Origin of the sequence: Asticcacaulis sp. DW145 (genome assembly GCF_037101385.1) — a bacterium.
Lineage (GTDB): Bacteria > Pseudomonadota > Alphaproteobacteria > Caulobacterales > Caulobacteraceae > Asticcacaulis > Asticcacaulis currens.
This window is the reverse complement of sequence record NZ_AP029024.1, coordinates 2,013,499-2,244,184: the sequence shown is the minus strand read 5'-3', so window position 1 is coordinate 2,244,184 and position 230,686 is coordinate 2,013,499. Positions and strand designations below refer to the sequence as shown.

The window sequence follows — 230,686 nt, the reverse complement described above, 5'->3', positions numbered from 1 at the left end:
TTTGACGATGTCGCAAACTGTTGCAAACGGCTGAAATGTGCCGTGCAAAAAGGTCGTAATCTGGGGTTAAGCGTCCGGTCTCGCGGTAAGGCGCTCAACGAGCGCCGTGATCTGCGCATCTCCTGCCCAAAGCCTCAAAATGCGTCCGGTACGCGCCGCATCCCCCCACGACTCTTTTCGGCGCGTCGCCTCCCTTAAAAGGCTCACCGTCTGGGCGCGGTCTTGCGCGACAGAGGCGAGAAACACGGCCCAGACGTGCTTTCGCCTGTCCCCGCCTTTAAGCTCACCCATGGCCGCGGCCATCATTTCCGACTGAACGGCCTGAATGCCGCTCTTTGAGGCGGCGCGCAGGCGTTGCGCATGGCGCATCAGGGCCTGATCCTCTGTCAGTCGGGCAAATTCAGTCAGATCATTGACGTAACCCAAGTAGTCGCCATCAGCGAGTTTGACCTCGCTCGTGCAGTCATAGATCAAGGCAAAGGTCGCATTTTCTTCTAACAGCTTCCCGAGGTCCTGGCGGGCCTGGGTGTCATTGCCGGCCGCCCACTGGGCCCATGCCATCTCCGTTTGAATGGCGCGCGAACCGGGCTCTAAAAGACGGGCTTTTTTCAGTTCGCGGATCGCTTCCACATGTTGTCCATTGTCGGAAAGCAATGTCCCGAACCAGAAATGCGTTTGCGGATCATCTGGTGACAACCGCAGCGCCTCACGGAACGATTTTCCGGCGGAAGCCGGATCATCGTGCCACCAGTACTGAACAAATCCGATCGCGCGATGTGCCGCCGCCAGTGACGCGTCAAGGCGTCTGGCCTCAAGGGCTGCGATTTCAGCCTTTTCAAAAGCACTTTTTTCGTCAAGCCCGCCAAACTCATGCCGCAACAGATAAACATCGGCCAGCGCCGACCAGGCCGGAGCAAAGCTCGGTTCTTTTTGCGTGAGGGTCTGCAGAAGCGTCTGGGCCCGCTCAAGAGATTGCGGTGTGCGTTGTGCCCACGAATCCCTCGCATCCAGATAGGTTTGGGCGAGTGCCGGGTCAGCGGGCAGCTTGAGTGCCGCTGAGGTCTTATCCGAGCTGAAACTCAGGACGCCGTAGGTGAGTGCCGCGAGGATAACGAGCAAAGCCAGTGCCCCCACTAGGGCCCATTTCAGGGAGAACGCGGGCGCAGACTTCTTTTCCGACACGAGCCCCTCGGGGGAGCTCGTTTGAGGGTCATCTTCAAGTCTTCCCTGGCTTGCCGCCCACGCATCAAGCTCCTCAGCCAGGGCGTAGACGGTGCCGACCTTGCCGCCGGGTATTCGCTTAACGGGTAACCCACGCTGTTGCGCCCAGCGCATGACGGTCGTCCGATCACGCCCAAAGTGGGCGGCAATAGACTTCCAGCCGTCAAGACGCCCCGAACGCCTCATAAGTCCCACCCCAAATCATTTCTGGTCTCGGCGTATAGCTAACCTTTCAAAGGGCCGGGCACAATCGAAATGTAACGCAGTTTTCAGAGGCGGGCGATACTGGCTTCTGTACCTTCAGGTCGCAAAGAAACAAGCCTCCACGGCTTTATGGGCGGCGGTGATTTCCGTTTTTGATGCCCTTGTCACGCCGGCTTGCGCTGCATGAAGTGGCCAGTCGGCTATAGCGCATCTCACCTCATCAATGAGGCGGGAGACAGCGGTAGTTGACAAGCCATGGCGTTTGGCAAGCGCCATCACGTGGCTGCGAGCCGGGTTGCGGCCTTCGCCTTCGACATCAAGATAGTGTTCGCCGCCGGGCCCCGTGGAAAACGTAAGGTCATAGGCAGAGGATAGGCGCCACTGCCCATGTCTGTCCATGAGGAAGCTGTGCTGACGAACGTGGTCGTCGCGATTGCAGGCCAGAATGTTGAAGACCATGCGGCGAAAGGCGCTTTCGACATCGCTGGCATGACGGGTAATGGCAAGAGTGGCGCGCAGAAGGGTGTCATAGCTCGAAGGGGTGCGCCAGGGAATTTCGAGCGCCCCGCCAAGAGATATCATATGAAGTCGCTGTCCGGCCTCCGGCCGGTCAAAACGGCGGGTAGCGAAATAACCCGGTCCTTGCCGTGCCGGCAACAGGCGGTGCGCGCTCATTGTGAGACCTGCCTGAATGGCCATGTCGGCATAGGCGGCTTCAATGGGGCCGATATCGACAGGGTCCTGTGGCGCGCGAAACTTGACGATCCAGGCCTCATGTCCCGCGGCGGTCTCACTGTCAGAAACCGAAATTCGACCCTCCGCGCCAAAGCCCACGTGTACCTTGGGTCTTGCCCCGCCGGAGCCTCCCGCAAGTGCGGCCAGCGTGTCTATAAGGTCCGTGTCCTCTCCGAGGATCACGGCGGTGGCTTCCGCCTGTAGCCGGTCAAGATCAAGATCTTTATCTTCGGCCGGTGGCGTGGTTGCGGGCCGGTAGGTCAGAGCGCCCCGACCACTGTCTCCGACCAGGGAAAGGCGATCAGGACTGCTTAGGGTTTCGAAACGGACGCCAAGACGCGCCAGACGTCGTCGCAACACAAGCTGACCCCAGGCTTCGGGCAGGCTTTCGGCAAGAAAACCGTGCAGCCCCTCAAACTCACGGCTTCGGGCGGCATGTAAACCGGGCTCGGGAGGGTAAAGCAAAGGAGAGGGCGCAAGACCACTTACGAGCAGCGCCTGTGCCCATTCAAGCTGTGCGCGGCCATCTTCCATCGCGAGGCGGGCGACTGGCAAAGCTTCGCTCTCTTCATCAAAGCGGAATCTGACATCCAGAGGCGTGCCCGGCGAAAGGGTCATGGCGCCTTCTTCCGATTGGGGGCGCGGCGGCGCTTAGCGGGCTCTGCTTTGGCCTGTTGAGCGAGAAGGGCGTCCATGGAGGTTGCTGCAGGGATAGGGAAGAGGCGCTCCAGTTCGTCTTCACAGCGCAACGCAATGGCAGCCCTGACGAGATCCGAAATCGAGGCGTTTCCCTCCGTTTCGAGCCGTCGCCAGGTCATGTAGGCGATGCCAGAACGTGTAGCGGTATCTTTCTGTGTCCAGCCAAGGGCCAGCCGCCGGTCCCTGATCCGGTGAGCGAGCTCGATCCTCAATTCTTCTGCTGTCTTTAGCATTGTTCATATATGAGCTATAGATCGGGAAATTGCAATTATAATGATCTTATTTGATCATTAAACTTTGAGGGAAACCTGCAGATTTTATCAATGCCGATCATTCTCCCTTTTGGTCAGGGCCCTTTATCTTTATCCGACATTCAGCGGTGCGTTTGTTCTGGATTTAAGTGGTTCCGCTCCGGTTCACCGTCTTTTGTCTGCATTGGGTGGCCGTCAGGACGTGTGAGATGAGCGTGAGATTTTCAGATGTCTTCGAGACCCTGTGCGCCGAAGATCTTGCGAGGGAGGTTGGGCAGCATGGCCCGAAGCGCGTAGACGTGTCGTCTTCTGGGTATTGATTGTATGCTTTGTCGTGACCACCGTAATGATACCTATGGTGGCCAACGCGTTTGCCCTCAAGCCAGATCTTTTGGTTTCACCCATGTAAATCCTTTATGACTTCGAAGACTTACATGGGTGAGGAATGCCTAAGCTTCAGGTCAGGCCATATAGAAGACGGGCTTAAGATCCTTTGCCACCGGCGAATTGTCGGCGTTTGTCTCCATGATGTCGGCCATAAAGGCCCACCATTTCTGCATCACCGGGTGCTTTGGCAGGTCGTCCATTTTATGAGTGTCTGTGCGACGCAGAACCCCGAACAGGGTCAGCGTCTCTGTGTCAAGGAAGATGGAGTAATCGGATACGCCCGCCTCATGCAGAAGGTCAGACAGTTCCGGCCAGATCTCGTCGTGTCGCTTTTGATATTCGGCTTCAAACCCGGGTTTTAGCTGCATCTTGAAGGCATGTATCTGCGTCATGGTGTTTCCTTAATTGCCTGAAATCTTTGCCGGGGCTTCGCGCATGATCGGCCAGTCGGCAGGGGTGAGGTCGTAGGCTCTGGGGTCGGGCGGATGAGACGGATCAAACGCTTTAAAGTCGGCGGCGGGCCTAAGTCCGAGACCTGATTGCGGGTCCGTCAGAACTTGCGCCACATAGTTTGCGATCTGATAGGCGCCGTAGGCATTGTGATGCGTTTTATCCTGTCCGCTGTTACCGAAGGCGAGCGGACTAAGATCAGGGCCCAGGGCCTCATAAAGCGTCCTTGTCCGCGCCGTGAGATCTATGAAGGGAACACCAAGTTCGCCCGCCACCTTACGCACCGCGTCATCATAGCCGGCGAGCGTGTTCGTAATCTTGCCCCCCTCAAAAGAGCGGCGAGAGACCGGGGAGATAAGGACGACCTTTGCGCCTTTTGCCTCCACATCGGCCGCAAAAGCCTTAAGCCAGGCCGGATAGGCTTTCTCGGCATCCACATAGGTGCGCGGCCATTGCTTTTTCTGGTCGTTATGACCAAACTGCATCAGAACGACGTCGCCCGCGCGCAGGTCGCTTAAGAGCTTATCCCAGCGCAGGCTGGTCACAAACGACTTCATGGTCTCACCGGAACGGGCGTGGTTGGCGACCGATATGTCATTTGATAAAAAGCGCGGCAGCATCTGTCCCCACGAAGCGTAGTCGGTGCCGGCCTGATCCGTAACGGTGGAATCCCCCGCTATCAGAACGCGCCGCGCTGAGACCTTTGTGACCTCAACGCTTTGCACGGAAGGGGCGGGACCGGAAAAGGCAATCGTCAGACGGTCATCCCACGTGCGTCCAATGTCTTCGTCGCCTCTTAATCCCACTTTCGGGGCCTTACCCTTGGCATCCTGTTCCGACGTAACCACCGAGGCGTCGCGGACGTTTACGGTAAACTCAACCGTCCTAATCTCGCCCTTTTTGAGGACCACGGGCGCCAGCATCAGGCGGCGGTCCTCCGCCCACAGGCTCGTGCGGCTTACCGCAAGCTTTGAACCAAGCGTCACGCGTACTCGATAATCCCCCGGCCCCGCCCTGACCGCGAGCGCCGTCTCATTGCCGTTTGGTGTGTTAGTGAAGCCATAGCCGCGGCTCGCCTCATAAGTCATGTCAGGCGTTACAGCGACACTGCCCTCGCTGAGCTGAAGACCAGGGGTCAGGAGAAAGCGATGGGGCAGAGGGCTCAATATCGTCTCCGGGGCCGGGCTTTGGGCGTAAACGGGAAAGGTCACGAGCAGAAGGGTGACCCCGGCAGCCAGCGCGCTCAAGCGGGCGCGAGTCTCATTTCCCTGATCGGTTTTGATCATAATGGCGTTTTTCCTGATCATAACTGGCCCTTATGTGCTCGTTTGTGATATTTTTTCATTGATATGGCCCCCCGTCAATGTCATCTTAACGCACCAGCTGAGGCTGGCCGTCGTTGCGCGGGCGTTTAAGACCTGCCGATCCGAAGATCGCGGCCGCCTTACTGTTACAGAGGAACCCCAACAGAGGACCCCATATGCCCAACCAGAAACCGCTGCGCCGGAACCCCATCCGCATGGCAGCCCTTTCGCGTGTTTCGCACATCGGTCTTTTCGCCGCTGCCTCGCTCGTTTTCGCGGCGGGCGCCTCGGCGCAGGAGCTGGGTATACCTCAGGGCTCGGATGCGCAGCGTCAGGCTCAGGCGGCCAGTGAAGCGGCAAAATCTCAGAACGTTTTCCTCATGTCGGCCTTTATGGCCACGTCGCAAAATACGCTCAGCCTCTTTACCTCGTCGGATGGGGTCACCTTTAAAACCCTGGGCTCGGAGGTCTACACCCCCTCAAAAGGCTTGTTGCGCGACCCCTCCATCATTCGCCACAGTGATGGCTACTACTACGTTGTCTATACGACCAACTGGGACGGAGACACGTTTGGTATTACCCGCTCAAAGGACCTGAAAAGCTGGGAGCTGGTGTCTGAGGTTAAAGTCTCTCTTGAGGGTGTCACCAATACCTGGGCGCCGGAGTGGTTCCGCGACAAGGATGGGAGCCTTAAGATTGTCGTCTCCTTGTCAAAAGGCGGCACCAAAGGCCCGTTTGGCGCCTATATCCTGGAGCCCAACGCGGATTTCTCGCAATGGTCTGCGCCGAAACCTTTGCAGGGACTGCAGGGTAATTTCATCGATACCTTTATTGTGTCGACCGCGCGCGGATACAGTGCCTTCGTCAAGAACGAGACGACGAAGTTTATTGAACTGGCGACATCAAAGTCCCTTTACGGGCCCTGGAAGATTGAAAAGAAGGGCGATTGGGCGGGCTGGGGGAACTGGCGCGAGGGCCAGGCGCTTGTAAAGCTGCCGGATGGGGGCTGGCGCATCTATTTCGACGACTACATAACCAAGCGCTACTGGTATTCCGACAGCCACGACGCCTTCAAAACCTGGACGCCAAAGAAGGAAGTGGGCGGCGTCTCCGGTGTCGTTCGTCACTTCACTGTCCTCTCAGAAGACCCAAAGGCTTTCGCGCAAGCGACAAAGCCCAAGGCATCGCCTAAGTCTGTGACCTGGGACGAACACTCCCTGATGGTAGACGGCAAGCGTATCATGGTCTGGTCAGGCGAAGTCCACCCCTTCCGTTTGCCAAATCCCTCCCTGTGGCGCGATGTGCTCCAGAAGATGAAGGCCGCGGGCTTTAATGGCGTCGCCTTCTACTTTGACTGGGGATACCACTCGCCCGCACCTGGCGTTTACGATTTTACCGGCGTGCGCAATATCGAACGCGCCCTTGAGATCGCCGAAGAAGAGGGCATGTACGTCATTGCCCGAACCGGGCCCTATGTGAATGCGGAACTGACCGGGGGAGGGTTCCCTGGCTGGCTGTTGCGTCAGCGCGCCGAGGCTCGTACGGACGACCCGCTGTTTCTGGCGGCCACAGATGAGTGGATGACCCAGATTAATGCCATCATCGCTCGCCATCAGATTACCAATGGCACGGGCACGGTCATCGCCTATCAGCTTGAAAACGAGCTCGGTAAGGTCGAGCCCAAGCACGTGCGTCAGATGGAGCATCTGGCCAGAAAAGCGCGCGCAGACGGTATCAGCGTGCCCTTCTTCCACAATGCGGCGGGTCGCCTTCCCGACTGGACCCCAAAGGATTCGACAGCGCCGTGGGCGAATCCCGGACCGACAGACCTCTATGCCTTTGATGGCTATCCTGGCGGCACATGTAATGTTCATGCCGACCCCTCAGGTCCCAATAAGGCGCCGGACTGGGGCATATATGGAACGACGCCGCCCAAGATCGGGTCATTGTCTTCGCCCAAAACGCCCGGCTTTGCCGCAGAGCTCGGCGGTGGCTGGTTTGACTACTGGGGATCGAACGGCACCTACGAATGCACGGCTAAGCGTCAGGGGAAGGGGTATCAGCGCGTCTTTTACGGCACGAACCTGATTAACCGCATCACGATCCACAATATCTATATGACCTTTGGGGGTACGTCGTGGGGCTGGCTGGCGGGGCCTGTGGTCTATACGTCCTACGACTACGGAGCGGCTATTTCCGAAGACCGGGGCCTTCGTGAGAAAGCCTATGCGCTGAAGCAGCAGGGTATGTTTGTCCAGGCGGCCGAAGCGGTGCTCGCAGAAATGGACAAGGGCGATCCCCTCAAAAGCTCGAACGACAAGATCAAGATTTATCACAACGTCAATCCGACGCTGAAAACCCATATTCTGTTCGCTGTCCACAATCCCTCAGATGCGTTAAGCGATGACAGTGCCACCTTTGAACTGACGACGAAAGACGGCACCTATAAGATCCCCGTTCGCGTCAACGGCCAGGATGCCAAGATGCTTCTGGCCGCCTATGACATGGAGCGCCAGCACCTCGTCTATTCCAGTTCAGAGCTTCAGACGCACCTTCGCAATGAAGCCGAAGACATTGCGCTGCTGCAGGGCCGCGTGGGGGAAGCCGCAGAGACGGTGCTGCGCTTTTCGAAAGCGCCAAAGGTCGAGGTTCTTTCCGGCCAGGTCTCCTCGACCTTTGATGCGAAAACCGGCGACCTGAAACTCAGCTACACCCATAGTGGCCTCATTCGCCTGCGTATCAGCGAAGGCGGTCGTGCGCCCCTTTTGCTCCTGATCGCAGACGAGCCCACGAGCTTTAACTTCTGGCGTCAGGAGACCTCCGAGGGGCCGGTCCTGCAAATGACGGCGGCCCTCGTGCGCGAGGCAAGGATTGCTGCAGGTGAGCTTAATCTGACCGGCGATACCCAGACGGAATCAGCGCTCACCATCTGGGGACCCAAATCCATTAAGTCCGTCAGGTTCAACGGAGAGGTCGTCGCCGTGAGCCCGCAAAGTGACGGCAGCCTGTTCAGCGATCAGCCCCTGCCGCGCCCAGAAAAGGTCACCCTGCCCGATCTGGCGTCCCTGCAGTGGACGCGCCGTGCAGACAGTGTTGAAGCCAACCCCGGCTTTGATGACAGCCAGTGGATCAAGGCCGATAATCGCCCCACAGCCGCCCAGACCTGGACGACAACCGAGCGCGGCCAGCCCACGCTCAGCATGAGCGACTACGGGTTCCATCACGGTGATGTCTGGTATCGTGGGCGCGTTCAGATCACCGATCAGACCGCAGATCAGCTTGAACTCTTCTATGGAGCCGGTGGCGCCGGAATGATTCAGGTCTGGGTCGATGGCAAATACATCGGTCAGCACGAGCACGATACCGGCCGTCAGTTTCCTGAAACGACGGACAGCGTCAAATTCAAGCTCGATAAGCTCACCCCTGGTGAGCACGTGATCTCGGTCATGGTCCGCAACAACTCCCATAACTGGGATCTGATGGCCGATGACGCCCATCGCGAAGCCAGGGGCCTGATCTCGGCCTCCCTGACCACGCGCGCCGGTCGACGCTTTGCTGTGCCGATCGAATGGCGCCTACAGGGCAACAAGGGGGGCGAACAGATCGCCGACCTCGTGCGCGGCCCCATGAACAATGGCGGCCTTTATGGTGAGCGCGAAGGCTGGTATCTGCCCGGGAAGCTGGACGGCTGGCAAGATGCGCGCCAGACGGATGCGCCACCGGCACCTGGGACCTACTGGCTTCGCACGCAGTTCAGGCTTGATCTGCCGAAGGGACATGATGTTCAGTTAGGCCTTGCCTTCGGCGATACAACCACCCCCCGCTCTGACCGTGAAAACCGCGCCCTGATCTTCGTCAATGGCTGGAACATGGGCCAGTTTATCGCGCACATTGGTCCGCAGAGAACCTTCGTTATCCCGCCGGGGATCCTCAACCCTAACGGTGAAAACACCATCGCGCTCGCGGTGACGACCGATGGGAAGCCGGAAAATGCGCTGGAGCCCGTCCAGCTTGTCAACCTGCGTACAAGCCGTGGCGGCGTTCCATTGGAAATCATGCCCGCTCCCAATAAACTCCAACGCTAAGTATCCTCTCAGAGTTACGCCCTATGACCGCTCAGATCTTCAAAAAGCCCGTTAATACGAATAATCAAATTCTAAAGCCGACCGATCCGTTCAATATCGATCCGCTTTTGCAGCATCAGTCGGCCGCACTTGACGCCGACCGTGATGACTATCGCCGGGCCATCGATCTTTTGATCGATAATCTTATCCATATTGAAGACACCTCGGGCGAGTTTTTGCTGCGTCTCACCGATGGCCGCGTCATCGATACCAAGGCCTGGCACGGCTTTGAATGGACCCAGGGCATCGGTCTTTACGGCATGTATAAGGTCTGGGAGATGACGGGCGATAAAAAAGCCTGGGACATCATGATCAACTGGTTCGAGGACCGGTTTAAAGAAGGCTCGCCGTCGCGCAATATCAATACGGTCGCGCCCTTCCTTACGCTCGCCTATCTTTTTGAGAGAACCGGCGATCGTCGCTATCTGCCCTATCTCGATGTCTGGGCCGAGTGGGTTTATAACGATCTTCCGCGTACGGAAGAAGGCGGCTTCCAGCACATCGTTTATAACAGCGTCAATAACCAGCAGCTGTGGGATGACACCCTCATGATGTCGGTCGTGCCGCTGGCCAAGATCGGACTTCTTCTCAACCGTCCTCATTATGTCGAAGAAGCCAAACGTCAGTTTCTCATCCACATCAAGTATCTGACCGATCGAAAGACCGGCCTGTGGTTCCACGGCTGGACCTTTGACGGGCGACATAACTTCGCAAACGCGCTTTGGGGGCGCGGTAACTCCTGGGTGACGATCGTTATTCCGGAATTTATCGAACTTCTGAACCTGCCCAAAGATGATGCGTTTCGCATGTTCCTCATTGAAACGCTGGAAGCGCAGGTCAAGGCGCTCGCTAAGCTGCAGGCGCCGTCGGGTCTTTGGCGCACCATTCTCGATGACGAGACCTCCTACGAAGAAGCAGCCGCCTCCGCCGGTTTCGCCTATGGCATCTTAAAGGCCGTGCGCAAGGGCTATATTTCGCGCGAATACGAGGCTGTGGGGATCGCCGGTGCCAAGGCGGTGCGCGCTCACATCAATAGCGCGGGCGAGCTTACCCAGGTCTCGTTTGGAACGCCGGTCTTCAACACCATTCAGGAATATAAAGATATTCCGCTCACCTCTATGCCGTTTGGCCAGGCAATGGCGCTGTTGACCATGGGTGAGTTCCTCTACCGCTTTATCTGAGACGTCTTTCGCGCGCCGCTTCAGGCGAAGCGCGAAAGACGCTCCGCTTTAATCCGTAAGATCAGGCGCCAGGGCCGCCTTTAAGCCCTGCATTCCCACGCGGTGAACCCCTGGGAGAGAGATTTTGGGAGTGAACAAAATGGCGCAAACGGCAATGGTGCGTAAGCCAGGCTGGCTGAACTACTGGGGCTGGGGATCGGGCGATATGCTGGGCGCCGGGGCGCAGGCCGTCATCACGGGGTGGCTGTTCTACTTCTTTACGACCTTCTGCAGTCTGACGGCCGTTGAAGCCGGTCTGATCCTCGGCCTCCCGCGCTTGCTTGAGGCCATTACCTGCCCCTTAATCGGCTATATCTCTGACAATTTGCGTCACACCTGGGTTGGTCGCAAAATTGGCCGCCGAAAGATATTTCTGCTGATCACCATCCCGCTATTGCCGTCGTTTGCGCTGATCTTTGTCACAGGGCAAACCTTCTGGTACTACCTTATCACCTTCATCTTCTTTGAGTTTCTATACACGATGTTTCTCATACCCTGGGAGACGCTGGCTGCGGAGATGACCAAGGATTATAAGGAAAAGGCCAAGTTTGCCGGCGCGCGCATGATTATCGCGCAGTCTTCAGCCATCCTCGCCTCCTACCTCCCGAAATTCATCATCGATAATTTTGGCGGGGCAAACTCGGCCAATACCTTCCTCATCATGGCCGCCATATTCGGCGTTTTGTTTTCTCTCGTCGTCATCCTGGTCGTTATCTTCTCCTGGGAGCGCCCCTACACTGAGGAAGAAAAGCGCGTGAAGCCGCAGCCGCTGGATGCGACTACCGCACTGATGATCCCCTTCAACATGTTCCGGGATCTCTTCTCGACGCTTAAACTGCGCGCGTTTCGTCAGCATCTGTCGATCTACCTGGGCGGCTACCTGTCGCAGGACATCTTCAACACCGCGTTTCCGATCTTTGTGGCCACCGTCCTGGCCGCGGGGACCGTCTTTACAAAGTCTGAAACGACCACCCTGATCTCAGGGATGATGACGCTGATGTATATCGCGCAGCTCGTTTCCGTGATGATCGCCATACAGGTTGTGATCAAAACCGGCCCGACGCTCGCTTACCGGATCGCGATCAGTTTTGTGGCCGCCTCCCTTATTTTGTTCCTGACCTTTTATCTGACGAGCCCGGCAGGCTTTGCCTCAGGGTTAAACGGCATAAATGGCGACCTCTTCTCCGCCTTTAGTCAGTCGAACCTCGGGGTGATTTTCTGGTTGTTTGTCCCGATCATTCTTGCGGGTCTCGGCCGCGGTACCCTCAATTTTGTTCCATGGTCGGTCTATAACTACCTTCCGGATATTGATGAGGCGGTGACCGGCCAGCGCCGTGAAGGTATTTTCGCAGGCGTCATGACCCTTGTGCGCAAGGTGGCGCAATCGGGCGCCATCGTCGTCACCGGCTGGATCATCAATCAGGGCGGCTATGTACCTCAGCCAAAAGATCAGGCGCAGCTTGTTCAACAATCGCCCGAAGCGATACATACGATTGTACTGCTTTTGATCGGCGGCCCCATTTTGGTTATGGTGCTCGGTATGCTCATATCCTGGCGTTTCGGGCTCAATGTGCGATCGCACACTGTTCTCGTACATGAAGTGGAGCGTCTGCGTGCCGGGGAGACCGAGCCAGAGAGCCCCGAAAACAAGGCCATTGTCGAAGACCTTACGGGCTTTAAGTATGAGCACCTCTGGGGGCGTAAGCCAACCAAACGGTAAGTGCAGGCTATCGTCTGAGACTCCCCCGCTGGAAAAGGCGGGGGTTTTTTTGACTAAAGCGCTGGCGCTGACGGATTAGAGGCAAGTTATTGGGGGATAGGCAGCCATGCTGCCCCCTGACGGTGACGCAAGTATCGCTTATTTACGATCAAACGCGCAAACAGAGAGCCGTCTTGCAAGGTGGCCGTTTTCCTTCTGCGAATGGCATAGCCTTGGATATTGCCCCCACCCGGTCAGCCCGCCGGAGATAGATCCGGGCCGGAGCTCGGATGTACGCCCTTAAACGCTTTCAAGGATGGTTTGCCTCGTTCACCTGGGGTATCGCCTGTATGCTCGCCTGGCTCTTCAGTTTGCCAAGGCCTCGCCGGCGCACGTCAAAACGCTCTTATTACGACAATTAGATACTGAGCGGGTGGTCCGGCAGATCAGCCTTCACAGAGGACGATCGGCGCTTTGCGCCATCTGTTTCCAAGAATCGCTTGTCAGGTGTTTGGTTTGTTTATTGATCCTGCCGGCCAACTCGATACACGAAGGCCTTCTCAATCTCAGCGGCACTTGGTTAGGCGTGTCGGCGTTAGCCTGTTCTAGACACTGAAGGCTCTTCGCCCTGGGGTGCGCTTTGCGCGCTCATCGCCCGGTGCCTCTTCGCCTAACTCGATGAGATCGCTGACACAATCGGACACCTCGGCAAGGATGTCGCTGCGCTCTTTTTCCGTCATGATTGCGGTGAGTTTGTTTTTTGAAACCCGCAGACGTCGTTGCGTTTTTTCAAGCAGGGATAGCCGGTCGTTGTGGTCGAGCATAGCCTTTAGTCCTTTCGGGGGATGAGAAGGCGCGGAGGATTGTTTTGGGGTTAAGCTCAGGCTCGGGCGAGGTGGCGGCGAAACTCCCGTAGACTGCGACGGGAGGCCATCAACACCCCCATGAGTGCAAGTTCAGTTATCTGACAGTCAGGACCGGTCCATTTCAGCATCTGTAGCTGTTTGGCCACGTACGCGGTGGTGTGACGAAGATCGTTGGCATTGCCAGCCTTTTCGATCGGGCCAAATACCATGTTCACAATCTGGCGGCCAATCTCAGGCCGATAGCTTTCTGACGTATCATAGAGCTGCACAAGGTACCCCAGAAGTCGCCACATTCCCTCCAGTTGGCCGACGGAGGGCGGCCTGCTAAGGAAACGCTTAAATTCGAACGGGTCTGTTCGCGCAAGCGCGCCTGCGACGACGTAGAGCGCTGTGACGCTCGCCCGATCCTCTGTGTCCTTAAGGACGGGAAGGTGGCGATCAATAAACTTGCGAAAGGCCATGACTTCCCCTTTTTCAAGGGTAAGTCTGTTGAGAATGAGCGGCTCAAGCGTCTGCGCGAGGGCCAGGCGGTGCGCATCAATGCGCTTGGGCTCTGAGGGCTGAATGAGCACCATGTCCACGAGATCTGCGATCGTCGTCATGTCGTCGTGGAAGGCAAGCGACGCGATGGTCATCACTGACGGCCTTCAATGAGCTTGAAAGCGGGCTGGGTTGCGCTGAGTTGGAAATGTTGCGGTTCGCCAGACTGGCTGGACTGAAGATCGTCAAGCGATTGATGCACAAGCCAGGCCCACCAGTCAGCCTCACCCAGCAAGATCGGTTCCTGCTCAGGAAAAGCCGCCAGACTGTGGGGCACTGCGCGGGTTAGAACCGTGAAGCTCGTGACGTCACAACAGCCCTGGCGATATTGTCTCCAAAGTCCTGCTGCAGCCATGGGTGCAAGCGTACTTGAACTCGCGCTAACCACATGCTTTCCGTCAAATGAAAGGAGACTAAAGCCTTTAATGGGCACGAGGCAGTGGTAGTGGAGCCATTGCACGTCGTTGGGATCGTCAACTGTCACCTCTTCAATGGGGGTCCACCGGCGATTGCTTGACCAGTTTTTCAGGCTGCCATCATGCCAGCGTGGTACGAGACCCCATTGGGCATCCACGCTTTGAAAACGCTGTCGATCGGGTGACATGATGACGATGGGCGTGGTGGCTGTTTGCCCAATTCCTGACAAAGCGCGCGCCCGTTGGGGCTCAAAATTGAGGGCCTCAGCAAAGGCGGTCAGGTCTCGATCAGGTTCAAAACGCACTTCACTTGCGGCCCTGCCTGGCATCGACCTCGGGGTTTGATTTAAGCGTGACATAGTTGGGCTTCCTTTTGGGTTTGGTCGTCAGCGGCCGCTTCAGGCGTGGACATGCGGGTATCCCTAAAAACAAAGCCCGGCGGTTAGCCGGGCTTTTCGGGATAGCTAGTCGATTTGAAGGTTTATTGCAGACGACCGACCCCTATCGAGCTGAAGTTCGTAGTTTATCCGCTGGCCTTCATTGAGCGAACGCATACCCGCGCTCTCAACGGCAGACACATGAACGAATACATCCGTGCCCCCGTCTTCAGGCTGGATGAAACCAAAGCCTTTCACGGCGTTGAACCATTTAACCGTACCCAAAGCCATGCTGGCCTCCTCTGCATTGAGATGTGCAAGATCAGGCTCAGTGTGAGCCATTCGAAAATAAAAATGCATGGGAAGAGGGCCGACTGCGGCGTTCAGGCCAAACAAAATGTTGTTTCGATGTGCTAATTTATCACAAATCAATGCATGCGCATAATATTATTTTTCGAATGCAGTAATTTTTATTTTATCAATATGGTCTTTTTATTTATTTGGCTTTCAAATAATGAAACATTTGCAATAAAACATCTCAATTTTATCGTTGAGAATGGGGTGCTTCGCCCCCTGCATCCTTGGCCGTCTCAGGCGTCTTGGCGGCGCCATAGGTTTATATCGTTGGCGTGTGTGATCCTTGCCAAATGAGAGGCCCAATCCCATGAGAGATTTTCAGGTCATGAGCGACCTCTGGGGCCACTCATCACCTAACTGGCATTTGTGCGTGACTGTCGTTGCTGTCATCGTCTCGCTTAGGGAGACTGCATGAAGCGCGATGACGAATACCATATGGGATTTAGGGCGGGCTGGCTCCATGTGAAGGCCTATGGCAGGCCAGTGCCCCCCGCAACCCCGGTATTGCCGCCCGGGGAAAGCTACTATGTGGTGGGCTTTCAAGCGGGGGTTTGCCGCGCTCGGGAGCAAGGTTTAAAGCCGACATCATCCTAACGATTTCGCCTTTTAGCAATGAACACAGGGCTCGCGCTCAGATCAGTCGTATAAGGTTTAATCGGGTTCAGGGCGCGGACCAATTGATGAACGCCTTTTCCCGGCTGCGAGTTTAATGCCCCGTCTGGCTAACGCTTCGCGAATCAGAACTTCAAGCTGGGCATTGGTTGAGCGAAGTTCGGATGCCGCCAATCTCTCGACGGCATCCATCACGTCCGGCGGCACACGCAAGAGGTATGATTTTTTCGAAGGCGACGCCACGGCTAGTAAAGCGTGCCTGTGTTAACAACCGGCTGTGCCTCACGATCCGCACACAGAACAACCAGAAGGTTAGAGACCATCGCAGCCTTTCGCTCTTCATCTAAGTCCACCACGCCACGCGAAGACAGCTGGTCAAGCGCCTGCTCCACCATGCCGACAGCGCCGGCTACGATCTTCTGACGGGCAGCAATGACGGCCTCGGCCTGCTGACGCTTCAGCATAGAGCCCGCAATTTCCGGGGCATAGGCGAGGTGCATAAGGTGTGTCTCGTCGATCGTGACGCCGGCGACGTCGACGCGGGACTGAAGATCTGAGCGCAGTCTTTGTCCGACGATCTCCGCATCATCGCGCAGCGTAGGCTGGCCATCCTCGCCATGGTCATAGGCATATTGGCGAGCCGTTTCTCTAAGTGCGGTTTCAATCTGAATGTTTACGAACACCGCATAGTCATCGACGTCGAACAGGGCGCGTGCCGAGTCAGATACCCGCCAGACCACATTGGCGGCAATCTCAATGGGATTACCCCGCTGGTCGTTCACTTTCAGGGCCTCACTGGTCACGTTTCTGACCCGAAGCGAAACCTTCTTGCGCTCATACCAAAACGGAACCCAGCGCAATCCCGTGACCCGATCAGTCCCCTTATAGTCACCAAAGAGGATAACAACCGCCGCCTGATTGGGCTGCAGTGTATAAAACCCGCAGAGAATGAGGGCCGCTATGACGGCACAGGGGATGGTAACGATCAGACCTGCGCGTCCCAGGGTAACGATCGCCGCAATAGCACCGAGCGTGAGGAGAAAGACGAGCAGAAGCCAGCTCCAGCCGCCATTGCCGCCTCCCATCTTATCCTGCGTCCGATTAATCGCTTGTCCGGTATCCATGTCTCTTCCTCCTAAACGTCCATCTCTTTCACGACGTATCCCTTACCCAGCATCTTCGGTCGAAACCGGATGATCTTGTGCTGCTTTTGCTTGCGCAGAAGGACAGACTGCCTGCTGCCCTCAGCCCCCTCCACACTCGTCGAATAGCTCACAACTTCCCAGCCTTGCGAAACAAGGGCACTTACGGGGCGCTCTTCATCGGTCATCATACCCTCCGGAACTATATCAAAGTGATATCACTTTTGGAGAGGGCGTCAATGGATTTTGGAGAGTGTTAAATCCAGTATCCGGAAATGACGGGTGCTCGCTGTGGTAGTGCGCAGCCGCTTTTCGGCAGACACGACGTGACCTCCCCGCACTCGCGATTCCCTCGGTGGATGGCCTAAATCCGTGCGTACTTTTATGGGTGAAGGCGTAGTCAAATCTTGACTGAGAGCGGGCAGGCGGCCCTCTGTCCTCAGTACTTCATCTTCAGATCGAGCTGCAACTGGCTCTGAGAGGATTGCGGGTCAAGTCCCTGGTAAAGGCGCGATGGCCGCTTTGAGCTGACCGCCAACCATTCGAGATTAAGGTCAAGATGCGCGTTTATCGGGCGCATCCAGGCAAGTGTCAGAGCCTGCCCCGTCTCGTTGTTGTTATCGATGAGCGGATTGGAATAATCCTCAGTCTCAAAGTGCTCAATGCGCGCAGTCAGGCGCGTTCCCTTTGGCGATATATGTGACGCCATGAGATAGGCGGAACGAAAATCCATATCGACAGCGCGCACACCATCGGCGCGCATGCGTCCCCACTTCGTGTTTCCAACCATCAGCTGGGACAGGATCTCGATCTGCGCGCTGGGTTCGTACTTTGCACCAAAATTGAAGAAGCGTGTCGCCCACCCATACTGCCCGTGATCAAAATCCGTCGGGTTCCCGTGCGTGTTGTAATAGGTGGCATTCAAGGCCAGGGGCACAGGCGGGCGCCAGTCGAGGCGCGCATAATAACCCTGGCGGTCATCAACTTCCTTGGCGGGCTTCGTAAAGGGCGCTTGTGACCGGAAGATGCGCGACCAGCCAGCGTTGCCGTGGGGAAGGGGCAGTTTAGCCGTCGTCGTTGAGCGAATATCGTGCAGGGCCCAGCCGCGATAGGACAATAAGGTGCCGGAGGTATCGTTGCCTCTAAAGACGCCCAGTGTGGCCCCCACCTGCTGCTGGGAATAGCTTTGCCTAAGGCTTAACTCCAGGCCCTGGACCAGAACCTCTTCGGCAATCCAGCTGTTAATCGCCGAAGGCGTCACCGTGTGAGTGGTCGTCCACCCCACGCCCTCATGTTCCATGGAGACGGGCGGGTACATCTGGCCAAGGCGTGCGGAAAGGCGCAATGCCGATTTTGGTACCGGTCGCCATTTTAGATAGGCCTCATTGATCCCCGTCTCATGACCAAGCTCAGGGACGTGGACGACCTGAATATAGCCGGTTACGGTCTCGCTGAAGCGCGGCGTCCAGATAAGGGCCGCTTCGGCGAGCCGGCCGCCTGTCTCGCCCCCATAGCGGGTCTTCCCGTACGCGCGCTTGTGCAGCCAGCTCGTCTCGCCGTTTGTCGCGACCGCGCGCACATCCACCCAGCCTCTGAGCGTTTCAGCCGAGAAGAGGGTGGTCTGGGCTTTCGCCAGTCCTGGAAAAAGGCACAGGCAAGCAAAAAGGAGACGCTTCATGAGGCACGCAATTCCATTTTGGGTTCGCCAAGCGAACGCGCGTCAAAGCTCGTCAGGTGCGCAAGAAGCGCGTCCAGAGGCATTGGGCGGGCGATGCCATAACCTTGCGCCATATCACAACCCATTGCCGCCAGAATGGCCAGTGAGGTCGGGGTTTCAACTCCCTCCGCCGTGACTTTCATCCCCAGACTGTGGGCAAGCTCGATCGTTGAGCGGACAAGAAGCGCGTCGCGTTGTCCCTGTTCAATTTCGCTGATAAACGCCCGATCAATCTTCAGTTCGTGCGCCGGGATCATTTTCAGATAGGATAAAGAAGACAGACCCGTCCCAAAGTCGTCAATTGAGATCTCAATACCTGCCGCGCAGAAACGATCGATGGCCTTCAGGCCCGTGTCCGGATCTTCGATAACGGCCGTTTCGGTGATCTCAAGACAGATACGACCAGGATGCGCCTGACACATGGAAAGGGTTTCGGCATTAAAGACGTCGTCGCTTAAAAGTCGTCCGGAGTAGTTCACGCTGATATCGACGTCAAAGCCGCTTGCGCTAAGCGTCTTCTGATCCGCCAGAACCGTTTTTAAGACATGTCGGGTGAGATCCGGAATGTACCCCGCTTCTTCGGCGAGCGTTACAAAACGCTGGGGCGACACCATGCCCCTTTGCGGATGGTTCCAGCGAACAAGCGCTTCAAGGCCAGACAGGGTCTGGGTGCGATAATTGTATTTTGGCTGGTAGTGGACGCTCAATACCCCGGCTGTGATGGCACTGTGCAACTCGTCAGTCAGGCGAAGCGCATCGGCCATGTCGGCGTGGGTTTCGGCTGAGTAGACCGCAAAAGGCTGTTTGCCGCTTCTGGCCTGGTCAAGGGCGATGCGGGCACGCTCTATAGCCGCTGTGGGTGGCAGAACGTCAGTGTGCGGATAATAGAGGCCGAGCCTTGCGATCAGATCAAGACTTTGCTCGCCAATATCGTGGCGACGATTGAGGTCTTTTAGGAGCGCGTCGAGGTCAATCTCGCTCTGGCTCACGATTAAAAGCTCGTCAGGCCCGGTTCTGGCCACGAACGCCTCGGGTAGGTTTGTGGACACCGCGTGACTTAAGGCCCGCATGGCGGCATGGGCGGGCCCTGCGCCCCACACGGCGCGCAGGTGCCCATAGTGTTGCAGACCAACGCAGATCAGAATGGCCGGCGTGGTCTCACTCAGATAGGCCTCAGCCGCTTTCGAGTTCGGCATGCCTGTGGCAATCTCGTGAGTGGCGAGGTGACGGATATCGCTTTCCCGCTCTTTAATTGACACCGCCATATCGTTGAAGGTCGCCGCGAGCTGGGCCATTTCGTCCTCGCCCTTAACCTCCACCTGAGTAGCGCGTCCGTCGCGCAGCGCGGCCGTTGCCTCAATAAGTGCGGTCACAGGCTTTGTCAGATGACGCGCCAGCACGAGACTGGCAGCAACGACCGCCATGAGGCTTAAAACGCCGATGGCCAACAGAAGATTGAGAAGAGGCTTATAGGCGTCGAGCGCCTTCGCTACAGGGTAGGAAAGACGCAACACCACCTGATGGCGGGTATCAAGGGTCGGAAGGGGCGTGTTCGCGGTGATCGTCTGAGCCGCCTCCTCCGCGTCACCGGCTGACACCATTGCGTGCAGGGGAATAGCGGAAAGCGCTTCAAGATCAGCCATGGCCTTGCGATCAAGGCGCGACGCAAAAACGATCCATCCCTTAAGATCCGGGGCGAGCACCGGGGCGGCCACAACGTTATAGAAACCATCGCCAAGGGCAACGACACCGGTTTGGGTGTCAAGCGTGTCGCTCTCGGCAAGAAGGGCCTCGACGCCTTTCGCTAAGGTGTCATCTCCCGCCAGAAGCTGGCCGTCGGAGGTCAGGACCAGGCCCGTGTCCGCGTTGACGCGCTGGCGTAGATTGGCAAAGGCTGAGGCGACGGTTGAGCGGTCATCGGTGGCCATGGCAGAGATAAAGCCAAAGTCGCGCGACAATAGCTCGGCATTGGTCTGCAGCGTGTCTGACTTGACCTTCCACAGCCGGTCAAAAACCGCCGCCGTCGCGCTCATTTCGTTTTGCACGCTCTCGCGGGCATAGGAGCGGACCGCCGTGTAGGTGAGGGGGCCTATCAGGCACAGGGCAAGTCCAAAGAGCCCGCCATAGACTACCGTCAGGCGTGTACTGAGCTTTCGGACCATCAGTAGCCGCCCCCGGCGTGAGCCATGCGGCGGATCTTGAGCTGAACGCTGATCGGCTTTATGGGGCCCTGAACGTTAAGGGGAAGGTGGGTTTCCCCGCCCTTAGCGCTACTCATAGGATGCCAGATAACAAGATCGCCAGCACCGTTAGGGAGATTAGTCAGGGTGACCACGCCCTTCTCATCGGTTTGGGCATAAAACGCTGTGTCGATCACCCGGATATAGGCTTGCATTGAATCGTGGATATTGCAGCCAATAGCAACCGTCCCGGCGGTCGGGAAGGTGAGGCTGCGCGATAGCCCGCCGCCGTAAAGCGGCAGCTGAAATTTGCGCGCCGGGGAAAACGAATAGACGTGGTGGCTTACAGCGTCCTGATTAGGAAACGAAACGGTTGCCCCGGCCGGTACCACCAGAACGTAGGGTGTAAAGTTCATGTCACGCTGTGCCATGACATAGGGCGCTTTGATGCCGACAGGCGCGCTGCCTGCCGCCGGCTCATAGGTTACGACCGCATCTCTGACGGGCTTTCCCGATGTGTCCGTAATTGAGACACGCAGGTCTGCCGCGACGACCGGGGTCGCGCAGAGAAGTGAACCGATTACCGTTAGAGCCGTTTTCATCCGCCCAGACTATCAACAGGCGCTGAAAACATGATTAATGGCTGGTCTCCTTTGATACGAGTGCGAAAAGGTGCCATGGGTTTCATCCCGAAATCGGTCCCTTCCGGGATCCGCCGCGTTTGCGTTTTGGCACTTCCATGCAGCAGAACGGCGACAAACCCCTCTTTAAAACCATGACCTTAATTGGGGCGATCCCGTTTTAGAGTGGACTTCGTTCCGACGCGACGTTAAGTGAGGCCCCCCTCAGTGTACTGGCATATTTTATGCACGCTGCCGGGTTTGTTGAGCTTACCTGTATCGGATCGTTATCGTGCTTTTTTTCATTAAGTGGATGTCGCAAGGGCTCGCGCTTTTTTCAAAGCGGGACAAGCGACAGCGCAAAAAGTCAAAGAGGCGCTATCTTTATCGATAGACGAAGGCCGAAGACGGCAACCCCGCTCACCCATTCTGATAGCGTCTCTTATTAGCCCTTCACGCACACAACCTGCTTAAGTGTGTGCACGATTTCGACGTGGTCGGACTGCGCTTTCATAACCGCGTCGATATCCTTATAAGCGGCAGGCGTCTCATCAATAACGTCGGCGTCCTTACGGCATTCTACGCCCCGCGTGGCCAGGGCATGGTCCTCCAGTGAGAAGCGCCGCTTGGCTTCTGCGCGTGACATCGCCCGGCCCGCTCCGTGTGAACACGAGCACAGGGACTGCGTCATGCCCTCTCCGGCGATACCGCGTACAATGAAGGATCGTGCCCCCATCGAGCCCGGTATAATGCCAAGCGTTTCCGGTGTGATACGTACGGCGCCCTTGCGGGTCACCAGTACATCTGAACCGAAATGGCGCTCGTGAGCCACATAGTTGTGGTGGCAGTTCACCGCTTCACAGTCGCAGGTGAAGCGTTTGGGGACCGTCACCGACAGCGCCTCAAGCGCCGCTGTCATCATGAGCTCGCGGTTCGTACGTGCAAAGCGCTGCGCCCAGGAAACGGCACCCATATAGTCGCCAAAAAGGTCCGAACCCTCCGCCAGATAGGCGAGATCCTCGTCCGGCAGGTTGATGAACCAGCGCTTCATCTCGTGCTTGGCGCGCTCGATAAAATACGAACCGATCCGGTTGCCGATGCCGCGTGAGCCGGAGTGCAGCATGATCCAGACAGCCTCGGTTTCATCGAGACAAACCTCCACAAAGTGGTTGCCTGTGCCCAGCGTCCCAAGGTGGGTTTGCGCCCGGTTCGCCGCTTGCGAAATCTTCGGGTGCTTTTCGACGATCTTTTTGAGCTCGTCTGAAAGCTTCGAGAATTCCGCATTGGCCGAAGCTGGCGCTTCACCCCACGCGCCCCGATCGTTTACACCGCCGTTGTCGGTGCGCCCGTGCGGAATGCGCGCTTCAATGGCTGAACGCAGCCCCGACAGGTTATCGGGCAGATCAGACGCCTTAAGTGTGGTTCGAACCGCCATCATGCCGCAGCCGAGATCAACCCCGACCGCTGCCGGGATGATCGCGCCCTTGGTCGGAATGACCGAGCCGATGGTCGCGCCCATGCCCCAGTGAACGTCAGGCATGATAGCCACGTGCTTGTGGATGAACGGCATGGCGGCGATGTTATCGAGCTGCGCGCGCGCCTGATCTTCAACGGCGACGCCGTCAATCCATGCCTTAATCAGGCCCCCGCGGGCCCCTTCGAAAACTTGCATAGGGATAACCCCCTCTCCGGGGGCTATGCCCCCTATTTTTTAGGATCGATGAGACCGGCGAGCTCGTAGGGTGTCTCGCCGGTCAGTTCGTAGAGTTTGAGCCAGGCCCTTACCGCCGCTGTGACGGGGCCGGGAACCGGCAGGCCGGCGAACCAGCGGGAAACCGATGAACGATCGACATTTAGCGCCTCGGATAAGCGCGACTGCCAGCCGCGCTCGCCAAAGAGCAAAATGGCCGCGATCCTCAGTTCCTCCGCCGACATGGACTTAAGCCCCCTTCACGAGCTGTTCCCGCTCGCGAATATAGCTCAACACATTCTCGGAAAATCCGTCGATGTGCGTCCATGCACCGCCATAGCCAACGCCGTTGCGATAAGAGGCCACATTGATCATGTAGGCCTGTTTCGCCACGGGTTGCGGCACCCGGTCGGAGCTCTGCTCGTCGGTGATGACGATCAGCCGGTCATGTTTGATGCCGTTGATCTTTGTCACTGCCTTGCCCAGTTCCGTACCGCCGTGGCTCTGCGACCGGATGATCGCATCGACACCGGCCATACCGCGCCGGGGCGGAACCTCGACCACGCCGTTAGAGAAGGTGAAGACACGCACCTCCCCCGGAATGATGGCCGCCAGCGTCGCCGCCGCGTCCATCCGCGTGAGATCAGACTTCGCCGACAAACGGCCATCCATCGAACCCGACACGTCCACCAGTACGATCGTGCGGCCGGTGAAGACAGGTTGCTCAAGGATCGTCTCGCTCAGCGCCTGATCAAGCCAGGGCTCGAACCGGGGCGCCCCCCGCGCCGCCGCTATATAGCGGAACGGCAGCACGCGATCGGCCCCGCGACGAGCCAGAATGGCCGCCTTTACGAGGTCTTCGTCGACACCTGCCTGATCCATGTTGCGCAGGTTCCGCAACAGGGCCAGATAACCGAGCTTGCGCTCGCTTAAAAGGCGCGTGAAGGTTTCCGCCTTGCTCGCTCCGCCCGACAGCGCCACCTCCCACGTATCGGGAGCCGTCAGGCTCCCGGCGGCTAGCTGCTTCCAGAGTTCCGCCTGAGCCTCGTCTTTTGGTTTGGCGTGCGACAGGAACAGAACGTCCCTGAGCCGCACCGGCCCGGCACGATCGTACTTGGCCAATGCATAGGCGTCGAACTTCGTAAAGGCACGGGCAAGGCCGAGCTTCATCTGTTTCGACAGGGGCTTTTTGCCGTCACGCCAATAGGTGGCGACAAGCTCCGACAATTCGTCGGCCCGCTGGACTACCCGCTCAATGGTAGGGGCGACTAAGGGGCCGCCCGCCTTTATGAGCGCGCAAAGCAGGATCAGCGGCGCGTGACGCAGCTTCATCTGTTCACGGGCCTCAACGGCCAGAGCACCGACCCTGTTCGCCTCGACTTCAAGCGCCAGCGTGTAGATCCGCTCGGCTATGCTTTCACCGTCTTCGTAAAACGCGTCTTCCCACAGAAGGCAAGACAGCACCGACCGGCGCAACCTCTGCTCTGCCGATAAAATCGCGGCGGGGGCCCCCTCATGCGTGATGCGGGGGCGCTTTTGGAAAATGTTCAGTCTCATGACCGCACCTTCTCTGCATCGTTTGATGTTGAGCGCAGAGCATAGTTCGTCAGACCGACTGTCTGACGAGCGCTGCGCATGAATGGCACTGGGGTTGGGGCGACAAGGTCGCAGCGATAGAATGACGCCTGACCGCGGTAGAACGCCCGCGGCTGCTATCGATGATATTCAGGGGAACAGGCGAGGACGGACTGTGGTGCTCTACCATTGAGCTACAAGACCGAAGCCTTGGCGGGATTCGAACCCGCAACCTCCCGCTGCGTAGGCGAAGTAACCGCCCCCTACACCACCTGAATGGTTACCGTCTGGATGGTTCCCTGGTCGGGCCTGTCCGGACAGTAATGCCGTTACTACTGCAACTTGTTGCGTAATGCAACAAAAAATTTCCAGCTCAGCCTTTCTGGAATATTCGGTTCCGGTTGGGAGGCGCTTCCGCCGGACCTTGCCACGTCCGGGCTGTTCCGGCTTGCCAGTTGCCTGACATCCGGGGCCGCCTTATTCCCTTGAGGCGTAGCGATGAAGCCGGAGCCTGCGCCACGAAAGACTGAATTCGATGTGCCAGGGAAGGAGTATGACCGCGTCAGTTCAGGACGAAGTATGCGATTAGAGCGCCACTGGCATTAAGCTTTTGACCAACAGCGCACTCGCCCTAAAAATGAGTGAAATGCGTCATTAAATGCCAAACTGTCAGGCAGGGAAAAGACGAAAGCAACGTGCCTATCGCTCTGCCACTGAGCTACGGAGACGTCTCCGACCGGACTCGAACCGGTGACCTATAGATTATCGATGTAGTTGCTTTCTACGCCACTGCCAGATCGTCACAAAAGTAACGATGCGCTCAGTTAGCCCCCGGCGTTGCGCCGTGCAACAAAAATCGGTGCGCCCCGCCACCGAGGGTCTTAATAGTGCTAATTTTGCAACTTTCGCGCGGGGGGAGCGGCCACACGTTTTCATGACGGACAAGACTGCTGACCGGTGAACCTTATACTCGCGATCTGACCCGGATCAGTCCGGCGCTGACGTGTTGCCGTCAGACGGCCCACGCTTTGCGCTTGGTCCCGATGATTTCGCAACCGTTTTTGGGCCAGGGCTGGCACGAGGCTAAGCCCTATTTTTGCGCGGCCACGCCCCTTTTCATCAGAAACCACGTCAGGGCATCAAAGAGCGCATCGTTGGACGCATCGATGACGTTGGCGCTGACGCCGAGCGTGTGCCAGGCGTGGCCATCCGAATCGCGACTTTCAATAACCACCCGTGTCAGGGCGGCAGTCGCGTCTGAGGGCGTCAGAATGCGCACCTTGTAATCGCTCAGGTGCATGGCTTCGAGTACGGGATAGTGGGGTGTAAGCGCCTTTCTGAGCGCCTGATCGAGCGCATTGACCGGACCATTGCCTTCGGCGACCGTCATAACGGTGGATCCGGCCACAGACAGCTTCACGGTCGCCTCCGCAAGCGTGTCGGCGTGTCCCTTGGCGTCCATCCGACACTCGTTGAGTGCCCGATAGCTCAGAAGATCGTAAAAACGCGGCAATTGCCCCAAAAGACCGCGCGCTAAGAGCTCAAAAGAGGCGCTCGCGTCTTCATAGGCGTAGCCGAGCGCTTCGCGATCCTTCACGATCTTCACAAGCTCTGTCACGCGCTCATCATCGGCCGCAACCTCAATGCCCATCTGTTCGAGGCGGTTGAGCACATTGGCACGGCCCGCCTTGTCAGAGACGAGAATGAGGCGCGTGTTCCCGACCAGGGCAGGGTCAATATGCTCATAGGAACGGCTGTCTCGTGCCATGGCACTGACATGAAGCCCCCCTTTATGAGCAAAGGCACTTTTGCCGACATAGGCGGCATGGCGGTTTGGGACGCGGTTGAGCCGATCATCGATCAGACGTGATAATGAGCCTATTTCTTTGAGTTGCTCCATCGAGACGCCAGTCTCAAAACCCATTTTGAGCATCAAAGTAGGAATAAGGGCGATTAGATTAGCATTACCGCACCGCTCACCAATGCCATTGATCGTGCCCTGAATCTGGCGCACACCGGCCTCAACAGCGGCGAGCGAATTGGCAACGGCCTGCTCGGTGTCGTTATGACAGTGGATGCCGAGATTTGCGTCCGGTAACATCGACTTTACGTCGCTGACGATACGGTAGACCTCCGATGGCATAGACCCACCGTTTGTATCGCAAAGAATGATCCACGAGGCACCCGCCTCATGGGCGGCCTTAAGCGCCTCAAGCGCATAGGCTCTGTTCGCCTTATAGCCGTCAAAGAAATGCTCAGCGTCGAAATGCGCTTCGCGACCCTGATCTAAGACGTGCGAAAGCGAGTCGCTGATCATCTTCAGGTTTTCACTGGTCGATACCTTCAGCGCCGTTTCAACCTGCCAGTCCCAGCTCTTACCCACCAGACAGACGGCTGATGTGTTGGCATTGAGAATGTCCTGAAGCCCCGGATCATTAGACGCAGAGCGGCCAGCGCGTCTTGTCATCCCAAACGCAGATACTTTCGCAAAACGTGTCTGCGGCACGCGTGCGAAAAAGGCGTCGTCTGTCGGATTGGCACCTGGCCAGCCACCTTCGATATAGTCGATGCCAAAGGCATCAAGAGCACTGGCAATTGCCAGCTTATCGGCAACGGTGAAGTCAATTCCCTGCGCCTGCGATCCGTCACGCAGGGTGGAGTCATAAAGATAGATACGCTCGGCCATGGCTCAGCTATAACCTGGTCCTGGCTTCGTCAATAAAATTCCCAGACAAAGGGCGGGATTTGCTTGCTAAGCTTATGAAAAAGCGGGGTTCGTTTCAGTCTATACCATGTGTGGCGAAAGCCGGCCTTTTAGCAAATACGGTTTGTTAACCATGTTTTGAAAGACTCCGAAGCCTTCGGCGAGGGCTAGGCCATGGTGCGTACTGCGAGCGTATTTGATCAAACTCCGGTTTTCGCGCCCGAGCGGCTGCCTGTCGCCCGACCGCATATGCCCTCAGCGGACGCTATCTTACCCTACCTTGAGCGAATAGATGCCTCGCGCCAGTACTCAAATTTCGGCCCGCTGGTGCGCGAACTGGAAATCCGGCTGGCGGAGCGTCTCGCTCCTGACGCCCATGCGGTGACCGCATCGAGCGGCACCTCGGCACTTGTGCTGGGCCTCATGGCGCTCGACCTGCCCAGGGGGGCCGTCTGCGCCCTGCCGTCGTGGACCTTCGTGGCGACCGCCCATGCCGTGCTGGCGGCTGGCCTGACGCCCTGGTTCATCGATGTCGATGCGGAGACGGCCATGCTAGATCCGCAGGCGTGTCAGACCGTTCTGTCCCGTGCTCCGGGCAAGGTGCGTGCCATCATCCCGGTCTGCGCCCACGGGGCGCCGCTCGATGTCGGGGGCTGGGCGCATTTTCAATCGCAAACCGGTGTCAGGGTCGTAGTCGATGCCGCCGCCGCCCACGACAGCCTGACATCTGCGCCGTTCCCCATGGCGGTCAGCCTGCACGCCACGAAGTCTCTGGGGGCGGGCGAGGGCGGGTATGTGGTCTGTCCGGACACGGATTTCGCGCAGCGCCTACGGATGCTTTCGAGCTTCGGCTTTAACGGTAGCCGCGAAGCCCAAATGATCGCCCAGAACGCCAAGATGAGCGAATATGCTGCGGCTGTGGCCCTGTCGGCGATGGATAGCTGGGCATCGACGCGGCTGCTCTATCAGCAGACGGCTTTCAAGCTGCGCATCGCGCTGAAGGATGTGCCGCAAGTGCAGTTTCAGGAAGGCTGGGGTTTGCGCTGGGTATCGAGCGTCTGCGTGGTGCGCATCCCTGCGGGGACGCTGGCGCCGCTGATCGCGTTTTTGAAGGCCAATGATATCGACACGCGCCAGTGGTGGGGCGAAGGCTGTCATGTGTCGCGGGCGTTCGCGGAGCTTGCGCGCGACGATATGCCAAACACGGAACATCTGGCCGCGACGACGCTCGGCCTGCCTTATTGCGCGACCATGAATGACGCTCAGGTGTCGCGCCTGACCGGCCTGCTGCAACAGTTTTTCCAAGACTCATGAATGGGTTTTCGACCGACCTGCATCCCTATGCCGATCCGTTCTATGTCGAGGCCGTAACGCCCGCAGACGCTCAGTCGCTCTGGGTGCCCGGCTGGGCCACGGCCTGCGTGAAGCGTCCTGTAGCGGGTGGCGGATACGATGTGGGCGGCAGTTATCCGCTTACACCTTTGCGCACCGGCTGCGATCTGACAGCGGGGTTGGCGCAGTTGCAGGCGGAGGGCCTGATCAGCGTGGTGCTGGTGCCCGATCCTCTCGCTCGGCCGCCGTTGGAAACCCTGTCGCGGCATTTCGCTCATCTCGTTAAATTCAAAACGCATCTGCTGATCGACGGCCCCTACGCGCCCAGTCGCCACCACCGCGAACGCATTCGGCGAGGCTATCGCCGCTGTGCCGTGACGCAGGGACCGCTTATCTCGGGGCTCGAAGATTGGAAACGTCTCTATGCGGGGCTGGTCGCCAAGCGCGGTATTACAGGTATGGCCGATTTTCGCGCCCCCTACTTCGACCGACTGGCGGCCATACCGGGCCTGTCGGCTTTTACCGCTTCCGTGGAGGGACAAATCGTCGGCATGACCCTGTGGTTTGCGCGTGACGGGGTAGTCTATAATCACCTGACGGCCTGCGATGAAACGGGCTACGCCAACAGTGCTGCCTTCGCGCTTTACGACGCCGCTATCACGGCTTTTGCCGGGCAGGGCGTGATAAATCTGGGCGGAGGCTCAGGCGCTTCCGGGGCGGATGGCGGCGGGCTGTTTGCCTTCAAGCAGGGCTTTGCCAATGCCGAGATCACGGCGCATATTTGCGGTCAGATCCTCGATGCCGAGGCCTATGCCCGCCTTAGCACCGGCAAACCGCCGGGTTTTTTCCCCGCTTATCGCGGTTAGGCTATCGGGTGCAGACCGCGAAGATACTGGAACACAGGGTCGGTTGAATCTGCCCCAGCTTATAGCAGCCCTCGATATAGTTCATGTCGATGATCCCGGCTTCCAGAGCCTTATCCATCTGGAAGTTGGCCAGGCCCTTGAACAGGATGCCGCCGGCGTGTAGCACGCTCAGCCCGGCGTCGCGCAGGTCGCTGTTCAGCGTGTCAAACGAATAGGTGCGGCGGTGGCCGTGCGTCCATTCGCCCGGTGTGACGGCGTTGTTGTGGGTGATCAGGCCCATATAGACGGCAATCTGGCGCGACGGCGCATCGGCATTGGGCACCAGCACGAACAGCCGCCCTTTCGGCGTCAGCCAGTCCCGGATACGCGCCAGAACCTCGACCGCATTGTCGACGTGCTCCAGCGTGTTAATGAGGAAGATCGTGTCATAAAGCTGTCCCGGCTCCAGATCCTCGAACACTGACTGGATGAAGCGCACATGGCCCTGCACCCGCGACCGCGCGACGTCCAGCGCTTCGGACGAGGCCTCGACCACCGTCAGGTCGTCGAAATACCGTACCAGTTCCAGCGTCGAATCACCTTCATAACACCCCAGTTCCAGCGCCGGACCGGGCACGAAAAAGGGCTCGAAAGCGCGCATCATGTACTGACGCACGATGCCGTCAAAATCGTAATTGTACTTCTTGTCAGTCAGGGATTTGGCTTCCTGATTGAAGTCGCGTGTCTGCATGTCGGCTTATCCCTGATGGCTTTGATAGAGGCGGTCCGCTGCGGGTCTGTACCATTCGTCCAGCGTTGTGGGTACGCGCGAATTATATCCCAGCACCTGCCGCGTCTGTGCGCTCAATGTCCGGCCATAGGCCTCACCCAGCAGGCGTGCATAGTCCATCTGCGGCTTGATGAAGGCCGGGCCGTAGCTAAGCGTCAGGGCCACGCGCGGGCGTTGCGTGCGGTTCAGCCCACCGCGATGCCAGAGATAGGAGTTGAACAGCACCACGCTGCCAGCCTTACCCGTCAGGCGCTCAAAACCGGCATCGAACTCGGCCTCGGTCGGTGCGTCGCAACGGTGATGCGAGCCTGAAAGCACATGGGTCGCGCCGTTCTCTTCGGTGAAATCGTCCAGCATGACCAGCACATTCATGCGCATATTGTAGCCGGGTATGAAGGTGCGCACGTCGCGGTGGATATTGTGAACATAATTGCGTTGCCCCGGGAAACCGCCGACCGGATTGCAGGCGTGGAGGATATAGGGTGCGCGGGCGAAATACTGCTGAAAATGGGCGTCGAAGTAATGGCTGTCGATGAAGGCGTCAATGGAGTCGCCTGCGCCAATGGAATGATGGGCCGTACCGTCGCCATCGGCATTGATACCGTTGCGCACCTGGTAGCCCCGGCAGATTTCGACCCATTTCAGCGAGTCCGCGCGTAGGGCCTGCACCGTTTCGCGCGGGAGCAGGTCGGGAAACAGCGACCAGCCTTGCCCGTCCAGTTCGGCGGCGAAAACATCTATGGGTTTTAGGTCTGTCATCGGACTTTTGGGACGATTCCGGGCGATTCGATAGATCGGTGAGAAGCCGTCGTCTGGCGAATCACCACTATTGAGACTACAGCATAAAGGCTGACCCTGACAGGCGCGCGGACACTGTGCCGCATGGGGTTGCGAACCGGAGAGGCCTATGACGGACACCCTGCTGATCTTTCCGTGCGGTATGCCTGAGTCGCTGAAGCAACGTGATCGCGCGCGCCTGCAAGGGCAGACCATCATCGGTGCGTCTTCGCTGGATTTCGACCCGGCGGCGACGGGTTATGATGTCTGGGAAAAGCTGCCCTATGTTCACGAAGACGGCTTTATGGACGCCTTTGTCGATCTGCTGGACCGACATGGAATCGGCACGGTTTTCGCCCCGCATGATGTTATCGGCTCGGTCCTGACGGCACGGTTGCCGACCTTGCGTCCAGCCGTACGCCTGCTCAATAACTTTCCATGGAAGTCGGCTGAACTGGATTACGAAGTGCTGCACCGCCGCGGTGCGGAAATCGAAGCGGCTTGCGACTGGCTGCCGACGGGGCCTGGCACGCGTCCGCGTCTTGCCGGTGCCCATCTGAACGGTACGCTACGTCTGGTCGATTCGATCAGCGGTATGTGCGACAACGACAAGATCGCCGCCTTGATCGAGGTATTCCGCGACGTGCCTGAAGGCGACATCGTCGAGATCGGTTCGTGGTGGGGGCGTTCGGCGGCCTTGCTCCTGCTTTTGTCGCGGCATTACGGATTGGGGCCTGTACTCTGTCTTGATCCGTGGTCGGAAGAAGGCATGTCGCAGGGCGTCGAAGCGCTCGATAAGGTCAGTGCCTCTCTCAGCGTCGACCGCGCCTTTTCCATCTTCCGCTGCAATATGGCACCGCTCAGTAACGGGAGGCTGAACTATATCCGCAAAGCTGCCCATGCTGCCGCTGAAGATTATCGGCCGGGCCTTCGCCTGAGTACTGATTTGGGCGAAACAGCCTATACCGGTGAGATCGCCCTGCTGCATATCGATGGCAACCACGTTTATGAGAACGTCGTGCTGGATGAAACCTTGTGGACGCCGCACGTGCGGTCGGGGGGCTATATCGTGTTCGACGACTACGTCTGGCCCTTCGGCGACGGGCCGCAGCGGGTGGGTGATGCCTATCTTGCGGCTCATGCCGATCGCATCGCCCATAGCTTCGTGATGGGCACCTCGCTATTCATCAAGCTGGCTTAAAGGAAGTTGAAACGCTGGCGATTTTCCTTCCAGTCTTCGCGGGTTTGCGCCCACAGATCTACCACCGAGTCGACATAGGGCGCAGGCAGCGTGACCGGTCCTTCGCACCGTGAACCCAACCGTGTGGCCAACCGCTTAGACTCCTCATTGCGAGCATCTATGGTGTGGACGATGCGATTGAGCGATAGTCGCGTAAATGCGAATTCGGCCGCCATCGCCGTGGCTTCCAGCGCCAGTCCCCTTCCCCACCACTGCGGCAACAGGCCCCAGCCGATCTCGACTCCGGGCCAGTCATAGGGGCGTATGGGGCCGCCGCGGCCTATCCATTGGCCTGAGGCCTTGTCGATGATGCTAAACATGGCGAAGCCGTCCATCTGCCACAGCCCGGCCATGTAGCGCATCGAGCGCCAGGCAATGGCCGGTCCTGCCGGCCCGCCGAGATAGGTCATGACGCGCGCATCCGCATGGAAGGCCTTGAAGCCTTCGAAATCTTCGGCGATGGGCGGGCGCAGGATCAGGCGGGGACTTTCCAGCACGCATTCATGCCCGCTCATGGGTGAAGCGCTTGCAATGTCTTGTCTTTGACTGATCCGTCTTCGACTTTTGCTGTTGTCGTTTCGACCATTTGACGGAAGACGCTTTCCAGCTTGCGCGTGAAACCGGCCTCGTCACGCAGGGCGGAGGCTTCGAAGCCGGAGCGGGTGCGGGCGCGGACCTCGCTCAGAGCGTCTATATTGTTCGCCAGTGCGACGGCTCGAGCCACATAATCGTCCCAGCTTTTGGCGACCAGGTCGTGCAGACCGGACACCGCCACCACCTGAATACCGATGCGGGAATAGAAGGTGTCGCCGGCCAGAGTCAAAACGGGGACGCCGTTGGCCATCGCGTCGCAACTGGTCGTACCCCCTGGACAAGGGGAGGGATCGAGCATCAGGTCGACTTTTCGAAAGGCTTCCGCGTATTCAATGCCTTTCGAGTGCCCTTCAAAGAGAAGTCGCTCACCGTCAATCCCGTGCGCCGCAAAGCGGGCACGAAATTGCCGCTGAACGAGGGGGTCAATGAAGTAGTTATACTTCATCAGAAGCACAGACCCTGGAACCGCGCACAGAATCGCGGACCAGGCCTCGATCGTCTGTGCACTGATCTTGGCCGGGTGATTGAAAGAGGCAAAGGTCACAAAGCCATTTGCAAGGGCCGGCGGCGGCACATCCGGCAAACGCTGCATGGTGGGACGATAGGGTATGGTGATATCCCCCATCGACCACACAGTCTCGGTGAAGAGATCCTGAGTGCCAGCTGCAGCCATTGAATCAGAGTGCAGGACGTAGTCCATCTGCGTCAGCCCTGTCGTCTGCACAAAGTTAATCCACGCGATCTGCACAGGCGCCGCACGGCGTGCAAAAATCCCAATCCGGCTGCCTACAGTATGACCCCAGGTGTCGATCAGAATGTCGGGCGCATCCTTGCGGATGAGCGCGGTAGCCGCTTCGTCATCCATGTCACCGATCGAGACCATCCGCTCGCAGGGCAAGGGCGCTTCCGCGCTCGCGTCGGCGGTATAGAGTGTTACCTCGACCTTGGTGGGGTCGTGGTTTTTGAGGATCGGCAAGATAAACTGGTGAAGCTGGGTGCGCGAGAAATTTGGCGCGACATAGCCTATCTTCAGGCGCCGCCCCTCAAGCGGAGGGGGTGTCAGGTGGATTGGATTTTCCACATAGGCAAACCGGCTCGCCCAGGCGCGCGCCTCAGAGGCGTAGCGGGTGACGCCGTCTGGGACGTAGAAGAGGGAATAAAGGTAGAATTGGGCTATCCAGGCCAGCGGATAGGCGGTGAACGCGGCGGCGAAGGCTTCGTTCGCCTCTAGCGTGCGCCCCTGATGCTGCAGGGACAGGCCATAGCGTGAGAGCATGGTCGGTGTGCGAACCCCAAGGTCGCGGGCGCGCTGCCCAAAGACGGAGGCAAGCCCGACATAATGACTGGCATAACAGGTTTCAAAGAGCTGCTCGTCATAAGCCCCGTCAGTGTCAAAGCGGGCAAGATCGACCTCGATGTCGGGCATCAGCTCGAGACCGTGTAAAAGTGTCGCCGTATCCAAAGCTGTGCGCGCCGTCTCACCATCGCCCGCGCAAAGGGCCGCGCTATATAGCCAGTACCAGGCCTCAAATGAATGCGGGTTTTCGTCCGTCAGCGTGCGAAAGCTCTGTAACGCCGAAAAACCGTCCTGATACGACAGCGCTGCCTTGCCCTGATTGAACAGGTACGTCACCCGCTCCAGAACGGCGGGATCTACAGTACTCATTTGGGGCCTCCACCCGCGAAGGGTCTATCCCTGCAAGGTTAGGCCGCGCCGGTGAAGGAACTGTTAACCATGTTATGGCGGCTCAGAGGGCCATGTTGAGGCGATAAAGGTGGTTGGCATTGCCGGCAAACATGGCACGGCGCTCGTCTTCCGAGAAGGCCTTCGTCACGTCGTCAAACGACGTCATTATCGTTTTGTAGTCGGAAAAGAGTTTATCGGTTGGCACATCTGAGGCAAACATCACGCGGTCTGTACCGAAGATATCGATGACGCTCAGAACAAGGGGGCGGATCGTGTCTGTTGTCCAGTGGCGATTGGAAAATCCCATCCCGGAGATCTTTACAGAGACATGGGGCACGTCGGCCAAAGCCTTAAGCCCCTTCGTCCAGCGCTCCAGATAGCCGTCGCCATCATTTACAGGCATGCCGGCGTGGTTGAGCATGACCGGAATGTCGGGGTGCCTGGCCGCCAGTGCCGCGGCGGTGGCCATCTGGTTTTCGTAGATTTGCAGATCGAACGATAACCCGTACCTGGCAAGCTTTGCATAGCCCGCGCGCCACTGCGGGTCTTCCAGGAGATTGGCAGGTGTGTAACTGAAATAAGGGTTCGAGTGCCAGTTCAGGATATGGCGTATGCCCCGTACAGCCGAATGTTGCGAATGGGCGTCTAGAAGGGCTTCAACCTTCGCGTCGTTGAGACCGGCAAAGGCGACAATAGCCGTAGGCAGACCGGTCTGTTCGTGCAGCTTCTGCAGCCACTCGGTCTCGGCGAGGGCATCATCCGGGTGGGCACCCGCATCAATATGAACGGTCCCGCGCACGTCAAAACCGGCGGCATCGGCTCTATAGTGTGAAGGCAGATAGGTTGAGGCTATTGCCTGCGTCGAGCCATTGACCCCCGTATCGTCAAAGGGCGCACTGAGCCATGCGTAGCGCAGATGATCGAGATCCCAAAGATGGATATGGGCGTCGATAAAGGGAAGAGTCATTGGCCTCTCCTGTGTGTCTCAGCGCGGGCAAAACTGGGGGGAGGTGGCAGGTTTTCGCCTGAAGGTGCTGTCCTCAACGAAGGGGGAGGCCTTAAGGCCTCTTCACCTTCGTCATTGACTAAGCCTTTCCGAGGCCGTTTCAGCCACCTCTCGCCCGGTCTGCAGAGGTTTATCAGAACGTCGTGCGACCACCCGATGTGTCAAACACTGAGGCGGTCGTGAAGGAGCACTCTTCAGAAGCCATGAAACAGACCATGGCCGCCGATTCATCGACAATGCCCAGACGCCCCATTGGGATTTTTGAGCGCATATAATCGACCTGGCTTTGCGGCAGTTGCGCCAGAATGGGCGACTCAAACGTGGCCGGGGTCAGGGCGTTGACGATGACGCCCTTGGTGGCCAGTTCCTTGCCGAGGCTCTTGGTGAAGCCGATCACGCCCGCCTTGGAGGCCGAATAGGCCGAGGCGTTGGGATTGCCTTCCTTGCCGGCGACCGAAGCGACATTGACGATGCGGCCATAGCCGTTTTCGAGCATGAAGGGGATGATCTCACGGTTGCAGTAGAAGAGACCATTCAGATTGATGTCCATGACCTTCAGCCAAGACTCGACCGGGAACTCCCACACCGGCACGGTGGCGCCCGTGATGCCCGCCGAAGCGACCAGAATGTCGATCTTGCCTAAGATCTCGGCCGACTTTTCAGCCGCGGCCGAAACCTCTTCGAGCTTCGAAACGTCCAGAGCCACAAAACCGGCCGCGCCGATCTCCGTGGCGGTGGCTTCTAACATCTCGGCATTCAGGTCCCACAGGACGACCTTGCCTCCTTCAGCAATGATGCGTTTCGCAGCGGCCTTGCCCAAACCCCCGGCGGCACCGGTGATGACGGCGCAGCGATCATTAAAACGTCCAGCGTAATTCATTAGCCGATGATCTCCTGATGTTCGAGCGAGAAGGGCACGACGGTCTGGCGCTGTTCGCCGAGGCCGGTAATGCCGAGGTGCATGGTGTCGCCCGCATTGAGATAGATGGGGTTCGGCTTCTTGCCTTCGCCGACGCCCGGCGGCGTACCGGTGATGACCAGATCGCCCGGTTGCAGGGTGATGAAGCGTGAGATGTAGCTGATGCAGTGGGCGACGTTGAAGATCAGGGTCTTCGTATTGCCGGTCTGCATGCGCTCGCCATTGACGTTGAGGAACATGTCGAGATTGTGCACGTCGCCAATCTCTTCCGGCGTCACCAGCCACGGGCCGGTCGGGCAGAAGGTATCGCAGCCCTTGCCCTTCACCCACTGCGTGCCCCGCTCCTTCTGGAAGGCGCGCTCGGAAATGTCATTGACCAGCACATAACCCGCAACGTGGCTGAGCGCGTCGGCTTCCTCGACATAGCGGCAGGTCTTGCCGATGATCAGGCCGAGTTCGACTTCCCAGTCCATCTTGGTCGCATCGCGCGGCTTCATCACCTCGTCATTAGGGCCAGTGAGCGAGGTCACGGCCTTGGTGAAGAAGATGGGCTCCGGCGGCACGGGCAGGTTCGATTCGGCGGCGTGGTCGGCATAGTTGAGGCCCACCGCAATGATCTTGCCGATCTTGTTGACCGGCACGCCATAACGCACGTCGCCTTCGACGACGGGCAGGGCCGAGACGTCGGTGGCCTTAAGGCCCGAAAGCTTGGACAGACGCACCTCTTCGGGGGTGATGTCGGCGACGACCGATGACAGATCATGTAGTTTGCCGTCAGCGTCGATCACGCCGGGCTTTTCCTGACCCTTGGGGCCAAAACGAACGAGTTTCATAAAGCTTTCCTCAAAAATAAAGCCAGATCGAAGCGACGAGCCGTCTCTGGCTTTGATCTGACGATATGGACCACCCCTGAAGGCAAGGCCTTCAGGGGTGAGTTTCATTAATGTTCGTAGGGGCGATAGAGCTTCACTTCGGGGTTCAGGTCCACCCCAAAGCCCGGCTTATCGAGTGCCGTGACCTTCAGGCGGCCCTTGTCCGGGATCGGCTCATTGAGCAGCTGCGGATGGAACATGGGGGCCACGTGATCGGCCTTCGGCGCCATCATCAGGAACTCGGCAAACGGCGAGTTGTGACGCGTAATGACGAAGTGATAGCTATAGACCGAGGACCCATGCGGCACGACCAGCGCGCCGTGCGCATCGGCCAGGGCCGAGATCTTTAAAAGCTCGGTCACACCACCGCACCAGCCCACATCCGGCTGGATGATGTCGCAGCAGCCCATTTCCAGAAGCATCTTAAAGCCCCATCGGGTCGATTCGTGCTCACCCGTGGTGACCAGCATGCCGGCGGGGACGTTCTTCTTTAGTTGCTGATAGCCCCAGTAGTCGTCCGGATTGATCGCTTCCTCGATCCACTTCAGACCGTACTCATGGCACTTGTGCGCGAGCTTCGTTGCGTAGTTGACGTCGAGCGCCATCCAGCAATCGTACATCAGCCAGAAGTCTTCGCCGACGCGCGAACGCATATCGGCGATCAGCTCGACATTCTTTTTAAGGCCTTCGTCGCCTTCGATGGGGCCGTGATAGAGCGGCAGCTTGCCACCGATAAAGCCCATCTCCTTGGCAAGGTCCGGGCGCGCGCCGGTCGCATAGAATTGCAGTTCGTCGCGCACCGCGCCGCCCAGCATGTGATAGACCGGCTCCTGACGCAGCTTGCCCATCAGGTCCCACAAGGCCAGATCGACGCCGGAAATGGCGTTCACAACAATCCCCTTACGGCCATAGTATTGTGAGCCGAAATACATCTGATCCCAGATGCGCTCATACTCAAACGGATTGCGGCCTTCGAGGAAGCGGGCAAAGTGCTTTTCGACCATATAGCAGGCGGGCTCACCGCCGGTCGTCACCGCAAAGCCGACCGTGCCGTCGTCGGCTTCGATTTCAACGACCAGCGTGCCCAGCACATTGATGCCGAAGCTTTTGCGGCTCTGGCGATATTCCGGATAGCGCCCCATCGAGGTCGCAATGTGATTGTCGATCCAGTGGCCTTCGCCCTGATCGTGGTAATCGGCGCCGCCGCCGCCCTCGCCACCTTTAATGACGTATGCGCGCACCTGCTTGATCTTGGGGTAACCCATAATTGAAGCCTTTTTAACCCTGCGTGTCGAATCCGGTTCCACGAGGCCCGAAAATGATCGGTTCATGGTGAAAATGCTCAATAATGAGCATAAATGCGATTGCCAATCTATTTATTCCAATATATGAAATTAAGCCAAGGCTTATCAAGCAAAAAACGTCACGCTTGAACGCAGAAACGTCGAAACCGGGCATGAACGCAAACACCACGCCAACCGAAACCAAGGGCGACAAGCGCGGCGGTAGCCAGACTCTTGTCCGCGGGCTGATGATCGTTGAGGCGGTGGCGTCTGGACGGGGGAGTTTGAGCGAGATCGCTGAAACGGCAGGTCTTGCGCGCTCTACCGCTTACCGTCTCGCCTCGACCCTCGTCGAGCAGGGCTATCTGAGCGTTGCGCCGCGAGACAATAGTGGCGGGGGTTACCGGCTGGGCCCCAAATTTATCCGTCTGTCGCAACAGGCGATCAATTCATAAGGCGGGTGCGATCAAAAGACCGCACCTTCGCACAAGGGTTTTGGAGAGTTGCGCCGATTACGGGAAGCGTGGTGCCCACCTTCTCAGATCGCGCTCGAAACGGAAGGAAACGGGGGGCGTTTCACGCTTCCGGTCAGAAAGAAGAGACAGAAGATGTTGCTCAAAGACAAGGTGCTGCTGGTCACCGGCGGTTCAAAGGGAATAGGTCGCGCCATTGCCGTTCAGGCGGCGCGCCAGGGGGCTAAGGTCGGCATCAACTATGCGGGCGACGAATCCGCGGCAGAGTCTGCGGTGAAGGAAATCCGCGCGCTCGGGGGCGAAGCCTTTGCCTTGCGGGGCGACGTTGCTGATCCTGCCTCGGCGCCGGCCTTCGTCAATGCCGCCGTTGAGGCCTATGGCCGCATCGACACCTTCGTCAACAATGCGGGGATCTGCCCCTTCCACGGCTTCCTCGATATGCCCGTAGACGTGGTCGATCGTACCATCAAGGTCAACCTGAATGGCGCCTACTATATGTGTCAGGCCGCCGCTAACCAGATGGTCAGCCAGGGTAAGAAGGCCAACGGGTTTGCAGGCTCCATTGTCGCCGTCTCCTCCATCTCGGCCCTCGTCGGCGGTGAGTTTCAGACCCATTACACGCCGACCAAGGCCGGTGTTTTGTCCCTGATGCAGTCGACCGCGATTGCGCTTGGCAAGCACGGCATCCGCTGCAATGCCGTCTTACCAGGCACCATACTGACCGACATCAATAAGGACGATCTGGCTGACGAAAAGAAGCGCAGCTACATGGAAGGTCGCATTCCGCTCGGCCGTCTGGGCCAGCCTGAAGATCTGGCGGGTCCCGTCATCTTCCTCGCTTGCGAAGAAATGGCCGGATATGTGACGGGCGCCTCCCTTCTGGTCGACGGCGGGGCCTTCGTCAATCTGCAGTAAAATCCTTGACAGAAAAGGAAGGAAACCGGTTTCCTTCCTTTTCATTTGCCGCTATATGAAGTCTCATTATGTGGCGAAGCATCCCGTAAACCGGGATTTCGTCGCGCAGGGAAAAGCCGCGCCGCTGCCTTGGGTCGGGGCTGATATAGAAAACCGGAGCCGCCACCATGTGCCAGACATCGCTTTACGCAAAGATCTATCACGCCACCCACCCGGATATGATGGCCTATGCCGATACGGATGATCTGCGTGACAAGTATCTGATGCAGGGCCTGTTCGCAGCGGACGCGGTGGTCCTCAACTATACGCATTTCGAGCGCTTTGTGGTGGGCGGTGTCGCTCCGGTCGCGCAGAGCCTGCGCCTGCCAGACCAGACTGAGCCGGCGTCAGCGGCCGGTCATCCCTTTCTGGAGCGCCGCGAGCTTGGTGTTATCAACGTCGGCAGCGGCGCAGGTGTCGTGAGTGTTGATGGCGTGAGCTATGAGCTCGGCCAGAAAGACGGCCTCTATATTCCCATGGGTACAAGGGAAGTGGTGTTTTCGTCGAACGATACGCAGTCTCCAGCCCTCTACTACCTGACCTCGACGCCTGCCCATGCCCGCTACGAGACGGTGAAGATCTCGATAGATCAGGCTGTGCCGCTGGAGCGGGGGTCGCTTGAGCAGTCAAACCAGCGCGTCATCTATCAATATATCGTGCCGACCACGGCGAAATCCTGCCAGCTCTTGCTGGGCCTGACCATTCTGGCGCCCGGTTCGGTATGGAACACCATGCCCCCGCACCTGCACGATCGCCGCTCAGAGGTCTATTTCTACTTCGACCTCGGTGAAAACGACCGGGTCTTCCACTTTATGGGGCAACCGGACGCCGCGCGCCATATCGTCATCCAGAATAATGAGGCCGTCGTGTCTCCGCCCTGGTCGATCCACATGGGGGCAGGCACCTCCAACTACGCCTTTATCTGGGCCATGGGCGGTGAAAACCTCGACTACACGGACATGAACGTGCTGGACATCTGCCAGCTGGCCTGACCGCGTCCTCGCCTTTCCGGGTCATGCCTGAACCCTGGCCGGCCAAGGCCCTGGTGAGGTGAAACCACGGTTTCCACGGGGCTTTGCTGCGACCGAAGCATCGAAGTCCCTCAGGCGGGAGACCCCGCCACCTTCCTCGTTCATGTTCGTGATGAGGGAGATAGATTTAGACTGAAGGGAGATATTCATGAGCCATCCATTTGATTTGACCGGCAAGGTTGCGCTTGTCACCGGTGCCAATACGGGTCTGGGGCAGGGCATCGCGCTGGCTCTGGCCGAAGCCGGTGCGGACATCGCGGCCGCAGGCATCGTGCCGGCCGATGAAACCGCTGAGAAGGTCAAGGCTCTGGGCCGCAAGTTCGTCAACATCGACGCGAACCTCGGCACGCTTGAGCCTATCGAACGGGTCGTAAAGACCGCGCTCGGGGAGCTGGGCGGCCTGCATATCCTGGTCAACAATGCCGGCCTGATCCGCCGCGCCGATGCCGTCGACTTCTCAGAAAAAGACTGGGACGATGTCATGAACGTGAACATTAAGGGTGCCTTCTTTATGGCGCAGGCCGTCGGCCGCCACTTCATCGCTCAGGGCTATGGCAAGATCATCAACATCGCCTCGATGTTGTCCTTCCAGGGCGGCATCCGCGTTCCGTCCTATACGGCATCAAAGTCCGGTATTGCCGGTATCACCCGCCTTCTGGCCAACGAATGGGCGGGCAAGGGCATCACGGTAAACGCGATCGCGCCTGGCTATATGGCGACTGACAATACCGCCCAGCTGCGCGCCGATGCCGAGCGCAACAAGGCCATTCTTGACCGCATTCCGGCGGGCCGCTGGGGTGAGCCGTCTGACCTCGGAGGCGCCGCCGTCTTCCTCGCCGCACCGGCGTCAGACTATGTGAACGGCGCCATCATCCCGGTGGATGGGGGCTGGCTGGCGCGTTAAGCCCCGCTTACTGCCCTTAAATAAAAAACCCCTTCCGTTTGCACGGAAGGGGTTTTTTTTAAGGCGCCGCCAATCCGGCTTAGCCAACAATGCCCTTGATATAGGCCTTGATGTCTTCGTCCTGCGCATTGGCAAAGAAATATTCCGAGAACTTTTCACCGGCGACGGCGGCTTTCAGGAGGTCCTGATCGACGCTCTTCAGAACCGTCAGCATGTCCTTGCAGGACGCTGCCTTCAGATCCTTCAGAATGCCACGGTTCTTCGCCATGATCTGCGCGCGCTCCTTGGGATAGCCCAGACCGCGCTCCCCGTCGAAGAGCTTACGATAGACGTCCTGCAGGTTCAGTTCGGCCGCCCAGCCAAAGCCCTTGGCATAGGGCATGGAGATGGCATTGCCGTCATTGATCTGACCAAAAAGGAAGGCATCGGTCGGGTCGATGACGAGGCCACAGAAGACGCCGGGCATCGCGTTACAGGCGAGCATCGCCCCCATACCCGTGCCGCAACCGGTGACCACGAAATCCGCAGCCTTCGAATTCAGAAGAATGCCGGCCAGAAGACCGTTCATGACGTAGGTCAGCGAGGCCTGGTCGTCGGCGCTATACATACCGTAGTTAAAGACCGTGTGGCCGAGCGGCTCCGCAACCGTCTTCAGCGCGTCGAAAATGATGCCGTTCTTAGCCGCCTGGCTGTTTTCGTTGATCAGAGCGATCTTCATAAGGGTGTCCTGCGTGATGTTGCGTGAATGTGCGCGTGAGTGCTTCAATAGCGGTCTATATCCCTCGCAGCAAGCTGCTAAGCGAAGAGGGACCTAAAAAGCGAGCTTTGGTTCCAGGCCTCGTTGATTTATCCGGCGGGTGTCCCGCCGATAGCAGGAAATTCCGCTCGATGCATAATCGCCGTTGAAAATGACACCGGTTTCCCTTACACAGGTGGGTAATCAAAAACAAGCAGAACAAAAGTGGGGAAACGTGTCGATTGACAGTGTCAGACTTACGGATGTGCGCAAGACGTTCAATGGCCATGAGGTTATAAAGGGCGTCTCGCTGGAGGTCAAAAAAGGCGAGCTGGTGGTCTTCGTGGGGCCGTCGGGCTGCGGGAAATCGACCCTGCTGCGCCTGATTGCGGGCCTTGAGACCCCCACCTCGGGTCAGATTGATATATCCGGGCGCGATGTAACCTATGCGCACCCCTCAAAGCGCGGCGTGGCAATGGTCTTTCAGTCCTACGCCCTCTACCCGCATATGACGGTCTTCGATAACATTGCCTTCGCCCTTAAGATTCAGGGCCTGCCAAAGGACGAGATCACGCATAAGGTCAATGCCGCGGCCGAAACGCTGCAACTGACTCACCTCCTAAAGCGGCGCCCAAAGGCGTTGTCCGGCGGTCAGCGTCAGCGCGTTGCCATCGGCCGCGCCATTGTGCGTGAGCCCGACGTCTTTTTGTTCGACGAACCTCTCTCCAATCTCGATGCGGCGCTGCGCGGTCAGATGCGCGTAGAGATCGCGCGCCTTCATACCAAACTCAATGCGACCTCAGTCTATGTGACCCATGATCAGGTCGAGGCGATGACGCTTGCCGACAAGATCGTTGTGCTCAACGCCGGGCGGATCGAACAGGTGGGCTCACCCCTTGACCTCTACCGCAAGCCCGCAAACCTGTTTGTAGCGGGCTTCATCGGATCGCCCCGTATGAATACCCTCAAAGCCAGGGTCAGGGATGTGTCCGCAGATGCGGTGAAGCTTGATCTGCCTCAGACCATCTTGTCCGTCCCGCGTCAAGGCGCTGAGGTGCCCCAGGGCGCCAGCGTCACCTTCGGGGTCCGACCTGAAAACCTTCATCTGGCGACTGAAGACGAGGACGCCCACCTCAATGGCTATGTGGTCTTAATTGAGCGTCTTGGCGGGGAAACCTTCGCCTATGTCGCCTTGAAAGACCAAGAAGGCGATCCCCTGATCATGAAGCTTGATGGGGAGGTTTCTTTGCATAATCACCAGGCGGTGGGGCTAAAGATCGACCTTAACCGTGCGCATGTTTTCTCTGAAGACGGTCAGGCAATCGGCGTGTCTCCGGATTTTGCTCATCAGACAGACGGGTCCGTCCATGTATAGCAATAAATGGATCGGCAGCCTTTATGTCACCCCGTTTGTGATTGGCTTTCTGCTTTTTACGGCGTTTCCGTTTGTCGCCTCATTCCTCCTGAGCCTGACCGACGCCCGCCTTCAGGACCAGCTGGGGGCCGCCAACTTTGTCGGCCTGTCAAACTACTCAGAAATGGCCACTGACTCGACCTTTCGCCAGTCACTGGGCGTGACGTTCGCCTACGTCTTTATCACCGTACCACTGAAGCTCGCCTTTGCCCTGTTCATCGCCGTGGTGCTGAATTTTAAGCTCAAAGGCATAGGCCTTTTTCGTACCGCCTTTTATCTTCCCTCGATCCTCGGCGGCAGCGTCGCTGTTGCCGTTGTCTGGCGCTTCGTCTTCGCCGGCGATGGACTTCTCAATCAGGCCCTTTCAGGCATCGGTATCGGGAGCGTGAACTGGCTGGGCGAGCCCACCACGGCCATGTTCTCGATCGTTCTCCTGCGTCTTTGGCAGTTTGGCTCGGCCATGGTCGTGTTTCTGGCTGGACTGAAGGCCATCCCCGAAGACCTCTATGAAGCCGCTGATCTCGATGGTGCGTCGCGCCTCAAGCAGTTCTTCCTGATCACCCTGCCTCTTCTGACGCCGGTTTTGTTCTTCAACTTCATTATGCAGATTGTGCAGGCCTTTCAGGAGTTCAACGGTCCCTACATCATCACGGCCGGCGGGCCGCTTAAATCGAGCTATCTCCTGCCGTTGATGATCTACGAGGAAGCCTTCAAATACTTCAATCTCGGCTATTCCTCCGCCCTGTCCTGGGTGCTGTTCATCATCATCGCGCTCTTTACGGCAGTGGCCTTCTGGTCGCAAAAGCACTGGGTCTTTTATGCGCAGGACCGCGATGACAAGGGAGGGCACTGAGATGGCGTCTTCGCTTAATCCTGTCGATCATGGCTGGCGCAAACACCTGCCGCTGGTCAATGCGTTCGTACGCTACGGCCTGCTAATTCTGGTGGGCTTCCTTATGATCTATCCTCTCTTGTGGATGATTGGGGGGGCGTTCAAAAACAACGCGGAAATCTTCTCTTCCGTTGGCTTTATTCCAAAAGCTCCGACAACGGACGGTTTCATCAATGGCTGGAAGACTTCGACCGAGTACTCCTTTGCCACCTACCTCCTCAACACCATGAAGATCGTGGTGCCGAAGGTCATCGTCACGGTTATTTCGTCAGTGATCGTTGCCTATGGATTTGCGCGCTTTGCCATACCCGGCCGCAAATGGCTTTTCGCCCTTTTGATGGCCACGGTCTTGTTGCCGAAGTCAGTGCTGTTGATACCGCAATACCTGATGTTCCGCGAATTTGGCTGGCTTGATACCTACCTGCCCCTTTATGCGCCTCAGGCCTTTGCCACAGAGGGCTTCTTCGTCTTCATGATCATCCAGTTCATGCGCTCGCTGCCGCTCGATATGGAAGAGGCGGCCGTGATGGATGGCTGCAATTCGTTTCAGGTCCTGACCCTGATCGTCTGTCCGGTCATTCTCCCCGCCATTATTTCGGTCGCCCTTTTTCAGTTTATGTGGTCGATGAACGACTTTCTTCAGCCGCTGATCTACCTGTCTTCGGTCGAAAAATATCCGGTGGCTCTGGCACTGAAGATGTCGATTGATGTCACCGAAGCGACCTCGTGGAACGAGATCCTGGCGATGTCCACCATCGCACTCGCCCCGTCGCTGATCCTGTTCTTTGTGGCGCAGAAATACTTCGTTGAAGGCGTCACGTCCGGTGCGGTGAAGGGGTAGGATATGAACGCTTACAGACTTCACCGCCGTTTCATTCTTCTGGGCGCCTCTGCCGCGGCGCTTTCCGCCTGTTCGAAACCGCGCCCCGCCCCAACGTCAGGGCGCGAGCTCCGTATGAGCTGGTGGGGCGGATCGTCCGCGCACAAGGCCACGCTTGAGGCCTTGCGCCTCTTCGAAGAGAAGCATGGTATCCGCGTGCGGGGCGAATATACGGGCTTTGCCGGGCATCTGGAACGTCTGACGACCCAGATCGCCGGGGGCACGGCACCGGATGTAATGCAGATTAACTGGTACTGGCAGACCCTGTTTTCCCGCGACGGCACGGGATTTTACGATCTGAGCAAACTCAGGGACAAGCTCGATCTCAGCCAGTTTGATGCCCGCACGCTTAGCATGGGCACCAATAAGGGCGTGCTGAACGCCATTGCCGTGTCGAACGCCGCGCGCCTCTTTTATCTCAACCAGACCACCTATCAGAAGGCGGGCCTCAGCTTGCCCACGACCTGGGACGAGTTGTTTGCGCGCGGGCCGCAGTTTAAGACGAGGCTCGGTCAGGGTTATTATCCGCTGGATGGTCTCTTTCTGGAGTTCATCGCCCTGGCGCGCACCTATGTGGTCCAGGGTACGGGTAAGCCTCTGATTAATGCCGAGACGAAATCGCTCAACTGTACGCGGGCCGACATGCACGACTTTGCGGGTCTTTACGCCCGCATGACGCGCGACCACGTCTGGCCCAGCGCGCGGGTGCGCGCCTCCTATGGCAATGTGGCGCAGCAGGAGATGCGACCGTGGATCAATGGCCAGTTCGCCGGAACCTTCCAATGGAACAGCTCGATCGACAAATATAGCGATACGCTGGCCGCAAAACAGACACTGGCGCTGGCACCCTATCTGCTGCGGCCGGGGGCGAAGGACGCCGGAATGATGTATCGTCCCGCCATGATGTTCGCGGTCAACGCCAAAACGCCGTATCCGGACGAATCCGCGTTATTGATCGAGTTTCTGCTGAATGACCCCGACGGCATCCGCACCATGGGGTTGAAGCGCGGTGTGCCGGTGTCCAAAGCGGCGCGCTCCCTGCTCAACAAGGAAGGGCTGATCACGCCCATCCAGCAGCAAAGCGAGGCGCAGCTCGCCTCTGCACAAATCAACGTGGTGGAAAGCCCCTGGTTCGAGCACCCGCGGGTGCGCGACGGCTTTCAGGATATTCTGGAGGCGATGGGCTATGGCCGACTGAGCGAACGCGAGGCTGGCGATCGCCTCTACGACGACATCAACGCCATCCTGCACCGCGTCGTGCGATGACGCGGTTGTGTTGCCTCGCCGTCCTGCCCACAGCTCTCTGCCTTGAGCTTGATGAGGCCGGCATCTTCGCCGCCGATGCCGCGCGCGACATCTTTGTAAACGAACGTCTCGCCCTGCAGACAGACAGAAATGTCTTTTCGCTTTATGACCTGAAACCGGACAGCGTCTATGAGGTCCGCGTGGGGAGCGAGCGACTGGTGGTCCGTACCGCCGCCTGCAAAGCCGTGCTCGATCCGCGGGCCTTCGGTGCCAAAGGGGATGGCATTAGCGACGATACTTCCGCTCTCCAGGCGGCCCTTTCGGCCTGCCCGCCAGGTGGCCTCGTGCGCATATCCGCCGGTCGGTACCTCACCGCACCCCTGTTCCTTAAGAGCGATATAGCGGTCGAGCTGGGTGAGGGTGCAGAACTCCTTGGTCATCGCGAGATCTCACGCTGGCCTGTATTGCCGGGTCTACTGCCTGATAGCGACGGGGTTGACCGTACGTGTCTGGGGTCCTGGGAGGGCGAGGCTGAGCCCTGTCATGCCGCGCTCCTAAATTTCCTCTTCGTCCACAATGTGCAGCTTTACGGGCGAGGCATGGTCGATGGTCAGGCGGGTTTTGACACATGGTGGGCAAGGCCCAAGGCGCGCTTTACAGGCTGGCGCCCTCGTCTCGTCTTTATGGTCGAATGCGAGCAGGTCATACTTCAGGGTATAACCCTGAAAAACAGTCCATCCTGGACCGTCCATCCCTTGTTTTCGCGCGGCCTGACCTTCGCTGACCTCTCTATTGAAGCTCCGTCAGACAGCCCCAATACGGATGGCCTCAATCCGGAAAGCAGCACGGATATTGTCATCAGTGGCGTCGACTTTTCCGTGGGCGACGATTGCATCGCTTTAAAGTCCGGGAAAATCAGCATGGCCAGGCGAAACGTGCGTCCGACACGGCGTGTTCGCATTTCCAACTGTCGGATGAAGGACGGCCATGGGGCCGTGGTCATCGGATCGGAGATGGCGTGCGGTATCTATGACGTCACCGTACAGAACTGTCTGTTTATAAACACCGACCGGGGTATACGGCTTAAAACGCGCCGCGGCCGTGGCCGCGACGCCGTGGTCAGAGGTCTTGACTGTCGCCATCTGCGCATGGAAGGCGTTGGGACTGCGTTTGTGATCAACAGCTTCTACTGGTGCGATCCGGATGGAAAAACGGACTGTGTGGCCGATCGCAACCCACGCCCGGTTGATGACGGTACGCCCTCTATCGGCGACATCCATCTGAGCCATATCGACGCCACAGGTGTACGCCATGCCGGGCTCTATGTGCTGGGCCTACCGGAGCAGCCGGTGGAGGGCCTGACGCTCGACCATATCCGTCTGCGCTTCGACACGGACGCGCAGCCCGGTGAACCTGATATGGCGGCCTCGATTGCGCCCGTGGCGAGACTGGGCGGCCTGATCGCCAACGTCAAAAACCTGTATACCCACATGCTCGACATAGAGGGCCAGAAGGGCGAAACCCTCACTCTGGAAAACGTCACATGCTTGACCTGAAACACAATATCCCCGTCGATGTCAGCATCGCACCGACACAGCGCGCGTTCGATCTGTCGCCGCAGACTTCCGCGTCTCTGGCGCGCTTTGGCGATGCCGTCCCCGCCTTCATCACCGGCTATTTCCGCACCTGGGAACCCTATCGCCCGCACTGGAACTATGAAGACGGCGTGGTCTGGAAGGGGGCCCTTGACCTCTATCAGGTGACGCAGGATCGTGTGTTTCTCGACTATATCCTGACCGAGATGCAGAGCCGTGTCCTGTCCGACGGCGCCATGCCGACTTTCCATCCGCAGGAATATAATATCGACAATGTTAATGGCGGGAAGATTCTGTTTCCGCTTTACGCCATTACGGGCGAGCCCCGCTTTCGCACGGCGATGGATGTGCAGTTTGCTCAGCTTAAAAACCATCCGCGCACACAGTCCGGCAACTACTGGCATAAGCAAATTTATCCGCATCAGGTGTGGCTGGACGGCCTCTTTATGGCGCAGCCCTTCCAGGCCGAATACGCCCGCATCACGCAGGATGAAGGCCTGTTTGCCGATACGGTGGCGCAGTTTCGCTTTGTCGATCAGACCCTGCAGATAGACAATGGCCTTTATGCGCACGGCTGGGACGAAAGCCGGTCTGAGCGATGGGCCGATAAACAGACTGGTCTGTCTTTAAATGTCTGGGGTCGGGCCATGGGCTGGTGGATCGGGGCGCTGGTCGATGTCTATGAGGCGTCCGAAGGGTTCAGCGAGGCCCTGCGCGCCGACATTGCCGACATCACCCGCCGCACGCTTGAGGCGTTGTTGAAGTTCCGGTCGGAAAACGGCCTGTGGTATCAGGTCGTCGATCAGGGCGCGCGCGAAGGCAATTACGAGGAGGCCTCGGCCTCCTTGATGGTGGCCTATGGCCTGATGAAGGCGGCGCGTCTGGACATCATGCCGCAAAGTGCAGGCCGCACCGGCGTCGAGTCGCTGAGAGCCGTCTGTGCGCGCTTTGTGACGCCTGGCGCGCTAAACGGTGTTTGTGGCGTAGCTGGCCTTGGCAATGTGCCTTATCGCGACGGCTCTTACGCCTACTACCTCTCCGAAAAAATCACCCCCAATGATCCTAAGGGCGTGGGGGCCCTGATGTGGGCCCTGTCCGAAGGGATACGTACAAAGGACACCCAATGAGCCTCAAAGAGATTGCCCAGAACCTTGTCTCCGCCCGCCGTTCGGCCCGTGCGCTCAGCGATTATCCGGGCCAGATTCCGGCTGGCTTAAGTGACTCCTACGCCATTCAGGAAGAGGCGATCAGACTTTGGGATCGGCCGGTCGTCGGCTGGAAGATCGGGCGCCTGGCGCCGGAACGTCAGGCCGAACACGGCACTGAGCGTCTGGCCGGTCCCATCTTTGAGACCGTCTTTAAACCCTCCGAAGGCGAGGTCGAAATCCCGGTCTTTGAAAACGGTTTTGCGGCGGTTGAGGCTGAGTTTGTCTTCCGTATCGGCGTCGATGCTGAGCCGGGTAAGACCGACTATACCGAGGTCGAGGCTCTGCGTCTGATCGACGCCCTGTTTGCCGGGATTGAGATGGCGGGCTCGCCCTTGCCGACGATAAACAAGCTGGGGCCGACCGTGGTGGCGTCCGATTTTGGCAATAATTTCGGGCTTATTCTGGGAGCGAAGCTCGCGAGTTTCGATGAAACGAGCTCGCCCGAAGACCTGAGCGAGGTGGTTGTGAAGGGCTATGGCGCGACCACAAGGATCGACGGCGAGATTGTGGGGGAGGGCGGCCTTTTCACCATGCCTGGCGGACCTCTTAAGGCCATAGGGTGGCTCGCCGGACATCTGGCCGCGCGCGGACGGCCGCTCAAAAAGGGCCAGTTGATCTCGTCAGGTGCGACGACCGGCATTCATGACATCCTTCCTGGACAAACCTCGGTCGTCTCCTATGAAGGCCCTCATCACGCGGCCGCCGAAATTCATCTGAAGACCGTCGCCCTGACCGAGAACCGACCGGAAATCGGCTGATAAGATTGCAACGGACCGGCAGGGCGGGGCTCTCCTCAGCGCCCCGGTGTCTTCGTTCAGCCTTTCTTAAAAGACAATGCCCACACTCGGGCTAAGCGCCGCAAGAGCGCTCGTCGATCGGGAGGAAGACCTATGGCAGATTTGTCACCCTTTTAATCAACCTGAAGGAAGCCGCTTGTCTTTTAGACACGGTTGTGTCTAGCTAAGACCACTGACACCGGTTACCATGCGTTTGTGACACCGGTATCATTTCAACACTAAAAATGCCCGCTTAAGGGCGTCCATTGCCTGAGTATCGCGCCGTCAGAGCACGCACCGGGCTGAACGGGGAGTTACAAGATGAAAACAAAGTCAATTAACAGCCGAACTGCGTCTGCGATCGCCTGGTATGGCGTCTCCGCTCTGGCCCTTATGGCCACGGGTGCAATGGCGCAGGAAGCCGCGCCTAGCGCTCAGGACGAGGTGGATACCGTTGTCGTTACGGGTTTCCGCAACAGTCTTCAGACTTCAATCAGTGAAAAGAAGAAGTCGAACGACATCGTCGATGTCATCAAGGCAGACGATATCGCGCAGTTTCCGGACTTAAACCTCGCAGAATCGCTACAGCGCGTTCCGGGCGTGGCCATTGACCGCGACGGCGGGGAAGGGCGCTCGATCACCGTTCGGGGTCTGAACTCTGAATTTACCCGCGTGCGTCTCAATGACCTGGAAGCCCTGGCTACTGCCGGCGGTAAGGATGTGTCCGGCGGCGCTAACCGGGGTCGCGGCTTTGACTTCAACGTCTTTGCCGCCGAGCTCTTCAACTCGCTCACCGTCCGTAAGTCCATCTCCGCAGAAGTCGAAGAGGGATCTCTTGGCGCCGTTGTTGATCTGCGCACTGCCCGCCCGTTTGATTATAAGGGCTTTACCATGGCCGGCTCCGGCCAGCTCGGCTACAACGACCTGTCAAAGGACACCTCGCCTCGCGGCACCTTCCTGATCTCAAATCGCTGGGCCGATGGTAAGCTCGGTGCGCTTTTGTCGATTGCCTACGGCGAGCGTCTTGCCGTCGAAGAAGGGCCTAACACCACGCGTTGGGAGAACTCGTCGTCGCCCGGCACCGCCGGTCGCTTTGGTGGATATTCGACCAACGGCGGTACGAGCTTCACCTCGATTGCCCAGTCTGGCACTCTGACTGACCCCGAAGCCATTAAGCTCACAAACGCGCTTCACCCGCGCATCCCGCGTTACGCGCGTCTTGAAACCGACCAGAAGCGCCTTGGGATCACCGGCTCCTTCCAGATGCGCCCGTTTGAAGGCACGCTGATTACGCTCGACGGTCTCTTGGCCGAATTTTCCGCTAACCGCGACGAGTGGGAAGTCGAAGCCATTTCTTTCAGCCGCTCGGGTGCGGGCCTGCCGCGCACGCAGGTTTATGACTACACCATAGATAACGAAGGCACGCTCGTTAAGGCCAAGTTTAACAATGTCGATATTCGCTCGGAACATCGCTTTGACGAACTGAAGACGACCTTCTCCCAGCTGAACCTGACCTGGGATCAGAACATCACCGACAAGCTCAAGATGCGTCTGTTGGTGGGGGCGTCAAATTCGCTTCAGGACAACCCTGAGCAAACCACCTTCACCTTTGATGCCTATGATGTTCAGGGCTATTCGTACGACTTTACCAATATGAAGGCACCTGTCTTCAACTACGGCAGTTCAAATGGCGCTAACCTCGATCAGGCCGCTTACTGGTCTTATGCGCCGAACGCCCTGGCGACCCCAACTGCGGCCGAAGGTGGCTCCACGGGCAGCCGTGGCGATGCCTCTCTCATCCGCATCCGTCCCCAAAGCGTCGAAAACAAATTCAATACGACCAAAATCGACTTTAACTATGAGCTGAACGATATCTTTACGGTAAAGTTTGGCGGGTCGAGCAAGCACTATGACTTCACCAGCACTGAATATGGTCGTTACACAACAGCCGTTCAAACGCGCGATGAAGCGGCCAACCGCGTCAATGCGACAACGGGTCAAGCGACCGGGCTCGTCAATGCCGTGCAGGCAAACCTTGCCAGCTATGCCCAGACCGTCAGCGTCGGTGGCAACACCTACCTGATACCAAACCTCGACAAGTTCCGCAGCGATTTCAATTACGACTGTCGGTGCGTGAACCAGTATGGGGTCTTTACGGTTAACAACACCAACTCATCGTCACGGGCCAATAACCGCCTGGCCAAAGAAGATGACACAACGGCCTATGTCCAGGTTGATTTCTCAACGGCTATCGGTTCGATGCCGTTCCGTGGGAACATCGGCGTGCGTAAGGCGGACACAAAGCAATGGGTGGCCGGTTATATCGGCCGAGGGACGAGCTCGGTTTACACGCAAATCGAGCGCAGCTACTCTGACACGCTGCCGTCGATCAATGTGAGCCTGTCGCCGTTTGAGAACTTCTTCATTCGCGCCGCCGCCTCCAAAGCCATGGCGCGCCCGACGCTTGCTAGCCTGTCGCCGGGAGGCTCCATCACGACCTCGTCGCAAACCTTTACTACGGGTAATCCCTACCTTGATCCCTATCGCGCCAATACGAAGGACCTGAGCTTCGAATGGTACGCTGATCGAGACACGCTGATCAGCCTTGGTCTGTTCCAGAAGGATATCAAAAACTACATCCAAACGCTGACCAAGCAGGTCCCGTTCCAGGAGCTGGGTTTTGATCTGAGCCTGCTTGATGGAACAGGGCAGACAGGGTCAACCCTCTACACCGTCACCCAACCCATCAACACGCCAGGTGGCAAGCTCACTGGGTATGAGCTGAACGTGCAGCTGCCGTTCAAGTTTCTCCCGGGCTTCCTCCAGCACACGGGCGGTATCTTCAACTACACGCACGTTGAGTCAAAGATCGACTACGTCGTCGCTTCGAGCCTGACATCTACGACCTACCGTCGCGAGAACCTTCTCGGGCTGTCGCCGGAGTCCTGGAACGTCACCCTTTATTATGAAGATGACAAGCTGTCCGGGCGTGTCGCTACGGCTTACAGGGCAGGTTATCTAAACCAGCTCAATCCGGGTTCGGGCGCAGACTTTGTGGGCAAGAACGAGACACTGAACGTCGACACGCAAATCACCTACAAGATCAATAAGAACTTTACGGTGGTGCTCGAAGGCATCAACCTCACCGACGAGTACGACGATCGATACATTGCCTACAACACAGCTCAGGGCAACACCGCAAGCAATCTGCTTCAGGACTATTCTCACCCGGGACGCCAGTACTATATGGGCTTCCGTTATAAGTACTGAGCGGCCGGCTGAGCCCATTTGAATGAGCGTAAACTTTAGCTTCCGCACTGTGGGCGCCGGTCATCCGGCGCCCTTTTTTTGAAGCGCATGTATCTGTCTCCCACGACCCAAACCGGGCATAGGGCCAAAAACCGCTTCACAGTTTTGAGGATGGGCTCTAAAGCCTTCTCTACAATCAGAAAAAGCCAACGGAAGACTGCCATGACCAAAGCCTTTACCTGTTTCGGGGAACTGCTGATCCGTCTGTCCACCGCCGGACGAGATCCGCTCTATACCCTGCCGGAACTGACCCCCTATGTGGGGGGGGCGGAAGCCAATGTCGCGGTCGGGCTCGCGCGCCTTGGTCATCCGACGCGTATGATCAGCGTGGTGCCAGATAACGATCTGGGACAGGCTGCAGCGGGGCAGCTTCGCTATTTCGGCGTTGATGCCACGCGCGTCACGACCGCCCCGGGGCGCATGGGCCTCTATTTTCTCACGACCGGCGGCATTCACCGCCCTTCAGACATCCTGTATGACCGCGCTGGCTCGGCCTTTGCCACCGCAGATTTCTCGGCGTTTGACTGGGCGCAGTTGCTCGAGGGCTCGCAATGGCTGCACGTCTCCGGCGTCACGGCGGCATTGGGCCATAATGCCTTTCAGGGCGCGTTGAAGGCCACGCAGGTGGCGCGCACGCTCGGTATCAAGGTATCGTTTGACTGCAATTATCGCCCAAAACTCTGGGAGGCCTGGGGCGGCGATGCGCCCAGCCTGATCCCGCAACTGATGGCGCAGGCCGACCTCATCTTCGGTGGCTACCGCGATATCGAACTGGTGTTCAAGACGACCTTTGCTGGTGAGGCGGGCAGCCATGCCCGCAGCCGCGCCGCTGCTGACCACGCCTTCAGCGCCTTCCCCGACCTGAAGCGTCTTATCTGTACGCGACGTGAACAGATTAATGTCGATCACAATCGTCTGGCCGGTCTGATGTACACCCCAAAGGAAACCCTGGAGACCGAGACCTATGACATTGCGCGCATCATCGACCGCATCGGCGGCGGTGATGCCTTCGCAGCCGGTGTGCTGCACGGCATTCTGAGCGGCAGGAGCGACCAGGACGCCCTGAATTACGGCATTGCCGGGGGCTGCCTCAAGCACGCCATGCCGGGGGATTTTGCGCTGGCCACCGTCGCGGAGCTTGACGCCTTCCTCAGCAATGACGGGTTTGACGTCAGGCGCTGATACGCCACGACGATCCGGGATTTCTTCGGGTGGCTTCAGCCACGGCCTCGATCAGGCGATCAGGATCGACGGGCTTCAGTACGCGCTGGGTCACCCCAAGCGCTGCCCATTCTCTGTGGTTGTCTTCGGTGCCGGTTACCGCGATAACCGGCGTGTCACGATTGGGGCCATCTGCCTGACGCAAAGCCGCCGTTGTCTCAAGTCCGTTGAGGCCGGGCATAATCATGTCCATGAGGATCAGATCGACCCTCTGGATCGCCGCGATCTCAAGGGCCTGATTGCCATTGGCAGCCATTACCGCCCGCCAGCCGAGAGGTTGCAGGAACAGAGAGGCCAGCCGGCGATTGACCTCGTGGTCATCAACAATCAGGACGGTGCGAGCTTCGGGTAACGACATGGTACGTGTACGGAAATAAACAAATCTCCGTACACTTTAGAGGAAAAACCTTAAGGAGGGTTCTACTTCACAATCTCATCTACGGTCGCGCGCGTCACCGAGTGATAGAGGGGGCGAGCCTTAGCATAAACACGCTTGGCCATATCAACACCCCAGCCCTTTTGGGCCATCAGCGCCGTATAGAGCGGGCTTATGAATTTGCGTCGGCCCTGTGCGGTCAGGAAGGCTTCAAGGGCGGGCAGGGCTGGTTCATAACGATGATCAATTGCCAGTTTCAGCCAGGCAAACAAAATCTCCGCATTGTGCGAGGTCGTAAAGCTGAAGGCCGCGTCAAGGTCCTTCATCTGCTCCGTCGTAAGCGTCTGTGGCAGGGATTCGAGGAAATGCTGCCATTGCTGCGTTACCCAGCCTTCCGTCATCAGTGACTTGGCCGCAGTCCCCTTGGTGAAGGCGTCCACCTGCGCCTCGACCTTAGCAAAGGCCTCCGATTGCGGTTTGATAGCATTGGAAGGCAGGCCGGGCTTATAGAGCCATTCGTTTAGCTTCAGACGATCTTCTGCCCCCGGATCACCTTTCAAGAGGGTCTCACGAAGGTCTTCGACAAAGCCGGCTGTCGTCATGCTCTTAAAGGCATAGCGTGTGAAATAGCCTTTAAGCCAGGCATCAAACTTTTTGCGACCATAGGTCTGCTCAAGTAAGGTTAAAAGAGCGGCCCCCTTCTCGTAGGGGATTTCCGAGAACCCGTCATCGGGATCGCGTCCCTTAAGGTCGGTATGCAGTTGGGTGAGCCCGGGCTCCTTTATGCGCGCGAGTTCCGCCTGAAGGCTCGAATAGCCGAGACTTTGCAGCATGAGGGCGCGGTCCTTGCCGTACATCTCCTCCATGATGCGGTTCTCAAAATAAACCGTGAAACCTTCATTGAGCCAGAAGTCATCCCAGGTGGCATTGGTGACGAGGTTGCCAGACCAGGAATGCGCCAGTTCATGGGCAATCAGTGATACCAGCGATTTGTCACCGGCCAGAATGGTCGGGGTGGCAAAAGTCAGGCGCGGATTTTCCATGCCGCCGAAGGGGAAGGATGGCGGAAGCACCAGAACATCATAGCGACCCCAGCGATAGGGGCCGTAGAGCTTCTCGGCAGCGGCGACAAACTTTTCCAGATCCTCAAGCTCGCTCGCCGCGCGCGCAACGGTCGCCTTCTCAGCGTAAACGCCCGTGCGATCGCCGGTCGGGCGAAATCCAATATCGCCGATCGCCAGCGCAATCAGATAAGGCGCAATGGCCTGATCCATCTTAAAGCGGAAAGCACGCAGGCTGGCGTTACCGGGTACGGCCTCGCCATCCGGGGTCAGCATCTCAGCGCTCATAACGGCTTTAAGTGGGCTAGGCACACGGATGATCGCGTTATAGGTCTGGCGTACCATCGGCGAATCCTGCGTCGGAATCCACGTGCGTGTCAGGATGGATTGCCCCTGAGACAGGAGGAAGGGGTACTTCTTGCCCTCCGTTTGCGATGGATCGAGCCACTGCAGGGCCTGTGTGTTCGCAGTGGTCTTATACTTCACCACCACCTTCTGCGCGCCTTGCGGCAGTTCGATGGTTAGTGGCGCCCCTAAGATGGGGTTGGCCGCGCCGAGCGAATATTTAAGAGGCTCTCCCGAAGCATCTGTGACGCCCTCAATATCGAGGGCCTTGACATCCAGTATGACCTGTTTGGCCGTTGGTGCGGTTTCAAGCGTCAATGCCGCGGTGCCTTTAAGAACCTTAGCGCGGAAATCGGCCGTGAGGTCGAGATCGACGTGGCGAACGCGCGCCACATTGGGTTCGGCGTAGGAGTGGACATCCTTAGCGCTTCTGACAAGGGCGAGGGGGGCTGAATCCTCAGATGCAGCCTCTACCTTCGGCTCGCACCCGGTCAGAAAGGTCGTGCCCATCAAGGCCGCCATCAGGCCGATCGTCGTGCGCCGATCCGGCGCAAAACCCTTAGTCCGCATGTCCCAACTCCATATGACAGTACCCCCTGAAAACGTTTCAGGGGGTACCATAAAGTCGATTTAAAGCGGAAATGCGCCGCCTTAACAATGATAAAGTGTCAGGTGCGACGGGTGCATCGACCCCAACCCTATCAGCCGTTGCGTGAGCGACGCTTCAGCTGTGCGCCTTCGGAACGATTGATCGGCTCATTGTGGTGGGCGCGCGGCTTTGTGTTGGTCTTGCGACCACCGAGCTTGCCACTGGCTGACTTACCAAACGGCTTCTTCTTGCGCTCGTCGACGCGGCGTTCACCGGTGGGGCGTTCATTGCCGCGTTCCGCTGCCGGGCGCGCAGGACGGTCTTCGAAAGCGCGGGCTTCACCACGGGCATCATCACGCTTCTTGAACGGACGCTCGCCCTTTGACTTGTCGAAGCGGGGCTTTTCGCCGCGCGGCTTCTCGGCGAAAGTCTTTTCGACGGGGAAATCGCGGGCGGCCCGGGTCGGCGCGCGTTCGGCGGCCAGCGGGTCGTAACGCTCGGTGCGTTCCGGACGCTCATTGCGAGCCTGGCGCTCGGCGCGGTTACCGAAGGCGTCCTTCTTGCCAAAGGTGCGCTCACCGCGGCTGTTGTCGCCATCGCGGCCATTGCCGCGGCGCTCGTCGCGATTGGGACGATTACGCGAACGCTTGTGCACGCGCTCGGCGTCCGGGTCGAGGTGACGCGCGGTCTTTTCAACCACGCGGTCCGGCGTCTTCGGCTTTTCGGTCTGCCCCGAGGCGAGGATCGCTTCATCGAGAAGTTTCAGCGCCTGGTCCTTTCGGCGATCCCACGACGGGATGCGCTGGCGCGTGATGCGCTCAATATCTTTCAGAAGCTTGCGCTCATCATCGGCAACAAGGGTGATCGAGTGACCTTCCTTGCCCGCGCGCGCGGTACGGCCGATGCGGTGCACATAGGCTTCAGAGACAAACGGCAGCTCATAGTTGATGACGTGGGTGACGTTATCGACGTCAATACCGCGCGCGGCAATGTCAGTCGCAACAAGGGCACGGACTCGCCCGGCCTTGAAGGCCTGAAGCGCGCGCTCGCGCTGAGACTGATTTTTATCGCCGTGAATGGCCGCAGCTTCGACGCCGCCGGCCTGAAGATAGGCCGCCACGCGGTCGGCGCCACGCTTGGTGCGCGTAAAGATCAAGGTGCGGGCGAGCTTCTCGTCGGCATAAAGCTCCGACAACAGGGCACGCTTGCGCTGCTGCTCGATGAAGATGACCTGTTGGGTGACGCGTTCGGCCGTCGTGGCTTCCGGAGTGATCTCAACCTTCTTCGGATTGGTCAGCAGTTCGTTGGCCAGACCCGCGATTTCCTTCGGCATGGTAGCCGAGAAGAACAGATTTTGACGCTGGGCCGGCAGGCGCGAGGCGACCTGACGGATCGGCTTAATGAAGCCCATGTCGAGCATCTGGTCGGCTTCGTCGAGGACGAGGTGTTCCACGGCCTTCAGGTCAATGGTCTTCTGTTCGATATGATCGATCAGGCGGCCCGGCGTCGCAACGAGGATGTCGATGCCGCCCTGGAGCGCCTTATATTGCGGGCCGTATTTCACGCCGCCGAAGATGGTGGCGATCTGAAGGCCCAGACCCTTGGAATAGGCCTTGAAGCTATCGGCGATCTGGGTCGCGAGTTCGCGCGTCGGCGACAAGACCAGAACGCGGCACGAACGCGGCGCCGGGATGATGCGATTGCTGAGGATGTGGTGAAGGATCGGCAGGGCGAACGCTGCCGTCTTGCCCGTTCCGGTCTGGGCGATACCCAGAAGGTCGTGCTTATCCAAAAGGATCGGTATGGCCTGCGACTGGATAGGGGTAGGGGTGTGATAACCCTCTTTTTCCAGCGTGGCGAGGAGGCTGGCCGAGAGGCCGAGATCTTTAAAGGTCGTCAAGACACTGCGCTTTCAATTGGGATGCGCGTACACCCGGAAAAGACCGGCGCACACCATCCTTCGGCCCGTACGCGCTCTTTGGCGTGGCGGGCGGTTTAGGATGAGGCCAGCGCGTGTCTTAGCTCTCGGGTTCATTTTTAAAGATTATCAAGCGCAAACGGCGTTCGCGCATCTGTCATCCGTTAAAACTGGCTTGTCGGGACTGGGTAGTCGCCCGACCTCACGCGGCCAGTCAGGTGCGGCTTTGCGCCGCAGCAAAACGGCATATGCGATGCAGCGGTGGAAAAGTCAACCCCGTAAAGGAAGTCTTCACCCAAGACCGTCATAGTTCGCGCACGATTTGGTGCGTTGCCTAACGGCGTTCAGTACCCGGCTCTAAAGGGCCGATTTCAAGCGTTTTCGAATTAGTGTGCTTTTCTTTAAACCGCAGCCTGACCCGTGCGCGTGCGCACGTGCGTCTGAGCGCATTCGCAAAAAGAACCTTTTATAAATGCCTGTGCATTATCCTTATACCAGCGCTTCACCCCTAAGGACGCCGAACGATATGCCCGGTCCAAACGGACGCCAGCCCTCGCCCACCGTGACTTCCCCGCAGGCGGGGGTGGAAGTGATCCAGCCGTTCCAGCAGTTCACGAACCGTCGTTCCGAGCCACGCTATGACTGTAAGTCGACGGGCACGCTTCTTCTGTTACCAAGTGGCACGGAAGTGCCCTGCGAAATCGTCAACCAGAGTGCTTCAGGGGCGCAGGTTCTGGTTAAAGATATGCCCCATTCCCCCGGAGATCTCTGGCTCCTCGATGTGCCCGGGCAGATGGTGAAGTTTGGATCCCCCGCATGGACCCAGCCGCACAAGATGGGGTTACGTTTTACCTTCGCGCATAAACTCGATCCTAATGGCGAGCGTCCGCACAGGGTGCCTGTGGGGGTATGGAAGGCCTGGCGTCGACTGGCCGGGCTCGATTTGCCGCCCCCGCAGGAAGATGTCTTTTTTCTGGATTAAAACAGATCCAACAGGGCCGGATATCCTACGGCCCTTTTTTGTACTCAAGGGGGGACTCAGGGGGCCAGTTCAGGCGACCTCACGGACAAATGACGACGACAATCGCCACACTATCCGCGGGTCTGGCCAATAGCCGCTCGAAGGTCGGCTTCTTTGCCCGCCAGGCGTTCCGTTAAGAGGCGCAAATCTTCAAGCAAGGCCTCATCCGCTGATTTGAAAGCGAAGCAGGTTTTTCCCTGGCGTTTCCTCTCTAAACTGGCCGGAACGAGCGCGTTTAATTCCGGCAGACTGTAGAGTGGCAGGAGATGGTAGGCCACATAGGAGGCCTTGATCGCAATCCAGCCAAACCAGGCGGGCTCTCCCGTCCGCGCTTCGATCCAACGCGTTTTGACGGTAAGACAGCAGTCCGATGCCTGCGTAACCGTCATATCTGGCGCCGCCTCAAGCATCAGCGCCTTGAGCGTTTCGAAAAGGACGGGAAAGTCCCGAAGCAAGGTAACGCCTCCTTATCTCTCGGTACACGCCCTGTCCGGAATCCTGGAATTTCCAAAACACCGGACTGAGACGCTTAGAGATCGTCGACGACCTTACGCCTCAGGTTAGGCCGGTGCAATGATGGTGCAAAACTCATCCGTCTTAGAGAGTGCCCGCGCTTCTCTCATGAATAAGCCCTGATACCAGCCGTAGGCCTGCGCATCATTGCCCAATGCCACATAATTGGCTTCAAACCACGCCCTCGGTTCCTTGCCGGCTGGCACGGGATTGGGGAGCTCATCCAGAAAGCGGTTATAGTTATCAAGCCGGGCAGCGAGCGCCTTGTCTCCGATTTCAGCGCGCCAGAAAGCGATTGCCACCCGGTTGGCATAGACTTCCCCATCCCAGAAGCTCTGGCCCTTGGAACGACCATTGAAGTCGGAGGCGAAATGACCAAGCTCGTGCGGGACAAGGAGAGAATTGAATACCTCACCAAACTGTCCTTTCGCGTCCAGACCGAGCTTACCCTTCGCCGCCCACATAGACAGCATGCCTTGTATCTCCGGCGGCATTTCAGACCATCTGGAGGCGTGAACGCTCTTATCCTCAAAGTAGAACGAGATCAGCGTCGGGTGGCTGTCGACGACAACGCCCGGTGTGTAGGGCAGTTTGGCGCCACAGGCATTCGCGCGCGTCACAAAGCGCTCCACGATCGACGTAATAGCGTCCTTTACCGGATCGGCCGTCTGAGCCGCCGCCGCTCCGCCTGTCAAAAAAACAAGCCCTGAAAAGAGCACGCCAGCCAAAAAGGCTTTTGCGCTATGGGGCGCTCTCTGCGTTCCCCTCACAGGTCTTCCCTTAAGAGCTCTCATCCTATCCCTCCTCGAAAAGAGAGAGCCTAGCACGCGCGCGGCAACAAGGGCAATTGAGATAACGATGTCTTTTTGTCTCGCCGGCCAGGGCAGCGGTTTGCGCTTGGAGCTCAATGGGCTCTGATGCCGATCAAGGTGCGCAGATCGCTCCGTCAGATCGGCCCCGGCTTCCACTTCAGGCCCGCCAAGGATCTCGCCAGGGGCGCCTCGATGCTATTCTCGTGCGCCTTTTATGCAGGCCCGGCGCAATGCGGTCCTTCAAAGAAGGCAGACTTAAGCGGTTATGGTGAGCGCAGGTCTTAGACGAGGGAGCGGAATTTGAGCGTGCCTGTGACCGCTTTCAGTTCATCAAGGGCCTCGCGCGAATAGCCGCGGTCGACGTCAACGATCACGTAACCCAGTTGCTCGTTTGTCTTCAGGTGCTGAGCGAGGATGTTGAGATTATACTTCGCGATGATGTTGTTGATCGCCGCCATAACACCAGGGACGTTTTGGTGGATGTGCAAGAAGCGGTGACGCCCCTCGACTTCCGACAGCTGAACGTTTGGCATATTGACCGAGAAGGTCGTGTCGCCGCGGCTGATGAAGTTCAAAAGCCGTTCCGACGCAAACTCACCAATGGCTTCCTGCGCCTCTTCTGTAGACCCGCCAATATGCGGCGTCAGAATGACGTTTGGCAGCCCCATGAGGGCACTTTCAAACGGATCGTCATTGGTGCGCGGCTCTTCGGGGAAAACATCGACGGCCGCGCCATAGATCTTCTTCGTGCGAACAGCCTCCGCCAGAGCCTCAATGTCGACGATATGGCCGCGCGAAAGATTTATGAACAGGGCTCCATCTTTCATTTTGGCAAACTGGGCCTTGCCGAAGATGTTCTTGTTCTCGGCCCGCCCATCAACGTGCAGTGACAACACATCGGCTTCCGCTAAGACGGCATCCATCGTCCGATAACGTCGGGCATTCCCCAGGGTGAGTTTTTCGGCAACGTCATAATAGATAACGCGCATGCCAAAGGCTTCGGCCAGTACCGAAAGCTGCGACCCGATCGCGCCATAGCCGATGATGCCGAGCGTCTTATTACGGACTTCGTGCGCACCGGTCGCCGACTTGTCCCACTTACCCGTGTGCATCTGGATGGACTTGTCATAAATGTTGCGCGTCAGAATAACCGTGAGCCCCATCACCATTTCTACCACCGAACGCGTGTTGGAATAGGGGGCATTGAAGACCGCCACGCCCTTTTCGGAGGCGGCTTTCAGATCAATCTGATTGGTCCCGATACAAAACGCCCCGATCGCCATGAGCTTGTCGGCGGCGTCGAGGACCTTGCGCGTCACATTGGTCTTGGAGCGGATGCCCAGGACGTGCACGCCCTGGATGGCCTCAATCAGCGCCTCTTCATCGAGCGCGCCCTTCAACGTGGAGACGTCATAGCCTTCATCGCGAAAATGCTGAATAGCGACCGGGTGAACGTTTTCCAGAAGAAGCATCTTCATACGCGAACGCGGGAAGGAGTAGCGCCCTTCATACCCTTCGTTGTGTAAGACCTCATCGAAAGAGGCAACAACCTGCGTCGCCTCGCTGGCTGTCGTTGCGGCCACGACCTTTTCGCGGCTGACGTTTTCAGTGAAGGCGTAAAAGCGATCGGCGGCGCCGCCCTGAAACACCTCATAATCGGTCCATCCGTCCCCTACCATGACAATGGCGCCGGTGAGGTCAGCCCAGCTTCTGAGCGCGACGATCTTTCCGCCATCCTTTGACAAGGGATTGTCCTGGTCAACGCCCGTGGCCACGCCCGCCTCGTCGAAGATCAGGCGATTGGCTAACACGTGCTCGGGCTTGATCCCAAACTCGGCCACGACCGGATCGATGAATTCGTGAAATCCACCGGAGATGATGCGGATCTTACCGGGATTTTCCTCAAATACCTTGCGATTGCGGGCGATCGACGCCGACACTTGTGCCTTCAAGGCCTCCGCCAGCGCCTCGATATCAGCCCGCGAAGGCTTAAGAATGCTGATACGACGTTGCAGCGCCTCGCCGAAGCCGATTTCTCCCGACATGGCGAGGTCTGTCAGCTCCTTAATCGACTTCAGGTCCGTCAGGCGTGCGGGATCTCTCGAAAAGAGCTGCTCGGCCAGAACATCGAGGGCTTCAACCTTGGTGAAGGTTGAGTCAAAATCGAGAACGAGCGTGGCGAGATTTACGCTTGCGGGAGCCATGTGCATGTTCGCATCCGAAGGGGAGAGGAGCGCGCCTTAAGGCACGAAATTAATGCGCGGAATTAGGACAAAAGCCCCTGCAAGACAACCGCCTTTGTCAGTAAATCCGCTCTGCTTGGCTTTTTTTGACCGGCCGGATCGGTTAAGGTGTCAGTATTGCCGCAGTAATGCCTTGAAACCGGTCAAGGCTGAAACTATCTCCGCCGCTCCTGTCCCTTTTTGTGTGATTTTCTGATGACCTCCTATCCTTTGCCGTCGCAGGACTATGCCGCCCGCTTTGTGCTGGACACGCTTCCCGTGCACGGGCGTCTGGTGCGCCTCGACGAAACGCTGAATGCGATTCTTGATGCCCACGCCTATCCGGATGCGATTGCGACCCTTCTGGGCGAGGCCTGTGTGCTGGCGGTCATGGTCGGCTCTGCGCTGAAGTTTGAGGGACGTCTGATCATGCAGGCTCAGGGACAGGGCGTGGTGCGCTATGTCGTGGCCGACTACGATACACGCGGCTCCCTGCGCGGTTTTTGTCGCTTCGATCCCGAAGAACTTAAAGCTCTGGAAGCGGAAAATGTCGGAAAGTTCCAGTCCCTGGGCGCGCAGCAGCTTCTGGGGCAGGGGACCTTCATAATGACGCTTGAGCCCGATGGTATGGGTGATCGCTATCAGGGGGTAACCCCCATCGAAGGCGATAGCCTGTCCTTGTGCGCCGAGCACTATTTCGCACAGTCCGAACAGATCCCGACGCAGATCAAGCTCGCCGTTTCTCGCGAAACGACGCCTGACGGTGAACGCTGGCGCGCGGCCGGGGCGATGATCCAGGCCCTGGCCGGCGATGATGCGCGTGGCGATACGCGTGAAGCCTTCGATCACGTGCGGGCCTTGTTTGCGACGCTCGGCGAAGAAGAGCTTACTGACTTCGAGCTTGAAGCTGATCGCCTGCTCTTTCGTCTCTTTCACGAGGACGGCGTGCGTCTGTCGCCGCCTAAGCCCATCGCGAAGCTTTGCCGCTGCTCGCAAACCCGCGTCGAAGAACTTGTCCGCTCCTTCTCGGTGGATGAGCAGTCAGACATGCTTGAAGCGGACGGTCAGGTGCATATTACCTGCGAATACTGCTCCAAGACCTTCTTCGTGGCGCCGTAACCGTTATCCTCTCGAGGACTATTAAGGCCTTTGCTTCCCTGTGCCTGTGCCGTCAGCGTCTATCCTGCCAGTCAGGAGACACCCCACGACCCCGCATCAGGGAAGCTGCCATTGCCGAAATAGTCTATTTCAGCGGCAAAAAGAGTTCAGCCACCGCCTCAGACTCCGGCACGTCCGGGAAGAAGCTCAGACGCTGGCAATAGATCGGGAAATCGCGGGTTTCTTCGCCGCTGGCGGGAAGCCACGTCTGATATAGGTAAAGGGCGGCGGCCTCCAGATTATCGGTGTGGCCAATAACCCTCAGTACCGCACAGCGACCCGCTGGGATCAGGCCCGCCTTCATGGGCTTGTCCTGTTCGCCAAGCAAACGATCGGTGCCGACACACAGGTCCATCCGGTATTCAGTGTCTGGCGTCGTATGCGGATCGCAATGGAAGATGTTAAAGGTCGGGCTTGTTTTTGGGGTCAGACCCGTGGCTTTGCGCCACGCGATAAAGCGCTTGATCGTTTCGCCAATTGAGGAGGGGGCGCCCCGATGCTCCATAATGGCCACAGGGGTTGCAACCACGTCGCGGATCGTCACGTCGTCGGCGGTAAAGGTCTTTTGCATGAGCTTGCTCCTTGCAGCATCGAGAGGGCCAAAAGCGGCCAGCCACGGCTCCCAGTCGGGTGACTTGCGAAACGACGAGGGTGATTGTCCAAAGCGTTGTCGAAAGGCGCGGGCAAAGGCATCGGGTGAATCATATCCGGCATCCAATGCTATGTCCGTGACGCTTTGGGCCTCGTGATAGGCCAGCCGGAATGAAGCGCGCTTCATTCGGGCGAGGTGGACATAGCGATGGACAGACAAGCCGAAGGTTGCCACGAACTGCCGATGGAAGTGAAATTTTGAAAAGGCCGCAACACCGCTCAACACATCCAGACTGAGCTCTTCCTCAGTCTGCCGGTCGATATAGTCCAGAACGCGTCGCATTCGAGCCTGATAGTTTTCAATCGCCGCCGTCATCGTCCCTTGCTCCGTAGCGGCACTATCTAGACATTGATCGCTTTAATCCGCGCGACCGATCTTGCGCTTTGACAGGATATCACACGCCTTATGAGCACGCCCTATGCGTTGATGCAAAGAGAGCGGTTGCCGCTGTTGGGCGGCTCCTAGCACGTCACCAGATCAGAAAGGGCTCGCGCTGCATAGGGCAGGGGCGCGCACATATATAAAGGGGCTGGAAGGGCGCTTTCTCTGTTGAAGGGAGCCCAGGTTAGCCTTCATGGTGGGCGTGTCGCGAAGGCGCCTGCCCCCGGATGATCATCCTGAACGCTTCGACTTCAGGCGGCCGAGGTGTCACTGACGCGAGGCCGTGGGTGACACATCTACGCAACGTGGCGGGTTTAGATCCCCTCGCCGCCGTCATAGACATTTAAATGGATGCCGCACTCAGTCTTATCCTGCCCGGCCCAGCGACCCGAGCGCGCATCCTGGCCCTCTTCGACAGGCTTCGTGCAGGTAGAGCAGCCAATCGATGGATAGCCTTGAGCCACCAGAGGGTGTTCGGGCAGATTGTGGGCACGAATATAGTCAGCCACGTCCTGCGCGGTCCAGTTTGCCAGAGGATTGATCTTGAAATTGCGCCCGTCAAACTCGACAACGGACAGGTTGGCGCGGGTCGCGGCCTGATGGCGCTTACGGCCCGAAATCCATGCGGCGTAGTCCTTTGTTACCGCGGCCAGAGGCCTGGTCTTTCGAAAATCGCAGCACGCGTCCGGGTCGTTCTGAAAAAGGGTGTTTTTCGGATCAAGGGCACGGATATCTTCCAGCGCCGGGCGCAGATTAGTGAGGTTTGTGAGACCGAGCGCGCTTATCACTTCGTCGCGATACTGCAGCGTCTGAAAGAAGTGGCGGTCCGTATCCAGAAAGATGACCGGTGTCGTGCGGTCGATTTTTGAGACCAGGTGCAAAAGCGCAACCGCATCGGCCCCGAAGGACGAGGTGAGCGCGATACTGCCCACAAATTCCTGCCCGATGACGTCAGCCAGAATCGACTCTGCGTTCCAGCCCTCATATCTGGCAGACAGTTTGCGCGCGCGTTCGTGGTCGGGCGTATCGGCCACCAGATTGTTTATCAGCACAGTCATTGCGGAGATTCCTGCCCTCACGCCGGATGGCGCAGGGCCCAAACAGGTTTCAGACCGTCGGCGGCGGACTGATAGGCGTGTGTGTATAATGAGCGCGCGTGTCGGATGGCGCCCGCCGGATCAGCATCCTTCAAAAGGAAGCTGTTAAAGCCGCAGCGCATCATCCAGAAAAGCTGATCGCGCAGCACATCACCGACGGCACGCAGTTCACCGTCAAAACCCAAATCCTGCCGCAAAATACGCGCGGTGGAATAGCCGCGCCCATCGCGATAGCCTGGAAAGGCGACCTCGATCAGGGCCACCTTCGATAGAAACGGAGCCAGTTTTCGAACGTCATCGCCCGGGGCGACGCGCACCCCATAGCGGCCGTTCAACCCGTCAAGTTCGTTAATCGCGCGCCCAAAGCTTAATACCGCCTGGTCAACGCCGAGCGCGTCGTCGTCGGCCAGCAGCGTCCACCCATTGACGTTTACCTCGCCCTGATCGCTGACCAGTTGCGGCGCGTGTGAGGAATTAAGCAGGCTCATGCAAGGCTCCGGCAAAGGCTTCACGGCCAAGGCGGCCTACGGTGTCAATAAAGCGCTCGGTCTCGTCCGTTCGCAGTTCAAGATAGAGTTTAATCAGACGTTCAAGTGCGCCCGGTACCGCTTCGGCACTTAAGCCCTTGCCGGTAATGACGCCAAGCGCCGCCTGTTCATCCGCACGACCGCCAAGCAGGATCTGATAAAACTCCTCACCCTGCTTATCGACGCCCAAAATGCCGATGTGACCGACATGGTGATGGCCACAGGCATTGATACAGCCCGAAATCTTGATCTGCAGATCGCCAATCTTGTCCGTCAGTTCAGCATCGGCAAAGCGCTGCGAAATATCCTGCGCCAGCGGGATGGAACGGGCATTCGCCAGCGAGCAGTAATCGAGACCGGGGCAGGCGATCATGTCGGTTATCTTTCCGACATTGGCAGAAGACAGACCGTTCTGATCCAAAAGACGGTAGAGCTCGTAAAGGTCCGCCTTCGCCACATGCGGCAGGATGACATTCTGCTCATGGCTCACGCGCAATTCGCCATAGCCAAACCGATCGGCGGCATCCGCCATCGCGTCCATCTGCGCTGACGACGCATCGCCTGGCGGAAGGCCTGTAGGCTTGAGCGAAATCGTCACTGATACGTGGTCGTCGCGGCGGTGGGCGAGTGTATTGTTACGCACCCAGCGGGCAAAACCGGCATCGGCCGCCTTGGCGCGCTCAAGCGAGGCCACATCAAACGGCTTTTCGGCATAGGCGGGTTGCGGGAAGAAGCTCTTGATGCGCGCGATTTCAGCGTGCGGCGCGTCGATCTGCGCCTGATCAAGTGTCGCCCATTCCTCTTCCACCTGACGCGCATATTCCTGCGGGCCTAACGCCGAGACCAGGATTTTGATACGCGCCTTGTAAATATTATCTCTGCGGCCATACCGGTTATAAACGCGAAGCGCGGCTTCGAGGTAGCTTAGCAGCTTGTCGCCAGGCAGGCCCGACTTGATCAAATGCCCCAGGTGCGGGGTGCGACCCATGCCGCCACCCACATATACATCAAATCCCTTATCGGTCAGTTGCAGCCCGATATCGTGCACGCGAATAGCGGCGCGGTCGCGCGTGGCCCCCGTGATCGCAATCTTAAACTTACGCGGCAGGAAGGTGAATTCCGGGTGGAAGGTAGACCACTGGCGGATCAGCTCCGCAAACGGACGCGGATCGTCGATTTCATCCTTTGCCGCTCCGGCAAACTGATCGGTGGTGGTATTGCGAATGCAGTTCCCGGAGGTCTGGATGGCGTGCATCTCAACCGCGGCCAGGTCTTCGAGGATCTGCGGGGTATCGGCCAGTTTAATCCAGTTGAACTGAATGTTCTGGCGCGTCGTGAAATGGCCGAAATCACGGTCATAGGTACGCGCAATATGGGCGAAAGTGCGCATCTGACGCGATGACAACACGCCATAGGGAACGGCAATGCGCAGCATATAGGCGTGCAGCTGGAGATAGAGGCCGTTCATCAGCCGTAACGGCTTGAACTGATCCTCGCTCAGCTCACCCTTCAGGCGGCGTTCGACCTGATCTTTGAACTCGGCATTGCGCGCGGCAACCATTGCGTGGTCGAACTGGTCATACTGATACATGTTAGAAAACCTCTCCGCGCTGGTGCTGTCGGGCGGTGTCAAAGGCGGTCTGACCCGCGGTAGGGCCATTGGCGCGCACGTGCTCACGCACATATTCCCGCTTAACCAGGGTATTTTCATCGATGAGCGGTACAAGGTAGGGCGCGACCACTTCGGTTTCGCGCGCCTTCCACTCGTCCAAAAGCAGCGCCGCCGCCTCATCCTCAAGGCGTGTGGCTAACGCCGCATCTTCGGTCCAGCCCGACAGGTCTGAGCCTTCCACATACCACAGCACCAGACCATCGGTCAGGCGGTTGGCGGTCAGGAGTTTCATGCGATCCTCATTAGGTCTGCGACGGCGCGGTGCGTGTGCGTCGTCTGATAAAGGGCGGCGACTTCGCCAATAATTAGAAGGGCCGGTCCCTTAGGCGGAAGGCTGCGCAGTGTCTGTGGCAATTCAGACAGACAGGTCAGTGTTCTGGACTCATCAGGCCGTGTACCGTTTTCAACCACCAGTACGGGTGTATCGGGTGCGCGACCATGCTCAGTCAGTTTGTCAGAAATAGTCTGCGCAGTATGAATGCCCATATAGACCACGAGCGTATGGTTTTGCGCGGCCAGTCGCTGCCAGTCGAGCGCAAGGGGATTATGCTCAAAATCACCGTCTTTCGCGTGGCCCGTAATAAAGGAGACGCTTTGGGCATGATCGCGATGGGTCAGTGGCACCGCCGTTGAGGCGGCGCAGCCAAGGGCGGCTGTAATGCCTGGCGTAATGTGCACCTCAATGCCGGCGGCCTTCAGCGCTTCAACCTCCTCGCCCCCGCGCCCGAAGACAAACGGGTCGCCACCTTTAAGGCGCACCACGCGTTTTCCCAAACGCGCCTGTTCGACCAGAAGGGCGTGGATCTGATCTTGCGGCACGGAGTGGTTGGAGCGCGCCTTTCCGACGTAAAAGCGTTCCGCATCGCGGCGCGCCAGGTCCATGATGCTGTCTCCGACCAAACGGTCGTAAACAATGACGTCAGCTTCGCTGAGAAGGCGCAAAGCCTTAAGCGTGAGAAGTTCCGGATCCCCCGGACCTGCACCCACCAGATGCACAACGCCCCTGCGCGGTCCGGGCTCGCGGGCATGGGCAAGGGCGATCTCTAAGGCCTCATCGATGCGCCCCTGACGCGCCAGACTGGCCGCCTCAGAATCGAGTACGCCCTCCCAGAAGCGGCGCCGCTCATCAACATTGGGGAGAAGGGCGCGCAGGTGGGGACTAAGTCGCAGGGCAAAGTCTGCGAGCTGTGTCTCAGACGGGGGTATCGCGGCTTCAATTCTTCGGCGGGTTTCGCGGGCGAGAACCGGGGCCGTGCCTCCAGTTGCAACGCCGATCGACAGGGGGCCGCGATCGATAATAGCGGGAATATGGAAATCCCCGAGGTCCGGATTATCGACGACATTCAGCGGCCTGTGTGCGGCGCGAACCAGTTCGGTCCCCCGTTCCGCCAGCACGCGGTCTTCGAACGCTACGATAACAAAGGAGGCGTCACTAAGCTCTTCGACCGTGGGCCACCGCCGTTCGGGCGTAATGCCTTCGTATTCCGCCTCGTCATCCGGCGTAAAGACGCTCAACCTCGCCGGGGTCCGGCGCAGAAGGGTCAGCTTGCGCGCAAGCCAGTCGCCCGTCCCGATCAGGACGACGCGCCGGCCTTCGAGCGGCCAGGAGAGCGGCAGTGCGAGCATTAGGGCAGATCCAGGACTTCGACGGGCGGACCGTCTTGGATCGGCTTTTAGTCCCAGCCCGCTGCGAATGAAAGCGATGCTTTGTACAGGGTGGGTTTAGGGCGGCTAAAGCGCCTGTGGGTGTCGTAGGGCCGCATACATCTGCTCTGCCACGGCCCAGTCTTCGGGGGTGTCGATATCTACGACCTCTGTGCGCGGCAGTATAACGGGGGCAGAGTGCGGGGCAAAGATTTCCTCACCGTTTTTAAAGGCTTCGGCCCAGCCCCAGTAAAACTGCGCGGCATCGTGAAAGGCGGGTGTCAGATCCTGAGAGCGGGTCAGTCGGTGTTCGGGCTGAAACATGCAAACGCCGCCCGTGTCGGTGAGATAAAGGGCACGCTGAATGGCGAACGCGTAAGAGGTGGCCGAAAACGCAAAACGCTTGCCTTGCAACGCCTGCCACCCCTCGCTCAGGCGGGCCGCCGTCAAAAATGGTGCCGTGGCGTAGATACAGCAGACGGCATCGGGCGCCTCTGCAACCTCAGTAAACCAGTCAATGGCGTGGATTATTACGGCATTGGTGCCGATATGATCGCCGGACAGTTCCGGCGGTCTGATAAAGGGCACCTCGGCTCCGAACCTGCGTGCCGCAAGAGCGATCTCTTCGTCATCGGTTGAAACAATCACATGATCGAACAGTCCGCAGTCCCTGGCCGCGCGGATCGAGTAGCTAAGCAACGGCTGGCCGAAGAACGGTTTGATATTTTTGTGAGGGATGCGCTTTGACCCGCCCCGCGCAGGGATGACGGCGATGCGACGAGCGGACATGGGCAGCTCCGGATAATCGGTTGACAACGGGATATTAACCGGCCTGATCAAAAAAAGGCTTAATGCCTCCGGTGGGTGCGTCCTCAAGAGGCGCCCGCGCATTTAGGTGAGAGTAAAATGTCAGCGTCGTCACGCCCAGCTGGCCTGAGGCCTTTAACTCCCGATGATCGCGACCGTCTGTTCGTCTGGCGTAATCAGGACGAGGTGCGCCGTTACATGTACACCGATACCCTCATTCCGCGCGAGCGCCACGATGCGTGGTTCGACAGCCTGAGCACTAACGAGACAAGGCGATATTTTATCATCGAATGGGACGAAGAACCCGTTGGGCTTGCCAATTTCGTCGACATCGACCGTCACGCCCAAAAAGCGGCCTGGGCCTTTTATCTGGCTGAGCCGGCGGCACGCGGAAAAGGGCTCGGGGCGTGGGTAGAGTATCAGATGATCGAACACGCCTTCGGTGTTTTGTTGCTTGAGAAACTATGGTGCGAGGTGCTGGAAAGCAATGCGGCCGTTTGGAAGCTGCACCTGTCTTTCGGGTTTCAGAAGGAAGCGCACTTGCGCCGCCATGTCGTTAAGTCGGACGGGCCGCACGATGTGATCGGGCTGGGGCTTTTGCGGGCCGACTGGGCAGCCGTGCGCGAAGACTGCCGCACAAGGCTTCTAAAGCACGGGTACGCGGTTTGAGGCTTTCGGCTCAGGCAGCGGAGCATAGATACGTGTTAAAGGGGTTCTGTAAAGCAGTCTTAGCGATGGATTGCAAAGCAATCCGGCATATACGATGCGCTAGGGCTTGGTTGCGATCATACCCGTGACTGTCTCGATTTTATCAACCCATCCTGCCGCCGTAACGTCCGTCCAAAATATGACCTCACGGATGCGGTCATATTCGTCTTGAATATTACGACGAAAAATCGGTTCATGATGCGCAATGCGGTTTCTCAGGCTACGTATTTTCTCAAGGTGGTCGTAGCCGGTAGAGCGCAGTTCTTGGACTGTCTTGTTGGTGTCCGTGTTGGGAAAAATTGCCCGGAAATGCGTGTTCCACAGATCGGCGTCATGCGAAAAAGTTAGCATCTTTTGCCAGAAGACAAATTTGAGTTCGGCGACTATCTTTCCGCTGGTGCCTAAATATCTTAGAGCCGTTAAGTTTTTTCGCTGACTGTAGGCCTTTTTTGGGTCTCTAAGCGTAATTTCGAAACCTTTTTCAAACGGCCAGTTCGAGCCATAAACGGTCTCTATAGCGGTCACTATTGAATTCCGTACACTGACTTCACATATCTGCAACGGAACAAGGAATGCGGCTGATGTTTCCAAATTCCACTGGTAAAGCGCGAGTGCCTTCTCTTTGTCGCCATTCTTTTCCGCCAGATAGGTTGCAAAGCGTGGCGCCGACAGGACCTTTGGCAGATGGGTAATTTCGTCACGACTAAAAGTCATTGGCCGGATGCTACCTTGAGACAGAAACAAGTTTGTCTTGACGCCGAAGGGTAAAAATGGTGTTGTGACATGCAAAGGCGCGTGAGGACGCGGGATAACACCACCCTCATCGTCATACGATTAACGGGAAAAGCTCGCTTAGGCGAGCTTTTTTCGTCTGTAACGGTCGCATTGACGAAGAGAACCTCCCCGTGAGGTTGCAAGCTTAAGGTAGGGTCGAAATCAACCTATCGGCTATGTACCTTAAAAAGCAATCGCGTGCGGCGGTCAAAAAGGCCGCCCTCACTTGGTTGCCCGAAGTCCTTGGAAATCCCCCTTATTGCTCGCTGGAGTGGTGGTTTGTTTTCTTTCGGACGGTTCATGTTTCGGCAAGTTATGCCTTGCCAGTCCGTGGCGGCCCTAAGGACTAGCGCTCGGCCACCGGGCGACCGGTGATAATATTGCCCTTAATCCGGGCTTCGCCCGCGGCGCCCAGATCGCGGCGCGTATCTTCGAGCGACAGCGGATAGGGGATGGAGGCATTGACGGCGTCAAGCCCTGCTTGGGCTGCCTGACCGCGCGAAATCAGGAAGCGGGCGGAAAAGCGCTCGGCATCCGATGACACAGGCATCGTGCCATGCAGCGTGCAGGCATGCCAGCAGGCGACATAGCCCGTTTCACCCACCAGCATCCGTTCATCAAGGGGCATTTCGCCGCCCGTGCCGTTGCGATAGAGCCAGCGCCCGTCGGACTGTTTCGTCAGGTCGTGCGGGAACATGCACGCCCCTAGTTTATGACTCCTGGGCAGGACATAAAGAGGCGCGTCGCCCGCCGTCACCGGGTGGATATAGACATAAACCGTGATCAGGTCAGAATAGCGGCTTTTCCAGTCGATGATGTCCTGGTGAAAATCGATGCCGTAAAAGTAGGTGATGTCGCGGTAGGCGGGTCGAATATAGGGCCCCAGATTATTGACCGGATTGCCGATGATGCGAGGCTTCAACCAGTCAGGCAACCAGCGATCAGGCACGCCACAAACGAGTTTTTGATCCAGCACGGTATAATCTGCCCCCAGAAGCTCGCTTAAAGCGCTTTTGAGGCGCGGTTCGGCCAGAATAAAGTCGGACTTTGGCGACAGGGCCTCAAACAGGTTGCGTCCCGGCATGGGATTGGTGCCGCGATATTGCGGATTGGCCTCAAAAGTCGCCTGATCGAGGAATATGTCGGGGCCGAAATTGCGGCTGGCGCGCACGGCCTGCATCAGCTCGCGGCAGGCCTCTTCCGGCATCAAGACACCCAGATCGGCAAAGCCGTCTTCGATAAAGGTCTCGGTCAAACTGGCCATGGTCGGGCGCTCCGCAGGGATGACGATAAAAGGCTAGGGACCACCCTTTAACAATCTGCTAACCCTGATGGCGCACACCATGGGGCGGACTGTCGCAGTGGAGGGGACATGCGCATATGGGTTCGCACTGAAGCCTCGACCCGCATTGGTCTGGGGCATTTCATGCGCTGCTATGCCCTTGCCGAAGCGGCGCGGATGCAGGGGCATGAGGTCGTCTTCCTGATCAATGACATAGCCGAGGCCGCAATTCAGCGACTGCTCAATCTGGGCATTCGCTGCCGGCACCTAGACACCTCCATCGGAACCCCGCAAGACGTGGCGGCTCTGCGCGCCGTGATTGCGCCAGGCGAGGTGATCGTAAGCGACTCCTATGCCATCGGGCCCGACTATTATAATGATCTTTATACGGATTATATTCTCGTCGCGATGGACGACCTGGCCGTGGTGCGCCCACTCAATGTCCATCTCCTGATAAATGCCGCGCCTTCAGCCGAGACGCGACCCTATGATCAGATCGCACCTTACGCTGTCAAATGCCTCGGACCCGCCTATGCCCTCATACGTCACGAGTTTCGCCAGACCTATCCTCTGCCGCCCCGAGGACATGTCAGCGTCATATTCGGCGGTTCCGACCCCTATGGCTTTACCGCCCGCTGCGCTGAGGCCCTTGCGGATATGGGCGCAGCAGAGATCCGTCTGATTGCGGGCCCGGCCCATAATGACGTCGATTCCCTGCGCGCATTATGTGCCCGGCGCGAGGAATGTCGCCTTTATCTTTCGCCTGACAATGTGGCCGAGGTCCTTAGCGGTGCCACCTTAGTGGTAACGGCGGCAGGCGGCAGCCTCAATGAGGTGGCGGCTATGAAACTCTGCGCTTTGGGCCTCGTTGTTGCCGACAATCAGGCCAGCTGGCTCCTGTCCTCGCCTTTTCCCATGCTGGATGCGCGTGACGGCTGGCCGGAGGGGTTTGAGGCCACCGTTTGCACCTTGCTGGATCGCCCCGATGTACGCTCAAGCATCGCCATGCGCGCGCATGCGCAGATCGACGGGCGCGGCTGTGAGCGTGTACTATCGGCCATAGCTTCACTGACCCTGTGAAGACCGCAAAGACGTGCTTATATGAGAGGCTGATCTTGAAAGGACATCCGCATGGCCCGTTCCGAACTCGGCTTCGACCTCACCCCGCCTTCGCAGGAAAAGCTGCGTCTGCTCGCTGAAAAGCTCGATCCTGAAGCGCGGCGCATCCTGCTTGACCACGGCACCGAGCCGCCATTCTGTGGCAAGTTCGATGAGTATGAGGCGGAGGGTATCTATACATGTGCGCTTTGTGCCCTACCGCTCTTCTCTTCGCGGGCTAAATTCCATTCAGGTTCGGGATGGCCCAGCTTCTATCAGGGCGTGGCCGAAGGGCACATCCGTTACTTACGGGATGCCTCACACGGCATGGTCCGCACTGAAATCCGCTGCGGTCGCTGTGACTCGCACCTCGGTCACGTTTTTGAGGATGGCCCCCGGCCGACCGGCCTTCGCTATTGCCTCAACTCCGTTGCAATGGATTTTGTACCCGAAGGACAGGCCCTCGCCGACCCGCTCGAGAGGGACGATCCGTCCCAGATTGGTTGATTGTTGAAGTTTTTTTCCCGTAAAGCCCGGCCTCTGAGCCGGGCCTCTTTTTTTGCATTTTGTGCCAAATTTCTTTTATTTCACAGCATTATGGGTCAAAATAATCCGTATACATATTAATATGCACCGGTAAAAAATCTGTGATTTTGGTCAGGGTTCGGAATAATTTCCCTTGTCAAAGCTCTGAATTGGCGCATTCTTTACGGGCAGTCCCGTGGGTTACGGTTGCGCCCTTGAACAAGGCACTCGCCCAAAAACAAGAAAAAAACGGAGTGAACAGATCATGATGAAATCGATTTTTGGAACCGCTGCGGCCGCAGCCCTTCTGACCCTTGCCGTCCCGGCCTTTGCCGAGTGCGACGTTAAGCAGGAGCAGATGGTGGGTAAGGCGATTGTCGATTCGGTAAGAGGTGAGGGCGAGGAACTGGCCGGCCCCATGAAAAGGGCGGTCGTTGAGCTTGACCGTTGCGAAGGGGGCAGTATCCATTTTGACACCCGCTTTAGGGTGAAGGCTGTCCTTGAAAGCGGAAAGCTTGTGTGGGTCGAAGGCCACGCCAAGGGCGTCAATGATCAGATCGACTCGATCGAATATTACCGCGCCAGCACGGAACTGGCCGCGATGACGCGCAGCACCGGTCTGGCCAGCCGCTAGACGCAACCTCTCTTGGCAGTAAAAAAAGCGCCCTTGTCAACGAGGGCGCTTTTCCGTTAGAGACGTGGGGCTAAGACCCCACATCTGGTCTGAATGAACAGACCTTAGCCTGCGAAGGTGTAGGCCGTCTTGACGATCGTGTAGAACTCTTTGGCATAGGCGCCTTGTTCGCGCGGGCCATAAGACGAGGCTTTACGGCCACCAAACGGCACGTGGTAATCGACGCCCGCAGTCGGCAGGTTTACCATAACCATGCCGGCCTGCGCCTTGCGCTTAAAGGTCTCAGCGGCCTTCAGCGACGACGTACAGATGCCCGCCGACAGCCCCATTTCGGTGTCGTTGGCGACCTTGATGGCTTCTTCCAGATCCTTGACGCGGATGACCGAGGCGACCGGCCCGAAGACCTCTTCCTTGTTGATAGCCATATCCGGGGTCGTCTTGTCGATCAGGGTCGGTGCGTAATAGTAGCCCGGCGTCCCAAAGGTGAGGTCTTCGCCGCCAGCGACCACAACGCCGCCTTGCGCCTTTGCCGTAGCGACGGCGTCCTGCGCGATTTTGAGCTGTTCCTGGGAGGCGATCGGGCCCATCTGAACGCCGTCGGCGCGGCTGTCGCCGACCTTGATGGCCTTGGCCGCGTCGGCGAGTGCCGAGACAAACTTGTCGGCGATGCCTTCAGTCACGATAATCCGCGAAGAGGCGGTGCAGCGGTGACCCGAAGAGAAGAAGGACGAGTTCAGCACGGAGTTAACGGCAATGTTCAGATCCGCGTCGTCCAGCACGATGACCGGGTTCTTGCCACCCATTTCGCACTGGATGCGCTTGCCCTTGGCCACGGCGGCGTCACGCACCCGGGTGCCGGTCGGCACAGAGCCCGTGAAGGTGATGGCGTCGCAGCCGTCGATCAGAAGCGGACCAGCGACCGAACCGCGAGCGAATACAACGTTCAGCACGCCCTTGGGCAGGCCGGCACGCGTCAGGATATCAGCCAGCGCCCACGCGCAGCCAGGCGTCAGTTCAGCAGGCTTGCAAACCACCGTGTTCCCGAAGGCGATGGCCGGGGCCATTTTCCACGCCGGGATAGCGATGGGGAAGTTCCACGGGCAGATCAGACCGATGACACCAACAGGCTCACGCGTGATTTCCACCTTGATACCCGGACGTACGGAGTCGAGCACCTCGCCGTGAGCGCGCAGGGCTTCACCGGCGAAATACTTGAAGATATGACCCGCACGGGTCACTTCGCCGATACCCTCGGGCAGGGTCTTACCTTCTTCTCGCGACAACAGCGCTCCGAGCTCCGCCTTACGCGCCAGGATTTCGGTGCCAGCGGCGTCGAGGATGTCGAAACGCTGTTGCGGGGTGGAATATTGCCAGGTCTCGAACGCCGTACGCGCAGCGGCGATGGCGGCCTTAACTTCCGGCTCACCAGCGGTCGAATAGACGCCAATGATGTCATTGGTGTCAGACGGATTGATATTGTTGAAGGTGGTGCCGGTAACGACCCATTCGCCGTTGATCAGATTGCCGTAGGTGGTCAAGGTAAGTCTCCCTGAAGGAATAAGGCGTTTGCCTGTGCGACGGAAATGATCCCGCAGACCGCCCGGCGCAAGGGCCAAACTGCCTCCGGTAAAAAAATGTTAGCGCTCACACGCGGCTCTTATGCGCAAAAGCCGCCGCGGGCTCAAGCGAAATCCGAAGCGTTCGGATCACTTCTGTCGCCGCCTTAGCACGGCGGCTTGCTCAGGTAAATGTCCGACAAGTGAGCGCGTATACGGTATCTGAACCTTTGTCGTCTCAGGCCGCGACGATAGGGCGCAGATGAAACGATAGGTAATGCCTTTTGAGGTGCACTGGACGTGAGGGGTGATAAGTCTCTGCCTCAACTTTCGTTGGCTTCTGTGCAGGTGTCTCCATGTCTATTCCTTTTATTGATCTCGGTGCGCAGCGTGAACGCATCGGAGCGTCGATCGAAGACGGGATCAAAAAGGTTCTGGCGCATGGCGCTTACATCATGGGGCCGGAGGTTCGCACCTTTGAAAGCGATCTCGCGAAATTTGCCGGCGCCCGTCATGCTCTGTCATGCGCCAACGGCACCGATGCGATCGAATTGGTTCTGCTTGGCCTGGGTGTGGGCAAGGGCGATGCCGTCTTTGTTCCGGCCTTTACCTTCGTTGCGACCGCGGAAGTCGTGCCGATGACCGGGGCTGAGCCGGTCTTTGTCGATATCGATCCAAAAACCTACAATATGGACCCGGTGAAGCTTGAGGCCGCTATTGCTGCGGTGAAGGCCGAAGGGCGTCTGAAACCCGCAGCTGTCATCGCTGTTGATCTGTTTGGCCAGGCAGCTGACTATCCGGCGATTTCCAGGATCACGAAGGCACATGATCTGTTCCTGATTGCCGACTCGGCTCAGGGCTTTGGCTGCACCATCGACGGAAAGCAGCCACTGGAATGGGCAAACGCGACCTCGACAAGCTTCTATCCGGCCAAGCCGCTGGGTTGCTATGGCGACGGCGGCGCGGTGGTCCTCAATGACGATGCGCTTCTTGAACGCCTGATCTCGTTCCGGGTGCACGGCGGTGCGACGCCGACTGACGCCGCGACCATGAACTACACCCATGAGGCCAAATATCTGAACGTGCGCATCGGCATGAATTCGCGCCTTGATACGATTCAGGCCGCCGTTCTGATCGAAAAGCTGGCCATCTTTGCCGAAGAGATTGACCTGCGTCAGGCCGTGGCCAAACGCTATAATGAGGCGCTGGAGGGCTATGTGACCAGCGTGCCCTATGTGAAGGACGGCTACGTCTCGACCTGGGCGCAATATACGATCGAGCATGAAAACCGCGACGGCCTGCAAGTTTTTCTTCGTGAAAAAGGCATCCCGACGGCGGTCTATTACCCCATCCCCCTGCATCAGCAGCCGGGCTATGCGATGTTCAAATCCGGCACGGGCGATCTGAGCGTGTCGGAAGCCAAGTCGAAGACGGTGATCAGCCTACCGTTCAGCCCCTATCTCAACGCCGAAACGCAAAGCCAGATCGTCGCGGCGGTAAAGGCGTTCAAGTAGGGCCGTCCCGCTTCTGTAAGAAAGGTTTTATCATCGATAATGACCTGACGAGCGAAGAGACAGGACTCTTTGGTGCCTATGATCTGGCGGCCCAGTCGGCGGGTCAGGTGTCGGCATCTGCGCGAGATGGAAGTATCGGTCAGCGAAAGCGCTCTGGAGCATGTTCTGAATACTCTAATGACGGAGCTTTGGGATCAGGGGTTCAGTCAGGCTTAAATCCGTAACGCCTATGATTGGGCGCTGGCCGACATGCCCAGATACGCCGCCGCAAAAGACCAAGGTCCGGTAGGGGGCTTAAGCAAGCCACTATCAGAAATGACGTAAGCGACCCTTTCTACCGCTCTGCAACAGTCGGAAACGCGGTTTGTGAATTTTTTTGCCAGATGACGCAAAATTTGCTCGCTTTTCGGTAAAATTTCGCGCAAAGAGCAAAAATGTCGGAAAAACTGTGACGCGCAACGTCAAGCCTGAGGGCTGGGCGATGTGTGCAGATGCGAGTTTTCCAAACCTTTTCAGAGTGTGATCGGGGTTCAGGCGGTATGACGACGGGATCAGTGGCAGCAGCAGCGACGGCAGCACCGGCGCTTCTCAAGCATCAGGCGGTTTTGGCGCTTGATAGCGGTCACACGTCGTGGATCATCGTCTCCACGGCGCTGGTGCTGTTGATGACCCTGCCGGGTCTGGCCCTGTTCTATGGCGGCATGGTCCGCAAGAAGAACGTGCTGGCGACCATGGCGCAGTCGGTGGCCGCCGCCGTTGTCGTCTCGGTCCTGTGGATCGTGGCAGGCTATTCGCTGTCGTTCGGCCTCAATGGCAATGAAGGGCTGAACCGCTTTATCGGCTCGTTCGATGCGGTGCTGCTCAACGGCGTGACCATGCAGACGGCGTTCGGTCTGGCGCCGCAACTGCCGGAGTTTCTGTGGGTCGCCTATCAGATGACCTTTGCCATCATCACCCCGGCTCTGATCGCCGGGGCCTTTGCCGAGCGTCTGAAGTTTTCGGCCTTCCTGCTGTTTACAGCCCTGTGGACTCTGCTGGTCTATGCGCCGGTGTGTCACTGGGTGTGGGGCGGCGGTTTTCTCGGCAGCATGGGCGTACTTGATTTCGCCGGCGGGGCGGTGGTGCACGTCAATTCGGGTATTGCGGGCCTTGTCTGCGCGCTCGTTCTCGGGCCGCGCCGCGGCTTCCCGCGCGACTATATGCCGCCGCACAATCTGGCCTTTACCATGATCGGCGCGTCGCTGCTGCTGGTCGGCTGGCTCGGCTTTAACGGCGGGTCGGCCTGGACGGCGGATGCGCTGGCCTCAGTTGCCGTGCTCAACACCATCGTTGCCGCCATGACGGGCGCCGTCGGCTGGACGATCGTTGAGTGGTTTGAGCGCAAGCAACCGACCCTGCTCGGCATGATTTCGGGCATTGTGGCGGGCCTTGTCGCCATTACGCCGGCGGCGGGCTTTGTCGATCCTAAGGGCGCGCTGGCCATCGGCTTTATCGGCGGCATCGCCTGCTTCTTCGGGGCGACGGCTCTCAAAAAAGCCTTCAAGTACGATGATAGTCTGGACGCCTTTGGCGTGCACGGCGTCGGCGGTCTTGTGGGTGCGGTGTTGACGGCGGTCTTCGCTAATCAAAGCATCAATGCGCTGGCCAAGGACGCCACCGTACTTAAACAGGTGCTGGGCCTCGTGGTCGTGATCGGCTGGAGCGCGGTGGTCACTTTCCTCATTCTGATGATCTGCAAATTCACCACAGGCCTGCGTGTGGACGAGGAGCAGGAGATCGAGGGTCTTGACGCGACACAGCACGGAGAGACCCAGCACGGATAGCCCGGACGCCCACCAAAGGGACAAGGGGCTGAACCGGAACCGGTCAAGGACAGCCCCGCCCGATAAGAGCGGCAAGGACTTAAAAACCGGAACGGAAACGCCCCTCAGGATTTGCCGGGATTGCCCCGGCAGACACTGGGGGGTTCTTATGTCTGGACCTTCGGTTTACGCTCCGGAAACGGGGTGATAAAACCGGAAAAAAGGCATGTGAAATAGTACGATTTGTAACTACCCCGGCAAAAATCCCACGACCTCGGTTTTTGGTCGCGATTTTGGCGGGAAACGCCGGAAAACATCATTTTCCGCTTTAACTCAGTGGGCTTTTGCGCTTTAGGGCGTTTTAGCGTGCTGTAACAAGCTAAATTTTCCTTCCGGAAACGGAAGGTTTTGCACCGAGTTGTGAGGTTGGGCCTATGACCTACGAGACGAACCGCTTCGTCGTTGAATACAAGAAGACGCCGCCTAAGGCCGAAGCAAAGACCCGCATCACAAATTTCAATGAAATCTACTCCGATTTCAAACCGGAGCAGGCCAATGCGCAGGCCTCGCGCTGCGCGCAGTGCGGTGTGCCCTTCTGTCAGTCGGGCTGCCCGCTGCAGAATAATATCCCCGACTGGCTGCGCATGACCGCCGAAGGGCGCTTTGAGGAGGCCTTCCGCCTGTCCTCGGCGACCTCGACCCTGCCGGAAATCTGCGGTCGCATCTGCCCGCAGGATCGTCTGTGTGAAGGTTCGTGCGTACTGGAGCAGTCAGGCTGGGAAAACGTCACCATCGGCGCGGTCGAACGCTACGTCAACGACATGGCCTTCGAAGAGGGCTGGATCGAGCCCATCGTACCCGCACTTGAACGAGGTGAAAGCGTCGGCATCATCGGGGCGGGGCCAGCCGGTATCGCTGCAGCCGATCGTCTGCGCACGCTCGGTTACAAGGTCACGATTTATGATCGCTACGATCGCCCCGGTGGGCTTCTGACCTACGGCATTCCGTCGTTCAAGCTGGAAAAGGACGTCGTTCTGCGCCGTACCCAGCGTCTGGCCGATTCCGGTGTCGAATTCGTACTCAACTGCGATATCGGCAATGATGTGTCGTTTGAGGAGCTGCGTCAGAAGCACGACGCCATTCTGATCGCCACCGGCGTCTATAAGGTGCGCCGGCTGAGCGTGCCGGGCTGCGGCTCAAAGGGCGTCGTGGCGGCGCTCGATTACCTGACCGCCTCCAACCGCAAGGGCTTTGGGGATGCGGTTGAGGCCTATGACAACGGCACGCTGAACGCCGAAGGTAAGACCGTCGTGGTCATCGGCGGCGGCGACACCGCCATGGACTGTGTGCGCACCGCGACCCGTCAGGGCGCGAAGGCCGTGACCTGCGTCTACCGCCGTGACCGCGCCAATATGCCGGGCTCTGACCGCGAAGTGGCCAATGCGGAGGAAGAGGGCGTCAAGTTTGAATGGCTGTCGGCCCCCAAGGCCGTGCTGGGCGATGCAGAGCACGTGTCGGGCCTGCGCATTCAGCGTATGCGCCTGACGACGCCGGACGCGCAAGGAAGACAGGGCATTGAGGACATCCCCGGTGCCGAAAACGACCTGCCAGCCGACATCGTCATTGAGGCACTGGGCTTTGAGCCGGAAAACATCCCGGTCCTGTTCAACCAGCCGGGCCTTGAAGTCACCAAGTGGGGCACGATCAAGGTGCAGGCCGGTGAGTTCCAGACCTTTGTGCCGGGCGTCTTTGCCGCCGGCGACATCGTGCGCGGGGCGTCTCTGGTCGTGTGGGCCGTCCGCGAAGGACAGGACGCCGCCGCCGACATCCACCACTATATTCAGTCAAACGTATCCGCTTCTCTGGAGGCCGCTCAATGATCTCTTCCGGCTCCTCGTCTTACGAACTCTATCACCGCAACCGTAACGCCCTGATCGAGGCCGACGCCTATGATCCGCGCACGGAATTCGACGCCTGTGGCGTCGGCGTGGTCTGTTCCATTGATGGCCAGCCGCGCCGTGACGTTGTAGAACTGGCGGTAAAGGCGCTAAAGGCCCTCTTCCACCGCGGCGCGGTCGATGCCGACGGCAAGTCGGGCGACGGCGCGGGCATCATGATCAATGTGCCGCAGGACTTTTTCCGCGAGCAGGTGCGCAATATTGGCCACGAACCTCGCCCGGGTCCTGTCCTTGTTGGCCAGGTCTTCCTGCCGCGCAATGACCTCGGCGCACAGGAAGCCGCGCGTACGATCGTTGAATCCGAAATCCTGCGCTCAGGCTTCTACCTCTATGGCTGGCGTCAGGCGCCGGTCGATGTCTCGCAACTGGGCACGCGCGCCAATTCCACGCGCCCGGAAATTGAGCAGATCATGCTGGCGGCGCCCGACGGCCTTGAGGAAGAGGCGCTGGAACGTGCCATGTTCCTCTGCCGCCGTCGTATCGAAAAGCGGGTCGAGGAGGCCAATCTCGACTGCTACCTGTGCTCCTTCTCGTCGAAGACGCTCATCTATAAGGGTATGTTCCGCGCCGAGCTCGTCGATGATTTTTATCTCGACCTGAAGGACCCGCGCTTTGTCTCATCTGTCGCGGTCTTCCATCAGCGCTTCTCGACCAACACTTTCCCGGAATGGCGTCTGGCTCAGCCCTTCCGTATGCTGGCGCACAACGGCGAAATCAATACCCTGCGCGGTAACGTCAACTGGATGAAGTCGCATGAAATCCGCATGGCGGCGGCGACCTTTGGTGACAATGACCGCGACGTAAAGCCGGTGATCCAGCCGCGCGGATCTGACTCTGCGGCCCTTGATAACGTGTTCGAGCTTCTGGTGCGCGCCGGGCGCTCGGCCCCGATGGCCAAGGCGCTTCTGATCCCCGAAGCCTGGTCGAAGCAGGCCGTGACCATGCCGGAATCGCACCGCGCACTTTATGCCTACTGCAACGCCGTGATGGAGCCGTGGGACGGCCCGGCTGCGGTTTGCGCCACCGATGGCCGTTGGGTCATCGCGGGGAAAGACCGCAACGGCCTGCGCCCCTTACGCGTCACCCAGACGCAGGATGGTCTGCTGATCGTTGGCTCGGAAGCAGGCATGACGGGCGTCGCCGAAGACCGTGTGGCCCACCGCATGACCATCGCACCGGGCCGCATGATCGCCGTGGACCTCGAAGCCGGTAAGCTTTTCAGCGAGGACGAAATCCTCGACGCTCTCGCCTCCAAGCACGACTACACCAAGTGGCTGGAAAACATGGTCGATGTCGATTCGATCATCGAACCGGGGCCGGAGCCGCGCGCCTATTTCGGTGAGGAACTGGACCGGCGTCAGATCGCCGCCGGTCACACGCTCGAAGACCTCGACACCGTGCTCGATGCGATGGTGAAGGACGGTAAGGAAGCCATCGGCTCGATGGGCGACGATACGCCTCTGGCCGTGCTGTCAGAAAAGTGGCGGCCCCTGTCGCACTATTTCCGTCAGAACTTCGCGCAGGTGACCAACCCGCCGATCGATCCGTTGCGCGAAGAAGCCGGCATGTCGCTCAAGACGCGCTTCAAAAACCTCGGCAACATTCTGGCCGAAGACGCAACCCAGGCTAATGTGCTCGTGATGGACTCCCCCTTCATGACGACGGGGATGTATGAGCGGCTTCTGGCCACGAGCAATGTGGGGCAGGTGGCCGAGCTTGATTGCTCCTTCCCGCTGCCCGCCGAAGGTGCGGCGCCGGGGGCGGGCCTGCGTGCTGTACTCGACACTTTGCGCGATGAGGCTGTGGCTGCCGTAAAGAACGGGGCGGCCATGATCGTCCTGACCGATCAGAAGTCGGGTCCTGAGCGCATGGGCGTGCCGATGATCCTCGCTGCCGCGGGCGTCCATGCCCGTCTGGTGCAGGAAGGTCTGCGCTCTTTCGTCTCCATCATCGTACGCTCAGCTGAGGCCATGGATAGCCATGCCTTTGCGGTACTCGTGGGCGTAGGCGCAACCGCCATCAATCCTTATCTGGCACTCGAACTGATGCAGGAGCGTCTGGATAAAGGCCGCTATGGCAGCCAGAGCTCGTACAAGTGCTTCATGAACTACAAGAAGTCCATCGAGGCGGGTCTGATGAAGATCCTCGCCAAGAAGGGCATCTCGGTCATCTCCTCCTATCGCGGCGGCTATGAGTTCGAAGCGCTGGGCCTGTCGCGGGCGCTCGTCGGTGAGTTCTTCCCCGGCGTGACCTCGCGCATCTCCGGTATTGGTCTGGCCGGTATCGAAACCAAGCTTCACGCGCTGCACGCCGAAGCCTGGGCGTCCAAGCGCGCCCTCATCCCCATTGGCGGCTTCTACAAGATGCGCGCGGCGGGTGAGACCCACTATTATCAGCCGAAGCTGATCCATCTTCTTCAGGATGCGACGACGCGCGGGGACTATAAGGTCTTTAAGACCTATTCGGGTCTGGTCGCCAAGATGTCGAAGGACGCACCCACCGCGCCGCGTGACCTTCTCGACTGGGCGCCGAAGTCAAAGCCCATCGATATCGAGGAAGTCGAATCGGTCAACGAAATCCGTAAGCGCTTCGTGACGCCCGGCATGTCGCTCGGCGCCCTCAGCCCCGAAGCGCACGAGACGCTCAACATCGCGATGAACCGCATTGGCGCCCGGTCGGTTTCAGGCGAAGGGGGGGAAGACCCCGAACGCTATGTCCGTCGCCCGAATGGTGATAACCCCAACTCGGCTATCAAGCAGATCGCGTCGGGCCGGTTCGGCGTCACGGCCGAATACCTCAACCAGTGCCGTGAAGTCGAGATTAAGGTGGCACAAGGGGCCAAGCCCGGTGAGGGCGGTCAGCTTCCGGGCTTCAAGGTCACGGAATTCATCGCTCGCATGCGCCATTCGACGCCGGGCGTGGGCCTGATTTCGCCGCCTCCGCACCACGACATCTATTCGATCGAAGACCTGGCGCAGCTCATCTACGACATCAAGCAGATCAATCCGAACTGCCGCGTCACGGTGAAGCTTGTGTCCCAGTCGGGGATCGGTACGGTGGCTGCGGGCGTGGCCAAGGCCAAGGCCGATGCCATCCTCGTGTCGGGTCAGGTCGGGGGAACGGGCGCATCGCCGCTCACCTCGATCAAGTTCGCCGGCCTGCCGTTCGAACTGGGCCTCAGCGAAGCGCATCAGGTCCTGACCATGAACAATCTGCGCGGTCAGGTGCGTCTGCGCTCTGACGGCGGGATGCGCACGGGGCGCGACATCGTGGTCGCCGCTATGCTGGGGGCCGAAGAGTTCGGCATCGGCACGGCGTCTCTGGTGGCCATTGGCTGTCTGATGGTGCGTCAGTGTCAGTCGAACACCTGCCCGGTCGGTGTCTGCGTGCAGGACGAGCGTCTGCGGGCTAAGTTCACCGGCACGCCGGAAAAGGTCATCAACCTCTTCAGCTTCATCGCCGAAGAAGTGCGCGAAATCCTGGCCTCGCTGGGTCTGCGTTCTCTCGATGAGGCCGTCGGCCGCACCGATCTGTTGCGTCAGGTATCGCGCGGTGGGGCGCACCTCGATGACCTCGACCTCAACCCGCTGCTGGTGCGCGTCGAAAGTGATCCGACCGCGCCGGTCACCCTGCCGCATGAGATCAATGCGGTGGCCGACACGCTGGACGCTCAGATCGTCAAGGACGCCGTGCCGCTGGTCGAACGCGGCGAGAAGATGTCGCTGACCTATGACGTGCGCAATACCATGCGCGCGGTGGGTACGCGCACCTCGCACCTGCTCGTCAAGAACTTCGGCGACACGCTGGCCGACGGACACCTGACGCTGCAACTGCGCGGTTCGGCGGGTCAGTCGCTGGGGGCCTTTGCCGTCAAGGGGCTGTTCATCGACCTCGTCGGTGAGTCCAATGACTATGTAGGCAAGGGCCTGTCGGGCGCGACCATCGTCGTGCGTCCGAAGCAGTGGCAGCCGAACCAGATGCTGGCCGGCAACACCAACCTCTATGGGGCCACGTCGGGCAAGCTGTTCGTGGCAGGCCGCGTCGGCGAACGCTTCGCCGTGCGTAACTCCGGTGCGGTGACCGTGGTCGAAGGGGCCGGGGCCCATGCCTGTGAGTATATGACCGGCGGCAAGGTGGTTATCCTTGGCTCAACCGGCGCCAATTTCGGCGCGGGCATGACCGGCGGCGTCGCCTATGTCTGGGACACCGAAGGGGCGTTCGCCAAATACATCAACCCGGAAGGCATCACCCTGCGTGAGGTCCCCGAAAGCGATCAGGCCGATCTTAAGGCCCTGATTGCCGAGCACTTTGAAAAGACGCAGTCCCCGCGCGCCGAGACCATCCTCGACGACTGGGACAATGCGCTGAAGGCCTTCGTTCAGGTCATGCCGAACGAGATACTGGCCATTCAGGCGAAGACGGCGGCCGCGGTGGCGTGATAACCCTACCTGTGAGGGGCTGCGAAGCCTCATCGGTCTGCGCGCCGGTGCTCACGTACTCTGGTACGCTGCGCGCCGGTGCTCGTCCGCTAAGCCTACTCGCCGCCTCACAGCGGGTTATCTGAGAGCAAAAGAAAAGCCGCCCCTTTGCAGAGGCGGCTTTTTTGACTCCCACTAACTGGTGCAGGGGCTGTGCCCCTGCGTCTTATTTCACTTTCGAAATCGCCGCCGAGGTAGACGGGTCGTGCGCCTTGATGGCGCTGCCGGTGATGTCTTCCAGTACCGCATTGGCCAGCGTCTTGCCCAGTTCCACGCCCCACTGGTCGAAGCTGTTGAGGCCCATGACGATCCCCTCGGCGAAGGTCTTGTGCTCATAGAGTGCCAAGAGGGCACCGAGCGTTTCCGGCGTCAGGGCGTCGAGCAGGACGAGGGTAGAGGGCTTGTTGCCGGGGCAGACCTTTTGAGGGGCGATGATGGCCGTCTTTTCGGCGTCGAACCCGGCTGCCCGGCATTCGGCCTCGGCGGTTTCGAGGCTCTTGCCGACCATAAAGGCCTCACCCTGAGCGATTACGTTCGACAAAAGTTTCTGTTGCATGTCGAGCGGCGCTTCGGGGTTCGACTTCACCGCGATCAGTTCCAGCGGCACGATGTCTTCGGACTGGTGCAGCATCTGGAAGAAGGCGTGCTGGGCATTGGTGCCTTCGTCGCCAAACACAACCGGGCAGGTTTTGGTCGGCAGCAGTTTGCCATAGCCGTCGGTGCGCTTGCCGTTTGATTCCATCTCCAGCTGTTGCAGGAAGGCGGCCAGTCGGCGCAGACGATGCGCATACGGAATAACGGCGCGCGAGGGACGATCAAGGCCAATCCGGTTGAACACCTGAGCGGCGGCCAGTAGCAGCGGAGCGTTCTTTTCGAAGGGCGCTGTGAGGAAGTGTTGGTCCATGTCATAGGCGCCGGCCAGCAACCGTTCGTATACGTCATAACCGGCAGCTATGATGACCGACAGCGACACCGCCGACCACAGGGAATAGCGACCGCCCACCCAGTCCTTAAAGCCGAAGACGCGGTCTTCGGGGATGCCATAGGCCGATGTCTTAGCCGGGGCCGCAGAGACGGCGGCAAGGTGTTTTGAGGCCGCCGCTTCGCCTAAGCTCTTGATCAGCCACTCACGCGCAGCAAGGAAGTTGGCCAGTGTCTCCTGTGTCGTGAAGGTCTTCGACACGGCAATCACCAGCGTTTCGGCCGGATCAAGATCGGCGGTGTTCAGTGCCAGTTCCGAACCATCGACATTCGCCACAAACCGGATATCGATCTGAGGCTTCAGGGGTGTCAGGGCCTGCCAGACGAGGCGTGGGCCGAGGTCTGAACCCCCGATGCCAATGTGCAGAATGGTCTTGAACGGCTTACCGGTCGCGCCCACAATCTGACCGGCGCGAATGCCGTCGGCATAGGCTTTCATGGCATCGCGCGCCGTCTTGACGTCAGAAGTGATCTCAGCGCCTCGCAAGCGGGCATTTTCTGCGTCAGAATCGCGCAGCGCCACGTGCAGGACGGCGCGATTTTCCGAGACGTTGATCGCCTGGCCCGTCCACATTCGCTCCCGCGCCGCATTAAGATCGGCGGCTTCAAACAGCTTCAGGGCCGCCTTAAACCCGGCGTCTGACCAGGATTGCTTTGAAACATCCACATAGAGCCCGGCGACCGAGAGCGACTGGTGACCCAACCGATCGGCTTCGTATTCGAAGTGCGCCACAATCGGGGTTTTGGCATCAATAGCAGCCTGGGTTTTGAGGGCGGTGAAAGCGTCGGAAAGGCTCATTTCGGGCTCCGTAGGTCGAGGCCGCGCCGAAGGATCAGGCGCAGGTCCCAGGTAAATTGAGATAACAAATCGGTTGAACGCAATAGACGGGTACTTTGTAATTGGCGGCGGTCCCGCATCACCGCGCCCAAGCCTGACAAGGCTTCCCTCAGGGCGCGACCGACGACCGGGCCGCGTCCTTTCAATACATCCTTCAGCGCCCCTGACAAGCTAAACAAGAGGTGGGGTAAGAGCATCAGCCACAGCAGGGGGGAGGGGGTGTTCTTCAGGAACATCCAAAGCCGGTTGCGATAGCCGTAGAACAGGGCAAAATCAGAGCGTGCCCCAAGCGTGGCAGAACCGATATGGTCAACGCGCGCGTTCGGGATCAGCAAGGTCCGCTCCCGCCTCAGCCGTGCGCGGTAGCCGAGATCAGCATCTTCGCAGTATATGAAAAAGCGCTCATAAAATCCGCCGAGCGCCTCAAATAGGGAGCGTTTGATAACAAAGGCCGCGCCACACGGCGAAAACACCTCACTTACCGGAATGTGCTCAGGGCGAGAGGCCCGATACCCCATGCGAAAGGGAAAGCCAAAAAAGCTCATGCCATCTCCGGCCCCGTCCAGCACGCGCGGATCCTGTGGGTCGAGTTGCAGCGATGTAAAAATGTGTGTGTCCGGATAACTGGCTATGGCGCGCTCTATTTCGTAAAGCCAGTGGGCGTGTACAAATACATCCGGGTTTATGAAGCCCAGCCAGTCTCCACTCGCATGGCGAACAGCGGCATTATTGCCCGCCGCGAAGCCCAGATTTCCGCCATTGTCTATAAAGCGAATCTGAGGAAATTTCGCTGTCAGCGCCTGTGGCGCACCGTCGGTTGATCCGTTGTCGGCCAAAAGAATTTCAAAATCATCCGTATTCTGATCGAGAAGCGCCTGGATGCAACGCTCCAGATAGGCTCCGCTCTGGTAGGATAAGACAATCAGTGAAAACCTTGGCCGCGAAACATCAGGTGACATGCCGGCTCCATTCACTCCAGACGTCCGGGTCATCCTCCTGCGCCAGGTGCTGCGCGCGCAAAGAGCGGAAGTCCTGTGCGCTCAGACCGCGCGACAAAGCCCAAACGGCAGACCCTCGAACGACCGGGCTCTCGTGGGTGAGGTTTCGTGTCAGCACCTGAACCTTGGCGTCATCAACGAGGTCATCAAAGCTGTTGCCCAGAGCATAATGGACATTACGCAGGAAGCTCGCCAATCCGATACGTTTGATGGGGGATTTGCTGAAGAGACTGCGAAAGGCCGCATCATCGAGCTGCGCGAGCTCTATAAGGGACAGGGCATTGAAGCCCTCGCGCGCTCTCAGCTTGGCCTCGGAGGCCTCAACGGCGAACTTGTTCCACGGACAGGCGGCCAGACAGTCGTCGCAGCCATAGATGCGGTTGCCCATGGCGGCGCGGAAGCGGTCGGGCCAGTGACCGCGAAACTCAATCGTCAGATAGGACAAACACTCGCGCGCATCAAGCTGATAAGGTCCAACGAACGCATCCGTTGGGCAGGCGTCAAGGCAGGCCCGGCATGTGCCGCAATGATCGCGCTCAGTCGAGCTTTGAGGGATCTCCATGTCGGTCAGAATGCTACCGAGAAAGAGCCAGGAGCCGAACTCGCGAGAGACAAGGTTTGTATGCTTGCCTTGCCACCCTAGGCCCGCCAGTTGCGCAAGCGGCTTTTCCATCAGAGGCGCCGTATCGACAAACACCTTCACTTCGCAGCCGTAAGCGGTAACGATTTCAGTGGCGAGCTGCTTAAGCTTTTTCTTGATGACGTCGTGATAGTCGTCGCCGCGGGCATAGACGCTGATATTGGCGAGGTCACGCTCGGAAAGCCCCAGCAGGGGATCGCTGTCTGGCCCGTAGTTAAAGCCAAGTACAATGGCGCTTTTCGCCCCGTTCCACATATTCTGTGGGTGAAGACGCCGTTCCAGCGTCTCTTCCATCCACTTCATTTCGCCATGATAGCCAGCCGAGATGAAGGCTTTCAGGCGTTGCGCGGCGTCCCAGCTCTGCGGCAGATGGGTAAAGCCTATTGTCGAAAATCCTAAGCCAAGAGCCTTTTTTGTGATGAAGGTTTTGAGGTCTGCCGACCCGACAGAAAGGGTAGGCCTCAAGGTGGCGGGCGAGGGAGGTTTTTGATGCAGCGCGGACACCTCCCTCTGTCCCTCATCCTCTGGTTTGAGGGGGGTGTCGGGCGACGTCTCCATCAGAAATCAAGATCCCGGTAGTGTGCAGAAGGGGCAACGCCCGGGAGCGTGTCGGCCAGTAAAGGACGAAAGGCCGGACGCGATTTTATGACCATGTACCAGGTCTTAAGATGCTTATAGCGGTCCCAGTTCATTTCATCGACATAGTCAATGACACTGAGATGCGAAGCCAGAGCGAAATCAGCATAGGACATGTGCCGGCCCGACAACCAGTTTCGGGCCTCAAGCAGGCTCTCGAAATAAAGCAGATGATCGCGCAACGCATCGCGCCCTGCACGCAGCGCCGACAGATTAGGCGCGCCCATTCCCATCAGGCGCTTTTCCATCTTTTCATGCAGCAACAGGGCGTTGACCTCGTAGTCGAACTTACGCTCGAACCAGCCGACTAAACGCCGGGCCTCAGCGCGCTCCTGCGGATCTGTCGGCCAAAGCCGCACCTCCGAGGCCGTCTCATCAAGATGTTCGAGGATGGCGCGGTTTTCACAAAGCGTGACCGTGCGTCCATGGTCAAAGGTTTCCACCAGCACCGGCAAAAGGCCTGATACATTGAGACGCAGAAACTCATCCGTCGGCTCCCAGTACTTAACCGGGGCCTCTTCAAAGGCCAGTCTCTTTTCGCCCAAACTCAGGCGGACCAGCCTCGAATGGGGGTCAAAGGCGAAATGATAAAGCGTGCGCAGTGGTGGGGTCATGTCAGATCTGATGCACCCGGTCGTGCGCTTCGGCAAAGATACCGCCATGCGGCTCCGACGCGCCGTCCGGGTCGGGGTGAATCAGGATGTCGGCATTCGGATACGCCGACAATATGCGTTTCTCAGCGCTTACGATTATTTCATGGGCCCTGACAAGGGTCAGGTCAGGTCGCAAAGCCATGTGCATCTGGATAAGCACGTGTGGACCCGAAATGCGGGTGCGCAGACGATGAATGTTCAGAACTTCAGGATCATCAGAGGCGAGATCGTGAATGCGCGCCTGCGCCTCGTCTGTAAGCGCACGATCCATCAGGCTGTCGGCGGCATCTTTCAGAACATGCAGCGCTCCCCATAGCAGCCATAGGGCAATAGCGCCGCCGGCAATAGCGTCAATATGCGGTACACCGAGCGCTCCGGCGCCGACGCCCACAAGTGCTATACTGTTGCCGGCAATGTCGGTCAGATAGTGCGCGCGATCAGCCGACACGGCCACAGACTGTGAGGCCTTTAAAGCGGCATTTTGCGCCGCGATCAGAAGTCCTGTCAGAAGGAGGGAGACGATCATCACCGCCACGGACAACAGGCCCCCGCTGACTGGTTCCGGCGCGCGCAGATGATCCCAGGCATCGCGCAGGATCAGAGCCGCCGACGAAAACACAAGGGCAGCCTGAAACAGCGCTGAAAACGCCTCCGCCTTGCCGTGCCCGAAAGGGTGCTCCTTATCGGGCGGTGTGCGCGCAAACCGTACGGCAAAAAATGTGATCAGAGAAGCCAGAAGATCAAGCCCTGAGTCGGTCAGCGACGCCAGAACCGCCACCGAACCTGACGCCACAAGGGCGAGTGTCTTCAGGCCGATCAGCGTCAGAGCCACAAACACCGACAAGGCCGACACGCGCAGGATCATTTCCTGGGGTGTCAGCCCGCTGAAGCTGAACGGGTTAAAGTTGCGCGTAAAGGGCAAGGCCATAACAGGTAGCCTGAAAAACTGCGGAAAACGGCATTTCTATACGCCTGAATTCACGTCGCTACAAAAACTTTAAGCCCCTATTAAACATAGCTGGATTTTAACAGACTGAGCGTTTAAATTTGGGTGCAATCAATCTTGATTGTCAGCCCCGCATGTGAGGGTTTTACCCATGTCGCGCCAATGGATCAGCCGCGCCGAAGCCTTACAGCGACTGGATGTCAAGCCGCAGACCCTCTATGCGTACGTCAGTCGTCAACGCATTGCCGCGCGAACCGATCCGAATAATCCGAGGCGTTCACTTTATGCCCTCGATGATATCGAGCGTCTCACTCAACGCACGCCTCGCCCCGCGGAGGACGCCCCACCTGTCTTGCCGACATTAAGTGGTAAGTCGGCCGTCCGCGGTGAGGCGACGATCGACTCCGATATCTTCATTTCGATAGACAATCGTCCCTTTTACCGCACGCGTGACAGCCTGGAGCTTAGCGAGACCGAAAATTTTGAGGCGGTCGCCGCCCTGTTGTGGAAGGACGACTCCTCAAACCCCTTCGGCCCCCTTAAACCGCGACCGGATGTCAATTTCACCGGCGGACCGCGTGCCCGCGTCTGGGGAATGTTGTCGCGGCGACTGGACGAAGACGCCCTCTCTGAGCTTAGCCCCGACCGAAATCTACGCCTTGAGGCGGCAGGCATCCTCAATGAACTCATTGATGCGGTAACAAATGGAGGCCCACGCCTTTATTTCCACCAGCGGCTGGCGCGTGCCTGGAAGGTGAATGATCAGCGCGACGTCGATCTGATCCGACGGGCTCTCGTTTTGTCGGCTGATAACGGGCTTGATGCCGCCACCTTGTCCGCGCGCGCCGCGGCGGTGTCGCAAGGGCCCTTATCCTCACCCGTTCTCGCCGGCTTTTCCACCCTCACGGGGCCGGCCATGGGCGGGCGGGTGTCACGCGCGGAAGCCTATGTCACTCAGGTCAGGCGTCAGGGTAATCCGCGTCTCGTGGCGGAAACCTTCCTGCGTCAGGGCGTAGAGCTGCCCGGCTTCGAAACGGAGCAATCACCCTGCGACGCGCTGCGAGCCGAGGCCCTGATGGCCGCCGCCCCTCATATTGGCGAAGACCTCAAAACCATCCGTGCCGTGGGCGAGGAGCTGACGGGGCGGCCACTGGGCTTTACTCTGGCTCTGGCCCTTATCGGGCGCCACCTCGACCTGCCAAAGGACGCCCCTTTTACCCTGATGGGGCTGGGCCGCTCAGCGGGTTGGCTCGCTCACGCAATCGAACAGACAGAAACCGGTTTGTCGCCCAGGGTGAGGCTGCGCTACATAGGCGAACATCCTTTAGCCGCAAATCTCTGACCTTAGGAATTTCCTGGCCGATCGCTCGCCCGAAAGGGGGCACGCGCTTGACCTCTAAACTCTCGCAGCGCATGGTGCGGTGCATATAAAATCGCGCTCTCTTTTTCCCCGGACTATTTCAATGGATTATTTAATTGCTTTGTTTCTGGGCTTTGTCGAAGGCCTGACGGAATATATTCCGGTTTCCTCGACCGGCCACCTTCTTCTTCTGTCGCATTTTCTGGGCTTCAGCTCACCCAGCAATACCTTTGAGGTGCTGATCCAGCTGGGTGCCGTGCTGGCGCTTCTCAGCCTTTATTTCAACAAGCTTTGGAATGTCGTCATCACCCTGCCGACCTCGCCACAATCGCGAGGCTTTGCCATCTCTATCCTGGTCGCCTTCTTTCCGGCCCTGGTCATCGGGGTGCTGGCTCACGACTTTATCAAAAGTGTCCTTTTCGAAAGCCCGCGCCTGATTTGCATCAGCCTGATCGTCGGCGGTATCATCCTCTGGCTGGTCGATAAGTACGCGCCCACCCCCAATAAGACCGATCCGTTTCGCCTCGATTTCAAGACGTCACTCATCATCGGCGTCTTTCAGTGTCTGGCGATGATCCCAGGCATGTCGCGCTCTGGATCGACCCTGATCGGGGCCATGCTGTGTAAGGTCGAAAAGAAGGCGGCAGCGGAATTTTCCTTCTTCCTCGCCATGCCGACCATGCTCGGCGCTTTCACCTATGATGTCTATAAGACCCATAGTCAGATGAATTTCAATGATATGGGACTTGTCGCTGTGGGCTTTATCGCGGCCTTCATCACAGCGCTCATAGTCGTGCGCTCAGTGCTGAATTTCGTAGCCAGAAACGGCTATGGCGTTTTCGCTATCTGGCGCATTCTTGTTGGCGGTATCGGCCTTATCCTTTTGTCTCTGGGGCACTAAGGCGCTCGCAAAACCCAACCGCGTGTTAGCCCGGCATTGCCCAGGCTCTCTCCATTGGTGGACGGGTTGGGTTTTACCCTTTGTTTTTCCGCTCTCTGAGCCAGAGACGTTTTTGGCGCGTCGCGCGCGTGCTGAAAATTACACTTGCTGCGAACGACGTTTTTGTGTCCATTCTGTCGCAAATTGTCGCCGTCGGTACATCGAAACCGACGGACGGCCTATAAAACAGATGAGGACACGCGGTGCTTGATGTTGTGGTAGATGCCGAGTGCAAACTCCTGACCTTTAAGGTGCTGGGTCAGATCGACAGCGTTGCGCTGACCGATCGGATCATTGAGGAGTACAAGGCTCACCGAAATGCCTGGACCTTTCGGCGCATCTTTGATTACAGGCGCGCAACCGGTCTTTACGATTACGCGGAAGTCGAGCGTCTGTTAGAGTGGTGGCATAGAGAGACAGCGGGCATGGACATCTGTAATAAGGTGGCCGTGATTACGAACGAAGTCCTCTTCGAGGTGCGGGCCAGGGTGTTTGACGAGGCCTACACGAACGGACAGATCATGACCTTCGACACGCTCGTTAAGGCCGTTGAATGGCTGGATAAGGTCGCTCCCGTCGAGTCACGGCCCTGACCCATTTGTAGCGGCTGACATGGAAATTTATCGTTCGAGAATGCAGATACAAAAAAGCCCTCCAGACATCTGGAGGGCTTTTTTGTAATCTTTGTCTGGCTCAGCCCGCATATTCAGCAAACTGTCCGTTTTTGCGAAAGCGCCAGAGATAGGATGGCACCACCGACTCCACCGCCGTCGGCAGAATACCCAGCTCACGCAGGCCCGGCAGCTTGCCCGACGCGACATTGTCCTTCTGCAGCAGAAGTACCTGATCGGAGGTCAGGAGCGGCTTGATAAGGAGTGAGCTGATATCGCCCACCACGCCAATGAGGCTTGCAGCGGCAAATGGCATCCAGATCAGGGCGCGCGGGGACTGGATCTCTTCTCCCACATACTGGACGAGCTCATTGAAGGTGAATGTCTGCGGCCCTACAATCTCAAAGGTCTTACCCGCAAAGGCCGGGTTGCCCAGCGTATCACCAGTAGCGCGCGCCACGTCCCCAACATAGACCGGCTGGAACTTCGTCTTGCCGCCGCCAATCGAAGGCATAAACGGAAAGGCTTTGATCTGCTCGGCCAGTCCCGTAAAGAATCCATCCTGCGGCCCGAAGATCACTGACGGGCGCACGATTACGGCCGAGGGAATAGCTGCGCGCACAGCCTCTTCGGCCTTGCCTTTTGTTGAGGCGTATTTCGACGAGGATTTGGGATCGGCACCAAGCGCCGACATCTGCACGAAGTCCTTGATGCCGAGCTTGGCGGCACCCTCGGCGATCGCCTTGGAGGCCGCACGGTGGACCGCATCGAAAGAGGCGCCGGGCTTTTGATATAAAATACCCACAAGGTTGACCACCGCTGACGCGCCAGTGAGCGCCGCCTGAACCTCGGCCTCTTTGCGAACATCGCAACGCACGATCTGAATCTGTCCGACGGTCCCCAACGGCTTGAGATCATAGGCATAGGTTGGCTTGCGAACGGCGACGCGCACACGCCACCCCTTTTGCGCCAGCGCCCGGACGACCTGCTTACCAACAAAGCCTGAACCGCCGAATACGGTGACCAGTCTCGAGGATAGATTAGACATGTTGAAACCTCGGATGCGCGGGTGCCTGTGGGGCGGCACCCCTTTATAAACCCCAATTAGCGCATGGGCTTGTGCGTCGCAATCCCTGACGGCCCTTGGCTCTGCCATTTTCCACGCAGTCATCTGTGGAAATGTAAAAAACTTTTAAAAAGACCATTGACCTGCTTCGAGCTTCTCTGTATTTCACCGGCCTCCGCTCGCAAGATCGGAACGCAACCTGATTAAATGTGCCCAGGTGGCGGAATTGGTAGACGCGCTGGTTTCAGGTACCAGTGGCTTAACGGTCGTGGAGGTTCGAGTCCTCTCTTGGGCACCAATCAGCTTCAAAACCCGCCGCGAGGCGGGTTTTTTGCGTTTAAATCCAAGGATTTGCGAATAAATCCCTCGAGCGCGAGCAACTACGGCAACACCAAGCTGCTACACCACCATCGTCCTGAAGCGTCCAAAAATCTTTTAGAATCATATAGATCATAGTCCCCGGACTGCTACACTACCCTGCCACACCAAACGACCATGTCTTCGGAACGATTTTGCTACACCGGTCCGGCACGGTTTTGGACACCATGTCGGGAAGCTTGATGATCGTTCGGGGGATGGCGCTCAGCCTGCCGTGAATACCGGCCGTAAGTTCATCGGGATCGAGAAAGACCGGAAGTTTTAAGAACTGGCCATTCTAGCGTCGGCATGTGGATTGGCCCACGATCCGAACAAGATCATGTTGGATGCGCACATTAAAGTACTGAACGAGAGGATTAGACCGCTGTCGAAGTGATTTCGCGTCAGTTCGGGTTCGGCAGTTGCACCTTTTGGCACAGACCAGCGCGCTGGCGCAAATGTCTCGTGTTGAGGTGTTCCTGCGTTTCCTGAATGACAGCGTCGGGCGGCGAGACGCCTCCAACGGGGCGTCTTTGTCGTTGGTACCAAGGCGTTATCTTCGCCTACCCGCGGCTTCCTTGGCCAACTTCACTAAACTCGCGGGCAGTACGCCGAGTTTTGGTAAAGGAATGTTAGGCAGCGAACTAGGCGCCTTCGCTACCCAATCCGCGTTGAAGGGTATTTTGACCTGGTTGCCCATGTCGAATTTTGTGGGAACGCTCAGTCCGGTCAGGACAAAATTTGGATCGGTTGAATCGATTAGGAATTCTGTCGGATAGATGCAGTCCGTCTTGCGACTTGTGCCGTAAGCGACAGTAATTGCCTTTAGGCCGGGCGCCACAGCAAGCACCAAGGCCGGACGAGGCTTGGGGCCGGGTTGCCCCACGGTTTCAGGAAACAGACACCAGACGATGTCGCCTGGCGCCGGTAGCGGATCGAAGTATTTGGCCATAGCCTAAAACAGTCTCTCAGTGAACTGCTCCTCCGGAATCTGTGAAGCAGGACTTGCGGCCCGAATAGCTTCCAGTTGAGCTTCTGTTAGAGGCCCGTCATCAAGTTCGTACCGGGGCAAATATCGATCCGCAAATTGTCTCAGGGCGAGATGGACAATCTCTGTTTTTGTTAATCCAGTCTGTTCCGAAAGGAGCTCGATCGTTGTAGGCGTGACACCTGTCGGAGTGTCTTGCTTCCTTAATCGAACGAGAAAGGAACCTGTGGGTTTCTCGGCAGCGCTCGCCATGTCGAACTCCATTCAGTTTACATTTTCACCTTAGCTGGGGTGCTTGCTTCCCCTGCGACAATGCGGCGCCTTGGTGATATACTATGTATATCACTTCAGCGGAAAGGTCAAGGCTACGTCCGTGTCTTCTCGCCATCCGCCAACCTGGGATCCGTTTGTCACAGGGAAGACATCCCGTAGCGTGCCGCTGCACAACATGATGCGGCATTTTGTATCGTGTCCGTTTTCGGGCATAGGTCGCTTCGCTGAAATCATGTCCGTTAATAGGATAGGCCAACTGGTTGCCGATCCCGAAATGATCGCGCCCTCTGTTCCGATATGATGCCGCCCATCATTACGAGATGATGTCGCCCACCGTTCCGAGATTATCCCGCCCAGTTGAGCGGTGATCTCAGGTGTTGCTGTCGATGATTAGATTTTTCCTTCTGGAGGAGAGATCGTTGCCGACGAAGAGACTAGTTATGAACCTCAGGTGCGCAATAGCGGCCCGAAAGACCGGGCCAAGGTTCGCGCCACCTTCGAACCCTTTCAGGAAGGTTTTTATCTCCTCATCAAGCCGCTGTGCATCCGGGGCTTCGAAGTGAATCCGCCCGCGGCCTGCAGGGCCGGAAACCACCCGCATCGGGCCAGATGCGCCGTCACGCCATGCCCCGACAACGATCTTTGTCCTGCCGCTTCGACCTGTCGGAAACAGGGCGGCATGCCATCGGAACAGGCGTTCGGCGGTCAAAGGGGGTGTTTTAACGCTGAGGGGTATCCAGCATCATTTCGACGACGCCTTTGACCTTACGGTCTACTAGAGCTAAAGCCGCTCGTTTTACCAAAGATCTCTTGCTTCCCTTTATCTAGCGACCCTATCGGGATGTTTTCCCTTCAAATCCGTCTTTGTACACCGAAATAGTCCCGAACGGGATGATCTGTTGTTTTTACACGATGTAATGCTACAATCGTCCCGAAAGGGTTGATGATGGCGCATATAAGTAGGGCCGAGGACATAGGTCATAGCGTTCGCCGAGCGCGTAAGAGCCAAGGGCTCACACAAGAGCAGCTTGCTGCCACGTCGGGCGTTGGGGTGCGCTATCTGCGTGAACTCGAGCAAGGTAAGGAGTCCTGCCATGTCGGTAAAGCCCTGACCGTGTTATCAATGCTGGGCCTTACCCTTGAGCTTCATGGTCTTAGTCAAAACGGCGATGTTAGAGGTCTTGGCGCCGGACGCGGTAACAGTGACGGAACGGGTTGGGGTTAAGCATGAGCCAAACGCTTAACGTCTATTTGCACGGTCACCTTACAGGAAACCTTATCCAGAATGACCGGGGTGGACTGGCCTTTCAATATGATGAGGCCTACCTTCAGGCGAAGCCGCGGGCGATATCGCTATCATTACCCCTTCAAGCTCAACCATTTGAAGGTGATGTCGTTCGTGCGTTTTTTTCCGGGCTGCTCCCCGATGACATCATCAAACATCGTCTTGCACGCTTTCTAGGCGTTTCCGAAAAGAACCCGTTTGCCTTGCTGGAAGCCATCGGTGGCGAATGCGCGGGTGCCCTGTCTTTACAGGTTCCCGGAGGGCCCGTCGATCTGACCGATGAGGGCAATGTCGAGGTTTTAGACAGTCAGAAGCTCAAAGACTTTCTGGACCAACTGCGGCGTCGGCCATTGCTGGCAGGCGAAGACGGCTTGCGCCTGTCTCTTGCCGGGGCTCAGGACAAAATGGCTGTCGGTCTGGTCGATGGCAAAATCGCTCTGGTAAGAGGGGGGGCACCGACAACCCATATCCTGAAGCCGTTGATCGACGATATTCCGGACAGCGTACAAAACGAACTTTTTTGCATGCGGCTGGCGCAGCGGGTCGGTATAGACGCACCGAATGCCCAGATCATTTATGTCGGTGAAACGCCATGTTACCTTGTTGAAAGGTACGACAGGATCAAGCGTGATGGCAGAATTGTGCGCGTTCATCAGGAAGATTTTTGCCAGGCCTTAGGCATTCTACCCGATGTAAAGTATGAGCGCGAAGGCGGGCCAACGCTCGCTCAATGCTTCGATTTGCTCTCACAATTTTCGGCAAAGCCTGCGTCAGATATACTGGCGCTCCAGGACCGCGTGATATTTAACTTCCTGATTGGAAATGCTGACGCGCATGGAAAAAATTTCTCGTTCCTATACAAATCAAACAAGCCTGAACTCGCGCCAGCCTATGACCTTCTCAGCACCGCTGTGTATCCGGACCTCGCCCCGAAAATGGCGATGAAAATTGGCGGGAAATATGAGGCAAAGGACGTGTTCTTACGTCACTGGCATCAGCTTGTCCCTGACACTGCCTCGGCTAAACGGAACCTCGACAAGAAACTCCTGAGTTTGAGCAAGGTGGTCTTCGAGCGTGCGGAGGCACTTGCCGAAGATTTTGCAAAGGAAGGCATTCAATCGAATATCCTCGCGGATATTCTAAATGTCATAGGGCAGAGAGCGAAACACCTTCAGATCAGCGTTTCAGGTGAGACTTAAAAACGGCTCCTGGCCTTTTTGCGCCCAAAAGGTGCGACGATTGCAGACAACGTGGCGGCGGTCCTGCCTGATACGAGCCATAATCTCCGCACTTTATGCGGAGATTAGCCGTTCCATTCTCCGCACTCGTTGGGTAACGAGAGGCCCAAAGGTGTTTTTGAATATGCGGCTCTTGTCATATCTCGGCTACCCACGCGAAAATTTTAGGATTGTAGATCGGCCCATTCTATTACTCCGTATACGGATTACATCCCTTTTATCCGTCTACTGTCATCGCGGACCCGCATGGCCAGACACGATCCAGCATGGATAGTCGCTTTCGATTGACGAGGCCGATATTGTTCCCGAAGGGCCGAGATTTATCCTTGATACCGCGCTCTGGCTGACGAAAATCTGGAGCGTAACCCACTTGCAACAAAAAGCGCATGGGTAACGAGATTGAGTCAAAATGGCTCAAATTTCTAAAATTAAACAACTGCTTCTAAAGTTCGAGTGCTTTCTTGGCCCCAATCAATATTAAAACCCGCCGTGAGGCGAGCTTTTTGTTCTACACCAGCTGATATACCCTAACGAGGATGCGGCGTTTAAGCAGGACAACGATGTCGTGGCTTACCGCATCCTGAGAACACCCGGCGATCAGTGCCCACTTAAGGCATGTGAGCTTGACTTCGAACCCATCGAGGAGGCCGGTCAGGATCAGGTTGAAGGGCATTGAGCGCGCTTAGCGAGTGTGTCAATGCTGCGAACCCGAGGTTCCAAGACTTCGCCCATCAGGTTTTTCGCAGTTGCTAGTTATCTAAGGTGATATCTCCCCATCTGGGAAGTGATTGGCCAAAGAGTGACGTAAGCTGGGGCAATGGCGAGGGCCCCAGATTATAGAAAGCCATTCTCCATTTCACGAACAAAGCTTAAATGGCTGAATTTTGTTTATGACGCAGTGTAACCCACCGTCGTAATGGGCGATCGTAGAATTTCTCGAGCGATAGCGCGAGTCCAAACAGTGCGGCTATTAATAATAATGAAAACTGTGGTTTGTAGCGCAGAAAATCAAATCCAATATAATTTGAAAGTTGTTCGGTCATTTTTATAATGGGATGGTGAATAATGTATATAGCGTAAGAGGTGTTTCCCAGAGTTTTGAAAATATATTGAAGGTTTTTTGGCGTGTTTATTTTTACAGAAAACAAAATCATAATGGGAAATATGACAAAAACAACAGATAAAATGTATATTTGAGATATCGCATTAGCGAAGTAATGATTCAAAAGGACGAAAGCTAAAAAAGCTGGAAGTGCATAAGGGATCATGCTTATCATTATAGTGTTACGAAAATTGGGAAACTTATCGTAAAATCGGAATATGATTATGCCCACAGTAAAGGAAAAAATAAAACGAATTGCGCCAGCCCACCAGGTATCTAGCGTATATCCAATATTCAGCGAATCGGGGCCTGTTGAATTGAGAACAATTATTAGTATTACTGTTCCGGAAATGACTGAAATTGTGATTAGTATGGCGTTTGTCAGTATCTGTGCTACCAGATGGTATGCAGCGTTTCCCGCAACCTCTAACGAAAGAGACCACGCAGGGCCATTGAATGGAAAGATGGCGTGGTAGCCGCCCTCACAGAAAAATGGCGTCGGTATTAGTAAAAGCGTTAGAAAGAGAGACGCCTGCCAATAGCAATAATAATCCCCAATGCCTGTAAATTTTCTAATTAATATAGTGAAAACGGCAAATAGCATGCCAACAAAGAACAGTGGCGCTAACCTCAGAATTCTCTTTCCCATAAACTGTTTAAATGACATGCCTTGAAGTATTTTTGCTTCATAAGCATGAGCAATTACAAAGCCGCTCATCATGAAAAAAAGATCTACAGCCAAATAACTGAAGGGTATGTAACCCGGCCCCCCAATAGCGCCCGCATGCCTTAGGACCACAGCAAGGGCAGCTACCCCTCTCAGACCGTCGAGTGTATCGAAGCGCTGCACTGTTGAGTCTCCGCTGTTTTCTGACCTTGATATTGCGGTGCAAAAAAGTCAATTGCAACAGGGGCTCGTCTTATTTCGTCTTGTTAGGTGCAACTATGGGGCATCGCCCGCAGAGTCACGCACAATCAGGCTGTGGGCAGTCATATAGGTTGCCGCGGCGCCGCTGGTGAAATTGGCTTCCCAGTTATCAAGCGCCTGGACGACCCGGCGAGACATTTCGAGATAGGGCTGGGCAATGGTGGTGAGCGCAGGCCAAACCGCGGCCGCAATAGGGGCGTCGTCGAAACCAATAACCGACAGATCGCCCGGGATGCTCATTCCCCTCTTATGGGCGGCCACGCTAACGGCGGCCGCGGTTTCATCATTAGCCGCAAATATAGCGGTGGGCGGCTGAGGCAGCGACAGGAGGGCTTCGGCCGCTTCGATCCCTTTGCGAAACTGAAAATCTCCGGCGACCAGTAATTCAGGTTCAGGTCGCGCGAAGCCCGCTGCGTCATAGGCCTCAAATACACCCTGTCGGCGCAAAATAGCGGCCGAATGGTCCGGATGGCCTCCGATATGTCCTATGCGGCGGTGCCCCAGTGCGAAGAGATGTTCAATCACCTGACGCGCCGCCGCCCGGTCGTCCATCACGACAGACGGAAAGTGCGGATCAAACACCGAAGGGGCAATCAGGACAGCGCGTGCGCCGCGTTCTCGCAAATGGGCTTTCAGAGGCGCAAAGTCGCATAAAGGCGGCAAAAGGATCAGGTCGCGTACACGACCCTCGTTCAGAAAGCGGTCAAGACGCTCTGCCCACCCAGGCTGCATGTCGAACAGTTCTACACTGATGTGTTTGCCAGCTTCCATACATGCCGTCAAAAGCGCATGGTGAAATCTACTGAGATAGCCGGACACCGGATCTTCTAGCAAAAGCCCAAGAGAACTGGCGCCACCCAGGCGCAATTGCCGCGCCGACGCGTTGGGAGTGTAGTCCAACGCTTTCATCGCCGCCTGTACCTGAGCCCGCGTCTCAGCCCTCACACGGTCAGGCTCATTGAGCACCCGCGAAACGGTTTTGGCCGATACCCCGGCCAGACGGGACACATCGTAAATCGTCGTCATGGTCTAAGGCTAACAGGTACTTCGCCCCGCGAAAAGGGCGCAACCTCTACAAACGAAAACGGCCTGCCTTCCTATGGGAAAACAGGCCGAAAGAGTGAGACATGGACGCCTTAGAGGTAACGGCGCAGTGAACGCGAAAGCTCTGTACCGTTGTCTTTTTTCTTCTTCTGCTGCGGCTGATAGGCGACGCGCGAGTGTTCGACGCAGTAGGGGATGCCATCGTCAGCGCGCCGGCCGCAGAACGTAAATTCATCCGAGGACGGATCGCCGATCGGCCACTTGCACATTTTGGAGCCAAGTGTCAGGACCGTAGCGGAGCCGGGACCCTCGATGATGGGCACCGCAGGCACCTGCGCGACCGGGCGGGGGGCGGGCTCAACCGACACTCGGCGCGGTGCGGGTTGCGGCGCAGGCTGGGTCTGGGCTGCCGGACGCGGCGGCTTGGCAGGTTTATAAAGTGGGCGAGCCGGTTGCGAGGGCGCCGCACGACCCGACAGGCCAAGACGATGGACTTTGCCGATCACGGCATTGCGCGTCACGCCGCCGAGGGTCTTAGCAATCTGACTGGCGGAATGGCCTTCCTGCCAAAGCTTCTTAAGCGTTTCGACCCGTTCGTCTGTCCAGCTCATGGTCAAGCCTCCGTCCCCTATCTGACGGGCGCGCCCGTCAAGCCTCAGCACTAAATATGGATTCTCCGATTACGATAAAACCGGCTTTCCTACCGCTAATCGTAAACAAAAAGTTAAAAACCGCAACATCTAGTGTTTCGCCTGTTGGGGGATGTCCACAGCAATCTATATGTTGTGTTTGCTTGTGGATAGCGGCCGCTTTCCACAGGGTTTACCCACAGATTTTAAACGGACTACTCTTTATCCACGCGAATCGATGGTTCGTTTGGTCGGTCCTGTGGATGATGTCGTTGCTGATTGCTTGGTTGAAGAAATTCAGGAAGGAGACAGCCGCCACTGAAATCGAGCCAGGTGGTCAGGAGAAGCTTGAGGAGGAGGCTATGAACGCTTTTCGGTTTATGCCTATCGTCGCGACGTGTGGAGCCTTAGATTTTAACTTTAAAATCAAGTCGCGAAAGCCCGAGTAAACGTGCAGAAGGTGCGGATTTGCCTCCCTTCCAGGGGATTTATCCTCGTTATCGACATACCCTTTGCGGGACTCAGTTATGGTTGCGCGGCGGATGAATAATCGTTATCAACGAAATTCTTTTTTATAAATGTGGTTGCGGGGGCCGATGTTTAGTTTTTCTCCAAGTATTGAGGGCATTTCCAAACCGGAGGAAGACTCAGTCGAGGACAACTCGCCAAAGAGGCACGCTGAGATTGGGAGCGTGGTTATCTTATCTGACACGTCATGGGCGCTTGGTGGCGCCGAGCAAATGGCTCTTTTGTCCGCCGAAGTAATGGCCGAGCGCGGATACAAAGTGTTTTTTGTTGCTGGCGATGATGCAAGCCGCTGTCCGCTGAAGGGTAAAAACATCGAAATTATACCCATGAACGGCCTGCCGCTGTTGGATCGTAAGCCAACAGACGCGCTATTGGGAGGGCTATATAATACCGCTACGCTAGGGTTTATCACGCGCGTTATTCAGAATATCGATACACCAAATACAGTTTATCACCTGCACAATTGGTCTCAGATATTTTCTCCCTCACTATTCGATGCGTTGCGCCCGGTTCGATCTAGATTGTTTCTATCTGCACATGATTTCGCAATTTCATGCCCGAACCTGAGCTTTTCAAATTTTAAAAAAAATGGAAGCGCGTGCTCCTTTAAACCTCTGGGTCTGTCATGCCTTTTAACGGACTGCGATCGCCGGGCATACTCCCACAAACTTTGGCGGGTAGCCCGGTCCGTGTCGCTTAAACGAACGCTTTTCCGCTCAGACCCTTTCCCGCTCATTGGGATTATTCATCCGAGTATGGCGAAGTGGTACGAACTCGGTGGCGTCCCTAAGGACCGGATACGAGTGGTTAGAAACCCTGTTAATCCATATAGCCAGAGCAGGGTTCCGGTGGAGCAAAACAAAGAGCTTTTCTTTATCGGTCGACTAGTGGCGGAGAAGGGGCCTGACCTTGCAGCAGAAGCGGCAAGGCTGAGCGGGATGCCCCTGACCATGATTGGTGACGGAGATATGAAAAATGAGATCGCGCAAAGGTTTCCTGAAGTGAACCTGGCAGGCCGTTGCTCTCACGAAGAAATCAGTCAGAAGGTGCGGCGAGCAAGGGCTGTAATTGTTCCTTCACGTCTGCCGGAGACCTTCACCCTTGTGGCAAATGAAGCCCTTCGCGCCGGCATTCCGGTTGTTGCCTTTAACGACGTAGACGGCTTTGAGATGGCTGAATTGGGCGGCGCCCTCGTTGCTCCGCCGCGCGAGGCAAAGTCACTTGCTCACGCACTGGATCAATTAAAGGACGACCAGTTTGCGAAATCGATGAGCGAAATCGCATTTGCCCAAGCACATCGGTTTTCGAACACAAAAGATAGTTGGTGTGATAAGCTACTTAATTTATACGCCGAGCTATTAAATTAATCGTTATATTATTTATTTCGTTTAAATAAAATCATAATTTATTCATTTTAAAATTTTTTACAAGAATTTACATCGTATTATTTATAATAGGTTATGGGAGTGCATTTTCTAAAATTGAAATTTTCATTTCGGTTAAATTTTTTGTTTTGTAAAAGTCGACAAGCAGTACCAGGAAAGGTATCTCACGCCCGGAATACTTGACAATAATTCGTCTATTTTTCGAAAAGCGTGAAAGGCAGATGTTCGTATAACACTGTCGGGGAGAGGTACACTAAGTAAGGTGAACAATCCAAAAAAGCTGAGCGACATATCTCCTATCTCTTTGCGTAAAACGGAGTAATCACGCGCCATTAGAGGGTGCTCGTCTTCTGTTCTCGCGTCTGGGGTAAAAAAGCGGTAGGCATTAATGAGCGGATTTCCTCCAAGGGGCTCCCAAAAAATCGCTTTTCCTCCCGGGCGTAGAACCCGCGCTATTTCCCTGGCCGCTTTCTCGGTTTCAAGGTGGTGGATGATGCCGCTACCGAAAATGAGATCAAAAGATTCATCTTCAAATGTCATTTTGTGCGCATCCATGACGTGAAAGGACGTATTGATTAAGTCACACTCACCTTCAAGCCTGCTGACAGCAGCTCCTGAAATATCGATACCTACATACGTCTTCGCATTAGGTCCGACTTGTTTCCAGACGTCGGTATCTCCGCATCCGTATTCTAAAACTGACATTCCCGCTGCCAGCTGTCTGACGGTCTGCAGATATTTTTCAGCGCCATCCCAAACGGCCCAGTAATATTTTTTTTGGCTCTCCCTGTGGTCGAATTCGCTAAAGCGTTTTTCGTGAAACTCCTTTTCACGAAGCACCCTGTGATCAGTTACAGAGTCCATTTCCCCACCCCCCACTGGCTCATGGTGCTCAACTTAACAGAGAAATCAATGGGGTCAAGTCACGGGCCAACTTGGGTCAAGTCACGGGCCAATTTCGACCCGCGGCTTAAAGTGTCCTCGGATCGCGCGAGCTCGTGCCGATTCAAACAAAGAGCTTAAGGCGGGTTTTATAAGGTTGTATTAAACGAAATCACAATTCCCAGCGGATCGAGTTCAGGAGGTCCTGCTTACGAAGGCTCACTTGACATGAACGTCCGACATAAGGACTTGAGTGCAATCGGTCTCTTTTCCAGCAGATTTAGTAGAGGCGCGGCCGTGCTGGTTTCAATTTATAGTGGCAAACCGTTGAGCTACGGATCCCGAATCGTAGATTGAGAGGTGTAAACGCGCCCGAGGTATATTTGCGGCGCCCCTCCCGTTGTAGCGCTGGGCACTACCTTAGCGGCGGTGTATGAGACCTATGCGGTGAACGCGCAGCGAGCCGGATAACGCAAAGAATCGTGCATGGTGTTGGGCATGTGGGCGCAATTTTATTACAGACCAAAAGGTGGGTTTCAGAAGTTGTAATAAATATCGCTGAGTATTTTGCGTCTTGTGATAATAAATTATATATTAATACGTAACAGTGGTGGATATAGAATTTTTTTATCAAAATAATCATAATTTGATTGAATATAAAAAGGGAGAGAAAAATGCGATTGATTCGATTTTTTGAAACTCTTTCAGTTCAGATTGCTGTAATTTTATTGAATTTGTATTTCGCTTGCGACCAGTTATCAACTATTTTCCCAGGTATTGAGATAGGAAAGATTTTTTACATTATCTTTTCGGCCTTTTTGGTCTATATTGCCAATATATTCCACAATAAATATTCATTAAAATATAGCTTTTTTGTTGGTTGACTTTATGCTATTAATCTCATAATTACAATATACATATTGGTTTTAACATTCAAAGGTCTTCATACATCGATTCAAAATGTTATTTATGCATTTTCAGGAATTATATTCGTTTCCTTAGTCATTCTATTTGGAAGCCTATTTGATCCGAAGAACCCAAAAACTTCAAATCCTGAATGATGGGTTTTGAGTTTCTTCAGAAAATGACCGGTTAGATCGCTTGCACGATAGACGGGGGACATTTGCAACGCACCTGATGACTACTCCCGGAGAGCGCCTGACTGGTCGAGAAATCAGTGCATTCATGGGTTGGGGTGAGAGATAAGTTGCGGAAATCCGATGGAGATATGTTGACGACGCGGCTTTCGGTATGGCACTAGGCAAGCGCTCGGCGAGTGTCGGTGCGAACCTTGGTGTAAACTCACAGGATGCCGCATAGCGCAAAGCTTTGTAAAAGCGGGTGTAGCTCAATGGTAGAGCAGCAGCTTCCCAAGCTGAATACGAGGGTTCGATTCCCTTCACCCGCTCCAATCTCCCGAATCACGACAATTTATCATTGAAATCAATGAGAAGGCTTTAAAGCCCTCTTTTTTGACGGTTATTGTGGCGCCACACTGTGGCACTCAGACAGTTTTCTTCGTTCGCAAACCCCTACCCCGCAAGGGTTGGAGACGATTTCGACCGTGCCACTTCACTGGCCACCATAGGGATAATTTCCGGTCTTTAGAACTATCGGGGTGCAGGCCTTCCAATGAGGGTTCTCAGGCGGAGATCCCGGTGTGCACGAGATCGTCAGGGCAAGCCTCTGCGAAGCTCCCGGGAGGCTGGAAACAGGCTTAAGGACGGTCTGGGCGATCATGAGCCGATCCCATCGTCGTAACACCATCAGGAAAGGCTTAGGGCTGGTCGTCAGGGGCGGATGTTCTGTCTGCTCTAAATGATACGTCAGTCCATGAACTTTAGGGCGTCTTCGTAATCAAAGTCGCTCAGTAGGCCTCGGATGATGCTTGGGGACACAGGGTCATGATATAGCTGTTGATCATGAAGGTCGAAACGACCGGCGGGGAGATGGCTTAAAATCCACTCTTCGGACTGGGTGATGTAGGTGTTTGCGATGAACTTCTCCTTTTGACAGGTGTTCATGTATTTATCTAACTTCGCCCACAGGCAGGTGATTTATGTGGTTTCACCTTGCGTGACCGGATCGGTTGCGGATAAGCTCACTTCATCTTTGAGGGGGTGTAAAATGGGCAATCAGTTCTGGGGCGCTTGGGGCAAAGGTCTTCCACTCATCGGCGTTCAAGCTGTCATTTTTGGCGTAGTTGTAGGCATGTTGAAGGCAGACGGTTTGCCCCCGGCAGTGGGCGCGGCGATGGGCTATTTTCTGGTTTCTACTGTTTTTCGAGCTTTCGACCTCAGGGCATCCCATAAGCGTAAAGCTCGCTAATCAGCACAGATACAGCTTCGGTCGGATTTGTTATCCCGTGCCTGTCACAGGGCGGAATGCCGATGCACCGATAAGGTTATCCTATAAGTTTTTCAGCAGCAGGACTGCGCGTGGCATACGCATTTTTATCCGCCTTTGTCGTTTTCGTCGTGATCCACTCTGTTGCGATGAGCCATATTAGAAGCCACCTTGCTTTAAAGCATCTGGGCATTTGGCTACGCTTGAAGGCTTCGGCCAATCCGCAGCAAGAGGCCGTGTTCTGGACTCTTGGGGGCAATCACAAGGTTTTGGCTGACCCCGTCCTGAACAAGGCTGGCTTGTTGGCGAACACCTCCCTTTATTGTTCCTGCCTATCTCTCTTGTTGATGGCTGGATCACTCACCCTGAGGTGATACAGGTCTCAGGAACCGCGGCGTCGAAGATGTCCTGATCGCGGTTGTTGACGGTTTGAAGGGCTTTGCGGATGCGATCAACGCCGTTTTTCCCGAGATGACCGTTCAGATCTGCATCGTCCGTCTGCTACGAAACTCGCTGGACTTCGTTTCCTACACGGATCGGCGTGAGTTAGCGCCGTGCCAAATAAATGGCTGTCCAAAGCGTCAGGTATTTAGAGGCCGCTCAGGTTCTCGGCCGTCTGAGGCGCACCCTTCACGTTTTCTTCCGCGAACGTAGGAAGAGCCAACATCTATCTGTCCGATGCCGACACGCGCGGTGTTGCGCTTGCCAATATCTTGCTGGTCTACGACCTGACAAACTGCAGCAGCGGTTCCAAGTCGCAGTTGTCCGCCGCACGCAAGGCGGCGATGTAGAGCCGACGCGTTTCGCTCACGTTGACGAGATTAACGCGTCCCCATTAGCCGCATCTGTAGACATAACGCGTCGTGTTCATCGTGATTTCACTGTAATCCTTGCTGAGATCGCGCGCGATGCTGCCACAATCCAGATAGCATTGGATGCGCTCGAACAATTCCTCTCATGACGAGCCTCCCAGAAATGAGAAGTGCGAAGCGCGATGCCGTTCGACATAGGGCGCAGACTCGATCATAAATGGATCCGAGATTATGCGTTCATTTTTTGTTCGCGATCTCCCTACGTTGTCAATTTCTATTATTATGACGTTTGGGCAAGCCTATTTACATTTCCATATAGTGTGATATACGTCCTTAGGACGTATATCACACTATATGGCGAGCTCCAGCCACCGGCCTTCAATCTCTGTCGCGCGCACACCGGAGCGCCCTTCATAGTGCCGCACTGACGCTTCGGCCGCCTTGTGCGTAATGATTTCAAGGGTCTTGACCGGTTCGCGGTCGTCCGTAACCTTCCCCTCGTCAACAGTCTCTCTGCAATAGCCTGATTTGAAACTGCTATTTGCGGCGCGGATCTAAATCCGCAGACATCTCTCCAATGCGTGTGTGTAAAGGGTGGTTTCTGGTTGAGCTCTTTACAAATAATCGTAATGGATGTAATTTGATTTTCGACACGTTTGGGTTTTAGTCTCTCGTGATCCACTTTTCCGCAAGTATCTGTAAAGGCTTTCTTTAGTCCGAGACGAAGGCCATCGACGGCCTTATCCGAGATCGACCAATGCCGTCATCCCAATCTTATGCAACCGACGTTTATGCGCAGATAACCCATCATATTGTCCAGGCGATCGAGGCGGGTGCAGATAGCGAAAACTTCTGTTTGCCTTGGCATCGGAGCGGTTCCCCGGTTCTGATGCCTCAAAACATAGCGAGCGGGCTTGCTTATCGCGGTATCAATCTCCTTGCGCTTTGGGCCGCTGCCGATCGGCGAGGCTATACGAAGGGCCGGTGGGGGACCTATCGGCAATGGCAAAAGCAAAACGCACAGGTCCGAAAAGGGGAAAAGGCAACCCCGATCGTTTTCTTCAAATCGATTTCTCGAGACGCGGGAGACGATGGGGGTGAGACTGAAGTTTCGCGTGGCCGAAGTGCGTTTGTTGCGCGCTCGGCCTTTGTTTTCAATGAAGCTCAGGTTGACGGTCTTTCAGAACCGGATCAGCCTCAGACGCCGCAAACTCTTGCTCGCCGCGAAGAACTTGACCGTTTTGTCGAGGCTACCGGTGCGCGGATACATATCGGCGGCGAAGATGCCTTTTTCTCACCTGCCGCGGATTTTATCGCTCTGCCAGATCCGGACCGCTTCTTTGCGACAGACACCCAGACGGCGTCGCAGGCCTGGTATGCAACTCTATTACATGAACTCACCCACTGGAGCGGTCATCAGACACGCCTCGCCCGACAGTTTGGGCGCCAGTTTGGAGACCATGCCTACGCTATGGAAGAACTTGTCGCTGAACTGGGCGCCGCGTTTTTATGCGCCGATTTTGGCCTTTCCACCTCGCCCAGATCCGACCATGCTTGCTATATCGGCCAGTGGCTATCTGTTCTGAAATCTGACAACCGAGCCATCTTTTCGGCCTCAGGTGCCGCGCAGAGGGCCGTCATGTTCCTGAAGGACTTGTCAAATCCGGCTTAGCCGAGCCCTCAGATTCTCGTTCAGCCTCGGCGTACGAGATGGTCATAAACATGCGTCACCTCTGCAAACGTGACTCGTGGATCCTGACCCGCAAAAGGTGCCGGAATAAAATCCCGCTCGACGAGCCCGGCCTCAATAGGGTCTTCAATCTTATCGGTATTCCACCCGATCAAGAGGTGCCCTCCGGGCTTCAGAATAGCCGCAAGTGCGTCAATCGCCTTTACCTGCTGGTCGCGTGCATTCACACCATAACCCAGAACGCCGTTGCAGATCACACCGTCAAACTGAAGATCTGAAAACAAGGTCTGCGCTTCACAGATATCGCCGGTGCGATGCCGCTTACGATGTCCAAAGCGCGCTGAACGCGGATCAATGTCCGTCGTCCAGGCGCGCGCGCCCTTTTCCTCCAGCTGCCGGTAATAGCCCCGGTTATAGCCCCGGCATCCAATGAAGAGGAGATCGCCCTTAAGGGCCGCAAATGCCGGCAGGTAGGCTTGCGTCATCAGACGGCGGTCAGGCAGATCATGGATCTCCGAGCTCCTGGGTTTAAAGAGGCTGGCCAGAATGCCCATGGCGGTCTCCCAAGTTTTCCTGAGACTATGTGGGCAAATGAGCGCTGAAAAGCGCTTTCTTCACTCAGAGCCTCTGTTTGGACTGTCAAACAGGACTTGCGCGGTCGCAAGGTCCTGAGCGGCCTCTCCCACGCTCTTAAAAACGCTCAAGCCGGCCTCAGACTTAAACATAGGGTCGCAAAGATCGAGCAATTGTCCTGCGACCTGATCCAGACTTACCCCTTCAAGATCCCCCGCTGTCCCGAGGGCTGCGGGTGTATCAATGTAAACCCTCGCGCGGTCGAGCGTTTCTCTATCCGCTTCGCGCATCTCAGGCGTAAACCCACCAATTAGAGAGACGTGCTGATCGCTAAGATGACACCCCTCAATCCATGGCCTCTGGCTTAAGGTCGCACAGGCGATCAGGTCACTGACTGGGATTTGTTGTGCAATATCTTCACACACGATCGCGTCGAAGCCAGCATCAATCAAGCGCAGAACGAGCGTTTCGGAATTCGCACGGGTAGGACTGAAGACCGCGACGCTTTTGAGGTTACGTACCGCCCGGAAAGCGAACGGGAGTTCCGAGGCAATCCGACCCGATCCAATCAGGAGGAGGCGTTCCGCGTCAGGCTTCGCCAGCCGGTTCATAGCTACGGCGGCAACGGCGGCAGTGCGCCGGGCGGTAAGCTCCTCACCGTCAATCAAAGCCAGATGTCGGTGGGTTTCGCCATCAAAGACGAGATAGGAAGCGGCCACGCATGGCAGGTTCCGCCGCGCGTTTTCAGGCGTCACATGAACGATCTTAACGCCGCCCAGATTTGGTGCCCACGCTGGCATCAATAATAAAGACGACTCCTTGCCCAGGTCGAAGACCGGACGTTGTGGTGTCGTTGCCCCGGCTAACAGACGCTCTGGTAACGCTCGTACCAACCGCTCATAGGGGAGGGCTTCTTTGAGTTCGTCGGCGCTAATCAGGCGCATGAAATGTCCTTATCTGTAGCTTGCAGTCTCTTTCAGCAGCCAGTCGCGAAATGCTTTAAGTGGCGGGTGATTGCCGCGTTCGGCGGGCCAGACGAGGTGGTAGGCCTCTCCGGTGGACAAAGGCGCGTCAATCGCCGGAACCAGTGCGCCTGAGGCAAATTCCTCCTCAGCCAGAAACTGCGGTAACAGGGCAATGCCAAGTCCGGACCGGGCTACCTGGGCAAGCGTCGCGAACTGATCAAACAACATACCGTGCACATGGTCAGCGGGCGCGCCTTTCGCTTCCAGCCAGTTTTCCCAGGCGTCGGGGCGCGAGGTCAGATGCAACAACGGCGCCTGGCGCAGATCACTCGGGTCGCTAAACCCATATTGTGACCTCAACTCTGGTGCACAGGCCGGAATAACCACCTCGGGCCGCAACAGGGCACTCTCGGCGCCAGGCCAGTCTGGTCGACCGAAATGAATGGCGGCATCAAGGCCTTCACTGCGAAAATCGAACACGCCTATGCGCGTGATCAGATTGACCTGAATGCCCGAATTATTGCGTAAAAAATCCGGCAGGCGCGGGGCGAGCCAGCGCGTGCCAAACGTTGGGAGTATTGCCAGTTTTAGCGTTCCGCCGTGCGGATTGGCACGCAGAGATAAGGACGCCGAGGAGATAATCTTCAGCGCCTCGCGCACCTCCCGTGCATAAGCCTCTCCCCCTGCAGTCAGCCGCACCGTCTGGCGTTCCCGATGAAAAAGCTCGACCTCTAGCTGGGCTTCTAAAGAGGCGATCTGGCGGCTGACCGCGCTCTGGGTCAGATTCAGCTCACGCGCCGCGGCGGTGACCGATCCTAGTCGTGCGGTGGCTTCAAACGCCGCGAGTAACGAGAGGGATGGAAGGAAGCGGCGAGGTGAGCGCATATTCGTCTTTGGAATGAAGTCTTGCCAAAAATCCCCTTGAAGGGGCGATTTTGGCAGCGTACAACCGGTTTTGTTATTACGCAAGAGAATGAACATTGTCCCCTTCGCTTGAGCCTCTCACCCACGGATTGTGGGCCGCCACGGCCCCCGCGGCACCGCCAACAGTGGGGCTTTGCGCGGATATACATGCCGATGTGGCGGTGGTAGGGGCTGGCTACACGGGCCTCTCGGCGGCGCTGACGCTCGCCGAGGCCGGGGCCAGGGTCGTGGTGATTGAGGCCCGCGAAATTGGTTTCGGCGGAGCCGGGCGCAATGTGGGGCTCGTCAATGCCGGCATGTGGGTCATGCCCAATGAACTCCCAAACGTTCTTGGACCAGCACACGGGGAGCGGCTGCTAGAGGTGCTTGCCAATGGACCGGCGGAAGTGTTTGCAAGGGTCGATAAGCACGCTATTGCCTGCGAGCTCAGGCGCGAAGGAACGCTCCATTGTGCCGTAGGTGAGGCCGGGGTGCGCGAACTGCGCGCGAGAGCCGAGCAATGGCAAGCACGCGGGGCGGATGTCCGCCTTCTTGATGCTCGCGAAACCCGGCGGCTGGTCGGCACTGACGCCTATCCTATGGCGCTTCTGGATCGACGAGCCGGGGTGATCCAGCCTCTGGCCTATGTCCGCGGCCTGGCGACTGCGGCTGTGGCGGCGGGCGTTGATATCTATAGTGAAAGCCCGGTTGACCAGATTGAGGCGGCGGGGGATCAGTGGCGCGTGAAAACCACGGTAGGTTCCGTCACCGCGCCCAGGGTCATCATGGCCACCGACGCCTACACCAAGGGGCCGTGGGAGATTATTCGCAAAGAACAGGTTTATCTTCCTTATTTCAACTGTGCCACGACGCCGTTGCCCCCGGATGTCTTGTCTCACATCCTCCCCGAAGGCCATGGGGCGTGGGACACGGCGGAGGTCTTGTCGTCCTTCCGGATGGATGCCGCAGGGCGGTTGGTTTTTGGTAGTGTTGGCGCCTTACGTGGTCCTGCGCAGGGCGTGCACAGCGGCTGGGGGCAACGCGCCATGACGCGCCTTTTCCCCGCGCTCAAAGGTGTTGGTTTCGAACATGAATGGTACGGTTTTATCGGCATGACCGACGATAACCTGCCGCGCTTTCATCGTTTTGCTGCCGGCGTAGTGGGCGTGTCGGGCTATAATGGCCGCGGCATCGCGCCAGGTACGGTGATGGGGCGTATTCTGGCAGAACACGTGCTCGGGAAGCTTTGCGAAGAGGAGTTGCCCCTACCCGTAACAACGCCTCAGGAAGCGAAGCATCGGGCGGCAAAAGAGGTTTACTACGAAGCTGGTGCAGCGGTGCTGCACGCGGTGGAACACAGGTTTTAAGGTTTCCCGTCATCAGGGCCCAGAACGGCCGGCACGCTGTCCCTTAACGGAGAGCGGGTCCCGAAAGGCGAGGTGCAGGGATCGCATACGAAGGAAGACAAATGAGCGCGGATACACGTATTTTGCTGGAGTCTCTTGGCGTCACCAGCGGCCATACGGGCGGGACGCTGAAGGTCCATTCGCCAAACACCGGTGAGCTTATCGGCGAAGTTACGGAAACTTCGGTCGATCAGGCAAGAGCGCTAATCGATGGCGCGCATGAGGCCTTCTTGCAATGGCGTCTGATCCCGGCCCCAAAACGGGGTGAGCTGGTACGTCTGTTCGGCGAGGAATTGCGCGCCCACAAGGACGCTCTCGGTAAACTGGTCTCCGTCGAAGCGGGTAAGGTCACCTCCGAAGGCCTGGGTGAAGTCCAGGAAATGATCGACATCTGCGACTTTGCTGTCGGCTTGTCGCGCCAGCTTTACGGCCTGACCATTGCCACCGAACGCGCCGAACACCGCATGATGGAAACCTGGCACCCGCTGGGCGTGGTCGGCATCATTTCGGCCTTCAACTTCCCCGTGGCCGTCTGGGCCTGGAACGCCTGCCTCGCACTTGTATGCGGCGATGCCATTGTCTGGAAGCCGTCAGAAAAGACGCCACTGACGGCACTGGCAACCCACGCTTTGTTTGATCGCGCCATCGCCGCCTATAAGGCTGCGGGTCATGTCGTGCCTGAAGGCCTGTCCGCGCTCTTAATCGGCGGCAAAGAGGTCGGGGAAGCCCTGGTCGAGCACGAAAAGGTGCCACTGGTCTCGGCAACGGGCTCAACGGCCATGGGCCGCGCCGTGGGGCCGAAGCTCGCGTCACGTTTTGCACGGGCCCTGCTGGAACTGGGCGGCAATAACGCCGCCATTATCGCACCGTCCGCCGACCTTGATCTCGCCCTGCGCGGAGTGGCCTTCGCCGCCATGGGCACGGCAGGTCAGCGTTGTACGACCCTGCGTCGCCTCTTTGTCCACGAGAGCCTTTATGACACCTTTGTGCCGCGCCTGAAACAAGCCTACGCCTCCGTCAAGGTCGGGCATCCCCTGGAAGAGGGGACGCTGATCGGACCCTTAATCGACGCTCATGCTTTCAGCCTTTTTGAAAAAGCGCTGGACGAAGCGCGCAGCGTCGGAGGCCAGGTCACCGGCGGAACCCGTGTCGATGTCAACGGCAAGGCGAGCTACTACGTGCGTCCTGCCCTCGTTGAAATGGATGCCCATGCAGGCCCTGTCCTGCGTGAGACCTTTGCTCCAATTCTTTATGTCATGAAATATGGAAGTATTTCTGAGGCGATCGCCATGCAGAATGCCGTGGGCGCCGGTCTTTCCTCCTCTATCTTTACCAATGACATCCGTGAAGCCGAGCTTTTCGTTTCAGCGGCTGGATCTGACTGCGGTATCGCCAATGTCAATATCGGGCCGTCGGGCGCAGAAATCGGCGGGGCGTTTGGCGGAGAAAAAGAAACCGGCGGCGGGCGGGAATCCGGTTCGGACTCCTGGAAGGCCTATATGCGCCGCGCCACCAACACCATCAACTATGGCCGCAGCCTGCCTCTGGCTCAGGGGGTAAAGTTCGATGTCTAAATTTAACTGGTCTGATCCCTTTCTGCTTGATGCTCAGCTTACTGACGAAGAGCGGATGATCCGCGATGCGGCACACGACTATGCGCAATCTCAGCTTCTGCCGCGCGTGCTGAAGGCCTATGCCGAAGAGCAGACTGATCCGGCTATTTTCCGAGAAATGGGCGAGCGCGGCCTACTTGGCGCCACCTTGCCTGAAGAGTATGGCGGGGCGGGGGCTTCCTACGTCGCCTATGGCCTGATCGCGCGCGAAGTGGAGCGGGTCGACTCAGGGTATCGCTCAATGATGAGCGTGCAATCCTCGCTCGTCATGTATCCCATCCACGCCTATGGCTCGCAGGCGCAACGCCAGAAATATCTGCCAAAGCTCGCCTCTGGCGAATGGGTCGGCTGTTTTGGTCTGACTGAGCCCGATGCCGGTTCTGATCCCGCCTCCATGCGCACAACCGCGCGCAAAACCGATGAAGGCTATGTCCTCAACGGCACCAAGATGTGGATATCCAATTCGCCCATCGCCGATGTCTTCGTCGTGTGGGCAAAGCTCGATGGCGTGATCCGGGGCTTTGTGCTGGACAAGGGGATGGCCGGGCTCAGCGCGCCCAAAATCCACGGCAAGCTCAGTCTTCGGGCCTCAATCACCGGCGAAATCGTCATGGAAAATGTCGAGGTGAGCGAAGAGGCCTTGCTACCGAATGTCGAAGGGCTGAAAGGGCCATTTGGCTGCCTCAACCGGGCGCGCTACGGTATCAGCTGGGGGGTTATGGGCGCGGCCGAAGATTGCTGGCACAGGGCGCGCCAGTATGGCCTCGACCGGCAGCAGTTCGGGCGGCCTCTGGCCCAGACACAGCTCTTTCAAAAGAAGCTGGCCGACATGCAGACCGAGATCACGCTCGGGCTCCAGGCCTCGCTTCGCGTCGGACAATTGTTCGACGCTGCGCAGGTACAGCCAGAGATGATCAGCCTGATCAAACGCAATAACTGCGGCAAGGCGCTCGATATTGCGCGGATGGCGCGTGATATGCACGGCGGTAATGGGATACATGAAGAATATCACGTAATGCGCCATGCCCAAAACCTGGAGACGGTCAATACCTACGAGGGCACGCATGATGTTCACGCTCTCATTCTTGGCCGGGCACAGACCGGTCTGCAGGCCTTTTTCTGATGGCGCCCTCATGCTGATTGTGAAGCGATCTGCCCCCGCTTTATGGCAAACTCACGAAACGGCGCGGATCTTCCGATGAAGCCTCTATCCGACCTTAAAGTCGTCGAGCTGGCGCGCATTCTCGCCGGGCCATGGGCAGGTCAGATCCTGGCCGATCTGGGGGCTACTGTGGTGAAGGTTGAGCGACCCCAAACGGGCGATGACACGCGCGGATGGGGGCCGCCCTTTATCGAAGAGGCGGCCGCTTATTTTCATGCGTGCAACCGGGGAAAGTCCTCTGTGGCGATCGACATGACCACTGCGCAGGGGCAATCGGCCATCCGCGCACTGGTTGAAAACGCCGACGTACTCATTGAAAATTTTAAGGTTGGTGGTCTTTGTCAGTACGGTCTTGATTACGACAGTCTGAGCGCAATCAATCCGCGCCTCATCTATGTATCCATTACCGGTTTCGGCCAGGATGGGCCCTATGCGGGACGCGCGGGTTATGACTACATCCTGCAAGGCATGTCTGGCCTCATGGACATCACCGGCGACCCCGAAGGCGAGCCCCAAAAGGTTGGGGTCGCCGTCGTTGATCTGTTTACAGGTGTCTATACCTCAACGGCGGTTCTGGCAGCCTTACGCCAGCGCGATGCGACCGGTAAAGGCTGTCACATAGACATGGCCCTGTTCGATGTGGCGACATCTATGCTGGCCAATCAGGCAATGAACTATCTGGCGTCAGGTGTGTCGCCGACGCGTCTTGGCAATGCGCACCCCAATATTGCGCCCTACCAGGTATTTTCCGTGAAGGACGGCCAAGTCATCGTCGCGGTCGGCAATGACCATCAGTTTTTGCGCTTCTGCGATGTGCTTGAGGCCGACTATGTGGCGCAAAACCCTGCCTATGCCACCAATGCCGGGAGGGTGGCGTCACGCCACCAACTGATTGCGGAACTCGAGCCGTTCTTGCGAAATACGACGCGCGCAGAGCTTCTGGCAGGTCTGGAGGCCGCAGGCGTTCCGGCAGGACCGATCAACCGTATCGAAGACGTATTCAAAGATCCCCAGATTCGGCATCGCGGTATGCAGATCGAAATCGACGGCGTGCCGGGAGTGGCTTCACCCATTGTGATGGACGGCGTACGAATGACGGCTGCAACGCCGTCGCCGAAACTCAGTTCTTAATTCCCCTCTGGCTGAGGGATATGGCAGGCACAGAGACACCTATGCGGACCGGCGGACAAATCTTAGTCGAGCAACTTAAGCAAAATGGCGTTGAGCGCCTGACCTGCGTGCCAGGGGAGTCCTATCTGGCCGCCCTTGATGCCATGTACGACGCCGATATCGATGTGCTGATCTGCCGTCACGAAGGCGGGGCGGCGATGATGGCTGAAGCCTATGGCAAGCTCACCGGGCGACCCGGCATCTGCTTTGTGACGCGCGGACCGGGGGCGACCAATGCCGCGCATGGCGTGCATATTGCGCAGCACGACTCGACCCCGATGATCCTGTTTGTGGGGCAGGTCGAACGCGCTTTTCTGGGCCGTGGGGCGTTTCAGGAGCTGGATTACGTCGCGGCGTTTGGCGGTATCGCCAAATGGGTGGTGGAAATTTCTGACCCGAAACGCATCCCGGAAATCGTCGCACGCGCTTTCCGCGTGGCCATGCAGGGCCGCCCCGGTCCGGTGGTCATTTCTCTACCTGAGGATATTCTGACCGAGGTCTGCGACGTCGCCGACGCACCAGCGGTCGAGGCGATTGAAGCGGCACCCACACATGCGGATATCAAAGCGTTTTCGAAACTCATACAGAGTGCACAACGCCCGCTGATGATTCTGGGCGGATCGCGCTGGACAGAGGCAGGGTGTATGGCCGTCGCCGATTTTGCGGTGCGTTATGATATCCCTGTAGCTACGGAGTTTCGCCGCACCTCGCTGTTTCCCGCGCAGCATCCCTGCTATGCGGGCGATCTCGGCTTCGGGCAGAATCCGGCCCTTTCACAGCGTGTGAAGGACGCTGACCTGCTGATCCTCCTGGGTGCCCGCATGGCCGAGGTGCCATCAAATGGCTATACCTTGATTGGATCACAAAAGCTCGTCCACATCTTCCCGCAGGCCGAGGAAATCGGCCGGGTCTATCAGCCGGCTCTGGGGATCGTCAGCACGCCGGATCAGTTTGCCAAGGCCTTGTCGTGGATTGATGAAACGCCGTCGCCGCAGATCATAAGAGGAGCGGCAGCGCATCACGACTGGCTCAAATGGACAACCACGCCTTTGCCCATCCCTGGTGAGTTTCAATATGGCGAGGTGATGGTGTGGCTTCGCGAGCACCTGCCGCCAGAAACGATAATCACCAATGGGGCCGGGAACTACGCCATCTGGGTGCATCGATACTGGCGCCATCAAAAGCCCTTTACTCAGGTTGCACCCACCTCAGGCAGCGTCGGCTATTCAGTCCCTGCTGGCATCATGGCAAAACGCCAGTGCCCTGAAGCGCCGGTCGTAACCTTTGCAGGCGACGGCTGTTTCCTCATGAACGGCAATGAGTTCGCCACGGCGGTCCAGTACGACATCCCATTGATCATTATCGTCGTCGACAATGGCATGTGGGGCACGATCCGTATGCATCAGGAGCGCGAATATCCCTATCGGCCCATCGGGACTGAGCTGAAGAACCCCGACTTTGCCGCCTATGCCAGAGCCTTTGGCGGGCATGGCGAGACCGTGCGCAGGACAACCGAATTTGCGCCCGCCTTTGAGCGTGCCCGGGCGTCCGGCAAACCGGCCATACTGCACTGCCTGATCGAACCCCAGGCCATCACGCCTGCCAAAACCCTGGATCAGGTGTCGCGGGGCGAATAGGCCGGGTAAGACAGATCATTTTCCCACTTGTTTTCAAAGTATCTGAACCCTTCGCTGTCCTTGTTTCTGACATGCCGCCTGCTCCCCGATCGTCTCAGAGGAAGGGCAAAATCCCGGCCGCTTTTGTGGGGGAGGATACCGAAACCATCAGATAAGGTTTCGAAGGATTGAGCCTCGCGCCAAAGCCCCGCTATTGGCTTTTGTGAGAGAGCGCCCTCAGCTTGGTAAACGGTGTTTACTTTTATCTGAACATTGTCCAAACTGAGATCATGTCCGCCAAATTAAGGACAGTAATACCGTCTTTAACGTCACGCTCGGGGGGCTAACGGGGTCGTGGAACGTAGATTTGCGATTGCCGGCACGGGCGCTTACCTTCCAAAAGAAACGCTCTCAGCGGCGCAATATGACGCGTTGGTTGGTCTGCCAGACGGACAGGTCGCCAGGCGCTTTGGTGTAAATCAAAGACATCACGCCTCCCCGGAGGAAACTTCCAGCTTCATGGCGGCGCAAGCCGCGCGCGTCGCGCTAGATGACGCCGGTTGGGCGCCCGAATCCTTAGATGTGATCATATCGGCGTGCGGTGTTATGGAACAGCCCATACCCGGTACAGCTGTCCTCGTACAACGTGCGCTTGGGCTTGGGGCAAGTGGTATCGCCGCCTTCGATGTCAATGCCACCTGCCTATCGTTCCTGATCGCTTTCGATAGAGCGCTCGCCGGCTTTGCGCTTGGTGATTGGCGCAGGGTCCTAATCGTTAGCGCCGATATAGCGAGCGCTGCCCTCGATTATTCAGACCCAGAGGCGTCGGTTTTGTTCGGCGATGGCGCTGCGGCCATAGCACTTGAAGCCGGCGGGAACCATCAACGTCTGGCTTACGGCTTCAACACCTTTTCTGATGCCGCTGATTTTTGTCAGCTGGAAGCCGGCGGTACCCGCGTTCGGCTCGACGAAGATATTGACGCCTTCAGGTCAAAAGCCCGCTTTAAGATGAAAGGACCTGCGCTTTTTACGACGACGGCTCGTCTCTTTCGGCCGTTTCTGCAAACCCTTTTTGAACGCTCAGGCGTTTCGATCAAAGACGTGGACTGCGTTATTCCTCACCAGGCGAGCCGCGCGGCCCTCGATCACCTCATTAAATCGACCGGGCTGCCACGCGAGCGTACGATCGATGTTTTTGCCGATGTGGGGAACCTGATAGCCACGAGCCTACCCTTCACTCTCGACCATGCCCGGCGCCAGGGTCGCCTGAAGCCGGGTGAGATTTCGCTGATTATCGGCAGTTCTGCCGGCGTCTCGCTGGGCGGTGCTGTGATCCGATGGTAGCCAATGTCGCACTGGTGACGGGGGCTACGGGGGGACTTGGACAGGTCCTTACCTCGGTCCTGCTTGCGCAGGGCCGCAGCGTAATTGCCACCGGGCGAAACAAAGAGGCCGGGGATTTACTTGAACGCAAAGGTGCGCGCTTTATCCGCGCCGATCTCGCAGAAGATGATCTTTCGGGGCTCGTCGCAGAGGCCGATACGGTCTTTCACCTCGCCGCATTATCGTCGCCCTGGGGCGACTATAACGATTTCGTGGCGGCCAACATAACGGCCACAAAGCGCCTCCTGGCGGCAGCGCGCCAGGCGCAGTGCCGCCGCTTCATATTCACCTCAAGCCCCTCTATCTATACCTGCGCGAAGCACCAGATCGGATTGACAGAGGACAGCGCTTTGCCCTTGAACCCTGTCAATGCCTATGCGCAAACGAAGCTCGCGGCAGAACAGGCTGTGCTCGCCTCCGCAGCACCCGACTTCCAAACCGTTGCGTTGCGGCCGCGCGCAATCATCAGTCCTTACGATAGCGTCTTACTACCGAGGCTCCTTCAAGCCGCCAAAAGTGGCTTTCTGCCGCTGCCTGGGTGGGGCAATGCCCTTATTGAACCCACCGATGCCCGAGATGTCGCCTCCGCCCTCCTTGCCGCCGAAGCCTGTGCCGGTGAGGCGATTGGACGCGTCTTTAATATCTCAGGCGGGCATCCCGTTCCGTTAAAGAGCTTTGTCCGCTACGTTTTTAAAAAGATGAATAGAAAAGTGCGGCTAATGCCCGTGCCGTCCCTCTTAGCGTTAGGTGTCGCAAGCCTGATGGAGCGAGTGGCAATGCTTAGCGACGCAGAGGTCGAACCAAAGCTGACGCGATATTCGGCTATGGTACTGGGCTATTCCCAGACCTTCGACCTTTCGCGTGCCGCCCGCGTACTGCACTGGGCACCCCACTACAAGGCGTTTGACGCTATCGACTGGGCACTGGAGGAGCGCTTTTATGCGGTGGATTAAAACCGTTCCTCTTCTGACAGGCAGTTGTCGCCATCCTCAGGCTATGACGCTGATTAAGGGCACATTAAAGCCCGTCGACTTCCATGCCCTGGCAATGCTGCTCATTCACCCTGATGAAGGTCCCATTCTCTTCGATACAGGATATGATCCCGCCTTTCTGCGGGCGACGAACGCCTTTCCGGAGCGGCTTTATCGCTATGCAACCCCGGTTGACCTGCCCGAAGGCGCCGATGCCGCCAGTCAATGCCGGGCCCTCGGTTACAAGCCCGAGAATGTCAAGCATATCATTGTGTCCCATTTCCACGGCGATCACATAGCCGGTTTGCACGCCTTTCCAAATGCCGCCCTTCATTGTGCGCGCGCGGGTCTGACAGACCTTCGCCGTCACGGCCGACTGGCCGCCACCCGGCGCGGTCTGCTCCCGTCTTTGCTTCCCTCCGATTTCGATAGTCGCGCCAGCTTCTTTGAAGAGGCCAAAGACGTAGCTCTGCCTCCCGATTTTGAACCCTTTGACACCGGAAAGGATCTGCTCGGTGACGGGTCTTTGATCGCCATTGAACTGCCTGGGCACTGTCCGGGACACTGGGGTCTGGCGGTAAAGGACTCACACCACGGTTTTCACTTTCTTGTGGCCGACGCGGCCTGGTCATTGCAGGCTATCCGCGAGAACAGACCGCCGCCCGCTATTGCGACGAACTGGCTCGGAGATACGCATAAAGCTCGCAGCACCCTAGCCGCGCTTCACCGCCTTCAAACCCGCAACGGTGAACTGCGTCTGACGCCCTGTCACTGCCCGGAACGGGCCTCTGAGTGCCGGATTTTCCGAACATGACCGCCAGCGCACTTGATCAATCTACCATCTGGTATTCAGCGTCTAACGAAGATGCCCAAAGCGAAATCGCCGCTCTGAAGCCTGAGGGTAAGAAGATTCTGACACTGACCGCCAGCGGCTCCAGGGCGTTCGAACTTCTCCTGGCAGATCCGAGCGAAATTATATCTATTGATCAAAATCCCGCTCAGACGGCCCTCGCCGAGATCTACGCCGTCGCTTACAAGCACTTCGATTATGATGCCTTCTGCCGTCTGACGGGTCTTCGCCACGATGAGCACAGGCGTGCGCTTTTAGACGAAGCCCTCAGGCACGTCTCCTCAGATGCCGCACGCTTCTGGCGTGCAAACCGCCACAAGGCCGCGGACGGCCTCCTTTATTGTGGGAGATGGGAGAGCTTTCTTCGTCGCTTTCGACAATGGGCTGGATCAAGACGGCGCGCACTCGCCGATGAGCTTTTACATACGCACGATATGACAAGCCAGGCTCTGTTGTGGGAGACGCGGTGGGATAACTGGCAGTGGCGTTTGCTGCTGCGGGTTATCGCGTTTCGGGGGCTCTGGCGTCACATATTGCGCGAGCCCGGGATTTCATATGTCCCTGATGATTTCGATATGACCGGCTACGCCCGTGCCCGATTCGAGCATTTGGCAAAGAATCTTCCGATTCACGAGCTTCCCTTTGCCTGGTTGGTCTTCAACGGTGCCTATCATCCGGACATCCTACCGCCTTATCTGACGCAGGAAGGTCATGCCCTGATTGCACAGCGTATCGAACGGCTGACTTTGCAGACGACAGACCTTAGGAGCTTCCTGACATCTGCGCCAAGTGCCTCCCTCGACGGCGCCTCTTTGTCTGATTACGCTTCCTATTGTGATGAAAACGAGCAGCGCGCGGTTTGGCGGGAACTGGCCAGGACTCTCCGATGTGGGGCTGTCGTGTGCGAGCGAAAGTTTTTCAACAAAACAGGGTCGGGCCTGCCGCGAGAATTCGGGTTCAAACGTGACGAGGCGCTTGAAGATGAGCTTCTACGCCAGGACGGTGCGTGGTTTTACAGTTTTGTCATCGCCCAACAGGTGCAACCATGAGCGAAACCTCATGGCCATTGGCGCTCGCGCGATCCTGGCATCCGATTGCCTATCGGTCCGAGGTAAAGAAGGCGCCTTTAGCCGTTGTTTTGATGGGGCGGCCTCTCGTCGTCTTTGAAACGGTTGGCGGCGTTGCCGTTCTGGAGGATCGCTGTCCCCATCGGAATGCCCCCTTATCGGCCGGGCGGGTTGTGGAGTCTCAGATCGAGTGTCCTTACCATGGCTGGCGTTTCGACGCCGGCGGGCGCTGTCGGTATGTTGCCGGTTCAAACCTGACCGCGAACGCTTCGGCCAGATCCTTTTCGGTTCACGAACACGCCGGTATCGTCTGGACATGTCTGACGGACGAAGTGACGCCCTTCCAGGGCCTGCCTGATGTGATCAACGATCTGACATTCGATACCTTTTGGTGGCATTTGCCGTCTTCAACAGGTGCGGTCGACGATGCGATTGAAAACCTCCTCGATCCCGTTCACGCCTACTTTCTCCATCCGGGTCTCGTTCGTAAAGCCAGCCGGGCCTGCCCGGTGGACGTCGAACTGCGCGTGAATCCCTCTGAAGCCGTCGCGCGGTATACTGAGCCCCACCAGGCAATGACCCTTCTTCAGCGCTTAACGGAGGGCAGGCGAAGCCTTTCCTGGGGGAGATATAGGCCGCCCACTCAGGTTCAGATCGGATTTGAAGATAGTCAGGGTCTTCAGGCGTCGATTAGCGTGATCTTCAGTCCGGTCGATGCCAACACCACCCGGCCGTTCGCGGCGTTTTCCACCCGTCGGGGCGTTTTGCCGCCTTTCCTTAAACGCCTGGGCCTCATCGCCTTTCATCGCAAGGTGTTATCTCAAGACCTTGCAATGCTATCTCTTCAAAGCTGTCAACTCTCCCGCTTCGGGGGGGCTGACTACCATCAGGGTCCGGTCGACATGTTTGGACCACTGATCGCACACGGCCTGAACGCAAAGCCATTGCCACAGGGCATTCGAACGTTCCGGCTGTTTGAGCCGGTATGATCTTAGGCGCGCCAGTCTCTGCGAACGCGCCTGAGTTTACGTGTGTAATCCGCCACAATGCCGTGCCTGAGCGTGAGGTTCGCCGTCAGTCCGCGCCTCTTTAACATCGTCTCAACTTCTAAAGCGGCCTTTCTTGCCACCGTTGCCCCTAAAGCGTCTGAAAGCTGCAGGACAATATCATCCGGTCCGGTCTGGATGAGGCGAAAATCGTCTATGGTCGGGTCTGAACGGACAATTGCATTGCGCAAAACGTCAGGTGAAACGAGTTGGCGGGCTCCCGACTGATCTGCCAGAAGAAACGCATCGTCGCACCGTCCGTCTATGCGCGCAACCGCCTGAAACGCGCTCTGGCAGGGGCATCTGGCGTGATCGAGTTCAAACAGATCATTCATGCGGTAGCGAATCATCCCCTGTTCGCGGCGCGTAAAGTCGGTCACAACTGGACTGACAAGTGCGCTATCGGTGATGGATTGCTCAAACTCAAAATGGACCACATCCTCGGCCAGATGAAGTGTGCCGAAAGGACAGCTGACGGCAAAAAGCCCCTCCGTCGCCATATAGATCTGACGTAACCGAAAACCGGTCGCCTCTTCGATGATCCGCTTATCAATATCGTCAAGGACCTCAGCACTTGAAAACAGGCGAGGGGCCTTAAGCCTTCCTTGCTCGGCCAGTACGCGTAAGACCTTTGGCGGCGCGACAAGGGTGTCCGGCGCAAAGGCCGTCAGTTCGTCCATCCAGCTTTCGGGGCCAAGGGCAAGATCGAAGAAGCGCAACTGAATCCGGCTGCCGATACTCGCTGCACGGTAGAGGTCAGACAGCGCCGGAAGTGCCAGCGCGACGCGGTGGCTTCGCCATAAGGCATCCGGCAAGGCCTTGGCGAGAATGGTGCCTAACCATGTAAAGCGCTCGCGTTCAGTGATTACGTAGTAGCCCCGGTTGCCCGATGTGCCGGTGCTCATCCCAATGATGCGCCCCGACAGTCTCTCCTCACCGCGCGAAAGCGCCTCGCGCACGCTTTCAAGGCTTAAGCCCCCTCGGTTTAACCTTGAAAAGTTCTCAAGCAGGATCGTCTTGTCTATGATTGGAAAGGAGCTGAAATCGCCACCAGAACAGGCAGTGTAGAAGCTGAGCTCGCGACTGGCTTGCCGGGTCAATCGATGAAGCGCACGCTGATGAAAGGCCTTCAGCGACGTTCGGTTACGCAAGGTGAGCGCACGCCAGCGGGCCCTCATATAGGCCTGGCCCACCGCCATGATCGCCTCAGCCCTCATTTTTTTTCCTCTTGCTAAAGTGGTATAGCGCCATTAGCCCTTGTGTGAAGACTTACGCAATCAATAGCCGTTTCGACGTGCCCATTCGTCTCGTTTCGTAAGCTTAACGGAGGGGGAAGACATCGCAACGCTCAACTTCACTTCCACCAATGAAGACGGCGAAACCGAGCTTACGGCGCTGCGTGGCTGTAAGCGTGTTCTCAGCCTGACTGGAACCGGAACGCGGGTTCTGGATCTCCTGGCCGAAGACGCCAGAGACATTGTTGCTCTCGATCTGAACGCCGCTCAAAACCACCTTCTCGAGCTAAAGATAGCGGCCATGCACAGCCTTAATCGGGATGCCTGTCTGGCTTTTCTCGGAATGGCGCCGTGCTCGGATCGACTGCAAACCTATAGGCGCCTGTCGACAAACCTGACGCCACAGGCAAGGCACTTCTTCGATGGTCAGAAACGGGCGATTTCGGGCGGCATCTGGCACAGTGGACTTTGGGAGCGACTTTTACGATGGAATGCGCGCTTTCTTAGCTTTCGCATCGGCGCCGTTTCGGCCCTTATGCGGGCGCCATCGATTGAGGACCAGTCGCGTCTGTTTGACCAGCATTTTCGATCATCGACGGCCTGGTCAAAGGTAGAGGCAATTGGACGAGATCTCGTCTGGCGCCTGGCAATGCGCGAACCCGCCGCCGCCTTTCTTCCTGACGCACGTGAGGTGAGTGCTCGCATTGACGCCGATTTTCGCAACGCCTCCCAAAGCTTTCTGTTTCGGGAAAGTGATATCGCTACGCTTGCCCTTAATGGACGCCACAGTGCCCACGGCCCATTACCCATTCACCTGCGAAAAGACACTTACGAAAAAGTCCGCGGCCGACTTGAGCGAATTCGGCTCGTAACCGGCGGACTTGCAGACCTGCCTAACCTAAACGTCGGCCGCTTTGATGGCTTCTCCCTATCTGACTTTGGATCTTACTGTGATCTGTCCGACTACACGGACAGCTGGGAGGGAATAGTACAGGTGGCCCTACCCGGTGCGCGCTTTTGCGAACGCCTTTTCCTGAACATTATGCCGCCGCAGTCTGACCGGGTGATGATCGATGAAACCCTTTCGGGCGAACTGTCTTTGCGTGATCGCTCTATCATCTACCGCGTACGGGCCGGGGTTTTGAGGGCGTGCTAGATATAAAGGCCCTAAATCAATTGGCACGAGACTACGTCGCGGGCTTTAATGTACCGGGCGTCGCCCCTCTTATTTCCAATCTAAACACCTCGGTCACCCTCTTTGATTGGGGTCAGCATCACATACCTATGACGATAAATGACGGTGCTGCTGGCAGAACCTTTGTCTGTTCACCACGCGTCGCCTATGTCGACTATACTCTTGAAGAGCTTGACCATTTTCCCGACCGGCGCTTGGCGCCACTGTTGCGTGGCGTCGTGCGGGGCGTGGGCGCGGCCCTCTCACTGAGTTCGGCAGACCGGATCGTCCATGTGAACAATTGGATGTTATCGACAACCCTGCCGATCGGGCTGGATCCGGCCCTTGCGCAAGATCAGACCCGTCGCCTCGTTGAGGCATTTCCGAACCATTTTCTGGCCATCAGGTCTTTGAACGGACGTCACGAAGGCCCGTTCTTGCGGGCACTTGAGGCGGCAGGGTGGCAGTTGCTGCCCAGCCGCCAGGTCTTCTTAATAGATAACCTTCAAGAGGCGTTTTCGCAGCGCAGAGACCTAAGGCGCGACGAAGCTTTGTGGCAGAGGGGTGATTTTCTCCATGAAGACCTAGCCGAGATGACGCAAGAGGACGCAAGACGGCTCGCTCATCTTTATCAATTGCTCTATCTGGAAAAATACTCCGCCCTAAACCCCGCCTTTTCAGAAGCGTTTTTCCGGCTCACCCACAAGATTGGGCTGATACATTACCGGGTGCTGCGCGATAAGGCCGCCATTATCCAGGGGTTTTGTGGCGTCTATACCTTCGGACGTTACGCGACAGCTCCGATATTAGGCTATAATACGTCCTTGCCGCAGAGCCTTGGTCTCTACAGACTAAGTTTTCACAGTGCGACACGCTATGCTTTAGAACGCGGACTGCAGTTTAACCTCTCTTCCGGCGCTACCCAGTTTAAGCGAAACCGGGGAGCGAGCGCGGAAATGGAATATACGGCCTACTATTACCGCCATCTCGCAGGGGCACGTCGAGCGCCGTTTTGGCTTCTGAAAACTGTTGCACAGAGGCTAGGAGAGCCGCTTCTTCGCAAGTACGACCTTTGAACACGCTCCCTAATGGCTTACGTGGTCTCTTTGGAAGATGCGCTTTATGGGCTTAAGGGGCGCCGATCTTTGCGTTCTCTATGCCACCCAACGCGGTCTAAGCGATTTTAAGCCACTGATTTTCAGACACTTTGCAGCAATTGGGTGGCGCATCTCACCCTTACTTATGCGGGCTCATCCGACGGCGGGTGACGGTTCGCGCTTCAGCCTTCGCAGGCAAAAGGTTGAACGCGTATGCCGGATGCCTGGAAACTTCAGGAGCTTTTTGCGCAAAAACTGCTCATATCCTTCCGTCCCATCGACGGCGGCAATCAGCACATAATCATATTCACCCGTCGTCAGATAAGCGTCCGTCACTTCGGGCAGGTTCAGTACATAACGCGAAAAGGCTTCAATACGTTCGTCATCGTGCGCCTCGATATTGATTTCGACAATCACCGTATCGGGCTTGCCGACCTGCTCCGGATCGAGCAGGGCGACATAGCCCGTAATGACCCCATTTTCTTCCATCCGTTTGATCCGAGACCAGCAAGGCGTCGGCGACAGCCCTACCTGATCGGCAATTTCCTGTGTCGTCAGCCGACAATTGCTGCGCAGCAATCGCAGGATTTTGCGGTCGGTTTCATCGAGGCCACGGCCTTCTGAACTGCGTGACATGGGCGTTCCATCTGTAGAAGGCATCCCATTCTGCGGCAAAGCGCCGCAACGGAATGTCATTTTGTCTATGCCCTCAATACCACGAAATTCGAAAATTCATTCTCCTGAATTCGTGTCATCCTGCAAAAAAATTCCGCAATAGACGGAAAGCCTAGCAGGGATGATTAAATGCTTGATCAGGTTTCCTTAAGCGATAAGTACGTCCTCGACGAGGGGCGCGCCTTTATGAGCGGGGTACAGGCCCTTGTGCGCCTGCCGCTGATGATCGCGCGACGCGATAGGCGCGCAGGCCTTAAGACGGCAGGCTTCATCTCCGGCTATCGCGGCTCGCCACTTGGCAATTACGATCAGCAGCTGCAGCAGGCCAAATCCCTGCTCGATCCTTTGAACATCGTCGTACAACCGGCCATCAACGAAGACCTTGGGGCAACGGCCGTGTGGGGGAGCCAGCACGTACCGCTGTTTGAAGGCGCCCGTTACGACGGCGTCTTCGGCATCTGGTATGGCAAGGGGCCGGGTGTGGACCGGTCAGGCGACGTACTCAAACACGCCAATATGGCCGGCACCACCCCTCTCGGTGGAGTTCTGGCTGTGGTGGGAGACGATCATGCCTGTAAGTCCTCGACCCTGCCCAATCAGTCTGAGCTCGCCTTCATTGACGCTGAAATCCCGGTGCTCAGCCCCGCGACCATTGGCGAGGTTCTCGAATACGGCGTCAAAGGCATTGCCCTGTCGCGTTTCTATGGCGGCTGGGTGGCACTGAAGACCATTTCTGACCTTATGGATGCCTCGGCCGCCGTTGATCTCGCCGACACGTTCGACACGCGCGAGCCTCTAATCGACCTGCCCGCCGACGGGCTTCATATCCGCGCCAAGGATACCCCGGCCGAAAAGGAGGCGCGCCACCGCCACTTCCGTCTGCCCGCCGCTTCGGCCTTTGCCCGGCTCAATGGGTTCGACACGGTAATCTGGCCTAATGAGCGTGCGCGCATTGGTATTGCCACGGCGGGAAAGGCCTTCACGCAGGTGATGGAGGCCCTTGACCTTTTGGGTATCACGGAGGCGGAGGCGAGAGATATTGGCCTCAGCGTCTGGAAGGTGGGCATGGTCTGGCCGCTGGATGCCCAGGGTGCGCGCGCCTTTGGAGGGGGGCTTGAAAAGCTCCTCGTGGTCGAGGAACGGCGCGAGATCATTGAGCCGCAGCTGCGCTGCGCCCTCTATGCGCTGCCCGATGGCCGTCGCCCGCTGATCCTCGGTAAGCGCGGCTTAAGCGGGGAGCCGCTGATTTCCGACGTGCTGGAACTCGATACGCTTCAGGTGGCACTGGCGCTTTATGACCTCCTGCCACAATCCGCCCTTCATGCCCAGCGGCATGAACGCGCCGAGGCTTTCCGAATGCGCCTGACGCAGAAGGAGACACTCAAACCCGACCATGTCCGCGCGCCGTTTTTTTGCGCCGGCTGTCCACATAACGGATCTACCGCTGTACCCGAAGGGTCTCGGGGTCTGGCCGGCATCGGCTGTCACTATATGGCGACCTTTATGCCGCGTCGGACGGATATCTGCACCCACATGGGCGGTGAGGGCGTAACCTGGATGGGCCAGTCTCCCTTTACCGATGAAGGACACGTCTTTACCAATCTGGGCGACGGCACCTACTTCCATTCGGGACTACTCGCTATCCGCCAGGCGCTCGCCGCCGGGGTCAATATCACCTACAAGATCCTTTATAACGACGTGGTCGCCATGACCGGCGGGCAGTCGGTCGATGGTCAGCTTACCCCCGTCAGGGTCGCGCAGCAGGTGCGCGCCGAAGGTGTGGAGCGCATCGCCCTTGTCTCGAATGATCCCGAGCGCTGGGAGGGTGAAATGCCGTCAGGCACCACCTACGCTCATCGCGACGATCTGGAGGCGGTGCAAAAGGAACTGCGCACCCATAAGGGCGTGTCGGTCCTCATATATGATCAGGCCTGTGCTACAGAGCTGCGTCGGCGTCGCAAGCGCGGCACCGCCCCGAAGCCCGCTGCACGTATCTTCATCAATCCGGCAGTGTGCGAAGGCTGTGGCGATTGTCAGGCAAAGTCGAATTGCGTGGCGATCAATCCGCTGGAAACCGAACTCGGGCGCAAACGTGAAATTGATCAGTCGGCGTGTAATATCGATACCGCCTGCGTCAAGGGCTTTTGTCCCTCTTTCGTGGCCGTCGAAGGTGCGGCGCTGAAAAAAGCCGCAGCGCCCGACATCACTTCGCTGATCGCTGACCTGCCCGACCTGACGCCGCCACCGGCGACAGCACGTCCGGTTAACATCCTTCTGGCCGGTATCGGTGGTCTCGGCGTCACGTCTTTGTCGGCCATGTTGGGCATGGCCGCGCATATCGACGGCTGCGAAGTGTCTGTTGCTGATCAGACCGGCCTCGCCCAACGTGGCGGGGGCGTCGATGCTCATGTACGCATTGTGGCTAAGGGCGTCCGATTGCCCGCGCCACGTATCAGTGCGGGCGAGGCGGATGTCGTACTGGCCGCTGATATGGTGCAGGCAACCGGCAAAACGGCCCTCCCGCTTGCAAGCCCGCAACGCACGCTTTGCTTTGTCAATTCGGCGCTGACTTCGACCGCGGCTTTCACACTGAACCGGGATATCGTTTTTGATAAGGGCGGGCTGATGGCGCGTCTGCGAAAGGCGTCCAAACGCTGTGACGCGCTCGACGCCGGTGGGATTGCAAGGCGTCTGCTAGGTGATGCTGTCTTTGGCCATATGATCCTCCTCGGGGCCGCCTGGCAGGCGGGAGCTGTGCCGCTGAGCCGCCAGGCCATTGCCCGCGCCATAGACCTCAACGGGGCTGAGAAAGCCAATAACCATAGGGCCTTTGCACTGGGTCGTGCGCTTTATCTCGGCCGCATCGCGCCGCCGAAAGCCGAAGCGCCATTTGATGTCGAAACCTTTATCATGCGGCGCATCGCCGATCTGACTGCCTATCAGGACTCAGCTTACGCCTCTCAGTATCGGGCAGTGGTTGAGACGGCGCGCAAGGCCGCATCGCCCGCGCTTTTGGAGGCGGTGGCGCGCAATGCCTATAAGCTGATGGCCTATAAGGACGAATACGAGGTGGCACGCCTCTATAGCGACCCTCATTTCCGCGAGCGGTTGGCCAGCCAGTTTGATACTCCGCAAAAGCTCAGTGTCTTCCTCGCCCCGCCGCTTCTGGCGCGCAAGGATCCTGTGACAGGTGAGCCGCGCAAGATGAAATTCGGCGGCTGGGTCTTTAGCGCCTTTGGCGTGCTCAAAAGGCTGAAGGGCCTGCGTGGCAGCGTCTTCGATCCGTTCGGCCATACGCAGGAACGGCGCATGGAGCGGGCACTGAGAGACGACTATCTTCGCCTGATCCCGCAACTTGTCGCAAAGCTCTCGCCGCAGACGCTTGAACCGATTGTGGCACTGGCCCGCCTGCCCGAAGACATCCGCGGTTTTGGCCATGTTAAGGCCGCCTCCGTTGAAGCCGCAAAGGTGCGCAAGGCCGCGCTGCTGACGCAAATCGAAGCAGCGAAACACGTCCCCACCCCCCTCTCACATAAGGAACCCGCCCATGTTTGATACCCCCGCTTACGACGCACACGAAAAGGTCGTTGACGTCAACGATCCCGAAACGGGCCTGCGCGCCATTATCGCGGTCCATTCGACGGCGCGTGGTCCGGCAGCGGGCGGATGCCGACTGTGGACCTACGAGGACGCCGCAGCGGCGCGCACCGACGCGCTGCGCCTGTCGCGCGGCATGAGCTACAAGAACGCCATGGCCGAACTGCCCTTCGGCGGCGGTAAGGCGGTTATCATGGGCCCGGTCGCGTCAGAAAACCGCGAACAGATTTTCAGCGCTTTCGGTCGCGCGGTTGAAGCCCTGGGCGGGCAGTACATCACCGCCGAAGACGTAGGTGTCGGCGTGTCGGACATGATGGTCGTGGCGCGTCAGACGAAGTACGTTTCGGGTCTGGCCACAGAGGGTTCAGTGGGGGGTGACCCGTCGCCCTTTACAGCGCGCGGTGTGGCCATCGGTATCGAAGCGGCGGTCAAGGCGCGTCTTAATCGCGATAGCCTGGAAGGTGTGCGTGTCGCGGTGCAGGGGCTCGGGCATGTCGGCGGCTATCTGTGTCAGGAGTTGCACGCGCGCGGCGCGAGGCTGATCGTGGCGGACATTAATACGGCCCGCGTCGTCGAAATGGTCGAGCGTTTCAGCGCGGAAATGGGCAGTGTCGCCGACATCCTCCTGAGCGACGCCGATGTGATTGCGCCCTGCGCGCTGGGGTCCATTATCACCCCTGACGTGGCCGGCCGCATGACCGCCGCCATCGTCGCCGGGGCCGCCAACAACCAGTTGTCTGTGCCGGAAGTGGGTGCGGTTCTGGCCGGTCGCGGCATTCTTTACGCCCCGGATTATGTCATCAATGCCGGCGGCATTATCGCCGTGTCGGCGGAGTATAACGGTGGCGTTGATCGCATGGGAATCGACGCGCAGATCGAAGCCATCGGCCCGCGCCTGGCCGATATCTTTGCCCGTGCCCAGAGCGAAAAGCGCCTCACCGGCGACGTCGCCGACACACTGGCCAGAGCGAAAATGGTGCGTGTCTGAGAGGCCCGTCTCAGGGGCCTGTGACGGGCCTGACTTCATAAACGAAGATTACCTCGCGGACGTTTTTTGATACCCTGCCTCTTTAGAGAGGCAGGGTTCCATGTCCGTATTCGAATTTAACGCTGACGTCCTGGCGAAACTGGCGGCGTCTGGTGCGGACATGATCAGCGTTCGCCCTGTCGATTTTTCTGTCGTCTTTGCTGGTCAGGAAGCGGCAGAAGCTTTTGCGTTTTTGGTGCGGGCGAAGGGCTTTACAACTTCGATGCGTAAAGGAGACGAAGACAGCGCGTTGTGGGACGTTACCGCGACCTTGCCACTGTCACCCACATGTGAAGCCATCACGATTGTGGAGCTTGAGTTAGAGGGCATGGCTAACCCCTATGGTGGGCAGACCGACGGCTGGGGCTTTATGCGGATCATGCCGTCTTCTAATTAAAACACCTGGAGGAACGCTCTCCTCAAAGACTAAAACCGCATTTTTATACAGTTCCCAATCCGCTGATTCCGTGGTTATCTTAAAAAAATGCTGCACCCAAAGAGGTGCAGCAAAAACACGGGAAAACGCGAAAGGATAGCTATGGACGCGCTCGGTATTGAGGAAAAAGCCGTTCAGGCTCAGATAGAAAACGGGGTAGGGCGCTTAACGCTTAACCGGCCGCAGGCGCTCAACGCCCTCACGACCGACATGTGCCGCGAGATGGCGGGTACACTGTCGGCCTGGGCCAGCGATGATCGCGTGCGCTACGTCGTTCTCGACCATATTGGGCGGGCCTTTTGTGCCGGTGGCGATGTGCGCACCGCCGCGCGTTCGGGACGTGGAGACGGAGAGGCTGCACGGGAGTTTTTCCGTACCGAATACCGGCTCAACACCCTGATCAAGCGTTTCCCCAAGCCCATCATTGCCCTGATCGACGGAGTGACCATGGGCGGCGGTGTCGGCATCAGTGTCCACGGATCGCACCGGGTTTCCACCGAAGACACTCTTTTTGCCATGCCCGAAACCGGGATTGGCCTGTTCCCGGATGTCGGCGGCGGTTGGTTCCTGCCCCGGATGGCGGGAGAGACAGGCACTTGGCTTGCCCTGACCGGTGAGCGCCTCAAAGGGGCTGACGTGCGCGCTGCGGGTCTCAGTACGCACCATGTGGCGACGGCAGATCTGCCCGCCTTAAAGGCCGAGCTTCTGGCGGGTGGTGATATCGACAACATCCTGCACCGCTATGACCGTCCGGTGGGCGAGCCCTCTTTCCAGGAGCACCTTGAGGCCATTAATCGCATTTTTGGTAAGGCGACGCTCGCGGATATCGCCATTGCTCTGAAACTGGAAGATTCCGACTGGGCTCAGCATCAGGGCGAGGTGCTGGCGACCCGCTCCCCCTTCTCAATGAGCGTCACCTTGCGCCACCTGCGCGAAGGTCGTCGTCTGCAGAGCTTTGAGGAGGTGATGGAGATGGAGTTTCGCATAGCCTCCAGGATTTGTCAGAGCCATGACTTCCTTGAGGGCGTGCGCGCAGTTCTGGAGGACAAGGATCACTCGCCACAGTGGCTCCCACAATCCATCGGTTGCGTTAGTGCGCACAGTGTTGAGGCTCTGTTTCAGCCCCTTTCGCGCGAACTTTATGACTAACGCCGTTTAAGCCTCTTTCTTAGCGGCCCGTTTACATCCGGGTCCGCAATATGGCGCCCTAAGCTTGCTCGGGGTAGGCTATGCGGGGCGTCATTTTTTTATCTATCGCGTGGGCGGCCGTCGCAGGCGCGGCATCGGCTGACGAGAAGATTCAGAGGCTCGATTCTGCGGCTGAGGCGGCGGTTGATGCGCTGTTGGCGCCAGCTACGCCAGCGGCCGGTTCCAGCGGCACGAGCTATCGCCGGGTCAATACGGTGGTCAAGGCGCCTGATCTTAGCGCGGCTCTTGTGCCTGATGCGCCCCGATTTGAGATTACCGACGACATGCAGCATCAGGCGGCCATTTTGCTTGCACGGGTCAATGAGGTGCGCGCCGAAAACGGATGCGGTCCTTTGCGGCTTAGCGAGCAGCTGATGCAGGCGGCCCAGCGCCAAAGCGTCTCCATGTCTGAGAAAAACTATGTTTATCACTACACCGATGACGGCATCAGGTTAAAGGATCGGGTGCACGCCACGGGCTATGTCTATACCCTTTTGGGCGAGAACGTCGCCGCGGGACAAAAGACGGCTGATAAGGTGTTCGAGGAATGGATGACGAGCCCCGGCCACCGTGCGAATATCCTCAACTGTGGCTACGAAGAAATGGGCGTAGGCTATGTCCATGACGCGCAGGACCAGCCTGTGGGCCAGGCCCACGTCCCCTATTATTTCTATTGGACTCAGGTCTTTGGTCGCCACATGAAGATGGCCGGTAACTGATCAGCGACCTCTGGCAATGGCGGCTTTGGAACGCGGCGGCCGGCCGAGCGCATCGGATATGCTCCAGGCCGCGTCAATGACCTTATCGAGATCGACGCCGGTCTCAATACCCATTCCGTTCAGCATGTAAATGACGTCTTCGGTCGCGACATTTCCAGACGCGCCGGGCGCATAGGGGCAGCCACCCAGTCCACCAACTGACGCATCGACTGTGCGGATACCATAGTCGAGTGAGACGAGGATATTGGCGAGTGCCTGGCCCCAGGTGTCGTGAAAATGCACCGCCAGTGTCTGGGCATCTGTGCGTTTCAACACGACGTCCAGCAGGCGCTGCGTATCTCCCGGCGTGCCGCGCCCAATGGTATCGCCCAGCGACACCTCGTAGCATCCCATCTCCATAAGCCTCAGCGTCACCTCCGACACGGCTTCGGGGACGACACGGCCTTCATAAGGGCAGGCGAGGGCGCAGGAGACGTAGCCGCGCAGCGCTATGCCGTCGTCGCGGGCGCGTTGGGCAACGGCCGCAAAGCGCTCAAGGCTTTCATGGATACTGGCATTTATGTTTTTCTGGCTGAAGGTCTCAGACGCCGCCGCAAAAATAGCGACGCTTTGCGCGCCTGCCGCAAGCGCCGCTTCATAGCCTTTGAGATTAGGCGTCAGCACCGGATAGGTAATGTGTGGCGCGCGGGTAATCGCCGCCATGACGTCGCCTGCATCGCCCATCTGCGGTACCCATCTGGGCGAGACAAAACTGGTCGCTTCGATAAAGCGCAGACCCGTTTGCGACAGGTGGTCAATCAGGGCGATCTTGGTCGCCGTGGGGACGATCTGCGCCTCGGCCTGAAGGCCATCACGCGGCCCGACCTCATAGAGCGTAACGTGTGTGGGACGGCTCACTTCGTTTCCTCAAACAGTTCGCGCCCGATCAGCATGCGCCGGATTTCGCTCGTCCCTGCACCAATCTCATAAAGCTTCGCATCGCGCCACAACCGCCCGGTTGGGTACTCATTGACATAGCCATTGCCGCCCAGACACTGGATCGCTTCGCCGGCCATCCAGGTCGCTTTTTCCGCGGCATAAAGAATGCAGGCCGCAGCGTCCTTGCGTGTTGTTTCTCCACGATCGCAGGCTGCAGCGACCGCATAGACATAAGCGCGGCAGGCCCCCCAGGTGGCGTACATGTCGGCAATCTTGCCCTGCATCAGCTGGAAGGTCCCGATCGGTGCGCCGAACTGCTGACGCTCATGCACATAAGGGATCACCACGTCTAGGCAGGCGCGCATGATCCCTAAGGGGCCGCCTGACAGAACGACGCGCTCATAGTCGAGACCCGACATCAGCACTGCCGCTCCGCGCCCCTCAAGGCTCAGAACGTTCTCCTCCGGCACCTCACAATCGGCAAAGACCAGTTCACCTGTATGCGACCCGCGCATCCCCAGTTTGTCGAGCTTTTGTGCGACAGAGAAACCCGCAAAGTCCTTCTCAATCAGGAAGGCCGTGACGCCTTTTGAGCCTTCGCCCGTACGCGCATAAACGACCAGCACGTCGGCGTCCGGGCCGTTGGTGATCCACATTTTAGAGCCATTGAGCACGTAGCGGTCGCCACGTTTCTCGGCTCTCAGCTTCATCGACATGACGTCGGAGCCGGCTCCCGGTTCGGACATAGCCAGTGCGCCTATGTGCTCACCATTGATAAGGCGCGGCAGATAACGCGCCTTTTGCGCTTCATTGCCGTTCCTCACGATCTGATTGACGCAAAGGTTGGAATGGGCCCCGTAGGACAGGCCGACCGAGGCTGAGGCGCGGCTTATCTCTTCCATGGCGATAGTGTGCGCTAGATAGCCCATCTCTGCCCCGCCATACATGTCCGGCGCGGTAAGGCCTAAAATGCCAAGCGCCCCCATCTTGCGCCACAGCGGCATCGGGAACTGATCCGTGCTATCGATCTCCGCCGCGTGCGGGGCGATTTCGGTGGCAGCAAATCTGGCCACTGTGTCGCGCAGGGCGTCGATCTCATCGCCGTGGGCGAATTGCAGATGCGGAAAATCGATCATGATGCGTCTCTCTGCTTATACCGCCCGTCAAAGACAGGGGATAGGATTATGTAATGCGCGCCAGGAGCGCTTTTTCGATCACCTGCTCGCCCGCCATTGCGCTGATCCCGGTCAACATCCCGGCGCGAGGGGCCTTGAGCGTCAATTGAATCTTCATGGCCTCCAGCACGATCAGAGGCTGGTTCTTCTCCACCCTCTCGCCCTCTTTGGCATGCACGGCAACGACCAGCCCGGGCATTGGCGCGATCACCTCGGAGGCTTCGTGGGTGTCATCCAGACTATGGGTGAGATGGCGCACATCGACCGGAGAGGCAGGCGGCAGATTCAGGCGAAACCCTGTTGCGTCGTGCCAGGGCGAAGGGGGAATATCCACTGGCAGATCATAGTCCGGCCACGGCGCCGTGAGGCGCTCGATATGGCGGCCAATAAAGCCCGTATCAATTTCCCCGTCACGAAAATCCGGATCGGAAGCAATACGCCGCAAGAAACCCAGATTGGTCTTCACGCCCTCCGCGCGGGTATGGATCAGGGCGGTGCGCAAAGCGTCAAGCGCGGCCGCGCGATCCTTGCCATGAACGATCAGCTTGCTGATCATAGGGTCATAAAAGACGCTGACCGCATCGCCCTGCGTCACGGCGGAATCGGCGCGAACCCCGGACGGAAAAACGAGACGGCTCAGCGTGCCGGTCGACGGCAAAAAGTCGTGTTCAGGGTCTTCGGCGTAGAGGCGTGCTTCAATGGCATGTCCGTTGAGCGGCACCTGAGCCTGGGTAAGCGGCAGGGGTTCACCGGCGCAAACGCGCAATTGCCATTCGACCAGATCCAGGCCGGTTATGGCCTCAGTCACCGGGTGTTCCACCTGAAGACGGGTGTTCATCTCCATGAAATAGAAGCTGCCCCCATCAATGCCCTTCGACACATCGACGATAAATTCGATCGTACCCGCCCCCCGGTAGCCAATGGCTCTGGCGGCTCTTACCGCCGCTTCGCCCATGGCCAGACGCATGGCTTCGGGCAGGCCAGGGGCCGGAGCCTCTTCAATCACTTTCTGATGGCGACGTTGCAGCGAGCAGTCGCGCTCATAGAGGTGAATGGCATTGCCGTGGGTGTCGGCAAACAACTGAATCTCGATATGGCGCGGCACCTCGATGTATTTTTCGATCAAGACGCGCCGATCATTGAAAGCGCTTTGCCCCTCACCCTGGCAAGATTTCAATAGTTCCGGAAAATCAGACTCTTTATCAACCCGGCGCATCCCTTTGCCGCCGCCGCCGGCCACGGCCTTGATTAGGACCGGGAACCCAATGTCGCGTGCAGCATCGAGCAGTGTGGTCTCGTCCTGGGCGTCGCCATGATAGCCGGGGGTGACGGGTACACCTGCCTGTTCCATCAGGGCTTTGGCCGCGCCTTTGAGAGCCATAGCCCGGATCGCCTCAGGTGTCGGACCGACAAAAAGGATCCCGGCGGCGGCGCATGCCTGCGCGAACTCGGCGTTTTCTGAGAGGAAGCCGTAGCCCGGATGGATGGCGTCGGCCCCTGTACGTCTGGCGACCTCGATGATCACATCCGCGCGCAGATAGCTTTTAGCCGCCGGGGCAGGGCCTATCAGGTGCGCCTCGTCCGCCTCGCGCACAAACAGGGCATGAGCATCGGCTTCGGAATAGACGGCGACGGTTCTGATACCAAGGCGTCTGCAGGTGCGGATGATGCGGCAGGCGATTTCGCCGCGATTGGCGATGAGGAGTTTACCAATCATCATCTCACCCATCCGGGTTTGCGTTTTTCCAGAAAGGCCGCAATGCCTTCGCGCCCTTCGTCGCAGGCACGGCGGGCGGCGATGCGTTGAGCCGTCAGGCCAAGCAGGTCCTCATCCACGAAGCGGCCCGCGACGTCTGCAATCAGCGCCTTGGCGTCCGCCACGGCCTCAGGCCCGCTGGCCAGAAGGGCGTCGATCAGTGGTGCGGCAGCCGCATCAAGTCCGGCCTTCACCTCGTGCACCAGACCCAAGCGGCGAGCCTCTTCTGCGCTGAAGCGCTCTCCGGTTAAGAAGTAACGTCGCGCCGCCGACGTACCCATTTTTGCGAGCACAAACGGCGAAATGGCCGCCGGGATGAGTCCCAGCCGCACCTCGGTCAGGCCAAAACGCGCATCAGGGGCGGCGATCACCATATCACAGGCCGCGGCCAACCCCACGCCGCCGCCCAAGCATGCGCCTTGGATCAGGGCGATCACAGGCTTCGGGCAGACGTTTATTGCGTGCAGCATACGCGCCAGAGCCAGCGCATCCTGCTCGTTCTCGGCTGCGGTCTTTTGCGCGGCGCGCTGCATCCAGTTCAGATCGCCTCCGGCGCAGAAGCTCTCGCCCGCCCCGTTCAGCACCACCACACGCACGAGGGGATTGGCACCAAGGGTGGTAAAAACCCCTGTGAGGTCGCCAATCATCGCCTCATCAAAAGCATTGTGCCGTTCGGGCCGGTTGAGGGTCAGACGGGCTATGCCATTGGCAGAGAGATCGAGTTTCAGTGTCGGCATGGGCTACATCCTGAACACGCCGAACCGCGTCGGCTCTATAGGCGCATTGAGCGCGGCCGAAAGACCGAGACCCAGAACAAGGCGTGTATCCGCCGGATCGATGACGCCGTCATCCCACAGCCGCGCTGAAGCGTAATAAGGATGGCCCTGCGCCTCATAGGTTTTCAGAAGCGGGGCCTTGAATAAAGCCTCCTCCTCGGCGCTCCATGTCCCGCCCTTCGCCTCGATGCCATCACGACGGACCGTGGCCAGCACATTCGCCGCCTGTTCACCGCCCATGACCGAGATGCGCGCATTGGGCCACATCCACAGGAATCGCGGATCGAAGGCGCGTCCACACATGCCGTAATTTCCCGCCCCGTAGGAGCCCCCAAAAACGAGCGTAAGCTTTGGTACATTGGCGCAGGCGACCGCCGTCACCATCTTGGCACCGTGGCGGGCAATACCTTGGTTTTCGTACTTACGACCCACCATGAATCCAGTAATATTTTGCAGGAATATAAGCGGAATATTGCGCTGGCAGCACAGTTCGACAAAGTGCGCCCCCTTTTGTGCGCTCTCTGAAAATAGCACTCCATTATTGGCGACAATGCCAATGGGGTGGCCAAAAAGATGCGCAAATCCACAAACGAGCGTTTCGCCATAAAGCGCTTTGAACTCATCGAAGTCTGAACCGTCAACAATGCGGGCAATAAGTTCGCGCACATCAATCGGGATACGCTTATCGACGGGTATAAGGCCGTAGAGCTCGCTCGCCTCATAGAGCGGATCGACGCTGTCACGCATCTTCAACGACGCCGGTTTGCGGCGGTTGAGATTGCGCACGATCCGTCGTGCCATCTGAAGCGCTTCAGCATCATTGGCCGCCAGATGATCGACGACGCCCGATACGCGCGCATGGACATCGCCGCCGCCCAAATCCTCTGCCGAGACAACTTCGCCCGTCGCCGCCTTGACGAGCGGAGGACCACCCAGAAAGATCGTTCCCTGACGGCGCACAATGATGCTTTCGTCCGACATGGCCGGGACATAGGCCCCACCAGCCGTGCAGGACCCCATCACGACGGCAATCTGCGGTATTCCTTTGGCTGACATCTGCGCCTGATTGAAGAAGATGCGGCCGAAATCGTCTTTATCCGGAAAAACCTCGTCCTGGTTAGGCAGATTTGCCCCTCCGGAATCGACTAGGTAGATGCATGGCAGGTTATTCATCTGCGCCACTTCCTGGGCCCGCAGATGCTTTTTAACGGTCAAAGGATAATAGGTGCCACCTTTCACGGTGGCGTCATTGCACACCACAACACACTCGGTGTTCTCAATCCGGCCAATGCCGGTGATGATCCCGGCGGCGGGAACCTCATCCTCGTAGACCTCATGAGCGGCCAGAGCCGACAGCTCCAGAAACGGAGAGCCTGGATCGAGCAGCGCATCAACCCGTTGGCGCGGCAAGAGTTTCCCTCGGGCCACGTGCTTTTGGCGGGCAGTGTCACTTCCGCCTTTTGCGATGCGCGCGGTTATGGCACGCAGATCATCGACCAGCCCCTGCATATGAGCACGATTGGCGTCGAAGTCGGCGCTTTGGGTGTCGATCTGACTGATGAGGCGCATGAGACGTTTCCTTTAACGGAAACATAGCGCCTTGCTCATCATTGGAAAAATTGATAATAAAAATATAATGGATAGACACTGACTATGGATGCGGCTGTCTGTCGTCTCAGCGCCCAACCGGGCGCTGAGGCTTCGTGTCTGAGCGTTTATCTCCACCTGTCCGATGCCTGGTGTAGGAGAGACAAAAGAAGAGCGTCTATGGAACCCTATCTTCTTCGCTATTTTCTGGCCGTGGTCGAAACGGGCTCCTTCACCCGTGCGGCCGAAGCCTGCCTGATCACCCAGCCCTCACTCTCGGCGGGGATTAAACGCCTTGAGGAGCAACTGGGCGTCACCCTCTTTGTCCGCAACAATAAGCGTGTGTTCCTGACGACGGCCGGTACGCGTTTTTTGCCACGCGCTAAGACCATATTGCACGAATGCAATGTCGCCATTGCCGAACTGGCTCAGACCGAGAAGGCGCGCGTCCTGCGCGTTGGCGTGTTGCAAACCCTATCCGGGGCGTGGGTAGCGGGATGTCTCAAAGGCTTCCGCGAAGCTTACCGGGGCGCAGATAAGACCGGACGGTTCGACCTGTTCGAAGGCACCGAGCAGGAGATTCTGAACCGTTTTGACGAGAGGGGCATAGATTACGCCCTTTCAATCCGTCGCGTCGACGATCATAGCTCCGTGCCACTTTATGATGAAACCTATGTGCTGGCCCTGCCTGCCGATCATCCGCTGGCGGGTGTGAAGGAGGTTCGCGGAGAAGACCTTAGTGATCAGCCCATGATCGTGCGCTCGCGCTGCGAGGTTCTGTCGGAGACCAGCCGGTATTTCACAGATCGCAATGTACGTCCGCCCCTGGCCTATCGTACCGCAAATGATGAGCGAGCGCTCCGCATGGTTGCCGCAGGCGTGGGCGCGACCGTCGTTCCGCAAAGCCATGCGGCGCAAGGCGTCGTAACCACGAGGCTTCTCGGGTTCACCCATAGCCGGACCGTGGCACTGTTTCGTCCGCGTCACGCCTTGCCCGATCACCTCATCCCTATGGGGCAGGCGTTTGAGGCTTATATATCGCAGCTTGCCCCCCCCGTGGGATGATTGAGGGACGCAAGGCCAGAGCTCTTTGACGCACTATAAGCTTCGGGTAGAAGCGCCTCCTTTTAAGAGAAGATCCCGCACCCTTGCGTGCGCAAAGGCAAACGCGGCAACACTGTTGCAAGACACGACCGAGGCAGTGGCCGGGCGTTTCGTTCTGGGACGCTTGTGCGACCGGTGCCGCAAGGTGTTTTTTCATGTTTGAATTCGGCCGTGAACTGAGGCGCATTATGGGGCAGGGCGGGCGTTATGAGCCTGATGTCAGCCTCTATGAGCTGATGAACCTGGAACTGCTCATTACGCAGGGACGCGGCCTGGACATCGAAGGTGGACGCGTTTCGACGCGCAGCCGATTTGAGCCCTATCTGGAATCAGCGCTGGTGTGGCGCGAATATGCCCGTCGTACAGGCGACACGCTGGCCCTGCGCAAGGCAACCACGGCGGCAGAGGCAGCGGGAAAAGCCTCAAAGACCTTGAGCGAAGCCGCCAGCGCCGCACTGGTGCAGGCGGAAATCTGCCTCCTCGGTTATGACCTGTTCGAAACCGTCGAGCTTTTGACCTCAGCTGAAACACTGGTGGCGACCGGGCGCAGTGCCGTCGAGGCCGATGCACATCTAATGGCTGCATACACGCTCGCCGAGGGGCGCCTTGCCGCACGCCTGGCCGTGCGGCAAGGTGTAGGCGAAGATCTTGAGCCGGCACTTCTCGCCATGGCCCATATTGACCGCGCCATTGAGCGCTTCGACGGGCTGGTGCGGCAGACCAAGGCGGCCAAGGACAAGATCCACGCCGCCGATGCGCGGCTGGAGCGCGCCGATCTTCTGATGCTGGTCGGGCTCGATCGCCACGACAGCCGACTGATGAGCGCGGTTATCCGTGACCTGAGCGCCCTGCGTGCGCGGCTTGACCCCGACTATGAACCGGTGACCTTTGTCCGTGTGACCCAGCGTCTGGCCCTCGCCCACGTCTGGGCGGGCCAGATTGACGGTGAGCCCCGCATGATTAGCGAAGGCCTCAGTCTTCTGACGCCGTCAGAAGAGGTGGTCGTCTACGAACACGCGCCCCTTGACTGGGTGGCACAGACCCATTTTCGGGCGCTGGGGCTTCAGGCCTTGTCGGAGTTGGTGAGCGAGGACGCCCTGGCTGAACAGGCGCTCAATGCCTTTGACCTCGCCCTGTCGAAGAGTCTGGCCAAACCGCTGGCGATCCGCGCCCACATCGTCAATAACCGCGCGGCCTGCCTGGCGCGCCGGGCTGAACTCAAGGGCGATCTTTTGTCGCTTGACGATGCGGAAGCGGCGTTTAAGGCGGAGCTTCGTCAGATAAAGCCAGGCGAAGACCCCGTGGGGTGGGCTATCCTTCAGACCAATCTCGGCCGTCTCTACGTGGCTCGTGGTGATATTACCGGTTTTATGCTGGATCGCGCCGAAGCGGCCTATGCGCTGGAGGCCGCACATGAGATTTTTGTCGAACACGGCCTGAAATCACTGGCACAAACGGCGCTGGAAAACCTCAGCCGTGTGCGCGCGGAAAACGAGCACGAATAACGACGTTCACGGCAGTTGCCAGAAGGGCGCATCTGACCTACCTTTCCTCGATTAACCCAATCGAGCGCTGTTCATGTCCCCCTGTCGTCCGCCACTTGCGGCGTGCCTTCTGGCCGCTACGCTCTTTACGGCCCCTCATTTCGCGGTGGCGTCCAGCGCGACTGAAGTCGATGATTCCCTGAAGAAATTGCCAATCGCGGATACGACGGCTCAGGCCATTGCTGAGCGCTGCGATGCCATTCTGGCCCTGGGTGGCAAGGTCCGCACCGAGCTGGAAGCACGCAAAGGGCCGTCGACCATTGCCGATGACTTCGTCCCCTTCGACACGCTGATGCTGGTGACGGGCGACGGCATGAACGAGTTTTACCTCGTGTCGCAGACCAGTCCGGTGAAGGCCAATCGCGAAGCCGCCGAAGCCTGCATCCCCAAACTGTCTGATTTCAGCACCGCCGTGTCCCTGTCGCGGCCGATCTATGACCGTCTCAGCGCCATTCCTCAAAAAGGGCTCGACGAAAAAACCGTCTTCACCCTCAACAAGATGCTGACCAATTATAAGCTGGCAGGCGTCGATAAGGACGAGGCCACGCGGGCTAAGGTCGGTGCGTTGCAGACCAGGATCACCGAAACGGGTCTGAAGTTCGCCGCCAATATCCGCGACGACAAGGGTGACATCAAGCTGAAGCCTGAAGCGCTGGCCGGCCTGCCGCAGGACTATATTGACAGCCATAAGCCTTCGGATGACGGCTTCGTACACCTGACCTACGACTATCCTGATATCATCCCTATCAACCAATTTGCCAGTCTGCGCGACACGCGCAAAACCGTTTCGCAGGGCTTTTTCAACCGCGCGTGGCCCGCGAATGAGACGGTGTTGAAAACACTCCTGGAGCAGCGCTACGAGCTGGCTCAGACCCTTGGCTATCCGGACTTCGCGACGCTGGTCACCGCCGACAAAATGATCGGCACACCCAAACGCGCTGCGCAGTTCCTCGACGACGTGAACGCCGCCTCCAAACCAGGCGCTGATGCCGACTATGCTGAGCTTCTGGCCTTCGCGAGGGAAAGTGATCCGACGATCGACCGCTTGCAGACCTACGACAACAGCTATTTCTCTAATATGCTGCGCAAACAGAAATATAGCGTCGACGCCGCAGAGGTGCGCAAGTATTTTACCTATGAAAAGTCACGCAAAGGCATCTTTCAGCTTATCTCTGATCTGTTCGGGGCCGAGTTCAGGCCGTGGAATACGCCGGTCTGGGACAAGAGCGTCTCAGCCTGGGAAATGTACGACAAGGCCACCGGTAAGCTGGTCGGGCGCTTCTATCTCGATATGCACCCGCGCGAGGGTAAGTATAATCACGCTGCCGCTTTCCCCATCCGCACGGGTATTGAGGGCCGTCAGGTGCCGGTCGGCGCGCTTATCTGCAACTTCCTCGGCGAAGGGCCGATGGAACACAGCGACGTTGTGACCTTCCTGCACGAATTCGGTCATCTGATCCATCTGATGTATAGCGGTCATACAAAGTACGGCGTGCAGTCCATGGGCAATCTGCAGTGGGACTTTATCGAAGCTCCGTCTCAGCTTCTGGAGGAATGGACCTGGGATTACGATACGCTCAGGACTTTCGCTTCTAACGACAAGGGCGAGCCGATTCCGCAAGATCTGGTCAGACGCATGAACGCCGGCCGCCGCTTCGGCACGCCCACCCGCTGGAAGGGGCAACTGGCCTATGCGGCCGTGTCGCTGAACTATTACAACCAAAAACCGGACTTCGATCTTGATACGCAGTTCGACACCCAGACCGCGCGCTACTCGATGTTCCCGCCCATGGAGGGTGTGCACGATTACGCCAGCTTCGGGCACCTCGACGGCTATTCGGCCATCTACTATACCTATGTATGGTCGAAGGCGATTTCGCTGGACCTGTTCACGCAGTTCAAGGCGGCGGGCATTCGCAATCCGGAAGTAGCCCAACGCTACCGCAAGCTTGTTCTGGAGCCAGGCGGGTCTCAGGACGCCAACGTGCTGATCGAGAACTTCCTTGGGCGTCCCATGAGCCTTGAGGCGTTCAAGAGCGAATTGCAGAAGCGGTAGAATTTGCGTCCTCCTCCTGCCAGAGCCACACGGAGACGAAACAGATCTTCCTTTTGTCCTTCCCTCATCGATTTCTGATGCGGTGAATTTTAGGCTTTATGGTTCCGTTAGCGGAGTGCGGAGGCCATGCCCCCATCACCCGGACCCAAAAAGCTGAAGAAAACGGCGCCCATTTCCCATGAGACCCCTCATGAGGAAGAGGCCGAAGGCGTGGCCGGAAAAACAGTGCCAGAGGCGCGCGCCGAACGGGATTTTCGCACGAGCGTGCGGGCGAGGTTACGTGATATGGGGCGCGGCATCTGGCGACGTGTGACGGGGTTGCCGCGTCTTGTACTTTGGCTTGTCGGCCTTCTCTTCGCGCTACTGGTGGCGCTGGGTCTCTTTCTCGCTAATCCCAACTGGAACTGGTTTAAGCCTGCTCTCACATCCCTCCTTCAGGACAGGTTAAATCGCTCCGTTCAGATTGATGGCGATCTGCGCGTGCACCTGTTTCGCTGGACGCCTGATGCCACGATTTATGGCCTAAAAATCAGTCATCCGGACGGGTTGTCCCCTGATCGAAAGACGGAGGATCGCCAAACAGCAAGACCTCGGCTTGCAGAGGTGCAAAAGGTTGCACTCACGGCTGAGCTGATGCCTTTATTTATCGGGCGTACCGTGCTCACGCGGCTGGAGATAAACCGGCCGGTGATCGACCTCTATCAGGACGCCGAAGGTCGGGCCAACTGGGATTTCAGCGACGGTAAGGTAAAGGGCGAGCCGACGAAACTGCCGCCAATCAAGGACCTCATCATCAGCGACGGTCAAATTGTCATGACGAGCCTGTCGCGTAGGCTACGCTTCTCCGGGACCATAAACGCGCGCGAGACGCAAGGCGCAGGACAAAAGGCGCTGCATCTCACGGGCGACGGCTCACTCAACGGGCGCATCTTCGCGTTGGAAGCCACGGGTGGCGCCCTGCTTAAGGTTCGCCATTCCACGCCCTATCCATTCGACATGCGCATCCGCGCCGGTTCGACGACTTTGACCGCCAAAGGCAAAGTGCTGCGTCCGTTCGATTTGGGTCAGGTCGAAGGCGCAGTCAGCGTCGAAGGCCGCAACCTGGCCGGCCTCTATTATCTGACCGGGCTGAGCCTCCCGGACACGTCGGGCTTCAGGCTCGCGGCGCAGGTCAGGCGAAATGACCGCGTCTATGATATTTCCGGCATAGACGGCCGCGTGGGCCGCAGCGATCTGCAGGGCAAGCTCAAGGTTGAACTGCGCCCTGACGGACGCCCCTATCTGACCGGCGATCTGAATTCACGGTCGCTCGATCTGGAAGATCTTGGGTCTTTGTTCGGAGCAACGAAGGCCAATGCGCCGGTGGGAGTAAGCTTGAAGGCCGACGCCCTCAATGCGCGAACCTCACGCCGCCTGCTCCCCGATGCCTCTTTGGATGTAAACCGCGTTCGAGGCATGGACGCCAAGGTCACCTATCGCGCGTCGTCGGTTAAGGCGCGGCCCAGCCTGCCTCTGCGTGAGGTCTCGCTGGGCGTTAATCTGAACAAAGGACTGCTCATCCTCGATCCGGTGCAGTTCAGCTTTCCACAAGGCCGCCTGACCGGCACCGCGCGTATCGATGCGCGACACGCTGTGCAGACCAATGAAGTCGACTTTTCGCTGCGGGGCGTGCGTGTACAGGACATGGTACCCGCCCTTCAGGGCGCAAAGCCGATTGAGGGCCTTCTTCACGGAAGGCTCAAACTGGCCGGTAACGGGGCGTCTGTGCACGACGCGGCGGCCGTGTCCGACGGCGAATTCACGGTCGTGATGCCGGGCGGTCGCATTCGTCAGAGTCTGGCCGAACTGATGGGCGTCAACGCCACAAAAGGTCTGTTCCTTTATCTGTCGAAAGACCCAAAAGAGACGAATGTGCGCTGTGCGGTGGCGCATTTCGAGGTTCAAAACGGCATAATGCGGGCCAAAACCATCGTGCTTGATACCGGGGTCGTGCGGGTCAATGGATCGGGGACGCTAAACCTGAAGGACGAGCGGCTGAATCTGTTGCTCAAGGGCAGGCCGAAAAAGTTCCGTCTTGTGCGGATTAATGTGCCACTGGTCGTCGGGGGCAATTTATCAGCACCCAGCATCGGCGTTAAACCGGGGCCCGCCTTGCTGCAAGGCGGGCTGGCGGCGGCGCTCAACTCTGTGGTGCCCTTCTTCGGTCTGGATACGGCCGAAAATGCGAGCTGCACCGGACTGGTATCACAGGCAAAAGCGCAAGGTGCACCGGTCAGATAACGGCCTCTGCCTGCCGAATGCGCAAGGAAAACTCTGATCGAGAAGAAAGAGTGAGGTTTCCGGATAATAACCCACGTAAACGGGCCCGGCGCATGAGGCCGGGCCTTACTGAGGTTAGGCAGCGTGTCCTTCGGCGCGGCGCATCCGCCAGAAGCGGATCGTGCGCAAAGCCGTTTCACGCGGCAACTGCTCATAGAGTTTGCCGTATTCCGCGGCTTTACCCATCGCATTGTCCTGAGACGCCAGCATAATCATGGCATAGGTCAGGAACAGGGACTTTTCGAGGTCTGCGGCTTTACAGGCAATCGCCAGCGCATCCAGCTCACGCTTTTCCACAACATGCCTTGCCGTCAGGAAGTCGAGATCGGCCATAATCGACAGCGCGCATAAGAACCACGTCGGGTTCGGGTCGCGCATATATTTTGCCAGAAGTCCCGGCGTCAGCTTCTGATTGTTATAAAGCGCCTCGACCTCGGCCATGATCTTCTCATAGTCTTCCGGGAAAGAGCCATGGGCGATAGCCACTTTATTGCGCGACTTTGATAACGCCTGTTCGAGGACGAGAGGGTCGACCTTAGCGTTTTCCTGCATGATGCGCTCGCGCAGACGGGCTTCGACGACAAAATACATGTCGTTCATCAGGTCGATCGGAAAATCCTTGCGGTTAACGATGGCCTCATGCAGAGCCGGGCTTGTCTGGGCGCGCTGAACGACGGCTTCGTTCGTCGCGCGAGACAGGCGAGCCCCGTCGTTGCGCAGAAGTGTATTGACCGTGGTGTCGTCACCGCGATTAACGATGACACCCGAAACCGATTCCGGCACTTCTTCACGGCGCGACACGGCGCGAAGATGGGCCTGCCCCTTGGTCGAAACGACGTGGATAAGGTCACTTTCGGTCAGAGCCTTCGAGCGTACCAGGATCGCTTCGGCGACTTCGATATCGTCTGAGGCCAGACGGCGCAGAAGTCCCAGCGGAGCCACCTTAGCCTCTGCCAGCTTACGTGCGATTTCGGCGCGCACGACCGTTTCCATTTCGGAGGAGAGCTGGCTCATCACCTCGTCGTAAAGCGCCATCTCAGGTCCTTCGACCTGCTCGGGGTGGGCCATGAAGACGCTCGTGACCTGACGCAGCAATTCGCGGCGCTTCTCAGAAGAGGGTTCCTTGGCCAGATCGATCAGGTGGTTCAGGGGCGAGGACATGCGGTTGCCTTAAAGCGTTTTGTCTTTTGCGGGTTTTTGGTGGGATGTCGTTGCTTCGCCCTCTGTGGCCGGGGCGCTCTTACTCGGTTTCACGGCTTTATCACGCACCTTATCGGTGGCCTTGCCGGCCGATTTGTCCTGTGCCGGGGTTTCCACCGCATTGGGATCGAGCGCCAGGTCACCACCGGTGTGCGGGGCGGGATCGGGCTCATAACCGTAGGCGCGATGCAGGGAGTAGAAGCGCGGGGCCTGCGAGGGGCTGGTGGCGCGGCTACCCGGGACGAAGGGCGTGTAGGGTTCAGCCGATTCTTCCTCGGCGGCCTGCGCTAGCGGCGGGGTCGAAGACGGGGCTGTCGCGCCCTTCACATCAGAGGTCTGGCCGCCCGCAACTTTGGACACTGAGGGGCTGGCGCGGCCTGACGCAATGTCGCGTGGCTGCGTCGCCTGTGCCTGGGCAGGCTGTGGCTTTTCGGTAGTCGAGGCGGGAGAGGCGCTGCGCATCTCCAGCTCCGGCGACACTCGACCCGCGTATTTGCTGTTCGGCGGCAGCCGATAGCCGCTGTCTGACCCCGATTGGGCGGGTTGGGTTTGCGGCCTTGCCTTCGCTTGCGGCTGAGGCTGTGCCTGAGGGCGGATTTCCTGTGCCAGAGCGTTCGCGGTGACGACCGGCGCCGTTGGCTCGGGTAGTGGCGCGGGATTGGCCAGACGCGGTCGCTGCAAGGACGCAGACGACGGGTCAGCATCCGATCCCAGACGCGTTGTCTGCGGCAGCGCTACAGCGGGTGACGCCTTCCACGTACTGACAGGATTGGACGCCGCCGGCGACGGCCCGCGTGGGGCATCGGCCGGGGCTAAACCTCGATCCTTGACTAAAGGCACCGCCTCTATCTGGGCCGGAGCCCGGGGCGAAATCTGGGCTGGAATTTGGGCCTGAGCCTGGGGTTGGGTCTGCACCTGCGGGGCAGATCGGGTCAGGCTCGACTGGGCGCGCGCAGCCGCTTGCGGTGCGGGTTGAGGCGGGACGGGCGCCTGAGGCATTGGCGAGGCTAACGGACGGCGCGGCGCGTCAAAACGGGATTGCGGTTGCGGCGTCCAGTTGGAAGCGAGATCTGCGCGCGGGGCCGTCTGAGCGGTTTTCGGGGCCGGTGCCTGAGCCAGGTCCGGTGCCGATTTGCCACGCCAGTTCAGTTCCGAGCGATAGGGGTTGCCGACCTGACCATAGGGCGACGGCGGAATGTCAAACCCAGGCTGACCGGTCGCCGCATTAGGCAGCGCACGCTCTAGCGGCGTCGCGGGTGCGGTTTCCGGTGCCGGGGTTTTCCCTGGCCAGTTCAGATAAGGACGCGGCTGCGCCAGCGCCGCTACAGGCACTTCTAAGGTCAGGCTAAACAAGGCGAGACCAATGACAGGCAAGCGGGTTCGACTAGGTCGGGGCATGAAGCACGGCCGGTTCCGGTAAGGTTGCAACGCCCTTAACCTAACCTCTGCCGCTTAATATTGCCCTAATGGAACGCTGATTTGCGAATGAGGCCGGTATCTTTTACCCGGTTGACGAACGCTGAATAAAAGACGCCCCTATGACAGACTGGCGGGCGCTTATCTACGATCCCAGCGCCTCGCGTTTTTCCTCAAGCTCAAGCCATTCCATTTCGCCGTTCTCGAGATCCGTCCGCACCTTTTCCAGGGCTTTCATGGTGGCATCAAAACGTTTGGGGTCTTGAGCGTAGAGGTTGGGATCGTTCAGCATGGCCTCAAGTTTCCTGATCTCAGCCTGCCATTGCGGCATCAGCTTATCGAGGTCCTCAAGGCGCTTTTGATCCTTGTAGCTCAGTTTTTTGGCCACCGCCTTCGCGGGGGCAGGGGAAGGGGGCGTCCCGGTTTTGGTCGGCGATTTTTGCGTGGCAGCCTTGTGACTAAGTTGTTCGAAAAAATCAGGATTTTGTCGAAGGAAATCCTGCCAGCCGCCCGGGGTTTCCACTGCCTGGCCCTTGCCATTCAAGGCGAGCGTTGAGGTGGCCAGACGGTCGATAAAATCACGGTCGTGGCTGACAAGGATAAGCGTACCGTCATAGTCGGCCAGCATCTCTTCCAGCAGATCCAGCGTGTCCATGTCGAGGTCGTTTGTCGGTTCGTCCAGCACGAGAAGATTGGTCGCCGAGGCCAGCGCGCGGGCTAGCTGCAGTCGGTTGCGTTCGCCGCCCGACAGCGACTTCACCGGCTGACGCAACTGATTTTCGCGGAAGAGGAAATCCTTGGCATAGGCGGCGACGTGGCGAGGCTGACCCTGCACCATGATCTGGTCTGAGCCGGTATTGGCCAGCGCATCCCACAAGGTCTCGTCACCCTTTAGCGTATCACGACCTTGATCGAGGTACGCGACCTCAAGCGCAGTACCCAGACGAATCTCCCCTTCATCCGGTGCGATCTGCCCGATTAAAAGCTTAACGAGGGTCGATTTACCCGCCCCGTTCGGTCCGACAATGGCCAGCCTGTCACCCCGCAGAATGCGCGTCGAAAAGCCTTTCAAAAGGGTCTTGTCACCAAAGCCTTTTGAGATGTTTTTCAGCTCGGCCACAAGTTTGCCCGACGTCCCGCCGGAATCGATGCTCATTTCAAGCTGACGCGGCAAGGCTTTGGTGCGTTCCATCTTTTCGGCGCGCATCGCCTGAAGCCTCGCTGCACGACCTTCGTTGCGTGTGCGTCGTGCCGTGATGGAGCGATAAAAGGTGTAGGTTTCACGCTCTATCGCCTTTTCCAGACGGCGCAAAGATTCGGCCTGCTCCTCCATAATCTTTTCCGACCACGGCTCGAATGAAGCATATCCCGAATCAAGCCGCATGATGCGGCGGTCGTGCAGCCAGTAGCAGCGCTGTGTAACGCGCTCTAGGAAGGTGCGGTCGTGGCTGACAATCAGGGCTGCGCCCCTGAACTGACGTAACTGGTCTTCCAGAGCCTCAATCGCAAAAATGTCGAGGTGGTTGGTCGGCTCGTCGAGGAAGATCAGATCTGGCTCTTCGGCGAAGGCCTTTGCCAGGGCCGCCCGGCGCTTTTCGCCGCCGGACAAGGACGAGCACCTGGTCGTCGGATCAAGCCCAAAAGTGTAAAGCTCGGCTTCTGCCGTATAGTGTTCTGCGCCGTCAGACGTCACCCATTCGAGCACCGTGTCGCCAACCGGCTGCGGTTCCTGAAGCACATAGGCGTAGCGCATCCCCTGCATGACAACACGCTCGCCCGAATCGGCCTCGATCAGCCCGGCCATCAGACGCATCAGCGTCGATTTACCCGCGCCGTTGCGCCCGACCAGGCAGGCCCGCACCCGCGGCTCAAGCGCAATATCTACGCCGTCAAACAAGGGATTAAGGCCGTCCATCAGGCGGACGTCTTTCAGGGCGAGTAGAGGGGCTTTGGCGTTCATGCGGCGGGTTTAAAGGGTGAAGTGCTTTTTGCAAAGCGCTTTGATCTGTTGTAAGGCGGCGCAGGCAACCCCGCACCCGCCACGCCCACCGCCCTTTTCCTTAAAAGGAGTGTTGGTCAGGATTTCGCTACTGCCTTTTCTCTCTCCTCTGAAGGGTTCGGTTCAGGGGCATAACTCTAGTGTAAGCCCGTAATGACAAAACCCTTCTGGCAGACCAAGACCCTTTCCGAAATGACCGTGCCAGAGTGGGAAGCGCTGTGTGACGGGTGCGGCCTTTGTTGTCTGATCCGTCTGGAGGACGAGGATACGGGCGAAATCATCCCCACACGCGTCCACTGCCGTCTGTTCGATACGGGAAGCTGCGCCTGTTCCAATTACGTTGAGCGCCATAAATACGTGCCCGACTGCATTAAGCTGACGCCGCACAATATCGAGGCCCTGGAATGGATGCCAGCCTCGTGCGCCTATCGGCGGCTGCATGAAGGCAAAGACCTGCCCGCCTGGCACTATCTGGTCTGCGGCGACCGCGAAGAGGTCCACCGCCGCGGCGTCTCTGTCCGTGGACAGACGATTTCAGAAACGGCGCTCGAATATCCGGAAGATGCGCTCGACTTTGCCGCGTTCGACCTTCTCGAAGACATGTCGAATAAGGGCGAATAGGGCTTAGATTTCCGCTTTCAGTGCATTGAAGGCCTCGCGCAGGAGATCCGCAATCGGACGTGCGCCGTTTTCGCGCTTCAACGCCTCAAATGACAGCCTGATTGCCCCCATAGATAACATAGCGACGAGCCTAAGGCCGGTTTCGCGCTGTGGGTCAGGCCATCGCTCGCGCAGGGCCTGAAACAAATCATCCTCATGCTGTACATAGCTCGCCTGTTTGCGTGCCTGCACGGCGGGGCTCGAGCGCATTAGCTCGTCTATCGCCATCATTTCGTCAGTTGGAAAACGGCTGCACACCGCAATAACGGCATCGCGCACCGCATCGAGTGGGCGTCTATCCAGTGTCTGCGTTTTCAGTGACGTGACGATGACATCCCCCATCTCATTTTGCAGCGACAGGAGGATGTCGTCCTTGGACTTGAAATAGTAAAAAAAGGTACGCCGCGAAATCCCTGCGGCGGCGGCGATCTCATCCAGCGTGGTCGCCTCATACCCCTTCTGCAGAAAAAGGCCCATGCCGACTTCAGTGATGCGCTGCAATGTCTCGCGTCGCTTGCGCTCGCGTAGCCCGTCTTTCGATGTGGCCAGGCCGTCTTTTTCGGGCAGCATAAAATTTCTCTTGGTGTAAAATTGCACTTAGTGTAATTAAATTTTACACTAGGCGCGATTTTTTTGAAAGGGAAAGCCAATGGTCAGATGGACCGCCTCGAACATACCTTCACAAAAGGGCCGTCTGGCTGTGGTGACCGGTACAGGTGGGTTAGGTTATGAGGATGCACTCGCCCTTAGCCAGGCAGGGGCTGAGGTGGTTATCGCCGGACGCGATCCGGCGAAGGGGGCTATGGCGGTTGAAAAAATCCGTACGCGCCTGGCTTCCGCCCAGGTTCGCTTTGAAAAGCTCGACCTCGCAAGCCTGCACTCGGTTGCCGGGTTTTGCCATCGGCTCAGCACGCAGACCGATCGTCTCGACCTGCTCATAAACAATGCCGGTGTGATGATGCCGCCAAAGCGACTGGAAACCGAAGACGGGTTCGAGATGCAGATGGGGACAAACCATCTGGGGCATTTCGCCCTGACCGCGGGCCTGATGCCCCTGTTGAGACGGGCGCATAAGGCGCGTGTGATCAGTGTGTCGAGCGTCGCTGCGCGCAACGGTGTCATCGATTTCGATAATCTCAATGCTGAACGTAGCTATAATCCGATGCGCATCTACAGTCAGTCGAAGCTTGCCTGTCTCATGTTTGCACTGGAACTTCATCGCCGCAGCGAGGCAGCCGGTTGGGGGGTGGCCAGTATCGCTTCGCATCCGGGCGTTGCGCGCACGGACCTGATTTACAATGCGCCAGGACGCCAAAGCCTGCTCGGCATGACCCGCAGTACCCTCTGGTTCCTCTTTCAACCGGTCTGGCAAGGGGCGCTGCCGACCTTGTTTGCTGCGACCTCACCCTTAGCGCGCTCTGGAGCCTACTATGGGCCAGGTGGCCTGAGCGAGGTCAGGGGATATCCTGCCAGCGCCCGCATCCCTGAGGCGGCCCTTGATATAAAGGCTAGCGCCCGTCTGTGGGAAGCCTCTCAGGCGCTTACGGGGGTCGCTTTTTAGTGACGACACATGACGCGCGAGACAGAAAAACCCTGGCTGCAAAAAATAAAAGGCCGCGGTCTCCCGCGGCCACTTTCTGAAAATGTCTAAAGTACCCAAAAAGTAAAAGGTGATGCCTTTACGACGACGCATCGGGGAGGAATGCCATTGGTGTAGCGGAGATTCGTGACACCTTTTTGCAGGTGCGGGATAAAGAACGGACGGGGGTGATGCCTCGCGTTGCAAAATTCCTATAAAGACAAGAACCGGATCTTATTTTTGCAAATGTCTTTTATCGGCGCTTCGAATGTCTCAGGGCGGTTGAATTTTCTGGGAAAGACCCCAGATACTGCCCCGGTTTGGCGCGGGATATGTCTTTATCAGCTTGACTCGTGACCTGTCCTTCGCCAACGGCTTAGCGATTGTATGAGTTGAGCTGCAAAGCCCTTCCCACGGCTGCGCCTCGAAAGGGTGCGCCAGCTCGGTCTGAAGGTCTTTACGGCAGGCGGAGGTTCCATTTCGTGGCAGGTGATCCCTATTCAGAACTTGGCGTGGCCAGAAATGCCAGCGCGGAGGATATCCAGAAGGCGTTTCGCAAGCTCGCAAAAGAACTTCATCCCGACCGCAATCCGAATAATAAGGCGGCCGAGGATCGCTTTAAGCGTGTGTCGGCGGCCTTCGACCTGTTGAAGGACCCTGAAAAGCGCAAAAAATACGATGCCGGTCAAATGGATGCCGACGGACGTGAGACCTATCGCAGTGGCTTTGGCGGTGGGGCGTCTCAGGGTTACGGCGCAGGGGCGCGTGGCTCGTTTGATGGCATAGACCTTGACGATATATTTGACATCTTCGGATCAGGTGGCGGCGGTCGTCGCACGGGCTTTAGTCCGGGCGGGGGCTTTGGCGCGCAGGCCCAGAAGGGCAGCGACCTCAGGATAAAGCTCGATATCGACCTGATGGATACGATCGCGGGCAATACGCGCCGGGTACAGCTCACGGATGGCCGCACCCTTGATGTGACCATTCCGAAAGGGGCAAAGGATGGTCAGACCCTGCGCCTGAAAGGGCAGGGTGCGCCGTCGCCCAATGGGCGCGGACCGCATGGTGACGCGCTGGTCGAACTTTCACTTAAACCGCATGGTGTGTTTCGTGTGGAGGGCAATGACCTGCATATGGACCTCTATGTGTCGATCCCCGACGCGGTTCTCGGGGGCAAGGTTCAGGCCCCGACACCCGACGGGCCTGTCAATGTCACTATCGCAAAGGGCTCCAATTCCGGAGCCATCCTGCGCCTGAAAGGGCGCGGCGGTTATGATGGTAAAACGGGGGCGCGCGGCGATCTGTTTGCGCATCTCGTTCTGGCTCTGCCCGATACGCTGGACCCTGATTTTGTCGCCTATGCCGAAGACTGGCGCAAACAGGCGCCCTATTTGCCAACCCATCCGGCCATGCGCAAGAAGTAGGGTTGGACGCGTTTGCCTGAGGCGAAGACTGCTATTTTAAGTTTTCCTTAGGGCCCTGTTCAGCTAAGGTTCAGGTCGGGGACTGTAAAACGTGACTATGAAACCGATCCTGACCCTTTCCGCCCTGCTGCTCGCCGGTGCTCCGTTCGTCGCCGAAGCGCGCGAACGTGCGCCTTTCGGTTGGCCGCCGCCGCACGAAGAGGTTCGCCAGACCACGCTTATGCCGCCCGACGCGCGGCCGCGCTTTAATGACGCCGAGCGCCTGACGATACAGCAGCGCTATTCCATCGATGAGGCCATCACCCTTGTCGAGGAGCGTACGGGCGGACGGTATGTATCTGGCAGTCAAACCGGGCCGTCGACCTTTCTTATCAAGGTGCAGATTGGCCCCAACATCGTTACCTACCGGGTCGATCTCGCCCGCCGGTCCATAAGCAAAGCCTGATTTCCATGCGTATTCTCCTTGCCGAAGATGATCCCGACCTGTCGCGTCAGCTGAAGGCCTCACTCCAGGATGCCGGCTATGTCGTCGATCATGCGCCGGATGGCGAGGAAGCGCATTTTCTGGGCGATACCGAGCCCTATGACTGCGTGATCCTCGACCTCGGTCTGCCGAAGATCGATGGCGTGTCTGTGCTCGAACGCTGGCGCCGGGATGGCAAGGCGACGCCGGTGCTCATCTTAACGGCGCGCGGGGCCTGGTCTGACAAGGTGTCCGGATTTGACGCCGGGGCGGACGATTACCTGACCAAGCCGTTCCATACTGAGGAACTGCTGGCGCGGTTACGGGCGCTGGTACGCCGTGCCGCCGGTCATGCGCAGCCGCTACTGGTCTGCGGGGGCGTGCGTCTTGATCCACGCGCGGCGCGGGCTTCGGTCAATGGCGAGCCGCTGCGCCTGACATCGCTCGAGTATCGCCTGCTGCACTATATGATGTTGCATCAGAACCGCGTGATCTCGCGCACCGAACTGGTCGAGCACCTCTATGATCAGGATTTCGACCGTGACTCTAACACGATCGAAGTGTTCATGGGGCGTCTGCGCAAGAAGATCGGCAATGAGCGTATAGAGACGGTGCGAGGCCTGGGCTATCGCCTTAAGCCGCTGCACAACGAAGTCAGCGATATTTAATCTATACACCCCTGCATAAGGCGTGGAGGTTTGATTTAGGAAGCGATTTGACAGCCATTGTGACCCATATCAAACGCTTTGTCAGTGTACTGATTTACGGACGCGGATCCCTTGCCGGGCGATTGATCCGGCTGGCCGCTATCTGGTTCATTTTTGCGTTGATTATGATCTCGGCGGGTCTGACCGCTTTCTTCAACTACACTTCCGTCACGCGCTTTCAGGCGGGCATTTCGGATATTGTGCGCAACCTCTACACCCACACCGAATTCGATGACGATGGGCGTATCCGCATCCCGGAACTTTACATCATCCGCACCGACGACATCTATTCGGGCCTCTACTGGCAGATTGTCGAGTTGGATAAAAAAGACAGGGTGATGGCCGTCTATAAGTCCGGCTCCCTGGCTGAGCGCGTCCTGCCCATGCCAAGGACCCTCGATAAGACGACGGGACAGCTTCAGTACTATAACGCTGTCGGCCCGCGTGAGCAGCCGCTGCGTCAAACGGCCGTCTATCTGCGTATTCAAGGACATAATCTTCTGTTTATGGCCGCCGAAGACCGCTCGGAGGTGGATCGCAATGTGGGTCAGTTCGCCCTGATCACCGGAGGGGCGCTTATCGTGCTGGCGCTTGGCTCGCTGATTGCCATCTATCTTCAGGTGCGCATCGGTCTCAGGCCCCTGTTTGCCCTGACCGACGAGCTGCACGACATCCGCAAAGGGAAACAAACGCGGCTTCTCAACACCTATCCCGCTGAAATCAAACCGGTCACCGAAGAGGTCAACGGCCTCTTAGAATACGGTCAGGACGTGGTGGAGCGTCAGCGCACGCACGTCGGCAATCTGGCCCACGCCCTGAAGACGCCTCTGTCTGTGTTATTGACGTCTGCCGGTGAGGATCCCGCACCTCTGGCCGACACCATCCGTAAACAGACGGCTCTGATGCGCGCTCAGGTCGACCACCACCTGCGTCGTGCCCGTGCCGCGGCCCGCGCGCAGAATATGGGTGAGCGAACCCCTGTCGAGCCGGTGCTGGACGAACTGGCGGTCATGCTTGAGCAGGTGTTCCGCGATAAGGCGGTCACTATCGACTGGCGCGCGCCTGATGACCTGGCTTTCCGGGGCGAAAAGCAGGATTTTCAGGAAATCGCCGGTAATCTCATCGAAAACGCCTGTATCTGGTGCCAGCGCCGTGTCCGGGTGACCGCGACACTGGAAGATGAGGCGAACGGCATGACCCTCCTTATCGAGGATGACGGGCCGGGTATGCCGCCCGAACGTTACCACGAAGTGCTCAAACGCGGGGCGCGTCTTGATGAAACCGCCCCGGGTTCAGGGCTCGGGCTCTCCATTGTCGATGAGCTTGTTCGCGCCTATGGCGGGCGTCTAAGCTTTGATAAATCGGGACTTGGTGGCCTGAAGTGCGTTGTTATATTACCGGCTAATTTTATTGGTTAAAGAACAGCGTTCGCGGTCAGGAAAAATTAACTTAGCGCCCGCAATACTCAGCCTGATTTGTTAAGCGGCAGAGGCTTATGAGCGCGTTATCGGAGAAACGGTTACAGCAGGTCGGGGGGTTGGTGAAGACCCTGCCCGTCAGCCTTCTCCGCCAGTTGAATAACACGCTGGGCCTCACGGAAGATGCCGTTCTGGGGCAGGTACGTGATCTCGTCGCCCGGCAACTCGATTCGCATAATTTGAAAGAACTGGTCTTCCGACCCTTCGTGCCCCTGTTTTTGGCACGCGAAGACGGCATTGACGGTGTGACCTTTCCCCAGTGGTTGCTCAATCGGTTATGGAGCGCGCTGGAGCGCGAAGAAGCGGGGCTTGTCGAAGAGGCGCGCGTTCTGTCGCAGGGCCTGCGCAACAGCGATCCGGTGCCGGTGCCGTTTTTCCGCCTGGTAAATGCGGGCATTGAGATCCTTCGCGAACGGCCGCAAACTGTGCTGCCGCCGGGCGAGGATGAGGACGAGCTGGAGGAATTTGCCGCCTATCTCGACCTGCACCGTCTGCTGCGTGAGGCTCTGTCGCGCTTGCCGGACTGGATGGGGCGCATAGACGCCGAAAAGGCCGCCGCTATCCGTCTAATGTTTAAGGATGCGTCCAGTAAGACGCCGGACGGCGAGGGCGGGGTGCGACTGCTCGAAGCTCTGCTGGCCAATATGGACGATGCCACCCTGGTCATGAAGTTCGTGGCCGTGGTTTCAGATGGCGCTAATGATCGCTTCCTGGCCGAGTCGGAACTGGCCAGCTTCGGTGAACGGCTACTCAAAGCGGCCGAGGATCGGCTAAAGGTGTTTGAAGGCCTGATGCGCCGCCGAGACGCCACGCTTCTCAGTGAGGCGGGAGGCTGGGTCGTTCAATGTCTCAGCATTCTCAATAGCCTTCAGCAGTCGGTCGAACTCACGCGCGATGGGCCGTGGGGCAAGCGGGCTATGGCGATCCATCAGTCGATTAACGGTCTTGTCGAGGACCGACTTAAAGGGGTCGAAAAGATAATTGATCAGGCACTGCCCCTGAAAACGGAGCGAATTTTTGGTCGGGCGACCCGTGAGGTGCCAGATTACGCCGGACCAAAGCCCGCCCACGCCGAGGCGGCGCTGCACACCATGGCTTTCCTTACACAGATACGCCCCACAGCGGCCCAAGGTGGCTATTCGAGCCTCCTCTCAAAGACGGTGCAGGCTGCCGAGCTTCAGATGGATGCCTATTTCAACGTGGTTCTGGGCATAGCTGTGGCCAATGATCCGTTCGATCCGGACGCGGTCATGGCCTGCTTCGAGCGGGTGATCGCCCTGATGGAGGGCCTGCTTGGTGAGGCCAAAGCCAATCTGGCGCGACGTCGTGTCGCGTCGGCGGATGTCTTCCGCACGCCAAAAACGGTTGCTTAAGCGGACGAAAACGGGCTTATGACATAGCCCCGGCGCGCCAGCGCCGGTCAACCCGCCGCCTCAGAACGTTATGCTGCTGTTCTCGCTTACCGCTGCACTTGTGTGCGCCGCTCTTCTTGGGCTGGCGGTCGCGTGGCTGCGCCGCACCCCCGACAATGCGCTCAATCTGGCGCGTCAACGCTATGAAGCCTTTGTCGGCGATATAGACCGCCGCGTTGGCGAAGGCCAGCTTGATGCGGCCCTGGCACGAGAGGAAAAAACCGAGGCGGCGCGCGCGCTTTTGAGCGTCGAAGGCACAACAGAAGCGTCTCCCGTTGATCCGCGTATTGGTTTTACAGGCGCCATCCTCATCGCCGTTGCGGCGCTTGGGCTGTCCATCCTCGTGGGTAAACCGGATCTTCCGGATCAGCCCTACGCCGCGCGTCTGAAAGGCTGGGGCGAAACCCTCATGCACGCCCCCGAAACGCTTGAGGCCAAACCCGCAGCGGCGGCGTTGCAACAGTTGTCGACGCGGTATGGTGATAAGCCGGCCTACTGGCTACAACTGGGGCAGACCCAGGTGATAGCGGGCGACTATTATCAGGCGGCACAGTCCTTTCGACGCGTGACGCAAATGGCTCCCGACGTGGCCGTTGGCTGGTCCAATCTGGGCGAGGCCCTGACGCTTCTTAACAAGGGTCAAAGCAATGGCGAGGCGCGCTCGGCCTTCGCGGAGGCCCTGACGCGCGATGGCGATGACCTGACCGCGCTCTACTATTCGGCACGCATTCTCACAACAGATGGCCGCTTTGAAGAGGCGCGACGGCTCTACACCGTCGTCCAATCGCGACTGGCCCCGGATGATGGGCGTCAAGAGACCGTGGCGGGCGAACTGGCCGCGCTCGATCGGTCGGCCCAGACGGCCGCGACGGTTCAGGCACAGATCGGCGGCATGGTGGCCGGCCTTGAGGCGCGACTGGCGCAAAACCCCGAAGATCCTGACGGCTGGGCCCGGCTTTTGCGGTCTTATCGGGTGCTCAAAAACGTCGAGGGCGAGAAGCGGGTACTGTCGACGCTCGATCGCCTCTATGCGGATCGTCCCGCCATCGCCCGCGACATCGTACAAAAGGCTGACCGGCCGGTGGGGGCGCAATGAGGGATAAACCATTATACCTCCCCTTAAACCGGGGGAGGGGGGGATTAGGATGACCCTGCTTCCGAGGTCCATGAAAGCGCGTCGGCGTCTGATGATCTTCCTGATTGCCGCGCCGATCCTGATGGCGGGCGTGGCGCTGGCCCTGTTCGCCATGAAGGATCAGGTCGTCTATTTCTACACCCCTGCGCAGGCCTATGAGGCGAAGGCTGAACGGCACCGCACTATGCGCCTTGGCGGCCTCGTCAAGGCGGGCAGCGTCGTCAAAGGCACCGGTGGGGAAGTGACATTCGTCGTGCGCGACCAGAAAGCCGAAATGACCGTACACTTTAAAGGCGATCTGCCCGACCTTTTCCGCGAAGGGCAGGGCGTGGTCTGCGAAGGGCAGCGCGTTGGCGACCATCTGTTTGAGGCCAAAACTGTGCTCGCCAAACACGACGAGAAATACATTCCCAAGGAGGTCGTAAAGGCCATCAAGGCACAGGGCGAATGGCGGCCGGAAAGCGCCGCCAAGCCCGATGCCAAGCCCTTTGGTGAGGCCAAATGATTACGGAACTGGGCACCTTTTGTCTGGGGCTGGCCTTCCTTCTGTCGCTGGCACAAGCGCTCAGCGTGGCGGGTTCAGCATGGCGGCCATTGCGAGGCGCAGCGCGCTGGAGCGAAGGTTTGTCACTGGCCGCTGCAATGGCATCGGTTCTGGCCTTCGCGTCCCTGCTCCACGCCTTTGTGACGTCGGATTTTTCGGTCTCCAATGTGGCCAAACATTCGCACACGCTGAAACCGCTTCTTTACAAAATCTCCGGCGCCTGGGGTAGCCACGAAGGCTCGATGCTGTTGTGGTGCATGGTGCTGTTAAGCTATGGGGCGCTCATTACCCTGTTCGGGCGCGGTTTGCCGTCCGGCCTGAAGCACAAGGTGCTTGGCGTACAGGGGCTTTTGGGGGCGCTGTTCAGCGGCTTCACGCTGTTTTCCTCCAATCCGCTGGCCCGCCTCGACCCCGCCCCCTATGAGGGGCAGTCACTCAACCCGATGCTTCAGGACCCGGCTCTGGCGTTTCATCCACCGCTACTCTACCTCGGTTATGTCGGGTTCTCCGTGGTCTTTGCCTTCGCGATCGCGGCCCTGATCGAAGGGCGAATCGGTCGGGAATGGGCGCGCTGGGTCAGGCCGTGGACGCTCTTAGCCTGGGTGTTTCTGACGCTCGGTATCGCGCTGGGCTCATTTTGGGCCTATTATGAGCTCGGATGGGGCGGCTGGTGGTTCTGGGACCCGGTGGAGAACGCCTCTTTTATGCCGTGGCTGGCCGCGACCGCCCTCTTGCATTCGGCCATCGTGCTGGAAAAGCGTGACGCGCTGAAATCGTGGACGGTGTTTCTGGCGCTCCTGGCCTTCACCTTCTCGATGCTGGGGGCGTTTCTGGTGCGCTCCGGCGTCCTGACCAGTGTCCATGCCTTCGCCGTTGATCCCCAGCGCGGCATCCTGCTTCTGGCCATCCTCTTTGTGACGGCCGGAGCCGGGTTCACGCTTTATGTGTTGCGCGCCTCCGCACTCAGTTCCGGCGGCGCCTTCGCCCCGGTCAGCCGCGAATCGACCCTTGTGCTCAATAACCTGCTGGTTTTTGTGGCCCTATCGACCGTCTGTCTGGGGACGCTCTACCCGCTCTTGATGGAGGCCCTGAGCGGCAAGACGATATCGGTCGGCACCCCCTATTATAATCTCAGCTTCGTTCCGGCCATGTCGGTCGCCATGCTCATCCTGCCGTTCGCTACCCTGATGGCGTGGAAGCGCGGCAACCTGAAGGCCGTGGGACAGAGGCTCATCCTCGCGGCCGGGATATCGCTGTTTCTGGCCGTGCTGGGCGCGGTGCTGATGGGCAGCGGTGAGGCGAAAAAGATCCTCTCGCTAGGGGTAGGCTTTCTGCTGGGCGGCTGGGTCATCCTCGGTTCGTGGCAGGTGGTGCAGGAGCGCACCCACCTGCTCAAGGTGCCATTCGCGGAAAGTCTCCGCCGCTTTTTCACCCTGCCTTTGGCGACGCACGGTATGGTTCTCGCCCATGTGGGGCTTGGCCTGTTCGTGATGGGGGCGGTGGTCGAAACCCAGACCAAGCTCAGTGCCGTCGACCATCTGCGCGTCGGCGGGCAGCTGCAACTGGGGGCCTATGACGTGCGCCTGAATATTATTGATGGTGTGGTCGGGCCCAACTACGAGGCCGAACGTGGCGTCCTCGATGTGCGCCGCGGCGGCAAGCCTGTCTGTCAGGCGATGCCCGAGCGGCGCTTCTACCCGGCGTCCTCGACGGTGACGACCGAAGTGGCCTTGTGTTTTCAGCCACTGAACGATCTCTATTTTGTGTTGGGAGAACCATCGGACAGTGGCTGGCAGGTGCGCGCCCTTTACAATCCATGGGCACGGCTGATCTTCTTAGGGCCGCTGCTCATGGCCATAGGCGGGGTTTTGTCGCTGTGTGACCGCCGCCTGCGGCTGGGGCTGGCCAACCGAGGAAAAAAGGGATGAGACCTCCTCATGTCACCCAACCCCCCGGAAGTTATCTGCGGGCTCTCTTCATCGCCTTTTTCGCGCTGACCCAGCTCGCCGGTGCAGTTCTGCCCGGTGAAACCCTGTCGGACAAGACACTGGATGAGCGCGCCCGCGCCCTCTACCGAGAAGTGCGCTGTGTCGTGTGTCAGAACGAGTCGATTGCCGATTCCGGGGCCGATATTGCCGCCGATATGCGCCGTGACATCCGCGCCCATATCTCTGAGGGTAAAACCGACAGCGAGATCCGGGACATCCTGCGCGCCCGCTATGGCGACTATGTGCTCTTCCGTCCACGCTTTTCGCTGGCCACCGGCCTGTTGTGGGGCCTGCCCCTGGCGGTACTGCTGGCCGGCGGGGCCATTTTCATAGGGATAGGCCGCCGCAAAAGCGCTGACGAAGCTGAGCCCTATACCCCCGCTCTAAGTGCCGAAGAACAGGCGCGGCTGGACGCACTTTTGAACCGTGAGACTGACAGTCACAAATAAGGCGGTTTCTCAGCCACGATTTTGCCGCACCGCTTTGGTTGCATGGATTAAAAGATGGTAAGCCCGCGTGAAAACACTGGCTTGCGGCCTTAAAATGCCTATGTTGACCGTAACAGCGTATAATCAGGACGAAGACCCATGGGGAACGTGCTTAACTCGGTAAAGAAGAATAAAGGCCTGGTGGCGGGCGTGGCCGGTGGCCTGATGCTCGGTGCGGCGGTGGCCGGTGCGGCGGTGTCCGGTCTGGGCGGCTATGACGGCTCGAGCCTGATCAAGACGGCGGCCGTGACCCCGGTGAAGCCGCCGGCAGGCGCGCCCATGTCCTTTGCCGACATCATCGAACGGGTATCGCCCGCGGTCGTCTCGATTGAGACCAAGGGCAAGGTAAAGGTGCCGAACGGCCTGATCATCCCCGGTTTTGAACCGCCGTCGCAGGGCGAGGGTGAGGGTGAAGGCAATGAGCAGGAAGTGCGCGGCGCCGGATCCGGCTTCTTTATTACCGCTGACGGCTATGTGGTGACCAACAACCACGTCGTCGAAGGCGCGGACGAAATCACCGTTGTCCTGACTAACGAGCAGAAGCTGACGGCCAAGGTCATCGGCCGCGATCCGGCCACCGATTTGGCCGTGCTCAAGGTCGAAGGCAAGAACTTCCCCTATGTGCAGTTTGAAACCGAGCAACGTCCACGCGTCGGCGACTGGGTGATTGCCGTCGGCAACCCGTTCGGTCTGTCGGGTACGGCAACGGCGGGCATCGTCTCGGCCTTTGGGCGTCCGGATGGCGCGCAGGGCTATGTCGATTACATGCAGATCGACGCAGCCATCAACCGTGGCAATTCCGGCGGTCCGACCTTTGACCTCAACGGGCGCGTTATCGGCGTCAACTCGGCCATCATCACGCCGTCGGGCGGCAATGCCGGCGTCGGCTTCGCCATCCCGGCGGATACGGCTTCGGCCATTGCGCGCAAGCTGATGGCGGGCGGCAAGGTCGAGCGCGGCTATATCGGCGTCTCCATCCTGCCGGTTACGGATGACGTGGCCGAAAGCCTCAGCCTGCCGGACAAGGACGGTGCCTATATTGCCGACGTCACCAAGGACGGTCCGGCCGCCAAGGGCGGTGTGCAGGTCGGCGACATCGTCAAGAAGGTCAATGGCAAGACGGTCAAGCTCAATACCGACCTGACCCGCAACGTGGCCGACGTGCGCCCCGGCGAGAAGGTCGAGGTCGAGGTGTTCCGCAATGGCAAGATGGTCAAGCTGACCATTGTCGCGGCCCTGCGTCCCGGCGAAGACGAACTGAACAAGATCCTGAATGGCGGTGGCGGCAGCGCCACGAGCCCGGAAACCGGCGCGCCGGTGCTGGGTCTGAGCGTCAAGCCGCTCGACCCGACCTCGCGCAAGACCTATGGCATCGAAGCCGATGTCAGTGGTCTGGTGGTCACGGCGATTGAGCCGACCTCGGACGCGGCCAAGAAGGGCCTGAAGGCCGGGGACGTCATCGTGCGTGCCAACAACCTGCCCGTGGCCAATCGCGCTGATTTTGACAAGATCGTCGCGGAGATGAAGGCTGCCAACCGGCCTTCGATCCTGCTGCTGGTCAATCGCGCCGGTCGCAATGTGCCGCTGCCGCTGAGCCTTAAATAAGGTTCAGGCATGGAACGCAAATACGAAACCCCGGTCCGCAAGGGCCGGGGTTTTCTTTTGCGGGCTATTCGCGGTTCTGCATATGAAAGGCCAGCCGTTCGACCGGTTCGCGAATGAGGTCGCGTAAGCGCGGATCGGCGATGGTGTCGTCCAGGGCGCGGTTGAAACACAGCAGCCATTCGTCGCGCTCAGCCGGGCCGATGGGGGCGGGCAGATGGCGCGCGCGCAGGCGGGGGTGCCCATATTTTTCCACATAGACTGGCGTTCCCCCCAGCCAGCCGGTGAGATAGTCGGTGAGTTTCGCCTCGCTGCCCGACAGGTCCGCCGGGTGGATGGCGCGGCAGCGCGCCGCTTCGGGCAGGGTGTCCATCAGATTATAGAAGCGACGGCACAGGGCTGAGACGCCGTGCGCACCTCCGATGGCCTGATATAGTGTGACTTCCATGCGCAGGTATTAGGATGCGACCGCAGGCCGCGCAAGGGTGATCTGTCGCGTCTGTGCGCACCGTGTCGGAGCCGAGAACCTTTATAACCAATGCGAGGTTAGGGCGAGTTATCCGACGACTACCCCTTCGTCATTTTTCACTTATGCTAAAAAAGCCACCTCCCCACGCCGTCGGCGTAGGGAGGAGACATAGCGATCCAATTTTCGTTTGTCGCTACTTCGCGAACGTCTCTGCGGTGATGGGGTTGCGATCCCATACCTGACCATCGGCCAGAGAACGCAACAGCTTCACATATTCCGCGTGGGTCCAGGCCAGAGGTGTGGCCGAGTCCGTACCTTCGCCGGTTTCATAGCCTGCGGGCTTGACACCGACGCCGTCCCACACCTGTTCGGGCAGCATCAGGCCTTCATTGGCGAACAACTCCATGGCGCGGACATAGGTGGCGCGAATGCGCGTCTTATCGCCATCTGTCACACCGCCGCTTTTCAGCGCTGCGCGCGCCAGTTCGTAATGGCCGCGTTCGCCGGTGAAGAAGGGCCACACCCGCCCGCGCTGACCGGGCGTCGAGCTGCCGAGCACGCCATAATTGGCGCCCGTCGTCTCGTCTTCGCCATAGCCGTCATTGCCGTAGCGACGGAAACCGGGGAAGCTGCCCTCGACGCCCTTGAAGCGGAAGGTGTATTTGACGCGCAAGTTCTCCGGCAGGGTCTCGTCGTCAAGGAAGGTCAGTGAACGGACGATATTGGCGTCATCGGCGCGGCGCACGCCATAGCGCACCAGCTCCAGGAAGCCGCCATCGAGGATCAGGTCGCCGCGCATCCCCTTGCGGCCATTGCGTTCGTCCTGCACGCCCGGATTATTGGCGTCGTCCGAGCGCGACAGGCGCATATAGTAGGTGTCCTTACCGCCCTTGATGGCACCCGTGGTCGTTACCATGCGGGTTTCGATCTTCGCCGAAATATCCGCGGCTCGGGCCTTCAGTTGCGCGGCCATATCGGCGTCTGCCGACCGCGCGGCGATGTCAGATGCGGCGATCAGCCCCGCGACAATGGCGGCGGTGGTGGAGGGCGAATAGCCTTCCTGTTCTTCCCAGCGCTCCTGCTGCGTATAGGGAGGGGTGATTTTGGCATTGTTCCAGCCGATATGCGTCGTCCCGCCATCTTTGAGGAAGGTGGCGGCGGGTTTGAGCATCGACGTCCACGAGGCCTTCAGATCAGCGTCGCTCATCAGGCCGCGGTGATTGAGGTTCCAGCCGAGCATGATCGGCATGGCCGTCTGATCGAGCTGCACGCCCACCCATTCCGGCGTGCCATCGACGTGAGCCTTTTGCAGGAACCAGCCGCCGTCGCCCGTATTGCCCGGCGTGTTCGGCCCGACCTGCACTTTGGGGAGGTAGTGATAGGCGGCCAGCGGCGTCTGTTTGTCGCCCAGCGCCGCCAGCGCCATCGCCACCTGATAGAAGTCGCGCGGCCACACGGCCTTGTAACCTGTCGCTGATTGCTTGGCAAAGACGGTTTCGCCCCACGGATTCGAGAGGGATGCGATGAGCGCCCCGGCATAGGTTCGGTCTTCCTGCACCTTCAGCATCAGGGCTGACGCGTAGAGCAGCTTGCCATTATCGGTCGACTGAGCGGTCAGACGCGGCAACTCGCTCAGTGAGGCGAGATAGTCTTCCCAGCCGACCGCCTTGCCCTGACCGTTATAGCGCGCCATGACCGTGGCATAGCCGGTCTTCAGAGTCGCGGCGGCTTCCTTGTCGGCGGCAGCGACGTCCTTGCCGAAGCCGAGCGCCAGATCGAAGGTGGCCGAGGTGGTCACCGGCTTGAAGGCGGCGACGGCGCGGATATTGCCTTTCTCGCTGACCCTGGCGTTCAGCGCGCCCAGCTTGCCGTCTTTTAGCAGGCCAACCAGTGCGTCCTTGCCCGTAAAGCCAACGCTGGCCGCCTCATAGGGCACCGAAGCGCGCAGAGACAGTGCGTGCGGGCCGTCAAAGGCGCGCAGCGCGGTCCTGGAGGCATCGCCCTGATCGTCGCCGGAGGTGTTGTTGACCGACGGATCAAGCACGACATAGGGCGTCACCACCCCTTTCAGCGCCTTGACCGTGACGCGCAGCATCAGGGTCTGATGGTCCGGGTCGGTGAAGACGTCCTTAATGACGACAAAGCGGCCCTGCTTGTCTTTATTGGTCAGGCGATAAGCGGGCGACAGCGGACGCCCGGCCTTGTCCTTATGCAGATAGTCGATATGCGACACCGTATCGGTGGCTTCGCTCGCTACCCAGCCGTCTCCCGCAATGACCAGCGACAGGTCGCGGATCTGCGCTTCGTGGATCAGGCCGTACATGGTTTCCGACACCACGCCGTTGGCCAGCGAAAACCACACCTTCGACACCGTGCCGGTGCTGGCCTTATCGCTATACTGCAGGTTTTTATAGGCCTCATAGGACGCGCCGATGCCCTGCTTGGTCGCCGAGGCCCAGGGGGAGGCCTCACCGGGGCCATCCGTGGCGTCGGTCGAGACAATCTGATTAGGGGTGTGCGCGGTATTGCTTTCTTGAGCGCAGGCGGCAGAGGCGGCCAGGAGGGCGCACAGACTTACCGATGCGATGAGGCGCTTGGACATAAGGAAACTCCCTGAACGCGCACCGTTGATGGCAGAAGATCACTTCTGCGGCGGTGCGTTTTTACAATCTTTCCCTATTGGTACAGCGCCGCCGCCCCTGACGAAACCCGCTCCAGACGTGAATACGTATTCAGCTATTTCATACCTTCCTGGCGTGCCGGGGTGTAACGCCAGCGAAAGTACAGCTTTCGCCCGCGATGGGACGCCATGAGCTGCCGAAGGCGGTGATCGAACCAACGATGCGGATGCGGTGGTGGGGGCTACGCAACGGCAAACGGACCTTTGCCGGGTGGTCATAACGACCGCCTCATCCCACACTTCGCCGTTCGCCGAACTCATGATAGAACGCGGCTATGTGGAAACGGGTAATCATCTATGGAGCCCTGCTGGCGCTGGGGGCGGTTGGCCTGCAATGGCTTGACTACCAGTCGCTGGTACGCCGTGCACCCCAGACGCTCTATATCGGTTTAGTGGCGGCGGGCTTTCTGGCGCTGGGCGTCTTTGTGGGCAGCCGGCTGTTCCGGGCACCCCCGGCCCAACCCTTCGACGGCAACCCGCAGGCCCAGACGGCGCTGGGGATCAGCGCGCGCGAGCTCACCGTGCTGCACGAACTGGCGGCCGGACAATCCAACAAGGAGATCGCCCGCAAGCTCTGCGTATCGCCGCACACCGTCAAAACCCATGTGGCGCGCCTTTATGACAAGCTGGAGGCGGCCCGGCGCACCGAAGCGGTACGCAAGGCGCGCGAACTGGGGTTGATCGAGTAAACCAAAAGGACGGATCACCCGAAATCATCCTTTTGGGCGATTGTGCAAAACCGCTGAACCGCCTCTGCTCAGTCAACCCATTTACAGGAGAGCTGTTCCATGTTGCGCACCATTTTTGTCTTTGGCGGTATAGCCGGCCTGATCGTCGGCGTCCCGCTGTTTGTGATGACCGTCGGGCTCAAAGGCCATCCGCCGATGCCCTGGGGCATGGCCATAGGCTATACGACCATGCTGATTGCCCTGTCGGCGGTGTTTGTCGCCGTAAAGCGCCGCCGCGATGTCGAAGGCGGCGGGGTCATCCGCTTCTGGCCGGCCTTTGGCATGGGCCTGGCCATCAGTCTCGTCGCCGGAGTGATCTACGTCCTCGCATGGGAAGCGGCTCTGGCGGTGTCGGGGATTGACTTTGCCGCCGACTATGGCCGTGAAGTGATCGCCCAGAAACGCGCGGCGGGGGCCAGCGCCGCCGAACTGGCAACCTTGACGAAGGATATGGCGGCCTTTGCCACGCAATACGCCGATCCGCTCTATCGCCTGCCGATGACCTTTACCGAAATCTTCCCTGTCGGCGTGCTGGTCTCGCTGATCTCCGCGGCTTTGCTGCGCAATCCGCGGTTCCTGCCGGCGCGCCGATGAGGCGAAAAAGTCTTTCACCTGACGTCTGCCTGCTCTAACCTGCCCTCGTTAAACTAAAGCGGGTTTCATCGAAACGCGCTCTCGGTTTTGATTGTCGCGCATTTGGGTCCGAAAACCGCTTTACCCTTTTCGGAACGCGCTTTGAGGGGCAGGGATGGCGTTCGGCACGCTCAACAGCATCGATATTGGCGTGGCGGCGGCCTATGTGCTGGGGCTGGTGGCGCTGGCGCTTTTGTCTCGGCTGAAGATCACCACGCTGAAGCAGCAGTTTCTGGCGGCGGGTCAGGCGCGCTGGCCCGTGGTGGGGTTCACGCTTTACGCCGCGACCCTGTCGTCCTCCGCCCTGATCGGGGTGCCCGGCTCGGCCTACGCGCATGGGATCAGCGTCTATAATTACGACTGGGTAGCGGTGCTGGTCCTGACCCTGTTCTGCGCCGTAGTGCTGCCGACCTATCTGTCATCCGGCGTCTTCACCGTGCCGGAGTTCCTTGAAAAACGCTATGGCCGCTTTGCGCGCACCTATGTGTCGGGCCTGTCCATAGCCCTGATGACCTTTGTCGATACGGCAGGGCTGTTGTTTGCGGGCAGCCTGTTGTTCCGGCTCCTGTTTCCGGCGCTCAGCCTGTTTGAGGTGGGAGCGCTCCTGTCGCTGTGTGCCGGGCTGTTCCTCGTCGCCGGAGGCTTGCGCGCCGTGCTGATCACCGACACGGTGCAGGCGGTATTCCTGATCGGCGTCTGCGCAGTCATCAGCGTCCTGGCGCTGAAGGCCGTCGGCGGCTGGCAGGCGGTTGCGGCCCACAGCGACGCTCTGCGGCTGCATCTGGTTCGTCCGGCCACGGATGATGTGCTGCCGTGGACGGGTCTGGTCACCGGTCTGCCGCTGATAGGCTTCTATTTCTGGTGCACCAATCAGTACATGGTGCAGAAGGTGCTGGCGGCCAAATCGCTCGATCATGGCCGCTGGGGCAGCCTGTTTGCCGGCGGGTTGAAGCTAACGACTCTGGGGCTACTGGTCGTGCCGGGCCTGTGCGCGCCGCTGCTGTTCCCGGCGCTTGACGCCCCCGATCAGACCTTTTTCGCCCTGGCCTTCAGCCTGTTGCCGACGGGTGTGGTTGGTCTGGTCGCCGGGGTGTTCCTGGTCACCATCCTGTCGTCACTGGCCTCCAACTACAATGCGGCGGCAACGCTCGTGACGCTCGACTTCCTTAAAGCGCTCCGCCCGCACACCTCAGAGTCGCGGCTGCTGCTGGCCGGGCGGCTGGCCATCCTCAGCGTTATGGCTTTGTCGATCCTGTGGCTGCCCATGCTGGGGGCCATTCAGGACACGCTGTGGAACTACCTGCAGGCCATGCTGGCCTATTTCGTGCCACCGGTAGCGACGCTGTTCCTGATGGGCCTCTTCTGGAACCGCGCCAATGCCTTTGGCGCGGCCTGTGCGCTGATCGTCGGCACAACCCTGAGCCTTGGCCTGTTCGTCAGTGTAGAGATCATCGGCGTCTTGCCGCTGCATTTCCTGGTGGCGGCGTTTATCATCTTCCTCGTCAGCGCGGCCGCTTTGATAGCGGGCAGCCTGATGCGCCCGGCTCCGGAGGCTTCGGTGAGCGCGCTCGTTTTCACCCGCGCTGTGTGGGACCGCGAAAGCGCCGCATTGAAAGGCGTGTCTTGGTACAAAAATTACCGCTGGCTGTCGCTGGGCCTTTTGCTATTGACCGCGCTCCTTGTCGCTCCGTTGTTATAGCGAAATTTTTAATACCTCCAGGGCGTGCCGGGGTGTGGCGCCAGCGAAAGTACAGCTGTCGCTAGCGATAGGGCCGCCCCCCGAACGGCGGGGTGGTGGGGTTTTTGACTAATTCAACCCGCATCGTGTGATCGTTCATTCCAGCGGCAACGTGACCTAATTTCACCCGTTACTTTTCCTCGCTTGCGCCTTTAGCGTTTCGGCCTATCTTCGGGGTCTTACTGATGAGGCTTAACATGTCCAAAATTCCCTTCTGGTTGCGCGTTCTGGTGGCTTTTGCGCTGGGGACCGGGGTGGGGGTGGCCTTCGGTCAGCAGGCCGTGCCGTGGGTTGAGCCGATCGGCGACCTCTTCGTCAACCTGATCAAGATGCTGGTCGTGCCGCTGGTCTTCTTCACCATCGCCGCCTCTATTTCGCGGCTGGGAGAGGGGGCTCTGGGCGAAGGTGGCGGCGGCAAGGCCGTGCGTCTGGGGGTGGTGACGATCGTGTGGTTCATCATCACCGCTGGTCTGGCCGTGTCGCTGGGCTTTGCTATCGGCCACCTGATCGAGCCGGGCCGGGGCTTAAGCGGCCTGCCGCTGGCCGATGTCAAGCCGAAGGTCATCCCGCCGGTGCAGGATGTTCTGATCGGCATTGTACCGACCAATATTTTCAAGGCCTTTGCCGAAGGTCAGGTCTTAAGCGTCGTTTTTGTCGCGCTGTTTGTAGGCGCGGGCCTGAGCGCCCTGGGCGAGCGCGCGGCCGAGCTGAAAACGCTCGTCTCTCAGGGCAGTCAGCTGATGTTCAAACTGACGCGCTGGGTGATCCAGTTGACGCCGTTTGGCGTCTTTGGCCTCATTGCCTCGGTGGTAGGCTCTTATGGCCTTGAGAGCCTGACGCCGCTACTGAGCTTTATCGGGGCCATCTATCTGGCCTGTCTGATCCACGTGTTTGTCGTCTATCCGGTTCTGCTCAAGCTGCATGGCTTGCGCGTCGTGGCCTTTTACAAGGGCGTATTCGAAGCGCAGCAGACGGCCTTTTTCACCTGCTCGTCGCTCGGCACCCTGCCGGTGTCGCTCAATGCGGCCATCGAAAAGCTGAAGCTCAATCCGGCCTATGCGGGCTTTGCCGTGCCGCTGGGGGCCAACATGAAGATGGACGGCTGCGGCGCCATCTATCCGGCCATCGCTTCAATCTTTGTGGCCAACTATTTCCACATCGAGCTGACCCAGAGCCACTATGTGATTATCGCCCTCACGGCCATGTTGGGGTCACTGGCCACCGCCGGCGTGCCGGGCGTAGCGACCGTCATGCTGACCCTGACGCTTTCAACCGCCGGCCTGCCGCTGGAAGGGATCGCGCTTCTGGCGGCTATCGACCGCATTATCGACATGGTGCGCACCGCGACCAATGTGACGGGGCAAATTCTGATCCCAACGCTCGTGGCGCGCGAAAATGGCCTGCTGGAACCAGCCTCACCACTGATCAAGGCCAGGGCCGTGGCGTCAGAGGGCGCGGGCGTCTAAACTAGCTTCTCGGTTCGAGATACTGTGTCTGCATGGAGCGCTGGGTGTCGTCGAGGGCCATTCGGATGAGGGATTCCATGCACCATCTTGCGGCGCCGGCGTCCTGACGCTTGATGGCATCGAAGACGCGTCGATGGTCAGGGATGGGATCGCGGGTTAGGGCCTGATGGCGCTGCTTGAAGCGCGTGGACCAGGCGACAGCGGCGCCGATGGAGTGGCTCAGGGAGGCGAGGGCCTCGTTATGTGTGGCGTGCATGAGGGCGTCGTGGAAGTCGAGATCGGCCTTTCGCCCGGCCTCGGTGGCCAGGGTCTCGGCCTGCATGAGGTCGAGCGCCTTATCCATCAGGCGCAGATGCTCGTCCGTGCGGCGCAGAGCCGCCAGCTCGGCGGCGGCCGGTTCGGTGATCAGGCGCAGTTCAAACAGGCCCTTGATGAAGTCCTCCGACGGCTCGGTCTCGAACATCCAGCCCAGCACCTCCGGATCAAGCACGTTCCAGCGGCGGCGCGCGGTGACGCGCGTCCCGGCCTTGGGGCGGCTTTCGACCATGCCCTTGGCGGCCAGAATGCGGATGGCCTCCCGATAGGCCGAGCGCGAGATGTCGAGCGTCGAGGAGGAATCGATCTCATTGGGCAGGACTTCGCCGGGCTGATAGACGCCCTTGAGGATGTCCACCCCCAGCCGGTGGGCCAGCGCCCCGTGCAGGCGCCCCTGAAAATGCACGCCGTAAGCGGAACTTGGGGCGGAACTGTCTTTGGCCGGGGAGCGGTCAAACGAAGCGGCGGGTCGGGTGTCGGTCATGCAGGTCCCTGTCTAATCCCCCGTCTCCCCGCTCGCGGAGAGACGGGTGTAGGAGAATCTCCGTATGATCATAAACTCGATTTGACAAACGGCAAAGGCGGGCCTAAGTCACAATCAATTGTCTGAGTTTTAAAGACTTAATGGCCGCGCATCCTGCCCCAAACCGCCAGACACGTCTGGGGGGATGCGCTTGATCTATCGGGAGCGACCGCATGACCCTTCGCCTGATCCAGTTTGTCGATGCCCACGCAACGCGTGGCGTGGCCGCCGCCGAGGATGACGGCTCGGCGAAGCTTATTCTGGGCGTGACCACGACCTATGAGCTGGCCAGGGCCGCCATCGCGGCCAAACGCTCGATTGCCGATCAGGTGGCGCAGCAGGGGCTGGGTGAGGCGGTGGACATTGCGCTGGCCCTGTCCGAAGGCCGCGTGCTGGCCCCGATCGACCATCCGGACCCGGCCCACCTGCACCTGACCGGGACGGGCCTGACGCACCTGGGCTCGGCCGAGGGCCGCGACAAGATGCACGCCAAGGCCAAAGAGGCGGGTGGCGAAGAAAACCTGACCGATTCGATGCGCATGTTCCTGATGGGCGTGAAGGGCGGCAAGCCGGCCTCGGGCACGGCGGGGGCGCAGCCGGAATGGTTCTATAAGGGCAATGGCTATGCGTTGGTCGGGCCGGGGGCCGAGCTGGTGTCGCCGGGCTTTGCCGAGGACGGCGGCGAGGAGCCGGAAATGGCGGGCATCTACGTCATTGGCGAGGATGCACAGCCCTATCGCATCGGCTTTGCGCTGGCCAATGAGTTCTCAGACCACGTGACTGAGAAGCAGAACTATCTGTGGCTGGCCCACTCCAAGCTGCGCCCGGCAAGCCTCGGTGTCGAGCTCCTGACCGGAGAGCTGCCGAGCCACGTCGAAGGCACGTCGAAGATCGTGCGCGGCAATGAAGTGATCTGGGAGAAACCGTTTATCTCGGGTGAGGACAACATGTCCCACACGTTCGAGAATCTGGAGCACCACCACTTCAAGTACGAACTGTTCCGCGTGCCGGGCGATGTGCACGTGCACTGCTTCGGCACGGCGACGGCGAGCTTTGCTGATGGCGTGAAGACGCAAGCCGGCGACGTGTTCGAAATCGACGCCCGCCCCTTCGTCCACCCGCTCAGAAACCCACTCAAAACCACCGAACCTCTCTCCCACACCGCAAAGGTCGTGCGCCTGTAACGGTTGTCTCCTCCCTAAGCCGTAGGCATGGAGAGGAAAAACAGGCGATATAGAGCATAAAAAGCCGCCCTGATCTTTTCCGATCAGGGCGGCTTTTTGTTGCTAGTGGTCTGACGTCAGAACCCGAAGATTAAGGCTTTTCGGAGCCGACCGGATTTAATTTGGGCATCTTGCCCTGTTCGATACGGCCTTCATTACGCAGCTTGCGACCGTCTTCGGCCATCTTGTCGTTGTGGAGGGCTTCACCCAGTTCCTCTTCGACGCCGCCGGCAGTTTCCTTGATCGAGCCTTTTACATCGCCCATGTCTGATCTCCTCTTTAACGCGGGGTGGGAAGGTCGCGACGCCGATTTCGGCGCGACAACCTTATCCGCACACTGCGCCCGCGCCGCGTCAGTTTTCGCCGGGTTTGAAAGGCGTTGTGCGTAAGTAAAAAATCAGGAAATGGCCCTTTATCCGCCCCTTATTTTTGTTTTTGGCCATAGGCATCGCATCCTTAAAGCGGCGCCGGTAGGTTTCAATCATCACATCCACACGGACCAATGACACGGATTAAAAAACGAGATCCCCCCCATCCTCGTTTGCGCCCGTTTCGACGGTCTTCCGTGTCAGACATCCCCCCCCGCCCCGCGGTTCGTGTGGATGTGACCTCCATTCCCCCCATGTCGCACGCCATCAAAGGAGAGATTGATGCTGTCCCCTGCCACCAAAGCCGCCGCTGGAGTCACCAAGATTCTGGCCGAGAACGACGTCCGTTCGGAAGCCGATCGCACCGTTGATAACGTGGAAAAGTCGGCGCGCCATATGGCTGACGACCTCACTTCGCGCGCCAACGAAGCCGGCGCGAAGCTCCGTCACATCTTCGACGACGCTCACGGTCATCTGAACAAGGCCAGTGGCCGCCTCAACAAGGAAGTTCACGATAATCCCGTGCGTACCGGCCTTCTGGCCCTTGGGGCCGGCGTTCTGATCGGCATGCTGATCAAGCGCTGAAATATCTGACACGCATCGGTTTTGGAGGGCGGAGTCCAGCAGGGCTTCGCCCTTTTTTCATCGGGTTTTTAAGAGGAATTGGATATGTCCTTACTGGTTCGCCTGGCTCAGCTCGTTCTTGTGCGTCAGCGGTTTCATCACGTGCAGCCACAGGCCATCGCCTTTCTGAGTGCGCTGGGCGTTCTGGTCGCCCTTATGGTGTTCACGTTGGTAGCACTGGCGCTGGGACTTTCGGTGGTGTTGCTTCTGGCCTTTTACGCCTTGCAGGCGCTCACGCTCACACCCGAGGTGGCCGGTGCCATTGTCGCGGCTATGGTCATCCTCCTGGGGCTTATGCTTTTAGTGGCGATCGGGCGTGCGCGGCGGGCGGTTCAGGCCGCGCTTGAGCGTCTGATCCGGGACACCGCCGCCCTGCCCGGCGAGCGTGAGGTCGAAGGTGTTGTCACGCGCACCAGCGCAAGCGCCTTGTCTGTGTGGCGAGCCTTTCGCAACGGACTGAAGGGCGAAAAATCAGATCACCGTAAAACAGCTGTCTGATTTTTCTTATGATGTCTTTATGAAGCCCTGCGCCGTTGGCATGGACCCATTACCGCAGGCAGCGCAATCATGCGACGAAGATGGGGGACTTTTATTTCAACGCGGCGTTCGGAAGCCCTGTCGTTTCCGCCAATCGCCCAGATAGGATGAAGACATGACCACGAAGATCGCCAAGATGATCATGATTGCCGGCGTTGCACTCGCTGCCGTTCCGGCCCTGTCGGCCTGCAACACTATTGAAGGTGCGGGCAAGGACGTGCAAGCGGGCGGCGAAGCCGTTTCGGATGCCGCCAAGGACGCCAAGAACTAAGCCCCACAGGTTTAGCGGGAGACTGGACATTTCCGGTTTTCGCAGGCTCTGATGCCGTCAGGCTTCGGGGCCTGCATTTTTGTTTTCAGGCGGTTTCGGCGGGATGGGGCAAGAGGCATGATGTGGCAAAAGCTGCTACGGCAGCGCCATTACTATCTGGTGATGTTTGTGCTGTTGTCCGTGGCGACCGTGGCCTTTTCTTTCATCGTCTATGCCCATTACGACCGTATTCAGGATCAAAACCGGCGATCGCTGTTCGAGTACGAAGCCATCCGTCAGAGCCGGGTGGTGCTTGTCGATCTTCTGGATATGCAAACGGGCGTCCACGCCTACCTGATTTCCGGCGAAGAGAAGACCCTGACGGCCTACCGTACGGCCCGGACTATGCTGGACCGCGATCTGTCGGCCTATCGTACCCTGGTTCTGCGTTACGATCCTGAGGCGGCACGCGACATCTATCTGTGGCTCGACAATATCCGCTCCCTTCGCAAAACCTTTGACGATCAGGTCGAGAATCGCAGAGTTGGGCGCGGGGCGGCGCTAACGCGCGAGGCCTTTTTGCGTCAGGTTCAGGACATGGCCCATGTGCGGCGGGCGCTGGAAACCACCAATATCAAACGCATCGTTGACGTCCGGCTGCAGGCTGCGGAGGTGGCGCGCGCGCGGTCCGATTTCTTCTACACCCTGATTATCGGCAGCGTGCTTCTGATCGGCGTTATGTTGCTGGGCACAGTGACCATTCTCAATCTCGAGGCCGATTTCCGCAGTCGTCTTGCTGAGCAGGAAGGTGTGATGCAGCGATATCGCGAAGTCACCGAAGGGATCAACGACGGCCTGTTCGAAGTGAATTTTGTCAGCGGCGACTTTTATTGCTCGGCGGCCTATAAGGCGATGCTGGGCTATGGCACGGACGAGGTGGAGAACCGCTGGGACGTGTTTCGCAACATGATCCACCCCGATGACCGCGAGGTGGCTGACGCTGATCTGCGGCGCTATATGGAGGGGACGGATGGCGCCTATCGCAGCACTTTTCGCATGCGACATAAGGACGGTGGCTATCGCTGGATATTGTCGCGTGGCGTTGGCACGGGGGCCGATTTCAGCGGCATTAAGAGCATGATCGGTACCCACGCCGATATTACCGAACAGAAGCAGCGTGAAGAAGAACTGCGGCAGCTTTATGCAGATCTGGAAACCTTTACCTACATCACCTCACATGATCTGCGTGCACCTCTGGTCAATCTGAAAGGTTTCTCCAAAGAACTGGAAATATCCATGAAGGACGTCTCTGCCGCGATTGCCCCCTATCAGGCGGGCTTTGCGGCGGCGGATCAGAAAACGCTCGATCTCGCTCTGAAAGAGGACGTGCCAGAAGCTCTGGGCTTCATTGCCAAGGGTGTCGAGCGCATGGATAGCCTCACGCGCGCTATCCTCGATTTGTCGCGCATCGGCAAGCGGGTCTATACGGTTGAACCCGTTAACACGCAGACGATATTCGATAAATGCGTCGGTGCCCTGGGATATGATATCACTCAGAAGGGGATTGAGATCGCGTGTGCCTCCTTACCGGTGGTTATGAGCGATGCCATTGCGCTGGAACAGATTTTCGGCAATCTGCTCGATAATGCGGTCAAATATCTGCGGACAGATGTTACCGGTAAAATAGAAATGTCCGTGCGTGAAACGTCGCACGACTATATCTTCACCCTGTCCGATAACGGGCGCGGCATTGCCGACATCGACAAACCCAAGGTGTTTGAAATCTTCCGCCGCGCGCGCAACACCACTGAGGTCGGAGGGCTGGGACTTGGCATGGCCTATGTCAAGGCGACCCTTCGAAGACTGTCGGGAGAAATCTGGTTCGACTCGAAAATTGATGAAGGGACGCGCTTTCATGTGCGCCTTCCAAAACGCCCTAATCTGAGCGACGGCTTCGGGCCAGTTTCGCGCACCTCCACTCAAACCCCTCTGACGGAAACCTGACCTATGATGGTGCCTGCTTTTGACGATCAGTTCACCCTCGTCATGATCGAAGACGATGCCGGTCATGCGCGCCTGATCCGCAAGAACCTGGAGCGCGCCGGTATCGGTAACCCGGTACGGCATTTTGAAGACGGGGCCTCGGCCATCGACTACTTCTTTGGCGATCACCTGAGCGCCGAACAGGTTGCCGAACGCCACGAGCGCACACTGGTGCTGCTCGACCTCAACATTCCGCATATCGACGGCTATGAGATTCTGCGCCGCCTGAAGGGGGATCCGTCCACGCGCGCTATACCGGTGATTGTTCTGACGACGACAGATAACCCTCGCGAAATAGATCGCTGCTACGAACTGGGGTGCAATGTCTACATCACCAAGCCGGTCGAGTATGACAATTTTTCCGACGCCATCCGCAAGCTGGGACTGATGCTTGCGGTGGTGAAGGTTCCCAACACCGTGGTGAAATAACAATATGCCCATGTCCGCCCCCGCCCTGACCCGCATTTTGTACATCGAAGATGATGAGGCGTTAGGCCGCCTGTTGCAGAAGCGTTTTCGCCGGCACAGTCTGGAGGTCGATCTGGCCATCACCGCCGAGGCGGGGCTTGAGGCTCTGTCGCAGCAGAGGTTCGATCTTGTCCTGCTCGACTATAATCTTCCCGGCATGAACGGGCTTGAAATGCTCAAGGTTCTAAAGGCGCGTGAGGATGCGACGCCGGTCATTATCCTGACCGCCGGCGGCGACGAAGCCATTGCGCTTGAGGCGATGGAACTGGGTGCGGCCGACTATGCGGTAAAGGACATAAATCAGGCCTATCTCGATCTGTTGCCGGCCGTCATGCAGGCTGCCTTCACCAAGGAGCGTCTCCTGCGTGAGAATGAGCGTCAGCGGCAGGAGCTACAGGCCGCCAAGGAGCGCGCTGAGGCCGCCTCACAGGCAAAGACCGATTTTCTGGCGACCATGAGCCACGAGATTCGCACACCGCTCAATGTGGTCACCGGTCTGTCGGATATTCTAATCAAGTCGCCGCTAAATGACGATCAGTACCGTATTGTCGAAACCCTGCGCACCAATGCCCAGCTTCTTTTGCGCCTGATCAACGATCTTCTCGATATTTCCAGAATTGAAGATAATAAAATCGACCTGGAGTCCACAGCCTTCCGCCCCGCCGATTTGCTCGAAGACCTGAAGATGATGTTTGCGCAGGATATTGAGCGCAAGGGGCTGGACTTTGCCCTGAGCGATCATACGCAGGGCGTGACGGTGCGCGGCGACCGCACGCGCTTGCAGCAGATTGTCATGAACCTGATTTCCAACGCGCTGAAGTTTACATCGCGCGGCGAAATCGAACTGATCGGTGAGGCGAAGACGCAGGGCGACAGGGTCGATCTGACGCTTTGTGTGCGCGATACCGGCATAGGTATTCCGGCCGCCAAGCGCGATCAGATTTTTGACAAGTTCACCCAGGCCGATGCTTCGATCACGCGGCGCTTCGGCGGGTCGGGACTGGGCCTGTCGATCGCCCGGGCTCTGGTCGATGTGATGGGCGGTGAGATCTCGGTCGAAAGCGAGGAGGGGCGAGGATCTTTGTTCAGCGTCCGCCTGAGCCTGCCGGTGGCGGTGCTGGTGCCGGTAGATGATGAACGTCCGCCCGTGCCGCCACCCGCACCAGGTGAGCGCCCGCGCGTGCTGATCGTTGAGGATTATGCGCCCAACGTGCTGGTGGCGACGCTTATGCTGGAAGAGATGGGCTATGAGGCCGAGGCCGCTGAGTCCGGTATCGAGGCACTTGAACGGCTGACGCACAGCGACACCCACTACCACGCCATCCTGATGGATGTGCAGATGCACGAAATGGACGGCTTTGAAACCACGCGGCGCATCCGACACCTGGAGCCCGTCAAAGGGTTCCGCTACCGCATTATTGGCGTGACAGCCCATGCGCTGGCCGGGGACCGGGAGCGCTGCATCGAGGCGGGGATGGACGACTATTTATCCAAGCCCATTCAGCCGGGACTTCTGGCCCAAAAGCTACGCGATCTGGCCAGGGTCTAGGTGGCGCTTACCGCCCCTTTATGCGGGCGTCTGCGCTCCGCACTGCACCCTTGCGAGCGGGGCATTAGTCTTTGACGGACAAGGAGATATCCCATGTCCGAGACTGTCGAACGCGATACGACCCTAAGCGGTAGCCAGGCAGGTGACCCCTCGTCTGAAGCCGCGGCCATTGAGGCCCCAAATCCGTCCCCGGATGAAAGCGTTGGCGCTGTTTCAAAGACAGAGGCTGTTCCGGTGGATTTCTCGCTCGATATCGAAGACGCGCGCCATTTAAGAAGTGACCTTGAGGATCTTCTGACCGGCGTGGAGACAGTGCACCTCAAAAGCGATGTGAAGGCGCAGATTTCGCGGCTTAATGCCTGGGCGACGCGCTATGCCGAAGGACTTGAGGCTGCGCGGCAACTGGGCGAAACCGGCCTGACCATGCTGGAAGACGCGCGGGTGCATCTGGCGGCGCAGCTCGATGATTATCTGCGCCTGGAAGGCGAGGGCGGTCAGGTGGCGACACCCGATCAGTCACGCCTGATCGACGAGCTGAACCGCGCCCTGCGCCGCATCACCCGTCTGCAAGGGGCGCTGCGCGGGCAGTTCATGCAAACCCCCTGAGCGGCCGCCGCTGGACGGTTGTTTTTAATAACCGTCCGGGGCTTTTGCTTGGCCTTGTTCACCGGAATGATATATGTCTCTGCCAGTGTTTGCCCATTTGGGGTTAATTATGGGTTCAGAGGTCAGGGTGGCGAAGGTGGAATCGGATCTGGGGAGTGATCCGTCTGAAGAGACCCAACTCAAGGAAGCGCTGTACCGTCAGATGTTGTCCGCTGTATCCCACGATCTGAAAACACCGCTGGCGACCATTATCGGGTCGCTGGAGGTCTATACGCTGCTCGAAGCCAAGCTCTCGGAAGAGAAGCGGCGTTCACTGATCAACTCCGCCCTGTCCGAAGCCTATCGCCTTGACAAGTTCATCACCAATATTCTCGACATGGCCAAGCTGGAAAGCCGCGCGGTGCAACCGCGTGAGGAACCGGCCAATCTGACGCCCCTGATCCGCGATTCGATTACGCGCTTAGGTCCCCTTAAAGACAAGGGCGAAATCCGCCTGCACGATCTGGGGGGCGCAGAGGCCTTCCGAACCGATACGGTGCTGTTGTCGCGCGTCGTCGGTCTGATTATCGAAAACGCGCTGAAGCATACGGGCAAAGCCCCGGTGGTCGATATAGACTATGGGGCGTCGGGCGAAGAGGCCTTTGTCCATGTACGCGACCACGGGCCTGGCATTCCGCCGGATAAGATGCGCGCGATTTTCAGCAAATATACGCGCCTGCAAAAGCAGGATCAGCAGAATGCCGGCACGGGGCTGGGCCTGTCGATTGCCGAGCTGATCATGACTATACTCGGCGGACGTATCGAGGTGCGCAACCACCCGGAAACCGGGGCGGTGTTCAGCGTCTATGTCCCCGTGCAGATGGCTGAGGCCCGGGCTTAAGACTGATCGGTATCCCACTGCGCCAAACTGGCGCTGATGCGGCGCATATAGTCGCCCAGCGCCTGACATTCCTCATCGCTGAGAATGGTCATCATGTCGGTGACGACGCCTGCCTGAACCGCCAGTGTGCGCTCAGTCAGTTCGCCTCCGGCCTTAGTCAGCCACAGGCGCCGTACCCGCTTATCCGCCGCGTCGCTTCGCCGCTCAATTAGCCCGCGTTTTTCCAGTTCAGGCAGTAACATCGAGAGATTGGAGCGACCGACCAGCAGCCGTTGCGCCAGCTCATTCTGCGTCAGGCCTGCAAAGCGGTAGATATTGGCCAGAATATCGTGATGGGCCAGCCGCACGCCGAAGGGGGCCAGGCGTGTCGTCAGGGCCTTTTCGACCATTTGGTGCGCGCGGGCGACCGCGATCCAGTTGCGAAAGCGCGGCAAGTCCCAGGGGAGAGGGCCGGTGGGGGCAGGGTCCGTCATTTCCGTCCTTGTTATTTGTTCAACTTTGAACTAATTATCGTTCAATCTTGAACAGAATAGGCGCGGACCCATGACGGTGCAATCGGACTCCCTGACCGAAACGCCCAAGGCACAGGCCGACCGCCTGTTCGAGGTCTTCTGCACGCCGGAACCCTTGACGGAAGCGGCACAAAAAGGAATGGCGCGGGTCGCCTCGCGACTGAGCGCTGCTCTGGCGTTGCGCATTCCGTTTCAGGATGGTGAGCTTCAGGCCTATCGCTTTGTCGGGAACGGACGCGGAAGCGTCGTTCTGCTGCACGGCTGGACCGGTCAGGCGGCGGTAATGACCGCCTTTGTGGAGCCCTTGCTGGCCGCAGGCTTCGATGTCCTGGCGCTCGATTTTCCGGCGCATGGGCGCTCCGATGGTGAGCGCCTGCATGTGGCGTTGGGGGTAGCGGCCCTGCACGCGCTTCACGCCGTTACCGGTCCCTGGCATGGCGTGATTGCCCACTCGTTTGGCGGGGCAGTGGCCTTTGCGGCCCTGTCGGGTCTGGTCGGTGACCTGCCACCGCTGAGCTATGGGCGGCTGGTTTTGATCGCTGCCCCCTGTTCCATGCCGCGCGTCTTCGAGACCTTCGCCCGACGCCACGACCTGTCACCGGAGGCCACGCAGTCTCTCAAAGACCACGTCAAGCGCCTGACCGGCCATCCGGTCGAAGCCTTTATGGGCGACGCCATTCTGCGCCAACACCCGGTGCCGACACTGGTCCTGCACGCGCCGGAGGATCAGGAGGTGCTGTTCCTCAGCGCGGAAAGCTTCGTCTCAGCCGGGCCGCATGTGAGCTTACATCCCTTGCCTGGACTGGGCCATCGCCGCATCCTCTATGCGAAGGAAACCGTGCAGGCCGCGACGGCCTTTATGGAGACCTAAAAAAACCCCGCGGTTAAGGGCGGGGTTTTTCTGTTCATCCGTAGGCGGACTACCTCTTAAATTTGATGCTGACGAAGCCCGTGCGACCGATGACGTCAAAGACGCCCGATTGCCAGCCTTCGTCGCCGAAATAGGCCCCACCCGCTTCAGCCCCGGGATAACGCGGCGGTGCGGTGTCGAAGACATTGCTCAGCCCCACGCCCACGGCCACATTCTTCTTCAGATCATACCAGGCGTTGAAGTCGTGATACATGATCGACTTGGTACGGTAGGGGAAGTAGTTTTCGAGATTGATGGTGGTGTTCATCCGCATCGGCGAGAAGTAGCGGGCGCTCCAGCTCATCCACAGCGGCCCTCTCTGATAGGAGAGGCGCGTCACGCCCTTCCATTTCGGGAAACCGAAAATGCCAAGCGTGCTTGTTACGCTTTGCGGGTTGTCCGGGTCCGGCGTGATCTTGTTTTCCTTAAGGCGCGTAAAGACCATGTTGAGCGACAAACGACCGCTGTCGCTGCCCCAGCCCCACGAAGACAAGTCTGTGAAATAGTCTACCTCGACATCGACGCCCCGGTTGGTGCGCTTGGCCAGGTTGATATTCTGCTTGACGACGCGCAACAGGTTGTTGGTGCCGGCTTCGCGCACGACGAGGTTGCAGTAGGGATTGTTCTGCATCGGGGCATCGACGCATTTGTTGATGATGGTCTGCGGCTCGACCGCGGCAATCACATTGCTAAGGTCAATATCGTAATAGTCCACCGACATCGTGAAGTTCTTCATGAAACGCGGTTGGGCGACCAGTCCGACGGTCAGGGTCTTGGCCGTTTCGACCTCAAGATCCGGATTGCCCTTCTTTTCGACCTCGGTCCAAAGCCAGTACGAATTCTTGTTGGCCGGGTGCAAAGCCGCGCAGTTGGCGAGCGTGTCCTTGGTCGTTTCCGTGCGATAGGTCATGTAGTAATTACATGGATCATAAAGCCACTGTCCGCTGATCGACGAGGCGGTGAAGACTTCGCTGATGTTCGGGGCGCGCACCGCCTTGCCGTAGGTGGCCCGCAGTCGCAGGTCACGCACCGGAGCGTATTGCAGGCCGTATTTCCAGGACGTCGTCTTGCCCGCCGTCGAATAGTCCGAGGCGCGAACGGCGGCATCTACCGAGAGCTTATAGGCAAAGGGCAGATCCGCCAGGATCGGCACACTCAGTTCGCCGAAGATTTCCTTCACATCGTACTCACCGCGCAGCGGGTTCTGTACGACGCCAAAGTCGGGCACATAGGCCGGGTCTTCGGGATTATATTCGGCAACAGCCCCGATGAAGTTCTTTTCCTTACGGTATTCACCGCCGATCACCGCCTGCACCTCACCAGCGGGCAGGGTGAAAAGCCCGCCCGTGGCGTAGGCAGAGACCACCTGCTGTTCCAGCGTGGAAACCGACTCTGAAGGGTTAAAAGTCAGGTATCTGATAACGTCCTGCGTCAGCGGTTTGAACGGATTGAGCGGCACGCAATTGGGGTCATTATTGGTGGGGTCGGCGTCGGCATTGACGCCGCACACCGGCTTGCCCCCCGGACCTGAGACGGCATCCAGCGCGCGCATATAGCGTTCGTTGGAGACGGCATTGCGGTCTTGGGTGCGTTCTTCGGTCTTGCCGTAGGAGTAGTAGGCCGACCAGTTCCAGTCGTGGCCTGCGAACAATGCGGGCAGGTTGCCGTCAAAGCCCGTGACGATTTGCGACAGATCCCGCTGATAATAGGAGCTCGACTTACCGATTTCGGGGAAGTTCCGCGCGAAGGCGACATAGGGCAGACTGCCCCCATTCGCCGCAATCATCTCCTGGGTGATGAAGGGGTTGCCTTCATAGAGCCAGTTGGACGCGCCTTCCCACCACATGCCATATTCGCCGTGCGATTTGTTCGTGGCGTAGTCCATTTCGAGGAAGTAGCGCAGGTTTGAGGTCAGCTCATAGTTGAGAGTGCCGTGCGCGATGAAGCGGTCATTCGGTACAGACAATAGCCAGTTATCATAGCGACCGCCGTATTCGCCGCCATCCGTTTCAAGATTGGCCACGCTTTCGGGGCGGCTGAGGTCATAGGTGTTCTTGAGAATTCCGCCTGGCCCCAGAATGGGGGCGCGCATGGTGCCGTCGTCATTGAAGGTATAGACCTTGCGTCCCAGTAGCACCTGAGCGCGCGGCGAATAGCCAAGATTGCGGCGGCCGTCGATGATATAGTTGACCGCCGTAGGCCCCGAACCGAGGCGGCCCCACCACGGATTGCCCGTCGCCGTCCAGGGACGGTCCTGCCCGCCGACCGTGCCGTCGGATTTGCCGTAATAGCCGAACAGGGTGAAGTTGCCTTTGCCTTCGGCGAAATTCTTCCCCCACAAAAGATCCACATCGTAGCTCGGCATATCGTTACGTGCCGAATTGCCGTAGCGGATATTGCTGTCGATCCCCTCAAAATTCTTGCGCAGGATAAAGTTGGCGACGCCAGCCACCGCGTCAGCCCCATATAGCGCTGAGGCCCCGCCGGTGATCACTTCAACGCGCTCCACGAGGCTTGACGGGATGGTGGAAATATCGACCGCCGATGACCCCGGCGCGCCGGGCACATGGCGGCGGCCATTGACGAGGACAAGGGTCCGCTTGGTGCCAAGACCCCGCAGGTCAAGCGCGTTCAGACCCGGATGGCTCTGGTCCATCGAATCCTTGTCACGGTTGGTATTGCTCGTCTGATCGCTCTGGCTGATGACGAGCGCAGGCAACTGATTGACGAGGTCGGCGATCTGACGCGGGGAATTTTTCTGGATGGTGTCAGAGGTGATGACCGAGGTCGGCGTGGCGCTCTGTGCGCCGCGTAAGCGAATGCGGGTGCCTGTAACGACGACCTCTTCGACGGCCTCTTCGGCCTTGTCCGTCTTGGTCTTCTTGTCGCTCTGGGCGTGGGCTGCGGGCGTGACCGTCAGGATCAGCCCGATCGCTGAGCCATGCAGCAGATATCTGAGAAATGAGGATGTATTCATGATTGCGCTCCACCGGAAGTGGGGGAACGCTAACGGCGTATTTGTATATTGGCTACTGTATACGATGTAATGTTTTTCATTTGTGATATTTGTGTGTCTGACTTGCAACACGCGTGCGACAGGGCCTGTAAAAAACCCCGCCGGTAAAGGCGGGGTTTTTCATGAGCGTATCAATAGCTTCACATCGGTGGGCTTGAGCGACGCCCGGTCAGCGCACTGTAGACCAGACCCGCGATAAACAGTACCACAAACACGACGGCGATGAACTTGGCGATATCGGCAAACGTGCCCGCGAGGCCCGTAAAGCCGAACAGGGCGGCCACGACCGCCAGAATGAAGAAGGTGATGACCCATCTCAGCATTGGAAGATCTCCATAAGAACATTAGTGGCTGAGTTCATCATCGCGCCCTGCCTGTAAGGATACAAAACGGGGTAAAGTCTGCGTCCGTAAGCGCCGGGTAAGGCGCAGGCAAAGGCTCAAAAAAACAAACGGCGGCCCCTGGGGAAGGGGGCCGCCGTTTCTTCGCAGGGAGGCAGCCAAAGGGCGATGGGGGCGCCGCCCTTATGGGACCTGATCCGGGGGTGATCAGGCCGCGGTTTCGGCAACGATCTCCATGCGGTAACCGATACCGGATTCCGAGACGATCGACTTCGACAACCCCGGCTTGGTCTCCAGCTTTTCGCGCACCTGACCGATATAGACGCGCAGATACTGGGTATCGTCCACGTGGGCCGGGCCCCAGACTTCCTTGAGGATTTGTTTGTGCGTGAGCATACGGCCACGATTGACGAGGAAGAAGCGCAACAGGTCATATTCCTTCGGCGTGAAGGGCACCTTATTTTCGTCGATGAACACTTCGTGGCGCACCAGATCCATTCGGATCGGGCCGTTGACCACATCAGGTTCACCCACTTCGCGTACGACCGATTTGCGCAGATTGGCGTTAATGCGCGCCAGCAGGACTTCGGCCGAAAACGGTTTGGTCACATAGTCGTCCGCACCCAGGTTGAGGGCCGGCGCCGCGTCCATGTCTTCTGAGCGCGCGGTGAGTACGATGATCGGCACATTCGACCACTGACGGATGGTCTGAATGACCTCCTTGCCGTCGATGTCCGGCAGGCCCAGATCGAGCAGGATCAGGTCAGGTTTGACCGAAGCTGACAAGCGAATGGCCTGCTTTCCGTTCTCGCTCTCGACGACCTTGAAATCGGCGACATCGAGAAAGATGTTCAGCATCTTGCGGATTTCGTCTTCGTCATCGACCACAAGTATGGTGTTCTTCTTTTCGATCATGAGGCGTCTCTTCGCAGGCAAAGGGGTGTTAAAACCCGTATTTACTATGACCTTATGGGTAGCGTTCCAAAAATAAAAATTAAATGTGTGCGTCCGGACAGGGTTTTAAAGACCAGATAGAGTTCATAGAGCGCGGCAATGCTTGGCGATATAATCGGCATGATCAGGCAGGCCTTCCGCCGCCCGCCCTATGATGGTACGCAGATTGGCGAGATAGTCCTTGCGCGCCGCTTCGGGCACAGCGCCCACAAACGGGTGCGCGGCGGTGGGTCGAATATTCTGGCCCACCATGACCTGAAGCCACGCGGGAAGCTGGAACAGGTCGTTGGGATTGGGTTGAATCATTCCGGAGGCGCGAAACAAGGCTATCTTCTGCGCCAGACTCTCCGGAATGGACAAGTGACGCATCTGATCCCAGAAGGGTTCGCCATGCCGCTCATTGGCATGGTAGTGCAAGACGATAAAATCGCGGATCAGCTCGAATTCCAGCGCGCTCTGACGGTTATACTCGGCCACCACAGACGGGTCGAAACCGGCGTTTGGGAAGAGCGTAATCAGGCGCGCAATACCCGACTGGATAAGGTGGATGGAGGTCGATTCCAATGGCTCGATAAAGCCCGACGACAGACCGAGCGCGATAACATTGCCATTCCACTGCAGGCGCCGCCGTCCGGTTTCAAACCGAATGAGACGCGGATCGGCCAGCGCCTTGCCATCCAGCCGCGACAACAGACGGGTCGCGGCCTCGTCCTCTGAAACATGGTCGCTGCAAAAAACGTAACCATTGCCGGTACGGTGCTGTAGCGGGATGCGCCACTGCCAGCCGGCCTCGCGGGCAATAGACCGTGTGTAGGGGGTGAGCGGGGAAGCGCTTTCGCAAGGCACGGCAAAGGCGCGGTCGCACGGCAGAAGGTCCTTATAGCTTTCGAAGCCGGTCTTAAGCGCGCCTTCGATCAAAAGGCCGCGAAAGCCGGAACAGTCGATAAACAGATCCCCCTCAAGCGTTTGCCCATCCTCAAGACTAAGGCGCGTCACATGGCCGGTCTCGGGGTTGAGCGCGATATCGCGAATGCGTCCTTCGATTCGTCTGGCCCCTTTGCCTTCGGCCAGCCGGCGCAGATAAAGGGCATAGAGCGAGGCATCGAAATGATAGGCGTAGGGTATGCCAGGCAACGGCGTATTGGGAATCTGGTTTAAGGGGGCGAAGCGGTTGGCGAAGGCGGCGCGTTCATTCAGCGAATAAGCCCAAAGGTCTTCGTCTTGACCGTCAAGATGCGCCTGAAGCCAGTAGTGATGAAACGGTACAGAGCCCAGATCACGGCCCAGCGTGCCAAAGGCGTGCATGTAGCTGTGGCCCTCGTGCCGCCAGCCGTCAAAGGCGATGCCGAGCTTTATGGTACCCTTTGTTTCACGCAGGAACTCGTTTTCGTCGAGGCGCAAAAGGGCATTGAAATGCGCAATCATCGGAATCGTTGCCTCGCCGACGCCGACCGAGCCAATCTCTTCCGATTCAATAAGCGTAATGCAGAGCCTTTCCCCCATAATCTGCGACAGGGCGGCGGCGGTCATCCATCCGGCTGTGCCGCCGCCGGCAATAACGATGCGTTTGATTATATCGACCATGCCTGTCCTCAGGGAAATCCATGCCATGCGAGGGGTGCGGAAATGAAAACACCCGCCGAAGCGGGTGTCCAGTCTCCGGTCAGTGACGCGTTTAGCGCCTGACTGACCGGAGGGATGTTCTGAACGATCAGAACTTATAGTTGATGCCGATGATGTAGCTCGAACCGTAGTCTTCGTACTTACGCACTTCGGCAGGGGTCGAGTAGTAGGTCATGAACGGCTCGTTGGTCAGGTTGTTGCCTTGCAGCAGGATGCTGAGGTCCTTCAACGGCCCGCTCTGGAAGGTGTAGGAGAGCTGGGCGTCAACGATCGATTCGCCCTTCACCATGACCAGTTCGGCATTGTTCTGATAGTCGGGGACTTCGCCCAGGAAGTCATCGCGCTTGCGCTGCGAGACGCGGGCTGAGAAGCCGTACTTTTCGTAATAGACGGTGGTGTTTTCCACCTTCTCCGACAGGCCAGGGATGGGGATGGCCGTCGTGCCGTTCGGCTTGATCTCCGATTCGTTCTTGGTGAAGCTGTAGATCACCCCGAAGCCGTCCAGCCACGGCGTGATCAGCTCACCCGGAATGGAGGCCGAGAATTCGAGGCCGCGGATATAGCCACCATCGCCGTTCAGCTTGGTCGAATAGATACCCACGCGGTTGGTCTGGGCCGGGTGCGCCGGCAGGCCGGCCCCCAGCTGGTTCGGATTGACCGCAAACTTCGTCGTGTCGCTGAAGTCATAGGTGGTGCGCGCATCAAAGACGTAGGAGGTCAGGTCCTTCTTGAACAGGGCCAGAGCCACGTACCCCTTGCGACCGAAGTACTTTTCGATCGACAGGTCGTAGGAGGTCGCCCGCCACGGCTCAAGACCCGGATTGCCGCCGTTGGCCGTCCAGTAGTAGTTGGTCGTGCCGCCCGAGCCCGTAACGGTGGCGCAGGGGTTGCGGCAGGTGTCGTAGCTGAAGCCGGCCGACATATCTTCCATCTTCGGACGCGACAGCGTCTTGGCTGCAGCAAAGCGCAGTTGCGTGTTGTCGAAGATTTCCCAGCTCAGGTTCAGGCTCGGCAGGACGTCATTATAGTCCGTGCCACCGCTGATGACCTGGCCGTTGTCAGGCGAAACCGTGCCGCCGGTATAGATAGAGGTCGCTGTCTGTTCGGCGTGCTGCTGTTGGACACCGATGTTGCCGAGAAGGGGCTTACCCAGGAGTTCGGTGCTGATGTCGGCCATCAGGTACAAGGTCGTGACGGTTTCGTCCACGGCCCAGGTGTTCTTGATGGCATTGGCAGCGACGTTGCGGCGGAAGGTATAGACGCCGCCATTATACATGCCGAGCGCATCGTAGGAGATCATCCCCTTGATGCCGATGAAATCGAGCGCCGTCGTGCCGCGACGATACTGATCCGGCACCGCCATGGACATAGGCACAGGCGTCGCCGCCTTCGACAGGGTGAGCGTGCCCTCATTGCCAACCTTCGACTTCGAGCGCTCCGTGCGGTTGATGCCGAACGAGAGTTTAGAGAAGATCGGATTGTTGTCGAAGGTACGCGTAGCCGCCAGACGGATGATGTCCAGTTCGTCGACGATCGTCGGGTTCTTCAGGTAACCGGCCTGCGTACCGCCGCCCCAGCCGCGCGGGTCGGTCAGGAAGATCGTGCCGTAGTTGGTGTAGTCGAGCGCAGACGTGATGGTGGCGCCCTGCTGACCCGACTGCGTAATGGTCACCGTGTCGAGCGCGCCCGAACCGTCAAGGCCGGTACCGGCGGTCGTTTCCAAAATCAGGTCCGTGCGATCGACCTTGGCGTGCGACAGGTCGGCTTCAAGCAGCCAGTTGTCGCTCAGGCGATAGCGGGTGTTCCATCCAATATTGTCGAGCGTCGCTTCACGTTGGGTGACGTAGTTGCCGAGGACCGTCTTGATGCCCGAGAAGGTGGCACTGTTCACCTGACCATTGGAGGCCGTGTAGGACACAAGGCGCGTCTGGCCATCCCAGCCCGGCGGCACAGCGGCCCCGGCGCAGCCCGTCGGGCAGGCGCTCGAGCCCGAATTATTGGCCGGGTTGAACAGCGGGAACTCGATGCGCGAACGCAGTTGCGTTTCGTTGAACTTCGAATGGTAGGCATCGACGGTCATGTGCAGACGGTCGTTGGGCTTCCATTCCAGAACCGCCATCAGGCCGTCGCGATCGAGGTTGGACGAAGCGACTTCGGGCTTGGCGCCGTCGATGATGGTGTTGTTCGTGCCGTAGAAGTTACGGGTATAGCCCCAGGCTTCCCACTTTTGCAGTTGCGACGGCGAGGAGGTCGAGGCGTAGCCGATCGCCACACCCAGGGTCTTGTTGAAGAACTGGTCGATATAGGTGACGGCGTAGCGGTCACCGGTATTGGTCGAGCCGCCGATGAAGGCGTCGTTTGAATTCTGTTCACGACGATAGTTCAGCGCAACGACCTGCTTGCCGAACGAGAGCGGACGTACCGTGCGCAAATCAGCCGTGCCGGCAATGCCTTGCGTCGGCATAGAGGCGTTTGGTGTCTTATAGACCAGAACCTGCGAGATCAGCTCCGACGGATACTGGTCGAATTCCACCCCACGCCCATCATTGGTCGAAACCTGTTCGCGGCCATTGAGGGTGGTGACCGTAAAGTCGGGCCCCAGGCCGCGCACGCTGAGCGACTGGGCACGGCCGTTCGTCCGCTGCGCCGCGATGCCGGGCAGGCGGGCGATAGATTCGGCGATCGACTGATCCGGCAGCTTGCCAATGTCTTCGGCCGAAACGGCTTCAACGATGGAGGTGGAGTTACGCTTAGCGGAAATAGCGTCCTGGATACCGCGGCGGATACCTGTGACGACCACCTCGGTGACGCCGTCGTCTGCCTTATTCGCGGCGGTGTCCTGCGCCATAACGGGCGCCGACAGGGCCAGCGAGGTAACGAGCGCAATGCCCGCTCCGCTGCAGAGCAAGGTGGCGCGGCGGAAAGTGCCGTGTCCGGTTTTCATGATGTAGAGCCTTCCTGACTGTCTCTTATTGATCGCAAACTCTTCTGGTTCGCGTGGCAACACTCTGGTCCCTGTAGCTTCTCAAACCGGCCTCTGTCGGGCCGTGCTGGCTTCTATGACATGGAGTTAAGGTTTTTGCAACCGAATGAAAAATGCCCCCTATCAAAGCCACTCACTTTCAGGCTGTTTGTGGCTATGATGTTACGTTTTGCGCGCATTTGTGCGACAATAAAACAGATTCATCCCGGTTTTTCGCATTTGCGAGCGATTTGAAGGTGTGTTGCCTGAAAGATTTCAGTGATATATTTTTTGCAATTTAATGCAAAAAATTACAAAATAATGCAAATTTTACGATAGCGCTAACATCTTCCCCAGGGTAAAGATGGCGCAGTTCCGGCGCGTCTGCGACCAAGGCGGCAGACGAGACAGCGCGGGTCTGCAGTTTAATAGCGAAGAGAGCGAACCGCGCTTCACGAAGCCGGGGGCGCAAACACAGCCCCCGGCGAAGGGCTAAACCAAAGCCGGATCAGTATGCGTCTATCAGACCTCGCAATGATCTACCCGCCGCAGGATTCGCGCACCACCAGCTCGGTCGAAAGTCGCTCAGACAGCATTTCGCCTTCGTTGAGCGCCCCCAGAAGCTTTGACACCATCAGACGACCGGCGCGGGCCAGCTCCTGCGATATGGTGGTCAGCATGGGGTGGGCATAGGCGGCCAGCTGGATATTGTCATAACCGACGACCGAAACGTCCTGCGGCACCTTGAGCCCGGCACGCGTCAGCCCCTTGATCGCCCCAAGCGCAATGATGTCTGAGGCCGCAAAGATGCCGTCACAACGAACGCCCTTATGAAGAAGGTGTGTAACGGCCGCTTGCGCTGACTCCATCTCGAAGTGGCAAGGCACGACCAGTTGCGGATCGAAGTCAAGCCCGGCCTGGCTGAGGGCATTAAGATAGCCCTGGTAACGCTGCTTCATTTCCGGAGCTTCGCCGACATCGCCCAGGTAGGCGATCTGACGCCGCCCCAGCCGCGCCAGATGCGCCGTCGCCCGCGCGCCGCCGTGCAGATTGTCCGAGCCGACACTGCAATAGGTCTGCCCGGCGATTTCAGCCCCCCAGACGATGAAATTGCGGTGCGACTTCATCAGGTGATTGAAGCGTTCGTGCAGATAGGATTGGCCGAGGAAGATAACACCGTCGGCACGGATATTATGCATCAAGGCCGACAGATCGTGCTGATTCTTGGGCGTCAGGTGCGACAAGAGCAGGTCGCAGCCCATATCGCGCGCCGCTTCGCCGACGTCGGAGATCATTTCGAGGTAGAAGGGGTCGGAAAAGCGCCCTTCACGGCCATGCGGCGGCGGGATGACAATGGCGATGGTGGCATTGGCTCCCGACATCGGCACCGGCGCGTCGGCATCGGCAAAGTAATTGTGCTCACGCGCGATCGACCAGATGCGGCGCTTGGTGACCCGATTAACCGACGGCGAATCGGACAGGGCGCGCGAGACGGTGGCCACCGACATGCCGGCGATGCGGGCAATATCCTGAAGACGGGGGCGGGGCGGCACGGCGGCGGAATCCTCTTTGCAATCTATCGAAAAAGCAGGTGCCCCTTTTGGCCGTGCCGAAGGGTCTTTCGGCAAAGCATGAGGCTTTACAAACAACTCAGGCCCTTAATGCGGCTCAGACCGTTCGGCCAGGGCTCTGATTATGCCGTCTACTTAGTCCCCGTTTTTGCAAATGGAAAGCGTATTCAACGTTCGGATGCAGAGATTAGCGATTCGACGGGCGGATTAAACGCCCAGCGCACGCGGTCGTAATAGGCGCCGTTTTCGGCCTGAATCGTATTCACGCCGGGATTGAGCGCCACAGACTTAAAGATTACCACGCCATTGACAGCGGTCTGCGTCGTAAGCTTCGCGCCATTAACTGTCAGGGTGATCTGTGGCTGATTGGTATAGATTTTAACGTCTGCGCGCGGTTCGTGGCGTTGGTTGAAGCGACGCGACGTGATGTAAACGACCGGCGCCTTCGACCACTGCGCCTTGTAGAACCAGAAAGCGTCCTTACGCGTCTGACGGTCGTAGGTGACGAGACCCTTGTCGTTGAGGCCTGACTTTTCGCCTTCGTTGCGCCCGTCGGAGGCGGCATCAAACATCTGCCAGACGAACCGGCCCCAGATGTAGGGACGCGCTTTCAGCATGGCCCAGTTGGTTTCGTGGTAGAGGGCCTGATATTGTTCCGGGTGCCAGCCGGAGGCCGGGACGACCAGGCCTGGCGTATCATCCTGATGCGAAATGCTTGCGCCCGCGCCGTATTCAGTAACGGCGAAGGGCTTTGTGGGGAAGCGTTTGTGGTAAGTATCGGCCCATTCGCCCAGCGTCCCCTTCTGTTCCGGATACCAGCCGAAATAGCGGTTAAAGCCAAGCTGATCGGTGACAAGAGCGCGGGCATCGTCGTCGGCCACGCAGCAATGGGCATAAATCGTCGCCCGCGACGCATCCTCGCTTTTCGCCACCGCATTCAGTTCGCGCAACAGTCCGGCTATGGCGGCGGTTTCGCCATGCACCTCATTGCCCAGACCCCAGGCGATGACCGAGGGATGGTTGAGGTTCTGACGAATAAGTTCACGCAATTGCTCTGCCGCATTGTCGCGCAGGGTTTGCGTCACCACAGGCACTTGCCCGACCAGCGGAATTTCAGTAAGGACCAGAAGGCCGCGCCGGTCTGCCTCATCATAGGCCATCTGGGCGTGCGGGTAATGGACAAGACGCACGGCTGTCGCCCCCATCTCGTCGATAAGGTCGAAGTCTTCGGCAATATCGGCACGTGTGATGGCCCCGCCCTTGCCCGCGCGGCTGGCGTGCAGATTGACGCCATTGACCTCATAGGGCTGCCCGTTGAGCAGCAGACCCTTTTGCGCATCAAAACGCACGGTGCGGATGCCGAAGGCTATTGAACTGCGGTCCAGTGTAGCGCGATCATCACTGACCTCGGTCACGGCCGAATAAAGGTAAGGATCTTTGCGCCCGTTCCACAGACGCGGGGTCTTTACCTCGCCCTTCAGGTCGGCCTGCGCCGTGGCGCCTGCAGCCACATTGATGGCCTTCGACAGGCTTAAGACCGGTTTGCCGGCGGCATCGAAGATACGCGTCTGTACGATCAGGCGAGCCGCCTGAGTGCGGGTGTTGCGCAAAGGCACGCGGATATTCAGTTCCGCGCCCTGCGCTGACACCTTCGGCGTGGTGACGGCCACGGCGGGCGAACCCTTATCGAGCCAGTCGAAACCGGCTTCGCGGGCTTCGATCAGCGAGACGTTGCGATAAAGCCCACCATAGACGGTAAAATCGCCCCCTGGTGGCGCGATGTGCGGCCAGAGCGCATTAGAGACGCGCACGGCAATCACATTGCGCCCGGCCGTGACAAAGCGGGAAATATCGAAGCGGAAGATGGCGTAGCCGCCTTCGTGACGCCCGACGAAGCTGCCATTGACGAAAACGTCCGTGACGAGAGCCGCGCCGTCAAATTGCAGATAAAGGCGCTTGCTGGCGGGCAGGGCTTTCAACTCAAGCGCCTTTCGGTACCACATCGTGCCGCGATAATAGTCGCTATTGCCTGCGGTGGGGCCATCCTCGCCGTCCCCGGCATTGGCCGTATGGGGTAAGGTGGCGACGCGCCACTGGCTGTCATCAAAGGCGGGCGCTTCGGCCCCCTTCGCATCCGCCTTCAGAAAACGCCAGCCCGTATCGAGCGGGGATGTGGCATGGGTCTGCGCCAAAGCGGGCAGGGCAAGGCCAAGACAGGCCACCAGGGTGAAGATCAGGACGCGGGGGAGGCTCATCCGTGGTGTATCCTCTTTTTAGATCTGATACCGGGCGTCATTGGAAATGACGACGGGTATGCGTTTCTCGAATGTCGCGTGCCCATACTGCACAAGGGACATTCGGGAGATGTCAACGAACGGATGCGTTCAGCATCTTCGGTCGTTGCTTTCATCACCGTAACGGCTTTCCAGCAGGCAATTATGCAGGCAATATGGCTGCAAATAAGACCGTGCGGGTTTATCCGTCCGGATCATCTTTGGGGAGTGTGTCGCATGATTCGTTCTGTTGTGGTCGCAGCGTGTCTGGGCCTGGCCGTTGTGCCCGTGACGGCTCTGGCCTGTGCGCCGGATGCGCTCGGAACCTCGCGGACGCTGGTTTTAAAGCGCGAAGGCGCCGCCTACGGCACCGCGCAGCACGCGGCCTTACCCTTGCAGCCGGGCGAGGTGGTGCTGACCTTTGACGACGGCCCGCGCGCCGAATCGACGCCCCCGGTGCTCAAGGCGCTTGCCGATCAGTGCGTGAAGGCAACCTTTTTCATGGTCGGCGACAATATCGCCAAACATCCCGATCTCGCCCGTCAGGTGGAAGCGGCCGGCCATTCGACGGCCATGCACAGCCTGACGCATCTCAACATGACGCAACTCAGCCCCGAGGCGCAACTGGGCGATCTGAAAACGACACAGGATATCTACACAGCGACCTTTGGCCACGCCGCCCCGGCCTATCGTTTCCCCTTTCTGGCCGAAAGCCCGACCCTGATGGAGGCGCTAAAGGCAAAGACGATCACGGTGATGTCGGTCGATCTGGGCATTGACGACTGGCTGGCGGATCAGACCCCAGACATACTCACAGGGCGTCTTCTGGAGCGCCTTAAGACCAAAGGGGGTGGCATCATTCTGATGCATGACGGCCAGGACGTCACTGCGGCGGCCCTGCCGCAGATGCTGAAAGCGCTGAAATCCAATGGCTATAAGGTGGTGCATATCGAGTGGGAAAAATAGTCGGTGAGACGGCTTGTAAATGGTGTTATAAAGTAACATATATATCGGGCTATCTTTTATCCAGCCCCTTGCAAAGAGTTACGGTATAACATATGTCTGAGGCCCGACCTTGCTCTGACGCTGCAAAGCCACCGCTCCCGATGACCACCTTGCCAGACCCCAAGCCGAATTCGTGGATGGACGCCACCGCCATTGGCCTGTCGGGTCTGTGTCTGGCGCACTGTCTGCTGCTGCCGTTTGCCGTGGCGGCCCTGCCGGTACTTGGTCAGGTGGCGGGCGACCATCTGGTGCATCAGGTGCTGATCCTGATGGCGGCACCGCTGAGTGTGTGGGCACTGCATCGCACGGGCGGCTGGAAAAAGCCGCGGGTCGCGGCATTGGCGGTGGCGGGTCTTGGACTTCTGGCGTCGGCGGCTTTTGTACCGGTGGCGGCCGCGCATGAAACCCTGATCAGCATAATCGGCGCGGTATGTGTCGCCGGGGCGCATTATCTCAATTCGCGCCTGCATCAACGGGTCCATAAGCACGCCTGAGCCGCTTTAAGCCCGGCATTTTCCCTCATGACGGTTGACTGAGCCGCCTGACGCTTTAAGAGGGGCGGCGGTTACATTTTGTACGGATTGCCCCTGATGCTGCGTCACATCGTCATGTTCAGTTGCAAGGATAGCGCCGATCGCGACCGCATCCGTCAGGGCCTGTCCCTCCTGACGCAGATCCCGCACGCCCAGAAGCTGGAAGTCGCGTTCAACGAGAAGGTCGATCAGCTCGGCAACGATATCGAAGTCGTGGTTTACGGCGAATTTGCTGATGTGGAGGCCTTGCGCGCCTATAAGGACCATCCGCTCTATCAGCAGTCGATTGATATTGTGCGCCCCTTACGTGATCTGCGCGTAGCGGCGGATTACACGGTCGAAGCGGCCGCGACGACGGCGCTTTAAAAAAACGCGTTTCCCCTTTTTGCCGAGCTGCTTTACTCTCCTGCCAAAACAAAAGGGAGATAAACATGCGCGCCTTTATTGTCGCCTGTGTGTGTACGGTGCTGAGCCTGTCACCCGCGCTGGCGCAGACCGTCACCCCGAGCACAGGCGTCGTTATCCCCCTGTGGGACAAGGGCGCACCGGGCTTTGAGGACCTTCGCGATGTGCCTGAAAAAACCGGCGACTGGTGGGTGCGGGGCGTAAATAACCCCTCTTTGAGCGTGTTTCGCCCCGACCCCGCCCACAACAGCGGCACCGCCATCATCGTCCTGCCCGGTGGCGGGCATGAAAACCTCGTCTTCAATTCTGAAGGCCTGAAGCCCTCGCGCTTTCTTCAGGCGCAGGGTGTTACGGCCTTCGCGCTGAAATACCGGCTGGGCCGTGAAACCGATAATCCAAAAGCCGACTACGACATAAAGGTTCATGGTGCCGCGGACTTAAGACGCGCCGTGCGCTTCGTGCGGGCTCACGCCGCCGAATACGGCATCAAACGCATCGGCGTGATGGCCTTTTCCGCCGGGGGCGAGCTCGTTCATATGACGGCCTTTGCGGACTTTGAGGGGGATGCGGTGGCGGCCGATCCGGTGGACCGCGTGAGTGCGCGTCCGGACTTTATTATCGAGGTCTATCCGGGGCCGCTCGGCGTGCCGCAACGGCTTGAGGTGGCGCCGCCGCCGGCCTTTTTTCTGACGGCACATGACGATCACGGGCCGGTGGCGGTGCTGGAGCGTCTGTCCCGGCTCTATGCCGAGTGGCCGGATGTGCCGGTTGAGACGCACATACTGGCGTCGGGTGGCCATGCCTTCAATATGGGAGAGCGCTCGACCCTGCGATCGGTTAAGGATTGGCCGTCACGCCTGTCGGACTGGTTGATCGACAGAGGCTATGTGAGCGTGCCATAATTGGGCCGCGTAAAACCCTTAAATCCGCAACCATGTCTTTAAGGAGTCTCATGAGCCTTGTGCGTCGCGTGACCGGGATAGGACTTGGCCTCAGCGGGTTACTGGTGGGGATGTCTTTTGCGCAAACCGCGTCCGTACCCCCGCTGGCCGACACCAGGGCCGCTGACGCGAGGGTGGCTGAAGCCAGGCCGCTGAGCGGCGCTGAGGCCAGCGAATGCCGGGCCATTGCTGAGGTGCTGCGCGATCGTCAATACGACATTATGGACAGCCTGATCGTACGCATCGAACGCTCGCCTAACCTTTCTACCGAGGGGCTCGAAGCCGCTAAAAAGTCGCTTAGCGAAACGGATGCGGCCATAAAAGCCGCCGAAGGCCACACCGAACGCTTTGTTTTTGCAGCCGTTGCCACACCTGCCATCAAATCCGCGATTGGCAAGATGGACAGCGAAACCCTGACGCCGCGCCTTTTGGACTGCCTCAAACGAATGCCCGTTGCAGGGCCTCAGAAACCTAGCACTCCACCACGTTGACCGCGAGGCCGCCTTGAGAGGTTTCCTTGTACTTCGACGACATGTCGAGGCCGGTCTGGCGCATGGTTTCTATTACCTGATCCAGCGTCACCTTGTGCGGACCTTCGTCACGCAAGGATAGGCGCGCGGCATTAGCGGCCTTCACCGCGCCGATGGCGTTGCGCTCTATGCAGGGAATCTGCACCAGCCCGCCGACCGGATCGCAGGTCAGACCCAGATTATGCTCCATGCCGATCTCTGCAGCGTGCTCGATCTGAGGTGCGCTAGCACCCCAGACAGCGCTCAGGCCTGCCGCCCCCATCGAACAGGCGACACCGACCTCGCCCTGGCAGCCCATCTCCGCCCCGGATAGCGAGGCGCGCTGCTTATAAATCATGCCAATGCCAGCGGCGGTAATCAGAAAGCGCCCGATCCTGCCGTCGGAACGCGTATCGGCTTCGCTCCATCCGTCGAACGCGCAGTAATAGCGGATCAGGGCCGGGATAATGCCTGCCGCCCCATTGGTGGGCGCCGTCACCACGCGCCCGCCCGCGGCATTTTCCTCATTGATGGCCATGGCAAAGACGTTCAGCCAGTCGAACAGGCGCTCGGATTCCTGATTGTGGGCTTCGGTTTTTAACGTCTCAAACAGGCGCGGGGCCCGGCGTTGCACGCTGAGGCCACCCGGCAGGACGCCACTCGTTTTCAGACCCCGATTGATGCCTGAATCCATCACCTCCCAGATGCGCTTCAGCCCGGCGTCGGTCTCGGCACGCGGGCGGCGGGCGTCTTCATTGGCCAGCACAACGTCATAGATGTTGAGATTATGCTGCGCACAAATATGCAGCAATTGGGTGCCCGAGGTGAAGGGCAGGGCGGCCCTCTGGCCCACGCTGATGCGGTCGTTTTGCGCCGGCGCCGACAACTGCGCCGCCGAGGCGATAAAGCCGCCGCCGGTCGAATAGAGGGTGCGCTCAAACACCTCCACACCCGCGGGATCGTAAAGACGCACGCTCATGCCATTGGGATGCAGGCGCGGCGTGATATCGCCCCGAAAGTCGATGTCGCGGCGATAATCAAATCCAATGGTGGGGCCGTCGAACAGGGAAATCTCTGTGGCTGTTTTCAACCTCTCATAGGTAGCGTCCGCCCAGTCGGGATCGACCTGATCGGGCTCTGCCCCCAAAAGTCCCAGCACCGCCGCCTTGTCCGAGCCGTGGCCTATGCCGGTCAGGGCCAAAGACCCCTGAAGTTCCACCCGTACCCGCGCAGCCTGATTAAGGATACCCGCTGCCCTGGCCTCGATAAGGGCACGCCGCGTAATGCGCATCGGCCCCACCGTATGCGAGGAGGAGGGGCCAATGCCGATCTTGAACATATCGAGGACGGAAAGCATGACAATCTCGATGCAGCTGTAACTTTGCTGCGGACTTAACACGCTTTGGTGCAGGCGGGTACTGCAAAGCCGCTCTGCGTCTTCACCTTTCAAGGCCGGACGGGCCGGCTTTACCCGATTGCCTCCGTGGCAAACCCCGCTATAGAGAAGGGGGAGGTCGCCCGATGATGGAATTATACGAAATTGGTCAGACGCCACAGGCGCTCGGACCGCAAAAGCCTCTGTTTGGAGACAACCGGACGCTGATCCGCGTCGGGCTTATCATCGGCGCCGTCATCTGCCTGTGGAAGCTCTACATCGCTGTGACGGCCAATATCATCTGGGAAGAGGGGCATTTTGCGGTGTCGGGCCTCTACCCGGCGCTCGGCTATCCCGACATTCCCGCCGGTTTCCCCCTTCTGTCGCGTCTGGTGACGCTGATCTTCGGCATGCAGGCCCTGCCTCTGCGCATTGTGTCGCTCATGATTGCCAGTGCCATCCCGATAGCCATCTGGTTTATGGCGAGGCCCGTGGTGTCGGAGCGCGAAGCCATCTGGGCGGCCATCCTGTCGCTCCTGATCCCGCCGGTGTCGATGTCAGGAACCATCTTCTATCCGGAGGGGCTACTGCAACTGCTGCTGGCATTGATGCTCGGCTGCCTTTTGCGCGCCTTTAAGACCGATGAGTGGAGGTGGTGGCTTCTGACCGGCCTTTGTGGTGCCCTGGGCCTTTTTGTGCACTTCCGCTTTCTCTTTCCTGGCGCGGGCATCGTCCTCTTTGCCCTTTTGACCCCGGCCGGTCGCAAGCTCTGGACGCGGCCGAAATTCTGGGCGACGGGGGGCGTGGCCGCACTGGGGCTTTTGCCGTCCTTGCTCTATAACGCCTTCAACGACTGGCCCGCCATTGCCTTCCACGTGACCAACCGCCCGGTCTGGCGGCCCGAACTTAAGCTCATGACGGCCTTCCTTAATCAGCAGATCGGGCTGGTCACGCCGGTCTTCTTCTTTGGTCTCGCCTATGTCGCCTATAAGATGGCGTGGACAAAAAGGCGCAGCCCGCTGGCCCTTCTGGGCATAGTGGGCGTGTTTATCTTCGGCTTCTATTTCGTCCAGTCGCCCGCCAACGCACAGATCATGCCGCACTGGCCGTTTCTGGCCTACGTGCCGCTGGTGGTGGGGCTGCCCGGCGTTTTGATCGCCTATGCCGATGCGGCCAGGAGCCGCTTCAATCGCACGCTGAGGCAAGGCGTGCTGGCGTTGGGGCCTCTTCTGGCGCTCGTCGTCGGCATCGGTATCACGGTCTATGAATACGCCTGGGCGCATACCGAAAAGCTCCCGTGGCAGTGGAAGCAGATCAACTTCATGCGCAACGAAAACTGGACCGTGCTGCACCCCACCTTAACCGCCGCCGAGGCGGTCGCACGTCAGCGCTTCGGGCCCGAGGTGTTCGTAGCCGTATCGGGCCATGTTCCGGCTGTGCGGCTCGAATTCCCCAACCGACCCATCCGCGCCTTCTACACGCTCGGTGAACCCTACGACCGTTTTTCACGCTTTGGCACGGCGCGTCAGGCCTGGGGGCTGGGTTACGACGCGCTGATAAAGGCGCAGGCCGGCAAAGGCGTGGTGCTGGTCCTGCCCGACCCCAGCTATCTCTACCATCAGCCGGAGGAGCTGAGCTTCCGGCGTGAGCTGTGTCAGCGCTTTGACGACATCATCCTTTATAGGCGCGTCGAGCTGCCGCCGGGGCGCAATGTGGTGGCGTTTTATACCGCGCGCCTGCGCAAGGACGCCGCGAAGCCTGGGCTTTCGCCCTGTGCCCTGTTGCCGGAGTTGTATGTCGCGCAACCGCCGCGCGGGCAGTTCCTTGAGGCCCATGCGCAGACCAACTATTTCGGTATCGCCGCCGATAGTCAAGGCGTCACGCGCGTCGATATACTGATCGATGGCAAGCCGGTGACGCAGGCCAGGTATGGCCTTGATCCCGAAGGCTTCAAGACGCCCGACGCCCTGCGCTACGACCCTAACTGGCCGAAGCTGCAATTCGATTTCCGGCTGGATAAGGCCGGGCTGACACCGGGGCCGCACACCCTGTCGCTGCGCGCCACGCGCACCGACGGCAGCACGGTCGAAGGCGCGGAGAAAACCCTCTACATCAAAGAGTAGTCGCCGCTCCCGAAGCGGGCTATGCTGCGCAAAAAAGGGAGGCTCCGCGTGGGGGTTAAACGGCCAACATCCTTCGACATAGCGGCGCTGGCCGGCGTTTCGCAGGCCACTGTGTCGCGCGCGCTCAGCCAGTCACCGGCGGTCTCAGAAGAGGTGCGCAAGCGCGTCTTTGAGGCGGCGCAGCAGCTAAACTACACGGTCGATGTCAATGCGCGTAAGCTGCGCTCAAAGAAGATCAACACCATCGCGGTGCTGATTTCCGAAGACCTCGATCAGGACAATCCGATCAACCCCTTCTTCGTGCCGCTGCTGGGGGCCATCCTCAAATATGCCGGTCAGAAGGGGTATGACGTTTTGACCTCGCTGCAACAACAGAGCGAAAGCTGGAGCAGTGATTATGGCTTTGCGCGCCGTGCCGACGGCCTGATCCTGCTGGGCTACAAGGACTATGACGACTATGTGCGCAAGGCTGAGGGCTTAAGCGACATTGGCGAACCCTGGGTCGTCTGGGGGCTGGTGCAGCCGGGCGCCGGGCACAGTGTGGGCTCAGATAATGCGCAAGGAGCCTATGAGGCCGTGTCGCATCTGATCCGGCTCGGACGGCGGCGCATCGCCTTCCTAGGCGAGGCCTCGTCCAGCCATCCGGAATTTCGTGACCGTTATGACGGCTACGTGCGGGCGCTGCGTGAAAATGGCCTGAGCATCGACGCTGGCCTCTTGGCCGACTGCTTTATCTCGCGCGAAGACGGAGCAGCGGCGGTGGAGCGGCTTCTGGGCTGCGGCGCGGTGTTTGACGCGGTTTTTGCCACCGCTGATCTGCCGGCCATCGGAGCCATGCAAGCCTTGCAGAAACAGGGACGTCGCGTGCCGCAGGACGTATCGGTGATCGGCTTTGACGACCTGTGGGCCGCAGCCTGCACCACACCGGCGCTTTCGACCGTGCGTCAGGACACGACCGCAGCGGCACGCGCGCTGGTCGATGCGCTGGATCGCATGATCGCCAATGAGCCGGTGGAGCCGGTGCGCGTCCCGACCCGCCTGATCATTCGCGAAAGCTGTGGCGGCTAGCCAAAAAATAACCCCGTGCGACGGGAGGTGCGCAGCGGGGTCATAAAGTCAGGTTGAGAAGAAAACCATTCCAGGGCTGAAATGGCGGTTCCGCCGCGTTGCCACGGGCAGAAGGGGTGTCAGGGGGGATCGTTCTGCTTGTTTTCCCTGCAAATTCGTTAGTCTGGAAACTAGGTTGCGCCGGATAAGGCGGCAATCTGAATACGTATTCAACGACGGCGGGTCTGTTCTGAATACGTATGCACGCACCCTTAGCGGGGTGGTGTGCTAACCACATGACCTATCATAACAGCGACAAAACACAGGGAGACAGACGATGACAGTTCGCGCAAAGCGATTTAGCCTCAGCACGCCAGTTTTGATGGGGCTTGCCATGACGCTCACCGCTACGACCGCAACAATCGGCTGGGCCCCGCCCGCCATGGCCGCCGCTGAAACGCTTGATCCAGCCTACAGTCAGGCTACAGGCCTGGCGGTCATCGCCACCGCTCAGTCACCCAATAAGGTCATATCGGTCAAAGTCTTGCTCGATAATGACGGACGCCTGTCCTATGCCGTGTCGCGCAAGGGTCATGAGATCTTCGCCCCGTCGCGGCTGGGCTTCATCCTCGCCGATCAGCCCAAGCTCGACCGCAATTTCACGGTCGAAAAGACCGCCACCTCGGCCTTTGACGAGACGTGGGATCAGCCGTGGGGTGAATGGAAGACCATCCGCGACACGCACACTGAGCTGCGCGTTGACGTGGTGCAACAGAAGTACGACGCCCGCCGAATGACGGTGGTGTTCCGCCTGTTCGATGACGGCTTTGGCTTCCGCTACGAATTCCCCGATCAGCCGCAACTGAAGACACTGAAGATCACCGACGAACTGACCGAATTTGCCGTCAGCGACAAGGCGACCGCCTACTGGAACGTCGCCGGCGAATGGAATCGCGAAGAATATATCATCCAGAAGACGCCGCTGGCCGAAGTGTCCGAGGCTCAGACGCCGATGACGCTGAAGACCGACACAGGCCTCTACATGACCTTCCATGAGGCGGCCCTGATCGACTATGCGGCCATCTGGATGCGTCGCGTCGATGGGCAGCGTCTGAAGACGCGGCTGGCTCCGTCGTCCATCGGCCCCAGTGTGGTGCGCGAGGCGCCATTCCCGACGCCCTGGCGGATGGTAATCGTTACCGATAACGCGCCGGACCTTTATCAGTCGCACATCCTGCTCAACCTCAATGAGCCAAACAAGCTTGGCGATGTGAGCTGGGTGAAGCCATTCAAATATGTCGGTATCTGGTGGGACATGCACCTCGGCACCAAAACCTGGGAAGCTGGACCAAAGCACGGGGCGACGACCGAATACACCAAAAAATACATCGACTTTGCGGCCAAGCATGGTTTCCGTGGCGTACTGGTTGAAGGGTGGAACAAGGGCTGGGAAGACTGGTTCGCCACCGGCGACCTGTTCAGCTTTACCGAGGCCTATCCGGATTTCGACCTGCCCGCCCTGTCGGCCTATGCCAAGAAGAAGGGCGTGCATATTGTGGGCCACCACGAAACGGGCGGCAATGCGGCCCATTACGAACCGCAGATGGACGCGGGCTTTGCCCTCTATCAGCAGAACGGCGTCGATGCAGTGAAGACCGGCTATGTCGCCGACGCGGGCGGCGCCAAGGTGATGGGGGCGGACGGCAAGCCCTACTACACCTGGAACGACTCGCAGGACATGGTGCGCCACTTCCAGAAGGTGACCGAGACGGCGGCGAAGTACCACATCGCCATCAATACGCATGAGCCGATCAAGGATACGGGCCTGCGCCGTACCTACCCCAACTGGGTGTCGCGCGAAGGTCAGCGCGGCATGGAATATAACGCCTGGGGCAATCCGCCCAACCCGCCGGAGCACGAGGCCAATCTGGTCTTCACGCGCATGTTGTCCGGCCCCATGGACTTCACGCCCGGTGTCCTCAGCCTTCAGGGCAATGGCAAGCCGATCTATTCGACCAAGGCCAAGCAACTGGCGCTTTATGTGGTGCTCTATTCGCCGATCCACATGGCCGCTGACCTGATCGAAAACTATGAAAAGGAGATGCCGGCGTTTCAGTTCATCAAGGACGTGCCGACCGACTGGGCCGATACAAAGATGCTGAACGGCGAGCCGGGCGACTATGCCACGCTGGTGCGTCTCGATAAGAACAGCCGCGACTGGTATCTGGGGGCGGTAACCGACGAACAGGCGCGCAGCCTTGACATCGCGCTCGATTTCCTGACGCCGGGCAAGACCTATGAGGCGCAAATCTACCGCGATGGCGACGATGCCGACTATCGCACAGACACCCGCCATTCGATGCAGATCGAAAAGCGCAAGGTGACATCCAAGGACCGCCTGACGCTGAAACTGGCGCCCGGCGGCGGTCAGGCCATCCGTTTCAAGGCGCTGTGACCATGCGCGCTTTTGCTGCGATCCTTGCCACCCTGCTCCTCGCTGTACCGGTGGGGGCAGGGGCCGCCGATCCTGTGCCGACGCACAGCGTCAGCGCCACCGCCGATGTGCCGCACGGCCGGCTCGACAAGTACGAGGCTTTCCCGTCGCGTTTTGTCAGCGCGCGCCATGTCTCGGTGTGGGTGCCGGAAGGCTATGACCCCAAGGGGCCGCGCCTGCCGGTCATCTATATGCACGACGGGCAGAACCTGTTTGAGACCGCCACCGCCTATGGCGGCAAGGAGTGGGGCATAGACGAGGCCCTCAGTGGCATGGGCCAGAAGGCCATCGTCGTGGGGGTGTGGAATTCGCCCACGCGCTATGCCGACTATTTCCCGCAAAAGCTGGCGGCCTATCTGCCCGCCGATATGCAGGCGCAGGTGATGTCTATGGCCAAAGGGCAGTTAAAGGCCGACGACTATCTGCGTTTTCTGGTCGAAGAGGTGAAGCCCTTTATCGACCGCACCTATCGCACGCGCCCCGATGCCGCCCACACCGGCATTATGGGCTCCAGCATGGGCGGGCTGATCTCGCTCTATGCGCTGGGCGAATACCCGCAGGTGTTCGGGCGCGCGGCCTGCGTCTCGATCCACTGGCCGCTGATGGCCCCGCCCGCCACGCCGGAAGCGCGTGAAGCCGCCGCAGACGCCACGGCGCAAGCGTGGGAGGCGTGGTTCCGCGCGGCGCACTTCGACCCGAAGCGTCAGCGGCTCTATATGGACCACGGCACGCGCGACCTCGATGCCAACTACCGGCCCTATAGCCTGAAGATGGAGGCGGTTCTGCCGCGCTATGGCTGGGTCGAAGGGCGCAACTGGCGCAGTTCGGTGTTCGAAGGCACCACGCACAACGAAGCCGACTGGCGCGCGCGGGTGGATATTCCGTTGGGTTTCCTGCTGGCGCAGTGAAGTGATAACTATAGTTGACAAATTGGAAGATTGGTTATAGTTATTGTAACCGACCGAGGGGCGTAATCCGCCCCTCCCATTCGGTGAATGGGGTCGTTAACATGTTCACGCTCCATCGAACTGAACGCTTCAAAAAATGGCTGAAGGGTCTGAAGGACCACGCGGCCAAAGCGCGCATTGTCTTGCGGCTGGAACGTGTGGAAGGCGGCAATTTAGGCGATACCAAGTCGGTCGGTGGCGGTGTTTATGAATTACGCATCCATACCGGCCCCGGCTATCGCGTCTATTATGCCCGCAGTGGAGAGGAGATAATCCTTCTCTTTTGTGGCGGCGACAAAAGCAGTCAGGATGCCGATATTCTGGCGGCCAGGGCTTTGTGGGAGGATATTCAGAATGGAAAAAATCACCCCTTTTGATCCGGCTGAATTTCTGGATGATCCGGAAACCGCGCTGGCCTATCTGGCGGCGGTATTCGAAGACGGTGATGCCGAAGAAATCCGCAAAGGTCTGAACAATGTGGCCCGCGCGCATGGCATAACCGACCTGTCGCGCGAAACCGGCCTGTCGCGTGAGGCGCTGTACAAGGCGCTGGGCCCATCGGGGAATCCGACGCTGACGACCCTGCTGGCAGTGACCAAGGCGCTCGGTATCCGACTGTCGGTCGCGGCCTGAGGCGGTTACCTTTTCCTCCCTGCTTGCGCGGGGGCGCGGAAAGACCGATATGCGGGGAGGAAAGCGAGGTCCTATGTCCGTGTCCCCAAGCCCGATTACCGTCGATATCTGGTCCGATCTGATCTGCCCCTTCTGCTGGATCGGCAAGCGTCATTTTGAACAGGCGCTGGAAGGCTTTGCTGGCAAGGATCAGGTGACGGTGCGCCATCACGCCTTTCGTCTGGGGCCGGACGCGCCGGTCGCGCCCGTGGGGCAGATGCTGCAACAGAAGTACGGCCTGACGGCGGCTCAGGCCGAGCAGAATCAGGCGCGGGTCGAGCAGATGGCGGCGGCGGCCGGGCTCCCTATGACGCTCGCAGGCACGTTTTACGGCGATACGCTGAAGGCACACCGGCTGGTGAAATTCGCGCAGGACAAGGGGCTGGGCGCACAGGCGGTTGAGCGACTGTACCGCGCCTATTTCGCCGAAACGCAGTCCCTTTTTGATGAGGCGACACTTGTGGCGCTGGCCGTTGAGATCGGTCTGGATGCGGCGGAAGCCGAGGCCTTCCTGAAAACCGATCGCTATGCCGACACGGTGCAGGAGGAGCAGGAATTTATCACAATGCGCGGCGTGCAGGGGGTGCCGTTTTTTGTCATCAACGACCGCTATGCCGTGTCCGGCGCGCAGCCGGTAGCTGGCTTCACGCAGGTGCTGAACCGCGCCTGGGACGACCTGCCGCCCGAGGTCAGGAGCGGTCCGACGTGCGACGATGGGGTGTGTCGCTGAGCCAGCCCCGTCGCACGCGAAGAGAAGGATTGGCCACGAAAAGCTTATAGCTGGTTTGTCTGCCCCCCTGCCTTGTGCGGAAGGTCTTAAGGTTTCCACAGATGGCCACAGATGCGGCCCGAAGGGCGAGCCTCACACAGATTGTAGAGGCTCACGGCTTCAGCTCTTGCACGGACCATCTGTGTGACCGCCTTTGGCGGTCATCTGTGTCATCTGTGGTAAAATAAAACCATACAAAGGCGCGGATGGTGGGGCCGTAAAGACGTCGCACTCTTGCCCTCAACCGCAGCCGGTGAAAGGGATTTACTTCACCAGTGCCTTCACCTTGGGGTCGGCCTTAACCCACAGATCAACCACCATCTGGCCGAAATAGTCCGAACCCTTGGGGCCGAGGTGCGTATAGTCGAAAGCCTGGGCAGAGCCCTGCCCCTGAGAGGCGTCGGTGAATTTGGCAGGCACCGTGGTGCCGGTCGGGGCGGCCTCCAACACATTCTGCGGCACCGGCTGCCCGGCAAGGCTAAGCGATTCGACCGCCCCCATAGCCTGCACCTTCGCCTGCCCCTCGGCATAAAGGTCGATCAGGGTCGTGTTAGTGGTGCGCGCGATCAGGCGCGTCACCTGCGCCCACGGCAGCAGATCGCTTTGCAACTTGCCATTTCTGAAATGGCGCTGCGTCAGGGGCGTGACCAGCACCGGCACCGCACCCGCCTTTTTCACGTCCAGCACATAGCCGCGCATGTTCGGGCCGAACTCGGTTTCAATATTGGTGTGGCGTTCCGGCTTGGATGAGCCGTCATTATGCCCGAACTGGATCAGCACATAGGTTTTCGACGCCGTGCCGTCGTTCAGTTGCGCGAGGTTCTTGTCCCACAGGCCTTCGACGCGATAGCTCTTGGACGAACGCCCGCCGCGCGCCGCGTTGACGCAGACCACTTCGGGTTTGAACTGCGCGCAGAAGCCTTTGCCGTAGCCCGACTTGTCCGTCATGGTCGAGTCGCCGACCAGAATGACCCGAACCGGGCGGGTATCGGCGGGTTTTTCTGCCGCCAGAACCGGCGTTGACAACAGTAAGGCAGCAGCGATCAGGGTGCGACGTAGCATCGGGCGTCCTCTTATCTTCTCCCCCCACGAAAAAGGGGACGTGTTGATTGTCTGTGAGCATATACGATCAGTTTTGATTGTAAAATAAATCTGGTCATTAGTTGGATTTTGTACCGGTCCGGACCTATATATGCGCAATCCTTTGCCGCACCGAAAATCGAGTCCCTTAGCCTGATGAACGCGCCCGCCCCCATGCCCAAGCCGAAAGGCAAGGCCTCCGATACGCTCGCCTTCCTCAAACCCTATCTGTGGCCGGAGGGCCGGGCGGACCTTAAGGTGCAGGTGCTGTGGGCGCTGGCTGCCATGCTTGTGGGCAAGCTTCTGACCATCGCCACGCCCTTTGCCTATAAGTGGGCCACCAACGCCTTCACGCCGGGCGAGACGGGCGGCAAGACCGATCTTTTGACCCTGGTGCTGATCTCACCGGTGATCATGGTGCTGGCTTACGGCGTGGCGCGGATGATGTCACAGGTGTTCAATAATATCCGTGACGCCATGTTTGCGGGTGTGGGGCAGCACGCGGTGCGCGGCCTGTCCAATCGCGCCTTTAATCACCTGCACAATCTGTCGCTGCGCTTCCACCTGCAACGCCGCACGGGCGGCCTGTCGCGGGTGATCGAGCGCGGCAAGATGGGCATTGAAACCATCATCCGCCTGACCATGATGGTCGGCATCCCGACGGTGGTGGAGTTTGTCCTGACCGCAGGCGCGCTGGGGTGGCAGTTTGACCTCATCTACGTGGCGGTCGTCGCCGTGACCGTCGTGGTCTATGTGTGGTTTTCCATCGTCGCCTCGAACATGCGTATCGCCATCCGCAAGGAGATGAACGAGGCCGATTCCGACTCGATGTCGAAGGCGGTGGATTCGCTGCTCAACTTTGAAACCGTCAAATATTTCGGCAACGAACAGCTTGAGCGCAGCCGCTATGACCGCGCCACCGCAGCCTATGAGAAGGCGGCGATCAAGACCTATACCTCTCTGGCCTGGCTCAATATCGGGCAGGCGGTGATCTTCTCGATCGGCATGACGATTGTGATGCTGATGTCGGCCTATGAGGTGATGAACGGCACCAAGTCGCTGGGCCACTTCGTGCTGGTCAACGCCTTCATGATGCAACTGGCCATTCCGCTGAACTTCATCGGCACGCTGTACCGCGAAATCTCCACCGGCCTGATCGACATGGAAGCCATGTTCAAGCTGCTCGATGAACCGCAGGAGGTTGTCGATACGCCGGGCGCGCCGGACCTCAAGGTGGGGCAGGGGGCTGTGGCTTTCAAAGACGTGGTGTTTTCCTATGACGCCGACCGCCCCATCCTCAAGGGCGTGTCGTTTGAGGTGCCGGCGGGCAAGACCGTGGCCATTGTCGGCCCGTCCGGTGCGGGCAAATCGACCATTTCGCGCCTGCTGTTCCGCTTCTATGACGTGAAGGGCGGTGCTATCGAAATCGACGGGCAGGACATCCGCCACGTCAATCAGGCCTCCCTGCGTCGCGCCATCGGCATGGTGCCGCAGGACACGGTGCTGTTTAACGACACCATCGCCTACAATATCGGCTATGGCCGCAACGGCGCCTCACGCGAAGAGGTTGAAGCCGCCGCCGAACAGGCCCAGATTTCGGCCTTCATCGCCTCCCTGCCGCAGGGCTATGATACCGAGGTGGGCGAACGCGGGCTGAAGCTGTCGGGCGGCGAAAAGCAGCGCGTGGCCATTGCGCGCACGCTGCTGAAATCGCCGCCGATTCTGATCCTCGATGAGGCGACTTCGGCGCTCGATACCCATACGGAGCGCGAAATTCAGGCGGCGCTGGATGAGGTGTCGCAGAACCGCACGACTCTGGTTATTGCGCACCGCCTTTCGACCGTCGTGGGGGCCGATGAGATTCTGGTGCTGAAGGACGGGCTGGTGGCTGAACGCGGCAATCACGCCGAACTCATGAAGCTCAAAGGCCTCTATTTCGGCATGTGGGAGCGCCAGAAGGCCGCCGACGCCGCCCGCGACCAGCTCGCCAAGGTGCTGGAAGCCGAGCTCCCGGCGGAGTAGTCAGGCTCAAGACTAGGCGTTCACCCCACCATGTCGTCGCTCAGCGGTTCGCCGCTGACGATGTCGCGGGTCGCCGTCTTGCCCAGCACATCCCACAGGCGCACCGGCGGCAGGCCCAGCCCCGGACGCACGGAACGCACATTGGCCCTCGTGAAAGTCTCGCCCGCCTTCACGTCCGCTACCACATAGAGCGACCGGCGGAAGGTGCGCGAGGTGCGCTCTGAGCCCACCAGATCGTAATGGACGTGCCCCAGAGCCGCCCAGGCGTCCTTGCAGTCCTTCACAAGTGCCGTAAATTCAGCCGGTTCCAGGGAAAAGCCAGAGTCCGGGCCCCCATCGGCGCGCGCCAGCGTGAAGTGTTTTTCGATGACGCAGCCCCCCAGCGCGATGGACGCCACCGAGGCGGCTGTCCCGAACGTATGATCGCTGAGACCCGACGGGCAGCCGAACTTCGCCCCCAGATCGGGCACGACGCGCACATTGGCGTCGGCGATACGGGCCGGGTATTCGCTGACGCAATGCAGCAACACGATCTCGCCCGTGCCGTATTGGCGCGCGGTGGCCACGGCGGCTTCGATTTCGCTCAGATTGGCCATGCCCGTGGACATCACCAGCGGCTTACCCTTCGCGGCGGCATAGGCGACCAGCGGCAGGTCAATCAGCTCGAACGAGGCGATCTTGAACGCAGGGGCGCCCAGGGCGTCGAGAAAGTCCACCGCGGTCTCGTCAAAGGGGGACGAAAACATCGTCACCCCGCGTTTGGCGGCCCGCTCGAACAGCGCGGCGTGCCAGTCCCACGGTGTATGCGCTTCATCATAGAGGTCGTGCAGGGTGCGCCCGTCCCACAGCCCGCCCGAAATGCGAAACTCCGGGCGGTCGGATTTCAGGGTAATGGTGTCGGCCGTATAGGTCTGGAGCTTGATGGCGTCGCAGCCCGTATCGGCTGCGGCATCGACCAGAGCCAGCGCCCGGTCGAGCGAACCGTTATGGTTCCCCGACAGTTCGCAGATGATGTAGGGGCTATGGGCCGCGCCGATTTTCCGTCCGGCGATGCTGATTTCGGGAGCGATTTTTGGGGTCATGACTCTCCCTTCATACCTCCCCAGCTTGCTGGGGAGGGGGACCGCACGACGCGCGCATCGCCAGATGCGGTGGTGGGGGGTCTTTCAACTGGATGCCGGGCAGCCAATTTCAGGTATGGCGAGCCCACCTCCGTCTGCGAAACCCCTAGTTTCGGATCCCATCGCTTGCGAAAGCTATACTCTCGCTGCGCTATACCCGCCAGCAAACTGGGGGAGTATGAAAAGAGGGTGCTCATCCCAGCACCTCTTTCAACGCCTCTATGACGCGCGCCGGATCGGCGTCGTCCATGTCGGGATAGAGCGGCAGCGACAGAGTCGAACGGTAGAACGCATCCGCGCCGGGTAGTTCGCGCGGGCTCAGTTGCCGTGTCTGCCAGTACGGCTGACGGTGCACAGGGATATAATGCACCTGAGTACCGATGCCGCGTTTGCGCAAGGCCGCCATCACCTCGGCGCGGGTCTGGCCCGCTGCGGCAAAGTCAATGCGCGGTGCAAACAGGTGAAACACCGGATCATCGCCCGCCGCCGGGGGCATCCACGACACGGGCAAAGGGCTCTGAGCCAGCGCCGCCTGATAGGCCGCGACCAGCGCCTTGCGCCGTTCGATAAACCACGGCAGGCGCGTCAATTGCGCCACGCCCAGCGCACAGTTGATGTCGGGCAGGCGATAATTGTAGCCCAGACTCTGCATCTCATAGACCCAGGGGCCGGTATCGTCGCCATCGCCATAGCCCAGCCCTTCAAAACGGGCCGGATCGCGCTCGATCCCGTGGCTGCGCAACTGACGCAGACGCCGCGCCAGTTCAGGGTCGTTGGTGGTGATGGCCCCGCCTTCGCCAGTGGTCAGGGTCTTGACCGGATGGAAGGAGAAGTTGGCCATGTCCGACGCCGTACAGGCCCCGATGGTGCCTTGCGGCCCCGTACTGCCCAGCGCGTGGCAGGCGTCTTCGATCACAAAGGCTCCGCGCTTGCGCGCTACAGCGGAGATATGGCTAAGATCGACTGGACGCCCGGCATAGTGCACGGCGATGACCCCGGCAAAGCGTTGCGACGGGCCGATCAGGGACAGGGCCGCGTCAAACGTTTCATTGGTGATCAGGCCGGTCAGGGGATCAATATCGGCAAAGATCACCTGCGCCCCGCAATAGGCCACGCAATTGGCCGAGGCTGCAAAGGTGATAGACGGCACGATGACCACATCATCGGGCTTAAGGTCTTGCGTCAGAACACACAGATGCAGCGCCGCCGTACCGTTCGAGACCACCACGGCTTCTTTGGCCCCGACCGTGGCCGCCAGTTCGCGCTCGAAGCGCTCAACCATCGGGCCGGTGGTCAGATAGTCGGCGCGCAGGGCCTCAACGACGGCCTCAATATCGTTGTCGGCTATCGACTGCCGCCCATAGGCCAGAAACGCGGCGGCCCCGGCTGTCACGCGAGATAGGCCTTCATCAGGCCGCGAATACCGTCGATATCGAGGCGTTCGGGGTTGATGTCACTGGAATAGGCAAAGCCTTCATCGACCTTGGTCGCGCCGGTGGTGGCGGCAGGTGTGCGGGCGTATTCGACAAATTCCGGCTCGATAAAGTAACGGTCGGGCAGTTCCCACGTCGAACGCGAATCGTCGGCTGAGATCATGATCTCGTGCAGCTTTTCGCCCGGACGGATGCCGATAACCTTGTGTGTGGCCTGCGGGGCCATGGCGGTGGCCAGATCGCACACCGTCGTAGCCGGGATCTTGGGCACGAAGATTTCGCCGCCGCGTGTGGTCTCCAGACACGACAGGACGAAATCGACGCCCTGATGCAGCGAGATCCAGAAGCGCGTCATGCGCATATCGGTAATGGGCAGCTCCGTCGCGCCCTGTTCGATCAGGCGATTGAAATAGGGCACGACTGATCCGCGAGAGCCGACCACATTGCCGTACCGCACCACGCAGAAGCGCGTGCCGATGTCACCGGACAGGTTGTTGGCGGCCACAAAAATCTTGTCCGAGGCCAGCTTGGTCGCGCCATAGAGGTTGATCGGCGAACAGGCCTTATCGGTCGAAAGCGCCACGACGCGCTGCACGCGCTGTTGCAGGCAGGCCCACACGACGTTTTCCGCGCCGTTGACATTGGTGGCGATACATTCGGAGGGATTATACTCGGCCGCCGGCACCTGTTTCAGCGCAGCGGCGTGGACCACCACATCGACCCCGCGAAAGGCCAGCTCCAGACGCGGGCGATCACGCACATCGCCGAGGAAAAAGCGCAGCTTCGACAGCTTGTCCGCGTCATAGCGCTCTTCCAGCGCCTGACGCATCTCGTACTGCTTAAGCTCGTCGCGGGAGAAGATGATGACCTTGCGCGGGTCGTAACGGCTGAGCAGGGTATCCACCAGCTTACGCCCGAAGCTGCCCGTTCCGCCGGTGATCAGCACCACCTTACCCTTGACCGGGTCACTGCCGGGGGCAAAATCTCGCAAAAGCTCACTCATGACACACCCTCACGCTGACTCAGCGTCTCTTACGGATTGTGGCGCGGGCGGCTTTCATATTGGTTAACAGGGATGCGACGGCGACCGAACACATCGTCCAGCGCACAGGGGATCAGCGTCCACGGCTCGATGAAGTAGCGGCTGAACAGGCGGCGCGGTTCATGGACGAAGCGCACCAGCCATTCGATGCCGAACTGACCGGCCCAGCGCGGCGGTGCATACATGACCCCCGCCTCATAGTCGAAGGCGGCCCCCACCGGCAGGATTGCGCAGCCGGGCAGGCGGTCAATATTATTGAGGATCCACAACTCCTGACGCGGCATCCCCATGCCGACCAGCAATACGTCGGGCCGATAGTCCGCAATATCCTTCAGCAAGGCCTCGTTTTCCGGTCCCCGGACGTCGAAATAACCACTGCGGACTTCGAGCTTCACCTTAGGATGGCGTCCGAGGATGGCTTGTTTGGACACCTCGTTATACTCCGGCGCACCACCGACGTGGAAAACGCGCCACCCTTCGTCTGCGGCGCGTGACCAGAAGTCTTCGCGGAAATCAAGATAGGTGCAGCGATTGGCCCGCGTCATGTCGTGACCGACAAGCTTGCCCCACATAATCAGCGGTACGGAATCAATCTCGATCAGATCGGCTTGCGCGTAAAAACGGCGCATTTCCGCGTGCTTGTGGAACAGATAAACACTGTGAAGATTGTGATTTGCGACAATGGTTTGTCGCCCGCGCGTGCCAGCGATAAAATCCATCACCATCTCAGGGGTGACAACATCAAACTGCGTTCCCATTAAAGAGACGCGATTGACAGTTAGAAGGCGGCACGAGGGTTTCATGCCGCCAGCTTATTTCAGAGCGGTTTCCATCCCGCTACTAAAAAAAGTTAATAAATGGTTATTCTTGTACGGGGCGTAGCGTAATCTCCACACGTCTATTCTTCGCGCGACCCTCGGGCGTGGCGTTTGACGCGATCGGCTGACGCGATCCCATGCCGGCAACGAACAACCGCTGGCTGACGACACCGCGGCTTGTGAGATAGGCGGCCGTAGAATTTGCACGGTTTTCCGACAGCGGCTCGTTGATGGCGTCTGAGCCGGTCGAGTCAGCATGGCCGACGATATCGACATAGGTGGAGGAGTACTTATTCAAAATGGACGCCACATCATTCAGGACCGGGTAGAAGCTCGAATCAATTGATGCACTTCCCGAGCCAAACGTCACGTCAGACGGCATGTTCAGCACAATGTTGTCGCCGTTACGCGACACGGTTACGTTAGTGCCTGCCAACTCACGGCGCAGTTCGGCCTGCTGCTTGTCCATGTATTTACCCACGGCCGCACCGGCCAAAGCGCCAATCCCGGCCCCCAGAACCGCATTTTTGCGGCCCTGCTCACCCTTGTTGGTATTGGTGGCATAGCCAAGGCCCGCGCCGACGGCGGCCCCGATAATGGCATTGGTCTTGGTGTTGTCGCGCACCACTTCGCCGGTAACCGGATCGGTGGTGGTGCAGGCGGCGGTCATCAGCGCGACACCCGCCAGGGCGATCAGGGCCTTATTACGCATAGTCGTCTCTCCATATAGTCCTGTGCGTTGCGGCGACAGGCGCCGTTATGGGCAGTTAAGCCCTTTCACATGAACCTAGGATGAAGCCTGTAAACAGCCAATATTCGGGAAATAAGGATTGGCGGTGAATCCGGTAAATTAAAGGGCCGCAGATATAAGAAAACGGTAATCAGAGCGCGTTTGGCGATTTGGGCGCGGCGGGTTCCGGGGCCTTGCGGCAGCGCCACACCGTTTCGGTTTCCGGTGCGAAATTGAGGAAGGATTGCGCCAGTTGCCGTACCTTGCGCATATTGTCCTTCAGGGCTTCGGCCTGTCCCGTATCCTTGCCCGACGCGCAGCGCAAAGACCCCAGGGCGGCACGTTGCGCCACGTAGTCGCGGTGCTGTTCCGGGGTGAGGCGATAATCGCTGCGCTTGAAGGTCAGTCCGTCGCGCGACAATTCCAGACGCGCCGCCGTGGGTTCGGACTCCGATACGGTAAAGCGCAACAGGGTGCCATTGGTCTGAGCTTCGTAAGGCGTGCGGCCGTTGACGCAGGCATGACCGGCATCGAATTCGAAATCGGTAGGGCCGACACCGGGCAGGGGCTTGGGCGAGGCCTTGAGGTCCACATCGCAGGTCAGGCGCACGGGCCCGGCCTTTGTCGCATCGGCCTCGGAGATTTGCGACATCTTCTGTACCGCCGGGCTTTCACGCAGGACAAAGGCCAGCGCGATCAGGACGACAAACACAGCCAGCGCGATCCAGCCCCAGGGGAACGGATGCTTGTGATGGACTTTCTCTGTCCTGGCCTTGGCCAGATGCGGTTCGGTATGGGGTGTTTCGGCGTGCGCCGCTTCGGGCAGGGCGTGCGTCTCCTTGCCCTTCGGCGGATGGCGACGGCGGATGATCAGCGCGATCAGGACCACGACCAGCACCGACAACAGGACCAGCGCGCCCAGTTGCAACTGATCCATCAGGGCGTTCATCTGTTCGGCCTTGCGCTGTTCCTCCAGACGCTTGGCCTGCGCATCCCGATAGGCGGCCAGCGCCCGCGACAGACCGTCATCCTTGATGATCTCGTCTTCCGACTTGGCGTAGCAGGGCTCTGAGGTGGTCTGAACCGTCACACCGGTGGATTGCAGGAAGGTATAAAGCGCCGAAACGTGGGTGGCGACATACTGTCCCGCCGGCACGTCCATATCGCCGCTTTCCGACAGGGTGGACACCGCCGACCAGGTGTTGACACCGACCACCTGACCGCACTCGTCCATCAGCGGGCCGCCGGAATTACCGGGATTGATCGGCGCGGTGTGGAACAGCGTATCGACGCGTGAGCCGTCCGGATTGGTCGAAGCGAACAGGGCGATGGAGCCTTGCGTCACATAGGCGTCGGCGGGCTCCAGAAGTTCCGTGCCGCCGCGCTTCAGCAGGCGGTCGGTGATGCCGGGATAGCCCATGGCCACGATGCGCTGGTTCTTTTGCGGCACCAGCGACAGCTTGAGCGGCGCAATCTTGAGACCGTCGGCACGCAGAAGGGCCAGATCGCCCTCCACCCACGGCTTGACCAGAGTCACCTGCTGATAGGCGGCCCCCGTCCCCTTGTGCGGAACGATATAGATTTCCGCCGAAGTGGCCTCCGGAGGCGTTTCGATGACGTGGTAGTTGGTGACAATATAACCTGGCGCGACGACGAAGCCTGAACCCATGCCGACCGAATCGAGCGGCACCCCGCCATAGCCGCGATAGACGACCAGAACGCGGACAACCGACTGTTCCGATGCGCTCAGCGCCTTGGTGGAGTTGACTGGTTGCAGGGCCGGATCAATACCGGCCAGCGGCTCGGCATCGGCGGGAGGGGGCGGCAGGATCTGGGCGGACACAGGCGCGCAGAAGAGCGCCGACAGGGCGATAATGCCCGCCGCCGCCAAACGACCTATACTCTGAATGGACCTGCCCACCTTACCGCCGGACCCGATATTACAAACCTTGAGACGATGAATCGCCTGTACGGCATCAAAACGACACCTGCGTGATCGACGCAATCGAAAAATCGCCAAAAGTCGCCAGATAGCGTTTATCACCCCCCGACTGTGATAAACTTATACCAAGGGTCATTGAAAATGACTCTTGGTATGCCTGTCGAGAATTTTTCATGTCTTTGACACATATGAGAAATTATCGAGTTTTCAACGGCCGGATGCGGCAGCATCTTCGGCCGTTGGTATTATTCATGTAAAAGGCGCGTGAAGCGGTGCCGGATAAGGTTTCCGGTGTTGCCTGTGCGGCGTTTGGTCGCTTGCGTCCTTGACATACAAACGTCATAAGCCCCTCTATCCGCTATTAAACGTTTCATCTGCAAAGACCAAAGGCACCCCCGCATGATGTCGTCCCCGACCGCGCTCTACGATTCCGCCCCCCTGTCCACCGCACCGTCCATCGAGCCGGTGCCGCTGTCGCTGTACGACACGGACCTGACGGCTTTTTCGCAGAAGCTGGGCGCGTCGTTTGAACGCTATGGGTTTGCGGTGCTGTCAGGCCTGTTTGAGCCGAACGGCGCGGGTCTCGACAAAGGGCTGGTCGATAAGGCCTATGCCTTGACCAAAGCGTTTTTCGATCTGCCGGTTGAGACCAAGCTGCAATATGACGGGCGCGCCGGCGGCGGTCAGCGCGGCTACACCGCATTTGGCATTGAGACGGCCAAGGGCTATAAGGCGCACGATCTCAAGGAGTTCTGGCACGTCGGACGCGATCTTCCGGCGGGTCATCCGTACCGCGACCATATGGGTGATAATGTGTGGCCTGCCGAAGTGCCGGAGTTCAAACCGACCTTTCAGACGCTCTATGCCGAGATGGACGGGCTGGGCAAAAAGGTGCTGAAGGCCATTGCCATCCACCTCAAACTCGCGCCGGACTTCTTCGATGACAAGGTGAAGGACGGCAATTCGATCCTGCGTATGCTGCACTATCCGCCGGTGACCGAGGCGGGCGCATCGGTACGCGCCGGGGCGCACGGCGACATCAACGCCATCACGCTTCTGATGGGGGCCGAGGAGCCGGGTCTGCAACTGCTGGATCGTGACGGCTCGTGGCTGCCCATCACGCCGCCGCCGGGGGCTATCGTCATCAATATCGGCGACATGCTGTCGCGCCTGACCAACCACGTCCTGCCTTCGACCATCCACCGCGTGGTCAATCCGGCTGAAGCGCGCAAGGGCTTCTCACGCTATTCGATGCCCTTCTTCCTGCACTTTGAGAGCCCCTACCTGATCGAGACCCTGCCGGGCTGCATCTCCGAAGACCGCCCGGATCAGTATGCCGGTCAGTCGATCACCGCAGACGACTTCCTGCGCCAGCGCCTGAGAGAGATCAAGCTGGCGTGACAGAGGGACGACGCCCAGCCTCACAGCGCGTCAGTGGCATCGGAACTATCTCCCTCCGCCTCGACGCGCTTCGATGGCTCGGCACCTCCCCATTGCTACGCAATAGGGAGGAGGGGGGTTACCACCCGCAGTTTTGCCCGGCGTTCTGTTTGATCAGCCATTCATTGAGCGGCTTGAAATAGGCCGCTACGGCTGAGGCGTCGCCTTCGCGTTGCCCGGTGAAGGTCGCCATGGCCTCGGGCCACGGCTTCGACTGACCCATTTCCAGCATGGCGTTCAGCTTCTGGCCGACCTCCTTATGACCATAGATCGAGCAGCGGTGCAGCGGACCCTTCCAGCCGATCTGGTCGCAGGCAGCCTGCTGAAACTGGAACTGATAGATGTGGGCCAGGAAGTAGCGCGTATAGGGCACATTGCCCGCGACGTGATATTTAGCCCCGGCATCGAAGGCATCGTTCGGACGCACGCCCGGCGGCACAAGGCCCTGATACTGCTGCACCAGCTCCCACCAGCGGCTGTTGTACTGCGCCGGGGTGATCTTGCCGGAATAGACTTCCCAGCGCCAGCGATCGACCATCAGGCCGAACGGCAGGAAGGCAACCTTTTGCAGGGCCATTTTCAGCAGGTAGGGGATGTCCTCTTCCTCGCCCGGCACCTTGTCCAGAAGGCCGATCTGGTTGAGATAGACCGGCGTCACCGACGACAGGCCGATAAAGTCACCAATGGCCTCGTGGAAGCCATCGTTCGCGCCGTTCTTGAACAGGAAGGGCTGATCCTTATAGGCGCGCTGATAGTAGTTGTGACCCAGCTCGTGGTGGACCGTATAGAAGTCCTCGCCATTGACCTGCGTACACATCTTGATGCGGATATCGTCGCGGTTATCGAGGTCCCAGGCCGAGGCGTGACACAGCACTTCGCGGTCGCGCGGACGGGTGATCTGTGAGCGCTCCCAGAAGGTCTGGGGCAGGGGGGCAAGGCCCAGAGAGGTGTAGAAGCCTTCGCCGGTCTTGACCATCTTTTCCGGCGTGTACTTCTTTTGCAGCAAAAGCTTGTCCAGAGAATAGGACGAGCCCTTCATGCCCTTCGGGGCCACGATGTCATAGATATTGGCCCAGTCCTGCGCCCACATATTGCCCAGCAGGTCGGCACGGATGGGGCCGGACTTCGGCTGCACGGCATCGCCATATTTTTCATTGAGGCGGCTGCGCACATAGCAATGCAGATTCTTATAGAAGGGCTCGACCTGACCCCACAGGCGGTCGGTATCGGCTGCGAAGGCATCCGCCGGCATGTCATAGCCGGAGCGCCAGAGGGCCCCCGTATCGGCAAAGCCCAGCCCCTTGGCCCCTTCATTGGCCAGTTCAGCGAGGCGCGTATAGTCGCCCTTCATCGGCACCGATACGGTGCGCCAGCCTTCGAACATGGCCCGCAGGGTGGCGGGGTCGCGCGACGTAGCCATCACGTTCGAGGCGTCGTCCAGCGTATAGACCTTGCCCTTATAGCTGAACTTGCCCGTGGCATAGGTGGAATCGAGCGAGGTCGAAAGCTTGGCCATCTCATCGGCGGCCCCCGGACGATCCGCGGCGGGCAGAACCAGAGACAGGCGCAGCAGGTTCAGCTTGCGCCGCGTCACCTCATCGACGGCAACGTCGTTGAAGCGCGCCGCGCCCATGGCGTATTTCACGCTTTCCTCGGTCAGTTGCGCATTGGCCTTCGATTCCAGCCACATGGTGTCGTGGGTGATGTAGGTGGCGCGCACCCACTGCACGCGGGCGGCATATTCGCCGAGGTCGCCCAGCTTCTGTTCTGCGGCTTCGACATAGGCCTTGGCCTCGGTCGGACCGGCGGGCGGGGTAGGGGCCGGGGTCTCGGTCAGGGCCGGGGCCTTCGGGGCTTCGGTTTTGGGGGTATCGGCAATGGGGGCGGCGGCGGGCACCGTCGCGCAGCCTGACAACAACACACCGGCCACCAGCGCCGGACCTGCTACGGAAACCAGAAGACGCCGCATCATCCATACCCTCCTGAAGGAAAAACCGGACGGAGGGTGACGCCTGTTTTAACCATTCGTCAAGAGCGGTTGAGGATGAAACCGGTGGTCTTTGCGCGAGGCTCAGGGTTTCAGCCGACGCGCCTTCACCACCACCTGATCGAGGGTTTGCAGAAACTGCGAGCGGTTGGCGGCGGAAAAGGGCGGCGGGCCGCCGGTGATTTCGCCGGTCGAGCGGATATGTTCCATCAGGGCCCGCTGCGACAGGGCCGCGCCGATGGAATCGGGCGTAAAGGCGCGACCATTGGGAGCAATGGCATAGGCCTGTTTGGCCAGCACCCGCCCGGCCAGCGGAATGTCATTGGTGATGACCACATCGTGCGCGGTCGCCTGATCCGCGATCCAGTCATCGGCAATGTCCGGCCCCGCATCGACGATCATGCGCTCGATGAGGGGCGATTTGGGGATATGGATAAAGCTGTTCGACACCACGACGGTGCGCAGGCCGTAGCGCCCGGCGACCTTATAGGTCTCGTCCTTAACCGGACAGGCATCGGCGTCGATATAGAGGGTGATGGGCAAGAAAGGGTTTTCCGAAAACGGGCGGGGACGGTTACTCCACTTATACTCCCCCAACTTGCTGGGGGAGGTGAATTTTTGAGCGTCAGCTTAAAAAGACGGTGGGGGGCGTGGGAAGACGAAACACGTTCCGTGCGGAATTTGAGAAAGCCCCCACCACCATCGTGTTGGGAGGCATTAAGAACGCCCTACTCCAGCACACAGGTCCCGATGCCGTTGCGGCGCACCACCCCGGCATTGGCGCGGATTTTGCCGGAGCGCCCCTTGACGTACTTGCCCGATTGCGCCGCTTTCCACTTGAGCGGGCTGGGCAGGATGGCCGCCAGGCGCGAGGCCTCGGCCTGGGTGAGATCGTCCGCCGACTTGCCGAACCAGTATTGCGACGCCGCCTCCGCCCCATAGATGCCCGGGCCCCATTCGGCGCTGTTGAGATAGACTTCCATGATGCGCGACTTCGGCCACATCGTCTCAATCAGCAGCGTATAATAGGCCTCAATCCCTTTGCGCACATAGGAGCGCTGCGGCCACAGGAAGGCGTTCTTGGCGGTCTGCTGTGAGATGGTCGAACCGCCGCGCACCTTGCGCCCGCGCGCATTGTTGCGCTGCGCCTTCTCGATAGCGTTCATGTCAAAGCCATAGTGCGAGCAGAACTTGGCGTCTTCGGCGGCAATCACCGCCACCTTTAGATTGTCCGATATGCGCGAAGCGGGCACCCATTCGTGATGATAGCCCTTGCCCTCGAAAATCCGCTGCACCATCAGAAAGGTGATCGGCACGGGCAGGAACCGGTGCACGGCGACCGACGCCACGCTGAAGGCAAAGCCACCCACAATCACAAAGACGAGCAGTTGCCCGATGCCTATTTTCGCCTTGGCCCCCGCCACTGTTCGTCACTCCACGGTCCTCGCAAGGCGAGGGCTCAAAAATGCCAATCCGGACGAAGAGCCGCCTCAAGTCCGGATTGTCGATACCCACCCATAATCGGGTCCCACCGTCAGGCGGAGCGGATTATGAGGCTTCAAATACCCACAGGTTGCCGTCTTCGTCGCCAAAGATCAAGCGATTGGCCTCATTGGAGATGGCGAGCGCCGTGATGGGAGCGCCTTTTTCGCGGCGAATCCAGTCAATTCCGGTCGAAGTCAATTCAGCCAGCCACACGCGCCCGTCTTCGAGCCCGGCCGCCAGCAACGTATCTTCGGGGGCGCCGGCGACGACCGAGACCATGGTCGATTCTTCGGCGTTGATCTCGGACGCTTCTTCGCCCATCGGCCCATTGGCCTTCAGGAAGGGCCATACCACCGCGCCATTGGCCCCGGAAGTGGCCAAAAGCTTGCCCTTGGCGAAAAAGCCCATCGACTTGATCTTGGCCGGATAGCCGCCCATGCGCATATCCTTGGCATCGCTGATGCGCCACCCGTGCAGGGCGTTTTCCTGCATGGCCGTCATGACAAACTTGTCGTCGGGCGAAATCGCGACCTTGGTGTGCGAACCGGCCCATTTGAGAAGGGTCGGCTTTTGCTGCGCGATGCGGGAGAACCACACGGCCACGCCATTATAGGTCGCGGCATAGAGCTTGCGCCCCTTGGCATCGAAGGTGATGTCCGACAGGCTGGACGTGTGCTCGAAGCTCACTGCCGTCTTCTTCTGCGCGTCATAGACGTGCACTTTTTTGCCCGCAGCGGCCGCGATCAGCAGCGCCGCGTCGCTGACGGCCAGGGCGTCGAACCACGCGCCCTTGGCGGCAAACAGCTCGACCGGACCGGACTCCTTGGTCGTCCACACCACGCGGCCGTCATCGCCGCCGGTGACGATACCGACGCCTGACGGGTGGATGGCGGCGCTTAAGATGCCACCATTGGGGTGGGCTTCGAAGGTGGCATCGACGTCCGGAAA

The 230,686-nt window shown here is 58.7% G+C and carries 190 protein-coding genes, 3 tRNA genes and 3 pseudogenes (1 of these 196 cut by a window edge); 101 read left to right on the top strand and 95 right to left on the bottom strand.

Features of this window, described 5'->3' with window-relative positions:
- Positions 1 to 66: 66 nt before the first annotated feature.
- The 5 genes from AACH73_RS10305 to AACH73_RS10285 all read right to left on the bottom strand — a co-directional run bounded on the left by AACH73_RS10305 (position 67) and on the right by AACH73_RS10285 (position 5,233).
- Positions 67 to 1,335 carry a tetratricopeptide repeat protein gene (locus AACH73_RS10305; RefSeq protein ID WP_338734830.1) on the bottom strand — a complete coding sequence of 423 codons (1,269 nt, stop codon included), beginning with the start codon at positions 1,333 to 1,335 and terminating at the stop codon, positions 67 to 69.
- Between the two features lie 186 nt (positions 1,336 to 1,521).
- Positions 1,522 to 2,778, bottom strand: coding sequence for a HipA domain-containing protein (locus AACH73_RS10300; protein ID WP_338734829.1), 1,257 nt, complete (start codon positions 2,776 to 2,778; stop codon positions 1,522 to 1,524).
- On the bottom strand, positions 2,775 to 3,092 hold the full coding sequence (locus AACH73_RS10295; RefSeq protein ID WP_338734828.1) for a helix-turn-helix transcriptional regulator: 318 nt from the start codon (positions 3,090 to 3,092) through the stop codon (positions 2,775 to 2,777). The genes AACH73_RS10300 and AACH73_RS10295 overlap by 4 nt, the downstream gene beginning before the upstream one ends.
- Before the next feature lie 479 nt (positions 3,093 to 3,571).
- Positions 3,572 to 3,889 carry an L-rhamnose mutarotase gene (gene rhaM, locus AACH73_RS10290; protein WP_338734827.1) on the bottom strand — a complete coding sequence of 106 codons (318 nt, stop codon included), beginning with the start codon at positions 3,887 to 3,889 and terminating at the stop codon, positions 3,572 to 3,574.
- A gap of 9 nt (positions 3,890 to 3,898) precedes the next feature.
- On the bottom strand, positions 3,899 to 5,233 hold the full coding sequence (locus tag AACH73_RS10285; RefSeq protein ID WP_338734826.1) for a rhamnogalacturonan acetylesterase: 1,335 nt from the start codon (positions 5,231 to 5,233) through the stop codon (positions 3,899 to 3,901).
- 194 nt (positions 5,234 to 5,427) lie between these two features.
- Here AACH73_RS10285 and AACH73_RS10280 point away from each other — a divergent pair, with 194 nt between their 5' ends.
- From AACH73_RS10280 to AACH73_RS10270, 3 genes are all read left to right on the top strand, one after another.
- Positions 5,428 to 9,336 carry a beta-galactosidase gene (locus tag AACH73_RS10280; RefSeq protein WP_338734825.1) on the top strand — a complete coding sequence of 1,303 codons (3,909 nt, stop codon included), beginning with the start codon at positions 5,428 to 5,430 and terminating at the stop codon, positions 9,334 to 9,336.
- Positions 9,337 to 9,359: 23 nt separating this feature from the next.
- Positions 9,360 to 10,556, top strand: a complete 1,197-nt coding sequence (locus tag AACH73_RS10275; protein ID WP_338734824.1) for a glycoside hydrolase family 88 protein — start codon at positions 9,360 to 9,362, stop codon at positions 10,554 to 10,556.
- 139 nt (positions 10,557 to 10,695) lie between these two features.
- Complete coding sequence (locus AACH73_RS10270; RefSeq protein WP_338734823.1) at positions 10,696 to 12,315, top strand: MFS transporter; 1,620 nt, start codon at positions 10,696 to 10,698, stop codon at positions 12,313 to 12,315.
- Between the two features lie 584 nt (positions 12,316 to 12,899).
- Here the strand turns inward: AACH73_RS10270 and AACH73_RS10265 are convergent.
- The 14 genes from AACH73_RS10265 to cimA form a co-directional block, all read right to left on the bottom strand.
- Positions 12,900 to 13,118: a hypothetical protein gene (locus AACH73_RS10265; protein WP_338734822.1), complete on the bottom strand. Its 219-nt coding sequence runs from the start codon at positions 13,116 to 13,118 to the stop codon at positions 12,900 to 12,902.
- A 56-nt stretch (positions 13,119 to 13,174) separates the two neighbouring features.
- Positions 13,175 to 13,795: a hypothetical protein gene (locus AACH73_RS10260; protein WP_338734821.1), complete on the bottom strand. Its 621-nt coding sequence runs from the start codon at positions 13,793 to 13,795 to the stop codon at positions 13,175 to 13,177.
- Positions 13,795 to 14,475 (bottom strand): SOS response-associated peptidase family protein, encoded by a 681-nt coding sequence (locus AACH73_RS10255; protein WP_338734820.1) that lies wholly within the window; start codon positions 14,473 to 14,475, stop codon positions 13,795 to 13,797. The genes AACH73_RS10260 and AACH73_RS10255 overlap by 1 nt, the downstream gene beginning before the upstream one ends.
- Positions 14,476 to 14,580: 105 nt before the next feature.
- Positions 14,581 to 14,784 carry a cold-shock protein gene (locus tag AACH73_RS10250; protein WP_338734819.1) on the bottom strand — a complete coding sequence of 68 codons (204 nt, stop codon included), beginning with the start codon at positions 14,782 to 14,784 and terminating at the stop codon, positions 14,581 to 14,583.
- Between the two features lie 923 nt (positions 14,785 to 15,707).
- Positions 15,708 to 16,586, bottom strand: a complete 879-nt coding sequence (locus AACH73_RS10245; RefSeq protein ID WP_272739501.1) for an SPFH domain-containing protein — start codon at positions 16,584 to 16,586, stop codon at positions 15,708 to 15,710.
- Between the two features lie 11 nt (positions 16,587 to 16,597).
- Positions 16,598 to 16,795 (bottom strand): hypothetical protein, encoded by a 198-nt coding sequence (locus AACH73_RS10240; protein WP_338734818.1) that lies wholly within the window; start codon positions 16,793 to 16,795, stop codon positions 16,598 to 16,600.
- Positions 16,796 to 17,043: 248 nt separating this feature from the next.
- Positions 17,044 to 18,282, bottom strand: coding sequence for a hypothetical protein (locus AACH73_RS10235; protein ID WP_338734817.1), 1,239 nt, complete (start codon positions 18,280 to 18,282; stop codon positions 17,044 to 17,046).
- Positions 18,279 to 20,483: an EAL domain-containing protein gene (locus AACH73_RS10230; RefSeq protein WP_338734816.1), complete on the bottom strand. Its 2,205-nt coding sequence runs from the start codon at positions 20,481 to 20,483 to the stop codon at positions 18,279 to 18,281. Before AACH73_RS10230 ends, AACH73_RS10235 begins: the two co-directional genes overlap by 4 nt.
- On the bottom strand, positions 20,483 to 20,932 hold the full coding sequence (locus tag AACH73_RS10225) for a hypothetical protein (protein ID WP_338734815.1): 450 nt from the start codon (positions 20,930 to 20,932) through the stop codon (positions 20,483 to 20,485). The genes AACH73_RS10230 and AACH73_RS10225 overlap by 1 nt, the downstream gene beginning before the upstream one ends.
- Positions 20,933 to 21,566: 634 nt before the next feature.
- A complete protein-coding gene (locus AACH73_RS10220) occupies positions 21,567 to 22,793 on the bottom strand; it encodes an RtcB family protein (protein ID WP_338734814.1) in 1,227 nt (408 codons plus the stop codon).
- A 32-nt stretch (positions 22,794 to 22,825) separates the two neighbouring features.
- A complete protein-coding gene (locus AACH73_RS10215; protein WP_338734813.1) occupies positions 22,826 to 23,056 on the bottom strand; it encodes a hypothetical protein in 231 nt (76 codons plus the stop codon).
- A 4-nt stretch (positions 23,057 to 23,060) separates the two neighbouring features.
- Positions 23,061 to 24,368, bottom strand: a complete 1,308-nt coding sequence (locus AACH73_RS10210) for a TROVE domain-containing protein (protein ID WP_338734812.1) — start codon at positions 24,366 to 24,368, stop codon at positions 23,061 to 23,063.
- Positions 24,369 to 24,589: 221 nt separating this feature from the next.
- Positions 24,590 to 24,656 (bottom strand) — tRNA-Ser (locus tag AACH73_RS10205).
- Between the two features lie 820 nt (positions 24,657 to 25,476).
- Positions 25,477 to 27,072: a citramalate synthase gene (cimA, locus tag AACH73_RS10200; protein ID WP_338734811.1), complete on the bottom strand. Its 1,596-nt coding sequence runs from the start codon at positions 27,070 to 27,072 to the stop codon at positions 25,477 to 25,479.
- Positions 27,073 to 27,339: 267 nt separating this feature from the next.
- Here cimA and AACH73_RS10195 point away from each other — a divergent pair, with 267 nt between their 5' ends.
- Together AACH73_RS10195 and AACH73_RS10190 are read left to right on the top strand one after the other, a co-directional pair.
- Complete coding sequence (locus AACH73_RS10195; RefSeq protein ID WP_338734810.1) at positions 27,340 to 28,404, top strand: DegT/DnrJ/EryC1/StrS family aminotransferase; 1,065 nt, start codon at positions 27,340 to 27,342, stop codon at positions 28,402 to 28,404.
- Entirely contained in the window at positions 28,401 to 29,288 is an 888-nt protein-coding gene (locus AACH73_RS10190) for a GNAT family N-acetyltransferase (RefSeq protein WP_338734809.1), read from the top strand. Before AACH73_RS10195 ends, AACH73_RS10190 begins: the two co-directional genes overlap by 4 nt.
- 1 nt (position 29,289) lies before the next feature.
- On the opposite strand, the gene AACH73_RS10185 is transcribed toward AACH73_RS10190, so the two are convergent.
- Together AACH73_RS10185 and AACH73_RS10180 are read right to left on the bottom strand one after the other, a co-directional pair.
- On the bottom strand, positions 29,290 to 30,018 hold the full coding sequence (locus AACH73_RS10185) for a class I SAM-dependent methyltransferase (protein ID WP_338734808.1): 729 nt from the start codon (positions 30,016 to 30,018) through the stop codon (positions 29,290 to 29,292).
- Between the two features lie 6 nt (positions 30,019 to 30,024).
- Entirely contained in the window at positions 30,025 to 30,816 is a 792-nt protein-coding gene (locus AACH73_RS10180) for a phytanoyl-CoA dioxygenase family protein (RefSeq protein WP_338734807.1), read from the bottom strand.
- Positions 30,817 to 30,964: 148 nt separating this feature from the next.
- On the opposite strand from AACH73_RS10180, the gene AACH73_RS10175 reads away from it, so the two are divergent.
- Positions 30,965 to 32,035 carry a class I SAM-dependent methyltransferase gene (locus AACH73_RS10175; RefSeq protein WP_338734806.1) on the top strand — a complete coding sequence of 357 codons (1,071 nt, stop codon included), beginning with the start codon at positions 30,965 to 30,967 and terminating at the stop codon, positions 32,033 to 32,035.
- Here the strand turns inward: AACH73_RS10175 and AACH73_RS10170 are convergent.
- The 6 genes from AACH73_RS10170 to rhmD all read right to left on the bottom strand — a co-directional run bounded on the left by AACH73_RS10170 (position 32,032) and on the right by rhmD (position 38,417).
- Positions 32,032 to 32,589, bottom strand: coding sequence for a GNAT family N-acetyltransferase (locus AACH73_RS10170; protein WP_338734805.1), 558 nt, complete (start codon positions 32,587 to 32,589; stop codon positions 32,032 to 32,034). The genes AACH73_RS10175 and AACH73_RS10170 overlap by 4 nt on opposite strands.
- The gene (locus tag AACH73_RS10165) at positions 32,586 to 34,301 is read right to left on the bottom strand and encodes a hypothetical protein (protein WP_338734804.1); all 1,716 of its coding nucleotides are present in this window, start codon (positions 34,299 to 34,301) and stop codon (positions 32,586 to 32,588) included. Before AACH73_RS10165 ends, AACH73_RS10170 begins: the two co-directional genes overlap by 4 nt.
- Before the next feature lie 115 nt (positions 34,302 to 34,416).
- Positions 34,417 to 35,322, bottom strand: a complete 906-nt coding sequence (locus AACH73_RS10160) for an amidohydrolase family protein (protein WP_338734803.1) — start codon at positions 35,320 to 35,322, stop codon at positions 34,417 to 34,419.
- Positions 35,323 to 35,494: 172 nt separating this feature from the next.
- A complete protein-coding gene (locus AACH73_RS10155; protein ID WP_338734802.1) occupies positions 35,495 to 36,241 on the bottom strand; it encodes an SDR family NAD(P)-dependent oxidoreductase in 747 nt (248 codons plus the stop codon).
- Positions 36,241 to 37,113 carry a fumarylacetoacetate hydrolase family protein gene (locus AACH73_RS10150; RefSeq protein WP_338734801.1) on the bottom strand — a complete coding sequence of 291 codons (873 nt, stop codon included), beginning with the start codon at positions 37,111 to 37,113 and terminating at the stop codon, positions 36,241 to 36,243. The genes AACH73_RS10155 and AACH73_RS10150 overlap by 1 nt, the downstream gene beginning before the upstream one ends.
- A gap of 107 nt (positions 37,114 to 37,220) precedes the next feature.
- Positions 37,221 to 38,417, bottom strand: coding sequence for an L-rhamnonate dehydratase (gene rhmD, locus AACH73_RS10145; protein WP_272739487.1), 1,197 nt, complete (start codon positions 38,415 to 38,417; stop codon positions 37,221 to 37,223).
- A 191-nt stretch (positions 38,418 to 38,608) separates the two neighbouring features.
- Here rhmD and AACH73_RS10140 point away from each other — a divergent pair, with 191 nt between their 5' ends.
- The 4 genes from AACH73_RS10140 (at position 38,609) to kduD (ending at position 41,797) form a co-directional block, all read left to right on the top strand.
- Entirely contained in the window at positions 38,609 to 38,890 is a 282-nt protein-coding gene (locus AACH73_RS10140) for a helix-turn-helix domain-containing protein (protein ID WP_338734800.1), read from the top strand.
- Between the two features lie 153 nt (positions 38,891 to 39,043).
- Positions 39,044 to 39,823 carry an SDR family NAD(P)-dependent oxidoreductase gene (locus tag AACH73_RS10135; RefSeq protein WP_272739484.1) on the top strand — a complete coding sequence of 260 codons (780 nt, stop codon included), beginning with the start codon at positions 39,044 to 39,046 and terminating at the stop codon, positions 39,821 to 39,823.
- A gap of 167 nt (positions 39,824 to 39,990) precedes the next feature.
- The gene (kduI, locus tag AACH73_RS10130) at positions 39,991 to 40,854 is read left to right on the top strand and encodes a 5-dehydro-4-deoxy-D-glucuronate isomerase (protein ID WP_338734799.1); all 864 of its coding nucleotides are present in this window, start codon (positions 39,991 to 39,993) and stop codon (positions 40,852 to 40,854) included.
- A 187-nt stretch (positions 40,855 to 41,041) separates the two neighbouring features.
- Positions 41,042 to 41,797: a 2-dehydro-3-deoxy-D-gluconate 5-dehydrogenase KduD gene (kduD, locus tag AACH73_RS10125; protein WP_272739481.1), complete on the top strand. Its 756-nt coding sequence runs from the start codon at positions 41,042 to 41,044 to the stop codon at positions 41,795 to 41,797.
- 79 nt (positions 41,798 to 41,876) lie between these two features.
- Here the strand turns inward: kduD and AACH73_RS10120 are convergent, their stop codons facing one another.
- Positions 41,877 to 42,515 carry an RpiB/LacA/LacB family sugar-phosphate isomerase gene (locus tag AACH73_RS10120; protein WP_338734798.1) on the bottom strand — a complete coding sequence of 213 codons (639 nt, stop codon included), beginning with the start codon at positions 42,513 to 42,515 and terminating at the stop codon, positions 41,877 to 41,879.
- A gap of 259 nt (positions 42,516 to 42,774) precedes the next feature.
- Between AACH73_RS10120 and ugpC the strand changes: the two genes are divergently transcribed.
- The 9 genes from ugpC to AACH73_RS10075 all read left to right on the top strand — a co-directional run bounded on the left by ugpC (position 42,775) and on the right by AACH73_RS10075 (position 55,034).
- On the top strand, positions 42,775 to 43,908 hold the full coding sequence (gene ugpC / locus AACH73_RS10115; RefSeq protein WP_338735730.1) for a sn-glycerol-3-phosphate ABC transporter ATP-binding protein UgpC: 1,134 nt from the start codon (positions 42,775 to 42,777) through the stop codon (positions 43,906 to 43,908).
- Entirely contained in the window at positions 43,901 to 44,800 is a 900-nt protein-coding gene (locus AACH73_RS10110; RefSeq protein ID WP_338734797.1) for a sugar ABC transporter permease, read from the top strand. Before ugpC ends, AACH73_RS10110 begins: the two co-directional genes overlap by 8 nt.
- Position 44,801: 1 nt before the next feature.
- Positions 44,802 to 45,680: a carbohydrate ABC transporter permease gene (locus tag AACH73_RS10105; RefSeq protein WP_272739477.1), complete on the top strand. Its 879-nt coding sequence runs from the start codon at positions 44,802 to 44,804 to the stop codon at positions 45,678 to 45,680.
- 3 nt (positions 45,681 to 45,683) lie between these two features.
- A complete protein-coding gene (locus AACH73_RS10100) occupies positions 45,684 to 46,985 on the top strand; it encodes an ABC transporter substrate-binding protein (protein ID WP_338734796.1) in 1,302 nt (433 codons plus the stop codon).
- Complete coding sequence (locus tag AACH73_RS10095) at positions 46,982 to 48,520, top strand: glycoside hydrolase family 28 protein (protein WP_338734795.1); 1,539 nt, start codon at positions 46,982 to 46,984, stop codon at positions 48,518 to 48,520. Before AACH73_RS10100 ends, AACH73_RS10095 begins: the two co-directional genes overlap by 4 nt.
- Positions 48,508 to 49,686 (top strand): glycoside hydrolase family 88 protein, encoded by a 1,179-nt coding sequence (locus AACH73_RS10090; protein WP_338734794.1) that lies wholly within the window; start codon positions 48,508 to 48,510, stop codon positions 49,684 to 49,686. The genes AACH73_RS10095 and AACH73_RS10090 overlap by 13 nt, the downstream gene beginning before the upstream one ends.
- Positions 49,683 to 50,525, top strand: a complete 843-nt coding sequence (locus AACH73_RS10085; protein WP_338734793.1) for a 2-keto-4-pentenoate hydratase — start codon at positions 49,683 to 49,685, stop codon at positions 50,523 to 50,525. The genes AACH73_RS10090 and AACH73_RS10085 overlap by 4 nt, the downstream gene beginning before the upstream one ends.
- Before the next feature lie 339 nt (positions 50,526 to 50,864).
- Positions 50,865 to 53,813: a TonB-dependent receptor gene (locus AACH73_RS10080; protein WP_338734792.1), complete on the top strand. Its 2,949-nt coding sequence runs from the start codon at positions 50,865 to 50,867 to the stop codon at positions 53,811 to 53,813.
- A 201-nt stretch (positions 53,814 to 54,014) separates the two neighbouring features.
- Entirely contained in the window at positions 54,015 to 55,034 is a 1,020-nt protein-coding gene (locus AACH73_RS10075; protein WP_338734791.1) for a sugar kinase, read from the top strand.
- Here the strand turns inward: AACH73_RS10075 and AACH73_RS10070 are convergent.
- The 3 genes from AACH73_RS10070 to AACH73_RS10060 all read right to left on the bottom strand — a co-directional run bounded on the left by AACH73_RS10070 (position 55,024) and on the right by AACH73_RS10060 (position 59,344).
- Positions 55,024 to 55,431 carry a response regulator gene (locus AACH73_RS10070; protein WP_338734789.1) on the bottom strand — a complete coding sequence of 136 codons (408 nt, stop codon included), beginning with the start codon at positions 55,429 to 55,431 and terminating at the stop codon, positions 55,024 to 55,026. The two genes, AACH73_RS10075 and AACH73_RS10070, sit on opposite strands and share 11 nt — an antisense overlap.
- 62 nt (positions 55,432 to 55,493) lie before the next feature.
- Complete coding sequence (locus AACH73_RS10065) at positions 55,494 to 57,425, bottom strand: M1 family metallopeptidase (RefSeq protein ID WP_338734788.1); 1,932 nt, start codon at positions 57,423 to 57,425, stop codon at positions 55,494 to 55,496.
- A 131-nt stretch (positions 57,426 to 57,556) separates the two neighbouring features.
- Positions 57,557 to 59,344: a DEAD/DEAH box helicase gene (locus tag AACH73_RS10060; protein ID WP_338734787.1), complete on the bottom strand. Its 1,788-nt coding sequence runs from the start codon at positions 59,342 to 59,344 to the stop codon at positions 57,557 to 57,559.
- A gap of 607 nt (positions 59,345 to 59,951) precedes the next feature.
- Here AACH73_RS10060 and AACH73_RS10055 point away from each other — a divergent pair.
- Positions 59,952 to 60,344 (top strand): PilZ domain-containing protein, encoded by a 393-nt coding sequence (locus tag AACH73_RS10055; RefSeq protein WP_338734786.1) that lies wholly within the window; start codon positions 59,952 to 59,954, stop codon positions 60,342 to 60,344.
- 110 nt (positions 60,345 to 60,454) lie between these two features.
- Here AACH73_RS10055 and AACH73_RS10050 read toward each other — a convergent pair whose 3' ends face one another.
- From AACH73_RS10050 to AACH73_RS10035, 4 genes and pseudogenes are all read right to left on the bottom strand, one after another.
- Positions 60,455 to 60,838: a hypothetical protein gene (locus AACH73_RS10050; protein WP_338734785.1), complete on the bottom strand. Its 384-nt coding sequence runs from the start codon at positions 60,836 to 60,838 to the stop codon at positions 60,455 to 60,457.
- Between the two features lie 105 nt (positions 60,839 to 60,943).
- Positions 60,944 to 61,690, bottom strand: a complete 747-nt coding sequence (locus AACH73_RS10045) for a hypothetical protein (protein ID WP_338734783.1) — start codon at positions 61,688 to 61,690, stop codon at positions 60,944 to 60,946.
- 299 nt (positions 61,691 to 61,989) lie between these two features.
- Positions 61,990 to 63,204 (bottom strand): annotated as a pseudogene (gene serA / locus AACH73_RS10040) (phosphoglycerate dehydrogenase); the annotation flags it as partial.
- A gap of 159 nt (positions 63,205 to 63,363) precedes the next feature.
- A pseudogene (locus AACH73_RS10035) lies at positions 63,364 to 63,912 on the bottom strand (HAD-IB family phosphatase); the annotation flags it as partial.
- A 234-nt stretch (positions 63,913 to 64,146) separates the two neighbouring features.
- Between AACH73_RS10035 and AACH73_RS10030 the strand changes: the two are divergent.
- Complete coding sequence (locus AACH73_RS10030; protein ID WP_272739463.1) at positions 64,147 to 65,049, top strand: Hsp33 family molecular chaperone HslO; 903 nt, start codon at positions 64,147 to 64,149, stop codon at positions 65,047 to 65,049.
- Positions 65,050 to 65,173: 124 nt separating this feature from the next.
- Here AACH73_RS10030 and AACH73_RS10025 read toward each other — a convergent pair whose 3' ends face one another.
- From AACH73_RS10025 to pseF, 7 genes are all read right to left on the bottom strand, one after another.
- Positions 65,174 to 66,055, bottom strand: a complete 882-nt coding sequence (locus tag AACH73_RS10025; protein WP_272739462.1) for an AraC family transcriptional regulator — start codon at positions 66,053 to 66,055, stop codon at positions 65,174 to 65,176.
- A gap of 380 nt (positions 66,056 to 66,435) precedes the next feature.
- Complete coding sequence (locus tag AACH73_RS10020) at positions 66,436 to 67,179, bottom strand: phosphoadenylyl-sulfate reductase (protein ID WP_338734782.1); 744 nt, start codon at positions 67,177 to 67,179, stop codon at positions 66,436 to 66,438.
- 17 nt (positions 67,180 to 67,196) lie between these two features.
- Positions 67,197 to 67,706, bottom strand: a complete 510-nt coding sequence (locus AACH73_RS10015) for a DUF934 domain-containing protein (RefSeq protein WP_272739460.1) — start codon at positions 67,704 to 67,706, stop codon at positions 67,197 to 67,199.
- Positions 67,693 to 69,336 carry a nitrite/sulfite reductase gene (locus AACH73_RS10010; protein WP_272739459.1) on the bottom strand — a complete coding sequence of 548 codons (1,644 nt, stop codon included), beginning with the start codon at positions 69,334 to 69,336 and terminating at the stop codon, positions 67,693 to 67,695. Before AACH73_RS10010 ends, AACH73_RS10015 begins: the two co-directional genes overlap by 14 nt.
- Before the next feature lies 1 nt (position 69,337).
- The gene (locus AACH73_RS10005) at positions 69,338 to 69,649 is read right to left on the bottom strand and encodes a DUF2849 domain-containing protein (RefSeq protein WP_272739458.1); all 312 of its coding nucleotides are present in this window, start codon (positions 69,647 to 69,649) and stop codon (positions 69,338 to 69,340) included.
- Complete coding sequence (gene cysG, locus AACH73_RS10000) at positions 69,646 to 71,043, bottom strand: siroheme synthase CysG (protein ID WP_272739457.1); 1,398 nt, start codon at positions 71,041 to 71,043, stop codon at positions 69,646 to 69,648. The genes AACH73_RS10005 and cysG overlap by 4 nt, the downstream gene beginning before the upstream one ends.
- A gap of 105 nt (positions 71,044 to 71,148) precedes the next feature.
- Positions 71,149 to 71,850, bottom strand: a complete 702-nt coding sequence (gene pseF / locus AACH73_RS09995; protein WP_338734781.1) for a pseudaminic acid cytidylyltransferase — start codon at positions 71,848 to 71,850, stop codon at positions 71,149 to 71,151.
- Positions 71,851 to 71,967: 117 nt separating this feature from the next.
- Between pseF and pseH the strand changes: the two genes are divergently transcribed.
- Entirely contained in the window at positions 71,968 to 72,537 is a 570-nt protein-coding gene (pseH, locus tag AACH73_RS09990) for a UDP-4-amino-4,6-dideoxy-N-acetyl-beta-L-altrosamine N-acetyltransferase (RefSeq protein ID WP_272739455.1), read from the top strand.
- Positions 72,538 to 72,636: 99 nt separating this feature from the next.
- On the opposite strand, the gene AACH73_RS09985 is transcribed toward pseH, so the two are convergent.
- Together AACH73_RS09985 and AACH73_RS09980 are read right to left on the bottom strand one after the other, a co-directional pair.
- Positions 72,637 to 73,290 (bottom strand): hypothetical protein, encoded by a 654-nt coding sequence (locus AACH73_RS09985; RefSeq protein ID WP_272739454.1) that lies wholly within the window; start codon positions 73,288 to 73,290, stop codon positions 72,637 to 72,639.
- Between the two features lie 406 nt (positions 73,291 to 73,696).
- Positions 73,697 to 74,614 carry a phytanoyl-CoA dioxygenase family protein gene (locus tag AACH73_RS09980; protein ID WP_272739453.1) on the bottom strand — a complete coding sequence of 306 codons (918 nt, stop codon included), beginning with the start codon at positions 74,612 to 74,614 and terminating at the stop codon, positions 73,697 to 73,699.
- A 108-nt stretch (positions 74,615 to 74,722) separates the two neighbouring features.
- On the opposite strand from AACH73_RS09980, the gene pseG reads away from it, so the two are divergent.
- From pseG to AACH73_RS09965, 3 genes are all read left to right on the top strand, one after another.
- The gene (gene pseG / locus AACH73_RS09975) at positions 74,723 to 75,712 is read left to right on the top strand and encodes a UDP-2,4-diacetamido-2,4,6-trideoxy-beta-L-altropyranose hydrolase (RefSeq protein WP_338734780.1); all 990 of its coding nucleotides are present in this window, start codon (positions 74,723 to 74,725) and stop codon (positions 75,710 to 75,712) included.
- Positions 75,713 to 75,763: 51 nt separating this feature from the next.
- On the top strand, positions 75,764 to 76,237 hold the full coding sequence (gene msrB / locus AACH73_RS09970) for a peptide-methionine (R)-S-oxide reductase MsrB (RefSeq protein ID WP_272739451.1): 474 nt from the start codon (positions 75,764 to 75,766) through the stop codon (positions 76,235 to 76,237).
- A gap of 283 nt (positions 76,238 to 76,520) precedes the next feature.
- Entirely contained in the window at positions 76,521 to 76,889 is a 369-nt protein-coding gene (locus tag AACH73_RS09965) for a hypothetical protein (protein ID WP_272739450.1), read from the top strand.
- A 104-nt stretch (positions 76,890 to 76,993) separates the two neighbouring features.
- Here AACH73_RS09965 and AACH73_RS09960 read toward each other — a convergent pair whose 3' ends face one another.
- Positions 76,994 to 78,427, bottom strand: a complete 1,434-nt coding sequence (locus tag AACH73_RS09960; protein ID WP_272739449.1) for an aldehyde dehydrogenase family protein — start codon at positions 78,425 to 78,427, stop codon at positions 76,994 to 76,996.
- Positions 78,428 to 78,801: 374 nt separating this feature from the next.
- Here AACH73_RS09960 and AACH73_RS09955 point away from each other — a divergent pair, with 374 nt between their 5' ends.
- The 4 genes from AACH73_RS09955 to gltB all read left to right on the top strand — a co-directional run bounded on the left by AACH73_RS09955 (position 78,802) and on the right by gltB (position 88,158).
- Positions 78,802 to 79,959 (top strand): DegT/DnrJ/EryC1/StrS aminotransferase family protein, encoded by a 1,158-nt coding sequence (locus tag AACH73_RS09955; protein ID WP_338734779.1) that lies wholly within the window; start codon positions 78,802 to 78,804, stop codon positions 79,957 to 79,959.
- A 539-nt stretch (positions 79,960 to 80,498) separates the two neighbouring features.
- Positions 80,499 to 81,782 carry an ammonium transporter gene (locus AACH73_RS09950; protein ID WP_272739447.1) on the top strand — a complete coding sequence of 428 codons (1,284 nt, stop codon included), beginning with the start codon at positions 80,499 to 80,501 and terminating at the stop codon, positions 81,780 to 81,782.
- Positions 81,783 to 82,195: 413 nt separating this feature from the next.
- Positions 82,196 to 83,641, top strand: a complete 1,446-nt coding sequence (locus AACH73_RS09945; protein WP_272739446.1) for an NAD(P)-dependent oxidoreductase — start codon at positions 82,196 to 82,198, stop codon at positions 83,639 to 83,641.
- Positions 83,638 to 88,158: a glutamate synthase large subunit gene (gene gltB, locus AACH73_RS09940; protein WP_338734778.1), complete on the top strand. Its 4,521-nt coding sequence runs from the start codon at positions 83,638 to 83,640 to the stop codon at positions 88,156 to 88,158. The genes AACH73_RS09945 and gltB overlap by 4 nt, the downstream gene beginning before the upstream one ends.
- A gap of 205 nt (positions 88,159 to 88,363) precedes the next feature.
- On the opposite strand, the gene pgi is transcribed toward gltB, so the two are convergent.
- The 5 genes from pgi to AACH73_RS09915 all read right to left on the bottom strand — a co-directional run bounded on the left by pgi (position 88,364) and on the right by AACH73_RS09915 (position 93,871).
- On the bottom strand, positions 88,364 to 89,977 hold the full coding sequence (gene pgi, locus AACH73_RS09935) for a glucose-6-phosphate isomerase (RefSeq protein ID WP_338734777.1): 1,614 nt from the start codon (positions 89,975 to 89,977) through the stop codon (positions 88,364 to 88,366).
- Positions 89,974 to 90,975, bottom strand: a complete 1,002-nt coding sequence (locus AACH73_RS09930; RefSeq protein ID WP_338734776.1) for a glycosyltransferase family 2 protein — start codon at positions 90,973 to 90,975, stop codon at positions 89,974 to 89,976. Before AACH73_RS09930 ends, pgi begins: the two co-directional genes overlap by 4 nt.
- On the bottom strand, positions 90,965 to 92,074 hold the full coding sequence (queG, locus tag AACH73_RS09925) for a tRNA epoxyqueuosine(34) reductase QueG (RefSeq protein WP_338735729.1): 1,110 nt from the start codon (positions 92,072 to 92,074) through the stop codon (positions 90,965 to 90,967). The genes AACH73_RS09930 and queG overlap by 11 nt, the downstream gene beginning before the upstream one ends.
- A gap of 137 nt (positions 92,075 to 92,211) precedes the next feature.
- Positions 92,212 to 92,904, bottom strand: a complete 693-nt coding sequence (locus tag AACH73_RS09920; RefSeq protein ID WP_338734775.1) for a glutathione S-transferase family protein — start codon at positions 92,902 to 92,904, stop codon at positions 92,212 to 92,214.
- A 1-nt stretch (position 92,905) separates the two neighbouring features.
- Positions 92,906 to 93,871, bottom strand: a complete 966-nt coding sequence (locus AACH73_RS09915) for a cation diffusion facilitator family transporter (RefSeq protein ID WP_338734774.1) — start codon at positions 93,869 to 93,871, stop codon at positions 92,906 to 92,908.
- A gap of 169 nt (positions 93,872 to 94,040) precedes the next feature.
- On the opposite strand from AACH73_RS09915, the gene AACH73_RS09910 reads away from it, so the two are divergent.
- The 3 genes from AACH73_RS09910 to AACH73_RS09900 all read left to right on the top strand — a co-directional run bounded on the left by AACH73_RS09910 (position 94,041) and on the right by AACH73_RS09900 (position 96,782).
- Complete coding sequence (locus AACH73_RS09910) at positions 94,041 to 95,231, top strand: citrate/2-methylcitrate synthase (protein ID WP_338734773.1); 1,191 nt, start codon at positions 94,041 to 94,043, stop codon at positions 95,229 to 95,231.
- 121 nt (positions 95,232 to 95,352) lie between these two features.
- Positions 95,353 to 96,150, top strand: a complete 798-nt coding sequence (locus AACH73_RS09905; RefSeq protein ID WP_272739438.1) for an undecaprenyl-diphosphate phosphatase — start codon at positions 95,353 to 95,355, stop codon at positions 96,148 to 96,150.
- A 242-nt stretch (positions 96,151 to 96,392) separates the two neighbouring features.
- Complete coding sequence (locus tag AACH73_RS09900) at positions 96,393 to 96,782, top strand: hypothetical protein (RefSeq protein WP_338734772.1); 390 nt, start codon at positions 96,393 to 96,395, stop codon at positions 96,780 to 96,782.
- A 100-nt stretch (positions 96,783 to 96,882) separates the two neighbouring features.
- Here the strand turns inward: AACH73_RS09900 and AACH73_RS09895 are convergent, their stop codons facing one another.
- Positions 96,883 to 97,848: a complex I NDUFA9 subunit family protein gene (locus AACH73_RS09895; RefSeq protein ID WP_338734771.1), complete on the bottom strand. Its 966-nt coding sequence runs from the start codon at positions 97,846 to 97,848 to the stop codon at positions 96,883 to 96,885.
- A 229-nt stretch (positions 97,849 to 98,077) separates the two neighbouring features.
- Between AACH73_RS09895 and AACH73_RS09890 the strand changes: the two genes are divergently transcribed.
- A tRNA-Leu gene (locus tag AACH73_RS09890) sits at positions 98,078 to 98,164 on the top strand.
- Between the two features lie 612 nt (positions 98,165 to 98,776).
- Here the strand turns inward: AACH73_RS09890 and AACH73_RS09885 are convergent.
- Together AACH73_RS09885 and AACH73_RS09880 are read right to left on the bottom strand one after the other, a co-directional pair.
- Positions 98,777 to 99,175 carry a type II toxin-antitoxin system PemK/MazF family toxin gene (locus AACH73_RS09885; RefSeq protein ID WP_338734770.1) on the bottom strand — a complete coding sequence of 133 codons (399 nt, stop codon included), beginning with the start codon at positions 99,173 to 99,175 and terminating at the stop codon, positions 98,777 to 98,779.
- A 679-nt stretch (positions 99,176 to 99,854) separates the two neighbouring features.
- Positions 99,855 to 100,193, bottom strand: a complete 339-nt coding sequence (locus tag AACH73_RS09880) for a hypothetical protein (protein WP_338734769.1) — start codon at positions 100,191 to 100,193, stop codon at positions 99,855 to 99,857.
- A 234-nt stretch (positions 100,194 to 100,427) separates the two neighbouring features.
- Here AACH73_RS09880 and AACH73_RS09875 point away from each other — a divergent pair, with 234 nt between their 5' ends.
- A complete protein-coding gene (locus AACH73_RS09875) occupies positions 100,428 to 100,709 on the top strand; it encodes a helix-turn-helix domain-containing protein (protein ID WP_338734768.1) in 282 nt (93 codons plus the stop codon).
- A 2-nt stretch (positions 100,710 to 100,711) separates the two neighbouring features.
- Entirely contained in the window at positions 100,712 to 101,968 is a 1,257-nt protein-coding gene (locus tag AACH73_RS09870) for a type II toxin-antitoxin system HipA family toxin (RefSeq protein ID WP_338734767.1), read from the top strand.
- 908 nt (positions 101,969 to 102,876) lie between these two features.
- On the opposite strand, the gene AACH73_RS09865 is transcribed toward AACH73_RS09870, so the two are convergent.
- The 3 genes from AACH73_RS09865 to AACH73_RS09855 all read right to left on the bottom strand — a co-directional run bounded on the left by AACH73_RS09865 (position 102,877) and on the right by AACH73_RS09855 (position 105,692).
- Positions 102,877 to 103,959 carry an acyltransferase gene (locus AACH73_RS09865; protein WP_338734766.1) on the bottom strand — a complete coding sequence of 361 codons (1,083 nt, stop codon included), beginning with the start codon at positions 103,957 to 103,959 and terminating at the stop codon, positions 102,877 to 102,879.
- Positions 103,960 to 104,052: 93 nt separating this feature from the next.
- A complete protein-coding gene (locus AACH73_RS09860) occupies positions 104,053 to 105,063 on the bottom strand; it encodes a LacI family DNA-binding transcriptional regulator (RefSeq protein ID WP_338734765.1) in 1,011 nt (336 codons plus the stop codon).
- A gap of 110 nt (positions 105,064 to 105,173) precedes the next feature.
- On the bottom strand, positions 105,174 to 105,692 hold the full coding sequence (locus AACH73_RS09855; protein WP_338734764.1) for a GcrA family cell cycle regulator: 519 nt from the start codon (positions 105,690 to 105,692) through the stop codon (positions 105,174 to 105,176).
- 614 nt (positions 105,693 to 106,306) lie between these two features.
- Here AACH73_RS09855 and AACH73_RS09850 point away from each other — a divergent pair.
- Complete coding sequence (locus AACH73_RS09850; RefSeq protein ID WP_338734763.1) at positions 106,307 to 107,605, top strand: glycosyltransferase family 4 protein; 1,299 nt, start codon at positions 106,307 to 106,309, stop codon at positions 107,603 to 107,605.
- Between the two features lie 132 nt (positions 107,606 to 107,737).
- On the opposite strand, the gene AACH73_RS09845 is transcribed toward AACH73_RS09850, so the two are convergent.
- Positions 107,738 to 108,487, bottom strand: a complete 750-nt coding sequence (locus AACH73_RS09845; RefSeq protein WP_338734762.1) for a class I SAM-dependent methyltransferase — start codon at positions 108,485 to 108,487, stop codon at positions 107,738 to 107,740.
- Positions 108,488 to 109,842: 1,355 nt separating this feature from the next.
- Between AACH73_RS09845 and AACH73_RS09840 the strand changes: the two genes are divergently transcribed.
- The 4 genes and pseudogenes from AACH73_RS09840 (at position 109,843) to AACH73_RS09825 (ending at position 113,335) form a co-directional block, all read left to right on the top strand.
- Positions 109,843 to 109,916, top strand: a tRNA-Gly gene (locus AACH73_RS09840).
- Positions 109,917 to 110,632: 716 nt separating this feature from the next.
- Entirely contained in the window at positions 110,633 to 110,833 is a 201-nt protein-coding gene (locus AACH73_RS09835; RefSeq protein WP_338734761.1) for a hypothetical protein, read from the top strand.
- A 399-nt stretch (positions 110,834 to 111,232) separates the two neighbouring features.
- Positions 111,233 to 111,403, top strand: a pseudogene (locus AACH73_RS09830) (transposase); the annotation flags it as partial.
- Positions 111,404 to 112,420: 1,017 nt separating this feature from the next.
- Positions 112,421 to 113,335 carry a zincin-like metallopeptidase domain-containing protein gene (locus tag AACH73_RS09825; protein ID WP_338734760.1) on the top strand — a complete coding sequence of 305 codons (915 nt, stop codon included), beginning with the start codon at positions 112,421 to 112,423 and terminating at the stop codon, positions 113,333 to 113,335.
- A 20-nt stretch (positions 113,336 to 113,355) separates the two neighbouring features.
- Here the strand turns inward: AACH73_RS09825 and AACH73_RS09820 are convergent, their stop codons facing one another.
- From AACH73_RS09820 to AACH73_RS09810, 3 genes are read right to left on the bottom strand one after another with little or no spacing between them, the layout of a single operon-like run.
- Positions 113,356 to 113,907 (bottom strand): class I SAM-dependent methyltransferase, encoded by a 552-nt coding sequence (locus AACH73_RS09820; protein ID WP_338734759.1) that lies wholly within the window; start codon positions 113,905 to 113,907, stop codon positions 113,356 to 113,358.
- Positions 113,908 to 113,967: 60 nt separating this feature from the next.
- Positions 113,968 to 114,870 (bottom strand): quinate 5-dehydrogenase, encoded by a 903-nt coding sequence (locus AACH73_RS09815; RefSeq protein ID WP_338734758.1) that lies wholly within the window; start codon positions 114,868 to 114,870, stop codon positions 113,968 to 113,970.
- Between the two features lie 9 nt (positions 114,871 to 114,879).
- Positions 114,880 to 115,872, bottom strand: coding sequence for a LysR family transcriptional regulator (locus tag AACH73_RS09810; RefSeq protein ID WP_338734757.1), 993 nt, complete (start codon positions 115,870 to 115,872; stop codon positions 114,880 to 114,882).
- On the opposite strand from AACH73_RS09810, the gene AACH73_RS09805 reads away from it, so the two are divergent.
- The 10 genes from AACH73_RS09805 (at position 115,872) to AACH73_RS09760 (ending at position 128,021) form a co-directional block, all read left to right on the top strand.
- The gene (locus AACH73_RS09805) at positions 115,872 to 117,161 is read left to right on the top strand and encodes an FAD-binding oxidoreductase (protein WP_338734756.1); all 1,290 of its coding nucleotides are present in this window, start codon (positions 115,872 to 115,874) and stop codon (positions 117,159 to 117,161) included. The two genes, AACH73_RS09810 and AACH73_RS09805, sit on opposite strands and share 1 nt — an antisense overlap.
- Before the next feature lie 101 nt (positions 117,162 to 117,262).
- Positions 117,263 to 118,774 carry an aldehyde dehydrogenase family protein gene (locus AACH73_RS09800; RefSeq protein ID WP_338734755.1) on the top strand — a complete coding sequence of 504 codons (1,512 nt, stop codon included), beginning with the start codon at positions 117,263 to 117,265 and terminating at the stop codon, positions 118,772 to 118,774.
- Positions 118,767 to 119,936 (top strand): acyl-CoA dehydrogenase, encoded by a 1,170-nt coding sequence (locus AACH73_RS09795; protein WP_338734753.1) that lies wholly within the window; start codon positions 118,767 to 118,769, stop codon positions 119,934 to 119,936. Before AACH73_RS09800 ends, AACH73_RS09795 begins: the two co-directional genes overlap by 8 nt.
- Positions 119,937 to 120,011: 75 nt before the next feature.
- Positions 120,012 to 121,106 carry a CaiB/BaiF CoA-transferase family protein gene (locus AACH73_RS09790; RefSeq protein ID WP_338734751.1) on the top strand — a complete coding sequence of 365 codons (1,095 nt, stop codon included), beginning with the start codon at positions 120,012 to 120,014 and terminating at the stop codon, positions 121,104 to 121,106.
- 41 nt (positions 121,107 to 121,147) lie between these two features.
- Positions 121,148 to 122,782, top strand: a complete 1,635-nt coding sequence (locus AACH73_RS09785) for a thiamine pyrophosphate-binding protein (RefSeq protein WP_338734750.1) — start codon at positions 121,148 to 121,150, stop codon at positions 122,780 to 122,782.
- A gap of 333 nt (positions 122,783 to 123,115) precedes the next feature.
- Positions 123,116 to 124,105, top strand: a complete 990-nt coding sequence (locus tag AACH73_RS09780) for a 3-oxoacyl-[acyl-carrier-protein] synthase III C-terminal domain-containing protein (protein WP_338734748.1) — start codon at positions 123,116 to 123,118, stop codon at positions 124,103 to 124,105.
- Positions 124,099 to 125,097 (top strand): NAD(P)-dependent oxidoreductase, encoded by a 999-nt coding sequence (locus tag AACH73_RS09775; RefSeq protein WP_338734747.1) that lies wholly within the window; start codon positions 124,099 to 124,101, stop codon positions 125,095 to 125,097. The genes AACH73_RS09780 and AACH73_RS09775 overlap by 7 nt, the downstream gene beginning before the upstream one ends.
- The gene (locus AACH73_RS09770) at positions 125,084 to 125,929 is read left to right on the top strand and encodes an MBL fold metallo-hydrolase (protein ID WP_338734746.1); all 846 of its coding nucleotides are present in this window, start codon (positions 125,084 to 125,086) and stop codon (positions 125,927 to 125,929) included. The genes AACH73_RS09775 and AACH73_RS09770 overlap by 14 nt, the downstream gene beginning before the upstream one ends.
- Positions 125,926 to 127,014 carry a DUF3419 family protein gene (locus tag AACH73_RS09765; RefSeq protein ID WP_338734744.1) on the top strand — a complete coding sequence of 363 codons (1,089 nt, stop codon included), beginning with the start codon at positions 125,926 to 125,928 and terminating at the stop codon, positions 127,012 to 127,014. The genes AACH73_RS09770 and AACH73_RS09765 overlap by 4 nt, the downstream gene beginning before the upstream one ends.
- A complete protein-coding gene (locus AACH73_RS09760; RefSeq protein ID WP_338734743.1) occupies positions 127,011 to 128,021 on the top strand; it encodes a Rieske 2Fe-2S domain-containing protein in 1,011 nt (336 codons plus the stop codon). The genes AACH73_RS09765 and AACH73_RS09760 overlap by 4 nt, the downstream gene beginning before the upstream one ends.
- Before the next feature lie 2 nt (positions 128,022 to 128,023).
- Here the strand turns inward: AACH73_RS09760 and AACH73_RS09755 are convergent, their stop codons facing one another.
- The gene (locus AACH73_RS09755; RefSeq protein ID WP_338734742.1) at positions 128,024 to 129,295 is read right to left on the bottom strand and encodes a F390 synthetase-related protein; all 1,272 of its coding nucleotides are present in this window, start codon (positions 129,293 to 129,295) and stop codon (positions 128,024 to 128,026) included.
- 121 nt (positions 129,296 to 129,416) lie between these two features.
- On the opposite strand from AACH73_RS09755, the gene AACH73_RS09750 reads away from it, so the two are divergent.
- Both AACH73_RS09750 and AACH73_RS09745 read left to right on the top strand, forming a co-directional pair.
- The gene (locus AACH73_RS09750; RefSeq protein WP_338735728.1) at positions 129,417 to 130,469 is read left to right on the top strand and encodes a DUF3419 family protein; all 1,053 of its coding nucleotides are present in this window, start codon (positions 129,417 to 129,419) and stop codon (positions 130,467 to 130,469) included.
- Positions 130,463 to 131,563 carry a hypothetical protein gene (locus AACH73_RS09745; protein WP_338734740.1) on the top strand — a complete coding sequence of 367 codons (1,101 nt, stop codon included), beginning with the start codon at positions 130,463 to 130,465 and terminating at the stop codon, positions 131,561 to 131,563. Before AACH73_RS09750 ends, AACH73_RS09745 begins: the two co-directional genes overlap by 7 nt.
- Before the next feature lie 174 nt (positions 131,564 to 131,737).
- Here the strand turns inward: AACH73_RS09745 and AACH73_RS09740 are convergent, their stop codons facing one another.
- Positions 131,738 to 132,220 (bottom strand): Lrp/AsnC family transcriptional regulator, encoded by a 483-nt coding sequence (locus AACH73_RS09740; RefSeq protein WP_338734738.1) that lies wholly within the window; start codon positions 132,218 to 132,220, stop codon positions 131,738 to 131,740.
- A gap of 168 nt (positions 132,221 to 132,388) precedes the next feature.
- Between AACH73_RS09740 and AACH73_RS09735 the strand changes: the two genes are divergently transcribed.
- From AACH73_RS09735 to AACH73_RS09715, 5 genes are all read left to right on the top strand, one after another.
- Positions 132,389 to 135,814 (top strand): indolepyruvate ferredoxin oxidoreductase family protein, encoded by a 3,426-nt coding sequence (locus tag AACH73_RS09735; protein ID WP_338734736.1) that lies wholly within the window; start codon positions 132,389 to 132,391, stop codon positions 135,812 to 135,814.
- Positions 135,807 to 136,844 (top strand): Glu/Leu/Phe/Val dehydrogenase dimerization domain-containing protein, encoded by a 1,038-nt coding sequence (locus AACH73_RS09730; protein ID WP_338734735.1) that lies wholly within the window; start codon positions 135,807 to 135,809, stop codon positions 136,842 to 136,844. Before AACH73_RS09735 ends, AACH73_RS09730 begins: the two co-directional genes overlap by 8 nt.
- Before the next feature lie 100 nt (positions 136,845 to 136,944).
- Complete coding sequence (locus AACH73_RS09725; RefSeq protein ID WP_338734734.1) at positions 136,945 to 137,280, top strand: ribonuclease E inhibitor RraB; 336 nt, start codon at positions 136,945 to 136,947, stop codon at positions 137,278 to 137,280.
- A gap of 141 nt (positions 137,281 to 137,421) precedes the next feature.
- A complete protein-coding gene (locus AACH73_RS09720) occupies positions 137,422 to 138,468 on the top strand; it encodes an enoyl-CoA hydratase/isomerase family protein (RefSeq protein ID WP_338734733.1) in 1,047 nt (348 codons plus the stop codon).
- An 80-nt stretch (positions 138,469 to 138,548) separates the two neighbouring features.
- Positions 138,549 to 139,226, top strand: a complete 678-nt coding sequence (locus tag AACH73_RS09715) for a CAP domain-containing protein (RefSeq protein WP_338734731.1) — start codon at positions 138,549 to 138,551, stop codon at positions 139,224 to 139,226.
- Here AACH73_RS09715 and AACH73_RS09710 read toward each other — a convergent pair whose 3' ends face one another.
- The 5 genes from AACH73_RS09710 to AACH73_RS09690 are packed head-to-tail and all read right to left on the bottom strand — an operon-like array spanning position 139,227 to position 145,420.
- Positions 139,227 to 140,123, bottom strand: coding sequence for a hydroxymethylglutaryl-CoA lyase (locus AACH73_RS09710; protein ID WP_338734729.1), 897 nt, complete (start codon positions 140,121 to 140,123; stop codon positions 139,227 to 139,229). It abuts the gene before it with no gap.
- The gene (locus tag AACH73_RS09705; protein WP_338734728.1) at positions 140,120 to 141,280 is read right to left on the bottom strand and encodes an isovaleryl-CoA dehydrogenase; all 1,161 of its coding nucleotides are present in this window, start codon (positions 141,278 to 141,280) and stop codon (positions 140,120 to 140,122) included. Before AACH73_RS09705 ends, AACH73_RS09710 begins: the two co-directional genes overlap by 4 nt.
- Before the next feature lie 46 nt (positions 141,281 to 141,326).
- Positions 141,327 to 143,036: an acetyl-CoA carboxylase biotin carboxylase subunit gene (locus tag AACH73_RS09700; RefSeq protein ID WP_338735727.1), complete on the bottom strand. Its 1,710-nt coding sequence runs from the start codon at positions 143,034 to 143,036 to the stop codon at positions 141,327 to 141,329.
- Positions 143,036 to 143,812 (bottom strand): enoyl-CoA hydratase/isomerase family protein, encoded by a 777-nt coding sequence (locus AACH73_RS09695; protein WP_338734726.1) that lies wholly within the window; start codon positions 143,810 to 143,812, stop codon positions 143,036 to 143,038. Before AACH73_RS09695 ends, AACH73_RS09700 begins: the two co-directional genes overlap by 1 nt.
- A gap of 3 nt (positions 143,813 to 143,815) precedes the next feature.
- Positions 143,816 to 145,420 (bottom strand): carboxyl transferase domain-containing protein, encoded by a 1,605-nt coding sequence (locus AACH73_RS09690; RefSeq protein WP_338734724.1) that lies wholly within the window; start codon positions 145,418 to 145,420, stop codon positions 143,816 to 143,818.
- Between the two features lie 198 nt (positions 145,421 to 145,618).
- Here AACH73_RS09690 and AACH73_RS09685 point away from each other — a divergent pair, with 198 nt between their 5' ends.
- The 4 genes from AACH73_RS09685 to AACH73_RS09670 all read left to right on the top strand — a co-directional run bounded on the left by AACH73_RS09685 (position 145,619) and on the right by AACH73_RS09670 (position 152,422).
- On the top strand, positions 145,619 to 146,503 hold the full coding sequence (locus AACH73_RS09685; protein ID WP_338734722.1) for a LysR family transcriptional regulator: 885 nt from the start codon (positions 145,619 to 145,621) through the stop codon (positions 146,501 to 146,503).
- 194 nt (positions 146,504 to 146,697) lie between these two features.
- Positions 146,698 to 148,047 (top strand): hypothetical protein, encoded by a 1,350-nt coding sequence (locus AACH73_RS09680; RefSeq protein WP_338734720.1) that lies wholly within the window; start codon positions 146,698 to 146,700, stop codon positions 148,045 to 148,047.
- Between the two features lie 73 nt (positions 148,048 to 148,120).
- A complete protein-coding gene (locus AACH73_RS09675) occupies positions 148,121 to 150,142 on the top strand; it encodes a M3 family metallopeptidase (RefSeq protein ID WP_338734719.1) in 2,022 nt (673 codons plus the stop codon).
- Between the two features lie 126 nt (positions 150,143 to 150,268).
- Entirely contained in the window at positions 150,269 to 152,422 is a 2,154-nt protein-coding gene (locus AACH73_RS09670) for an AsmA family protein (RefSeq protein WP_338734718.1), read from the top strand.
- 114 nt (positions 152,423 to 152,536) lie between these two features.
- On the opposite strand, the gene AACH73_RS09665 is transcribed toward AACH73_RS09670, so the two are convergent.
- The 3 genes from AACH73_RS09665 to AACH73_RS09655 form a co-directional block, all read right to left on the bottom strand.
- Positions 152,537 to 153,622, bottom strand: coding sequence for a DUF2336 domain-containing protein (locus AACH73_RS09665; RefSeq protein WP_338734717.1), 1,086 nt, complete (start codon positions 153,620 to 153,622; stop codon positions 152,537 to 152,539).
- Positions 153,623 to 153,631: 9 nt separating this feature from the next.
- Positions 153,632 to 155,014 (bottom strand): hypothetical protein, encoded by a 1,383-nt coding sequence (locus AACH73_RS09660; RefSeq protein ID WP_338734716.1) that lies wholly within the window; start codon positions 155,012 to 155,014, stop codon positions 153,632 to 153,634.
- 208 nt (positions 155,015 to 155,222) lie between these two features.
- Positions 155,223 to 157,037: an ATP-binding cassette domain-containing protein gene (locus tag AACH73_RS09655; protein ID WP_338734715.1), complete on the bottom strand. Its 1,815-nt coding sequence runs from the start codon at positions 157,035 to 157,037 to the stop codon at positions 155,223 to 155,225.
- A gap of 192 nt (positions 157,038 to 157,229) precedes the next feature.
- Here AACH73_RS09655 and AACH73_RS09650 point away from each other — a divergent pair, with 192 nt between their 5' ends.
- Entirely contained in the window at positions 157,230 to 157,697 is a 468-nt protein-coding gene (locus AACH73_RS09650) for a YcgN family cysteine cluster protein (RefSeq protein WP_338734714.1), read from the top strand.
- Positions 157,698 to 157,700: 3 nt separating this feature from the next.
- Here AACH73_RS09650 and AACH73_RS09645 read toward each other — a convergent pair whose 3' ends face one another.
- A complete protein-coding gene (locus tag AACH73_RS09645) occupies positions 157,701 to 158,306 on the bottom strand; it encodes a TetR family transcriptional regulator (protein ID WP_338734712.1) in 606 nt (201 codons plus the stop codon).
- Between the two features lie 79 nt (positions 158,307 to 158,385).
- On the opposite strand from AACH73_RS09645, the gene AACH73_RS09640 reads away from it, so the two are divergent.
- From AACH73_RS09640 to AACH73_RS09590, 11 genes are all read left to right on the top strand, one after another.
- The gene (locus AACH73_RS09640; RefSeq protein WP_338734711.1) at positions 158,386 to 159,297 is read left to right on the top strand and encodes an SDR family oxidoreductase; all 912 of its coding nucleotides are present in this window, start codon (positions 158,386 to 158,388) and stop codon (positions 159,295 to 159,297) included.
- Between the two features lie 500 nt (positions 159,298 to 159,797).
- Positions 159,798 to 160,739 carry a J domain-containing protein gene (locus tag AACH73_RS09635; protein WP_338734710.1) on the top strand — a complete coding sequence of 314 codons (942 nt, stop codon included), beginning with the start codon at positions 159,798 to 159,800 and terminating at the stop codon, positions 160,737 to 160,739.
- Positions 160,740 to 160,836: 97 nt separating this feature from the next.
- Complete coding sequence (locus AACH73_RS09630; protein WP_338734709.1) at positions 160,837 to 161,184, top strand: hypothetical protein; 348 nt, start codon at positions 160,837 to 160,839, stop codon at positions 161,182 to 161,184.
- Between the two features lie 5 nt (positions 161,185 to 161,189).
- Entirely contained in the window at positions 161,190 to 161,870 is a 681-nt protein-coding gene (locus tag AACH73_RS09625; protein WP_338734708.1) for a response regulator transcription factor, read from the top strand.
- A 47-nt stretch (positions 161,871 to 161,917) separates the two neighbouring features.
- The gene (locus tag AACH73_RS09620; RefSeq protein ID WP_338734707.1) at positions 161,918 to 163,327 is read left to right on the top strand and encodes an ATP-binding protein; all 1,410 of its coding nucleotides are present in this window, start codon (positions 161,918 to 161,920) and stop codon (positions 163,325 to 163,327) included.
- 77 nt (positions 163,328 to 163,404) lie between these two features.
- Entirely contained in the window at positions 163,405 to 164,760 is a 1,356-nt protein-coding gene (locus AACH73_RS09615; protein ID WP_338734706.1) for a hypothetical protein, read from the top strand.
- Between the two features lie 70 nt (positions 164,761 to 164,830).
- The gene (locus tag AACH73_RS09610) at positions 164,831 to 165,895 is read left to right on the top strand and encodes a tetratricopeptide repeat protein (protein ID WP_338734705.1); all 1,065 of its coding nucleotides are present in this window, start codon (positions 164,831 to 164,833) and stop codon (positions 165,893 to 165,895) included.
- 49 nt (positions 165,896 to 165,944) lie between these two features.
- Positions 165,945 to 166,439, top strand: coding sequence for a cytochrome c maturation protein CcmE (gene ccmE, locus AACH73_RS09605; protein ID WP_338734704.1), 495 nt, complete (start codon positions 165,945 to 165,947; stop codon positions 166,437 to 166,439).
- Positions 166,436 to 168,406 carry a heme lyase CcmF/NrfE family subunit gene (locus AACH73_RS09600; protein ID WP_338734703.1) on the top strand — a complete coding sequence of 657 codons (1,971 nt, stop codon included), beginning with the start codon at positions 166,436 to 166,438 and terminating at the stop codon, positions 168,404 to 168,406. The genes ccmE and AACH73_RS09600 overlap by 4 nt, the downstream gene beginning before the upstream one ends.
- Complete coding sequence (locus tag AACH73_RS09595) at positions 168,403 to 168,915, top strand: cytochrome c-type biogenesis protein (protein ID WP_338734702.1); 513 nt, start codon at positions 168,403 to 168,405, stop codon at positions 168,913 to 168,915. Before AACH73_RS09600 ends, AACH73_RS09595 begins: the two co-directional genes overlap by 4 nt.
- 138 nt (positions 168,916 to 169,053) lie before the next feature.
- Positions 169,054 to 170,559 (top strand): Do family serine endopeptidase, encoded by a 1,506-nt coding sequence (locus tag AACH73_RS09590; protein ID WP_338734701.1) that lies wholly within the window; start codon positions 169,054 to 169,056, stop codon positions 170,557 to 170,559.
- A gap of 64 nt (positions 170,560 to 170,623) precedes the next feature.
- On the opposite strand, the gene AACH73_RS09585 is transcribed toward AACH73_RS09590, so the two are convergent.
- Positions 170,624 to 171,004: a group II truncated hemoglobin gene (locus AACH73_RS09585; RefSeq protein WP_338734700.1), complete on the bottom strand. Its 381-nt coding sequence runs from the start codon at positions 171,002 to 171,004 to the stop codon at positions 170,624 to 170,626.
- Between the two features lie 214 nt (positions 171,005 to 171,218).
- Entirely contained in the window at positions 171,219 to 173,627 is a 2,409-nt protein-coding gene (locus tag AACH73_RS09580; protein ID WP_338734698.1) for a glucan 1,4-alpha-glucosidase, read from the bottom strand.
- A 353-nt stretch (positions 173,628 to 173,980) separates the two neighbouring features.
- On the opposite strand from AACH73_RS09580, the gene AACH73_RS09575 reads away from it, so the two are divergent.
- From AACH73_RS09575 to AACH73_RS09560, 4 genes are all read left to right on the top strand, one after another.
- Positions 173,981 to 174,394, top strand: coding sequence for a response regulator transcription factor (locus tag AACH73_RS09575; protein WP_338734696.1), 414 nt, complete (start codon positions 173,981 to 173,983; stop codon positions 174,392 to 174,394).
- A gap of 99 nt (positions 174,395 to 174,493) precedes the next feature.
- A complete protein-coding gene (locus tag AACH73_RS09570; RefSeq protein ID WP_338734694.1) occupies positions 174,494 to 175,027 on the top strand; it encodes a DUF4199 domain-containing protein in 534 nt (177 codons plus the stop codon).
- 154 nt (positions 175,028 to 175,181) lie between these two features.
- The gene (locus tag AACH73_RS09565; RefSeq protein WP_338734692.1) at positions 175,182 to 176,765 is read left to right on the top strand and encodes a sodium/solute symporter; all 1,584 of its coding nucleotides are present in this window, start codon (positions 175,182 to 175,184) and stop codon (positions 176,763 to 176,765) included.
- Positions 176,766 to 177,001: 236 nt separating this feature from the next.
- A complete protein-coding gene (locus AACH73_RS09560; protein WP_338734690.1) occupies positions 177,002 to 178,270 on the top strand; it encodes a dicarboxylate/amino acid:cation symporter in 1,269 nt (422 codons plus the stop codon).
- A 1-nt stretch (position 178,271) separates the two neighbouring features.
- Here AACH73_RS09560 and AACH73_RS09555 read toward each other — a convergent pair whose 3' ends face one another.
- Positions 178,272 to 179,069, bottom strand: coding sequence for a FadR/GntR family transcriptional regulator (locus AACH73_RS09555; protein ID WP_338734689.1), 798 nt, complete (start codon positions 179,067 to 179,069; stop codon positions 178,272 to 178,274).
- 212 nt (positions 179,070 to 179,281) lie between these two features.
- Between AACH73_RS09555 and araD1 the strand changes: the two genes are divergently transcribed.
- Positions 179,282 to 180,292, top strand: coding sequence for an AraD1 family protein (araD1, locus tag AACH73_RS09550; protein ID WP_338734687.1), 1,011 nt, complete (start codon positions 179,282 to 179,284; stop codon positions 180,290 to 180,292).
- Positions 180,293 to 180,422: 130 nt separating this feature from the next.
- Here the strand turns inward: araD1 and AACH73_RS09545 are convergent, their stop codons facing one another.
- Entirely contained in the window at positions 180,423 to 180,596 is a 174-nt protein-coding gene (locus AACH73_RS09545; protein WP_272742673.1) for a hypothetical protein, read from the bottom strand.
- 385 nt (positions 180,597 to 180,981) lie between these two features.
- Between AACH73_RS09545 and AACH73_RS09540 the strand changes: the two genes are divergently transcribed.
- From AACH73_RS09540 to AACH73_RS09505, 8 genes are all read left to right on the top strand, one after another.
- Positions 180,982 to 181,284: a hypothetical protein gene (locus AACH73_RS09540; protein ID WP_272742674.1), complete on the top strand. Its 303-nt coding sequence runs from the start codon at positions 180,982 to 180,984 to the stop codon at positions 181,282 to 181,284.
- An 84-nt stretch (positions 181,285 to 181,368) separates the two neighbouring features.
- On the top strand, positions 181,369 to 181,821 hold the full coding sequence (locus tag AACH73_RS09535; protein ID WP_338734686.1) for a hypothetical protein: 453 nt from the start codon (positions 181,369 to 181,371) through the stop codon (positions 181,819 to 181,821).
- Positions 181,822 to 181,975: 154 nt separating this feature from the next.
- Positions 181,976 to 182,131, top strand: a complete 156-nt coding sequence (locus tag AACH73_RS09530; RefSeq protein ID WP_338734685.1) for an entericidin A/B family lipoprotein — start codon at positions 181,976 to 181,978, stop codon at positions 182,129 to 182,131.
- Between the two features lie 117 nt (positions 182,132 to 182,248).
- The gene (locus tag AACH73_RS09525) at positions 182,249 to 184,114 is read left to right on the top strand and encodes an ATP-binding protein (RefSeq protein WP_338734684.1); all 1,866 of its coding nucleotides are present in this window, start codon (positions 182,249 to 182,251) and stop codon (positions 184,112 to 184,114) included.
- A 3-nt stretch (positions 184,115 to 184,117) separates the two neighbouring features.
- Positions 184,118 to 184,582 (top strand): response regulator, encoded by a 465-nt coding sequence (locus tag AACH73_RS09520; protein ID WP_272742678.1) that lies wholly within the window; start codon positions 184,118 to 184,120, stop codon positions 184,580 to 184,582.
- Between the two features lie 10 nt (positions 184,583 to 184,592).
- Positions 184,593 to 186,170, top strand: coding sequence for a response regulator (locus AACH73_RS09515; RefSeq protein ID WP_338734682.1), 1,578 nt, complete (start codon positions 184,593 to 184,595; stop codon positions 186,168 to 186,170).
- A 93-nt stretch (positions 186,171 to 186,263) separates the two neighbouring features.
- Positions 186,264 to 186,776, top strand: coding sequence for a hypothetical protein (locus AACH73_RS09510; RefSeq protein WP_338734681.1), 513 nt, complete (start codon positions 186,264 to 186,266; stop codon positions 186,774 to 186,776).
- A 109-nt stretch (positions 186,777 to 186,885) separates the two neighbouring features.
- Entirely contained in the window at positions 186,886 to 187,656 is a 771-nt protein-coding gene (locus AACH73_RS09505) for an ATP-binding protein (protein ID WP_338734680.1), read from the top strand.
- Here AACH73_RS09505 and AACH73_RS09500 read toward each other — a convergent pair.
- Positions 187,653 to 188,129 carry a MarR family winged helix-turn-helix transcriptional regulator gene (locus AACH73_RS09500; protein WP_338734679.1) on the bottom strand — a complete coding sequence of 159 codons (477 nt, stop codon included), beginning with the start codon at positions 188,127 to 188,129 and terminating at the stop codon, positions 187,653 to 187,655. The genes AACH73_RS09505 and AACH73_RS09500 overlap by 4 nt on opposite strands.
- 70 nt (positions 188,130 to 188,199) lie before the next feature.
- Here AACH73_RS09500 and AACH73_RS09495 point away from each other — a divergent pair, with 70 nt between their 5' ends.
- Positions 188,200 to 189,039, top strand: coding sequence for an alpha/beta fold hydrolase (locus AACH73_RS09495; protein WP_338734678.1), 840 nt, complete (start codon positions 188,200 to 188,202; stop codon positions 189,037 to 189,039).
- Positions 189,040 to 189,088: 49 nt separating this feature from the next.
- On the opposite strand, the gene AACH73_RS09490 is transcribed toward AACH73_RS09495, so the two are convergent.
- From AACH73_RS09490 to AACH73_RS09460, 7 genes are all read right to left on the bottom strand, one after another.
- A complete protein-coding gene (locus AACH73_RS09490) occupies positions 189,089 to 192,055 on the bottom strand; it encodes a TonB-dependent receptor (RefSeq protein ID WP_338734677.1) in 2,967 nt (988 codons plus the stop codon).
- A 179-nt stretch (positions 192,056 to 192,234) separates the two neighbouring features.
- A complete protein-coding gene (locus tag AACH73_RS09485) occupies positions 192,235 to 192,417 on the bottom strand; it encodes a DUF1328 domain-containing protein (protein ID WP_013479482.1) in 183 nt (60 codons plus the stop codon).
- A 225-nt stretch (positions 192,418 to 192,642) separates the two neighbouring features.
- Positions 192,643 to 193,350 (bottom strand): response regulator transcription factor, encoded by a 708-nt coding sequence (locus tag AACH73_RS09480; RefSeq protein WP_338734676.1) that lies wholly within the window; start codon positions 193,348 to 193,350, stop codon positions 192,643 to 192,645.
- A gap of 123 nt (positions 193,351 to 193,473) precedes the next feature.
- The gene (locus AACH73_RS09475) at positions 193,474 to 194,973 is read right to left on the bottom strand and encodes a tryptophan halogenase family protein (protein ID WP_338734675.1); all 1,500 of its coding nucleotides are present in this window, start codon (positions 194,971 to 194,973) and stop codon (positions 193,474 to 193,476) included.
- A gap of 127 nt (positions 194,974 to 195,100) precedes the next feature.
- Positions 195,101 to 197,956 carry a TonB-dependent receptor gene (locus tag AACH73_RS09470; RefSeq protein WP_272742686.1) on the bottom strand — a complete coding sequence of 952 codons (2,856 nt, stop codon included), beginning with the start codon at positions 197,954 to 197,956 and terminating at the stop codon, positions 195,101 to 195,103.
- A gap of 557 nt (positions 197,957 to 198,513) precedes the next feature.
- Positions 198,514 to 199,527, bottom strand: a complete 1,014-nt coding sequence (locus AACH73_RS09465) for a LacI family DNA-binding transcriptional regulator (RefSeq protein WP_272742687.1) — start codon at positions 199,525 to 199,527, stop codon at positions 198,514 to 198,516.
- A 185-nt stretch (positions 199,528 to 199,712) separates the two neighbouring features.
- Positions 199,713 to 201,800 (bottom strand): glycoside hydrolase family 2 TIM barrel-domain containing protein, encoded by a 2,088-nt coding sequence (locus AACH73_RS09460; protein ID WP_338734674.1) that lies wholly within the window; start codon positions 201,798 to 201,800, stop codon positions 199,713 to 199,715.
- A gap of 255 nt (positions 201,801 to 202,055) precedes the next feature.
- On the opposite strand from AACH73_RS09460, the gene AACH73_RS09455 reads away from it, so the two are divergent.
- The 5 genes from AACH73_RS09455 to AACH73_RS09435 all read left to right on the top strand — a co-directional run bounded on the left by AACH73_RS09455 (position 202,056) and on the right by AACH73_RS09435 (position 205,193).
- A complete protein-coding gene (locus tag AACH73_RS09455; protein ID WP_338734673.1) occupies positions 202,056 to 202,784 on the top strand; it encodes a polysaccharide deacetylase family protein in 729 nt (242 codons plus the stop codon).
- Between the two features lie 140 nt (positions 202,785 to 202,924).
- Complete coding sequence (locus tag AACH73_RS09450; protein ID WP_272742691.1) at positions 202,925 to 203,317, top strand: MerC domain-containing protein; 393 nt, start codon at positions 202,925 to 202,927, stop codon at positions 203,315 to 203,317.
- Positions 203,318 to 203,413: 96 nt separating this feature from the next.
- Positions 203,414 to 203,722, top strand: a complete 309-nt coding sequence (locus AACH73_RS09445) for a Dabb family protein (RefSeq protein WP_272742693.1) — start codon at positions 203,414 to 203,416, stop codon at positions 203,720 to 203,722.
- Between the two features lie 65 nt (positions 203,723 to 203,787).
- On the top strand, positions 203,788 to 204,663 hold the full coding sequence (locus AACH73_RS09440) for an alpha/beta hydrolase (protein ID WP_338734672.1): 876 nt from the start codon (positions 203,788 to 203,790) through the stop codon (positions 204,661 to 204,663).
- A 50-nt stretch (positions 204,664 to 204,713) separates the two neighbouring features.
- Positions 204,714 to 205,193, top strand: a complete 480-nt coding sequence (locus AACH73_RS09435; protein WP_272742696.1) for a hypothetical protein — start codon at positions 204,714 to 204,716, stop codon at positions 205,191 to 205,193.
- On the opposite strand, the gene AACH73_RS09430 is transcribed toward AACH73_RS09435, so the two are convergent.
- Entirely contained in the window at positions 205,174 to 206,568 is a 1,395-nt protein-coding gene (locus AACH73_RS09430) for an L-serine ammonia-lyase (RefSeq protein WP_338734670.1), read from the bottom strand. The two genes, AACH73_RS09435 and AACH73_RS09430, sit on opposite strands and share 20 nt — an antisense overlap.
- A 164-nt stretch (positions 206,569 to 206,732) precedes the next feature.
- Here AACH73_RS09430 and AACH73_RS09425 point away from each other — a divergent pair, with 164 nt between their 5' ends.
- The 7 genes from AACH73_RS09425 to AACH73_RS09395 all read left to right on the top strand — a co-directional run bounded on the left by AACH73_RS09425 (position 206,733) and on the right by AACH73_RS09395 (position 214,599).
- Entirely contained in the window at positions 206,733 to 208,709 is a 1,977-nt protein-coding gene (locus AACH73_RS09425; protein ID WP_338734669.1) for a glycosyltransferase family 39 protein, read from the top strand.
- Between the two features lie 48 nt (positions 208,710 to 208,757).
- Complete coding sequence (locus AACH73_RS09420) at positions 208,758 to 209,777, top strand: LacI family DNA-binding transcriptional regulator (protein ID WP_272742699.1); 1,020 nt, start codon at positions 208,758 to 208,760, stop codon at positions 209,775 to 209,777.
- A 373-nt stretch (positions 209,778 to 210,150) separates the two neighbouring features.
- Positions 210,151 to 212,211, top strand: coding sequence for a glycoside hydrolase family 97 protein (locus AACH73_RS09415; RefSeq protein ID WP_272742701.1), 2,061 nt, complete (start codon positions 210,151 to 210,153; stop codon positions 212,209 to 212,211).
- 2 nt (positions 212,212 to 212,213) lie between these two features.
- On the top strand, positions 212,214 to 213,158 hold the full coding sequence (locus AACH73_RS09410) for an alpha/beta hydrolase-fold protein (protein ID WP_338734667.1): 945 nt from the start codon (positions 212,214 to 212,216) through the stop codon (positions 213,156 to 213,158).
- 101 nt (positions 213,159 to 213,259) lie between these two features.
- Positions 213,260 to 213,574, top strand: coding sequence for a type II toxin-antitoxin system RelE/ParE family toxin (locus tag AACH73_RS09405; protein ID WP_272742703.1), 315 nt, complete (start codon positions 213,260 to 213,262; stop codon positions 213,572 to 213,574).
- Positions 213,552 to 213,830 (top strand): addiction module antidote protein, encoded by a 279-nt coding sequence (locus tag AACH73_RS09400; RefSeq protein ID WP_272742704.1) that lies wholly within the window; start codon positions 213,552 to 213,554, stop codon positions 213,828 to 213,830. The genes AACH73_RS09405 and AACH73_RS09400 overlap by 23 nt, the downstream gene beginning before the upstream one ends.
- Before the next feature lie 73 nt (positions 213,831 to 213,903).
- Positions 213,904 to 214,599: a DsbA family oxidoreductase gene (locus AACH73_RS09395; RefSeq protein WP_272742705.1), complete on the top strand. Its 696-nt coding sequence runs from the start codon at positions 213,904 to 213,906 to the stop codon at positions 214,597 to 214,599.
- 303 nt (positions 214,600 to 214,902) lie between these two features.
- Here the strand turns inward: AACH73_RS09395 and AACH73_RS09390 are convergent, their stop codons facing one another.
- Positions 214,903 to 215,700, bottom strand: a complete 798-nt coding sequence (locus AACH73_RS09390) for a GDSL family lipase (RefSeq protein WP_272742706.1) — start codon at positions 215,698 to 215,700, stop codon at positions 214,903 to 214,905.
- Between the two features lie 174 nt (positions 215,701 to 215,874).
- Between AACH73_RS09390 and AACH73_RS09385 the strand changes: the two genes are divergently transcribed.
- Positions 215,875 to 217,740, top strand: coding sequence for an ABC transporter ATP-binding protein/permease (locus tag AACH73_RS09385; RefSeq protein WP_338734666.1), 1,866 nt, complete (start codon positions 215,875 to 215,877; stop codon positions 217,738 to 217,740).
- A gap of 20 nt (positions 217,741 to 217,760) precedes the next feature.
- Here AACH73_RS09385 and pseI read toward each other — a convergent pair whose 3' ends face one another.
- The 6 genes from pseI to AACH73_RS09355 all read right to left on the bottom strand — a co-directional run bounded on the left by pseI (position 217,761) and on the right by AACH73_RS09355 (position 224,805).
- The gene (pseI, locus tag AACH73_RS09380) at positions 217,761 to 218,822 is read right to left on the bottom strand and encodes a pseudaminic acid synthase (protein ID WP_338734665.1); all 1,062 of its coding nucleotides are present in this window, start codon (positions 218,820 to 218,822) and stop codon (positions 217,761 to 217,763) included.
- Positions 218,823 to 219,054: 232 nt separating this feature from the next.
- Positions 219,055 to 220,254 carry a UDP-4-amino-4,6-dideoxy-N-acetyl-beta-L-altrosamine transaminase gene (gene pseC / locus AACH73_RS09375; RefSeq protein WP_338734664.1) on the bottom strand — a complete coding sequence of 400 codons (1,200 nt, stop codon included), beginning with the start codon at positions 220,252 to 220,254 and terminating at the stop codon, positions 219,055 to 219,057.
- Positions 220,251 to 221,297 (bottom strand): UDP-N-acetylglucosamine 4,6-dehydratase (inverting), encoded by a 1,047-nt coding sequence (pseB, locus tag AACH73_RS09370; RefSeq protein WP_272742711.1) that lies wholly within the window; start codon positions 221,295 to 221,297, stop codon positions 220,251 to 220,253. The genes pseC and pseB overlap by 4 nt, the downstream gene beginning before the upstream one ends.
- Before the next feature lie 29 nt (positions 221,298 to 221,326).
- Positions 221,327 to 221,965: a WecB/TagA/CpsF family glycosyltransferase gene (locus AACH73_RS09365; RefSeq protein ID WP_338734663.1), complete on the bottom strand. Its 639-nt coding sequence runs from the start codon at positions 221,963 to 221,965 to the stop codon at positions 221,327 to 221,329.
- A 232-nt stretch (positions 221,966 to 222,197) separates the two neighbouring features.
- Positions 222,198 to 222,866 carry an OmpA family protein gene (locus AACH73_RS09360; RefSeq protein WP_338734662.1) on the bottom strand — a complete coding sequence of 223 codons (669 nt, stop codon included), beginning with the start codon at positions 222,864 to 222,866 and terminating at the stop codon, positions 222,198 to 222,200.
- Between the two features lie 169 nt (positions 222,867 to 223,035).
- The gene (locus AACH73_RS09355; RefSeq protein WP_272742715.1) at positions 223,036 to 224,805 is read right to left on the bottom strand and encodes a serine protease; all 1,770 of its coding nucleotides are present in this window, start codon (positions 224,803 to 224,805) and stop codon (positions 223,036 to 223,038) included.
- 420 nt (positions 224,806 to 225,225) lie between these two features.
- Between AACH73_RS09355 and AACH73_RS09350 the strand changes: the two genes are divergently transcribed.
- Positions 225,226 to 226,227 carry a 2-oxoglutarate and iron-dependent oxygenase domain-containing protein gene (locus AACH73_RS09350; RefSeq protein ID WP_338734661.1) on the top strand — a complete coding sequence of 334 codons (1,002 nt, stop codon included), beginning with the start codon at positions 225,226 to 225,228 and terminating at the stop codon, positions 226,225 to 226,227.
- 118 nt (positions 226,228 to 226,345) lie between these two features.
- On the opposite strand, the gene AACH73_RS09345 is transcribed toward AACH73_RS09350, so the two are convergent.
- From AACH73_RS09345 to AACH73_RS09330, 4 genes are all read right to left on the bottom strand, one after another.
- Complete coding sequence (locus AACH73_RS09345) at positions 226,346 to 228,235, bottom strand: M2 family metallopeptidase (protein ID WP_338735726.1); 1,890 nt, start codon at positions 228,233 to 228,235, stop codon at positions 226,346 to 226,348.
- 102 nt (positions 228,236 to 228,337) lie between these two features.
- A complete protein-coding gene (locus AACH73_RS09340) occupies positions 228,338 to 228,796 on the bottom strand; it encodes a YaiI/YqxD family protein (RefSeq protein WP_272742717.1) in 459 nt (152 codons plus the stop codon).
- 185 nt (positions 228,797 to 228,981) lie between these two features.
- On the bottom strand, positions 228,982 to 229,656 hold the full coding sequence (mtgA, locus tag AACH73_RS09335) for a monofunctional biosynthetic peptidoglycan transglycosylase (protein WP_272742728.1): 675 nt from the start codon (positions 229,654 to 229,656) through the stop codon (positions 228,982 to 228,984).
- Positions 229,657 to 229,801: 145 nt separating this feature from the next.
- Positions 229,802 to 230,686, bottom strand: the 3' portion of a protein-coding gene (locus AACH73_RS09330) for a WD40 repeat domain-containing protein (protein WP_338734660.1). 102 nt of this gene lie beyond the right edge of the window; 885 of the gene's 987 nt are visible here — the last part of the coding sequence; its start codon lies off the right edge, out of view — the gene reads right to left on this strand; it ends in the stop codon at positions 229,802 to 229,804.

Excerpts from the sequence above, each read along its gene's own strand:
- AACH73_RS10305 (WP_338734830.1), bottom strand. The coding sequence starts at position 1,335 with ATGCGCTGGGCGCAACAGCGTGGGTTACCCGTTAAGCGAATACCCGGC.
- AACH73_RS10300 (WP_338734829.1), bottom strand. The coding sequence starts at position 2,778 with ATGACCCTTTCGCCGGGCACGCCTCTGGATGTCAGATTCCGCTTTGAT.
- AACH73_RS10295 (WP_338734828.1), bottom strand. The coding sequence starts at position 3,092 with ATGCTAAAGACAGCAGAAGAATTGAGGATCGAGCTCGCTCACCGGATC.
- rhaM (WP_338734827.1), bottom strand. The coding sequence starts at position 3,889 with ATGACGCAGATACATGCCTTCAAGATGCAGCTAAAACCCGGGTTTGAA.
- AACH73_RS10285 (WP_338734826.1), bottom strand. The coding sequence starts at position 5,233 with ATGATCAAAACCGATCAGGGAAATGAGACTCGCGCCCGCTTGAGCGCG.
- AACH73_RS10280 (WP_338734825.1), top strand. The coding sequence starts at position 5,428 with ATGCCCAACCAGAAACCGCTGCGCCGGAACCCCATCCGCATGGCAGCC.
- AACH73_RS10275 (WP_338734824.1), top strand. The coding sequence starts at position 9,360 with ATGACCGCTCAGATCTTCAAAAAGCCCGTTAATACGAATAATCAAATT.
- AACH73_RS10270 (WP_338734823.1), top strand. The coding sequence starts at position 10,696 with ATGGCGCAAACGGCAATGGTGCGTAAGCCAGGCTGGCTGAACTACTGG.
- AACH73_RS10265 (WP_338734822.1), bottom strand. The coding sequence starts at position 13,118 with ATGCTCGACCACAACGACCGGCTATCCCTGCTTGAAAAAACGCAACGA.
- AACH73_RS10260 (WP_338734821.1), bottom strand. The coding sequence starts at position 13,795 with ATGACCATCGCGTCGCTTGCCTTCCACGACGACATGACGACGATCGCA.
- AACH73_RS10255 (WP_338734820.1), bottom strand. The coding sequence starts at position 14,475 with ATGTCACGCTTAAATCAAACCCCGAGGTCGATGCCAGGCAGGGCCGCA.
- AACH73_RS10250 (WP_338734819.1), bottom strand. The coding sequence starts at position 14,784 with ATGGCTTTGGGTACGGTTAAATGGTTCAACGCCGTGAAAGGCTTTGGT.
- AACH73_RS10245 (WP_272739501.1), bottom strand. The coding sequence starts at position 16,586 with ATGGATACCGGACAAGCGATTAATCGGACGCAGGATAAGATGGGAGGC.
- AACH73_RS10240 (WP_338734818.1), bottom strand. The coding sequence starts at position 16,795 with ATGATGACCGATGAAGAGCGCCCCGTAAGTGCCCTTGTTTCGCAAGGC.
- AACH73_RS10235 (WP_338734817.1), bottom strand. The coding sequence starts at position 18,282 with ATGAAGCGTCTCCTTTTTGCTTGCCTGTGCCTTTTTCCAGGACTGGCG.
- AACH73_RS10230 (WP_338734816.1), bottom strand. The coding sequence starts at position 20,483 with ATGGTCCGAAAGCTCAGTACACGCCTGACGGTAGTCTATGGCGGGCTC.
- AACH73_RS10225 (WP_338734815.1), bottom strand. The coding sequence starts at position 20,932 with ATGGCACAGCGTGACATGAACTTTACACCCTACGTTCTGGTGGTACCG.
- AACH73_RS10220 (WP_338734814.1), bottom strand. The coding sequence starts at position 22,793 with ATGCAAGTTTTCGAAGGGGCCCGCGGGGGCCTGATTAAGGCATGGATT.
- AACH73_RS10215 (WP_338734813.1), bottom strand. The coding sequence starts at position 23,056 with ATGTCGGCGGAGGAACTGAGGATCGCGGCCATTTTGCTCTTTGGCGAG.
- AACH73_RS10210 (WP_338734812.1), bottom strand. The coding sequence starts at position 24,368 with ATGAGACTGAACATTTTCCAAAAGCGCCCCCGCATCACGCATGAGGGG.
- cimA (WP_338734811.1), bottom strand. The coding sequence starts at position 27,072 with ATGGCCGAGCGTATCTATCTTTATGACTCCACCCTGCGTGACGGATCG.
- AACH73_RS10195 (WP_338734810.1), top strand. The coding sequence starts at position 27,340 with ATGCCCTCAGCGGACGCTATCTTACCCTACCTTGAGCGAATAGATGCC.
- AACH73_RS10190 (WP_338734809.1), top strand. The coding sequence starts at position 28,401 with ATGAATGGGTTTTCGACCGACCTGCATCCCTATGCCGATCCGTTCTAT.
- AACH73_RS10185 (WP_338734808.1), bottom strand. The coding sequence starts at position 30,018 with ATGCAGACACGCGACTTCAATCAGGAAGCCAAATCCCTGACTGACAAG.
- AACH73_RS10180 (WP_338734807.1), bottom strand. The coding sequence starts at position 30,816 with ATGACAGACCTAAAACCCATAGATGTTTTCGCCGCCGAACTGGACGGG.
- AACH73_RS10175 (WP_338734806.1), top strand. The coding sequence starts at position 30,965 with ATGACGGACACCCTGCTGATCTTTCCGTGCGGTATGCCTGAGTCGCTG.
- AACH73_RS10170 (WP_338734805.1), bottom strand. The coding sequence starts at position 32,589 with ATGAGCGGGCATGAATGCGTGCTGGAAAGTCCCCGCCTGATCCTGCGC.
- AACH73_RS10160 (WP_338734803.1), bottom strand. The coding sequence starts at position 35,322 with ATGACTCTTCCCTTTATCGACGCCCATATCCATCTTTGGGATCTCGAT.
- AACH73_RS10155 (WP_338734802.1), bottom strand. The coding sequence starts at position 36,241 with ATGAATTACGCTGGACGTTTTAATGATCGCTGCGCCGTCATCACCGGT.
- AACH73_RS10150 (WP_338734801.1), bottom strand. The coding sequence starts at position 37,113 with ATGAAACTCGTTCGTTTTGGCCCCAAGGGTCAGGAAAAGCCCGGCGTG.
- rhmD (WP_272739487.1), bottom strand. The coding sequence starts at position 38,417 with ATGGGTTACCCCAAGATCAAGCAGGTGCGCGCATACGTCATTAAAGGT.
- AACH73_RS10140 (WP_338734800.1), top strand. The coding sequence starts at position 38,609 with ATGAACGCAAACACCACGCCAACCGAAACCAAGGGCGACAAGCGCGGC.
- AACH73_RS10135 (WP_272739484.1), top strand. The coding sequence starts at position 39,044 with ATGTTGCTCAAAGACAAGGTGCTGCTGGTCACCGGCGGTTCAAAGGGA.
- kduI (WP_338734799.1), top strand. The coding sequence starts at position 39,991 with ATGTGCCAGACATCGCTTTACGCAAAGATCTATCACGCCACCCACCCG.
- kduD (WP_272739481.1), top strand. The coding sequence starts at position 41,042 with ATGAGCCATCCATTTGATTTGACCGGCAAGGTTGCGCTTGTCACCGGT.
- AACH73_RS10120 (WP_338734798.1), bottom strand. The coding sequence starts at position 42,515 with ATGAAGATCGCTCTGATCAACGAAAACAGCCAGGCGGCTAAGAACGGC.
- AACH73_RS10110 (WP_338734797.1), top strand. The coding sequence starts at position 43,901 with ATGTATAGCAATAAATGGATCGGCAGCCTTTATGTCACCCCGTTTGTG.
- AACH73_RS10105 (WP_272739477.1), top strand. The coding sequence starts at position 44,802 with ATGGCGTCTTCGCTTAATCCTGTCGATCATGGCTGGCGCAAACACCTG.
- AACH73_RS10100 (WP_338734796.1), top strand. The coding sequence starts at position 45,684 with ATGAACGCTTACAGACTTCACCGCCGTTTCATTCTTCTGGGCGCCTCT.
- AACH73_RS10095 (WP_338734795.1), top strand. The coding sequence starts at position 46,982 with ATGACGCGGTTGTGTTGCCTCGCCGTCCTGCCCACAGCTCTCTGCCTT.
- AACH73_RS10090 (WP_338734794.1), top strand. The coding sequence starts at position 48,508 with ATGCTTGACCTGAAACACAATATCCCCGTCGATGTCAGCATCGCACCG.
- AACH73_RS10085 (WP_338734793.1), top strand. The coding sequence starts at position 49,683 with ATGAGCCTCAAAGAGATTGCCCAGAACCTTGTCTCCGCCCGCCGTTCG.
- AACH73_RS10080 (WP_338734792.1), top strand. The coding sequence starts at position 50,865 with ATGAAAACAAAGTCAATTAACAGCCGAACTGCGTCTGCGATCGCCTGG.
- AACH73_RS10075 (WP_338734791.1), top strand. The coding sequence starts at position 54,015 with ATGACCAAAGCCTTTACCTGTTTCGGGGAACTGCTGATCCGTCTGTCC.
- AACH73_RS10070 (WP_338734789.1), bottom strand. The coding sequence starts at position 55,431 with ATGTCGTTACCCGAAGCTCGCACCGTCCTGATTGTTGATGACCACGAG.
- AACH73_RS10065 (WP_338734788.1), bottom strand. The coding sequence starts at position 57,425 with ATGCGGACTAAGGGTTTTGCGCCGGATCGGCGCACGACGATCGGCCTG.
- AACH73_RS10045 (WP_338734783.1), bottom strand. The coding sequence starts at position 61,690 with ATGAGAGCTCTTAAGGGAAGACCTGTGAGGGGAACGCAGAGAGCGCCC.
- AACH73_RS10030 (WP_272739463.1), top strand. The coding sequence starts at position 64,147 with ATGACCTCCTATCCTTTGCCGTCGCAGGACTATGCCGCCCGCTTTGTG.
- AACH73_RS10025 (WP_272739462.1), bottom strand. The coding sequence starts at position 66,055 with ATGACGGCGGCGATTGAAAACTATCAGGCTCGAATGCGACGCGTTCTG.
- AACH73_RS10020 (WP_338734782.1), bottom strand. The coding sequence starts at position 67,179 with ATGACTGTGCTGATAAACAATCTGGTGGCCGATACGCCCGACCACGAA.
- AACH73_RS10015 (WP_272739460.1), bottom strand. The coding sequence starts at position 67,706 with ATGAGCCTGCTTAATTCCTCACACGCGCCGCAACTGGTCAGCGATCAG.
- AACH73_RS10010 (WP_272739459.1), bottom strand. The coding sequence starts at position 69,336 with ATGTATCAGTATGACCAGTTCGACCACGCAATGGTTGCCGCGCGCAAT.
- AACH73_RS10005 (WP_272739458.1), bottom strand. The coding sequence starts at position 69,649 with ATGAAACTCCTGACCGCCAACCGCCTGACCGATGGTCTGGTGCTGTGG.
- cysG (WP_272739457.1), bottom strand. The coding sequence starts at position 71,043 with ATGCTCGCACTGCCGCTCTCCTGGCCGCTCGAAGGCCGGCGCGTCGTC.
- pseF (WP_338734781.1), bottom strand. The coding sequence starts at position 71,850 with ATGTCCGCTCGTCGCATCGCCGTCATCCCTGCGCGGGGCGGGTCAAAG.
- pseH (WP_272739455.1), top strand. The coding sequence starts at position 71,968 with ATGTCAGCGTCGTCACGCCCAGCTGGCCTGAGGCCTTTAACTCCCGAT.
- AACH73_RS09985 (WP_272739454.1), bottom strand. The coding sequence starts at position 73,290 with ATGACTTTTAGTCGTGACGAAATTACCCATCTGCCAAAGGTCCTGTCG.
- AACH73_RS09980 (WP_272739453.1), bottom strand. The coding sequence starts at position 74,614 with ATGGCCAGTTTGACCGAGACCTTTATCGAAGACGGCTTTGCCGATCTG.
- pseG (WP_338734780.1), top strand. The coding sequence starts at position 74,723 with ATGCGCATATGGGTTCGCACTGAAGCCTCGACCCGCATTGGTCTGGGG.
- msrB (WP_272739451.1), top strand. The coding sequence starts at position 75,764 with ATGGCCCGTTCCGAACTCGGCTTCGACCTCACCCCGCCTTCGCAGGAA.
- AACH73_RS09965 (WP_272739450.1), top strand. The coding sequence starts at position 76,521 with ATGATGAAATCGATTTTTGGAACCGCTGCGGCCGCAGCCCTTCTGACC.
- AACH73_RS09955 (WP_338734779.1), top strand. The coding sequence starts at position 78,802 with ATGTCTATTCCTTTTATTGATCTCGGTGCGCAGCGTGAACGCATCGGA.
- AACH73_RS09950 (WP_272739447.1), top strand. The coding sequence starts at position 80,499 with ATGACGACGGGATCAGTGGCAGCAGCAGCGACGGCAGCACCGGCGCTT.
- AACH73_RS09945 (WP_272739446.1), top strand. The coding sequence starts at position 82,196 with ATGACCTACGAGACGAACCGCTTCGTCGTTGAATACAAGAAGACGCCG.
- gltB (WP_338734778.1), top strand. The coding sequence starts at position 83,638 with ATGATCTCTTCCGGCTCCTCGTCTTACGAACTCTATCACCGCAACCGT.
- pgi (WP_338734777.1), bottom strand. The coding sequence starts at position 89,977 with ATGAGCCTTTCCGACGCTTTCACCGCCCTCAAAACCCAGGCTGCTATT.
- AACH73_RS09930 (WP_338734776.1), bottom strand. The coding sequence starts at position 90,975 with ATGTCACCTGATGTTTCGCGGCCAAGGTTTTCACTGATTGTCTTATCC.
- AACH73_RS09920 (WP_338734775.1), bottom strand. The coding sequence starts at position 92,904 with ATGACCCCACCACTGCGCACGCTTTATCATTTCGCCTTTGACCCCCAT.
- AACH73_RS09915 (WP_338734774.1), bottom strand. The coding sequence starts at position 93,871 with ATGGCCTTGCCCTTTACGCGCAACTTTAACCCGTTCAGCTTCAGCGGG.
- AACH73_RS09910 (WP_338734773.1), top strand. The coding sequence starts at position 94,041 with ATGTCGCGCCAATGGATCAGCCGCGCCGAAGCCTTACAGCGACTGGAT.
- AACH73_RS09905 (WP_272739438.1), top strand. The coding sequence starts at position 95,353 with ATGGATTATTTAATTGCTTTGTTTCTGGGCTTTGTCGAAGGCCTGACG.
- AACH73_RS09895 (WP_338734771.1), bottom strand. The coding sequence starts at position 97,848 with ATGTCTAATCTATCCTCGAGACTGGTCACCGTATTCGGCGGTTCAGGC.
- AACH73_RS09885 (WP_338734770.1), bottom strand. The coding sequence starts at position 99,175 with ATGGCCAAATACTTCGATCCGCTACCGGCGCCAGGCGACATCGTCTGG.
- AACH73_RS09875 (WP_338734768.1), top strand. The coding sequence starts at position 100,428 with ATGATGGCGCATATAAGTAGGGCCGAGGACATAGGTCATAGCGTTCGC.
- AACH73_RS09870 (WP_338734767.1), top strand. The coding sequence starts at position 100,712 with ATGAGCCAAACGCTTAACGTCTATTTGCACGGTCACCTTACAGGAAAC.
- AACH73_RS09860 (WP_338734765.1), bottom strand. The coding sequence starts at position 105,063 with ATGACGACGATTTACGATGTGTCCCGTCTGGCCGGGGTATCGGCCAAA.
- AACH73_RS09855 (WP_338734764.1), bottom strand. The coding sequence starts at position 105,692 with ATGAGCTGGACAGACGAACGGGTCGAAACGCTTAAGAAGCTTTGGCAG.
- AACH73_RS09850 (WP_338734763.1), top strand. The coding sequence starts at position 106,307 with ATGTTTAGTTTTTCTCCAAGTATTGAGGGCATTTCCAAACCGGAGGAA.
- AACH73_RS09845 (WP_338734762.1), bottom strand. The coding sequence starts at position 108,487 with ATGGACTCTGTAACTGATCACAGGGTGCTTCGTGAAAAGGAGTTTCAC.
- AACH73_RS09835 (WP_338734761.1), top strand. The coding sequence starts at position 110,633 with ATGGGCAATCAGTTCTGGGGCGCTTGGGGCAAAGGTCTTCCACTCATC.
- AACH73_RS09825 (WP_338734760.1), top strand. The coding sequence starts at position 112,421 with ATGCCGTCATCCCAATCTTATGCAACCGACGTTTATGCGCAGATAACC.
- AACH73_RS09820 (WP_338734759.1), bottom strand. The coding sequence starts at position 113,907 with ATGGGCATTCTGGCCAGCCTCTTTAAACCCAGGAGCTCGGAGATCCAT.
- AACH73_RS09815 (WP_338734758.1), bottom strand. The coding sequence starts at position 114,870 with ATGCGCCTGATTAGCGCCGACGAACTCAAAGAAGCCCTCCCCTATGAG.
- AACH73_RS09810 (WP_338734757.1), bottom strand. The coding sequence starts at position 115,872 with ATGTTCATTCTCTTGCGTAATAACAAAACCGGTTGTACGCTGCCAAAA.
- AACH73_RS09800 (WP_338734755.1), top strand. The coding sequence starts at position 117,263 with ATGAGCGCGGATACACGTATTTTGCTGGAGTCTCTTGGCGTCACCAGC.
- AACH73_RS09795 (WP_338734753.1), top strand. The coding sequence starts at position 118,767 with ATGTCTAAATTTAACTGGTCTGATCCCTTTCTGCTTGATGCTCAGCTT.
- AACH73_RS09790 (WP_338734751.1), top strand. The coding sequence starts at position 120,012 with ATGAAGCCTCTATCCGACCTTAAAGTCGTCGAGCTGGCGCGCATTCTC.
- AACH73_RS09785 (WP_338734750.1), top strand. The coding sequence starts at position 121,148 with ATGCGGACCGGCGGACAAATCTTAGTCGAGCAACTTAAGCAAAATGGC.
- AACH73_RS09775 (WP_338734747.1), top strand. The coding sequence starts at position 124,099 with ATGGTAGCCAATGTCGCACTGGTGACGGGGGCTACGGGGGGACTTGGA.
- AACH73_RS09770 (WP_338734746.1), top strand. The coding sequence starts at position 125,084 with ATGCGGTGGATTAAAACCGTTCCTCTTCTGACAGGCAGTTGTCGCCAT.
- AACH73_RS09765 (WP_338734744.1), top strand. The coding sequence starts at position 125,926 with ATGACCGCCAGCGCACTTGATCAATCTACCATCTGGTATTCAGCGTCT.
- AACH73_RS09760 (WP_338734743.1), top strand. The coding sequence starts at position 127,011 with ATGAGCGAAACCTCATGGCCATTGGCGCTCGCGCGATCCTGGCATCCG.
- AACH73_RS09755 (WP_338734742.1), bottom strand. The coding sequence starts at position 129,295 with ATGAGGGCTGAGGCGATCATGGCGGTGGGCCAGGCCTATATGAGGGCC.
- AACH73_RS09740 (WP_338734738.1), bottom strand. The coding sequence starts at position 132,220 with ATGTCACGCAGTTCAGAAGGCCGTGGCCTCGATGAAACCGACCGCAAA.
- AACH73_RS09735 (WP_338734736.1), top strand. The coding sequence starts at position 132,389 with ATGCTTGATCAGGTTTCCTTAAGCGATAAGTACGTCCTCGACGAGGGG.
- AACH73_RS09730 (WP_338734735.1), top strand. The coding sequence starts at position 135,807 with ATGTTTGATACCCCCGCTTACGACGCACACGAAAAGGTCGTTGACGTC.
- AACH73_RS09725 (WP_338734734.1), top strand. The coding sequence starts at position 136,945 with ATGTCCGTATTCGAATTTAACGCTGACGTCCTGGCGAAACTGGCGGCG.
- AACH73_RS09720 (WP_338734733.1), top strand. The coding sequence starts at position 137,422 with ATGGACGCGCTCGGTATTGAGGAAAAAGCCGTTCAGGCTCAGATAGAA.
- AACH73_RS09715 (WP_338734731.1), top strand. The coding sequence starts at position 138,549 with ATGCGGGGCGTCATTTTTTTATCTATCGCGTGGGCGGCCGTCGCAGGC.
- AACH73_RS09705 (WP_338734728.1), bottom strand. The coding sequence starts at position 141,280 with ATGATCGATTTTCCGCATCTGCAATTCGCCCACGGCGATGAGATCGAC.
- AACH73_RS09700 (WP_338735727.1), bottom strand. The coding sequence starts at position 143,036 with ATGATTGGTAAACTCCTCATCGCCAATCGCGGCGAAATCGCCTGCCGC.
- AACH73_RS09695 (WP_338734726.1), bottom strand. The coding sequence starts at position 143,812 with ATGCCGACACTGAAACTCGATCTCTCTGCCAATGGCATAGCCCGTCTG.
- AACH73_RS09690 (WP_338734724.1), bottom strand. The coding sequence starts at position 145,420 with ATGCGCCTCATCAGTCAGATCGACACCCAAAGCGCCGACTTCGACGCC.
- AACH73_RS09685 (WP_338734722.1), top strand. The coding sequence starts at position 145,619 with ATGGAACCCTATCTTCTTCGCTATTTTCTGGCCGTGGTCGAAACGGGC.
- AACH73_RS09680 (WP_338734720.1), top strand. The coding sequence starts at position 146,698 with ATGTTTGAATTCGGCCGTGAACTGAGGCGCATTATGGGGCAGGGCGGG.
- AACH73_RS09675 (WP_338734719.1), top strand. The coding sequence starts at position 148,121 with ATGTCCCCCTGTCGTCCGCCACTTGCGGCGTGCCTTCTGGCCGCTACG.
- AACH73_RS09670 (WP_338734718.1), top strand. The coding sequence starts at position 150,269 with ATGCCCCCATCACCCGGACCCAAAAAGCTGAAGAAAACGGCGCCCATT.
- AACH73_RS09665 (WP_338734717.1), bottom strand. The coding sequence starts at position 153,622 with ATGTCCTCGCCCCTGAACCACCTGATCGATCTGGCCAAGGAACCCTCT.
- AACH73_RS09655 (WP_338734715.1), bottom strand. The coding sequence starts at position 157,037 with ATGAACGCCAAAGCCCCTCTACTCGCCCTGAAAGACGTCCGCCTGATG.
- AACH73_RS09650 (WP_338734714.1), top strand. The coding sequence starts at position 157,230 with ATGACAAAACCCTTCTGGCAGACCAAGACCCTTTCCGAAATGACCGTG.
- AACH73_RS09645 (WP_338734712.1), bottom strand. The coding sequence starts at position 158,306 with ATGCTGCCCGAAAAAGACGGCCTGGCCACATCGAAAGACGGGCTACGC.
- AACH73_RS09640 (WP_338734711.1), top strand. The coding sequence starts at position 158,386 with ATGGTCAGATGGACCGCCTCGAACATACCTTCACAAAAGGGCCGTCTG.
- AACH73_RS09630 (WP_338734709.1), top strand. The coding sequence starts at position 160,837 with ATGAAACCGATCCTGACCCTTTCCGCCCTGCTGCTCGCCGGTGCTCCG.
- AACH73_RS09625 (WP_338734708.1), top strand. The coding sequence starts at position 161,190 with ATGCGTATTCTCCTTGCCGAAGATGATCCCGACCTGTCGCGTCAGCTG.
- AACH73_RS09615 (WP_338734706.1), top strand. The coding sequence starts at position 163,405 with ATGAGCGCGTTATCGGAGAAACGGTTACAGCAGGTCGGGGGGTTGGTG.
- AACH73_RS09610 (WP_338734705.1), top strand. The coding sequence starts at position 164,831 with ATGCTGCTGTTCTCGCTTACCGCTGCACTTGTGTGCGCCGCTCTTCTT.
- ccmE (WP_338734704.1), top strand. The coding sequence starts at position 165,945 with ATGACCCTGCTTCCGAGGTCCATGAAAGCGCGTCGGCGTCTGATGATC.
- AACH73_RS09600 (WP_338734703.1), top strand. The coding sequence starts at position 166,436 with ATGATTACGGAACTGGGCACCTTTTGTCTGGGGCTGGCCTTCCTTCTG.
- AACH73_RS09595 (WP_338734702.1), top strand. The coding sequence starts at position 168,403 with ATGAGACCTCCTCATGTCACCCAACCCCCCGGAAGTTATCTGCGGGCT.
- AACH73_RS09590 (WP_338734701.1), top strand. The coding sequence starts at position 169,054 with ATGGGGAACGTGCTTAACTCGGTAAAGAAGAATAAAGGCCTGGTGGCG.
- AACH73_RS09585 (WP_338734700.1), bottom strand. The coding sequence starts at position 171,004 with ATGGAAGTCACACTATATCAGGCCATCGGAGGTGCGCACGGCGTCTCA.
- AACH73_RS09580 (WP_338734698.1), bottom strand. The coding sequence starts at position 173,627 with ATGTCCAAGCGCCTCATCGCATCGGTAAGTCTGTGCGCCCTCCTGGCC.
- AACH73_RS09575 (WP_338734696.1), top strand. The coding sequence starts at position 173,981 with ATGTGGAAACGGGTAATCATCTATGGAGCCCTGCTGGCGCTGGGGGCG.
- AACH73_RS09570 (WP_338734694.1), top strand. The coding sequence starts at position 174,494 with ATGTTGCGCACCATTTTTGTCTTTGGCGGTATAGCCGGCCTGATCGTC.
- AACH73_RS09565 (WP_338734692.1), top strand. The coding sequence starts at position 175,182 with ATGGCGTTCGGCACGCTCAACAGCATCGATATTGGCGTGGCGGCGGCC.
- AACH73_RS09560 (WP_338734690.1), top strand. The coding sequence starts at position 177,002 with ATGTCCAAAATTCCCTTCTGGTTGCGCGTTCTGGTGGCTTTTGCGCTG.
- AACH73_RS09555 (WP_338734689.1), bottom strand. The coding sequence starts at position 179,069 with ATGACCGACACCCGACCCGCCGCTTCGTTTGACCGCTCCCCGGCCAAA.
- araD1 (WP_338734687.1), top strand. The coding sequence starts at position 179,282 with ATGACCCTTCGCCTGATCCAGTTTGTCGATGCCCACGCAACGCGTGGC.
- AACH73_RS09545 (WP_272742673.1), bottom strand. The coding sequence starts at position 180,596 with ATGGGCGATGTAAAAGGCTCGATCAAGGAAACTGCCGGCGGCGTCGAA.
- AACH73_RS09540 (WP_272742674.1), top strand. The coding sequence starts at position 180,982 with ATGCTGTCCCCTGCCACCAAAGCCGCCGCTGGAGTCACCAAGATTCTG.
- AACH73_RS09535 (WP_338734686.1), top strand. The coding sequence starts at position 181,369 with ATGTCCTTACTGGTTCGCCTGGCTCAGCTCGTTCTTGTGCGTCAGCGG.
- AACH73_RS09530 (WP_338734685.1), top strand. The coding sequence starts at position 181,976 with ATGACCACGAAGATCGCCAAGATGATCATGATTGCCGGCGTTGCACTC.
- AACH73_RS09525 (WP_338734684.1), top strand. The coding sequence starts at position 182,249 with ATGATGTGGCAAAAGCTGCTACGGCAGCGCCATTACTATCTGGTGATG.
- AACH73_RS09520 (WP_272742678.1), top strand. The coding sequence starts at position 184,118 with ATGATGGTGCCTGCTTTTGACGATCAGTTCACCCTCGTCATGATCGAA.
- AACH73_RS09515 (WP_338734682.1), top strand. The coding sequence starts at position 184,593 with ATGTCCGCCCCCGCCCTGACCCGCATTTTGTACATCGAAGATGATGAG.
- AACH73_RS09510 (WP_338734681.1), top strand. The coding sequence starts at position 186,264 with ATGTCCGAGACTGTCGAACGCGATACGACCCTAAGCGGTAGCCAGGCA.
- AACH73_RS09505 (WP_338734680.1), top strand. The coding sequence starts at position 186,886 with ATGGGTTCAGAGGTCAGGGTGGCGAAGGTGGAATCGGATCTGGGGAGT.
- AACH73_RS09500 (WP_338734679.1), bottom strand. The coding sequence starts at position 188,129 with ATGACGGACCCTGCCCCCACCGGCCCTCTCCCCTGGGACTTGCCGCGC.
- AACH73_RS09495 (WP_338734678.1), top strand. The coding sequence starts at position 188,200 with ATGACGGTGCAATCGGACTCCCTGACCGAAACGCCCAAGGCACAGGCC.
- AACH73_RS09490 (WP_338734677.1), bottom strand. The coding sequence starts at position 192,055 with ATGAATACATCCTCATTTCTCAGATATCTGCTGCATGGCTCAGCGATC.
- AACH73_RS09485 (WP_013479482.1), bottom strand. The coding sequence starts at position 192,417 with ATGCTGAGATGGGTCATCACCTTCTTCATTCTGGCGGTCGTGGCCGCC.
- AACH73_RS09480 (WP_338734676.1), bottom strand. The coding sequence starts at position 193,350 with ATGATCGAAAAGAAGAACACCATACTTGTGGTCGATGACGAAGACGAA.
- AACH73_RS09475 (WP_338734675.1), bottom strand. The coding sequence starts at position 194,973 with ATGGTCGATATAATCAAACGCATCGTTATTGCCGGCGGCGGCACAGCC.
- AACH73_RS09470 (WP_272742686.1), bottom strand. The coding sequence starts at position 197,956 with ATGAAAACCGGACACGGCACTTTCCGCCGCGCCACCTTGCTCTGCAGC.
- AACH73_RS09460 (WP_338734674.1), bottom strand. The coding sequence starts at position 201,800 with ATGAGCCTCCCCCGCGTCCTGATCTTCACCCTGGTGGCCTGTCTTGGC.
- AACH73_RS09455 (WP_338734673.1), top strand. The coding sequence starts at position 202,056 with ATGATTCGTTCTGTTGTGGTCGCAGCGTGTCTGGGCCTGGCCGTTGTG.
- AACH73_RS09450 (WP_272742691.1), top strand. The coding sequence starts at position 202,925 with ATGACCACCTTGCCAGACCCCAAGCCGAATTCGTGGATGGACGCCACC.
- AACH73_RS09445 (WP_272742693.1), top strand. The coding sequence starts at position 203,414 with ATGCTGCGTCACATCGTCATGTTCAGTTGCAAGGATAGCGCCGATCGC.
- AACH73_RS09440 (WP_338734672.1), top strand. The coding sequence starts at position 203,788 with ATGCGCGCCTTTATTGTCGCCTGTGTGTGTACGGTGCTGAGCCTGTCA.
- AACH73_RS09435 (WP_272742696.1), top strand. The coding sequence starts at position 204,714 with ATGAGCCTTGTGCGTCGCGTGACCGGGATAGGACTTGGCCTCAGCGGG.
- AACH73_RS09430 (WP_338734670.1), bottom strand. The coding sequence starts at position 206,568 with ATGCTTTCCGTCCTCGATATGTTCAAGATCGGCATTGGCCCCTCCTCC.
- AACH73_RS09425 (WP_338734669.1), top strand. The coding sequence starts at position 206,733 with ATGATGGAATTATACGAAATTGGTCAGACGCCACAGGCGCTCGGACCG.
- AACH73_RS09415 (WP_272742701.1), top strand. The coding sequence starts at position 210,151 with ATGACGCTCACCGCTACGACCGCAACAATCGGCTGGGCCCCGCCCGCC.
- AACH73_RS09410 (WP_338734667.1), top strand. The coding sequence starts at position 212,214 with ATGCGCGCTTTTGCTGCGATCCTTGCCACCCTGCTCCTCGCTGTACCG.
- AACH73_RS09405 (WP_272742703.1), top strand. The coding sequence starts at position 213,260 with ATGTTCACGCTCCATCGAACTGAACGCTTCAAAAAATGGCTGAAGGGT.
- AACH73_RS09400 (WP_272742704.1), top strand. The coding sequence starts at position 213,552 with ATGGAAAAAATCACCCCTTTTGATCCGGCTGAATTTCTGGATGATCCG.
- AACH73_RS09395 (WP_272742705.1), top strand. The coding sequence starts at position 213,904 with ATGTCCGTGTCCCCAAGCCCGATTACCGTCGATATCTGGTCCGATCTG.
- AACH73_RS09390 (WP_272742706.1), bottom strand. The coding sequence starts at position 215,700 with ATGCTACGTCGCACCCTGATCGCTGCTGCCTTACTGTTGTCAACGCCG.
- AACH73_RS09385 (WP_338734666.1), top strand. The coding sequence starts at position 215,875 with ATGAACGCGCCCGCCCCCATGCCCAAGCCGAAAGGCAAGGCCTCCGAT.
- pseI (WP_338734665.1), bottom strand. The coding sequence starts at position 218,822 with ATGACCCCAAAAATCGCTCCCGAAATCAGCATCGCCGGACGGAAAATC.
- pseB (WP_272742711.1), bottom strand. The coding sequence starts at position 221,297 with ATGAGTGAGCTTTTGCGAGATTTTGCCCCCGGCAGTGACCCGGTCAAG.
- AACH73_RS09365 (WP_338734663.1), bottom strand. The coding sequence starts at position 221,965 with ATGCGCCGTTTTTACGCGCAAGCCGATCTGATCGAGATTGATTCCGTA.
- AACH73_RS09360 (WP_338734662.1), bottom strand. The coding sequence starts at position 222,866 with ATGCGTAATAAGGCCCTGATCGCCCTGGCGGGTGTCGCGCTGATGACC.
- AACH73_RS09350 (WP_338734661.1), top strand. The coding sequence starts at position 225,226 with ATGATGTCGTCCCCGACCGCGCTCTACGATTCCGCCCCCCTGTCCACC.
- AACH73_RS09345 (WP_338735726.1), bottom strand. The coding sequence starts at position 228,235 with ATGCGGCGTCTTCTGGTTTCCGTAGCAGGTCCGGCGCTGGTGGCCGGT.